Genomic DNA, 213,734 nt, shown 5'->3' with positions numbered 1-213,734 from the left:
CGGCGGCGGCGGCGGCGGCGGTGGCGGCGGTGGCGGCGGCGGCGGCGGTGGCGGTGGCGGCGGCGGTGGCGGTGGCACGCCCGATCCGGGCCCCGGCCCTGACCCGGGTCCCGACCCCGGCGACCCGGGAGATCCGGTATGCACCTGAGGCTAGGCCTGGTCGCAAGCCTCGTCATCGGCATGCTGGCAGCGCTGCTGGCCGGACCGATCGCCAGCGCAGGTGGGCTCGATCCGGCGCCCCTGTTCCGGGTCAAGGCCCTGCCATCGGATGCGCGTGCCGTACTCGAGCGGACGCCGGGCATCCAGGTGGGTGGCGCGCCGGATGCGGCGCCCCGAGCCTACCTGGTCTTCGACGCACACTGCCCCGCGTGCGCACGGACCTACATGCAGTTGCGCGAGGCGCACCCCGACGTTCCGGTGCGTTGGGTGCCGGTCGCGTACTTCGCGGCCGACAGTGGGGCGCAGGCGGCGGCGATCCTCGCCGCGGCCGACCCGGCGAAGGCGCTGGACGACAACTTCCGGGCCTATGACCCGGCGGCCAAGCGAGGTGGTTACGTGCGACCGGGGACCGCGCCAGCGGTGCTCTCCCCGGCGCACCAGCAGTTGCGGGACGCATGGCGGCGATGGGGCGGCTATACGCCGATGCTGCTGCTGCGCGGCGCCGACGGCCGGCAGTGGTTCAAGGCGACCGAGATCAGGGGCAGGCGCGGCATGGAACAGGTCCTGGAGACCCCGCTCGAAGGATCGGCGGGACAGGCACTGGGAACGTACAAGGAGTAAACGGGTGCAACAGGACAGGATGGAAGCAAGGACGGCCGGGTGGGGCCAGCGACAGGGATGGGGCCGTCGCGCGGACGGCCTGGCGCGCGCCGGGCGGCGACCGCGCCGGGTCGCGATGGGCGCCATGCTGCTCGTCGCGGGGATCGCCTGGACCGCGCAGACGCTGGGAGCCAACACGACGCCGGTGTGCAAGCTGTCGGTCTGCTGGGCCAGCGAGGCGGACAAACTGCGCTACGAATGCGATAGCGGCTGCTACTTCGAAAGCAATCCGGTGGATGTCGAGCCGGAGGCCGTCTGCAACGTCATGGCCGAGGCGACGCACGAGGGCAGCTTTTCCTACATGTACCGCGACAGCGTCAACCTGGTGACCACCGGCATCGGCAACCTGCTGGCGTCGGTCGACGACGCCGTCGCCCTGCCTTTCATGATCGAGGAAAACGGCGTGTCGCGACGGGCGACCGAGCAGGAAATCCGCGATGCCTACAACGGTCTGTCCTCGCAGTCCGCGGAATGCATCGCCGGCAATCCACGACGCTGCAATACCGCCAACTCCTATGCCGGCGAGAATGCCCTGCGACTGGAGGAGGATACGATCAACCAGCTTTGCCAGACCCGGCTGGCGAACGAATTCACGCCGGGCCTGCACCGCATCTATCCCGATTTCGACAGCTATCCCTCCAAGGTCCAGGCGGCCCTGTACGACATGGTCTACAACCTCGGCGAAGGCGGCCTGTCGCCGCCGAAATGGCCGAGCTTCAACCGCGCGATGGGCCGCAAGGACTGGCAAGGCGCGGCCGACGAGTCCAATCGCCCGCAACTGGGTACCACCCGGAACGACTATGTCCGCGACCTGCTCGAGTCCGCCGCCGACGAGGAAGAAGCGGGTCGGCAACGACTGGCTTCGTGCGCAAGCCCCGGTTTTCCATGAGGACGTCCCGATGTTGACCTACGATTTTCCAAAGCGGCAAGGCGGCCCCCAGGCACGCGCGCGCCTGTGCGCAGCGGCCCGCTGCTTGCCGGTCCTGCTCCTGCTGTCGGCGGCGGCATGTTCTTCGCCGTCGGGGGACGCCCGTGCCCCGGCGACCGGTGGGGTGGCCTCGTTCGAGGCGCTTGCTGGCGGTGGCGCACCCGTCGGCCAGGGGCCTGAGGCCTGGGCACGCTGGCTCGACAGTCCATGGAAAGCGGACGACGGGGATGCCCCGTCGTACCGCGTCAGCCGGCTGGCCTGCCCGGGAGGCGAATGCGAGGTGGCCGAAGAGGCGATGGTGGACACCTGCCGCGCCCTGTTCGACGCCGACCTGCGCAACCTGGAGGCGGACCGCGAGGCACGCTCCAGCTACCAGGACTGGCGGCTGAAGTGTTATGCCGGGCGGGCCATCGCCCAGGCCGATATCGCCGCGGATTCCCACCTGGCCGACTTCGCGATGGAGGCGAACGGCTACCGGCGGCTGCCGGCGGCGCTGGGCTTTCCCAGCGGACCGGCGCAGGTGGCCGCGATCGTGGAGATCCAGGCCGCCCATGGCGACCTGGGCGCCTTCATCGACCAGGTCCTCACCGGCGTCACGGCCGTGACCGCCGCCGATGCCCCGCCGCGACAGGTATCGATCGCCGACGACGAGGAATGGACGCGGTCGTGGACCTGGCTGGCGCGGGGCGACATCAACCACGACGGACACGAGGACCTGCTGGTCGCCGCGAGCCTGCACGACAGCGCCACGCGCGCGCTATACGCGCACCGGCTGTTCGTCGTCGAACGGCCCACGGCGGACGCGCCCCTGTCGTTGGCGCAGGAAATCTCGCTGGTGGCGGGACCGGTCGTCTGCGACCCGTATGTCGCCCACTGCGAACGCGAGATCGTCCAGGCCGCCGATGCGGAACAGGCGGCGCTCGCGCCGTCGGCGACGGAGTGAAGCCCATGCATCGCACAAGCGCGGCCCCCTCCACCCGCGTCGTACGCGCCCCGCGCCGGGTCTCGCCGCTGACGCGCATCGTCCGCTTCGCGGCGGCCTGCGTGCTGGCGGGCGCCGCGCTCCCGGCCGCAAGCCAAGTGGCGCGCACGCGCGATGTCCCCGCCGATGCCTGGGCGACCCTGGCCGCGTTGCCTGGCGTGCGCATGACGGGCGCGCCGGGCCTGAAGGCGAACGTGGCGGTGATCTGCGATGCTAATTGCCCGTACTGCGCCCGGCTCGACCAGCACCTGCGCGCCCAGTACCCCTCGCTGCCGGTGAAGTGGTTGCCGGTGGCGTATTTCAAGCCCGACTCCGCCGCGTTGGCGAACCGTATCCTCGCGGCACGCGATCCGGCCGCGGAGCTGAAGACCAACTACCAGAACTACGACGCCCGGGCGCGCCATGGCGGCCTGCCGGCGGCCGCTCCCTCCGCGCGGCTTCCGGCCGACTACGCCGCGATCCGGACGTTGTGGACCCAGTGGGGCGGATTCACCCCGATGGTCGTGGTTCGCCGCGCCGATGGTCGCGTGGTCAAGGCCATGGGCTCGACCCCGGAGTTCGTGGACGCGGCGCTCGCCCAGGCGGCGCCGTCCCTTCGCACCTACGAGGAATGGCGCCCCGCGTCGCCGACAGGAGATTGAAGATGGCAAGGGAATCGGAAGGGTTTGCCGCCCGCGGGCGGCACGGACGCAGCCAACAACCAGCCGGGCGGGGCGGTGCGTCCTGGGCGAAGGTCGCCGGCATGCTGCTGGTGCTGTTCGCGGCATCGCTCGCGCAGGCGCAGTCGGGACTGCTGCCCCCGTGCCCGGATCCGGGCATGTGCTTCCTCAACCAGGACGCCAAGGATGCCTGGGCCGAGTCCCAGGGCTGTACCTTCGAGGACGCCGGTCCCCAGGCCTGTACCGAAGCCTGGCGCCTGGACGAGGAGTTCCTCGAGGCCAGCGAAGGGGCCCTTGTGCTCAACGGCTACATTCCGCGCCGGAACGGCGAGATCCTCGGGGTCAGTGGCGTCACCATCAGCACGGGCATCGACCTGGGCCAACAGAGCGCCAGCGGCACCCGCAACATCCTGAACAACTACATCGCCGACGAAGGCAACGCCGGCAACGTCGACGTCGACGCGCTGATGAGCAAGCTCGACCCCTACTTCGGCCTGCAGAAGGAGGCCGCGGCGACCGAGCTGGCGAACAATCCGCTGACCGTTACCCAAGCCGAGGCCGAACTGCTCGCCGAAGCCTTCAAGTACCACTTCCTCAACCAGATCGCGAACAAGTTCGACGCCAACAACAAGCTCGGGATGACGTTCAGGCAGCTGCCTTCGGCTGCGCAGACGGTGATCATGGATTTCGCGTACCAGTACGGCCTGTCCGACTCCAAGGGCAATATCCGCAGGACCTTCTGGAACCACGTGTACAACGGCGAATGGCTGCAACTGGCCGAATGGTTGAACAGCGGACCGGACCCCTACAAGAGCCGGCGCAGGCGCGAGGGCAACCTGTTGATGGACGCGATCAACAACTACCGCATACCCGGAACGGGTGACCCATGTCCTGGCTGACGATGCCTCAAGCTGTCACGGTGACGGTACCGGCGCGCGGCCCGGTGGAGCAAAAGACGGAGGAACGATCCATGGTGTCTCGATTGGGAACCTGCCTGCTGGCGGCCAGCCTGCTCCTGGCGGCCTCCTGCGACCAGAAGGCGGATGCCGGCGGCGGCGATGCCGCGATGGCGGCGCCGAGCGCGACGACCGACATGCCGCCCCCGTCGGCGGATGCGTTCAAGGCCTTCATCGATGAGTTGCGGGCCTTTACCGGCGCCGCCGTGATGCCGGTCGGGGCACTGGACGGTGCGCCCGCGCCCGCGGTCGGCGACCGGATCGTCGCCGGCTTCGAGCAGGATCCTCCGCGCCAGGCGAAGCTCGGGGACGGCACGCTCGTCTACTGGGGATGGCAGGAGGGCCAGGCCTTCGTCAAGTCGATCGCCATACGCGAGCCTGGCGGCAATCTCGCCCTGGTGGGGGCCGTCGACGACCTGCCGGTACTTGCGGGGCGCGGCACGCAGGCCCCGATAGCCGATGCGCAGGCCTACCAGACCCTGCTGGACAAGCAGAAAGGGTGGGGCAGCGAACCGGCGATCCGACTGTTCGTGAAGGAACCCGCGATGCTCGAGCGCTACCTGCCGCAGGTGCGCGCGTGGGCGCGCGCGTCCATGCTCGGCTTCAACGTCGATTGCGGCGCCGGGGACATGCAGGCCGCATGCGAATTCGCCCGCTCCCTCGACCTGCCGATCACGGCCTATTCGCTGGAGTGTCCCGGGACTCTCGATAGCTGCGCGCTCGAGCTGCCCACTGCCACCGACAGTGACACTTCACTGGAGGTGTTCCGGCAATGATCCATCCGTCTCCGCTACCTGCGAGGGCGTTCGCGCGCCTCGCGCCACTGGGCATCGCGCTCGCGTGCGCGACCTCGCCGGCACAGGCACAGGCGCCCGAAGCGGAGGCTGCGCCGCCGCCGAGCGTTTCGATCAGCGCCACGCTCGTGGGGGACAGTCCTTTCGGCGGCCTGCGCCAGGACGCGCCGCAGTCCGTCCGCCTGTATGCGCGCGGCGATGCCTCGCGCGTCGACTTCAAGGGTCCCAAGGGCGAACGCGCGATGCTGCTGCGCGAGGGCGCGCCGGGGCCCGGCTGGATGATCAGCCTCGACCGGGGCATCGCCATCCCGACCACCGCGCCCGGGCCCGGTCCGCTATCGGTGGATCCGTCGAAACCCTGCGCGGGCATGGGCGCACGCTGCCAGAAGGCCGGCACGCGCTACGTGGCGGGACGCGTCGTGCAGGGTTGGCGCTATCGCGGCGCGGATGGCCGCGGCCCGGCCGGTACCAGCGAAGGCGAATTGTGGGTCGAGCCCGAACATGGCGTCGTGCTCGGATACAGCGGACGCCGCACCGGCTGGGACCGCGTCCATTCCATGGAGGCCGCCTCGGTGTCCTTCGAGCCGCTTCCCGAGGTACTTTTCAAGCTTCCCGAGACCGTCGAGACGCCCGACGGCGACACACCGCACTGACGCCGGCATCGTCGCATGCGACGCTGCACCGGCCGAATCACGCAAGACCGCAGGATCCCCCATGAAACGCCCCCTGTTTACCACCGCCCTGTTCGCCCTCGCACTGGCTGCATGCAGCCCTTCCCCCGAGTCTCCGACCGCCGACGCGGCGCCCACCGCCGATGCGGCCACCCATCCGGAGGACGCGGCCGGCGGCGATGAAAGCGCCGAAGCCGGGGGCGGCGAGGACGCCGACAAGCCCCGTGGCTTCGACATCAACCGCATCCCGCTTTCGGACGCGGCATTGGGCGAGTTCCCGTACTTCGCGCCGCCGCCCGGCTACCACACCACCGACCGGCTCTCCTCGACCACCGCGGTCGGACAGTTCCCGTTCTGGGTCGGCGACCTGTACGTGGGCGTCGAGGGCCGCATCTACCAGGCCAACATTCGTGTCGACGAGGGCAAGACCTTCTCTGCGCTGGAGGTGGAAAAGGCGGTCGCCGACACCATCGCCGCGGCCGGCGGGGTGGAAGTCGCCAACATGGTCATCCCGCGCGCCAAGAGCCTGGAGGTGCTGACGCGCGCGTTCACCAGCGACTACGCCAACGGCCTGTGCTGGCCCAGCGAACCGGTGCGGACCTACGTCGTGCACCGGACCGACCGCGACATCTGGGTGCACGCCTGCACCTACGGCGGCATCGGTGCGGCATGGGTCATCGCCGAGACCGCCGCCCCGACGATGACCGCCGAAGTGGTGGGCGCACAGGCCATCGCGCGGGGCCTGCAGTCCGAGGGCCGCGTCCGGGTGCCCTTCGCGTTCCAGAGCGGCAGTGCGACGCTGCCTGCCGGCAGCGAAGCGCAGGTCGCGCACATCGCCACGGTGCTGGCGCAGGACCCGGGCCTCAGGCTCCAGGTGCAAGCGTATCCGGGCCTGGTCGGCAGCCCCGACCGCGCAAGGGACCTGGCGCAGCGCCGCGCGCAGGTCGTGGTGGCGGCACTCGTGGCGGCCGGTGTCGAAGCCGGGCGCCTGCGCGACACCGACCCGCACGCTGCCGCCGTCGTTCCCGCGTCCGCCGATGCCGCCGACCTCGCCGAACCCGCGACGCCGTCGACCGATGCCACCGCGGCGCGGGGCATCGAACTGGTCCGCCTCGAGCCCGCCATCGCACCGCCGGAATCCGGCACCCCCTGATCCATTTCCCCCTACCAGCCCATGAAGAAGATGCCCATCAAGTCCCGTCGCCCGATCCTGCCCATCCTGCTCCTGGCCACCCTTGCCGCCTGCCAGTCGGGCGAAAGCCCCGACGCCACCGTATCCTCCCCGTCGCCGACCCCGGCGAGCGCGCCTGCGCCGCTGCCGGACGCGGGCACGTCGAACATGGACGCCACCGTCATGCAGATGGTGCAGCTGGGCGGCACCATGCAGGCGGCCGCCGAGGCCTGCCAGCAGGTCGATGGCGCCGAACTTGCCGCCGCCAAGGCACAACAAAAGCAGCATTTCGTGTCGCGGGGCGGCAGCGAATCCGCGTTCGAGTCCGCCTTCACGGGCGCCTACGAGAAGGCCCGCGAGAAACTGGCCACGGCCAGCGCCCCGGAGCGGGAGCAGGCCTGCCGCGAGTTGAGCGACATGTCCAACGCCGCCACCGCGGGCCAAGGCTGAGCCTGGCCCGGACCGACCATCGAATACCGCGGAGCCCCTGACCGATGAATCGATTCCCGACCCTGCCGCGCACCGTTCTCGCGATGGCCCTGGCGACCCTTGCGCTCACCGCCTGTGGCGGCGCCGACCGCCCCGACGACGCCGAGGCGTCCACCGGCCCGGACCGCATGGCGGCCGCGCGCGCCGACGACGCGGCACCCGCCGACACCGATGCCGATGGTGGCGCTGCCGCCGCCCAGGCCGGCTTCGACGTCGAATCGGTGCCGGTGTCGGACGCGCCGCTGGGCGAGTTCCCGTACTTCAACCTGCCGGCTGGCTATGGGAATCCCAATTCTCCCAAGCCGATCCTGGATCTCGATCGCGTGCCGTTCTGGACCGGCGACCGGCTCGAGTGGGTGGAGGGGCGCGCGTTCCAGTCGCTGATCCGTGCCGAGCGTGGGAAGAACTTCTCGCAGTTCGAGCTGAAGAAGAACATCGAGCACCTGATCACCAGCGTCGGTGGGGTCAAGGTCACCGACTCGCGGATCCCGCAGTCGGCGCTGGACACGCTCGACGACAGTTACGAAGTCGCCTACTCGGCCGGCCATGGCGACATCTACAACAATCCGGTGCAGACCTACCTGGTGCGCCGCGCCGATCGCAACATCTGGGTGCACGTGTGCAGCGACACCGCGAGCGCCGGTTGGATCATCGTCGAGTCCCAGCCTTTCCAGGCCACCGCCAGCCTGATCGAGGTCGACGCGATGAAGCAGGCGCTCGACGCCGACGGCCGGGTCGCGCTGCAGGTCAACTTCGCCACCGACAAGGCCGACATCCTGCCCGAGTCGCGGCCGCAGCTGGATCAGGTCATCGCCCTGTTGCAGGACGATCCTGCGCTTGCCCTGTCGATCGAAGGCCATACCGACGACACCGGCGGCGCCGATCACAACATGGCCCTGTCCGACGCCCGCGCGAATGCGGTCGTCCAGGCCCTGGTCGACGCGGGCATCAGCCGCGACCGCCTGCAGGCCGAGGGTTTCGGCCAGACCCGCCCCGTCGCCGACAATGGCAGCGAAGACGGGCGCGCGCAGAACCGGCGCGTCGAGCTGGTCAAGCGCTGACGCCATCCCGCGCAACCGCGGAAGGCCAGTCGGCCACGCGCGCTGCCACGAGGGGGGCACGGGGTTCCGGCGCGGGAGGGCGTCGCGCCTTGCCGCTCAGCCGGCCGCGGGCAGCCCGAAGAACGCGCGCGTGGTCGCGGTGGCGTTGGCGGCGGTGACGGCGACGTCCTCGCCGCGATCGCGTGCCAGTTCCTCGACGATGTGCGCCAGGTACATCGGCTCGTTGCGGCGGTGCGAGGGACTGGGCTTGACCGTCCGCGGCAACAGATAGGGCGCGTCGGTCTCGATCATCAGGCGATTGGCGGGAATCGACTTCACCAGCTCGCGCAGGTGCTGGCCGCGGCGCTCGTCGCACAGCCAGCCGGTGATGCCGATGTGCCAGTCGCGGTCGAGGTAGGCGAACAGCTCCTCGCGGGTACCGGTGAAACAGTGCACCACGGCGGGACCGAGCTTGCCTTCGAACTCGCGCATCATCGCGACGAAGTCGCCGTGCGCATCGCGCTGGTGCAGGAACAGCGGCTTGCCGGTGTCGACCGCATTGTGCAGTTGCATCCCGAACGCGCGCCGCTGCGCCGGCCGCGGCGAGAAGTCGCGGAAATAATCCAGGCCGCACTCGCCGACCGCGACGACTTCCTCGTGGGCCAGCAGCGCGCGCATCTCCGCATCGCACTCGGCGGTGTACTCGCTGGCGTGGTGCGGGTGAACGCCGGCGGTGGCGAACAGTTCGCCCGGATGGGCCCGGGCGAGCGCCAGGGCCTGCGGCGAATGCGCACGGCTGGCACCGGTGACGACCATCTGCACGACGCCGGCCTCGCGCCCGCGCTGCAGCACCGCGTCGCGATCGTGGTCGAAGGAGTCGTGGGTCAGGTTGGCGCCGATGTCGATCAGTTGCATGGACGGGAGGCAAGAAGGAGGGCAGGGCATTGTAGGAGTTCGGGGCCCGCGGCGGCGCCGGCCGCGCCCGGGGCTGCTCATACAATGTCGGCATGAGTCCCCCCGGCTTCCCGATCGATCCCCTGCTGCCGCGCATCCGCGAGAGCCTCGCCGCCCATCCCCGCCTCGTGCTGGAAGCGCCGCCCGGCGCCGGCAAGACCACCCGCGTGCCGCCCGCGCTGCTCGATGCGCCCTGGCTGAAAGGGCGGCGGATCGTGATGCTGGAACCACGCCGCGTCGCCGCGCGGGCGGCGGCGATGTTCATGGCCGCCGAGCGCGGCGACGCGGTGGGCGGGACGATCGGCTACCGCATCCGTTTCGAGAACAAGGTGTCGGCGGCGACGCGCATCGAGGTGGTGACCGAGGGCATCCTGACGCGCATGCTGCAGGACGACCCCGAACTCGCGGGCGTCGGCGCGCTCGTGTTCGACGAGTTCCACGAGCGCCACCTCGCCGCCGACCTCGGCCTGGCGCTCGCGCTCGACGTGCAGGCCGGCCTGCGCGAGGACCTGCGCATCGTGGTGATGTCGGCGACCCTGGACGGCGAGCGGCTCGCCCGGCACCTGGATGCGCCGCGGCTGGCGAGCGAGGGGCGCGGCCATGCGGTGACGATCGAGCACCCGCCGCCGCGTCGCGAGGAGGCGCTCGAGCACCACGTGAGGCGTACCGTCGAGCATGCGCTCGCCACGCATCCGGGCGACGTGCTGGTGTTCCTGCCTGGCCGCCGCGAGATCGCGCGCGCCGAATCGGCGCTCGCCGCCCTGCGCGACGTCGATGTACTCACCCTGCATGGCGACCTGCCGGTGGAGCAGCAGGCGCGCGTGCTGCAGCCATCCAGCGACGGCCGTCGCCGCGTCGTGCTCTCGACCAACGTCGCCGAATCCAGCGTGACCCTGCCCGGGGTGCGCGTAGTGGTCGACAGCGGACTCGCGCGCGAGCCCCGGTACGATCCCAACAGCGGGTTCGCGCGCCTGGCCTCGGTGCCCATCACCCAGGCCTCGGCCGACCAGCGTGCCGGCCGCGCGGGCCGTGTCGCCGAAGGCTGGGCCTATCGCCTGTGGCCGCAGTCGCAGCGGCTGGAGGCCCAGCGCCGCGCCGAGATCGGCCAGATCGAACTGGCCGGCCTGGCGCTCGAACTGGCGGCATGGGGGACGACCGACCTGCGTTTCGTCGATCCGCCGCCGCCGGGCGCACTGGCGGCGGCACGCGAGTTGCTGCAACGGCTGGGCGCGCTGGACGACGAGGCGATCACGCCGCTGGGACGGCGCATGCTGCAACTGGGCACGCACCCGCGCCTGGCGGCCATGCTGCTGGCCCCGGACGCTCCCGTCGAGCGCGCGCTGGCCTGCGACCTGGCCGCCCTGATCGAGGCCCGCGATCCGCTGCGCGGCGCCCGCGGCGCCCGCGGCGCCCCGCCCAGCGACGCCCTGGCCGATCGCTGGCAGGCCCTCGCCGCGTTCCGGCAAGGCCGTGTGCCCGCGGAGGCTTCGCGGGCCGCGCTCGCGGCGATCGACCAGGCCTCGCGACAGTGGCGTCGCCGCATCCGCGTCGACGCCGTGCCGCCGACACAGGCGCCGGCGCACGCACTGGGCGACCTGCTCCTGCATGCGTTCCCGGACCGGATAGCGCGCCAGCATCCGACCGACCCCCTGCGCTACGCCCTGGCCAACGGCCGCATCGCGCGCCTGTTCGACGACAGTGCGTCGTACGGTGAACCCTGGCTGGTCGCCAGCGAACTGCGTGACGACGCCCGCGAAGCACGCATCATGCGCGCGGCGCCGCTGGACGAGGCGCGCCTGCGACGCGACTTCCCCGGGCGCTTCGCCACCCGCGACCGCGTCGCCTGGGACCTCGAGAAGCGGGGCATCGTCGCGGTCCGCGAAACCCGGTTCGACCGCATCGTCATCGACAGCCGGCCGCTGGCCCGGCCCGACCCCGCGCGCTACGCCGATGCCCTGGTCGACGCGGTGCGCCAGCTGGGTCTGTCGGCGCTGCCGTGGCGCGAGCCGCTGCGGCAGTGGCGCGACCGCGTGCGTTGCCTGCGCGCCTGGTTGCCCGAACTCGCCGAGGGCCTGCCCGACCTGTCCGACGAGGCCCTGCTGGGCACCCTGGACGACTGGCTGCGCCCGGTGCTGGCCGGGCGGGCCCGGCTGGATGCGATCGACGAGGCGGCCTTCGCCGAGGCCGTCCGCGCGCGGGCGGACTGGCCCGCCCGGCAACGCATCGACGCGCTGGCGCCTACGCGCATCGTGGTGCCTTCGGGCCTGGAGCGTCCCATCGCCTACGGCTGGGACGACGCGATCGACGCCCCCATCGAGCCCGTCCTCGCGGTGAAGCTGCAGGAGCTGTTCGGTCTGGCCGATACCCCGCGCATCGGCGATGGCCGGGTGGCACTGACCCTGCACCTGCTCTCGCCCGGCGGCAAGCCGCTGCAGATCACCCGCGACCTGCGCGGCTTCTGGGACCGCACTTATCCCGAGGTCCGCAAGGAGATGAAGGGGCGGTATCCGAAGCATCCGTGGCCCGACGACCCCTGGACCGCAGCGGCCACCCACCGCGCGAAGCCGCGGGCGCGCTGAGGCGGGTGAGCCGGCCGGCGCGCTCGCCTACACTGACCGGATGAATGCCTCACCGATCGACGCGCCGGAATACCTGCCCTTCAGGCTCGACCTCGTGGGTCAACGCATGCTGTGGCTGCGCCTGGACGCAGCACAGCGGCAGGACGCGGCCTTCCTGGACGAGCGCGCGTTGCCGCCGCGCCCCGAAGGGGGCTGGCTGCCACTTTCGGCGTGGCTGCCGGAGGCGTCGGTGGTGCCGGCCAGGCCTGCCGACGCGATCGCGCACATCGGCCATTGCGGCTCGACCCTGCTCTCGCGCGTGCTCGATACCTGGCCGGATGTGCAAGCGCTGCGCGAACCGCTGCCGCTGCGCACCCTGGCCGATGCCTGGCCCACGCGCGGCCAGGCTGATGCCCGCGTCTCGGTCCCGGCGGCCGAACGCCTGCTGCGCGCGAGCTGGACGGCGTGGTCGCGGCCGCTGCCGCCGGCCCAGCGCAGCGTGGTGAAGCTCACCAGCAGCTGCAACGGGCTGGTCGAACCCGTGCTGCGCGCCTTTCCGGCCATGCGCATGGTGTTGCTCGACATGCCCCTGCGGCCCTGGCTGGCCACCCTGGCCAAGTCGCCCGAGTCGATGCTCGACGCGGCCCAGGCCGCACCCGAGCGGCTGCGCCTGTTGCAGGCCCGCGGCGTCGGCGAGGGCCTGGCCCTGCATGCGATGAGCCTGCCCGAGCAGTGCGCGATGGGGTGGCTGGCCGAACGGCTGCGCTTCCGCGCGCTCGCCGAGGCGTATTCCGAGCGCGTGCTGCGCGTCGATTTCGAAGCGCTGCTGGCGCGGCCCGGGGAGGTGCTCGCCGAGGTCGCCGCGCACCTGGGGCTGGACGCCCAGGGCCTGCCCGCCGCGCTCGCTTCCCGCCACTGGGGGCGCTATTCCAAGGCGCAGGACCATGGTTACACGCGCGAGGACCGTGCCCACGACCTCGCCCTCGCGCTGCAGCGGCATGGCGCCGACATCGCCAAGGGCGAGCGCTGGGTCGAGGGCATGCGCGATCGCCACGGTACCGCGGTCGATTGAAACCGCGCGCCGCCGCGCGGCTTTTTTGCCGGGGCCCGCGCAGCGGGGCAGAATCCCGGGACCGGCGTGGCGCCGATGCGCCGAAGGGAGGACGTCAGCCGATGCGTGAACATGGCCACCTGAGCGAGTGGAACGAGGACCGCGGTTTCGGCTTCATCGCGCCGGCCAATGGGCGCGCCAGGCTCTTCGTGCATGTGTCGGCCTTCCCCAGGCAGGGCGGTCCGCCGAGCATCGGCGAGATCCTCTCCTACGAAGTCGGGGAAGGCCGCGATGGCAGGGCGGCCGCGCAGCGGGTGCAGCGCCCCGGTGGCGCAAAGCGCGCGCACGGGTCGCGACCGTCGTCGTCCCCTCCGCGGCGGGCGGTCCCCTGGACCGGGGGGCTGGTCCTGGCCGCGGTGGCGGTCGTGGCCATGTTCGGACTGCGCGAAACGACTCGCGCCGGATCGACGGCCGGGAACGCGGCCACGCCCTTGCCGGCGACGCGGGCGGCACCTGTCGCGCCGCGCTTCAGCTGCGACGGCCGCACCGAATGTCCGCAGATGCGTTCATGCGACGAGGCGCGGTATTTCCTGCGCCACTGTCCCGGCGTCAGGATGGACGGCGACAGGGACGGTGTCCCCTGCGAACAACAATGGTGCCCGTGAGGCGGACGCCAGGCCCGCGCGGACTCAGGTGTCGGACCACATCCGGAACAGGTTGCTGCGCAGCGACTCCAGCAGCACCTGCAGGCGCTGCTTCTGCTCCGCGCTGGCGATCCCGCGTGCCGCCAGCGCGCGGGCCTCGTCGATCTGGATCATGAGCTCGCGCCGGCCGGCGTCGGCGATCCAGCTGTGCAGCCAGGTGATGGCGGCGATGCGCACGCCGCGGGTCACCGGCGTCACCCGGTGGATGGTGGTGGAGGGGTAGAGGATCGCGCAGCCCGGATCGAGCTTGTAGGCCAGCTCCTGGGCACCGAGCTGCATCGTCAGCGCGCCCCCCTCGTACTCGGAGGGATCGTTGAGGAAGATCGTGCACGAGAGGTCGCTGCGGATCGGCGGCTGCGACGGGAACAGCGCCTCGTCCACGTGCCATCCGTAGTCCATGCCGGGCTCGTAACGGACCACCGTAGTGCGCGCCATCGTCCGCGGCTGGGCGTAGCTGCGCAGGTCCGGGTTGCGGAACAGGGCTTCGCGCACGAGCTGGGCGATGCGGGCGTTCGCGGGGTCTTCCTGCGGCGCCTGCAGGTTGTGCTTGACCTCCGAGCCGGGGTTGGTGACCCGGCCGTCGTTGAACCCGACCTGCGGCAGCAGCTCCCGCACGGCCTGCAACTCGGCGGCGTTGAGGACGTTGGACAGCACACGGATCATGGACGGGCTCGACGGGAAGGGCCGCTCCATGATCGGCATTCAGCCGCGGGTGGGCAACCGCTCACGGGCATTGCACGGGCCGGCGGGCAGACTGGCGGCCTCTCCCCCTCCAGGAACGCACCATGAAGACGCCCCCGATCAGCGATGCCGTCGAACAGGCCCGCCACGCGGCAGGACGCGCCGCCGACAGCGCCCAGGCATGGGCCGGATCGGTGGGCAAGAGCCTGAGCCGCACCGACGCCGCCAAGTGGCTGGAAGCCGGCCTGAAGATCGGCGCACTGCGGACCGGCGCCCGCGTCGTCGGTGGCTTTGCCCGTCGAAACCCGGCGGTGGCGGTGGCCACGGTCGCCGGTGCCGGCCTGCTCTGGTACGCGGCCCGCCGCAAGATGCGCGAACGCCAGGCGCTGGCGCACGGCGACGGCGAGGCCATCGAGGGCCAGGCCCGCCGCGTCGAAGCGCGCAAGGCCAAGGGTGCGCGCGGCGGCACGCGCCGTCGTCGCAGCGCTTCGGTCACGCCGTCGTCGGAGTGAACCGTAAGAGCGAACGGCCGGAGTGAACGGCTCCGGAGTGTGGCGAGGCGCCTATTCGTGGAAGACGGTGCGTGGCGCCCGCTCAGGCGGCGTTGGTGTCCTCGGCCAACGCGTCCTGCGAGCGCGTGGCCGCCGGCAGCTCGATGATGAAGACCGAGCCGCCGTCGCGGCGCGGTTCGTACCACAGCTGGCCGCCGGCCTGGGAAATGATCTGCCGCGCGAGCGACAGGCCCAGACCGCTCGACAGGCCGTCGTCCTCGTCGGTCAGGCGGGTGAAGGGCTTGAACAGGTCGCGCTGCCGGGACGGTGAGATGCCCGGCCCGCGGTCGGCCACCACCAGCTGCCAGTAGCCCGGCGCCGCGGCATGCCCGCTCATGGTCAGCGGGGCATTGGGCGCGTACTTGATCGCATTGGTGACCAGGTTCTCGGCGACCTGCCGCAGCACGCGCTCGTCGATCGCCACGGCGGCGTCTTCGGCCGGCAGCACCAGTTCGGCCTGTATCCCGGTGGCTTCGAGCTGCACTTCATAGCGCTGGTGCAGCCAGCGCAGGGTGTCGGCCAGGCCCGCGCGCGCATCGACGTCGCGCTTGGTGGTCTGGTGCCGGCTTTCCAGGTAGTGGTGGATGTAGCCCAGCGCGTCGGCCGCGCTCTCGTGGATGATCTGCAGGTAGCGCGGCACCCGTTCGGGCTTGCAGTGCTCTTCCTGCATCAGTTCGCTGGCGAACATGACGCTGGTCAGCGGGTTCTTCAGGTCGTGGGCGACCAGGTTGACCAGCTCCTCGCGCTCGCGCGCCACGCGCTCCAGGCGGTCGGCGGCGAGCTTCAGGCCGATGTGCGCATTGACGCGCGCGATCAGCTCCTCGGGCAGGAACGGCTTGGTGACGTAATCGACCACGCCGGCGTCGAAGGCACGCAACAACAGGTCGCGGTCGTGCGCGGCGGTGACGAATATCACCGGGACGCGGGCGTCGGGCGCGCGCGCGCGCAGCGCCGCCAGGACCTCGAAACCGTCCATGCTCGGCATCATCACGTCGAGCAGGATCAGGTCGGGCTGGACCTCCTCGTACAGGGACAGGGCTTCGTCGCCGGTCGAGGAGGTGGTGACCGAGTACCCCTGGCGGTTGAGCAGGGCGCTGACGACGCGCAGGTTCGCGGCCTGATCGTCGACGACCAGGATGCGGCCTTGGTTGTTCGCGGGATTGATCATGCCGTGCCCCACGAGCCGCTGCCTTCCGCCCCCTTGGCGCCGCGACGACTCATCCGGAATATGGATCACCACGGTAGCAGATCGGACCCCGGAATCGATGCCCCCGGGGCCCGGCAGGCGGGTGGTGGTGACCGTTGGGCGGTTCAGCCAGCCGCGCCCGCCACGACCCGCCATTGGCCTGGCGCCAGCCCCTCCAGCCCGACCCCGCCCATCGCGACCCTGACCAGGCGCAGGGTGGGCAGGCCGACGGCCGCCGTCATGCGCCGGACCTGGCGGTTGCGGCCCTCGGTCAGGGTGATTTCCAGCCAGCCGTCCGGGACCGTCTTGCGATGGCGCACCGGCGGGTCGCGTGGCCACAACGCGGGGGGCGCGGGAAGCGCGCGCACGCCGGCCGGCCGGGTCGGGCCGTCCTTGAGTGTCACCCCCCGGCGCAGCGCCTCCAACTGCTCGTCGCGGGCCAGTCCCTCGACCTGGACCAGATAGGTCTTGGGCCGCTTGTGCCGCGGGTCGGTCAGGCGATGGGCGAGGCCGCCGTCGTCGGTCAGCAGGAGCAGGCCCTCGCTGTCGTGGTCCAGGCGCCCGGCCGGGTACACACCGGCCGGCAGGCCGAACCCGGCGAGGGTCGCCCGCGGCGGCTGGCTGCGGTCGGTGAACTGGCACAGGACCTGGAAAGGCTTGTTGAAGGCGATCAGCAAGGCGGGACCGTGGAACAGGGGAAGGGCGTGGAACATGCGCCGGCGGGCGCGCACGGCGCGTGGCGTTGGCGTTTATCTGAAATTTATTTATAAATCAACAATTTACACGTCGCCATCATGCCGTCTATGGAATAGTGGAAACCGTAGCCGAAAGGCTGCGGTTCCGGTTCACCGGCACCCTCCGCGCATTCGCGGACATGCCCCCGGCAACGTGCCGGGACCTTCGAACCGATCTTGCCGCCGATGCCCGGCATCGGCGCAGCACCATCCATACCAATTAGAGACAGGGAGTTCCATGAATACCACGACCCAGAACATCCGCAACGAGAAGATCGAGACCCTGAACGAGCTGATCGAGGTCAGCCGCGACAGCGCGCAGTTCTACAGCGACGCCGCCAGCAAGGTCGACAACCCGCAGCTCAAGCAGCTGTTCACCGGCATGGCCGAGTCCAAGAACGGCCTGGTCGGCGCCCTGGCCCGCGACGTCCGCGCCGAGGGCGCGTCCCCGGCCAAGAGCGGGACCTTCCGTGGCAGCCTGCACGAGTTCTATGGCGACATCCGCGCCAAGCTCGGCGACAAGGACTACGCCTACGTGAGCGAGCTGGAGGAGTCCGAGGATCGCATGCTCGATGCCATGCGCGAGGTCATCGAGGACAACGGCACCCCGGCGCAGGTCAAGACGGCCGTGTCGGGCTACCTGCCCAAGGTGAAGGCGCAGCATGACCTCATGCGCGACCGCAAGTGGGCCATGAAGTCGGCCCACTGAGCCGCCCACGGGTGCCTGGGCGGGCCAGACCCGCAGGGGTCCCCCGCGCACGAAAACGCCGACCCTCCCGGGTCGGCGTTTTTGTTTGGCCGTGGCGTGCGTTCAGTCGTCGCTGATCGGCATCGCCTTGAGGGTGAACGCGCCCAGGGCATCCTCGCCGCTGCCCAGCGAGTTCACGCGCACCGTGTAGGTGCCGCTTGCGCTCACGCTGGTGACGATGAGCGCATTGGTGTCGTCGTCGCCGCGGTCGTCGTTCTGCGAGACCACCTCGCCGTCGGGGCCGAACAGGATCAGGACCGGGTCGACGTCGTCGGACTTGGCGCTGATGGCGACCAACTGGTCGGCCTTCAGGGCCAGGCGGTAGTCCTGGCTGCGGCCACCGCCATCGCTGGGGCGCGCGCTGCGGTCGAAACGGCCCTCGATCGAGCGGCCCATGGCCAGCTCGGTATCGGCGGCGTGGGCGCTGCCGAAGGCAAGCACGGAAAGGATCAGGCTGGTGGAAACGAGGGCTGCGCGCACGCGGACTCCTTTGTGGACGTGGACGTGGTTGAAAAAGGCGCGATCGGCAAGCCGGTCGCGCCCCATTATGCGCAGCTCCCCGTTCAGGTGGGATATCCGGATCAGGCCTCCGGCTTGCGGAAGCGCAGCGTCATGCGGTCGCTTTCGCCGATCGCCTCGTATTTGGCGGCGTCGGCCTCGTCGTGGCGGTTCCCGGGCGGAAGCATCCAGACACCATTGGGATGGTCGGCGGTGTCGTTGGGATTGGCGTTGGCTTCGCTCTTCTCGACCAGCTCGAAGCCGGCCTTCTCCGCCAGCTCGATCACCAGGGCTTCGGTCATGTAGCCCGACTTCTTCATCGTCTCCAGGTCGGTGTCCGGCTTCGCCCGGTGCTCGACCACGCCCAGCGTGCCACCGGGCTTGAGCACGTCGAAAAAGGCCTGGAAATAGGCCTCGCCGGTATCGCTGTTGACCCAGTTGTGGACGTTGCGGAAGGTCAGCACGGCGTCGGCGGAACCGGCGGGACCGAACTGCGGCGACTTCGGGTCGAACGCGCGCCATTCGGCCTGGTCGTAGGCGGCCGGCGCGGCGGCGACCTTCTCGCGCAACTTCGCATTGGTCTTGTCGTAGTAGTCGGAGGCGCCGTCGGCCCAGATCGCGCCGACGTAGTGGCCGCCGTCGCGCAGGTAGGGCGCCAGGATCTCGGTGTACCAGCCACCGCCCGGGGTGATCTCGACCACGGTCTGGCCCGGCTCGATGCCGAAGAACGCCAGCGTTTCGGCCGGATGCCGCGCACTGTCGCGGGCGACGTTGGCCGGGTCGCGCCAGTCGCCGGCGATCGCCGCGGCGAGGGCATCGGCCGCTGCGGTCGTCCCGGTGTCGGTGGCCTCCGTGGCCGCTGCGGTCTCGGTATCGGTGGCCGCGGGAGCGGCGGTGTCGGCATCGGGCTGCGCATTGCAGGCGGCGAGGATCGGCAGCAGCAGCGCGCTGGCGAGCGCGGTGGCGAGGACACGTTGCATCGGCGGGTCTCCAGTGGACGGGGGCGCCCAGCCTACCCCAGCGGGCCGGCGACCGCGCGCATGCCGTCGTCGACCGCGCTCAGGCGCTCGCGTCCAGGCGCTGCCCGTACTCCAGCGCCTGTACGTGCAGCCATTCGCGGAACGCGAGCAGCCCGGCGTGGTCGGCCGAGCGCTGCGGATAGACCAGGTAATGGGCATAGTGGGTACGCATGCGCTCGTTGCTCAGGCGTACCAGCTGGCCGGACTCGATCAGCAGGCGGGCGCGGGTCAGGCGGCCCAGGCCGACGCCCACGCCGCTGGCCGCGGCCCGCAGCAGGCTCTCGGTGTCGTCGAAATTGGCGGCGTAGCGCTTGGGCGCGCTGCCGCCGAACTCGGCGAACCAGGTCAGCCACTGCTCGTGGCCGTCGTCGGGCTCGCCCAGCAGCGGCCAGTTGCCCAGCTCGGCCAGGCGCGGCGTGCCAAGCCGCGCCACCAGTTCCGGGCTGGCGACGGGCGCGACCCATTCGTCGAACAGGTGCTCGCTGACCAGGCCGGGCCAGTGCCCCCTGCCGATGCGCATCGCCGCGTCGACGTTGCGGTCGCGCTCGAAGTCCACCACCGACACCGTCGACTGCAGGTTGATCTGCACCTTCGGGTGTGCGGCGAGGAAATCGCCCAGGCGCGGCACCAGCCAGGCCGAGGCCACCGAGGGCGTGACGCTGATCGTCAGCACTTCGTCGTGGCGCGGGCCATAGGGCCGCAGCGCCTGTTCCAGCGCTTCCAGGTGCGGCGCCACCCGCGACATCAGGTGCTGGCCGTCCGCCGTCAGGCGCACGCCGCGCGAGCTGCGCTCGAACAGGCGTCGGTCCAGGCGTTCCTCCAGGCTGCGGATCTGGTGGCTCAAGGCGCTGACCGTCAGGTGCATCGACTCCGCGGCCCGGGTCAGGTTGCCGGCGCGGGCCGCAGCGGCGAAACCCAGCAGGGCATGCATCGGGGGGCGGGCCATTGGGATCTCCAGACTTGAATGCAATTCAAGATGAGCTTGCGTAAAAGTCGCTTTTTACTGAAACACGGCAGGACTATCTTGCACTCCACCCCACGAGGCTGTCCACGGAGGATGGCCGCACACAGAGGAGTCCCGCCATGAATATCTACAAAGGTCTGCTGTTCCTGCACGGGCACGTGTTCGATCCGGCGATCCTCGCCGACGTGGCGCCGGCGCCCCCTGCCGAGGTCCCGGCCGTGCCGGCACGCGCCGTCGAGAGCGGTCGCCGGGCCCGTGCCGAGCGCACGCCGCGCGCTGCAGCGGGGGCGTCGATGGCCCCGCCGCGCGACTGCTGCGCCTGAGCCGCCCGTGGCCCCGGTGTTGCGCGATCAGCGTGGCGCCGGGGCATCTCCAGGGCGGAAGTCCAGTACCGTGGTGGTCCCCTGGCCATGGTCGGAGGCGATATCCAGGCGCCAGTCCAGGTGCTCGCACAGGCGCGCGATCAGGGTCAGCCCGATACCGCCGCCGTCGTGGCCACCGCCCTCGCGGGCCAGGCGCGCGTAGATCGCGCTGATCTCCTCCGGCGACATGCCATGGCCCGGGTCCTCGATGACGACGCGCGCCGGTTGCTCGAGTCGTACGCGGATGCGCCCGCGATCGCTGTTCTCGATCGCGTTGCGCAGCAGGTTGCCGACCGCGGCCTGCACGATCGGCAACGGCGCCACCAGGGTGACCGGCGCCAGCGCGTCGACATCGATCGCCAGGTCCTTGCCTTCGGCCAGGTGGCGGTGCTGGTCGACGATCTCCGGCAGCAGCGCATCCAGCCCGATGGGCCCGGAGGCGTCCGCCAGGCGCGCGGGGTCCTTGGCGAGCACCAGCAGCAGCGACACCAGTTGCTCGACCTCGCGCGCGGTCCGCTGGATCCGCTCGAGCTGGCCGCGCGCGGCGTCGGGCAGGCCGGGTTCGCGCGCTGCGAGGGTGGCGGCGCCGGCGATCACCGCGATCGGCGTGCGCAGTTCGTGGCTCGCCTGGTTGATGAAGCCGCGCTCGCGGTCGACGAAACGGTCGCTGCGATCGATGAACTGGTTGAATGCATCGGCGATCACCGCCACCTCGCGGCTGGCGTGCGGCGGCACGGGCACGCGGCGATCGGTGCGGTCGGGCTGGATGGCGGCGATGCGCCCGGCGATGGCGTCGAGCGGTCGCATCAGGCGCGCCACGATCCAGCCGATCGCGAGCGTGGCCAGCAACAGGGTGGTGAGCGCGGCGGCGATGATCACCGCCGCCAGCTCGCGCTCGCGCGCCTCCAGGGGCTCGGCGTCCAGCGCCAGCATCACCGGGCGGTCATCGATGTCCCGCACCAGCAGGACGGTGTCGCGCCCCCCGACCAGGATGTCGTCGTGCAGTCCCGGGCCGTAGCCGGTGAGCGCGGGCGGGACCGGCGCACCGCCGGGCCCGCCGTAGAGCGCGATGTTGTCGGAATCGACCCAGCGGTAGCCGGGCTCCTCGCGATGGCGTTCGAGCAGGTGGTCCAGTTCGCCGTCCAGGAGGGTCTTCCAGACGATCCGCTCGACGTATTCGTTGACCACCAGGCCCTGGAAGATCACCGCCACCGACAACAGCGCCATCGCGGCGACCACCGCCAGGAGGATCCGGTTGCGCAGACTGGAGCGGCGCGGGCCGCCCGGCGTCGCTTCAGTCGGCATCGGCGCTCTCCGCGGACGGACCCGGCGGCGCGATCCGATAGCCGACCCGCGGCAGCGTCTGGATCAGCTTCGCCGCGAACGGGCCGTCGACGCTGCGACGCAGCTCGTAGACGTGCGAGCGCAGCATGTCGCCATCGGGCGGCTCGTCGCCCCACAGCGCGTGCTCGAGCCGCTCGCGCGACACCGCCGCCGGGCTGGCCTGCATCAGCACCGACAGCAACTTGCGCCCGGCCGGATAGAGGTGCAGCACGCGACCCTCGCGCGTCGCTTCCAGGGTGTCCAGGTCCAGGCGAAGGTCCGCGACCTCGAGCACGCGGCGGCGCCTGCGGCCCTGCGCGCGCTGGACCAGGGTCTCCAGCCGGATCTCCAGTTCGGCCAGGTCGAAGGGCTTGGTGAGGTAGTCGTCGACGCCGGCGCGGAAGCCGCTGATCTTGTCGGGCAGCTCGTCGCGCGCGGTGAGCATCAGCACCGGCACCTCGCGCCCGGCCTCGCGCAACGCCGCCACGACGGCGGGGCCTTCCATCCGCGGCAGCATCCAGTCGAGGACGATCGCGTCGAAGGCCTGGGTCACGGCCAGGTGCAGGCCGGTGACTCCGTCGGGGGCGGCATCGAGCTGGTGGCCGCGGGCCTCGAAGTACTCGAAGAGGTTGGCCATCAGGTTCCGGTTGTCTTCCACCACCAGCAGGCGCATCGGCGTGTCCCGTGTTCGCGCGGCGGCCGGCATCGTTTCCGGCTCGAAGGGCATTGTGGGCCGAACGCCGCGTCGCCGCGACCCGGGCCCAAGCCTCGACCCCATGCTGTCGGAAAAGCGTCGGAAACCTGAGCGGATAACAAACGCTGAATCCCGTTCCGACCTTTGTCCGACACGCCGCCGCCGACCATGCACGCGCCCTCCGCATCCCGTCATCCGATCGGCGCATGTCCCACGAATCCCGTATTCCCCAGATCCTGCCGGAGGGCGCGCGCGCCGCCCGCCCGGCGGGCACGCGAGCACCCGGTGCGCGGACGGCGCCCGCGTGGACGCCCGGCGCCGACTTCTTGCGCCTGCACGCCCTGTGGCCGCTGCTGGCCTTCGTGGTGCTGGCCACGCTGGCGATGGCCGGGCAGGGCGACGCCTGGATCGCCGATCGCCTGTATGCCTGGGAAGGCGGACGATGGGCCCTGCGCGAGGCCTGGACGACGCAGCAGCTGATCCACCTGGGCGGCCGCGACCTCAGCGCGCTGGCCTGGTTGCTGGCATTCGCCGCCTGGATGGTGGCCTGCCTCAGGCCGGGTGCCGCGCGGCTGCGCCGACCGCTGGCCTACCTGCTGGTGGCCACGCTCGCGTCGACGGCGACGGTCGCCCTGCTCAAGGGCGTGACCGCCATGGACTGCCCCTGGGACCTGGCGCGCTACGGCGGCCATCTTCCCGCCGTGGGCCTGTTCGAGCTGCGGCCGTCCGGCATGCCGGCCGCCGCCTGCTTCCCCGCCGGCCATGCCAGCGGCGGCTACGCATGGGTCGCGAGCTACTTCTTCCTCGGCGTCGTCCAGCCGCGCATGCGCTACTGGGGCCTCGCCTTCGGCCTGGGCCTGGGCCTGGTCTTCGGGGTCGGCCAGCAACTGCGCGGCGCGCACTTCGCCTCGCACGACCTGTGGACCGCGGCCATCTGCTGGTTCGTCGCGCTCGGCGCCTACCGGCTGTTCTGGCCGTCGCGGACAGCAGCCCAGGGGGCGACGCGATGAACGCCATTGTCTCCCGTGTCGCCAGCCTGACCCGCCTGCCGGCGATGCCGTGGCGGCGATGGCGCCTGCCGGCGCTGGGCAGCGAACAGCTGGCCCTGGTCGCCAGCGTGTACTTCGCCGCGGCGTGCAACACCACGTTCTTCGGCGCGGTGATCCAAAGCGGTGGCCTCCACGGAGCCCACGGCTGGTGGACCGGCGTGGCCCTGTTCGTCGCGATCGTCGCGTTGCATTTCCTGCTGCTGTGCGTGCTGTTCACGCGCTGGACCGCGAAGCCGGTGCTGGTGGCCCTGCTGCTGACCAGCGCCCTGGCGGTGCACTTCATGCGCGACTACACGGTGTACTTCGACACCGACATGATCCGCAACATCCTCCACACCGATCCCGATGAGTCGGGCGAGCTGGTCAATGCCGGCCTGTTGCCGTCCTTCCTGCTGCTCGGCGTGCTGCCGTCGATGCTGGCGATGCGGGTGCGCCTGCGCCGGCGATCCTGGCGGCGGGCAGCGTGGATCCGCGTCCTCAGCATGGCGCTGGCCCTGGGGGTGGCGTCGCTGGCGCTCCTGTCGTCGTTCCAGTCGGTGTCCTCGCTGATGCGCAACCATCGCGAGTTGCGCCACCTGGTCACGCCGGGCAATTACCTGGTGTCGGCACTGCGCGTGGCCACCGAGCGCCCGTCGCGGCCGAAGGGCCCGCGTGAACCGGTTGGCCTGCAGGCCAAGGTCGTCGGCCGGCCGGCCGGCACCCGTCCGCGCGTGCTGGTGCTGGTGGTCGGCGAGACCCTTCGCGCGCAGAACTGGGGGCTCAACGGCTACGCCCGCGACACCACGCCCGCGCTGCGCCGCATCGACCCGGTGAACTTCCCGGACGTCACCGCCTGCGGCTCGAACACCGAGGTTTCCCTGCCCTGCATGTTCTCCGACATCGGCCGCGCGAACTACGACAAGCGCCGGATCGAGGCGCGCCAGTCGCTGCTCGACGTGCTCGACCACGCCGGCGTCGACACGCGCTGGATCGACAACCAGAGCGGCTGCAAGCATGTCTGCGACGGCGTCGCCCACGTGTCGGTCTCGCATGCGCGGGACCCGGTCCTGTGCACCGGCGATCGCTGCCTGGATGGCATCCTGGTCGATGCGCTCTCCGGCGCGCTCGGCGACACCACGGAGGACCGCGTGATCGTCCTGCACATGCTGGGCAACCATGGGCCGGCCTACTTCAACCGCTACCCGCGCGACGCCCGGGCCTATTCGCCGGAGTGTCGCAGCGAGGAGCTGGCGCACTGCAGCCGGGAGGAGATCGTCAACGCCTACGACAATGCCGTGCGCTACACCGACAGCGTGCTCGCCCGCCTGGTCGCCACCCTGCAGGCCGACGCCGACGTCGACAGCGCCCTGGTCTATGTCTCCGACCATGGCGAGTCGCTGGGCGAGGACGGTGTCTACCTGCATGGCCTGCCGTACTCGATCGCGCCGCGCACCCAGGTCCGCGTGCCCATGGTCATGTGGTTCTCGCCGGGCATGCAGGCCAGCCGGGGCCTGGACCTGCAGTGCCTGCGCGAGGTCGCCGGGCGCCCCGCCAGCCACGACAACCTCTTCAGCTCGGTGCTGGGGCTGATGCAGGTCCAGACGCCGGAATATCGCCCCGACCTGGACCTGTTCCGGCCCTGCCTGCCCGCCACGGGCGCCTGAGTCCGTCCGGCGGCGACGCCCTGCGCGAACGCGCGGTACCGCCGCGCCCCCGGAATGGTTAGGATTCCCGTGGAGTCGTCCCCACGGCCCGCTGCGCGGGCGCGGACGACACGACTGCCTTGGGGAAGCACATGTCGCAAAGAGTCCTGATCATCCTGTTGTCGCTGACGCTCGGCCTGGTCAGCGGCGCTTTCGGCTGGTCGCTGATCGTCGGCAAGCGCCACGCGCAGGCCGTGGAAGCCGCGCGCGAGGAAGCCCGCGAGGCCGGCGTCGAGGAAGGGCGCGCCGCCGCCGAGAAGGCCCTCAACGAGGAACTCGCCGCGCTCAAGCCGGTGGTCTTCAACGAGGCCCCTGAAGCGGAGAACAAGCCAGGCGGCGTGGAGTTCGAATACGAGTACGTGGACGCCAAGAGCGAGGCGCTCAAGCCCTTCCAGCAGATGGCGGTCGACAGCGACATGCTGCACCACCAGCCCGAGATCCAGGCCATCGACGGCATGTTCATGCTGCCGCGCCCGATCAAGTACATCACCGCCGAGTGCGGCGAGGTCAACGCCTTCTACTCGGCCGAGCGCGGCGAAGTGGTCATGTGCTACGAGACCATGCAGGTGCTGCAGCAGCGTGGCGAGGAACTGGCCGCCGGCAACGAACTGGACGAAGGGTTCCCGCGCCGCTATCTCGACGCCAACGTGCGCTTCATCCTGCTGCACGAGACCGGGCACGCGCTGATCTCGATGCTGGAGATCCCGATCACGGGGCGCGAAGAAGACGCCGTCGACCAGCTCGCGACCACGCTGATGCTGCGCTTCGCCGGCATCAACGAGTCCACCAGCGTGGTCGCCGAGAACCTGCGCATGGCCTCGAACTGGTTCCTGGTGCGCAGCACCGGCAAGTACAACCTGGACGTCTACGCCGACCAGCACGCACTGGGCGAGCAGCGCTACTTCAACCTGCAGTGCATGCTCTACGGCAGCGACCCGGCGCGCTACCTCGACATCGTCACCAGCGGCGACCTGCCCGAGGCGCGGGCCAAGGGCTGCCCTGAGGAGTCGCGACGGGTCAGCCGCGCCTGGCTGCGGCTGCTGCTGCCCTATGTCGCGCCCAAGTACCAGATGAGCGAAGAGAAGGCCGAGCGCCTGTTCGAGGAGCGCGCCCGCGAGCGCGAGCGCAACGCCGATATGCCCTACATTCGCTGAAGCGACGCCACGGCGTCGCGGAGGTCGAGAAGGCCGGGGCCGCCCCGGCCTTTTTCGTGGGCGCGCGCGGTGGCCGCCCGATGCATTGCCGAAGCGGCTGGGGAATTGTTAAACTAAGAATCATTCTCAGTTGCAGTCGGACTGTCTTTCCGCGAAAGCAGGCGCCGCCGCACGTGACCCATGGACAGGGTCGGCCCCTTCCGTCCTTCCAGAGGTTCCCGATGTCCTTCGGCCGTCCTTCCGCCTGTCCCGCCCGCCCGGCCACCGTCCTGCGCATCGGTGCGCTCGCCGGTTCGTTGCTGTTCGCGTTGCCGTGTTTCGCCCAGGCCGCGCAGGAGGCCGACGCCACCGATCTGGACACGGTCGAAGTCCGCGCGCCGATCGCGCGCAACAGCGACACCGCCACCAAGACCGACACCCCCATCCGCGAGATCCCGCAGTCGATCTCGGTGGTCACCAGCGAGCAGATGCGCGAGCGCGCCATACACGGCGTCGAGGAGGCGGTGTGGTTCGTCGCCGGTGCCCAGGGCGGTGGTTACGGCAACGACTCGCGCAGCGACTGGCTGCTGGTGCGCGGCTTCACCCCGGCCCGCTACCTCGACGGCCTGGCCCTGGCCGACGGCTCGGGCACCGGCATCACCCGGATCGAGCCGTACGCGCTCGAGCGGGTGGAGGTGCTCAAGGGCCCCTCGTCGGTGTCCTACGGCGCGATGCCGCCCGGCGGCATGGTCAACTACGTCAGCAAGCGCCCCACCGAGGACGTGCTGCGCGAGATCGAGGCCCAGGTCGGCAGCTTCGGCCTGCGCCAGGCCGCCGCCGACTTCGGCGGACCGCTGAGCGGGGACGGCACCTGGCGCTACCGCCTGACTGCGCTGGCGCGCAACAGCGACGACCCGGTCGACTACATCTTCGACGACCGCTACTACTTCGCGCCCGCCGTGACCTGGCAGCCCGATGCCGCCAACGCGCTGACCGTGCTGGCGTCGTACCAGAAGGCCGAGACCATGTCCGGCGCGGGCTTCCTGCCCGCGGAGGGCACGTTGCTGCCGAACCCGAACGGCAAGATCCCGCTCAATCGCTTCACCGGCGAGCCGGGCGAAAACGACTACGACAAGACGCGCAGCGCGCTGGGCTACGAGTTCCGCCACGATTTCGACGAGGACACCCGTTTCCAGCAGAGCGTGCGCTACGCCAGCACCGAGGTCGAGACCGGCGCGTCGGTCGGCCCGTTCGGCTTCACCGGCGACCAGCGCACCCTGCTGCGCTACCTGTTCCCGACCGAGGAGCGCTCGGACAACCTCGCGCTGGACAACAACCTGCAGTTCGCCTTCGACACCGGCCGCGCACGCCATGTCGTGCTGGCGGGCATCGACTGGCGCCGGGGCGAGAACGACTACGCGTCGGCCTTCAGTTTCGCCGCGCCGCCGCTGGATGTGTTCGACCCGGTCTACGGCGGACCGGTGACGCGGCCGGACTACACCAGCCGCACCGTGCAGACGCAGGAACAGCTGGGCGCCTACGTGCAGGACCAGGTGCGCCTGGACCGCTGGGTGTTCACCCTGGGCGGCCGGCAGGACTGGGTCGGCACGGACACCGAGGACCGCATCAACGGCGGGCGCGCGCACCAGAGCGACGAGAAGTTCAGCGGCCGCGTCGGCGTGAACTACCTGTTCGACAGCGGCTGGGCGCCGTACGCCGGCTACTCGCAGTCGTTCCAGCCGACCGTCGGCACCGACTTCGACGGCAATGCCTTCGTCCCGACCACCGGCGAGCAGGTCGAGGTGGGCATCAAGTTCCAGCCGGCGAACGGGCGCCTGCTGGCCACGCTGTCGGCCTATGAGCTGCGCCAGCAGAACACGCTTGTCGTCGACCCCAACCACACCCTGTTCCAGATCCAGCAGGGCGAGGTCACGGTGCGCGGCGCCGAGCTGGAAGGGCGCTGGAACGCAGGCAACGGCCTGAGTCTGTTCGGTGCCTACGCCTACATCGACTCGGAGGTCACCGAGACCACCGACCCGCTGTCGCTGGGCACCGAGATCCCGTTGCAGCCCCGTCACGCGGCGTCGCTGGGCGCGGACTACACCATTGCCTACGGCGTCCTGGCCGGGCTCGGCTTCGGTGGTGGCGTGCGCTACACCGGCGAGCACTTCGGCGATGCCTACAACCAGTGGCAAACGCCCTCGTACACCCTGTTCGATGCCGCGGTGCACTACGACGTCGGTCGCTGGCGCCTGCAGCTCAATGCCAGCAACCTGACCGACAAGGAATACATCAGCGTCTGCAACAGCGCCGCGTGGTGCTACTACGGCTACCCGCGGATGGTGACTGCCACGGCACGCTTCCGTTGGTGAGGCCCCTTGGGTCCCGGACGATCGCATGAGCCTGCTCCTTGCCCTCGCCACCGGCCTGCTGGCCTGGACGTCCGCGCTGGCGCTGTACGCCGGCAGCGGGCATTGCCGCTGGCCGAGGCTGCGCGTGCCGCGGCCTCGCGGCAGCGCCATCGGAGCCGCGCTGGCCGCGCTGGCCCTGGCGACGGCGATCGCCGACCTTGGGGTCGGCGCGGGCCTGTGCGCGATGCTCGCCCACTGGATGCTGGCCATGCTCGTGCTGCCCTGGCTGGGCGCCTGGCGGGAGGTCGCGGCACCCTCGCCGACCCGGGGGCGACCATGATGTGGGGACGCGCAAGCGCGGCCCTGGTGCCGGGCTTCTTCCTCGCCGCCGGCCTCATGGGCCTGGCCTGCTGGACCCTGCCGGGCCCGTGGCAGTCGACCCTGGTGCCGGGCCTGGTGGCGTTCTTCCCGCTGTGGATCTGCGTGGCCGGCGCCGCGTTCGCCTTCGCCAGCGGCGCGCGCGCCTGGGCCTGGCTGGGCGGTCTCGCCATCGCCAGCCTGGGCGGCCTGTGGCTGCTGCAGCACGCCGGCTGGGTGCAATGAGGCCAATGCCATGAAGCTCGCCTCGCGCACCTTGCGCACCTTCACCGCGGTGCATACCTGGACCGGCCTGGTCGCCGGTTTCGCCCTGTTCGTGGCGTTCTATGCCGGCGCGCTGACCGTCTTCCACCACGACCTGCAGGCCTGGGAGTCGCCGCGCACGATGGGCGCCGCGCCGGAGACGCTCGACGACGCGCAACGCCTGCTCGACGCGACCCTGGCGCGGCATCCCGCCGCGCGCGTGCACCTCGGCATGGTCTTCCCCGGCGGCGAGTACCCGGTGGCCTCGAGCTACTGGCAGGACGAGGCGGGCACCTGGCGCTTCGCCACGCTGCAGGACCTGGAAGGCAGCGAAAAGCCCTTCGGCGGTACCCTGTCGGAGCTGGTCAACCTGCTCCATTACTCGCTGGGGATACCGGTCGCCGGGACCTGGCTGATGGGTGCGGTGAGCCTGCTCTACGGCCTGGCCCTGCTGTCGGGCCTGGTCATCCACCTGCCGAAACTGCTCGGCGACCTGTTCGCCCTGCGCCCCGGCCGCAACCTCAAGCGCTTCTGGCAGGACGCGCACAACGTGATCGGCGTGCTCAGCCTGCCGATGCACATCATGTTCGCGGTGACCGGCGCCCTGCTGTGCCTGGCCTTCGTGACCCTCATGGCGATCGACCCGCTGGTGTACCGCGGCGGCGGCATGCAGGCTGTCCCTGCCGCGATGGACACCGCGCCGCGGGTCGAGCCCGCTGGCATGCCCGCCGCGCCGGCGCCACTGGCGCGGATGGTCGACATCGCCACGGCCACCGCGCGGGCGCAGGGCCTGGATGCGTTCGAGCCGGCGTATCTCAAGCTCGCCCACGGCGGCGACGCCCGCGCCACCCTCGAGATCACCGGTGAGTCGCCCGGTGCGCTCGGTCCGCTGGGCACGGTGGCGCTGGACGCGCACACCGGCGACGTGCTGGCGACCCAGTTGCCCGGCACGCGCGATGCGAACCACGCCACCCTGGCCGCGGCCTACGCCCTGCACTTCGGCGAGTTCGGCAACGCCGGGGTGGCCTGGCTGTACTTCCTGCTGGGCCTGGGCGGGGCGTTCCTGTTCTACTCCGGCAACCTGTTGTGGATCGAGTCGCGACGCAAGCGACGCCAGGTCCAGCAGGCGCGGGCGCCGCAGGGCATGGCGCGGGCGACGGTCGGCGTCTGCCTGGGCGTCTGCGTGGCGATCTCGGTCGCCTTCGTGGCCACCCAGTTGCTGCAATGGCCCGTGCTCGGCTTCGGTGGCGAGCTCGAGGGCGGCGTCCGCCTCGCCTGCTTCGGTACCTGGGCGGCCTGCGCGGCCTGGGCGGCGCTGCGGCCGCCGGCACGTGCGGCGCGCGAGTTGCTCGCCGCCGCCGCGGTCGCGACCGCGCTGGTGCCGCTGGCGCACGGACTGGCGACCGGTGCGTGGTTCTGGCGGGCCGCGGCTGCGGGCCACTGGAACCTCGTCGCCATCGACCTCGGCGCCCTGGCCCTGGCCTTCGGTTTCGCCTGGCTGGCCCGGCTCACCGCACGCCGGGCCCGCTCGGGCGATCCGCACAGCGTGTGGGCGGACCCCTCCGTGCAGGCACGCGAGGCTTGAGCCTGTCTTTCGGGGGCCGCGGGCCGGCTCCGGCGGACCGTCGCCATACCAAGAAAGAAAGCGCCCTGGGCGGGGGCGCTTGTTGGGATGACGCAGGCTCAGGCCGACAGGGCCATGGGGTGGGTCGAGCATAAGGCGATCCACCATGGCTTCCGGCGAACGCGCACGATGGGTTTTGCTTCGCGCTACCCATCCTACGAAGCCACGAACGCCGGATCGCCAGCCGCGTAGCCCGGGTCAGCGAAGCGCACCCGGGGCCCCGGCAAGGCGAAGGCTGGACCCCAGCGTTAGCTGGGGTGACGGCCTGTGGGGGCTACCGGCAAGGACGCGGCCACGGCATCGTCGTAGGGTGGGTAGAGCCAAAGGCGAAACCCACCGTCGCGCAGCCGCACGCATGACGAACGATGGGTTTTGCTTCGCGCTACCCATCCTACGAAGCCACGAACGCCGGATCGCCAGCCGCGTAGCCCGGGTAAGCGAAGCGCACCCGGGGGCCTGGTGAGGCCAAGGCTGGACCCCAGCGTTCGCTGGGGTGACGGCCTGTGGGGGCTACCGGCAAGGACGCAGCCGCGGCATCGCCGTAGGGTGGGTAGAGCCGAAGGCGAAACCCACCGTCGCGCAGCCGCACGCATGACGAACGATGGGTTTTGCTTCGCGCTACCCATCCTACGAAGCTGCGAACACCTGATGGCCAGCCGCGTAGCCCGGGCAAGCGAAGCGCACCCGGGGGCTTGGTAAAGACAAGGCTGGATCCCAGCGTTCGCTGGGGTGAGGCTGACCGCTTGCGCGGCACTGCCGCGCGGTCAGGGCGAACGCCCAGCGCGCTGCGCTGGGCCGGGGGGTATCTGGCCAGCCCTGCTAATGGCTGGATCCCAGCGTTCGCTGGGGTGAGGCTGACCGCTTGCGCGGCACTGCCGCGCGGTCAGGGCGAACGCCCAGCGCGCTGCGCTGGGCCGGGGGGTATCTGGCCAGCCCTGCTAATGGCTGGATCCCAGCGTTCGCTGGGATGACGAGCAGAGGCACTCCCCGCGCCGCGCCGCGTCCATTCCCCATTCCCCAAAAAAAAGCGCCCCGGGCGGGGCGCTTTTCGTGGTGATGTCGTGCGGGAAACTCAGGCCGACAGCGTCGCCAGGGCATCGTTGAGGGTCCGGCTGGGGCGCATCGCCTTGCCCAGCAGCGCCAGGTCGGGGTGGTAGTAGCCGCCCATCTCGACCGGCTGGCCCTGCACGGCGTTCAGTTCGGCGACGATCGCGTCCTCGTTGTCGGCCAGTGCCTTCGCCACTGGGGCGAAGGTGGCCTTCAGGGCCGCGTCGGCGTCCTGCGCGGCCAAGGCCTGGGCCCAGTACATCGCCAGGTAGAAATGGCTGCCGCGGTTGTCGAGTTCGCCGACCTTGCGCGAGGGCGACTTGTTCTCGTCGAGGAAGCGGCCGTTGGCCACGTCGAGCGCATCGGCCAGCACCTTCGCGCGGGCATTGCCGGTGGTCTCGGCCAGATGCTCGAGCGAGGCGGCCAGGGCGAGGAACTCACCCAGCGAATCCCAGCGCAGGTGGTCCTCGGCGACGAACTGCTGCACGTGCTTGGGCGCGCTGCCGCCGGCGCCGGTCTCGAACAGGCCGCCACCGGCCATCAGCGGCACGATCGACAGCATTTTCGCGCTGGTGCCCAGCTCCATGATCGGGAACAGGTCGGTGAGGTAGTCGCGCAGCACGTTGCCGGTCACCGAGATGGTGTCCTCGCCGCGGCGGATGCGCTCCAGCGACAGCTGCATGGCCTCGACCGGCGAGAGCACGCGGATGTCCAGGCCGGCGGTGTCGTGGTCCTTGAGGTACTGCTCGACCTTGGCCGCGAGGTTGCGGTCGTGCGCGCGCTGCGGGTCCAGCCAGAACACCGCCGGCGTGCCGCTCAGGCGCGCGCGGGTGACCGCCAGCTTGACCCAGTCGCGGATCGGCGCGTCCTTGGTCTGGCACATGCGCCAGATGTCGCCGGCCTCGACCTCGTGCTTCATCAGGACCTGGCCGGCGTCGTCGAGCACTTCCACGGTGCCGTCGGCCGGGATCTGGAAGGTCTTGTCGTGGCTGCCGTATTCCTCGGCCTTCTGTGCCATCAGGCCGACGTTGGGCACGCTGCCCATGGTGGCCGGATCGAACGCGCCATGCGCCTTGCAGTCGTCGATGACGGCCTGGTAGATGCCGGCGTAGTTGCGGTCCGGGATCACGGCCTTGGTGTCCTGCAGCTGGCCCTGGGCATTCCACATCTGGCCCGAGTCGCGGATCATCGCCGGCATCGACGCGTCGACGATGATGTCGCTGGGCACGTGCAGGTTGGTGATGCCCTTGTCGGAATTCACCATCGCCAGGCCCGGGCGCTCGGCGTACAGCGCCTCGATGCCGGCCTTGATGTCGGCCTGCGCGTCTTCCGGCAGGCGCGGCAGCACGGCATACAGGTCGCCGATGCCGTTGTTGGCGTCGAAACCGGCGCGCTCCAGCGCGGCGGCGTGCTTGTCCAGCACCGGGCGGTAGAAGCCGCGCACGAAGGCGCCGAAGATGATCGGGTCGGAGACCTTCATCATCGTCGCCTTCAGGTGCAGCGAAAACAGCACGCCGCGTGCGCGGGCGTCCTCGATCTGGGCGTCCACGAAGGCCGACAGCGCGCGCGCGCTCATGCAGGTGGCGTCGATCACCTCGCCGGCGCTGACCGCGATGCCGGTCTTGAGCATGTTGCTGCGGCCGTCCGCGCTGGTCAGGCGGATCTTCACGGTACCGGCCTGGTCGACGACCGCCGACTGCTCGCTGCCGTAGAAATCGCCCGATTCCATGTGCGCGACGTGCGACCTGGAGTCCGCGCTCCACTTGCCCATGCGGTGCGGGTGCTTGCGGGCGTAGTTCTTCACCGACAGCGGCGCCCGGCGGTCCGAGTTGCCCTCGCGCAGCACCGGGTTCACCGCGCTGCCCTTGGTGCGGTCGTAGCGCGCCTTGATGTCGCTTTCCTGCTCGCCCTTCGGCTCGTCGGGATAGTCCGGCAGCGGATAGCCCTGGCCCTGCAGTTCCTTGATAGCCGCCTTGAGCTGCGGCACCGAGGCGCTGATGTTGGGCAGCTTGATGATGTTCGCGTCCGGCGTCTTGGCCAGCTCGCCGAGCTCGGCCAGGTGGTCGCCGATCCGCTGGTCCTCGCCGAGCAGGTCGGGGAACTGCGCCAGGATGCGGCCGGCCAGCGAGATGTCGCGCGTTTCGACGGCGACCCCGGCGGTGCCGGCGAAGGCTTCGACGATCGGCAGCAGCGACTGGGTCGCCAGCAGCGGCGCTTCGTCGGTGAGGGTGTAGATGATCTTGGGGCTGTTGGGCATGGAGGGACTCGCAGGCAGTGGGCGGGCGCAGCCGCCGGACGGCGCGCGATGGACCCCCTATTGTCGCAACCGTACGGTTTCAGGGCAAAGGTGCAGGCGGGTGCCTGAATGCATGTGCATATAACCGGGCCGCTGCATGCACTGCCCCCGGGGTCCAGGCATGGGCTTCGATGGGCCCCGACCCCGCTTCCGCCGCGCCTGGACGCGCCGTCCACCGCCGCGGGCCCCGGGTCGCGCCTTAGAGCAGGCCGTCGCGCTTGACCGCCAGGTAGCGCTCGACCAGGGCCGCGGGCAGCTGTTCGCAGGTGACGTCCAGGACCATCACGCCATGGTTGCGCAGGGCTTCGTGGGCGGCGTCGCGCTGCTGCAGGTAGCGGGCGGTCGCGCCGGCATGCACCGCGCCCGGCAGGTCCTCGACAGGCGCGGCGAGGGCGCGGTCGAGTGCGATCTCGCGCAGGCTCGCCACGCACACGAGGTGCCGCTTCTTCAGCAGCGAGACCGCGGCGAGCACGTCGTCCATGTCCTCGTCGCGCAGGTTGGTCACCAGCATCACCAGGGAACGGCGCCGCTGTCGTACCGACAGCTCGGTGGCCGCGGCGAGGAAGTCGGTCGCCACCGGCGAGGGCTGCAGTGCATAGCTGCCGCGCAGCAGGCCCTCGATGGCGCCCGCGCCGCGCCGTGGCGGCACCCAGGTACCGTCGCCGCCGGCAGCGAGCATTCCGACCGCGTCGCCCTGCCGCAGCGCCAGGTAGGCGACCACCAGGGCCGCGTCGAGGACGTGGTCGAAATGGGCCAGGCCGCGGCCGTCGTCCAGCGCGTCGCGCGCCAGCAGGCGGCGACCGGTGTCGAGCAGCAGCACGAGTTGCTGGTTGCGTTCGTCCTGGTACTCGCGCGAGATCAGCTTGCGCGCGCGCGCGGTGGCCTTCCAGTCGATCTGGCGCAGGCTGTCGCCGATCCGGTACTCGCGCATCTGGTGGAAGTCGGTGCCCTCGCCGCGGCGGCGCTTGAGATGGGCGCCAACCAGGCGCGAGGCCTGCTCGGCCGAGAACATGGCGAACTTCGCCAGCGGTGCGAAATTGGGGAAGACCCGGACCGCCTGCGGCTCGCCGGCCACCTGCAGGCGCGTCCACAGCCGCCACGGCGAATGCTGCCGCAGGTGCACCCCCTCGAACAGGAAGTCGCCGCGCGCGTTGGCGGTCAGGCGGTACTCCAGCGCGCTGGCTTCGCCGCGGCGCAGCGCCACGCGCCGCGGCAGGCCGGCCATCGACCAGCCCACCGGGTGCAGGTCGAACACGTCCACGGTCTGCGCCCCCGGCGCCTCCAGTGCCAGGACGACGGCACGTTCGACGCCGATCGGCCAGGTATCGGGGATCGTGCGCCGCACCGCCGGCAGGGGCCGGCGCCAAAGCCGTGCGAGGTCGAGCAGGAGCACGGCCGCGAACGCGCCGCCGGACCCCCACCAGGCGCTGGCCGGCAACGCGCCGGTGCTGGCGGCCAGGCCGCACAGCGCCCAGGCGACCAGCCCGCCCAGCAGGGGCGGGGCGGGACGCGGCAGCCGTCGCGACGGGGTGGCGGGCACGGGCGCGCTCATGGCGTGGCGGGCATCACTGGCGCGGGGCCTCGACCTTGGCCAGCAGGGCCTTGAGCACGTCGTCGGGCGCCTGGCCCTCGATCTGCAGTTCCGGCGCCAGCGCGATGCGGTGGCGCAGCGCGGGCAGGGCGATCTCGCGGATGTCGTCCGGGGTCACGAAGTCGCGGCCCGACAGGACCGCCTGCGCCCGCGCCGCGCGGACCAGGGCCAGGCTGCCGCGCGGACCGGCGCCCATCGCGATCCCCGCCCAGTCGCGGGTCGCGGCGACGATGCGCACGGCGTAGTCGATCACCGCCTCGTCGACGGTGACCTGCGCGGTGCCCGCCTGCATCGCCACGATGTCCTCCGGCCCGGCCGCGCGCCGTACGCGCGCCAGGTCGAAAGCGGCGGCATTGCGGCCCCGGCTGACGGTGCCGACCATGCGGACCTCGTCGGCGCGGCTGGGGTAGCCGATCAGCACCTTGAGCAGGAAGCGGTCCAGCTGGGCCTCCGGCAAGGGGTAGGTGCCCTCCTGCTCGACCGGGTTCTGCGTGGCCAGGGTGAGGAAGGGCGGCGGCAGCGGGAAGCTGCGCCCCTCGATGGTCACCTGCAGCTCGGCCATCGCCTCGAGCAGGGCCGACTGGGTCTTGGCCGGCGCGCGGTTGATCTCGTCGGCCAGCAGCAGGTGGGTGAAGATCGGCCCGCGGCGGATGTTGAAGGTCTCGCTCTTGGGGTTCCAGACCGCATGGCCGCTGATGTCGCTGGGCATCAGGTCGGGCGTGAACTGCACGCGCGCATGGCCGCAGTCGAGCGCCTGCGACAGCGCGCGCACCAGCAGCGTCTTGCCCAGCCCGGGCACGCCTTCGATCAGCACATGGCCGCCGGCGAGCAGGGCGATCAGGATCTGGTCCAGCACCTCGGCCTGGCCGATGAAGGCCTTGCCCACTTCCTCGCGGATCGCGGCGGCGCGTTCGCTGAGCGCGGCGCCGGTCAGCGGCGCCGGCGCGGGCGCGGCCGGGGTGGCTTCCGCGGGCGCGGGACCGCCGGTCGGCGTGTCGGGAGGCAGGGGGTGGTCGGCAGGATTCATAGCTGGTTCCTCAGGCGGATCAGGGTGGCGATCCGGGCGCGGAAGGCCGCGGGGTCGCGGGCGGGGGGCGTCGACAGGGCGTCGCGCACGTCGTTGGGGGTCATGCCGAAGCGCTCGGCGATCAGCGCCGCCTGCGCATCGCCCTCGAGCGCGGCGGCCTGCGGGTCGCGGCGGCGCAGGCGGGCCATGAACGCGGCGCGGACGGCCTCGTGCAGCACGTGGCCGTAACCGTAGCGCCAGGCCAGGTCGCCGCTGGCGCGCACGTGCTCGAGCAGGGAGCGGCGCTCGGCGGGCGGCGAGGGCAGCAGCGGGCCGAAGCGCGGCATGCGCGCCCACAACCAGGCGAACAGGGCCAACAGCAACGGCAGCCAGGCCATCCAGCTGTGCAGGAACAGCCATCGCCACAGCGAGGGCATCTGGGCGGCATAGAGCAGGTGCGCGGTGCCGGCACGGTCGTTGGGCGCGAACAACTGCCGGGTGAGCGCGACGTGAGGGGCATCGCGCAGCTTCTCGTTGGTCAGGAAGTCGAGTTCGGCGACCACGTCCACGCTGCCGCGGCCGTGCGGCAGGCGGGCGTAGACATAGCGGCCGACGTCGGTCGCAGCGGCAGGGTCTTCGCGACGGGCGCGCAGTTTGGCCCGCACCGATCCCTCGTCGTTCGAGTGCTCGTCCGTCCCGGTCTTGGCGAGGGTCTTGCCGCGCGTCGTCGGTGCGCCTGTTCCGCCCGGGTCGGCCTGTCCGGCGCCCGGCCCGACGACCGGATAGGCGTCCACGGCCGCGGATGCCGGGTCCGGCACGCCGTCGGCCTCGACCGGATGGCCGCTCAGGGCGTCGGGCTCCCACGCCACCGCGGGCCGGGTCGAGAGGTCGAAGGCGCGACCGCCGCAGAACTCCACGTGCGAGTCCTCGCCCTCGACGATGAGGGGCGTACAGCCAGCCGAGCGGCCCAGGGCGACCCCGATGGCCTCCAGCAGCGGTGCATTGGCCTCCACGGTCAGCGCCTCGGGCGGTGGCGTGCGCACGATCAGGTGGCCGCCGCCCTCGACGAAGTCCAGCAGCGCCTGGCTGTCGGCCGCCGACAGGCGGCGCGGGTCGTTGAGCAGGAGCACGGTGTCGCGCCCCCCGGGAGCCACTTCGCCACCGTCCAGTCGCTGGCGCATGTCGACCGTCCAGCCCGCCTCGCGCAGCGACAGGCCCAGCACGTAGAGTGGGTTGTAGGTGTATTCGCCGAACGGCGGCAGGTCGACCTCTTCCTCGACCCGCTCGTGCGTCTTGAACCACCACGCGCCCAGGGCGATGGCCAGCGGCAGTCCGATCGCCAGCCCGAGGGCGATGGCGCGATGGCGTGGGCTCATGCCGGCACCTCCGTCGACGGCGCGTCGCCGCGACGCCAGTCGAAGCGATCGGCCAGCAGCGCCAGCTGCGCCTCGAATGCGTCTTCGGCGGGCAGGCGCCCGGCGTAGGCGGCGTACTGCCATTGCCGCACCATGGCTTCGAAGGCCTCGCGGTCGGCCGGCTCCGGCATCCGGCGCGACGCGCGCAGCACCGCCGCCTCGGTCGCACCGGGGACCAGCACCACGTTGGCGCGCGCGCTCATCGCCGCGACGCTGGCGCGGTACAGCAGCGCCAGCGCGTCGCGCGCATGGCCCGCCTGCCACAAGCGGCGCACGGCGGTGGGGATGTCGTCGGGCAGGGGGGCGGGCGCTTCGGTCGGCGTACGCTCGATCTCGGCGTCCTCGCGCACGCGCCGGCGCATGCCGCCGCGCAGCCAGGGCAGCCAGCGCCGGGCGGTGACGAGCAGGACGATCGCCAGCATGCCCGCCAGGAACCAGAGCCCGTACTCGCCGGCCAGGGCGATGGCCTTGCCGATCGCTTCGGCGAGCCGGGCCAGCGCGCTCATGTCCCGTGGCGCCTTCTCTTCGTCCTCGTCGTCGATCGGTTTCCAGGTGGTGACCGTGCGCCTGGGCGAGACCGTCGGGTCCTCGTATGCACGCGCCACCGCCTCGCGCAATGCGGCGTCGTCGGCGACATCGCCGAACACGGCGGGCAGGGTCGGAGGGCCGCTGGGCACCTCTTCCCCTGCGTCGTCGGGGTCGGGTTCGCCGGCTTCCTGCGCGACGGGGGCGGTGCCCGTGTCCGCCTCCTGGCCCCATGCAGGTGCGAGCGCGGCCGGGCCGAGCAGGGCGAGGGCCAGCAGCAGCGGCGCGCTGGCCCGGGACAGCCGCGCGGCCAGGCGGCGCAGCACGATCTCGATGTCCCAGGCCTCCACTTCGGTGCGCCGGTTGAGATAGAGCCCGAACCCGGCGCCGACGTAGAACGGCTGGATGAGCGTCACCGCCAGCCAGTAGACCGCGTTCGTGGTCAGGTCCAGCCAGGTGGGGGGTGCCTGCATCGCCTCCCACAGGCCCTGCGCGGTGCGGGCCAGGTACTCCGGCGGCACGAACAGCAGCGCCAGCGAGATCGTGCCCAGGTACACGGCGAGCTCGAAGTGCACGCACAGCAGGGTGGTCAGCGAGGCGACGCCGTAGCTCGGCCCAACGAGGATGCGCCGGCGCGCCCGCGCTTCGGCGCCCTGGCCGCCCTCGAGCAGGTCGACCGGCAGGTTCATCGAACGCACCGGGCTGAGCCGGCGCCAGGTGAGGTAGGGCAGCAGCCAGCGCACGCCCCAGGTGAACTGCGCACGCAGGGTATCGGCGGTGCCGGGGACGGTGCCGAACACCGCACGCGACAATACGTACAGGGGGATGCGGTCGAAGGCCGGCTTGAGCCACCACATCGTCAGCGGCGCCAGCCACATCATGCCCACGCCCCAGGCCAGGGCGTTGACGGCGACGAACATCGCCGCGCTGGCGAGCAGCCAGGGGACCCAGATCGCGCGGGCGTGGCGGCGGGTCAGGGCGGTGCCCAGCTCGACCGCTTCCCAGGCGGTGCGTGGACGCAGCGCGACGGTCAGCGACTCCAGGTTCATGCGCCGGTACCCAGGTCGTCTTCCGCGTCCAGCGGTCCCAGGTGGCGGCCGCCGAGCATCAGCCAGCCCAGTACCCCGGCCCACAGGCCGGCGCCGACGGTGTACTTGATCCAGGCCGGCATCCAGCCGATCGACGACCAGAAGGCCTCGACGAAGGCCGCGAACAGGAGCATCGCGAAGATGCCCACGCACAGGCGCGCGCCGCGCATGCCGCCCTCGACCAGGGCATCGATGCGCCGTCGCCGGCCCGGCGCGACCAGCCCCAGGCCCAGCCGCAGGCCGGCCCCGCCGGCGATCACGATCGCGGTCAGCTCCGGAGCCGAATGGCCGGCGACGAAGCGCCAGAACGGATCGCCGTGGCCGACCGCCTGCAGGTGCCCGGCCACGCCGCCGATGGTGATGCCGTTGAACACCAGCACCACCACCGAGCCGATGCCGGCGAGCAGGCCGCTGGCGAAAGTGCGGAAACCGATGCTGATGTTGTTCCAGATGTAGTGGCCGAACATCATCAGGTTGGTTTCGCTGTCGCGGCCCAGTGCGCGCTCCGGGTCGGCGGGGTCGTACATCTGCTCGAACTGGGCCAGCTGCTGCGGCTCGAACAGCGACGCGGCGATCTCCGGCCGCATCTGGATGGCAACGAAGATCGTCGCCAGCGGCAACGCGAACAGCAGCAGCGAGGCCAGCATGCAGCCGCGCTCGGCGCGCACCAGGCGCGGGAAGCCGGCCACCAGGAACTCCAGCGCGGACTGCCAGCGCGGCGGAGGCGTCTGGTACAGCACGCCATGCCCGCGCAGCACGATGTCCTCCAGCCGCTGGGTGAGCACCGCGCTGTAGCCGCGGCGGCGGGCGAGCGCGAGGTGCTGGCACAGGCGCCGGTACCGGGCCGGCATCTCGTGGTCGCGCAGGCCCTCCCAGCCACGGCGCTCCCGGCGCGCCTTGCGGGCCACGCTGCGCGCGTCGAGCCAGTCCTCGAGGGCCTGCCACTCGGCGTCGTGGCGCTGGACGAAGCGTTCCTGCTTCATCGGCCCAGCAAGCCGTTGGCGATCGCGTGCAGGCGATCGATGGCGACGGGCCCGCGCGCGCCCAGCCAGGGCGAGGCCAGCTCGGCCAGCTCCACCTGGCGCTCCATGCCCAGGCGCGGCGCGCGCTCGGCATAGGCGATCACGGCGGCCTGCTCGTGCGGCAGCAGCGGCACCGGCGATGCCATCGCGGCCTGCGCGGCGACCGCCCGCGGCGCGGCCGCGCGCGGCGTGTGCACGACCAGGGTGCCGGCGACCATGTCGCCCAGGCGACGGCCCCACGGATCGGCGAAGCCGGCCAGCAGGCCGATGGTGTACCCGAAGGGCAGCATGTCGACCACGCGCAGCAGGTTGCGTGCGATCGCGGCGAGCCAGCCGACCGGGGCGCCGTTGCCGGCGACCACGCGCAGGCCGAGCAGGCGCTTGCCCGGGGTAAGGCCATTCCACAAGGCCTCGAAGGCGATCGGGTAGATCCAGAAGATCACGAACAGGGCGATCGCCAGCGGGCCCATGCCGGCCTTGCCGAGCAGGCCGAGCACCACGCTGACGGCGAAGAACGTCGCACCGCGGACCGCGAAGTCGACCAGCCAGGCCAGGGCGCGCGGCATCGGGCCAGCCGCGGGCAGGCGCAGGGACACGCCCTCGGGCGTGACGACGTCGCGACAGGTATCGAGCACCGGCGCCCCCGGCGTCCCGGCCCCCGTCATCCCGAACTCAGCGCGCTTCCCTGCCATGTGTCCCCGTATTCGTTCCGTTCACCCGTTCCCCCGTGCCGTGGCCCCCGGCCGTGGCGATGTCCTCAGGTGCCGGCGACGCCGAGGTAGCGATCCTTCAGCCTGACGTAGTGCTGCGCACTGTACTGCAGCTGTTCGATCTCGCGTTGTCCCAGTTTTCGCACGAAGCGCGCCGGGTTGCCAAGCCACAGTTCCGCCTCGCCGACGGTTTTTCCCGGCGGTATCACCGCGCCGGCGCCGACGAAGCCGTAGGGCTCGACGGTCGCGCCATCGAGTACGCACGCCCCCATGCCGACCAGGGCGAATTCGCCGATCGTGCAGGCATGGATGATCGCCCCGTGGCCGACGGTGACGTCGTTGGCGATGACCGTCGGAAGCCCGCCCGGGCGGGTGAACGGCCCCTCGTGGGTGACGTGGACGATGGTGCCGTCCTGGATGTTGCTGCGCGCGCCGATGCGGATGGTGTTGACGTCGCCACGGACCACGCAGCCCGGCCAGATGGAGACGTCGTCCTCCAGTTCGACCTGACCGATCACGGTGGCGGCGGGGTCGACGTACACGCGTTCGCCGAGGCTTGGAAACGTATCGAGGTAGGGGCGCAGGGTCATGCGTCGATTCTAGCCGGTGGGGGCCGGCGACGCGCGGCGCGGCTTCATCGTCCGCGCATCGCGCCTTGGCTACACTGCCGCCATGGACATCGTCGCCGACACCACGCCCGGGCAGCTGGACGCGACCCATCGCGCCCTGCGCGCGGCATGGCTGGCCCGCAGGCCCGCGCTGGCACAGCGGCGCGACGACCTCGTCCGCCTGCGCGATGCGTTCCGTGCGCGGCTCGACGCGATGGACGCCGCGATCCGCGCCGACTTCGGCCACCGCTCCGAGCACGAGAACCGGATCTCCGAAGCCATGGTCACGCTGTCGGCGATCGACGACGCGCTGGCCCACCTGCGCAAATGGACGCGCCCGCGGCGCGTGGGCACCGGCTGGCGCTTCTGGCCGGCCACGGCCCAGGTGCGACCGGTCCCGCTGGGCGTGGTGGGGATCCTGTCGCCGTGGAACTACCCGGTGAACCTGGCCCTGATGCCGCTGGTGTCGGCGATCGCCGCCGGCAACCATGTCTACCTCAAGCCCTCCGAGCACACGCCGCGCACCAGCGCCTGGCTGCGTGACTTGCTGGCCGACGTGTTCCCCGCCGATCGCGTCGCCGTCGCCCTGGGCGGTCCCGCCGTTGGGGAGGCATTCGCCGCGCTGCCCTTCGACCACCTGTTGTTCACCGGTTCGACCGCGGTCGGCCGCAAGGTGATGGCAGCCGCGGCGCCGCACCTGACCCCGGTGACGCTTGAACTGGGCGGCAAGGCGCCCGCGCTGGTCTGCGCGGACTATCCGGTCGAGAAGGCGGCCGCGCGCATCGCCACCGGGAAATGGTTCAACGCCGGGCAGACCTGCATCGGCGTCGACTACGTGCTCGTCGATGCGGCGCGCCAGGAGGCCTTCGTCGCGGCCCTGCTCGGCGAGCTGCAGGCGCGCTACGGGACACTGGCGTCCCCGCGCGACTACACCCGGATCATCAATGCCCGGCAGTACGAACGCCTTCATGGCCTCGTCGCCGAGGCGCGCGCGCGTGGGCTGGCGGTGGTCGAACCCTTCGGCGCCGCGTCGCCCGACGCCGGGGCCGGCCTGTTCCCGCCGACGCTGGTGCTGGCGCCCGACGATGGTGCGGCGGTGATGCAGGAGGAGATCTTCGGACCGATCCTGCCGGTGCTGCCCTACGGGTCGCTGGACGATGCGATCGCGCGCGCCAACGTATTCGGGCGTCCGCTCGCGCTGTATCCGTTCAGCCATGACCGGGCGAGCATCGAGCGGATCGTCTCGGAGGTGCCGGCCGGCGGTGTCACCGTCAACGACACGCTGCTGCATTTCGGCGTGCACGGGCTGCCCTTCGGCGGCGTGGGGCCCAGCGGCATGGGCGTGCTCCATGGGCGCCATGGCTTCGACACCTTCAGCAAGCTGCTGCCGGTCTTCCACCAGTCCCGCCTCGCCGCCAGCGACCTGCTCAAGCCGCCGTACACCGGCTGGGTCGACCGGTTGATCCGCTGGCTGTCGAGGTAGCGGGGCGCCGCAGTCCACGTAGTCGGGCCCCGGCATGAGGCGTCGAAAATCGTAGGGTGCAATAAGCGCGACGTCCCGCCGACGTCCCCCCACCTTTGAGTAGCACGGCGATTTGGAGTCCAATCCCCATGAACCACGGACTCTAAAGAGCCCCGCTACTGAAGGCGGGGGGACGTCGGAACCGCCAACGCCTTGACCAACCACCGGGGCGGATCGCTCGTTTTTTGACTTTGAGAGAGGGGAAAGCGATTGCGCACCCCCTCGTCTTTGGCACCGGCCTGTCTTTTCACAGGCCTGCCCGCAACACTTTCATCCGGCGCTCGACGCCAGCGCTAACAGATTTATGCAGCGCTGGCGGGAAGTCTGCTGGCAGTTCGCTTTCGAGCGATGTAAGCGCGGATTCTATTCGATTAGCGATGTCTTCAACGGCCTTCCGAACGAGGGAAGGCGAGAGGCCCGCCGCATCCCCGGTCTGGAAGAAGTGCCGGGTTTGAATTTCATCGAAGCGGTAGTGGTTGCTGTTGCCTACCGACATGGCAAGCTTCATCTGCTTGCGTTCGATCTGGCGCGCATCGAGGCTGGGCTGCGCGGTCAGCACATCGTATAGCGGCGTCATGGCGTAGCTTCCGCCGGGATGCAGGAAGATGCTGATGTTCTTAGCGTGTCCGTCGGTCGCGCCGATCAGCCAGAAGACCAGTTGCGCTTGGAGCAGCGTGCGATGATCGTCGGCAGGCGAGTCGGCGCCTTTGAGAAGTTCCGCAATGTTCCGAATGCCGGGGCCGCCGTCGCTCTGATATTTGCGTGCCGGTGGCACGGACAGCGCCTGGCAGCAGTCCTCCTGCGGCAGGCGGATCAAACGACCATTGCTCCAAACCCGATCGAAGCGTTCAACGACCAATGCCTTGGTCTCGCCGAATGTCGCGATTTCGGCGTGATTGACCGATAGGCCGAGATGTTTCAACAGTTGCAAGCAATAGAACTCGTTCTCGACACTGTTGGAAAGGTCGATGCCGTTCGGCAATTTGCCGATCTGCGGCTTGAACAAGTGTGTGGTCGGCGTGGTGCCATGCGGCTTGAGCCATTGGCCGTCCAGCAGGAGCAGAGCGGTCTTTTCCTGCGCGCCTGCGACTGAGATTCTGAAGTCATCGTCCCGACTGAGGCCCAGCGGGGCTTGCGCCAGCGACTTGAGCAGCCGTTCGATGGCTTCATCGTCGAGTGGCTCCCCGGAGAGCGCTGATGTGCTTTCCGGCGCAGCATCGCCGGCGATGAACTGCAAGGCGCCGATGCAGTCCCTGCCAATCGCAGCCAGCAAGCTGTAGGCATCGGCGCCGGCCGCACCGACCTTCTCGGCCACGCGCTTTCGTAGATCGTCCAAGTCTGGCAACAGGTTCTCGAAGACCGCGGCGACCGGCTCGCCGCGCCAGGGGTCCTCGCGCAGCGGGAGTGACAGCGAGACTGGAAAGGCCCTGCTGCGCTCTAACCATTCACGGTCGTAACGGAACTCGATGGCACCGCTGGGCTCCTTCATCAGATGCCCGACCAACCGATCGTTCTGGTACACGCGCAGCGGCGGATGTCGACGTGTCCTGGCCATGATCAGATCAGGTCCTGGGGATCGGAACCGCGGCTGCGGGCGGCGATCTGAAATTCCAGATCGAGCGCTGCCAGCACCGACAGCATCGTGTCGAGCCGGGTCGCCGGATTGCCGGTCTCGATCAACGAGATGGTTTCTTGTCGCAAGCCGACGCGATCGCCCAGCTCGCTCTGGCTCATCCCTAGGCGCTTGCGGTTGCGGCGGATGGTGGTGCCGATCTGCTTGGGTGTGCGGGCCAGGTCGTACATAGCTACCTCCTCCGTAGGACTATGTGCCAATTCCTATAAGGAGTCAATATGATGATTGGCGCATATTTCTGACTTATGCGCTGAACACGATAAATGTACGATATCGATCGTAGCGCATAAGCCGACGTTCCCCGAGTTTCAGCGCTTCGAACGGTTTCAACGAATGCTGAAACAGAACCGTGTGGTGAAATGGCTTTCGTTGCGCTCGGCAGTCAAGCGATCGGCGGCTCTGGCTACCAAAGAAAGTTGGGGGTATCGGTGGCGGTACGCTCAACAAGACTTAATAATAAAAACAGTGAAATCAATAGATTAGTACATCTATGAAAATCGTCAGCTGGAACGTCAACTCGCTCAATGTCCGCCTGCCGCACCTGCAGCAGTGGCTCGGCGATGCCGCGCCCGACGTGGTGTGCCTGCAGGAGACCAAGCTCGAGGACAGTCGCTTCCCCGACACGGCCCTGCTCGAACAGGGCTACCGCAGCGTGTTCTCCGGGCAGAAGACCTACAACGGCGTGGCGATCCTGTCGCGCGAGCCGGCACGTGACGTGCAGATGGGGATCCCGGGGTTCGAGGACGAACAGAAGCGCGTGATCGCCGCGACCATCGGCGACGTACGCGTCGTCAACCTGTACGTGGTCAACGGCCAGGACGTCGGCACCGACAAGTACGCTTACAAGCTGCGCTGGCTCGAGGCCGTGCACGCCTGGGTCGCCGAGGAGCTGCAGCGGCATCCGCGCCTGGTCGTGCTGGGCGATTTCAACATCGCGCCCGACGACCGCGACGTGCACGACCCGGCGATCTGGAACGACGACCACATCCTGACCTCGACCGCGGAACGCGAGGCCCTGCGCCGGCTTTGCGCCCTGGGCCTGCACGATGCCTTCCGCCTGCATCACGAGGACGGCGGCATCTTCAGCTGGTGGGACTATCGACAGGCCGGATTCCGTCGCGATCGCGGCTTGCGCATCGACCTGACCCTGGTCTCCGATGCGCTGCGCGCGCACTGCGCCGCCGCCGGCATCGACCGCGAGCCGCGCACCTGGGAGCGCCCCAGCGACCACGCCCCCGCGTGGGTGTCGTTGGGTGATTGGTGATTGGTGATTGGCGATTGGTGAAAGGAAAAGGCCCGCTGGAGCGGGCCTTTTCCTTGCTAATGATCGGTGTTTCGAATCACCCATCACCCATCACCAATCCCAGCCTCAACGCGGCTTTCCGCGCCGGAACAGGTTGACGATCGCCAGCAGCACGATCGCGCCGGCCAGCGAGGTCAGCAGGCCGGTCAGGCTGAAGTCGCCGCTGTTGATGCTGCTGCCGTAGCCGAGCATGCCGCCGAGCCAGCCGCCGAGGAAGGCGCCGACGATGCCGACGATGATGTTGAGGAAGATCCCCTGCTGCGCATTGGTGCGCATGATGATGCTGGCGATCCAGCCGATGATGCCGCCCACGACGAGCCAGATGAGGATGCCCATGTCGCCTCCTGTCGGATAGGGATGCGGCGCCACCCGGGCGCCGCGGGATTCGGGAAGGCGCGCGCCTCAGCGCACGCGGCCACGCCGGAACAGGTTGACGATCGCCAGCAGCACGATCGCGCCGATCAGGGCGGTGATCAGGTAGCCGATCCAGCCGGCGAAGTTCAGCCCGATCATCGGCAGCAGGAAGCCGCCGAGGAAGCCGCCGATGATGCCGACGACGACGTTCAGGATGATGCCCTGCTGGCCATCGGTGCGCATGACCATGCTGGCCAGCCAACCGGCGATGCCGCCCACGATCAACATGATGATGAAATTCATTCGCTTCACTCCCTCGTTTGGTTTCGCAGCGCCCGCGGTGCGGGGTCGGCGGCCAATGTGAAGCCGGGCACGTGATGGCGGTGTCTCGGATTGGCAGGCTTGCTTCAGCTTTGTGAGGCAGCCTTCACCAGTGCGATGAGCGCCTGGCGGGGCAGTTTCCCGGTCTCGTTGCGTGGCAATGCGGCCACGCAGCGCAGGGGGCGCGGCAGGAACACCGGGTCGACGCTGGCGCGCAGTGCGGCGCCGATCGCGCGCGCGTCCATGCCCGGTGCCACTGCCAGCGCGGCGATGCGACGGACGCCGGCGGCGTCGGCATCGTCGAGCTGGAACACGACGCCGTCGGTCACGCCCGGGACCGCGAGCAGCTTGCGCGTCAGGTCGCCGAGCGAGGCGCGCTTGCCGGCGATCTCCAGCAGGTCGCTGCTGCGGCCGTGCAGGATGAAACCCGCCTCCCGCACCTCCACCAGGTCGGCCAGCACCACCGGTGCGTGCAGGTGCGGGGCCTCGACCAGGGTGCCGTCGGGCTGCGGATGCAGGCGCACGCCGGGCAGTGGCGTCCAGGCGGTGTCGACCGCGGTCCGCCGGCGCGCGATCACGCAGGTCTCGGTGGAGCCGAACAGTTCGCGCACCTCCGCGCCGAAGCGCGCTTCGGCGGCGCGCGCCAGCGCGACCGGCAGCGGCGCGGTGGCGGTGACGATGCCGGCCAGCGACGGCAGCGCGAGCCCCGATTCGACCAGCGCCCGCAGGTGTACCGGGGTGGTCACCAGCAGCGGCGGTCGCTCGGCCTGGCCGAGCGCGCGCGCGACGTCGCCCGGGAAGAAGGGTTTGCCCGTATGCACGGCCACCGGCCCCAGCAGGGGCAGCAGGACCGACATCTCCATGCCGTACATGTGCTGCGGCGGCACGGTCGCGACCAGCGGCGTGATGGCGTCCGGGGCGAGCAGGTCGGCCAGCGCGGCCAGGTTCTGCGCGGTGCTGGCGACGAAGGCGCCCCACGTCTTCGGGTTGGCCTGCGGCTGGCCGGTGCTGCCGGAGGTGAAGCCGATGGCGACGGTCGCCCCGGGATCGATCGCCGGCAGGGTGCCCATGGCCTCGTCCAGGCCCTTGAAGGCATCGTCGTCGAGGATGTGGCTGTCGGGGTGCCGCTGGCGGATCTCCTCGATCACCGAGGGCGCCCGCGCCGGCGGCATGAGGGTCGCCTGGCCGCGGACCGCGGCCGCGCAGAACGCCACCAGGAAGCGGTAGCGGTCTTCGCACAGGTTGATCGCGTGCGCATGCGCCGGCAGGCGCGACGCCAGCGCCAGGACTTCGCGCTGGAAGCGCGCCCGGCACACCGCGGCTCCCTCGCCGAAGGCGATCGCTTGCGCCGGGTCGCCCGCCACCAGGGCGGTGGCCTGCAATGCGCCCCGTCCGGTCGTGGCGTTCAATACGGCTGACATCATCCGGTGTTCCTGTCGCGGCCTGGCCGCATCCCCTGTCCGGTAGCTTACGCTGGAGGACCGGCCCGACACCAAATCCGGCACATTCGTGACTGAACACCCGACCGAATCGACTCCCGCCGCCGCGCCACCCGTGCGCTGGCACTGGTTGCCGCGCCGGGGCGAGGTCGCGGCCGAGGCGCAGGCGCGCGACTGGCTGGCCGGCCAGCTGCAGGTGCCGGCCGAGCAGCTGCAGCTGCGCCGGGATACCTGGCGGCGCCCGCGGATCGAGGCCCCGTTCGAGCGCCACGACGTCAACTGGAGCCACAGCGGGCAGGGCCTGCTGGTGGCCCTGGCCGAGGGCGGCGGCCGGGTCGGGGTCGACCTGGAATGGGAACGCCCGCGGCCGCGCGCGCTGGAGCTGGCCAAGCGCTACTTCACCGCGCTCGAGCACGCCTGGCTCGCGGCGATGGCCGATCCGCTGGCGCGCGAACAGGCGTTCCTGCGCCTGTGGTGCGCCAAGGAGGCGGTGCTCAAGGCGCACGGCCGCGGCCTGGCCTTCGGCCTGGACCGGCTGGCCTTCGTCGACGGCCCGGCCGGCCTGCGCCTGGTCGAGTGCGATCCCGCGCTGGGCCATCCGGACGCGTGGACGCTGCAGGCGCTGCAACCGGCGCCCGGCTATCTGGGTGCGCTGGCCTGGCGGCCGGACGGCCCCTGAGCGGCCGCGAACCGGTATCGTGACCGTCCCGGATTCCCCCGTACCGACCGCCCCGCATGAGTGCCCCCGACGCCCTGTCCCCCGACCTGCGCCCGCGCCTGGAAGCCGGCCTGGCCGAGCTCGCGCTCGATCCCGCGCTGGCCGCGCCCTTGCTGGATTACCTGGCCCTGCTGCTGCGCTGGAACCGGACATACAACCTGACCGCCATCCGCGACCCCGGCGAGATGCTGGTCAAGCACCTGCTCGACTCGCTGGCGATGCATCCCCACGTGGATGCGCTGGCGGCGGCCGGCGGCGAGCTGGCCGACCTCGGCACCGGCCCGGGCCTGCCCGGCATCCCGCTGGCGATCGCCAAGCCGGGCCTGCGCGTGGCGCTGGTGGAGAGCAATGGCAAGAAGGCCCGTTTCCTGCGCGAAGCGGTCCGCAAGCTGGACCTCGCGCCGCGCGTGCGCGTGCTCGAGTCGCGGATCGAGGCGGTGGACGCGCCCGGCGCCTTCGCCGCGATCACCGCGCGCGCGCTGGCGACCTTGCCGCTGATCCTCGAACTGGGCGGGCACCTGCTGGCTTCCGACGGACGGTTGCTGGCGATGAAGGGCACCGACCCGGTCGACGAGATCGCGGCGCTGCCCGCGGGCTGGGCCGTGCAGGCCCGGCATCGTCTCCTCGTGCCCGGCCTGGCGGCTGAACGGCATCTGGTCGTGGTCGCCCGCGAGGCGGTCGCCGGCTGAATCGTGGCGGTCGAACCCCGGCCGTTCCCGTGGCAAGCTGGGACTGCGGGGTCGAGGCGGGCATAATCCCCTGTCCGGATCGCGCGCGGACCCGACCCCAAGGCGGTTCGCGACGCGGGCACGGAATGCCGTCGATCCCACCATCCAAACGCCTCCAGGGGCGCCATTCGCACAGCAGGCGCTCGCGCCAGGGGAATCAGCCGCATGGCCCGCATCATCGCCATTGCCAACCAGAAGGGCGGGGTCGGCAAGACCACCACCGCCGTCAACCTGGCCGCCGGGCTGGCCCGCACGCCGAAGAAGGTGCTGCTGGTCGACCTCGACCCGCAGGGCAACGCCACCATGGGCAGCGGCGTGGACAAACGCGAACTGGAAAGCTCGATCTGCGACGTGCTGATGGGCGAGGCCGACGCCGCCGACGTCATCGTGCGCACCGCCGAGGACTTCGACCTGCTGCCGGGCAACATCGACCTGACCGCCGCCGAGATCGAGCTGATGGAGCGCGACGGTCGCGAGCAGCAGCTCAAGCGGGCACTGGCCGGGATCACCGACCGCTACGACTACGTGCTGATCGACTGCCCCCCGGCGCTGTCGCTGCTGACCCTCAATGCCCTGACCGCCGCCGACTCGGTGGTCGTGCCCATGCAGTGCGAGTACTACGCGCTGGAAGGCATCAGCGCGCTGATGGACACCATCGACGCGATCCGCCAGCGGCTCAATCCGGCGCTCGAGATCGAAGGCGTGCTGCGCACGATGTTCGACGTGCGCAACAACCTCGCCAACGCGGTGTCGGCCGAGCTGACCCAGCACTTCGGCGACAAGGTCTTCCGCACCATCGTGCCGCGCAACGTGCGCCTGGCCGAAGCGCCCAGCCATGGCCAGAGCATCGTCGGCTACGACCGTGCCAGCCGCGGCGGCATCGCCTACCTGGGCCTGGCGGGCGAGGTCATCCGTCGCCAGCGCGAGCGCGACAAGACCGCGCCCGCCGCCGCGGCCGCGCCCGCCCCGGGCGGTGCGCCGGAGGTGGCGGCATGAGCGCTGCCAAGACCGCGGCGGCGAAGAAGAAGGGACTCGGCCGTGGCCTGGAGGCCCTGCTCGGGCCGAAGGGCGCCGCCCAGGCGCCGGCGCTGGAAGCCGCGCCGGGCGACGTGCTGCGCACCCTGCCGGTGGACGCCCTGACCGCCGGCAAGTACCAGCCGCGCAAGCACTGGGACGAAGACAAGCTCGACGAGCTGGCCGAGTCGATCAAGGCCCAGGGCGTCATCCAGCCGATCGTGGTGCGCGAGATCGCCGAGCGCGGCGGCAAGACCTACGAGATCATCGCCGGCGAGCGCCGCTGGCGCGCCAGCCAGCGCGCCGGACTGGCCGAGATCCCGGTGGTCGTGCGCGAGGTCGACGACCGCACCGTGGTGGCGATGGCCCTGATCGAGAACATCCAGCGAGAGGATCTCAACCCGCTCGAGGAGGCCAACGCGCTGCAGCGCCTGATCGACGAGTTCGACCTGACCCACGCCCAGACCGCCGAGGCGGTGGGGCGCTCGCGAGCAGCAGTGTCCAACCTGTTGCGGCTGCTGGAGCTGCCCCAGGAGATCCGTGTCCTGGTCGAGACCCGCGCCCTGGAGATGGGCCATGCCCGCGCGCTGCTCACCCTCACCCCGCAGGCGGCGACCGCGCTGGCGCGGCAGGCCGCCGAGCAGGGCTGGTCGGTGCGCGAGGTCGAGCATCGCGTGCAGCAGCTGGCCTCGGGCAAGGTGCCGGCGTCCTCGCGCGCCCGTCCGGCCCGGCCGGCGCCGCAGGCCGACATCGCCAGCCTGGAGCGCGAGCTGTCGGAATCGCTCAACACCAAGGTCAACGTGATGCACGGCCGCGGCGGCAAGGGCCGCCTGGTGATCCACTACAGCGACCTGGAGTCGCTCGACGGCGTGCTCGAGAAGCTGCGCGGCAAGGTCGACTGAGCCGTCCACCGCAACGATCGCCGTCGTGAACCCGTATCGCTACCGCGTGGCCTTGCGCGCCACCCATCCGCACGCCGACCTCGCGCCCCTGTTCGAGGCGATCGGCCTGCGGCCGAGCCGGCGCTGGACGGCCGGCGACGCGCGCCGCGCGGCCGACGGCACCGCGCTGCCCGGTCGCCACGGCGACAGCTACGCCACCGCCCCGCTGACCGACGACGGCTCCGCCGCCGGCGCGGCGCGGGCCTGGGCCGACGAGTCTTTCGAGGCCTTCATGCGCCGGCAGCTCGATCGCCTGGCGCCGCACCAGCCCGCGCTGCAGGCACTGGCGGGCGAGGGCGGACGCTGCGAGCTGGCGGTGGGCCTGTCCGCCGGCGAGAGCTTCGGCTTCGAATTGAGCACATGGCTGTGCGAAGCGGCGGCGCGGCTGCGCCTGTCGCTGGCCTTCGACATCCATCCCGACGCCGGCCCGAAGGCCGGCCGCCACGAGCTGCCATGAACGACACCCCGCCCCCCGTCCTGGTCACCGGCGCCGCCGGCTTCATCGGCGCCTACGTCTGCCGCGCGTTGCGCGCGCGCGGCGAGGCCGTCGTCGGCCTGGACAATTTCAACGCCTATTACGACCCCCGGCTCAAGCACGACCGCGTCGCCGCGCTGTGCCCGGACGTGGAGATCCGCACGCTCGACCTGGGCGACCGCGACGGCCTGGCCCGGCTGTTCGAGGAGTTCGGCTTCGTGCGCGTGGTGAACCTCGCCGCCCAGGCCGGCGTGCGCTACTCCCTCACGCATCCGCACGACTACGTCGACAGCAACCTGGCCGGCTTCGTCAACCTGCTGGAACTGTGTCGCCACCGCCACGTCGAGCACCTGGTGTACGCCAGCTCGTCGTCCGTCTACGGCGATTCGGCGACCCCGCCGTTCTCCGAGGACCAGCGCATCGACAAGCCGCGTTCGCTGTACGCGGCGACCAAGGCGGCCAACGAACTGATGGGCTACACCTATGCCCAGCTCTACGGCCTGCGCGCCACCGGCCTGCGCTTCTTCACCGTCTACGGGCCCTGGGGCCGACCGGACATGGCGCCGCTGCTGTTCTCCCGCGCGGTGCTGGCCGGACGCCCGATCGACGTGTTCAACAACGGCCGGATGCGCCGCGACTTCACCTGGGTCGAGGACATCGTCGCCGGCGTGCTGGCCGCGCTCGACCACCCGCCGCCGGCCTGCGTCAATGGCGTGCCGCCGCATCGCGTGTTCAACCTGGGCAACCATACCCCGGTCGAGCTGGAGCGCTTCATCGAGGTGATCGCGCAGGCTGCCGGCCGCGAGGCGCAGAAGGTGTACAAGCCCATGCAACCCGGCGACATGGTCGAGACCATGGCCGATACCGCGCGCGCGCGGGAGGCCCTGGGCTTCGAGCCGGGCACCTCGATCGAGGTCGGCCTGCCACGGGTCGTGGACTGGTGCCGCGACTACTTCGGCGACCGCGCCTGAACCCCGCCTGCCGCCCACCCCGGCGGCACCCGGCGCCGCTCGGCTTCCCGGCCCCCGCCGGAGTAGGATGAGCGCCAGCCGCGACCGCGGCCCTCCCCGTGCCAACGCCCACGGACAACACCCCCGACCATGACGCCGACCCTTCCTTCGCTTTCCGTCGTCGTGCCCGTGTTCAACGAGCGCGACAATGCCGCCCCGCTGGTCCACGAGATCACCGCCGCCCTGCGCGGCGTGGTGCCCTTCGAGATCATCTACGTCGACGACCATTCACGCGACGACACCCTCGACGTGCTGCGCGCGCTCAAGGCCGAGGTCCCCGAGCTGCGCGTCATCCACCACGTCACCCAGAGCGGCCAGAGCACCGCCGTGCGCAACGGGATCAAGGCCGCGCGCGGGGAATGGATCGCCACCCTGGACGGCGACGGCCAGAACGATCCGGCCGACATCCCGAGGCTGCTCGCCGAGCGCGACCGCGCCGACCCCGACACGCGTCTGTTCGCCGGCTGGCGGGTCGACCGCCAGGACAGCGGCAGCAAGCGCTGGGCCTCGAAGTGGGCCAATGCGATCCGCGCCCGCATGCTGCGCGACGACACGCCCGACACCGGCTGCGGGATCAAGCTCTTCGAGCGCGCCGCGTTCCTGGAACTGCCGCATTTCGACCACATGCACCGCTACCTGCCCGCGCTGATGCAGCGCGCCGGCTGGAAGACCGTCAGCGTGCCGGTCAACCACCGCCACCGCACCGCCGGCGTGTCCAAGTACAACAACCTCAATCGCGCCCTGGTCGGGATCAGCGACCTTCGCGGCGTGGCCTGGCTGATCAAGCGCGGCAAGGTGACCCGCACCGAGGAGGTCTGAACGCATGGGCGACTTCATGAACCAACCGATCGTCTGGCTCGAGTGGACCGGCCTGTACATGTCGCCCTGGAAACTGATCGGCCTGACCGGCGCGACCATGTTCGGCGGCCGCTGGCTCGTGCAGTTCGTCGCCTCGCGCAAGCACGGCAAGCCGGTGATCCCGCGCCTGTTCTGGTACATGAGCCTGCTCGGCAGCGCGATGACGCTGAGCTACTTCCTGTTCTCGCAGAAGCAGGACGCGGTCGGCGTGATCCAGAACCTGTTCCCGTCCTTCACCGCTGCCTACAGCCTGTACCTGGACATCCGCCACCGCGGCTGGCACCGCGACCGCGCCACCCACTGAGCGCGACGCGCCCGGGCGCGCACAGCCGCGGCGGGTCGGGGATGCGAGAATCGGGCGTTCCCGCCACCGACACCCGATCGCCCATGCGTCCTGCTGCCCTGGCCCTCGCGCCGTTGTGCCTCGCCCTTTCGCTCGCCCCCTGCGTCGCGGGCGCCGCGGCGCCAGCCGCGGCCCGCGAGGCCCCGGCGCCCTCGACCGTCGACGCCCGCTTCGAGGCCATCTACAGCCGCGAATGGGACTGGCGCCAGCGCCAGTCCGGCGGCGCCGACGAAGACAGCGAGGGTGCCGCGGCCAACCGCCGCATGCCCTCGGTCGACGCGGCCAGCCAGCAGGCGCGCCTGGCGGTCTGGGAAGACGTGCTGGCGCAGCTCGACGCGCTCGACGTGCAGGCCCTGTCCGAGGCGAACCGCCTCAACCTGGCCGTGTACCGGCCGCAGGTGGAGAACCTGGCCGCCGAGGTCCGCCTGCGCGGGTACGAGATGCCCTTCAACTCCGATTCCTCGTTCTGGTCGAACCTGGGCTTCATGGCGCGCACCCGCTTCGAGGATGTCGACGAGGCGGAGGCCTACATCGCGCGGCTGGACGACGTGCCGCGTTATTTCGATGCGCAGATCGCCAACATGCGGGCCGGCCTCGACCGGGGTTTCAGTGTCCCGCGCGCCGTGCTCGACGGCCGCGATGCCTCCATCGCGGCCACCGCCGAGCTGGACGACCCGGAGCAGGCCAACGTCTACGCGCCGTTCCGCGACCTGCCCGCGCGCATCCCCGCGGCCGAGCAGGCACGCCTGCGCGAGGCGGCCCGCGCGGCCATCCGCGATCGCGTGGTGCCGGCCTTTAGGTCCTTGCTGGCGTTCTTCCGCGACGAGTACGTGCCGCGCGCCCGCACCACCCTGGGCGCGTCGCGGATGCCCGGGGGCGAGGCCTGGTACCGGCAGCAGATCCGTCGCTACACCACCCTGGACCTGTCGCCCGGGGAGATCCACGCCATCGGCCTGGCCGAAGTCGCACGGATCCAGGCGCAGATGGACGCGGTCATCGCGCGCAGCGGTTTCGAGCCACCGGCCGGGCAAGCCGTGTTCCCGGCCTTCCTGCATTTCCTGCGTACCGATCCGCGCTTCTACGCCACCACCCCGCAGGGCCTGCTCGACCGCGCGGCGTGGATCGCCAAGCGCGTCGACGGCGAGGTCGGCAAGTTCATCGGCACCCTGCCGCGCGGCCGCTTCACGATCGTCCCGGTCCCCGACGACATCGCCCCGTTCTGGACCGCCGGGCGCGGCGGCAAGGGCACCTACTGGGTCAACACCTACGACCTGCCGTCGCGTCCGCTGTACAACCTGCCCGCGCTGACCCTGCACGAGGCCTCGCCCGGCCATGCCCTGCAGGGTGCGCTCGCCGGGGAACAGACCGGGCAGCCCGCGTTCCGGCGCGAGTCCTACATCTCCGCCTACGGCGAGGGCTGGGCCCTGTACACCGAGAAACTGGGCCAGGAGATGGGCATCTACCAGACCCCGTACGAAGAGTTCGGCCGCCTGACCTACGAGATGTGGCGGGCCTGCCGCCTGGTCATCGACACCGGCGTGCATGCCCAGGGCTGGACCCGCGAACAGGCCCAGGCCTACCTGCGCGACCGCACCGCGCTGAGTGAGCACGAAGTCACCACCGAGGTGGACCGCTACATTTCCTGGCCCGGCCAGGCCCTGAGCTACAAGCTCGGCGAGATCGCCATCGTCAAGCTGCGCGCCGAGGCCGAGCGCGAGCTGGGCGCGGACTTCGACGTGAAGGCCTTCCACGACGCGATCCTGCGCCAGGGCTCGCTGCCCCTGCCGGTGCTGGAGGCCGAGGTGCGGCGCTGGATCGCCGAGACCCGTGCGGCGGCGAGCGACGACGGCCGCGCCGCGGGCTGAGACAGCCGCGCTCCGGCGCGCCCCGGCTTGTGGATAAGTCTTGCGCGGCGGCTCGCAGGCGTGCATAATGCCCGGCTCGCTGTGTCCGGCAGGTCTTTCCGACCCCGCCGGGTGGTCCGGAAGCGCGATTCCGGCCACCGCCAGGCAGCGGTGCTGTCCACCCTCCCGTATCGCGCATCGCCCCGGCCCGGCCGGTCGGCGCTGGGGCCGCCGCCTCCCTGGCCAAGGGAAGCATCATCAAGCGTTTTGCGGATCCGTCCGCGAAAACAGATTACGAGGTGCGTAATGTCCCGAGTGTGCCAAGTCACCGGCAAGCGTACGACGACCGGCAACAACGTCTCGCATGCCATGAACAAGACCCGCCGCCGTTTCATGCCCAACCTGCACGAGCGCCGGTTCTGGGTTGCCAGCGAGAACCGCTGGGTGAAGCTGCGTATTTCCACCAAGGCCCTGCGCACCATCGACAAGAACGGCATCGACGCCGTCCTGGCCGATCTCCGCGCACGCGGCGAAAAGGTCTGAGGAGGACTGAACCATGGCTTCCAAGCGCGACAAGATCCGCCTGATCTCCTCGGCCGGCACCGGCCACTTCTACACCACCGACAAGAACAAGAAGAACACGCCTGCCAAGATGGAGATCAAGAAGTACGATCCCGTCGTCCGCAAGCACGTGATGTACAAGGAAGGCAAGATCAAGTGATGCATTGGCGCGGGTCCGCATAGCGGAAGCGCCTTTTCCAATGCGTCATCCCGGCGAAGGCCGGGATCCAGACGGCCCGCCGCAAGGTGGGCCGTTTGCGTTCCGGACCGTTCGCCCGTTCGAGGCGCTGGCGCAAGACCCAACGCCCAACGCGACTTCCCAGCCATCATCCCGGCGCACGCCGGGAACCCGTCTTTCGAGCCGCCTCGTGCGCCTGCGCCAGCGGGCCGGCGCAATGCGCTTTGCCTATTGCGCCCTTATCTGTTCGGATTCTGCGACTGTGGTGTCGAGAGCCGGCGTGGGCGACCGATCCACCCTTGGTCAGCACCGTAGGAGGGGTAGCGCGAAGCGAAACCCATCTTTCGTCGTGCGTGCAATTTCGCGATGGTGGGTTTCGCCTTTGGCTCTACCCACCCTACGCGGCGGGGTGGGATGCGGAACCGTAGGATGGGTAGCGCGAAGCAAAACCCATCATTTCATCGTGTATGCGCCACCCGACGGTGGGTTTCGCTTTCGGCTCTACCCACCCTACAAGGCTAAGGCTAGCCAAGTGGCGTGTTGCCGTTGCCGTTGATCTTGATCTTCGCGACTTTGAGGCCGCCGAGCACCACAGGGCGTGGCGGCCGAAGAGGCGCCCTTGTTTGAGCGAAGCGAGTTTGGGCGCCGTGCCGCCATGACCGAGGAGCACAGGGGACCGGTGCGGCGAAGCCGGACCGGCGGCCGATGGAGCCGGCGGTTTTGGTTCCTTTTGACAAGACAAAAGGGACCCGCCCAATGGGCGGAAGCTTTTGATCTTGCCTTGTGCCCAGACAGACCGTCGTAGGATGGGCTGCGCGCAGCAAAACCCAGCGCCCGGCGCGACACCCCGGCCAGCATTCCGGCGAACGCGGCGACCCCGCCCCTCGAGTCCTGTGTCACGCCTCCGCCCCGCGGGCGTCCGCGCAGCGTGTCCGCTGCGTCCGGAGCCCCGCGTTCTCGTCGACACGACCCCGCGCCCGGCGGCTGTCATGACCTGTCCGTTGCTCGCCCTCGCCGTCCTGGTGCTGGCGCCCCTGGCGCATGCCGAGGCGCCCTTGCCGGCCAGCAGTTTCGCCCAGGCCTTTGGTACCTATGGTCCTGCCGGCGACTGTAGCGCCGGCCCCCGCATCGTGGTCGCCACCGATGGCCTGGCGATCACGGTGGATGGGCAGACCGATCGCGTGAGCCACCCGGACGTCAGCTGGACCTATTTCGGGCCCAGCTACGAGGGCATCGCGCGGGCGGTCTTTCCCTACACCGGCAGCGAGCGGCCGCTGGTGTTCCTGTTCAATGAGGACGAAGTGCCGCACACCCTGCGCGTGGACGGTTTCGATCGCGGCTGGAAGGGAGGCCCGCCACTTTCGCCACGCCATCAGAAGCTGGTCGACGCCTCGCCGTACGCGACCTGCAAGCCGTGAATCGAGGGTCGATGGCGCCGCGCCCGGTCCCGCATGCCACGAACCCCGGCGCGCAACCGGGGCTCGTGGCGGATGGACGCGGATGCGTGCCGATCAGGGCGTGTCCAGCCAGACGCTGTAGCTGCCGCTGCCGTCGTAGGAGACCACGCGCCAGTAGTAGTAGCCGGCGGTGCCGTTGTAGCTGATCGACTCCTCGCTGGTGGCGCTGGTCGACTGCGCCACCTTGCTCCAGGCCGAGCCGCTCCAGCGGTACAGCTCAAGGTCGAAGTCGGTCCCGGCGGGACCGCGCAACCAGCCCTTCTGCGCACCCGCGACGGACTGGTAATAGGTGCCGTTGGGCTGCACCGCGGTGTTGCCGGTGCCCGACAGCGAACCGGTGTAGGCGGTACAGCCGGTGCACGGGGCGCCACCGCCGCCACCGCCGGTGGCGTAGTCGGCGACCAGCGACAGGCCGCTGTAGGCGCTGTAACCGCGCAGCATCACGTGCCAGGTGCCGGCCTGCGGGCTGGCGAAGGTGCAGCTCTCGGCATTGCCGCTCTTGTACGGACGGCAGTCGTATGTGCTGGTGGTCGGGGCCGAACCGAAGCGGACGTACAGGTCGGCGTCGCCGCTGCCGCCGCTGGTGGTGAAGGCCAGGTTGCTGGCACCGGCGGGGACCGTCAGGGTGTAGCGGGTCTCCGAGCCCTGCGCGCCGCCGGCGCTGACCGGCACGCCCTTCTGCAGCGTGCCGGGCGTCGGATCCGGATCGGGGTCGGTACCGCCGCCGTTGTCGCCATCGGGGACCTGGTTGTTGAAGTAGCTGGCGACCTGCGGCCAGATGCGCGAGATCTTCGCGCCCTGGTTGTTGCAGCCGCCCAGGTGGTGCAGGGCGATGACCTTGTTCGACGCCCGCGAGATCACCGGCGAACCCGAACTGCCCCCCTCGGTGTCGCAGGTGTAACCGATGTCGCTGCCCGGGCTGCCGCTGGTGCCCGAGCCGTTCGTGGTCTTGATGGTGCAGGCCGCGCTGCCGTCGTTGACGCCCAGCTCCTTCTTGCGGCCGCCCGGGTGCTGGGCGATGAACAGCCCGTCGCCGACCGAAAGCGCGCCGACGTCCAGGCCGAGGTAGCCGAAGGACGCGAGCGAGGCGAAGTCGTTGACGGTGAACAGGGTGTAGTCCAGCGCCTCGTCGGTGCGCAGCATCTGGTTGCCGGTCACCTTGGTCACCGTGGCGGTCGCGGTGTTGCTGCAGCTGGCCTGCTGGTAGTTGAACCAGAACTCGGCGCCGCTGACGCCGGCCTGGGTGGAGATGCAGTGGTTGTTGGTGAACAGGCGGTTGTCCGGACCCACGCGCCACACCGTGCAGAGGCTGCCGCCGCTGCTGAGCATGCGCCCGACCGGGCGCGAGCGGTCGTAGGCGTCGGGGTCGCTGTCGACATAGCAGGCGACCGGTCGCTTGTCGTCGCTGCCGCAGATCGAGGTCGCGCCGACGTCGCCGCTGGCCGACAGCAGGCCCTCGCTCTGCAGTTCCGGCAGCATGTCCTCGGGGTAGCCCTCCAGGTAACTGGAGATGTCCACGCTGTGGCGGCTCGCCCAGGGCTCGGTGGCCTCGCCGACGAGGCGCAGGACCGCAGTGGGGCCGCTGATCGACATCGCCGAGAAGCTGCTGACCCCGTTCTGGCCCATGCCGGGGTCGACGGTATGCGCGTCCAGCTGGCCCTGGCGGTACTGGTAGACCTCGGTGCGCTCGGGATTGGAGACCTCGAGCACGACGCCGGCCGGCAGCTCGAAGTGGTCGAAGTGCACCTTGATGAAGCTGGCATCGGGCGTGGTGATCGTCGTCGCGCTCGGCGTGCTGCCGTCGGACGCGGTGCCGGAGCGGCCGCGCAGGATGATGCGCGAGCGGCGCGGCACGCCGACCACGATGGGGGCCGGGCGCGGCGTGGTGGTGATCACCGCGTCCTGGGCATGGGCCGCCGGGGCGGGGCCCATCAGCGCCAGCGACAGGACGGTGGTGATGGCCGTGCCCAGGCCGGTCCCGGCCAGGACGCGGGTCCGGCGGCGGGGTGAAGTAACAGGCATGTCGTTCGACTTCATCATGTCTCTCCCTTTTCACAATGAAGGTGGCGGATCGGCCACCTGACGCATCGCCTGCGCGGTCTGCGCCAACGGCAGGGGGATGCGTGGTTGGGCCCCGCGGGGCCATGCCGGGCTCCGCCCGGTCCGGGCGCAACGCTGGCGCTGGGGCGGGGCATCGCCGCGCCTGCGACGAGGACCCCACCCCCATCAGTTACCGCGGACACCATCGGGGGTCAAATCAAATAAATCTTGGCGCCAAAAAATGTGATTGATTTCACAGGGTTGGGCGTCGAGCGCCTGGCCCGTCGCATCGGCCCGGGCGGGCCTTCAGCGTCCCGCCTGCAGCGCGAGCCAGCACAGCGCCGCCGTGGTCGCGTCGCCCAGCGCGGTGTGGCGGCCCAGCTGGGGAACGCCCAGGACGGCGGCGAGCGCCTCGAAGCCGGTCTCGTCGATCGCCGCGTCCGGGGCCCGATGCCGATGGCGGGCGCGGTAGCGCGCGGCGATGTCGATGCGGCGATTGGGCAGTGCGAAACCGGTGATCCCGGGGACCACGCGGTCGAGCATGGCGACATCGAAGCCGATGCGGTAGCCGACCAGCGGCCGCGGCCCGAGCCAGTCCAACAGCCCCGCCACGGCATCGTGCAGCGCCAGGCCGCCGGCGAGGTCCTGCGGCCGCAGCCGATGGTGGCGCAGCGCGTCCAGGTCGGGTGGCGCGGCGTCGACCGCGGGCCTGACGATCGCCTCGAAGCGCTGCGACAGGCACACCCGGTCCTCGACGATCGGCACCGCGGCGATCGACAGGATACGGTCGCGGCCCGGGTCCAGGCCGCTGGTCTCCAGGTCCAGCGACACCCACTGGCGGGCCGGCGGGGCGGCGAGCAGCGCCGCCCAGGGGCCGTTCCCGTGCAGGCGCCGGTCGCGCCAGCGTCGCCAGGCCGGCCACATCATCCGGCCCGCAGCTGGAAGCTGTCGCGCAGGTGGTCCTTGAAGGCGTTCACCACCCGCAGCGCATCGCGCAACAGCTCGCGGTCCAGGCGCCGGAGACGGCCGGGGTCCACGCGATTGTCGGCGTCGCGTCCCTCGGCGAGGGCCTGCAGCTGCGCGCCCAGGCGCATGCGCATCATCACCGCCAGTGCCTGCGGCACGTCGCGACCGAGTTCGGACGACAGTGCGCCCGCCTGCATCAGCGCGGCGCAGCGGTCGAAGCTGTTGTGCCGCGTCACGCCATGGCGCAGGGCGAGCACGCGGATGCCGTGGACCAGCGGGAAGATGCCGCCCTTCTTCAGGTCGATGCCCTCGGCGGACCCGCGCATGCGCCCGAACAGGGTCAGCGGCGTCGAGAAGGCGAGGGTGCTGCGCGCCAGCTCGCGCAGCAGGATCTCGTCGCGGCCGAGCGCGCCCATCGCCGCGCCCACCGGCTCGAACAGGGCGGGATTGCCGGCCACCGGGCGCGCGTCCAGGGCAATCGACAGCGCCATCGCGCTTTCCGGGTCGCGATCGTGGCGCCAGTGTTCGATCCGCCCCCGCCAGCCGGCGACGTCCAGGCGCCAGGCCGGATTGCGCACCATCACGCCGCCGGGGCAGGGGGGATAGCCGATGTCGGCCAGTGCATCGCCGAAGCGCTGCATGGCGTCGGCCAGGCCATCCCACTCGAAGCCATCCGCCAGGACCAGGGCGTTGTCCTGGTCGGTCTTGAGGATCTGCTCGCGACGGCCCTCGCTGCCCAGCGCGAGCAGGCAGGTGCGCTCGCGCAATGCCGCGGGCACCACCGCATCGAAGACGTGGCCGAGGATGCGGCCGTTGAGCGCGGAGACCAGCTCCATGAGGTAGCTCATGCGCGCGCCCTGCGCGTGCAGGTGGCGTACGAGGGTGGTCATCTCGCGGGCGGCGGCGCTGACGTCGTCCAGCGTGGCCGCGCGCTCCAGTCGCAGGCTGATCAGGTGCGAGTGGCTGGCGTAGTGCGCAAGCACCTCGGCCATGCCCAGGGTGCCGAGAACGCCTTCGGCGTCGTCGTCGACCAGCACGCGTTCGATGTGGTGTTCGGTCATCGTCACCAGCGCCTGGAACAGCACGTCGTTCGCGCGGACCGCGACCACCGGCCGCCGCGCCAGCGGGCCGACCGCGGCATCGGGTGGCCGTGCGTCCAGCGCCAGCGCGTCGAGCAGGTCGGTGCGGGTGACGATACCCAGTGGATCGGCATCCGCGTCGCGGCGACCTTCCACCAGCAGGCAGTCGACGCGGGCTTCGCGCATGCGCGAGGCGGCTTCGCGGATCGGTGTCGCGGCGGCGATCCGGATCGCGGGCGCCAGCTGCGCGTCGCGCACCCGGGTGAGCATCAGCTCGGACAACTCGGACGGCTGCTGGTCGCCGGCGGCGATGCGTCGCTTGAGCGACAGTCCTTCGTGGAAGTAGGCCGCGAACGCCGGGTTGTCGGCCAACAGTCGCCGGAACACCCCGGCCGGCAGCAGGAAGTCGAGCACGTCCTCCTCGGCCACGTAACGATGCCGCGCCCGCCCCGCGATCACCGCCCAGGCGCCGAACAGGTCGCCCGGCCCGAAATCGGCGAACAGGGTGGCGCCCTCGCTGCGCTCGTCCCAGGCCCGGACCACGCCCTTGAGGATCACGTGCACGTGCGGGGAGTCGCTCCCGGCGTCGAGGATCGTCGTGCCGGCGGGGTGGAAGCCCATGTCCACCGCCGCGCGCAGGCGGGATTGCTGGCCGGCGTCGAGCAGGTCGAAGGGAGGCTGGCTCAGGTCGAGGCCGGGCACGCTGTCCATGGCCTGCAGCCTGCCACTTCGGGCGCGCGGCTGCATGCCCGACTTTCGACGGGCCCCACCGCGGATGCAAGAACGCCCCGGCAGGGGCCGGGGCGTCAAAATGACCGGGATCCGGTCAACCGGGTCAGTCCATGCCCGGGAAAATGCGTATCTACTGCTTGGAAGACGACATGGGAAGCCGTATCAGAACGTGATGCTCCAGCTGTTGATGTAGCCGGTATCGTTGGTGTAGTTGTCGTTGACGCGCAGCTTCCAGGTGCCGTTGATGGCTTCGCTGGACAGGTTCAGGTTGACGTAGCCGATCACGTTGTCGGCGCTGCCACCGCTGCGGTTGTGGATGTTGTAGACGCTGCCGTCCGGGGCCACCACGTCGACCTTCAGGTCGCCCTTGTAGGTGTGGCGGATGTCCACGTCCACGCGGGTGCTGGCCGGCGCGTTGCCGCTGCGACCGGACACGCTGATCGGGCTCTCGACCGTGGCGTTGTCGTTGATCGTGTAGTCGGCCGTGTTGCTGTAGGTCTGCGGGGTGTTGCCACCGCCGCCGCTGCCGGCGCTGTAGTTGGCCACCAGGCTGGCGCCGGAGAAGGTCGAATAGGCCTTCACCCGCACGTAGTAGGTGCCCGCCTGCGGGCTGGCGAAGCTGCAGGTCTCGGCGTTGCCGCTCTTGTACGGACGGCAGTCGTAGCTGCTGTCGGTCGGGGCGCTGCCGCGCTTGACGTAGAGGTCGGCGTCGCCGCTGCCGCCCGAGAGCGCGAAGCTCAGGTTGGACGCGCCGGCGGGGACCTGCAGGGTGAAGGTCAGGTCGTTGCCGGTGCTCGCGCCGAGCCCGGTCCTGGGCACGCCGTTCTGCAGCGCGTTGCCCGGGGTCGGATCGGGATCCGGGTCCGGGTCCGGCGTGCCGCCCGCGGCCGCCTGAACCGCAGCCAGTGCGTCGACGATGCCGTCGCCGATGTCGCGGTCGGTGCTGGCCGGGAAGGGGCGCAGGGTGTCCTTGAGGATGGTCTCGACCTGGGCCGGCGACAGCGAACCGCCCGCCGCCGACTGCATCAGGGCGACGACGCCGGCCACGTGCGGCGAGGCCATCGACGTGCCCGACATCAGCGCGTAGCTCTCCGCGCCCGGCGTGGTGCTGCCGGCGTTGACGGTCGAGGCGATGTCGCTGCCCGGGGCGGCCACGTCGATCAGGCTGCCGTAGTTCGAGAAGCTCGAGCGCGCGCCGGTGCGGGTGGTGGAGGCCACGCTGACGACGTTGTTGCAGTTGCCGGGGTTGTAGTTGCTGACGTTGGCGTTGTCGTTGCCGGCGGCGACGACCACCGTGGTGCCGCGGCTGACGGCGCCGTTGATGGCGTTCTGGTAGGTCGCCGAGCAGGCGCCCGAGCCGCCCAGGCTCATGTTGATGACCTCCGCCGGGTTGGCGTTGGCCGGCACGCCGCTGACGCTGCCGCCCGACGCCCAGACGATGCCATCGGCGATGTCGGACAGGTAGCCGCCACCGGTGCCGAGCACGCGCACCGGGACGATCCTGGCGCCGTGGGCCACGCCCGCCACGCCCTTGTTGTTGTTCGTCACCGCGGCGATCGTGCCGGCGACGTGGGTGCCGTGCCAGCTGGAGCTGTTGCTGCCCTCGTAGTCGCCCGGATCGCTGGGGTCGCTGTCGCGCCCGTTGCCGTCGCCGGAGATGCTGGTGTCGCTGATGAAGTCGTAGCCCGGCAGTACGTTGGCATTGAGGTCGCTGTGGTTGGTGATGCCGGTGTCGATCACCGCCACGACCACGCCGTCGCCGTCGCTCAGCTCCCAGGCCTGGTCGGCCTTGATGCCGCCGGCGGCCTCGAAGTAGTGCCACTGGTAGCTGGCGTAGTAGGTGTCGTTCGGCGTCGCCGTCGGGTGCATCAGCTGGTCGACCTCGACGTACTCGACGTCCGGATCGGCGGCCAGGCGCTGCATGAGGTCGGCGGCGTCCTGGCGGTTCAGGCGCTTCTGCGTGCGCAGCACGTCGGCACCGGTGGCCATGTGGCGCAGGCGCGTCAGGCCCAGGGCCCGGCCATGCAGGGTGGCGGAGGCGGCACGGTCCAGGGAGCGCCCCATGGCGGTGGCGCTGGCGCGCTGGGCGCTGCCTTCCTTGTACTTGATGATGAAGCGGTCGTGGGTCTCGCCCGCCTGCAGGCTGGACATGTTGACCATGCCGTCGCCGGCCGCGAAGGTGGGTGCGGCGACCAGGGCGGTCAGGACGGCCGCGGTCGCGGCGGCGAGGGCATGCGTGCGCATGCCGCGGTTCGAACGTGTCTGCATCTGTTTCCCCGATGGTGGTCCGGGGCCAAGTGGCGCCGGACGAAAACTGGAACCGGATCAATCGATGGCGTTACGACAACGGCGATGCCACTCCCCCTGTGGCCGGCATCTCGCCATCACATTTTTTCTGCATGAAGGTGACCGCGGGTGGCAGCGGTCCTGCCGCCACCCGCGATCGGAGTTCCATTCCCGAAGAGTCCCTGGCCACCACGTCCCTGGCAGTGGTGAGTGATTCGCAACACGGACCTGATGCATGGGTCAGGTCGTTCATGTGTCGACGAGCCGAGGACAGGTGTACGCCGAGTGAGGGGCTGGAGACCTCTTTGTTTTCCTCAAAAACTTCTAAAATCGAGCTCATTTCGTGATTCACATCACTAAAAACCCTTCCTTAACAGGGGTTTGCGTGAAAATCGACTGAAAAAGCCTGTCCGCGTCATGTGCCATTCGGCGTGGTGGCGATGACCGCGGCGCTCGCGGCGGGCGCCCGGCGGCCGGCCTCGCGGCGCCCACCGAGGGCGCCGCCGCGCGGACGGCAACGCCGCCCCGGGGGACGCAGGGGGGCCGGCGCCGGTCTACACTCGACGCCTTCTCATGGGGGTGGGCCGCCTTTGATCCCGGGTTGGGTGCTGCTGCTGGTCTCGCTGGGCTACGTAGCGCTGCTGTTCGGCGTGGCCCACGCCGGCGACCGTCCGAACACCCTGATGACGCGCCATCGCTGGCTGCGTCCGACGGTCTATTCGCTGGCCTTGGCGGTCTACTGCTCGTCCTGGACGTTTTACGGGGCGGTCGGCACCGCGGCGCGGACGGGGATGGGCTTCCTGCCGATCTACCTGGGCCCGCTGCTGCTGCTCTTCTTCGGCTGGCGGATACTCGAGCGCCTGGTGCTGATCTCCGGCGAGCACCGGATCGTGTCCATCGCCGACTTCCTGTCCTCGCGCTACGGGCGCGCGCCCGGGCTGGCGGCGCTGGTGGCGATCCTGGCCCTGGTCGCGGCGGTGCCCTACGTCGCCCTGCAGTTCAAGGCGGTGGCGATGAGCGTGGACGTGCTGGCCGGGATCCCGGCCAACGCGCCGCCCCTGTCCGACCCCGCTTTCTACACCGCGATCCTGCTGGCGGCCTTCGCGATCCTGTTCGGCACCCGCCAGATCGACGCCACCGAGCACCACCGCGGCATGGTGCTGGCGGTGGCGCTGGAATCGGTGGTCAAGCTGGTCGCCTTCGTCGCCATCGGCGTGTTCGCCATGGCCCACCTGCCGGGCACGGGGCACCTGGGCCAGCGCGTGGTGCAGGCGGCCGACGTCGTGTTCGCCCCGGGGCTGCCGACCGGCTTCGTTGCCCAGACCCTGCTCGCGTTCACTGCCATCCTGTGCCTGCCGCGCCAGTTCCACATGGCGGTGGTCGAGTGCCAGAACCCGGCCGATGCCCGCACCGCGCGCTGGATGTTCGGCGGCTACCTCGCGCTGATCAGCGTGCTGGTGGTGCCGATCACCCTGGCCGGGCGGGCCGTGCTGTCGGGCAGTGCGGTCTCGCCCGACAGCTACGTGCTGGCGCTTCCGCTGGCGCTCGACCAGGACCTGCTGGCCATGTTCGTGTACGTGGGCGGCTTCTCGGCGGCGACCGGCATGGTGATCGTGGCCAGCGTCGCCCTCGCCACGATGGTCAGCAACGACCTGGTCATGCCCTTGCTGCTGCGCGCCGGCGACCTGCACCAGACCCCGGCGATCGATCGCCAGGTCCTGTGGGTGCGCCGCATCACCATCGTCATGCTGGCGATGCTCGCGTACGCCTACCACCGCGGCGACCTGCTGCGCGACGGCGGGGACGCCGGCGGCCTGGCCCAGCATGGCCTGCTCGCCTTCGCCGCGGTCGCCCAGTTCGCGCCGGCCCTGATCGGCGGCCTCTACTGGCGGGGGGCGAGCCGGGTGGGGGCGTTCAGCGGCCTGCTGGCCGGCGCCGTGGTCTGGTTCTACACCCTGCTGCTGCCGCTGCTGGCCGGCGGCGGCTGGTTCGGCGGCAACGCCTGGGCCGGGGACTGGATCGAACGCGGCCCTTATGGCCTGGCCTGGCTGCGGCCCCAGCAGCTGTTCGGCCTGCAGGGCTGGGACCCGCTGACCCATGGCGTGTTCTGGTCGCTGCTGTTCAACGTCGGCGTGTTCGTCTTCATGTCGATGCGGCAGCGCCCGCGCCTGCAGGAGCAGCTGCTCGCCACCACCTTCCTGGACCCCTACGCGCAACGTCCGGCGCTCGGGCCCGGCGGCTGGGCCGGCAACGTCCGCGCGGGCGAGCTGCTGGCGCTGGCCGAGCGCATCGTCGGCGAGCGCCATGCGCGGCGCGCCTTCGAAAGCCATTGCCAGCAGCAGGGCCGCCCCTGGCTGCCGTCGCAGCCGGCCGACCGCGCGCTGGCCCAGTTCACCGAGCGACTGCTGGCCTCGGCGATCGGTGCCGCCTCCGCCCGCCTGACCCTCACCAGCGCCCTGCGCGGTTCGGGCATGGAGCTGGGCGAGGTGGTGGCCCTGCTCGACGAGGCCAACCAGGAACTGCGCTTCAACCGCCAGATCATGTCCACGACCCTGGAGAACATCAGCCAGGGCGTCAGCGTGGTCGACGCAGAGCTGCGCCTGGTCGCCTGGAACCGGCAGTACCAGGAGCTCTACGACTATCCCGACGGCATGCTCTACGTGGGCCGCCCCGTGCACGAGCTGCTGCGCTGGAACGCCGAGCGCGGCGAGATGGGCGAGGGCGACATCGACGAGCAGGTACGCCGGCGGCTGGAGCACCTGCGCGCGGGCCAGGCCTATGTCTACGAACGCCTGCGCGACAACGGCCAGGTGGTCGAGGTCCGCGGCCGCCCGCTCCCCGGCGGCGGCTATGTCACCAGTTACAGCGACATCACCGACTACAAGCGCGCCGAACAGGCCCTGCGCGACGTCAACGAGACCCTGGAGCAACGCGTCGAACTGCGCACGCGCGAAGCCGAGGCCGCCCAGCAGTCCAAGACCCGCTTCCTGGCCGCGGTCAGCCACGACGTGCTGCAACCGCTCAACGCCGCGCGCCTGTTCACCACGGCCCTGCGCGACAGCACCGACAGCGCCGAGCAGACCCGTCTGGCCGAGCGCGTCGACGCCGCCCTGCGCGCCGCCGAGGACCTGCTCGACGGCCTGCTCGACATCTCGCGCCTGGACGCCGGCGCGCTGCGCCCGGAGATCGTCGACTTCGACGTCAACGAGCTGCTGCGCGAACTCGTGGCGCAGTACGCACCGGTCGCCGCCAACCATCGCCTCGAACTGCGCGTGCGCGCGCCGCAGCGTCCGCGACCGGTGCGCAGCGACCGCCGCCTGCTGCGCCGCGCGCTGCAGAACTTCCTCGCCAACGCCCTGCGCTACACGCGCGACGGCGGCGTACTGATCGCCGCCCGCGTGCGCGACGGCGCGGTCGAGCTGCAGGTCTGGGACACCGGTCCCGGCATCTCGGAGCACCACCTGTCGCAGATCTTCGACGAGTTCCGCCGCTTCGACGCGCCCACCGACGGCGCCGAGCGCGGCCTCGGGCTGGGCCTGTCGATCTGCCAGCGCATCGCGCGCACGCTCAACCACCCCTTGCGCGTGCGTTCCCGCGTCGGGGCGGGCAGCGTCTTCTCGATCACCGTCCCCTTCGGCCAGGGCCTGGGCACGCCGCGCGCGCCGAGCGCCCGCTCGCTCGGCGACACCGACACCCTGGCGGGGCTGCGCGTGCTGTGCGTCGACAACGACCGCGAGATCCTCGACGGCATGCGCACCCTGCTGCAGCGCTGGGGCGCGGTGGTGCTCACCGCGACCGACACCGACGAGGCGCTGGCGGCCGCGGCCATGGACGTGCCGCCCGACGTCGCGCTGGTGGACTACCACCTGCACGATCGCCTGGACGGGCTGGGGGTGATCGATGCATTGCGCGCGCGCCTGGGCAACGGTTTCCCGGCGGCGCTGCTGACCGGCGACGGCAGCGACGCGCTCAAGCATGCCGCCCGCGAACATGGCTGCCGCGTGCTGACCAAGCCGGTCAAGCCCGCGTCCATGCGCGCCTTCCTCGCCGCCCAGCGGCAGGGGCCCCGCGGCTGAGCGGAGGATCCGGCCTCAGGCCGTGATCGCGGGCCTCGATCCACCGTCCCCGGTGCGCACGGCGTGCGTGCGCACCTGGTCGCGACCGGAATTCTTGGCCAGGTACATGGCCTCGTCTGCGTGCGCGAACATGGTCTCGAAGGCATGCCCCGACACCGCGGTCGTCGTGCAACCGAAGCTGGCGGTGATCGGCATGGCGTGGTGGATGAGGCCGGTGTCGATGGCGGCCAGCCGCTCGCGGCAGCGCTGGGCGATGGCCTCGGCGGCGTCGCCGTCCGCGCCGCAGGACAGGATGCCGAACTCCTCGCCGCCCAGGCGCCCGCACAGGTCGCCCTCGCGACAGGCGGCGTGGCAGGCATCGGCCACCTGCTTGAGGACCCAGTCGCCGGCGGCGTGGCCGTGCTGGTCGTTGATGTGCTTGAAGTTGTCCAGGTCCAGCAGGACCAGCGCGGCGCTCCGCCCGGCGGCCTCGCAGTCCGCGAGGAGGGCCTCGGCCTGGCTGCGGAAATGCCGCCGGTTGGCGATCCCGGTCAAGCCGTCGGTCTGGGCCAGGATGCGGAAGCGGGTCTGCACGCGCTTGATCTTGTAGGCCCAGTAGCCGATGGCGGCGAGCACGACCGCCAGCAGCAGGAGCAGCAGGCGTGTGTTCTGCGCCGACGTGCGGGCGACTTCCTGTTCCAGTTTCAGGACCTGGTTCTGCTTGCTCAGCAGGGCGATCGCCTGGTCCTTCTGCTGCACCTCGTTGCGGCTCTGCTGGAAGGCCAGTTCGCGCACCATCACGTCGTCCAGGTAGGTCTTGTCGGCCTGCGCGTACTGGCGGTAGTAGTCCAGGGCGGCGGGCAGGTTGCCCTCGCGCTCGGCGACCCGGTACAGCACTTCCAGGGCCTCGACCTTGGGCAGCGAAGCGCTGCTGTCGGCATCGATGTCCAGCGCCGAACGCGCCAGCTTGCGCGCGTTGGCAAGGTCGTCCTTCTCCAGCCGGTAGCCGGCGAGCAGGGAGCGGAACTCGCTGATCAGGCGCGCGTAACCGGCGGCCTCGGCCTCTCGCAGGTGACGGGAGAGCAGCTTCTCGGCGCCGTCGCGATCGCCGGTCGCCGCCATGTGGCGGGCCATCTCGATGCGGATGAAGCTCACGAAGACCTTCTCGCCGATCGCTTCGCAACCGGCCAGCGCCTCCTGGACCTCGGCGGGGTCGGCGGGCCACGAGCCCAGGCCCCGCAACGCACTCAGGCGCTGCTGCCGGGCAATGCAACGCGTCCGCGGATCCGTGGTCGAGGCGATGAGCTGGTCGGCGTACTGGCGGCTGAGCTCGTACTTGCTGAACTGGTTGTAGAGGATCGTCGCCACGGCGAGCGCCTGTTCGCGCAACCGGGGGTCGGCATCCGCGGCGCCGGTCGCGGCCAGCGACTGCTCCAGGTGCGACAGCCCCAGCGCGAAGTTCCGGGTTGCGGCGGCGCTGTTGGCGATCAGCAGGGACGAACGCAGCTTGACCTCGGGGTCCCGTGCCTCGGCGTGGAGCTGGCGGGCCAGGGCGACGGCGCCGTCGAAGTCGCCCTTGAAGGCCTCCCGGTAGGCGTGCAGCAACTGCAGGTGCTGCCGCTGTCGGGTATCGGCCTCGTCGATCCGCGCGTCGAGCGCGTCGAGCGCCCGCACGAACGCGGCAGGATCGGCGCTGCGGATCGCGTCGGCTTCTTCCAGCCGCGACTGGAAGTCCGGCGGCGCCGACAGGCCGGCCTCGGGTCCCAGCACCAGCGCAAGGCCCAGGATCAGCGGGGCGAGCCTCATGGTCCGACGCGCGCGGCTCTGGGCCCGGCGATCCCGGTAGGCGACGGTCCGCCGCCACGCCGGTCCGGGACCGGCGCGATGGCGACGGATGCCGCGACGTACCGGGTCGCCAGGCGCATGGTTCAGGCCGCTCGGGCGCTGGCGTCCTTCTCGGGCGCGTCCCGGTCGTCCTCGTCCGGTTCGTCCTCCTTGACCGGCTGCTCTTCCTCGGCGGGGAACAGGCCGCAGAAGGTGACCGCGGGGGCTTCAAGCAGCTCGGCGATGCGGGTGGCATCCCGGCGCGCAAGCGCGGCCGCCGACTCGGCGTCGAGCTCGAGCGCGGCGACGGCGTCCGCGTACTGGTCTTCGGTCAGCAGCGCCGGGTTGCGACCCAGTGCCTCGAGGAACTTCACGACGTTCGACATTACGGAACTCCTTCTTTCACGGGTGGTGGATACGACACGGGTGGCGCGACGCGTTCGGACGCTTCCAGGGCTTCGATGCGGGCCAGCATCGCCGCGTCGGGTTGCAGTTCGACGGCAGGGGGCACGACCAGGGTGGTGTGCATGCTCAGCTCGGTCCCGGCGAGCGCACGCAACGCGACCGGTTCCATCCGCGGCGACGCGGTGGGCAGGATCGCCGCTTCGTAGGCGATGACCACGTGGTCGGCGGGGTAGTCCTCCCGCAGGCGGTCCACCAGCAACTGGCGGTGCGCCGGGCCGGTGGCGAACCGGCGATAGGTCCGGTCGCCCACCCAGCCCACCTGCCACAGCACGAGGTAGGCGCCGGGATCGATGCGGCGGCGGTAGAACAGCAGCTGGCTGGCCTCGTAGTGCTGGCAGCCGACCCGGCCCGGGTCGATGCCCAGGTCGGCGTACAGGCAGTCCTCGGCCGACACGCCGGGTTCCATGTGCGCCGGGAAGCCCTCGGCCCGCGCCTGCGCGATCGCGTCGTGCGGTGCCTTGGCGAAGATGCCCGGATGGCCGTAGAACGCGCCGCACACGTGCTTGCCGGCGCGGACTTCCGCCAGCATCGCCTCGGTCATCTGCCGATAGGTGTCGTGGCGCGGCTTGCCGTCGCCATAGAAGGCCTGCAGGCTGCGTACGTCGGGGTTCATCTGCTGGAGCCACAATTCGACCAGCGGATCGGACACGGCGCTGAAGACCACGTCCGCCTGTTCGACATGGCTGCGTGCACGCGGGCCGACGTGGGCCCCGAGCATCATGCCGAGGCCGACGCAGGCGAGCCTGCCCGGTGAATTGGCGGCCGACGCCGTCATGCGTGCCCTTCGCTCCCCAGCCGTGTAGAGCTGGACAATACCGCTACGGACAGACTTTGCAAAATGGATCACGGCCCGTCGCGTCGGGCCGCCCAGTCAGCCTGGCGCAGTTCCCAGCGGCAGCGGCCATCGACCCGGGCCCCTGCCGGCACGCGCGCCAGCCCCAGCGGCGCGAACAGGCGGTCGATCAGGCGCGCGTGGGCGTCGTCGACGCGCTCCCCGAACACCAGGTCGACCCCCATCGCCTCGAAGGCATGGTCGATGATCCGGGCGTAGGCCTCGCGCGACACCCCGCGATTCCACCAGGCCGGCAGCAGTACCCCCCCGATCTCGACGCAACGGCCCTCGCGGAGCAGGCCGACGACCCCGGCCCGCCGCCCGGTGGCGGCTTCGACCACCGACCAGTGGCGGTGGCCGGGCGTGTCGCGGGCGTTGTGGCGGCAGGTGCGCTCGAACGCCGCCGTCGCCCCGGCCGCTGCCAGGGGCGGCATGATCCGGGCCATGACCGCCGGGCTGGTATAGAGGGCCACGTAAAGGTCGCGATCGGCCGGATCGTCCGCCTGCAGCGGACGCAGCTGGAAACGGGCGGTCCGCAGCGACCCGCTCATGCGCCAGCCGGCGGTCGCGCCGATGCGACCCGCACCCGTCCGCGGCCGCCATCGGCATCGCGGTCGAACACGCAGAAGCGGCCGGCCATCAGCGGCAGGCCCAGGATCGACTGGTTCGGCCAGCCCGGTAGTTGCGGCATCAACAGGAAGAAGGCCTGCCCGGCGGACATGGCATTGCGCGGCCAGTACGCCTCGGGTCCACAGGCGAGCGCCACTTCGCCGCCGTCGTCGGCCTCCAGGTGGAACGTCAGGACCGGCCAGTCGAGGGCCTCGACCTCGGCGTTGGGGACGCCCTGCCCGTCCTTGCCGAACTGCGCACGGAAGCGCTGGGCCAGCGCGGGCAGCCGGGGGTCGAGGCGGCCCAGGTCGGCCATCACGGCGTCGTGGACGCCCTGCTCGAGCACCACGAAGCTGCTGCCGGTATCGAGGATCGCGTTGCTGGCCGCGCGGTCGGCGTAGACCGCGTCCAGCGGCGGCACCGGGATCCGGGGCCCGTCGCCGACCTGTACGGCGACCAGGCCTGCGTTGTAGTACAGGTCATGGACGATGCGGATGTCCTGGAACGCGCCATCGTGCAGCTCGCCGCAGGCCTCGCCGCCGCCCAGCACCAGCACGCCGCGGTTGAGCGGATCGGCATCGAGGGCCGCATCATCGGCGCCGGCCTCGCCCACGTGGACCAGGGCACGGTGGACGAGCAGGCCGAAGCGGTCGCGCACGCGGCCCCGCGCCGCGAGCTGGGAGAACAGGGGAGCCAGCGCGACGGGCGGCTGTTGCACGATCAGGCCGGCGAGCGCATCGGCGTCCGCGTCTTGCGTGCCACCGAAGGGCCACGGCCAGGTCAGGGCCGGGTCGACGCCCCGGGCCGCCAGCAGGCGGGCCATGTCATGGCCGGTGTCCAGGCCGCCATAGGCCAGGCCGAAGATGCCGTCGGCATCGTGGAAGTCTTCCGCCCCCGTCGTCGCCAGGGCGACCTGTGCGTCCTCCAGGCCGCAGGCACGGGGTGCATCACCGAAGGCCACGCGGGTGCGCACTACCGGGCCGGTCCAGTGGCCCCGGCCATAGTGCAGCTGCTGGGCCCAGGAGGTGGCGTCCAGCGCGGCGTCGTCGTCAGGTGCGTACGCGTGCGGCAACACCACCAGGGTGCTGCTGCCGGTGTCGAGGATCAGCCGTGCCTCGCGCGCCTGGCTGCCGAAGTCGATCGACACGGTATAGGCCCCCTTGGCCCAGGCCAGCGAGATCGGCAGGTGCAGGTCTTCCGCCGCGGGCGGTTGGGCGTCCATGCGCCGATTGGAGCAGATCGCCGGGCTGATGCGAAGCGCGTCGCCCATCTCGACTGCCTGGCCGGGGTCGGGCCCGGCGGGCGGCCTAGTCGGGTTCTTCGGGCGGCGGCACGATCGCGCCCGGATCGACCGCAAGCCGGCCGGCAATCAGCACCGCCTGGGTGCGGTTGTTGGCGCCCAGCTTGCGCAGGATCGCGGTCACGTGCGCCTTGATGGTCGCCTCGGACACGCCCAGGTCGTAGGCGATCTGCTTGTTGAGCAGTCCCGCGCCGAGCATCTGCAGCACGCGGAACTGCTGCGGGGTGAGGTCGCGCAGGCGTTGCGCGGCGTCGTGCTCGGCCTCGTCGGTGGCCGGCGCCGACAGCGCCGCTTCCGGTGCCCAGCGGTCGCCGTCGAGCACGGTGGTGATGGCCTCGCCCAGCGTCGTCGCGTCGGCCGACTTGGGGATGAAGCCGACCGCGCCGTGGTCGAGCGCGCGCCGCATCACCGCGGGTTCCTCGCGCGCGGAGACCACCACGATGGGCAGCTGCGGATGCAGCGCCCGCAGGTGGACCAGGGCGCTGAAGCCCTGCGCGCCGGGCATGTTGAGGTCGAGCAGGAGCAGGTCGGCGTCGGGCTCGGTCTCCACGAGCGCATACAGCGATTCGACCCCGTCGGCCTCGCGCAGGCGCGCGTCGGGCAGCACCCGGGCCACCGCCCCGCGCAGGGCCTCGCGGAACAGCGGGTGGTCGTCGGCGACGATGACGGTGGTGCTCGATGACATGGGGGATCCGGTGGTTTCGCCTGCCCCGCGACGGCGGCGGGCGGGGAAGGCAGGGGAGGGTGCAGGACGCGTTGCCGCGAGGACATGATCGGGGCAGGACACCGTCCTGCCCAGCCCTTCGTCGACCGCGGGGCGACGAAGGGCACGCCGGCGGTGCCGGTCAGGGCACCCGGCGCTCCTTGACCAGCGACTCCACCACCGAGGGGTCGGCCAGGGTCGAGGTGTCGCCGAGCTGGTCGGGGGCGTTCTCGGCGATCTTGCGCAGGATGCGGCGCATGATCTTGCCCGAGCGCGTCTTCGGCAGGCCCGGTGCCCATTGCAGGTGGTCGGGCGTGGCGATCGGGCCGATCTCCTTGCGCACGTGCGCGACCAGCTCCTTGCGCAGCGCGTCGCTGCTCGCCTCGCCGGCGATCAGGGTGACGTAGGCATAGATGCCCTGGCCTTTCACGTCGTGCGGGAAGCCCACCACCGCGGCCTCGGCCACCTTCGGGTGGCTGACCAGCGCACTCTCGACCTCGGCGGTGCCGATGCGGTGGCCGCTGACGTTGATCACGTCGTCCACCCGCCCGGTGATCCAGTAGTAGCCGTCCGCGTCGCGGCGGCAGCCGTCGCCGGTGAAATAGGTGCCGGGGTAGGTCTTGAAGTAGGTGTCGATGAAGCGCGCGTGGTCGCCGTAGACGGTGCGCATCTGGCCCGGCCAGGAATCGAGCAGCACCAGGTTGCCCTCGGCCTCGCCCTCCAGTTGCGTGCCGTTGGCATCCACCAGCGCCGGCCGCACGCCGAAGAACGGTGTGCTCGCCGAGCCCGGCTTGAGATCGGTCGCGCCGGGCAGCGGGGTGATCAGGATTCCGCCCGTCTCGGTCTGCCACCAGGTATCGACGATCGGGCAGCGGCTGTCGCCGACCACCTCGTGGTACCAGCGCCAGGCTTCGGGGTTGATCGGCTCGCCGACGGTGCCGAGCAGTCGCAGCGACGCGCGCGACGTGCGTTTGACCGGTTCGTCGCCCTCGCGCATCAGCGCACGGATTGCGGTCGGCGCAGTGTAGAACAGGGTCACCTCGTGCCGGTCGATGACCTCCCAGAACCGCGACACGTCCGGGTAGTTGGGCACGCCCTCGAACACCAGCGCGGTGGCGCCGTTGGCCAGCGGGCCGTAGACGATGTAGCTGTGGCCGGTCACCCAGCCCACGTCGGCGGTGCACCAGTAGATGTCGTCCTCGCGCAGGTCGAACACCGCTTCATGGGTGTAGCTGGCATAGGTGAGGTAGCCGCCGGTGGTGTGCAGCACGCCCTTGGGCTTGCCGGTGCTGCCGGAGGTGTACAGGATGAAGAGCGGGTCCTCGGCGTTCATCCGCTCCGGCTCGCAGGTGTCGGGCTGGTCGGCCACGACGGCGTCGTACCAGCGGTCTCGCGGCATCTGCATGTCGACCGCGCCGTGCGTGTGGCGCACCACGAGCACCGTCTCCACGCTGGTGGTGCCCGGCAGCTTGAGCGCGGCGTCGACATTGGCCTTGAGCGGGATCTTCTTGCTGCCGCGCAGGCCTTCGTCGGCGGTGATGATGATCTTGCTCCCGCAGTCGATCACGCGGTCGGCGATCGAGTTGGGCGCGAAGCCGCCGAACACCACCGAATGGACCGCGCCGATGCGCGCGCAGGCGAGCATCGCGACCACCGCCTCGGGGATCATCGGCAGGTAGAGGGTGATGCGGTCGCCCTTCTTCGCGCCCAGCGCGCGCAACGCATTCGCCAGGCGGCAGACGCGCGCGTGCAGCTCGCGGTAGCTGACGTGCTCGGCGGGTCTGGACGGGTCGTCCTGCTCGAAGATCAACGCGGTCTTGTCGCCCCGCGACTCGAGGTGCCGGTCCAGGCAGTTGACGCTCGCGTTGAGTTCGCCGTCGGCGTACCAGCGGATGCGGAAGTCCTCCAGGTCGTAGCTGACGTCCTTGACCTGGGTGGGGGCCTTCATCCAGTCCAGGCGCTTGGCGACATCGCCCCAGAACGCCTCCGGATCGGACACCGAGGCCGCGTACAGGCGCGCGTAGTCGTCGCGCTTGATGCGCGCGTCGGCGGCGAAATCGTCGGGGACGGGATAGAGGGCGTCGGGGTGGTTCATGGGAGGCTCCATTGGCTCGGATGCTGCGCTGGTGCGGTGTTGCAGTGCGGCGAAAACGCGTGGCCCGCACGCCCAGTGTGCCGTATCGGCCCGTGTGCCCGGCGTGGATTTCCTTAGACCATGGTCGAAAAGCGCGGGGCTTTGGCGGCATTCGGCCCGTCGTTCGACCAATGGCGAATGGTTGGCCTCGACACAGTGCGCGCAGCCTGCCGTCACCGTGCAGACCACGGCATTCCTCGGGAGGGAATCATGTCCACACGCATCGCATCGCGCGGCGCCACCGGCCCCATGCCGGCGCTCGTCCGCAAGCGCCGCCTGGCGACGGCACTGGCCGTTGCCCTGCTGTTGCCCGGCCTGGCCATGGCGCAGACGGCGAAGGAAGCAGAACTCGAGGCGCGCGTCGCCGAACTCGAGAAGATGGTGCAGCAACTGGTGCAACAGCAGCAGTCCCAGGCGCCGACCGCGCCCGCGGCGGCCCCCGCGGCCCCCGCCGCGCCGGCAGCCGGCACCGCGCCCACGATCCAGTCCACGCCGATCCTCACCGCCGGAAATCCAGGCAGCAAGTTCTCCTTCGGCGGCTTCATCAAGCTCGACGCCATGGTGACCGATACCAGCGACGGCGAGATCGCCGACGGCAATTCCGGCCGCCTGTTCTACGTGCCCAGCACGATCCCGGTCGCCGCGAACGGGGCCGAGCCCGACACCGATCCCTACGCCGACTTCCACGCGCAGTTCTCGCGCTTCTGGTTCGGCGCCGACTACGTGACCGACGAAGGCGACAAGCTCAAGGCGTACATCGAGGCGGACTTCTTCGGCGGCGGCACCAACGCGCTGGCGGGCAACGAGACCTCGACCAACACCTACGCGGTCACCCTGCGCCACGCCTACGTCAGCTGGAACAACTGGCTGGCGGGCCAGACCTGGTCGAACTTCCAGGACACCGCCGCGCTGCCGGACACGGTGGACTTCCTCGGCGTCACCGATGGCACCATCTTCGTGCGCCAGGCGCAGTTGCGCTACACCAACGGTCCCTGGTCGCTGTCGATCGAGAACCCGCAGACCCTGGTCACCGCCTACCAGGGCGCCGGCCGCTACAACAGCGGCGACAACGTCATGCCCGACCTCACCGGTCGCTGGGTGACCAAGGGCGACTGGGGCCACCTGAGCCTGGCCGGCATGCTGCGCCAGTTCAAGGACGGCGACGAAACCGCCGGCGGCGGCGCGGTCAGCGTCGGCGGCAAGTTCAACCTCGGCGCCAGCAACGATCTGCGCTACATGGTCAACGCCGGCAGCGGCATCGGTCGCTACATGGCCTTCGGCATGGGCACGGACGTCGTCCAGGACATCGACGGCGACATCGACCCGCTGGACGGCTACAGCGGCTTCGTCGCCTGGCGCCACGTCTTCAACGACAAGCTGCGCGGCAACCTCATGTACTCGGCGGCGCATTTCGACAACGACGTCGACCTCACCGGCTACGGCGTCACCGAGCGCTCGCAGTCCATCCGCGCCAACCTGATCTATTCGCCGTTCCCGAAGCTGGATGTCGGCGCCGAACTGAGCTACGGCCAGCGCTCGCTCGAGGACGACCGCGAAGGCGACATGAAACGCATCCACACCACCGTCAAGTACAGCTTCTGAGGAGGCAGCCATGTCAGGCAAACACATAAACGCCAAGCAGTACTGGCGCGCGAACCTCCGGCTGATGGCGATCCTGCTCGCCATCTGGGCGCTGGTGTCCTTCGGCGCCGGCATCGTCTTCGCGGACGCGCTCAACCAGTTCCGCATCGGCGGCTTCAAGCTGGGCTTCTACTTCGCCCAGCAGGGGTCGATCTACGTATTCGTCCTGCTGACGTTCTACTACGCATGGCGGATGAACCGGCTCGAGCGCGAGCTCGACCTCCACGAAGACTGAGGAGAGGCATATGTCCGTCCAAGCCTGGACCTACCTGCTCGTCGGCCTCAGCTTCGCGCTGTACATCGGCATCGCTATCTGGAGTCGGGTCGGCAGTACCAAGGAGTTCTACGTCGCCGGCGGCGGCGTCCACCCCGTCGCCAACGGCATGGCCACCGCGGCCGACTGGATGAGCGCGGCGTCGTTCATCTCGATGGCCGGCATCATCAGCTTCGCCGGCTACGACGGTTCGGTGTACCTGATGGGCTGGACCGGCGGCTACGTGCTGCTGGCCCTGCTGCTGGCCCCGTACCTGCGCAAGTTCGGCAAGTTCACCGTGCCGGACTTCGTCGGCGACCGCTACTACTCCGACACCGCGCGACTGGTGGCGGTGGTGTGCGCGATCTTCGTGTCGTTCACCTACGTCGCCGGGCAGATGCGCGGCGTCGGCATCGTCTTCAGCCGCTTCCTGGAGGTGGACATCACCACCGGCGTCATCATCGGCATGGCGATCGTGTTCTTCTACGCCGTGCTCGGCGGCATGAAGGGCATCACCTACACGCAGGTCGCGCAGTACTGCGTGCTGATCTTCGCGTTCATGGTGCCGGCGATCTTCATCTCGATCCTGCTCACCGGCAACGCGATCCCGCAGCTCGGCTTCGGCAGCAAGCTCGCCGATGGCAGCGGGGTGTACCTGCTGGACAAGCTCGACGGCCTGAGTACGCAGTTGGGGTTCGCGGCCTATACCGAGGGCAGTAAATCGACCATCGACGTCTTCGCCATCACCCTGGCGCTGATGGTCGGCACCGCGGGCCTTCCGCACGTGATCGTCCGCTTCTTCACCGTGCCGAAGGTGCGCGACGCGCGTCGTTCCGCGGGCTGGGCGATCCTCTTCATCGCGCTGCTTTACACCACCGCCCCGGCGGTCGCCAGCTTCGCCCGCGTCAACATGATCCAGACCATCAACGGCGCCGACATGCAGGGTACCGAGCATGCGACCGCCCCGGCCTGGGTGCGCAACTGGGAGAAGACCGGCCTCATCACCTGGGACGACAAGAACAGCGACGGCAAGATGTTCTACGCCAAGGACGACCGCAACGAGATGACCATCGACCGCGACATCATGGTCCTGGCCAATCCGGAGATCGCGCGCCTGCCGGCGTGGGTGATCGCCCTGGTGGCCGCCGGTGGACTGGCGGCGGCGCTCAGCACTGCAGCGGGCCTGTTGCTGGTGATTTCCTCGGCGGTATCGCACGACTTGTTGAAGAAGGTGGTGATGCCCGGCATCACCGAGAAGCAGGAGCTGCTCTATGCCCGCATCGCCGCCGGTTGCGCGGTGGTCGTGGCCGGCCTGCTGGGCATCTATCCACCGGGCTTCGTCGCCGAGGTGGTGGCGTTCGCCTTCGGTCTCGCGGCGGCGACCTTCTTCCCGGCGATCGTGCTCGGCATCTTCGACAAGCGCACCAACATGCAGGGTGCGGTGGCGGGCATGGTGGTGGGCCTGGTCTTCACCGTCTGCTACATCGTCTACTTCAAGGGCGTGTTCATGGCGCCCATGGCGGAGAACGTGCCGGCGAACTGGTTGTTCGGGATATCGCCCGAGGGCATTGGCGTGATCGGCATGCTGCTGAACTTCGCGATCGCCTTCGGCGTGTCGCGGATGACGCCGCCGCCACCGCAGCACGTGCAGGACATGGTCGACGACATCCGCGTGCCGCGCGGTGCCGGCGAGGCCACGGCCGCCCACTGACCTCACTGGAGCTTCGTGCTCTCTCCACGGCCCGCCATCGTTCCGATGGCGGGCTTTTTCTTGTCCCGGGTTCCAGGGATGGTCGGGATGGGGGCGGCTGCGACATCGCAGCAGGGTGGGTAGAGCCGAAGGCGAAACCCACCGTCGCGCAGCCGCACGCACGACGGACGATGGGTTTTGCTCCGCGCAACCCATCCTACGGTTCCGCCTCTCACCCCACCCCGTAGGGTGGGTAGAGCCGAAGGCGAAACCCACCGTCGCGCAGCCGCACGCACGACGAACGATGGGTTTTGCTTCGCGCAACCCATCTTACGAAGCCGTGGGGCTCGGGGCCTCCGGGTCGAGAGGACATTGGGCGAGGGCGCCAGCCACATCAACGGTCAGCCTGGGCCGGGCGCGACGTCGGCGGGGCATGCCGCGGGCGGGGCCGGGCGAGCGGCGGCGCGCCTACAGCGGCGGGGCGGACAGCTCGCGGGCGTCCAGGAAGCCGTTCTTGTCCTGGTCCTGGCGGACGAAGGTGCGCGCGAGCTTCGCGCGGTGGTCGATCAGGCTGACCGGCTTGCCGCGTCCGCCGGGCAGTTCGTCGACGCTGAGGATGCCGTCGCCGTTGGCGTCCATGCGCTCGAACGCATAGCTCATCCAGTCCTGGTACTCGGCCAGGGACACACGGCCGTCGCCGTCGCTGTCCATGCGCGCCAGGTACTCGCTGGTCGCCTGCACCTGCGCGTGCGCGGATGGCAGGAGGGCGGTGGGGACCAGGCAGGCGCCAAGGGCCAGGGCGAAGCGGAGCGGGGACGTCATGCCGCGCAGGCTACCGGAAACCGGGGCCGCGTGGCGGTCGCCGCGACCAGGCGTTCGGCTGGCGGTCGGGAAGCGGCGACCGCCGGAAACGAAGGAGCCCGCGACGGGCGCGGGCTCTCCGGGACGATGGCGGCCGGGCTCAGCGACGGGCCGGGGCCAGCGCATAGCCCTTCAGGCGCGCCGAGAAGGCCTGCAGCGAATGGATGCCGCTGGCTTCGGCCTCGGTGCACCAGGCATGCAGGCGCTGCAGCGTCGCCTGGGCGTCGTACGAGCGGTCATCGAGCACCTGGGCCAGGCGGTGGCGGTACTCGGCGAGCGTGGCCATCTTCGGGCGCTCCGCCAGCCAGGCCTGCAGGCGCGCGCGCTTGCCGTCGTCCAGCCAGCGGCCACCGTCGGCCAGGCCCTTGCGCATCGCGCGGGGCAGGGTGTCGCGTCCCTCGCGCAGGGTCGGCAGGGTGACGTTGCGGTAGAAGTCGGTCATGGCCTGGAAGCGGATCGCCAGCAGCGCCTTCAGGGTTTCGCCGTCGGGCATCGCGATGTTCGGGCGCACGTCGAGCGTCGGCGCGACGCGCAGCACCTTGGCCAGGCGCAGCTTCTCGAAGGTGCGGATGGTGGCCCAGCCGATGTCGAACTCGAAGCGGCGCAGCGCGAACTTCGCCGAGCTCGGGAAGGCATGGTGGTTGTTGTGCAGCTCTTCGCCGCCGATCCACACGCCCCACGGCGTCAGGTTGGTCGAGGTGTCCGCGCTCTCGAAGTTGCGGTAGCCCCACCAGTGGCCCAGGCCGTTGACCACGCCCGCCGCCCAGAACGGGATCCACGCCATCTGGATCGCCCAGATCGCCACGCCGGCGAAGCCGAACAGGGCGAAGCTGATGAACAGCAGCAGGGTCGGCCCCATCGTCGCGTGCGGGGTGTAGAGGTGGCGCTCGATCCAGTCGTCGGGGCAGCCCTTGCCGTATTTCTCGATCGACTCGCGATCGCTGCGCGCCTCGCGGTAGAGCTCGACGCCGCGCCAGAACACGGTCTTGATGCCCTTGACCTGCGGGCTGTGCGGGTCTTCCTCGGTCTCGCACTTGGCGTGGTGCTTGCGATGGATCGCCGCCCATTCGCGGGTGATCATCGAGGTGGTGAGCCAGGTCCAGAAACGGAACACGTGGGCGACGGCCGGATGGAAGTCGACCGAGCGGTGCGCCATCGATCGGTGCAGGTACAGCGTCACCGAGAAGATCGTGAGCTGGGTGGCGACCAGGAAATAGATCGCCAGGGTGCCGAAACCGGCCTGCAGCAGTCCGCCGGCGAGGAAGTCGAGCAGTGAAGCGGGCATTTCAAACTCCGAGGACCGCGGTCCTGTTGGGCGACGCCGGCCGCGGCGCGGTCGGACGGTGGATACCTGAGGGTGCTCCCCGGGACCATCATGCCACCCGGATGTGTCCGTTCGCGCCCGTATGGGCGGCGTCCGTACAGGAAACGAGATGGTGTGCGCGGAAGCGGAAAACAAGCCGCGCCCCGTTCAGGAAGCCGCCCGGCCCGCTGCCCGTGCCACGGGCCTTCCAGTACGCTTGCCGCATGCCCGAACTGCCCGAAGTCGAGACCACCCGTGCCGGCCTGGCCCCGCACGTGGAGGGACGTCGCGTGGACCGCGTGGTCCTGCGGCGCCCCGACCTGCGCTGGCCGATCCCGCCGGAGGTGGCGCGGGCATTGCCCGGCCAGCGCATCGACGCGGTCCGCCGGCGCGCCAAGTACCTGCTGATGGACACGTCGGCCGGGGCGGCGATCCTGCACCTGGGCATGTCCGGCAGCCTGCGGGTGCTGCCCGGCGACACCCCCCTGCGTGCGCACGACCACGTCGACATCGGCCTCGACGACGGGCGCGTGCTGCGCTTCAACGACCCACGCCGCTTCGGCGCCCTGCTGTGGCAACCGCCCGGCGAGGTCCACCCGCTGCTGCGCGGGCTGGGGCCCGAGCCGCTGTCGGAGGCGTTCAGCGGCGACGCCCTGTTCGCCCTCAGCCGGGGCCGCAAGGCGCCGGTCAAGGCCTTCCTGATGGACCAGGCGGTGGTCGTCGGGGTGGGCAACATCTACGCCGCCGAAGCGCTGTTCAGCGCCGGCATCTCGCCGCTGCGCCCGGCGGGCGGGATCTCCCGCGATCGCTACCGTCGCCTTGCCGCTTCGGTGAAGGCGATCCTGGCCCACGCCATCCAGCGCGGCGGCACCACCCTGCGCGACTTCATCAGTCCCGATGGCGCACCGGGCTACTTCGAGCAGGAACTGATGGTCTACGGTCGCGGCGGCGAACCCTGTCGCCGTTGCGGCGGCCCCCTGCGCGAGGCCAGCATCGGCCAGCGCGCCAGCGTCTGGTGCCCCCGCTGCCAGCGCTGAACCCGTGCTTGCCGCATCCTGAACGCGCTATAGTCCGCGCATGGACATCGAGGACGGCACGCCGGCGCAACGCGCCGACATCACACGGATGCTGGGCGCGGCGCGCGGCGGCGATCGCGGCGCGCTCGACAACGTGCTGGCCACCCTCTACCAGGAACTGCATTCGATGGCCCGCCGCCAACTGGCCGGCCAGCACGGACACACCCTCGATGCCACCGCGCTCGTCCACGAGGCCTACCTCAAGCTGATCGGCCGCCGCGAGGCACAGTTCGACGACCGTGCCCATTTCTTCGCCTATGCCGCGTCGGCCATGCGCAGCGTGGTCGTCGACTATGCGCGCCAGCGCCTGGCGCAAAAGCGCGGCGGCGACCTGCACCGGGTGACCGACCTGCCCGAGGACCTGGAAGGCGGCGTCCGCCTGGACGAGGAAACCCTGGGCCTGGACACCGCGCTCACGCGCCTGGCCGAAGTCGACCAGCGCCTGGCCCAGGTGGTCGAGCTGCGCTACTTCGGTGGCCTGTCGGAACTGGAGATCGCCGGGCTCCTCGACCGCTCCGAGCGCAGCATCCGCCGCGACTGGCAGAAGGCGCGCCTGTTCCTGCTGGCTTCGCTCAAGGACGACTGACCGCTCGCGGCGGGGGGCTGGATGGACGCCGAACGCTGGCAACGGCTGTCCCCGCTGCTCGACGCCCTGCTCGAACTCGAGCCCGAAGCGCGTACCCGCCGCCTGCAGTCGCTGCGCGACGAAGATCCCGGGCTCGCCGCCGAGCTCGAGGCCCTGCTCGCGCTGGAAGGCGACAACGACGACTTCCTGTCCGAACCGCTGGTGATGCCGCCGGCCGGCGTCGGCAGCGGCGCCGAGGTCGGCCCCTACCGCCTGGAGAGCCTGCTCGGCGAGGGCGGCATGGGTCAGGTCTGGCTGGCCTCGCGTGCGGACGGCCTTTACCAGCGCCGGGTCGCGCTCAAGCTGCTGCGCCCCGGGCTGACCAGCAACGACCTGCGCCTGCGTTTCACCCGCGAGCGCGAGATCCTCGCCCGGCTCGCGCACCCCAACATCGCGCGCCTGCTCGACGCCGGCATCAGCGGCGACGGCCTGCCCTACCTGGCCCTGGAATACGTCGACGGCACCCCGATCACCGACTACTGCCGCGAACACCGCGTGCCGCTCGCCCAGCGCCTGCGGATGTTCCGCCAGATCTGCGACGCGGTGAGCCACGCGCACGCCAACCTCATCGTCCATCGCGACCTCAAGCCGTCCAACATCCTCGTCACCCCGGCGGGCGAGGTGCGACTGCTCGATTTCGGCATCGCCAAGCTCCTCGACAGCGAGGCGCCCGCGCCCGAGCAGACCGGCACCGGCATGCGCGCCTTCACCCTGCACTACGCCGCGCCGGAGCAGATCCGCGGCGAGCCGGTCACCACCATGACCGACGTGTATTCGCTGGGCGTGGTGCTGTACGAACTGCTGACCTCGAGCAAGCCCTACCGCCTCAAGCGGCACAGCGACGCGGAGTGGGAGGAGGCCATCCTCACCGCCGACCCGGTGCGCCCGTCGCAGGCGGTGCTGCGCGACACGGCCACCGCCGACGATCGCGCCGCCCAGCGCCGGCGCGGCCGCGTGCTCGCAGGCGACCTGGACAACATCGCCCTGCGCGCGCTGGCCAAGCGGCCGGAGCAGCGCTATCCCTCGGTGGAGGCGCTGGCACAGGACATCGGCCGCTTCGAAGCCGGGCGCCCGGTGATGGCCCAGCCGCAGCGGCTTGGCTACCGCTTCCGCAAGTACGTGGCCCGGCACCGCTGGGCGCTGGCCACGGGCCTGGTGGTGACCCTGGTGCTGAGCACCGCACTCGCGCTGATCGCCTGGCAGGCGCGCGAGGCGGTCGCCGAGGCGGCGCGCGCGCAGGCCATGCAGGACTTCATGATCGGGCTGTTCGAGAACGCAGGCCGCGGTCGCGAAGGCGAGCCGCTGGACCTCGACAGCCTGCTCGACGGCGCCGTCGAGCGCGGCAACCTGCAGCTGGCGCGCGAGCCGCGTGCGCGCGCCGAACTGCTGGGCGTCATTGCCCGGCTGCGCATGGGCCTGGGCGACCAGGCACAGGCGCGGGCGCTGCTGGAACAGCAGGCTGCGATCATCGCGCAGACAGCGGACATCCCGGCCAGCCTGCGCCTGGAGTCGCTGGTCCTGCGTGGCCGCCTGGCGCGCCAGGAGGGCGATGCCGCCGCCTGCGTGACCCTGCTGGAGCCGTCCCTGGGCGATGCCCGCCGGGAGCAGGCGCAATTGCCGCCGCAGGCCGCCGACTTCTATTCCGAGCTGGGGCGTTGCCGGCAAGCGATGGGCGCGCGACAGGGCGCCCGGCAGATGTTCGAGCGCGCGTTCGCCGTGCGCCGGGACATGCGCAGCGACGAAGTCGGCACCGTGCAGAACCTCATCGACCTGGCCGACCTGCAGGTCGAGGACGGCGAGCTGCAGGCCGCGCTCGCCGGATACCGGCAGGCGGGCGAGCGGCTGCAGCAACGGGTGGGTGGGCAGCACGGCCTGCAGATCGACATCGGTCGTCGCCTGGCCGGCGTGCAACGCCGACTGGGACGCGTGGAGGAGGCCATCGCGACCCTTCGCGCGACCCTGCAGCTCTCCGCGCAGGTCTCAGGCGTGGGCCACGAGACCACGCTGGGCGTGCGCGAGCAGCTGGTGGCGCTCTACCTCGACGACAACCGCTTCGCCGATGCCCAGGCGCAGCTGGCCGAGATCCATCGCGAGCGCCTGCAGCGGCTGGGGCCGGATGATCCGGCAATGATCTCCAGCCACGGCCTGCTCGGTCGCGTCGCGTGGGAGCGCAACGACCTCTCGACCGCGCTGGTCCACCTGCACGATGCCCTGCGGATCGCGCGCACGGCGCGCGCCGGCCGCGCCGACCAGGAGCGCCTCGTCGACGCCCTGCTGCGCCTGGCCACGGTGCTGCACGAGGCCGGCCGCGACCGTGATGCGCTGCCGCTGCTGCAGGAGGCCCGGCAGGCGATCGACGCCATGCCGGGCGCCGACGCCAGCCAGGTGGACCGCCTGCTGGGCGAGGTCGAGATCGCCCTGGATCGCGGCGACGCCGGTCGCGCGCGCCTGCAGCGGGCCCGCGCGGAGGCGGAGCGCCGGCATGGCGCCGACTCGCCGCAGGCGTTGCGCAGCGAGATCGCGGTCCTGCGCGAAGGGGCCGGCGACGGCCGGCCCGCCGCCATCGCGCGCCTGGACGCCATCGCGCGGATGCCGCGCGACGGCGCGCGCGCCAGCGAGGTGCGGCCGGTGGCCTGGCGCGCGGCGGCCTTCGCGGCGGAGGCACGCTGCCGCCAGGGACACGTGGAAGCCGCGCTCGGTGGGCTCGAGCAGCTGGAAACCGAACTGGAGGCCCGCCAGCGCGACGGCAGCGCCCTGCGCCGCGACGTCACCGCCATCCGGCAGGCCTGCGGCCGCTGACCCGGCGGCGCGACGGCGCTAGAGCGGCAGGGGAGGCTGCGCGGGGTCGATCCGGCCTTCGCCGCGCATCACCCGCTTGTACTCCGCCCGCGACACCGAGACATAGCGGTCGTTGCCGCCGATCTCTACCTGCGGCCCCTCGCGGACCGCGCGGCCCTGTTCGTCGACGCGGACGACCATCGTGGCCTTGCTGCCGCTGTGGCAGATGGTCTTGATCTCGCTGATCTCGTCGGCCCAGGCGAGCAGGTACTGACTGCCCTCGAAGAGCTCGCCGCGGAAGTCGGTGCGCAGGCCGTAGCACAGCACCGGGATGCCCAGCGCGTCAACCACCTCGGTCAGCTGCCAGGCCTGCGAGCGGCCCAGGAACTGCGCTTCGTCGACCAGCACGCAATGCAGCGGACCGTTCGCCTCGATGTCGGCCTGGACCCGCGCCTGGAGGTCCTCTTCCGGGCCGAAGGCGATCGCCTCGGAGGACAGGCCGATCCGCGAGGCGACGCGCCCGGTGCCCGCGCGATCGTCCAGCCGGGGCGTCAGGATCGCCACGCGCATGCCGCGCTCGCGGTAGTTGTGGGCGGACTGCAGCAGGGTGGTGGTCTTCCCGGCATTCATCGCCGAGTAGTAGAAGTAGAGCTTCGCCATCGCGGAAGTGTAGGGTGCGGTGGCGCCCGCCGTCACGGCCGCGGCCGCGTCACAGCGGCCGCAGGGCCTGTCTGCGGACGGCGGCCCCGGCCCAGCGCGCGGCCATCGCCGGGGAGGTGGTGCAGACCGCGTCGTCGGTGACGGTGGTGACCGCGCGCTCGAGCAACTGGATGTCGGCCTCGTGCTGGCGCGCCACGTGCGGATCCTCGAAGAACACCACCCGCTGGCAGCGCTTCTCCAGCACGCGGTCGGCGATCTGCGCGTCGCCGCCGAGCGGACCGCTTTCGTAGCGGCGCACCCAGGGCGTGTCCGCCGGCCAGCCGCGGCTCCAGGCCAGCTCGTTGAGGCGCTGGCCCGTCGTGCCGGTGCCGACGCGCTGGTCGAAGCGCGACAGCAGATCGAAGTGATGCGCTGCGAAATCCAGCATCGCCGGTTTCATCGCGTCGTGGGCGACCAGGGCCAGGACCTGGCCGCGAGGGTCGAAGAAGCGGTCGGCCGCCGGATCCGGCGCCAGTCCGGCGAGGACGCGCTCCTGCTCGATCCAGTCGCGCGCCGCGGCCACGGTGGAGATGAAGGGCTTGCCGTGGATCACGCACTGCCGCTTCAGCGCCACGGCCTCGGGAAAGGTCGAGGACGGGTCCACCGGGTCGATCAGGTAGATCGCACCGTCCAGGCGGCGCTCGACCTCGTCCAGGCCCACGACCTCGGCGACCAGCTTCATCAGGCCGCCCTCGCGGCCATACGGATAGCGGCGCAGGCCCGCATGGCCGCCGAGCATGCCCGCGGCCACGATCGCATCATGGGTCCGGCCCACGGCATGCAGGGCCAGTCCCAGCTCGCGGATGCCCGATTCGCAGGCGCGCAGCCAGCGGAACAGCGCGGCATCCTCGCTGGCGTGGTGCAGGCGGTTGGCGGCCAGTCCCATGCGCATCGGCGGCATCCTCGTCGTCGTGTTGCATTGCAATATAACGCGGGGGCCGACGCCGCGGGGGCGCGGGGCGGGGCGGCGGGTCCGCTACACTGTGGGCCGCTCCAGGAAGTCCCGCATGCACGGCCTCAACCCCCCCCAACGCGCCGCCGTCGAGCATACCGACGGCCCCTTGCTCGTGCTCGCCGGCGCGGGCAGCGGCAAGACCCGCGTGATCGTCGAGAAGATCGCCCACCTGATCGCCAGCGGGCGCATGCCGGCGCGGCGTATCGCGGCGATCACCTTCACCAACAAGTCGGCGAAGGAGATGAAGGAGCGCGTCGCCAAGCGCATCCGCGGGGACGCCGCCGAAGGCCTGACGGTGTGCACCTTCCATGCGCTGGGCCTGAAGATGCTGCAGATCGACCATGCCAAGGCCGGCCTGCGTCGTGGCTTCAGCGTGTTCGACAGCGACGACAGCGCCGCCCAGGTCAAGGACCTGCTGCCACCGGGCAGCAAGCCCGACGTGCTCGACAACGCGCGCAACCTCATCTCGCGGGCGAAGAACGCGGGCTTGTCGCCGGAGGAGGCGATGGCCGCATCGCGCGGCCCGCGCGAAGTGGAAGCCGCGGCGCTATACGCTCGCTACCAGGCGCGACTGCAGACGTTCAACGCGGTCGACTTCGACGACCTGATCCGCCTGCCGGTGCAATTGCTTGAAGCCGACGAGGACATGCGCCTGGCCTGGCGCGAGCGCATCGGCTACCTGCTGGTCGACGAATGCCAGGACACCAACGACGCCCAGTACCGCCTGCTCAAGGCGATCGCCGGCCCGAAGGGCTTGTTCACCTGCGTGGGCGACGACGACCAGTCGATCTATGCCTGGCGCGGCGCCAACCCCGACAACCTGCTGACCCTGGGCACGGACTACCCGTCGCTGCGCATCGTCAAGCTGGAACAGAACTACCGCTGCTCCAACCGCGTGCTGCGCGCGGCCAACGCCCTGATCGCGCACAACCCCCACGAGCACCTCAAGACCCTCTGGAGCGAGAACGCCGACGGCGAGCGCATCCGCATCTGGGAATGCCGGGACGGGGCCCACGAGGCGGAGAAGGTCGCCGCCGAACTGCACTTCATCGCCACCGCCAAGCAGGCGCCGTGGAGCGATTTCTGCATCCTGTTCCGCAGCAACCACCAGAGCCGCGCGCTGGAGAAGGCGCTGCAGCTGCTGCGCGTGCCTTACCACCTCACCGGGGGCACCGCGTTCCTGGAGCGCGGGGAGGTCAAGGACGCGCTGTCCTGGCTGCGCCTGGTCGCCAATCCCGACGACGACGCGGCCTTCCTGCGCGCGGTGCAGGCGCCGCGCCGCGAGGTCGGTGCGACCACCCTGGCCAAGCTCGCCGAGCTGGCGCAGAAGTCGCACATGCCGATGTCGCGCGCCGCCGAGTCCGTCGGCGTGCTCAAGCAGCTCGCCCCCCGCGCCGGCAACGCCCTGGACGGGTTCATCGGCATCATCCGCGGCCTGCGCGGCGATGCCCAGCGCCTGCCGCCGGCGGAGCTGGTGCGCGTGCTCGCGGAAAAGAGCGGCCTGCTCGCCTCGATCCGCGCGCAGTGCAAGGACGAGGCCAGCTTCCAGCGCCGCCGCCAGAACCTGGAAGAGCTGGCCGAGTGGTTCGAGGGCGGCAAGGGCAGCGGCCCTGGCGAACTCGCCGCGCAACTGGCGCTGCTGTCGCACGCCGACAAGGGCGAGGCCGGCAACCAGGTGCGGCTGATGTCGCTGCACGCCGCCAAGGGCCTGGAATTCCGCTACGTCTTCATCGTCGGCGTCAACGACGGCACCTTGCCGCACGAGGCCGCGATGGAGGAGGGCAGCCTGGACGAAGAGCGGCGGCTGCTCTACGTGGGCATCACCCGCGCCAAGGAGCAGCTGTGGCTGTCGTACTGCCGCGAGGCCCAGCGCTGGGGCGACCGCTTCCGCCTGCAGCCCAGCCGCTTCTTCGACGAGCTGCCGCCGGCCGAGGTCCAGCGCGACGGCGCCGACCCGGTGGCCGACGCCGCGCGCAAGCAGGAGCGCGCGCAGGCGGGCCTGGCGGCGATCCGCGCGCTGCTGGAAGAAGGCTGAGGGGCGCCTGGCGACACGAAGCGGCGATGCTTCGCCGGTACACTCGGGCGTCCGAGACGAAATAGTGGAGCTTTCATGCGTTCGAGTTTCCTGGCCGCGACGGCATTGGCCGGCCTGTTCTCCCTGGCCGCCTGCCAGCGCGGCGAACCGGCCGCCACGCCGCCGGCGGCGCCCGTGGCCACCGCGCCGGCCGGGGCGGTACCGGCCAACGACAACCTCAACGCGGTCCTGTGGGTGCAGACCTCGACCGAGTACCAGGCGCTCGCGCGGCAGACGTTCAAGGCCGCCGCCGACCATCTCGACCAGGCCCTCGCCGAGGCGAACTGGGACGCGCTGGTCCCCGGCGAACGCGCCAACGCCGGCACCGGGCTCAAGCCGGCGGTGATCATGGACGTCGACGAGACCGTGCTGGACAACTCGCCCTACCAGGCGCGCCTGGTCCGCGACGGCAAGGCCTACGACGAGGTCACATGGGCCGCCTGGGTCGCCGAGAAGAAGGCACGGCCGGTGCCGGGCGTGGTCGATTTCGCCCGGGCCGCGGCAGCCAGGGGCGTGACCATCCTCTATCTGTCCAACCGTGCCGAGCACCTGCAGGAGGCGACCCTGGCCAACCTGCGCGCCGAGGGCCTTCCGGTGGCCGACGACAGCGTTTTCCTCGGCCTGGGGACCTACGTGGAAGGCTGTGAGCAGAACGGCAGCGAGAAGAACTGCCGGCGCCAGCTGGCCGGACGCGAGTACCGGGTGCTGATGCAGTTCGGCGACCAGCTCGGCGACTTCACCGAGGTCGTCAACAACACCGCCGAGGGCCGCGCCGCGCTGATGGACGAATACGGCGACTGGTTCGGCGAGCGCTGGTGGATGCTGCCCAATCCGACCTACGGCTCGTGGGAGCCGGCTGCGTTCAACAACGACTGGAGCCAGCCGGTGGAGGTGCGCCGGGCCGCGAAGCAGGACGCGCTGGATTACGCACAATAGCCATTAATAATCAATGGCTTGAGCCGATTTACTTAAAGTGTTGCATCAAGTGCGGCCGGCCGGTACGCTGTCCCCGTCCGGCTCCGGCCGGCGCCATGTCAAAACTCGATAAGTCCTCCGGTTTCGCCGGATCTTGACTGGGAGGCTTCGGCCTCCTTTTTTCTTGGGCACGCCCCATGCGACGGCCTCGCGGACGGTCGCGAGCGCCGTGTAGCCCGGGTAAGCGAAGCGCACCCGGGGCTCCGGTAAGGCCAAGGCTGGACCCCAGCGTTCGCTGGGGTGACGGCCTGTGGGCTACCGGCCGTGACCGGCTGCAGCGTCGCCGTAGGGTGGGTAGAGCCGAAGGCGAAACCCACCGTCGCGGGATTGCATGCGCGATGAATGATGGGTTTTGCTTCGCGCTACCCATCCTACGGTGCTGGATCTGTAGCCAAGTACAAGTCCAAGGCTTTCGCCTGCTGCGCGTGCGAGTCCCTTTTGTCTCGTCAAAAGGAACCAGAACCGCGGGCTCCATCAGCCGCCGGTCCGGCTTCGCCGCACCGGTGCCCTGTGCGCCTCGGTCATGACGGCACGGCGCGCAAACTCGCTGCGCCTGGACAAGGGCGCCTCTCTGGCCGCCACGGCCTGCGGTGCTACGCCACCGCCTTTCGTCATCCCGGCGAACGCTGGGATGACGGTTTGTTGGAGTTGCAGGCCGGGGTTCGGCTGCAGCTGCGTAGCCCGGGTAAGCGAAGCGCACCCGGGGTCTCGGTATGAAGGTTGCGATTCGAAGCGAACCCGTCGATCGACTGCCATCACGCGCGGCGGCGCGCTGGAGCCCGACCTTGCTCAAAGCGCAGCGCACTGCGCCACGCCCTGTGCCGGCGACCGGACGGGAGCCGCTCGCCAAGTCGTTCGATCAGCGCGCGCGTGCGGCGGGGATCTCGACCTGCAGCGACTCGCGCACCCGGACCTCGATGCTGCGTTCGGCCTGCGCCTCGTCGATGAACCATGGCAGGGGCAGGTTGTCGGCGACCACGGTCAGGCGATGCTCGCCGACCGCCACGTCCTGGAACTCGAAACGGCCCTGGCTGTCGGTGCGCACCGCGTAGCGTCCGTCGAGGATGACGGTCAGGTTCGGCACCGCCGCCTCGGAGGCATTGCGGCTGCCGTCGTCGTTGCCGTCCAGGAAGACGCTGCCGGCCACCTGGCCGGTGGCGGCGCCCGGTGCCCCGCCGATCACGGCACGCGCGCGGCCGGCGTCGCGCTGGTAGCGAAGCACCAGGAAGGCCGAGCGCTCGCGCGGCAGGCGCATGAAGAGCGGATCCTGTCCGAGCGGGTCCAGTTCGAACGGCGAGCGCTGCGTGCCCTGGTTCTGGTACAGGCTCGCGGTCAGCGACCAGCGCGGGTTCAGGACCCAGTTCACGGCGATGTTCGCGTTGCTGCCGCGCAGGGCCCCGGGCCCGTCGCCATGCGTCCATCGCAGTTGCCCGTCGATCGACAAGCGGTCGGTCAGGTCCTGTCCGCCGTACAGCGCGAAACTGCTGGTGCGCGTGGCCGGCTCGCCGTCGTAGGCCAGTTCGCCGTAGGCCACGGTGGCCGACAGGCGGCTGCCGGCACGGACGGGGAAGGCCTGGTCGATGCTGGCCTGCCAGCTGTCGGCGCCCTCGCCGCTGACATGGGCGGTGTCCCACTGCAGGCGGGTCGTGCCCCAGTCGCTGCGCTTGTCGAGGAACCACTGCGTGGCCAGCGCGCGGTCCTCGCCGTCGCGCAGGCTGGCGGTGCCACCGTAGCCGAGCGTGCTGCTGTGCTGGTAGCGCGCGTAGGCGGTGGCGTAGTTGCCATCGAAGCTGTCGCCGGAGATCGATTCGATGCGGTCGACGCCCGCGCTCCAGCTCCAGCGCGCGAACTGGTAACCGATCCGGTAATAGCCGCCGCGCGTGTCGTTGTTGATCGGGTAGCTGCCCCAGGCCAGGCCTTCGCCCAGGTGGAACGCGCCGTAGTTGTGGGTGTAGCGGCCGCGCTCGGAGCGGGCATCGAGCCAGCCGCCGCGCGCATTGCCGGCGTCGCCGCCGCTGGACAGCAGGTTCAGCTGCACGCGGTCGCGCGCCCCCTGCCAGGCCGTCGCCGCGTGGACCGCGTGCGAGCGGCCGTCCTCGATCACCGGCTGGCCGGCGTCGCCGGCGACCAGTCGGCCGTCGCTGCTCAGCCAGGTGGCCGAGCCGGTCCAGCCGCTCGCCCACTGCCATTGCGCGCCAAGGGTGCCGACGTGGCCTTCGTCGGTCTCGAAGCCGAGCAGGCGCGTGCCGGTGTAATGGCCAAGCCGGCCGCCGCCGCCCTGCAGGCGCAGGCCCGTGGCGGCATTACTCCACTCGCTGCTGAAGCCGGCGTAGGTGGTGCTGGGCAGGAAGAAACGGTACTGCTCGCGCTGGAGCGGCACGCTGGGGGTGTTGAGGACGCCGGCGCCATTGTCGCCGCGCCATTGGCCGGGCATCGCGAGGTTGCGCTGCCAGAGCGTCGCCGACCCGGTCCAGTCGCCGTCGCTGCCGTCGCTGCCGAAGGGGTCGTCGCGATCGTCGTCGCGGCGCGACACGCTCGCCTGCAGCGACCACGTGCCCCAGCGCGCGGACTCGCGGTGGCCACCGGCGCTGATGCCGTACTCGCGGTAGCGGTCGTCGCCGAACTCGCCGTGGCTGTAGGCGAGTTCAGCGTTGAACGAACGCGGCAGGCCGGAGGCGTCGTAGGGCTGGGCTTCGGCGGCCTCGTCCATGTCGGGCAGCGCGCCGGGGTCGATCACGCGATCCACGTAGGGCGCGTCCTGGCTCGCGTCGCCTTCTTCGCCGGCACCCGTCGCGGCTGCGTCCGCGGCTGTGGCCTGCGCAGACAAGACCGCGAGCGCGAGCGCGATGGCCGGGACGATCGCGCGGGCGGTCGTCTTGGTCGGGCTGCGGCTGGGGGTCATGGCGCGACGACGGTATCGATGTCGAGGCGTTGGCTGCCGTTGTCCAGGCGACCCTTGAGCGTGAGCGGGAAACGGATCGGCGGCACCGCCGTGCCGGCGTCGTCGAGCACCGGGGTCAGCGCGATGGGACGCGTCTCGCCCGGCATGATCGGCGTGGTCGCGGGGCTGAAGGTGAAGCGCGTGCCGTCGGCATCGGTGCCTTCGACGAAGCCCTCCAGGCGGCCGTGCGCGTCGCCGGTGTTGCTGATCGACAGCACCGGCAGGCGGACGCCCTGGACCTCGGCGCTGTGGCCTTGGTTCATCGAGAGGAACGGCGCGGCCTCGCCGACGGCCAGGTACACGATGATGCCCAGGCGGCCGGACACCGGCACCGGGACATCGCCGGGCGCCGCCTGCGCGGCGCCCTCGAACATGATCGCGAAGCGGCATTCGCCACGCGGCGCATCCGCCGGTACTTTCACTTCGAAGCGGAAGCGGCGCCTGGCCTGCGGGCCGAGCGTCAGTTCGCGCGCTTCGATGCCGACCCACGGCCGGCAGCTCTCTTCCGACAGCGCGTAGTCGAAGGCCGCGGTGCCGGCCGGCTCCAGCGACCAGTCCGCCGTGCGCACGGTGATCGGCGTGGCCTGTTGCGAGACATTGGTCAGCTCGATGACGTTGCGGTAGGTGTCGCCCGCCTGGGCCTGGGCCTCGATGCGTGGTGGCGAGGCCAGCACGGCGAAGCTCTGGGCCAGGGCCTGCGGCGCCAGCAGGCAGCCGAGCAGGAAGCACGCGGCGGGAAGGAAGCGGAAAGGCATCACGGAGCTCCGAGATCGATCTCGAACGAGAATTCGAGCGGCTGTGAACGGGTGACGTGGCGGCCGTCGGCCTGCAGCACGATGCGCAGGGTGTCCTCGATCAGCGGGCCGTTGATGGGGCCGGCGTACACGAGGCTGCGCTCGCCGCTGCGCACGGTGCCCGGCAGCAGGGGGCCGCGACTGCTCCAGGTGGCCGTGATCGGGCCGCTGGGCGCGGGCGGCAGCAGCATGTAGATGCGCCCCATCCGGCCCTGCCACGCGGCCACGTCCAGTCGGACGATCACCGCGAACCGTCCCGACACCGCGTTCGCCTGCGGTCCACGGGTGGGCGCGATCGAGTCCCATTCGAGCGTGACGTTGGGGTCGAGCACCTGGCTGGCGCTGTCGTCGACCGGGAAGGTCCTCGACTGCGCGCGCGCATCGTGCGCGGCGAAGGCCACGTAGCAGGACATCGCCAGCAGCGTCGCGAAGCCCAGCCGGGCGGTGATGGTGAGCCGGCGCATCGTCATGGCGCCGCCAGGGTGTAGGTGACGCGGCCCGAGTACACGCCCGCCGCGGCCACGCTGCTGTTGGCGTAACGGAAGCTCATGCAGCTCTCGCGCCAGGTGTTGGCCGGGAACGAGGCCAACACCTGTTCCCCGCCGGTGAAACTTCCCGAGGGAATGGGTTGCGCACCGCTGTCGCCGTTGCCCGAGCTGGTCCAGCTGATCTCCGAGAAGGGGATGCGGTCGCCGGCAGGGCTGGCCAGGTCCGCTGGCGCGGTCACCGTCAGCGTGGCGCTGTAGAAACTGTAGTAATAGCGGTAGAACCCGCCGATGTAGATCTGCCCGGTGTTGCAGAAGGCGTAACCGTCCCAGTTGCTGGTGATCTGGGAGGCATTGCCCGTCATCGCCAACGGGGTGCTGTTGCCGAGCGAGGCCGAGGGCACCGTCACCGATACGGTGTTGATGCCGCCACCGCTGCCCGGCGTGCCGCCGTTGCTGTAGTTGCCGGTGAACACGCCGTTGCCGACGCGCAGGTAGAGCGCGCGCGAACCGCTGTTGATGTTCACGGTGAAGGCGTCCGCCACCGACGACCAGGACAGGCCGGCCAGCAGGGCGAGTACGGCGAATGTGCGAATGGGCATCGTGACCTTCCAGTACGACGACGGCCCGGGGACCGTCGTCGTGTTCGAACGGCGGAACGGCTTACGGCATGGAGGCAGTGTAGGTGACGCGGCCGTTGTTGGTGTTCACGCCGCCGTAGGTGCCCGGGGCGACCATTGCAGCGTTCTTGTAGCTGTAGGTCCACTGGGCGGTGGCGTTGGTGATCTTGCCCGAGCTCAGCGGCACGTTGACGGCGGTGCCGGCGCCGTCGGCCAGCACCGGGGCCGGCAGGGCGGCCGGGGCCGAGGAGGTCGTGGTGATCTGGCCGTAGGAGATCGAGTCGCCGCTGCCGTTGCTCAGCGCGCCCACGCTGTCGGCGCGCAGCGAGATCTGGCCGTTGTTGCCCTTGACCGTGGCGGTCACGGTGCCGTTGCCGACATTGCCTGACGCGGCGGTGGCGGCCACCGGCGTGCCCAGGGTCTGCAGCTGCGCGGCGGTGACGTTGAAATCGATCAGGTTGACGGTGCTGTCGTCGGTGCCCACGCGCAGCATCAGGATGCGCGGCACGGTGATCTGGAAGTCGAGGCGGGCGGTGGCGCTGCCGCTGCTGACGCTGTTGGACTCGGCCTGGGCGGCGAGGGGCAGGGCGGCCGCGAAGAGGGCGGCGGCGAGGAGGCTGTGCTTGACGTTCATCGGTTCTCTCTCACAAGGAAGGGTCGAAGGATATCGGTGGCCCGTCCTTGGCCGCGTGAAGGTTGCGTGAGGGAGTACGCAGGAAGCGTGCCAACTATGTGATGCAGGTCTCATTCAATGTGCGTATAGCTTCGCGCAATTCGGCGTGACCACGTTCAAAAGCGGACCAACGTCACATTTGGAGGCTTTTTCGGAGGCAGCGTCAGAAACTGACGCGGCGCGGCAGCTCGCCTTGCGGCGCATGGCTTCCGCCCATTGCAGCCCGGAGGGCCAGGGGTGAAACGCCCGCGAGACGCGCCGCGTTCAGGTTGTCGAGCCCCCCTCGCGGGGGCCAAGATGGCCCACCGCGCATCCGAGGCCTGCGGCCATGCTTGGATCCACCTCCGCGCCCCCCAGGGGCCTGCGATTCCCGTGGCCCCTCGTGCTGGCCGCGGCGCTGCTGGCCGGTTGCCGGCAGCCAGCGCCGGACGCGCCCGCCGACACGCCGCCGGCGCTGCCGGTCGACGCGGTGGCGCGGCTGGTCGACGACCTGCGCCGGGACGATCTCGCCGCGTATGCGCGGCACGCGGTCCCGCCGGCCCTGCATGCCCGCCTGGAGACCGCGTGGGGCGAGGGACGGACGCGCTGGCCGTTGACCGAACTGCCCCTGGACGACCAGTTGCCGGCGATGATCGCCGGGCTGTCCCGGCCCGACGCCGAGAAATCCCTGATGGCGATCTACAACCGCCAGTTCGCCGGCGCCCGCGGCGAACTGCGCGCCACCGCGTCGGCCCTGGGTCTGTTCGCGGTGCAGTACATCCAGAACGAGCCCGACTACAGCGAGGACGAACGCGACCACCACGTGCAGGTGGTGCAGGCGCTCAGCGAATGGGGCCAGCAGGCGCCGCTGTCGGACGCGCGCAAGGCCGCCCCGGCCCTGAAGCAGCTGATCGCCGCCGCGCGACTGACGGGGCTGGACAGCGCGGAAGCCTTCGCCGAGGCGGGCATGGTGCGTGGCCTGACCCGCTTCTCGCCGTTTGCCAAGCGCTTCAAGCAGGTGCTGGCCGGCTACGGGCTGGATATCGATGCTGCCCTCGACAGCGCGCACGCGAGCCTGGTCGAACAAACCGGCGACACCGCACGGGTGCGGCTGGAGTACACCCTCGCCGGTCACCGGATCGATGCCATCGTCCGCGTGGAACGGCGTGATGGCGCCTGGTACCTGACCGATCTGCTGCGCCACGCCGAAGCCGAAGCCGGGCCGGTGCCGACCCCGGCCTCAGTGCCACCCACGGACGCCGCGCTGCCCGGGTCTGCAGAAGAGGCGGTGTCCGCCCCCGCCCCCGACGCCTGAGCACTGCGTCCCAACCGCCACGCGTCGTACCGACCCGCGAACGCCGCAATCGGCATAATGCCCCGGATGCCCAAACAGCCCCCCCTGCTATTCCCGGACCCGACGCCTCCCGAGGGCGAGGACGCGCCCCGTGCGACGGCCGACACCCGGCGGCCGTCCGACGCGCTCGACGCGCTCGACGCCACTGCTTCGTCCGCCGCCGCCGAAGTGACCGACCGCGACCGCGCGCGCGTGTCGCCCGGGCCGCCCGAGCCCACCGCACACCCGGCAGGCGAGGACGTCGACCAGCCCGAACTTCCGATGGCGATGGCGCCGACCCGCGCTCCGGGCGACGACGCGGGTGCCTACCGCGGGCGGCCGTGGTGGGCGCGACTGCTGGGCTGGATCCTCTCGCCCTGGGTGTCGCTGACGATCGAGCCCAACGACCCGGCCTCGCACGCCGACGCCCTGGACCGGCCGGTGTGCTACGTGCTCGAGGACTACGGGCTGTCCAACGCCCTGATCCTGGACCGCGCCTGCCAGCAGGCCGGCCTGCCCTCGCCCTTGCAGCCGCTGCCCGGCGACCCGCTGGGCCGCAAGCGCGCCTACCTCGCGCTTTCCCGGCGCAATGCCAACCTCTCGCCGCTGGGCGCGCCGCCCAGGCCCAGCAGCCATTCCGAGTCGCTGGCGCGCCTGCTCGACGCGCATCGCCTGGACCCGGGCCTGGACGTGCAGCTGGTCCCGGTCTCGATCTTCGTCGGCCGCGCCCCGGACAAGAACAGCGGCTGGTTCTCGGTGCTGTTCTCGGAAAACTGGGCGCTCGTCGGTCGCTTCCGCCGCCTGCTGGCGATCCTCCTCAACGGCCGCGACACCCTGGTGCGCTTCGCGCCGCCGGTCTCGCTGCGCGGCGTGACCGACGAGGGGCTGCCGCCCGAGCGCACCGTGCGCAAGCTCTCGCGCGTGCTGCGCGCGCACTTCCGCCGCATCCGTGCCGCCATCGTCGGCCCCGACCTCTCGACCCGCCGCCTGCTGGTGGACCGCGTCCTGGGCTCGGACAGCGTCAAGGACGCCATCGCCGACCAGGCCCGGCGCGACAAGTCCTCGCTCTCGGACGCCTGGAAGAAGGCCCATGCCTACGCCTACGAGATCGCCGCGGACTATTCGCATCCGCTGGTGCGTTCGGCCAGCTTCATCCTCGCGCCGGTGTGGAACCGCATCTACCGCGGCGTCCTCGTCCACCACCTCGACAAGCTCAAGCAGGCCGCCCCTGGCAACGAAGTGGTCTACGTGCCCAGCCACCGCAGCCACATGGACTACCTGCTGCTGAGCTACCTGCTCTACACCAAGGGCATCGTGCCGCCGCACATCGTCGCCGGCGTCAACCTCAACCTGCCCGTGGTCGGCACGATCCTGCGCAAGGGCGGCGCCTTCTTCATCCGCCGCAGCATCCGCGGCAGCGCGCTGTACTCGGCGGTGTTCTCCGAGTACATGGCGCAGCTGGTGGCCGGCGGCTACTCCATCGAGTACTTCATCGAAGGCGGGCGCTCGCGCACCGGCCGCCTGCTGCAGCCCAAGGCCGGCACCCTGTCGATGACGGTGCGCGCCTACCTGCGCCAGCCCACGCGCCCGGTGCTGTTCCAGCCGGTCTACATCGGCTACGAGAAGCTGATGGAAGGCAACAGCTACCTCGACGAGCTCAGCGGCAAGCCGAAGGAGGGCGAGTCGATCTGGCAGCTGCTGTGGGGCATCCCCAAGGTGCTGCGCAGCAACTACGGCCAGGTCGTGGTCAACTTCGGCGAGCCGATCCGGCTCAACGACATGCTCGCCCGGCACGCGCCCGAGTGGCGGGGCGAGGCGGTCGCCGAGGACGAGAAACCGTCGTGGCTCACCGGCACGATCGACGCGCTGGCACAGCAGATCCAGGTCAACGTCAACCGCGCGGCCGACGTCAATCCGATCAACCTGCTGGCGATGGCCCTGCTGTCCACGCCCAAGCACGCCATGAGCGAAAGCGACCTGCTCGCGCAGATCGCCCTGAGCAAGACCCTGCTGGAGGAGGTGCCGTACGGCGAGCGCGTCACCGTCACGCCGCACACGCCCGCCCAGATCGTCGCCCACGGCGAGGAAATCGGCGTGCTGTCTCGTACCGCCCACCCGCTGGGCGACGTGCTCGGCGTCAGCGGCGACAAGGCGGTGCTGCTGAGCTACTTCCGCAACAACGTCGTGCACCTGTTCACCGCCGCGTCCTGGGTCGCCTGCTGTTTCCAGCACAACCGGCGCATGAGCCTGGCGGGCGTGCTGCGGCTGGGTCGCAGCGTGTATCCGTTCCTGCAGGCCGAGCTGTTCCTGCCCTGGACCGAGGACCAGTTCGTCGACCGCATCCGCGCCACCATCGAGGTGTTCATCCGCGAAGGCCTGCTCGAGCAGGTCAGCGAGGACGACGGCGGCATCCTCGCGCGCAACGCCGGCCAGTCCGACGAGGTGTTCCGCCTGCGCGCGATCGGCCACTCGCTGCAGCAGGCCTTCGAGCGCTACTACATCACCATCTCGGTGCTGGTGAAGAACGGCGCCGGCACCCTCAGCGCCGGCCAGCTGGAGAGCCTGTGCCAGCTCGCCGCGCAACGGCTCTCGCTGCTGTACGCGCCGGCCGCCCCGGAGTTCTTCGACAAGACCCTGTTCCGCGGCTTCATCCAGAAGCTGCGCGAACTCGGCCTGGTCCGCACCGACGACGCCGGCAAGCTCGACTTCGACGACCGCCTCGACAACTGGGCGCGCGACGCCAAGTTCATCCTCGGCCGCGAACTGCGCCACACCATCGAGAAAGTCAGCCCGGAAATGGCGCCCAGCGAGCCCACCGCCGCGGGCGGGGAGCAGGCAGCGCCGGCCGCGGAGGAGTCGTCCGACTAGGCCGGTTCGTCCGGGATCATCGCGCTTTCCAGGCGGGCGATGCAGTCCTTCAGCCAGAGCTTGCGCTTCTTCATGCGCTTGAGCGCCAGGTCGTCGTGGGCATCGTGGTCGCGCAGGACGGCGAGCCGTTCGATGGCGGCGTCGAGGTCGCGGTGCTCGAGACGGACCTCGGCCAGGCGGCGGGCGATCTCGGCGGGGTCTGAGGTGTCGAGCATGGGGGGAGCTTAGCGCGGGTCCGGGGCGCCGTCATGGCGATCCCGGGCGGCGGGCGCGTGCTCTGGATTGCCCGGCGCCGGCCGGGGCGGGCGGGGTGGTGCAGTAGAATGGAGGGACCATGAGCACCGTCCTCCCCCTCGCCGAACCCCTGCCGCGCCGCGGCACCGATCCCCAGGCCGACGCCCGCGAGGCCGACCGGCTGGGCACGCGCCTGCGCCACCAGGTCGGCCAGGCCATCGCCGACTTCGGGATGATCGAGGACGGCGACAAGGTGATGGTCTGCCTGTCCGGCGGGAAGGACAGTTACACGATGCTGGACGTCCTCCTCCAGTTGCAGAAGAAGGCGCCGGTGAAGTTCGAGCTGGTCGCGGTCAACCTGGACCAGAAGCAGCCCGACTTTCCGGCGCACGTGCTGCCGCGCTACCTGGAGTCGATCGGGGTCGAATACCGCATCCTCGAGCAGGACACCTACTCGGTCGTCACCCGCGTGGTGCCCGAGGGCAAGACGATGTGCTCGCTGTGTTCGCGCCTGCGGCGCGGCGCGCTCTACACCCATGCCCAGGAGCAGGGCTTCACCAAGATCGCGCTCGGCCACCATCGCGACGACCTGGTGGCGACCTTCTTCCTCAATCTGTTTTTCCACGCCAAGCTCTCGGGCATGCCGCCCAAGCTGCTGAGCGACAACGGCAGGCACGTGGTCATCCGCCCGCTGGCCTACGTGCGCGAGGACGACATCGCCCGCTACGCGGCCCTCCGGGCGTTCCCGATCATCCCCTGCAACCTGTGCGGCTCGCAGGAGAACCTGCAGCGCAAGCAGGTCAAGCGGATGATGGACGAATGGGAACGCGAGACGCCCGGACGGATCGAGACCATCGCACGCGCGCTGGGCGACATCCGCCCCTCGCAGCTGAGCGACCCGAAACTGTTCGACTTCCTCGCCCTGGGCGTGAAGACCGACGCAGAAGCACGGGTGGCCGACCTCAGGCAGTCCGGCGGGATTCCAGGGTCCTTCGTGGGCGCATGATGCCGTAGTGCGCGGGTCATGCAGGCCAGGAAGGCCCTGCTTCTCCCCATTCCCCAATCCCCATTCCCCATTCCCGGAATCCGAATGTTCTTTCGAAACCTGACGCTGTTCCGCTTCCCCACCTCGCAGAAGTTCGACGATCTCGACAGTGGCCTCGATGAGTGCCAGCTCAAGCCGGTCGGTCCGCTGGAACTGTCCAGTCGCGGATTCATCTCGCCCTTCGGGCGCAACGCCGAAGCGCTCTCGCATTCGATCCACGACGCCACCTGGCTCACCGTGGGTGGCGAGGACCGCCTGCTGCCGGGCAGCGTCGTCAACGACATGCTGGCCAAGAAGCTGGCCGAAATCGAGGAGAAGGAAGGGCGCAAGCCCGGCGGACGCACCCGCAAGCGGATCAAGGACGAGCTGATCACCGACCTGCTGCCGCGCGCCTTCATCAAGCCCAGCCGCACCGACGCGCTGATCGACCGCAGCCACGGCATCGTGGTCGTGGACACCTCCAGCCGCAAGAGCGCCGAGAACGTGGTCAGCGAGATCCGCCGCGCGCTGGGCAGCTTCCCCGCGCTGCCGCTCAACGCGGAAGTCGCGCCGCGCACGATCCTCACCGGCTGGCTGGCCGGCGAACCCCTGCCTGAAGGCCTCTCGCTGGGCGACGAATGCGAGTTGCGCGATCCGGTCGACCAGGGCGCGGTGGTGAAGGTCCAGCGCATGGAGCTGCAGAGCGACGAGATCAACAAGCACCTGGAGTCGGGGAAGCAGGTCACCCGCTTGGCGCTCAACCTCGACGACCACCTGAGCTTCGTGCTCGGCGAAGACCTCGTGGTGCGCAAGTTCAAGCTGCTGGAGGGTGCGGTGGACGAACTCGAGTCCACCGACACCGACGACATGCGCGCCGAACTCGACGCCCGCTTCGCGCTGATGAGCGGCGAGGTCAAGCGTCTGTTCACCGTGCTCGAGGCGGCGCTCAAGCTCAGCAAGGTCGAGGCCTGAAGCGGGTGTCACCGGCATGACATCCGGCGGGGCGTCGCGGGGCGGTATGATGCGCGCGTCCCACGGATGGGCGGCGGCGCGCGGCGCCGTCGATTCCCCCTGCCGCAGATGACCTTCCCCCGTCGATGAGTCCCCCCTTCCGACTGCTGGCACCCGTGCCCCGACCCGCCGCGCGCGTCGAACGCGAGTCCACCGAGTTCGAGTTGCCCGACGGTCGTCGCATCGAGCTGCTGCGCGTGCGCAATCCGCGCGCGCGCCGGCTGCGCCTGTCGGTCGACGAGCGCGGCGCGCGCTTGACCGTGCCGCCGCGCACCTCCGACCGTGTCGCCACCCAGTTCCTGAACGCGCATCGCGACTGGCTGGGCGAGCAGGTGTCCCGCTTCACCGTCGATGCCCTGCCCGAGTTGCAGCCCGGCAGCAGTACCTGGTTGCCACTGGCGGGGGCGCGCGTGCCGGTGCAATGGCAGCCCGGCCGCTTCACGCATCTGCTGGAGGCCGGGGAGAAGGACGCGCCGCTGCTGCGCTTCAGCGTGTCCGGCCGCGCCGGTCCCGAGGCCCTGCGCCGCGCCCTGCGCGACTTCTACGAAGCGCGCGCCCGCGCGGACGTGGGTCGCTGGTTGCCCCGCTACCTGTCGGGCCTGCCGCGCGCGCCGCGCCGCGTGCGCTACAAGGTGATGAGTTCGCAGTGGGGCTCGCTCGCGCCCGACGGCACCATGGCCCTCGACCTGGGCCTGGTGCTGGCGCGCCCCTCGGCCTTCGAATACGTACTCGTGCACGAGCTGTGCCACCTGATCCATGCGGACCACTCGCGGGCCTACTGGAGCGAAGTCGAGGCGCGCTCGCCGCACTGGCGCGCCGAGCGCGACTACTTCAATAGCGAAGGGCGGCGGCTCAAGGCCATGATGCGCGCCCTGCTTGGCGCCTGAGGCGGGGTCGTCCGCATGGCCTGCCCGCGCGCGGTTTTGCGTAGACAGGACAAGAGCGGCCCGCGCGGTTCGGCGCCGCGGCCCGGCTGTCGCCCAAGGACCTTCCGCATGATCATGATCCCCCCTCCTGTCCGCCTCGTGCTGGCCACCATGCTGGTGGCCGCGCTGGCCAGCGGCTGCCAGAAATCGGCCGAAGAGCGCATGGCCTCCGCCGCCGCGAGCGCCGCCACCGGCCAGGACGTGGAGGTGCAGCGCGACGGCGACACGACCACGTTCAGCACCGACGAAGGCGACGTCACCGTCGCCACCGGCGAGGGCCTGTCGTTGCCGGAGGGGTTCCCCGACGATGTCTACCTGCCGCGCGAGTACACGCTGCGCAGCGTGCTCAACGTCGCCGGCACGCAGGTGCTGTCGCTGAGCACCCGGGGCGACGCCACGGCGCTGTTCAACGAGGCCAGCGCCGAGATGAAGGCCAAGGGCTGGACCCAGACCATGGCGATGCAGAACGACGCCCGCAACGCGATGCTGGCCTTCGAGAAGGGCGAGCGCAACGCGGTGGTGTCGGTCAATGGCGACGACGACGGCGAGGTGCAGGTCGGCCTGCAGTTCCGCGAACGGCAATAAAGGCCCTGGCGCCGGCAGGGCCGGATACGGCTGTTCGGCCGTGACGATGCGGGTGCGTTGTCGCCGGGGTGGAGCAAAATGCTGGATCCCAGCGTTCGCTGGGATGACGAGCAAAGGCAACGTCAGCAGCAAAGGCAACGCCGGCGAGCTGCCGAGGGGCGACGAGGATCGATTCGAGAATCCCGGAGGCGATGACTCACGCAGGGTCCGGTCGCCGCTTGATCTTCTCGCACCCGCGTCACCCCGGTTCCGTCATCCCAGCGAACGCTGGGATGACGAGCAAAGGCAACGTCAGCAGCAAGGGCAACGCCGGTGAGCTGCCGAGGGGCAACGAGGATCCATTCGAGAATCCCGGAGACGTCGACTCACGCAGGGTCCGGTCGCCGCTTGATCTTCTCGCACCCGCGTCACCCCGGTTCCGTCATCCCAGCGAACGCTGGGATCCAGCCTTTCCGCGCGTTCGCCCGACTGCAGGCGCTGGACGAGTACCTCTCGACCTTTCGGGGTGAGGCGCTAAACCTTGTGCAGGGGGTTGCCTTCGCGGATGGCCGGTGCCTGTTTGGCGACACCGGCTTCCCCTTCCGCGCAGCAGGGAACCCCCTCTTGGGACATCACGCCTGGCGCGAGAAGAAGTCGCCGATCGCGGCGGCGACTTCCGCGGGCTGCTCCATGTGCAGGTGGTGGCCGCCTTCGATCACGATGAGTTCGCCCCGCGGCAGCAGCGCGGTGCGCTCGCGGCGCAGCGCATCCGGCAGGTAGGGCTGCGCCGGGTCGGCGAAGATCACCCGCGTCGGGCATCCGATGCCGGCGACGAGGTCGTTGACCTGGGCTTCGGTGGGCCGCAGGAAGGTCGGCAGGGTCAGGCGCGGATCGCTCGACCAGGTGTAGCCGCCCTCCACCGCGCGACTCCCGCGCTCGACCAGCAGGCGGGCGGCCGGTTCGGCCAGGCGACTGCCGACCCGGGTGCCCGCCGCCGCGCGTGCGCGTACCGCCAGCGCCAGGTCCGGGAACACCCGCAGCGACTTGCCACGCAGGGCGCGGGAGGCGGTGATGGCATCGCGCATCCGGCTGGCGGTCTGGTCGGGCGACTCGGCCAGGGCGCCCAGGGCCTCGATCGCCACCAGGCGCTCGACGCGATCCGGGCAGGCGGCCGCCAGCAGACTGGCGATGCCCGCGCCCATCGAATGCCCGAGCAGGGAGAACCGCGACCAGCCCAGCGCATCGGCGGCGTCGAGCACGGCATTCACCGCGCCGGGGAAGGAATAGTCGGCGCCGGGCGCGAGATGGGCGCTGAGCCCGTGTCCCGGCAGGTCGAGCGCGACCAGTTCGATGTCGGGCAATAGGGGCGCGATCGGCAGGAAGCTGGCGGCGTTGTCGAGCCATCCGTGCAAGGCCAGTACACGGGGCGCGTCCGCGCTGCGCCCGGCCCGGCGGAGCCCGGCCATGCGGCCGAGCGGTGTGTCGAGGGCGATCTCCTCCAGCGGCGCGCCGCTCATGCGACCGCGTCCGGGAAGGACGCGCGCAGCAGGGACGCCAGCGCCCGGGCGTGGCGCGCATCGGCGTTGAGGCAGGGGATGTAGCGCAGCTGGCCGCCCTGAGCGGCGAAGCCCTCGGCGAGCATCATCGCGATCTCTTCCAGCGTTTCGATGCAATCCACCGCGAAGCCCGGCGCGACCACGTCGACCCGGGTCACGCCACGCGCCGCCAGGGCCCTGAGGGTGTCCTCGGTCGAGGGCGACAGCCATTGTTCGCGGCCGAAGCGAGACTGGTACGACAGGCTCCAGGCGTCGGGCGGCAGCCCGAGGGCCGCCGCGACAGCCGCCGCGCTGGCCTCGCATTGCGCCTGGTAGGGATCGCCGCGGTCCACGAAGCGCTGCGGCAAGCCATGGAAGGACATCAGCAGGTGGTCGCCGGCGCCTTCGCGTTCGCGATGGCTGCCGATGGCATCGGCGACCGCACCGACCCAGCCCGGGTCGAGGTGGTAGTCCTCGAGCATCCGCAGCTCGCAGCCGGGGGCGCCGGCACGGAAGCGATCGACGACGTCCGCGACCGAGGCCGTGGTGGAGGTGGAGTACTGCGGATACAGCGGCAGCACGACGAAGCGCCGGATGCCGTCGCTGCGCAGTCGCTCGAGGGTGTCGGCCAGCGAGGGCTGGCCGTAGCGCATCGCATCGACCACCCGCAGCCCCGGCAGTTCGGCCTGCAGCGCGCGCGCCAGCCGGCGCGTGTGTACCGCGAGCGGCGAGCCGCCGTCGGCCCCGTCGATCCAGATGCTGGCGTACTTGTGCGCGACCGGGCGCGAGCGCAGCGGCAGGATCACGAAGTGCAGCAGCGGGCACCACAGCCAGCGCGTCATGTCGACCACGCGATGGTCGTGCAGGAATTCGGCCAGGTAGCGGCGGACGGCGGCGGGCGTGGCGGCGTCGGGCGTGCCGAGGTTGACGACCACCAGGGCGGTGTCGGGCAGGCCGAGCGGCGAAGCGGGCAAGGGCGCGGTGTCGGTCATCGACATAGGATGACACGCGGGCGCCGGCGCGATGGAACCGCGACCGCGGGGCGAGCGCCCCGGAACTGTTTCGTGCCGATTCATTCCGCCGCCGCCCGCCTGCCCCACAATCGGAGCCTGACGTCCAGGCGCCGGCCACCGGCCGCGCCGCCAACCCGGAGCCTTGCATGAACGTGATGACCCGCCTGTCCCCCGCCCTGGTCGCATCCGTGCTGTGGCTGGGGGTGGCGACCACCGCCATCGCCGGCCCGCAGGAGGACGAGCGCGCGCGCAACGCCGTGCGCGTGCTCACCGATATCCAGGCAATCCCGGAGTCGGCGATCCCCGACAAGCTGCTCGACGAGGCCAAGGGCATCGTCGTGGTCCCCGACACGCTCAAGATCGGCCTCGTGCTCGGCGGCCGCCGCGGCCATGGCCTGATGTCGGTGAAGAATCCCGACGGCACCTGGTCGAACCCGAGCTTCGTCAAGCTCACCGGCGGCAGCATCGGCTTCCAGGCCGGCGTGCAGTCCGCCGACGTGGTCCTGGTGTTCCGCAACCAGCGTGGGCTCGACTCGATCGTCAACGGCAAGGTCACCCTCGGCGCCGATGCCGGCGTGGCCGCCGGCCCGGTCGGGCGCAACGCCTCCACCGCCACCGACGGCCAGCTCAAGGCCGAGATCTGGTCCTGGTCGCGTGCCCGCGGCCTGTTCGCCGGCATCGCCCTGGACGGCGCCGTGTTGAGCATCGACGATGCCGCCAACGAGGCTGTCTACGGCAACGACACCACCCCGCGCATGGTCTTCGAGGATCGCGCCCACCAGGCGCCGTCCGATGCCGTGGTCGATTTCCGCGACCAGCTGGAGGAGGCCACCGCGATCGCCCGCGCCAACCGCCGCGACGGCGATGCGCCGGCCGCGCCGATGCCCGCGCCTGCGCCTGTGCCCGTGGCGCCCGTCGCCGCGCCGGCGACCGCGCCCGCCGCGCCGCCCTCGTACACGATGCCGACCACCACCGTGCGCGGCTCCGACGGGCGGTCGACCACCATCGTCGAGGGCGCGGGCCAGCAGCCGGCGCCCTTCGAGACCGTGGAGAGCCCCGTCCAGGCCGAACCGCTGCCGCTCGAGCCCGACGACGGCCGCTAGTCCCGGCTTCGCGCCGGTCCCGGACCGGGCGTCTCACTGAACGGCGCCATCGCCTGTCATCCGGCTGCGGTATCCTGACCCCTCCTTACGCGCAGGCATTCACATGGGTGGTTTCAGTCTCTGGCACTGGTTGGTCGTGCTCCTGATCGTCGTGTTGGTGTTCGGCACCAAGCGCCTGAAGAACGTCGGCAAGGACCTCGGCGAAGCCGTGAAGGGCTTCAAGGACGGCGTGAGCGACGACAAGCCCGCGGCGCAACTGCCGAAGGACGAGGCCGACGCCCCGGGCGCGGCCCGTAGCGAGCAGGCCCGCGACGACGAGCGCACGCCGCGCTGAGGCGCGGCGTTCGACGTCCCCGCGGTCCCGTCCACGGCTCACCGACGCCATGTTCGACATCGGCTTTTCCGAGATCTTCGTGATCGCGGTGGTGGCCCTGCTCGTGCTCGGGCCGGAGCGCCTGCCCAGGGCCGCGAAGTTCGCCGGTCTGTGGGTGCGGCGCGCCCGCGCGCAGTGGTATTCGGTGAAGTCCGAGTTCGAACGCGAACTGGCCGACGACGAACTCAAGCGCAGCCTGCTCGATGCCCGCGACAACCTGCGCGACGCCGGCGACGCCCTGCGTGAAGGCAGCGAGGCCCTGCGCCGGGACCTGGAGTCGTCCACCGGCGAGGTGCGCCGCTCGCTGAGCGGCATGGCCGCCGCGGCCCCCCCCGCCGGATCATCGGCCGGGCCGGAGCCGACCGACGGACCTGCACCCGAGGGTCTCGAGCCCCGGACCGGCGAACCGGTGCACGCCGATGCGACCGCACCGGCTACCGCCGATGCCCCCGAGGCGCACGCCGGCAGCGAGGACGCGCGGACGCAGGAGGAGGGCACGCATGCACCGCGATCCTGATCCGGCCAGCGCCACCGACGGCGTCGGCGTGGATCCCGCGCCCGCCGACGAGCCGCGCCTGCTCGACCACCTGATCGAACTGCGCAGCCGCCTCATGCGAGCCGTGCTGGGCCTGCTCGCCGCGGTACTGGTGATGCTGCCCTTCGCCAACCGCCTGTACGGCTGGCTGGCCGCGCCCCTGCTGGCCAAGCTGCCGGAAGGCGCGCACATGATCGCGGTGGAGGTCGCCTCGCCGTTCTTCGCCCCGCTCAAGCTCGCCTTCTTCGTGGCCCTGGTGCTGTCGATGCCCTGGCTGCTCTACCAGGCCTGGGCCTTCGTCGCGCCGGGCCTGTACCAGCGCGAGAAGCGCCTGGCCCTGCCGTTGCTGGCTTCGGCGGTGGGCCTGTTCTACCTGGGCTGTGCGTTCGCGTACTTCCTGGTGCTGCCCACGGTGTTCGGTTTCCTCACCGGCATCACCCCCGAAGGCGTGTCGATGATGACCGACATCAACGCCTACCTCGACTTCGTGCTGGTGATCTTCCTGGCCTTCGGCCTCAGCTTCGAACTGCCGGTGGCGCTGGTGATCCTCTCGCTGCTGGGCTGGGTCACCCCGGCGCAGATGAGGGAAGCGCGCGGCTATGCCATCGTCGGCGTGTTCATCGTCGCCGCGGTGGTGACGCCGCCCGACGTGATCTCGCAGCTCATGCTCGCCGTGCCGATGATGGCCCTCTACGAGCTGGGCATCCTCGCTTCGCGCTGGCTGGTACCGCAGCCGCGCTAGGCGCGGCGGCTCGCGTCCGGAGCGGCGCTCAGGCCTCGATGCCGGTGGTGTTCGAGAGCGGCGGCGGGGCGTCGCCCAGCATGTGCCGCCAGGCCGAGTAGATCGTCCCGCCGATCAGCGGCAGCAGCACCGACATCAGCAGCAGCTGGCCGATGAAGAGCGCCGGCATCTGGCCGATCGCGAACCCCAGCAGCACGACGAGGATGTTGACACCGATGCTCAGCGCGAACAACACGATCACGAACAGCACCATGAACACCAGCACCGCGCCGATGTTGCGCAGGCAGGCGCGCAGGCTCAGGCCCATTGCCGCCATGCCGCCGCGTTCGGTGAACATGACGTCCGGGATCGCGATGAAGGTGAAGAAACCCGCCACCAGGCTCACCACGAGCACCGCCACCAGCCAGGCGAACAGCGAACCCACCGGCAGGGACTGCACCAGCGCGGGGTCGGGGTTGGGACTTGCCTGCAGCTTCTCCATCACCTCGGCCATGTGTTGCAGTTCGTCGCTGCCCACCATCACCACCAGCAGCACCGCCAGCACGACCAGCGCGGCGAGCTGTGGCAGCAGCATGGTCAGGAAGCGTGCCAGTTTGCCTTCGCGCAGACCCTGGACCAGGTGCGCCGGGTGGGCACTGCGGCCCAGGTCGACCTCGCGCGCGGCATAGACCACGCCGCCGAACAGCAGCGGACCGAGCACCGCGAGCACCAGGCTCAGCCACAGCTGCCCGCTGATCGAGGCCGCCGCCGACACCCCGCCCCAGATCAGGCCGAGCAGGCCGAGGGCCAAGGGTGCCTTGCGCAGCAGCGCGAAGCCGTCGAGCAGCCATTGCGCGCCATTGCTGGCGGGGAGTTTCCGGATCGGCGACGGGGTGTCGTGGGGGTTCATCGTGGCTCTGCGGGACAAGGGAAGTTGACGGGATGGGAGCGGCGGAGGACGTCAGCCGGGTCGCTTGTCCGCTCGCAGGGATGCGTAGCTGGCCAGGCGCTCCTCCAGGCTGCCAGTGTGCAGCTCGAAGAGGTGATTGTCGAAGTCGTGCACGTACAGCGACTGGCCTTCGCCGGCGATCCTTGGCCGTGGCGGCAGGAGCTCCGCGCCGATCGCCGCCAGGCGTTGCCGGTAGCCCGGCAGGTCGGCCTCCTCGACGCGGAAGGCGACGTGCTGGTAGGACCGCCGCGCAGGCGGTTCGCCTTCCATCGCGGCCAGCCACACGCCGCCCAGCAGGAAGAACTTCTCCCGCGACAGCGAATGGGTGTCCCCGCCGCTGTCGTAGACCTCGGTCGCGCCGAGGCCTTCGCACAGGAAGCGCCGCATCCGCTCCAGGTCGGCGACGACGAAGGTGAGGTGGCTGATGCCCCGCATCGATGCCGTCCGGCGTCAGGCGCGTGCCAGCGTGCGCGCATGGTGGACGAAGCGCCGCAGCACCCGGCGTCCCTGCGGCGCGGCGCCCACGCGGCGCAGCAACGCGTCGGCGTCGAGCGATTCGCGCAGCAGGGCGGTGCGCCGGGCGCGAATGTAGCCGCGCATGTGGGTGGCGCTGAATTCGGGGTGGAACTGGACGCCCCAGGCGGCGTCGCCCCAGCGGAAGGCCTGGACCGGCTCATGCGCGGAGCGCGCCAGCGCCACCGCGCCTTCGGGCAGGCGCAGCACGCTCTGCACGTGGGTGAGCTGGGCGTCGAAGCGTGCGGGCATGGCGCCGAGCAGGGGATCGTCGGCGGCGGCCGGGTCGAGCACGATTTCCATCGTCCCCATCTCGCGGCCGCCGGGGTGGTCGCCCACCTCGCCGCCCAGCGCGTGCGCGAGCAGCTGGTGGCCGTAGCAGATCCCCATGATCGGCACGCCGGCACGCGCCGCGGCGGCCAGCCAGGCCGCGCAGCGCTCGCTCCATTCGAGGCGGTCGCTGACCATGGCGCCGGACCCCGACACGATCACCCCGGCCAGGCCGGCATGGCCGGGCAGGGACGCGCCGGCTTCGACGTTGACCGACGGCGACTCGTCGCGGTGCAGGCCGCCGGCGACGCGGATCCAGTGGGCGAAGTCGCCGTGCCGCCGCATCGGCGCGATGGGCAGGCCGGTCTCGACGATCAAAAAGCGCGGGGCGGGGGCGGGGACGTTCGACATGGGCGGATGGGATCTCGGTGGCGGGGCGTGGACACGGGCGGGCGCCGGTCCGCAGGGGCGGGCCGGCACCGGGATGGCGTGCGTCGGCGGCACGACCCCATGGGCCGGTGCCGTCGAAAGGCGGGACTCAGGGTACCGCCAAGGCCTCCCGCGCGTGAGCGATCGCGTCGCTCATTCGGTCGGAGGCAGTACGGAGACGACTTCGGCGATCGTCGTCACCCCCTCGGCGACCTTCTCGGCGCCGGCGCGGCGCAGCGGCTTGAGGCCTTCGGCGGCGGCCGCGGTGGCGAAGGCGTCCAGCGACATGCCCGGCTGGATATGCCGCCTCAGTGCCGGGGAGAGCGTCAGCAGCTCATAGACGCCGACCCGCCCCAGGAAACCGGTGTTGCGGCACTCCAGGCAGCCTTCGGCCCGCTGCGCGTGCACCGGCGCGGGCGGCGACGCCTCGCCCAGCAGGGGCGCCCAGTCCGCGGCCGACAGGGTCGTCGGCACCCGGCAGTGCGGGCACAGCGTGCGCACCAGGCGCTGCGCGAGCACGCCGTTGAGCGTGGAGGCGATCAGGTAGTGCGGCACGCCCAGGTCGAGCAGGCGGGTGACGGCGGATGCCGCGTCGTTGGTATGCAGCGTCGACAGCACCAGGTGGCCGGTCAGGGCGGCCTGCACCGCCATCTGCGCGGTCTCCAGGTCGCGGATCTCGCCGATCATGATGATGTCCGGGTCCTGTCGCAGCAGGGTGCGCACGCCGCTGGCGAAGTCCAGGTCGATCGCCGGCTGCACCTGCATCTGGTTGAGCCCGGGGGCGACCATCTCGATCGGGTCCTCGACGCTGCAGACGTTGACGTCGTCGGTGGCCAGCTGCTTGAGCGTGGCGTACAGGGTGGTCGTCTTGCCCGAGCCGGTGGGGCCGGTCACCAGCACGATGCCGTGCGGGCGCTGGACGAGGGCGTTCCACCCCGCCGCTTCCCGGGCATCGAAACCGAGCTGGTCGATGCTCTTGAGCGCGGTGTCCGGATCGAACAGGCGCATCACGCATTTCTCGCCGAACGCGGTCGGCATGGTCGACAGGCGCATCTCGACCTCGCGGCCGCCCGGCGAGCGGGTCTTGATGCGACCGTCCTGCGGGCGCCGGCGCTCGCCCAGGTCCATGCGGCCGAGCACCTTGATCCGGCTGACCGCGGCGGTCATCACCGGCGGCGGCATCTCGAACACCTTGTGCATGACGCCGTCGATGCGGAAGCGCACGCGACCGACCGTGCGCCGTGGCTCCAGGTGGATGTCGGAGGCGCGCTGCTCGTTGGCGTATTGCAGCAGCCAGTCGACGATATGGACGATGTGGTGGTCGTCGGCGCCCACTTCGCCCAGCCGCCCCAGTTCCACCAGCTGCTCGAAGCTGGGCATGCTGCTCTTGCCCAGCATCGACTGCCCGTCGTCGGCGCCGCGCACCGAGCGGCTGACACCGAAGAACTCCATGGTGTAGCGGTGCAGGTCGAGCGGGTTGACGACGACCAGCTCGATCTCGCGGCGCGCGAGATGGCGCATGTCCTCGAGCCAGCCGTCGGCATTGGGTTCGCTGGTCGCCACCAGCACCCGTTCGGCATCCACCGCCAGCGGCAGGATGCGGTGCCTGCGCGCATACGCGTGCGACATGACCGCCGTCGCCGCGGGCACGTCCACGCGGGTCGGATCGATGCGCAGGTAACGCCGGCCGGTGGCATCGGCCAGCCAGCGGGTCAGGCGCTCGAGGGAGAGCTCCACGCCGGGCGTCTGCCGGGACTCCATCTTCAGCCCCGCCAGCAACACCAGCGGGTGGACGTCGGTCGCGGTGCGCGCGCCGCTGGGCAACTGCACGCGTTGCATGTCCTCGGGGCCGACCAGGCCGTCTTCGGCCAGCAGGCGGGCGACGCTGTCGAGGGTCAGGCGACCGGGGGGCAGGCGGTTGTGGCGGACTGCGTCCCCGGCCCGTGGATCTGGGATCATCATGCCTCCTGGCCGGCGCCCGGGGCAGGGCAAGCCCCGGCGGCCCGCTATACTAACGCGCCCTCCCGACAGGCCTGTCTGCATGTCCGACGCACGGTCCGCCGCTCCGACCTTCCAGCAGCTCATCCAGCGCCTCAATGCGTACTGGGCGGAACAGGGCTGCACCCTGATCCAGCCGCTCGATCTCGAGGTCGGTGCCGGTACCTTCCACCCGGCGACCTTCCTGCGCGCGCTGGGCCCGGAGCCGTGGAACGCCGCCTACGTGCAGCCCTGCCGCCGGCCCACCGACGGCCGCTATGGCGAGAACCCCAACCGCCTGCAGCGCTACTACCAGTACCAGGTCGCGATGAAGCCCAGCCCGGACAACATCGTCGAGCTGTACTTCGACTCGCTCAAGGCGCTGGGCGTGGACCCGCTGGTGCACGACCTGCGCCTGGTCGAGGACAACTGGGAGTCGCCGACCCTCGGCGCCTGGGGCCTGGGCTGGGAGGTCTGGCTCAACGGCATGGAGGTGACCCAGTTCACCTACTTCCAGCAGGCCGGTGGCCTGGAGTGCAAGCCGGTGCTGGGCGAGATCACCTACGGCCTCGAGCGCCTGTGCATGTACCTGCAGAACGTCGACAACGTGTTCGACCTGGTCTGGACCCACGGCCCCGACGGCACGCCGGTGACCTATCGCGACGTCTACCACCAGAACGAGGTCGAGCAGAGCACCTACAACTTCGAGCATGCCGACGTGGCCGAACTGTTCCACCGCTTCGATGCCTGCGAGGCCGAAGCGCAGAAGCTGATCGAGCTGGAACTGCCCCTGCCCGCCTACGAGCAGGTCTGCAAGGCCAGCCACAGCTTCAACATGCTCGACGCCCGCCGCGCGATCAGCGTCACCGAGCGCCAGCGCTACATCCTGCGCGTGCGCAGGATCGCCCAGGGCGTCGCCCAGGCGTACCACGCGCAGCGCGAGAAACTCGGCTTCCCCGGCGTCAAGCGGGGCCAGGGCGGCGCGGAGGTGGCGGCATGAGCGCGAAGGCGATGAAGCCCCTGCTGGTCGAGATCGGCACCGAGGAGCTGCCGGTCAAGGCGCTGCCGGGCCTGGCGCGGGCCTTCTTCGACGGCGTCGTCGCGGGGCTGGGCAAGCGCGGCGTCGAGATCGACGCCACCGGCGCCCGCCCGCTCTATACGCCGCGCCGGCTCGCCGTGCACCTGCCTGGCGTCGCCAGCGAGCAGCCCGCGCAGGCCTCCGAGGTACTGGGGCCGTACGTCAACATCGCCCTGGACGCGGACGGCCTGCCGACCCGCGCGCTGGAAGGCTTCGCGGCCAAGGCGGGCGTCGACTGGAAGGACCTGGAGCGGACCACCGACAACAAGGGCGAGCGTTTCGTGCACCGCGCGGTCAAGGCCGGTGCGCGTACCGCCGACCTGTTGCCCGAGGTGGTGGCCGAGGCCGTGGCCGGCATGCCCATTCCCAAGCCGATGCGCTGGGGCGCGCACGCGCATGGCTTCGCGCGCCCGGTGCACTGGCTGGTGCTGTTGCACGGCAACGACGTCGTCGATGCCGAGGTCATGGGCGTGCGCAGCGACCGCATGAGCCGCGGCCACCGCTTCATGCACGACAAGCCGGTGTGGTTCAGCACGCCCGACGACTACGTCGAGTTCCTGCGCGGCGCCCGCGTGCTGGTCGATCCGGATGAGCGCCGCGCGCGCATCGTCGCCGAGGTCGAGTCGGCGGCGCGCGCCGTCGGCGGCACCGCGCGGATCGACGCGGGCATCCTCGAGGAGGTCAATGGCCTGGTCGAATGGCCCAGGGGCGTGGCCTGCAGCTTCGAGCACGAGTTCCTGGCGGTGCCGGCCGAAGCGCTGGTCACCACGATGGAGACGAACCAGAAGTTCTTCCCGATCCTCGATGGCGAGGGCAAGCTGACGGAGCATTTCGTCGGCATCGCCAACATCGAGAGCCGCGACGAGGCCGAGGTGCGCAAGGGCTACGAACGCGTCATCCGCCCGCGCTTCGCCGACGCCAAGTTCTTCTTCCTGGAAGACCTCAAGCAGGGCCTGCCCTCCATGGGGGAGGGCCTGGCCGGCGTCACCTACCAGGCCCGGCTCGGCAGCGTGGCCGACAAGGTCGCGCGCGTGGCGGCCCTGGCCGGGGCCGTGGCCGGGGCGGTCGGCGCCGATCCCGCCGCCGCGCGCCGCGCAGCGGCGCTTTCGAAGAACGACCTGCAGTCGCGCATGGTCAACGAGTTCCCCGAACTCCAGGGCATCGCCGGTCGCTATTACGCCGTCGCGGCGGGCGAGGCGGTCGAAGTCGCCGAGGCGATTGACGAGGCCTACCGGCCGCGTTTCGCCGGCGACGACATCGCGCTCTCGCCGCTGGGCAAGGTGCTCGCGATCGCCGAGCGCCTTGACACCCTGGCTGGCGGGTTCGCCGCCGGGCTCAAGCCGACCGGCAACAAGGACCCCTTCGCCCTGCGTCGCAACGCGCTGGGCCTGGCGCGCACGCTCATCGAGAGTGGCTTCGACGTCGACCTGCCCGAGCTGGTCGACGCCGCGGTGTCGCAGTTGCCCGCCGAGGTGCAGCCGCACCCCGACCGCGACACGGCAGACCTGCCGCACGAGCTCTACGACTTCATCGTCGATCGCCTGCGCGGCTACTACGCCGACAAGGGGGTGCCCGCGCAGCACTTCAGCGCCGTCGCGGACAAGCGCCCGGCGTCGCTGTACGACTTCGACCGTCGCATCGACGCGATCGGCAGCTTCGCCCAGTTGCCCGAAGCCGAGGCGCTGGCGGCGGCGAACAAGCGCATCGGCAACATCCTCAAGAAGGCCGACGGCGCCGTAGGCGGCACCATCGACCCCGCCCTGCTCAGCGAGGCACCCGAGCGCGCCCTGGCCGAGGCGGTGGAGGTGCTCTACGCCGAGACCGGGCAGGCGCTTTCGAAAGGCGACTACGCGACGGTGCTCAACCACCTCGCGCGCCTGCGACCGCAGGTCGACGCCTTCTTCGATGGCGTGATGGTCAACGCCGAGGACCTGGACGTGCGCGCAAACCGCCTCGCCCTGCTCAAGCGGCTCAGCGACCGCCTGGGCAGCGTGGCCGCGATCGAGCATCTGTCGACCTGAGCCCATGTCGCAGCGTGCATCCCCCGGGTGCACGCAGGGCCGGCATCGCCCGCCCGGGCACGTGTGATCCGGTGCTCACGTAGGGCACGCAGGCGTGGCCGGGCGGACAGGCGGAGCGCGGACCTCAAGGTAAGGGCTCCGGAAATGGCACGAGCGCCTGTACGGCGCGTCGCGGTACGGGTCTCCAGGCGCTGGATCGCGGCGTCCGCCCGGATGACGGGTGACTGTTCTCCATTCCCCTCACGTCCCGGGGCAGCATTCGTAGGATGGGTAGAGCCGCAGGCGAAACCCATCTTAGATCGCCCCCATCGCTGATAGGTTTCGCCTGGCGCAATCCATCCTGCGCGGTGGCGACCCTGCGCGGCGTGGAGCAGCTCGCTCCGAACGGGGTCGTGTGGATGCAGTCAAAGGCAAAGGCTGGATCCCAGCGTTCGCTGGGATGACGGGTGAAGCTTCCCGACGCCCGACGCCCGACGCCCCATTCCCCATTCCCCATTCCCCATTCCCCATTCCCCATTCCCCATTCCCGGTGCAACGCGCCCAGCGCCGATCATTCATGGTCATTTGACGTCGTCCCGGTATCCTCGCCCAATGCCGATCCCCCACCGTGCCCTGCTTTTGCTGATCGTGTCGATTGCCGCGGGCCCGGCAATGGCGGCGAGGGTGGGCGAGGTGACGGTCATCGGCCTGGACGAGGCGATGACCGCCAACGTCCGCGAATCGCTGTCGCTGGTCGACGCCGAAGGCGAGGAGATGCGCGGCCGGCGGCTGGGTTTCCTGGTCCGCGAAGCCGAGGACGAGACCCGGACCGCGCTCGAACCGTTCGGCTACTACGATCCGCAGATCACGGTCGAGCGCGTACGCGATGGCGACACCGTGTCGGTGACGATCACCGTGGTGCCGGGCGAACCGGTGCGCGTGCGCCGGACCGACGTCGCGATCCTCGGCGAGGGCGTGAAGGACCGTTACCTCAAGCAGGACCTGGCGCGATTCAAGCCCGCGGTCGGCGAGGTCCTCGACCACCAGGCGTACGAGACCAGCAAGGTGCGCATCACCCGGCGACTGGCCGAGCGTGGGTACTTCGATGCCGAGTTCCTGTCGCGGCGGGTGGAGGTCACCCGCGCCGAACAGGCCGCCGACATCGACCTGGTATGGGAGAGCGGCCCTCGCTACGACATGGGGCCGATCACCTTCGAGCAGTCGCCCAAGACGATCATCCGTCCCGGCATCCTCGAGCGCCTGGTGTACTGGGAGCAGGGCAGCTACTACCACCAGGGCAAGCTCGACCGCCTGCGGCTGTCGCTGGCATCGCTGGATTATTTCTCGGCGATCGACATCGCGCCCGATCCCGCCGCGGCGGTCGACGGTGAGGTGCCGGTCGCGGTCACCCTCACGCCGGCCAAGCGCAGCGTCTACACCGCGGGCCTGAGCTACGGCACCGACAACGGCTTCGGCGTCCGGCTGGGCTTCGAGCGCCGCTACCTCAACGACCGCGGCCACAAGCTCAAGACCCAGGTCGACTGGGCCGAACGCAAGAAGGCCGCGACCGTGCAGTACCGCATCCCGGCCTTCGCCTGGCTCGATGGCTGGTACACGATCAGCGCGCAGTACGCGGACGAGCAGACCGACTACGTCGACTCGCGGCGGATCGAATTCGTGGGTTCGCGCAACGGCCAGATCAACGAGCACTGGGACGCCACGGCCTCGTTGCACTTCCTGCGCGAGCGCTGGCGCTACGACCTGGCCGACGATGGCGGCGGCGCGCTCGCCCCGTTGCCCGACTACGAATACGGCACCTTCCTCCATCCGTCCCTGCGCGCCCACTACATCCGCGCCGACGACCGCATCTTCCCGCGCAACGCCTTCAGCCTCACCACCGTCATCAAGGGCGCGGTCGAGGGGGTGGGGTCCGATGCCAGTTTCGGCCAGCTCTACGGCATCGCCCGCTGGTATCGCGGTTTCGGCGACAACGACCGCCTGATCGTGCGCGGCGAAGCGGGCCACACCTATACCGACGAAGTGGTCTCGCTGCCACCCAGCCTGCGCTTCTACGCCGGTGGCGACGGCAGCATCCGTGGCTATGCCTACCAGGAGGTCGGTCCCGCCTTCGAGAACGACTACGGCGAGTACTACACCGGCGCCAAGAACCTGGCGACGGCGAGCGTGGAATACGAACACTACTTCAGCGGTCCCTGGGGCGCGGCGGTGTTCGTGGATTCGGGCACGGCCTTCGACGACACCCCTGACTGGCGCACCGGCGTCGGCATCGGATTGCGCTGGCGTTCGCCGGTGGGTCCGGTGCGGGTCGACATCGCCCATGGCCTGGACGACCCCGACTCGTCCTACCAGTTCTACCTCAACATCGGCGCGGACCTCTGAGCATGGCCCGCGCACCCGCTCCCGCGACCACCCCGCCCACGCCGGAAGAACGCGAGGCACGCATCCGCGAGCTGCGCCAGCGCCGCCGCGCGCGCATGCGGGTGCTGGCGGTCCGCACTGGCCTGGTGGCCGCCGGCCTCGGCCTGCTCGCCGGCGGCCTGCTGTACTGGCTGCTGAGCACCGTCGGCGGGCGCGACATGCTGCTCGGGCAGGTGGTCGCGCGCCTGCCGGCCAACGCCCGGCTGGAGTGGCGCGAGGCCGAGGGCCCGGTCGCCGGCCCGATGACGCTGCATGGCCTGCGCTTCGAGATGGACGGGCTGGTGTTCACCGCCGAGCGCGCCACCCTCGATCCGGCGCTCCGCCCGCTGATCGGGCGCACGCTCCGGCTCGACGCATTGCAACTGGAGGGGGCCAGCCTGCAGTTGCCGCTGGCCGAGGACACCCCGTTCGAGCTGCCTCGCTGGCCGGACGTGCTGCCGGCGATCGAGCCGCCGCTGGCGCTGGAAGCCGACGACGTGCAGGTCGATGGCCTCGCGGTGAGCCGCCTGGAACAGGCCGTGTCCGGCGGCGCGGCGGCGGCGGTGCCGCTGATCGACATCCAGCGCCTGCGCGGCGGCCTGCGCGCGCGCAGCGGCGTGCTCGAAGTCGAGCACCTGGACGTCGCCAGCGATCGAGGCCGCTTCGCGGTCGATGGCGAATACCGGCCCGGCGAGGGCTACCGCACCGACCTGGTCGCCACCGCGGTACTGCCTGCGCCGCGTGGCCGCACGCCCGCGCGCATCGGCCTGGTCGCCCGCGGCGACCTCGCGCGCATGGACGTCGGCATCGGGGGCGCGGTGCCCGGGCCGCTGCGCGCGACCGCCACCCTGCGCGGCGAATCGCCGGTGCGCTGGACGCTCGATGTCCGCGCGGACGCGATCGACCCCGGCCTGCTGGTCGGCAGCGACGTGCCGGCGCAGGACCCGTGGGTCGTGTCGCTTGCGGTCGAGGGCGAAGACGGCGAAGCCCGCCTGAGCGGCGATGTCCGCCAGGGCGCGCTGGCGGCGCGCCTGCTGCCCTCCACGTTGCGTCTCCGCGACCAGGTGCTCGAGCTCGATCCACTGGTGCTCGAAACACTCGACGGCCGCGTGCGCGCACAGGGACGCGGCGACTTCAGCGATCCGGAAAACCCCCGCGTGCGCCTGGCGCTCAATGCCCGCGGCATCACCTGGACCGGTGCCGAGGCCGCGCCGGGCGACGTGGACCCCGTGGCGATCGTCGGCGACGCCGACCTGGGCGTCGCCGGCACGCTGCAGGCCTGGGCGGCGGTCGGCCGCGCCACGCTGACGCGCGCCGGCGAACAGGCGACGGTGGACTTCGACGGTCGCGGCGATGACCGCCAGATGCGCCTGGAGCGCTTCGACGTCGCGATGCCCACTGGCACCCTCGACGTCGACGGCCAACTGCATTGGGCGCCGACGCTGGGATGGACGGCGGAGGCGACGCTGGCGGGCTTCGATCCGGGCTATTTCGTCGCCGACTGGCCGGGCGCGGTGGATGGCCGCATCCGCAGCGAAGGCGAGCTGCGCGACCCCGGCGGCCTGCGCGCCAGCGTCGTGGTCGAGGACCTGGGCGGCCGCCTGCGCAACCGGCCGCTCGACGGCCAGGGCGATGTCGAGATCGACGGCGAGACCTACCGGGGCCAAGTCGCGCTCAGCCTGGGCGGCAGCCGCATCGAAGCCAAGGGGCGGGTGGCCGACACCCTCGATGTCGACGCCCGCTTCATGCCCCTGCAGTTGGCCGACCTGTTGCCTGCCGCCAGCGGCAGCCTCCAGGGGCGCGTGCGGCTGGGCGGCGCGCCGGCTGCGCCCGATGTCGAGGCCGAGCTGCAGGGCAACGCCCTGCGTTACGGCGATTACAGCGTGCAGGCGCTGAGCGTGCAGGGGCGCCTGCCCTGGCGTCGAGGCGAGGGCGCGCTGGCCCTGCGGGCGACCGGCCTGGAGGCCGGGGTCGCCCTGGACACCCTGCGCGTGGATGCGCGCGGCGCGGTGGAAGCGCTGTCGCTCGACGCCGACGGCCAGGGCGAGATCGGCCAGTTGGCGCTGGCCGGGCAGGTTCGCAAGCAGGGCAGTGCCTGGCAAGGCGAACTGGCGCGGCTTGCGCTGGCGCCGGCGCGGGGCGCGCAGTGGCAACTGCAGCAGGCCGCGGGCTTCGGGTGGGACGGTGGCAACGCCCGGCTCGACCCCGCCTGCCTGGCCTCCAGTGCCGGTGGCCGCCTGTGCGCGAGCGCGGACTGGCCGCGCCGCGGGCTGTCGGTGCAGGGCGAGGCCCTGCCGCTGCTCCTCGTCGAGCCCTACCTGCCCGAGCGCGGCGACGGCCGGCCCTGGGTGATGCGCGGTGAAGTCGCCCTCGACGCCCAGCTGCGTCCGGCCGGCAATGCCTGGCAGGGCCATGTCGAACTGAGCTCGCCCAGCGGCGGCTTCAAGTTCCGCGAACGCGCCCAGCGGGAGCCGTTCAACTACGGCAACCTGCGCCTGTCCGCGCAGTTCGATCCCAACCGGATCGAGGCCACGCTGGACAGCACGATCAACGAAAGCGGGCGCCTCGCCGCGCGCCTGCAGACCGGCTGGGATGCCTACGCGCCGCTGTCGGGCAGCGCCGAGTTCAACATCGACGAACTGGTCTGGCTGGAGCTGTTCTCGCCGGACCTGCTCGAACCGCAGGGCCGCCTGTCCGGCAACCTGACGGTGTCGGGCTCCCGCGCCGAACCGCGACTGGGCGGTCAGGCACGCCTGAGCGACTTCACCACCGAGCTCCCGGCGCTGGGCATCGTCCTGCAGGACGGCCAGGTCGACCTGGTCGCGCAGGGCGACGGCACGGCGCGCATCGACGGCCGCATCCGCAGCAGCAATGGCGACGAGGCCGGCGGCGTGCTCGACATCGACGGCGTGCTCGGCTGGCGCGAGGGCGCGCCGCCGGTGCAGCTCAACGTGCGTGGCGACAACGTACTGGTGTCGGACACGCGCGACCTGCGGGCCGTGGCCAGCCCCGACCTGCAGGTGCGCATCGCCAACGACGAACCGATCACCGTCACCGGCAAGGTCGCGGTGCCCTCGGCCCTGCTCGACCTGGAGCGCCTGGACGGCGCGGTCAGCCCGTCCGAGGACGTGGTCGTGCTCGATCCGGTGGACCCGGAGAAGACCGGCAGCACGCCCCTGCAGCTGGACCTGGACATCAGTCTCGGCGACGACGTCCGCCTCAACGGCTTCGGCCTGAAGGGGCGCCTGGGCGGCCAGATGCGCGTGCGCAGCAGCCCGGGCCGCGAGATGACCGCCCGTGGCGCGCTCACCGTCGCCGGTCGCTACAAGGCCTACGGGCAGGACCTCACCATCACCCGCGGTACCCTGAGCTGGTCCGGCGGTCCGGTGTCCGACCCCATCCTCGACGTCCGCGCCGAGCGCGAGATCGGCGACGTCACCGCCGGCGTCGACATCGGCGGCCGCGTCGGCAGTCCCAGCGTGGAGGTCTGGTCCGATCCGGCCAGCACCCAGTCCGAGGCGCTTTCCTACCTGACCCTTGGCCGGCCGCTGTCCTCGGCCAGCGACAGCGAGAGCGAACAGCTCAGCGCGGCCAACGCGGCACTGTCGGCGGGTGGCAGCGTGCTGGCGTCGCAACTGGGGACCCGGCTCGGCCTCGACGACGCCGGGGTCATGCAAAGCCGCACTGCCGGTGGCGTCTTCGGGTTCGGCAAGCGCCTCTCGCCCCGCCTGTACGTGGGCTACGGCGTGTCGCTGCTCGGCAACGGCACCGTGCTGACCCTGAAATACCTGCTCGGCAAGGGCTTCGACGTCGAGATCGAGTCCGGTTCCGAGGAAAGCCGTGGCTATCTCAATTGGCGCAAGGAGAAGTAAGCTCGGCCGTGCCCTCGACATGGAGTCCACGATGCGCCTGGTACCCACGCTTGTCCTGTACGCGCTGTTGTACGCCGCGCTTCCGCCCGCCCATGCCGGCACGCCGCTTCCCGATGGGCCGCACATCGTCGCGAGCGGCACGGGCGAGGTGGACGCGAAGCCCGACCGGGTGCGCGTCACCTTCCGGTTCAGCGCACGGCAGCCGGCGCCGCTGGCGGCCAAGCAACAGGTCGACGCGGGCGTGGCCCGGCTGCTGGCGACGCTCCCCGGCTTCGGCATCGGCGACGCCGACGTCACCGCCTCCGACCTCGATGCCGCCGAGGACGTCGATTACGACGATGAGGGCCGCCGCATCAGCCACGGCTATCTCGCCCGTCGCGAGGTGACCGCGACCCTGCACGACCTGGACCGCTTCAATGCCCTGCTCGACGGGGGGCTGGCCGCCGGCGCCACCGCGATTTCCCAGGTCGAGTTCGAGTCCAGCCAGGCCCCCGCCCTGCGCCAGCAGGCCAAGGTGAAGGCCGTCGAGGACGCCCGGCGCGAAGCATCGGAGGTGGCACGCTCGTTCGGCGCGACGCTGGGGCCGGTGTACAGCGTCGACAGCGCGAACGCGCGCTTCAGCGCCGGGTACGGCGCGCGATCACTGGACCGCATCACCGTCACCGGCAGCCGGTTGCCCGCCCCCGGCCGCTACCTGCAGCCCAGGGTAAGCTACGCCGCGTCGGTCACCGCGGTGTTCGAACTCGAACGTTGACGGGCACGCTGGCCAGCCTGCGGGCGCGACGCCTGGCGGCCCAGCACCTGGGCGCGGAGAAGGCGACCTCGCCGGTCGCGGCGGTGCAACGCCTGCTGGCGGTGCAGGCACAGGACCCGGTCGCGGCCTGCTGGGCGATTGGATTGCGCAGCGGGGCGCGCTCGGCGGCCGCGGTCGAAGCCGCCGTCGCAGAGGGGCGTATCGTCCGCACCTGGCCGATGCGAGGCACCCTGCACCATGTCGCCGCCGAAGACCTGCGCTGGCTCCAGGGCCTGCTGGCGACGCGCTACCTGGACCGCGAGCTCGCACGTCAGGCACGGGGGCGCGGCCTGGATGCCAACACGCTGGCGAGCGCGCGACGCACGATCGAGCATAGACTGCGCGACGGTCGACCGCTGCCGCGGCCGGTCCTGTACGAAGCCCTGGAGACCGCCGGCATCGCCACCGCGGGCGGTCGCGGCCTGTACGTCCTGTTGCGCTTGGTGCACGAGGGCCTGCTGTGCCAGGGGCCGAGGATCGGGCGCCAGCCCAGCTTCGTCTGGCTCGATGCCTGGGTCGCGCCGGCGCCGGCGCTCGCGCGCGAGGAGGCACTGGCCCGGCTGGCCGTGCGCTATCTCGCCGGGCACGGCCCCGCGACCGCGCAGGACCTGGCGTGGTGGTCGGGACTGACGCTGCGCGACGCGAGCCTGGCGTTGCACCTGGCCGGCGACGACCTCGAGGCCCTGGACTTCGACGGCGTGTCGTATCGCGACCTGGCCGGGGCGAACGCCGCGTCGACACGGCCGCCGCGAGGCCCGCTCCTGCTGCCCGCCTTCGACGAATACCTGCTCGGCTACAAGGACCGCACGCCAGTGCTGGCACCGGACGAGCACCGGCGGGTGTTCACCCTCAACGGCATCATCCAGCCCTGCGTGGTCGTGCGTGGCCGCGTCGTGGGCACCTGGCCGCGGACAGGTGCCGATGCGCCGCCGTCCCTGTTCGCGCCGCTCGCCGGCGCGGAGCTCGCAGGGATCGAGGCCGCGGCGCGGCGCCATGCGCGCTTCTGGCAGGCCTGAGTCGGGCGAAGCCGGCGCCCGCCCGAACGCCCTCAGGCCACCCGGCTGGCGCGATGCCGGGCCAGGTGGACCAGCAGCAGCGAGATCGCCGCCGGTGTCATGCCAGGGATGCGCTGCGCCTGGCCGACGGTGCCGGGCATCACCCGCTCGAGCTTCTGCCGCACCTCGGCCGAGAGACCGCGCACCGTGGCGTAGTCGAAGCCGGCCGGGATCGCGGTGTCCTCGTTGCGGCGCGCGCGGTCGATCTCCTCGCGCTGGCGCTCGAGGTAGCCTGCGTACTTCACCCCGATCTCGACCTGTTCGGCCACCGCGGCGTCCCCGACGCCGGGTCCGATGCCCGGCACGGACGCGAGCGCCGCGTAGTCGACCCCGGGTCGCTTGAGCAGGTCGCGCGCCGCAGTCTCCCGGCTCAGTTCGATGCCGAGGGTGTCGGTCACGGCGCGGCCGAGGGAATTGGTCGGCGCCGCCCACAAGCCACCCAGTCGCGTGCCCTCGCGTTCGACCGCGTCGCGCTTGGCCTCGAAGCGCGACCAGCGCGCATCGTCGACGAGCCCGAGCTCGCGCCCGACCGGGGTCAGCCGCAGGTCGGCGTTGTCCTCGCGCAGCTGCAGCCGGTACTCGGCGCGGCTGGTGAACATGCGGTAGGGCTCGGAGGTGCCATGGGTACTCAGGTCGTCGACGAGCACGCCTAGGTAGGCTTCGTCGCGACGCGGCGACCAGCCCGGCCGCTCGCGCACGAAACGCGCGGCGTTGACGCCGGCCAGCAGGCCCTGCGCGGCCGCTTCCTCGTAACCGGTGGTGCCGTTGATCTGGCCCGCGAAGAACAGGCCCGCGACGGCCTTCGTCTCCAGTGTCGTCTTCAGGCCGCGCGGATCGAAATAGTCGTACTCGATCGCATAGCCCGCGCGGGTGATGTGCGCCTGCCCGAAGCCGCGGATGCTGCGCACGAGCTCGAGCTGCACGTCGAAGGGCAGGGAGGTGGAGATGCCGTTGGGATAGATCTCGGCGACGCCCAGCCCCTCGGGCTCGACGAAGATCTGGTGGCTGGCCTTCTCCGCGAAGCGCACCACCTTGTCTTCGATCGAGGGGCAGTAACGCGGGCCCGTGCCTTCGATCTGGCCGGTGTAGAGCGGCGAGCGGTCGAGCGCGTCGCGGATGATCGCGTGGGTGCGCTCGGTGGTGTGGGTGATCCAGCACGACACCTGCCGCGGATGGTCGGCCGCGCTGCCCATGAACGACATCACCGGCCGCGGGTCGTCGCCCGGCTGCTCGTCCATGACGGCGTAGTCGAGCGTGCGGCCGTCGATGCGCGGCGGGGTGCCGGTCTTCAGCCGGTCGACCACGAACGGCCCCTCGCGCAGGCGCTGCGCCAGCGCGGTCGCGGGCGGGTCGCCGGCGCGACCGGCGGCATGGGTGGCCTGGCCGACATGGATCTTGCCGGCCAGGAACGTACCGGCCGTGAGCACCACCGCCGGCGCCTCGAAACGCAGGCCGGCCTGGGTCAGGACGGCGGACACGCGCCCGCCTTCGAACAGGATGTCGTCGACCGCGGACTGGAACAGCGAGAGCCCGGGCTGGTCCTCGACCGCGCGGCGGACGAACGCCCGGTACAGATTGCGGTCGGCCTGGCACCGGGTTGCGCGCACGGCCGGGCCCTTGCTCGCGTTGAGGCGCCGCCACTGGATGCCGGCGGCGTCCGCGGCACGACCCATGATCCCGCCCAGGGCATCGATTTCCTTGACCAGGTGGCCCTTGCCGATCCCGCCGATGGCGGGGTTGCAGCTCATCGCGCCGACGGTCTCCACATTGTGGGTCAGCAGCAGCGTGCGCGCGCCGGCCCGGGCCGCGGCCAGCGCGGCCTCGGTACCCGCGTGCCCGCCGCCGACCACGATCACGTCATAGCGATGGAAGCTGCTGCTCATTCCCAGGGTCCTCGTCGGCGGGTCCCGGCACCACGGTGCCCGCCAAGGGCTCGGATTCTAGGCCAGTCGGGGCGCGCTTGCCTGTCTGCTTCCCGTACGCGGGAAAAGTTGGCACGCATTCTGCATTACTACTCATGCACCCGACGGGGCAGGCGCGAAGGCGCCGGCCGGAATTGGAACAGGGGCTGGCCATGTGCCCGCCGGGGAAGCAGAGGGCCGAATGTCGGGGGACGTTCGGCCCTTTTTTTTGGCTTTTTTTGCCCGCCGATCCTGTGACGTCCATACGGTCGGCGTCGTGATCCGCGCCTGGAATATGCGCTCCAAGCCGCGCGAGCCCTGTCGTACAGGCAAAGAAATGGCCGCAGAGCGCGGCCAAGTCGGTATATCGCCGGCAAGGCGCCGACGCTCGACGGGGACGGAACAGGGGGGATCCGTGATTCCTCGTCGAACGCCGACATCGACGCTTGCGGCACTGCCTGACCCAGGTTGCGTCGGAAAGCGACACATTGGGTCAGGTGGGCCTAGCTTGCGCCCGAGGGCGCAGTGCCGTCAAGCGACCTCCGTCACGTCCGGGACGTCCGGTGGCCTATGCCTGTTCAGCGTTCCTGCGTGGCCGGCGCGGCGCGGTCGATCGTGCGGGCGCGCGGCGGTGCACTGCTGCGTGCCGGCGGTGCGCTTCGCTGGGTCGAAGGGCGTGGTTGCACGCTGGGTCGGCTCACCGGCTGCTGCGGACGGGGCTGTACGCCGGGCCGGCTGACCGGCTGCTGGGGCACCATCCGCGGGGGGCGGACCTCGCGCCGGTTGATGTTGTCCAGGTCGCGCCACGGCGGACGGTTGCCGCCATCGCCCATATCCGGGTAGTCCGGGCGATCGGGCCGGTCCGGATGATCGGGGCGGTGCGGATGGTCCGGCCGGTGCGGCGGGCGCACCACGATCGGCGGCCGCGGGTAGTAGCCCGGGTAGCCGTAGTACGGATAGCCCCAGCCCGGACGGTTGTAGTAGCCGTAGCCGGAACCGCCATACGGATAGCCGTAGCCGCCGTAGTAGCGGTACTCGACCGAGGGCTGGCCGTAGTAGTAGCCACCGGTGCCGGCGGGGCGATAGCCGTAGCCACTGACGCAGCCGCCCAGCAGGGCAACGGTCAGGGCGGGCAGGAGCAGTTTGCGAATCATGGTGAATCCCCCAATTCGGACGCTTCCACCTTGGGCCTAAGTCATTGAACTCGCGCTTAATTCGGGTTCTTCTCCCCGGGCCTGGAAGCCCACCCCAGGTCGCGAAACTCCCGGGTGTCCATGTTTGCCCATGGGCGGTCGAGTTGTCCGTGAAGGCATCGCACGAGCTGGCATGGAGGATAACCCGCAGTCCGCGCAAGCCGGGGCGCCGGTTCGAGGGCGCATTGAGCCATGCGATACGGACCCCGTGGGGTGGGTCGAGCCCGAGGCGATACCCACCGCCTCCCGCGGCTGGGACGCATGAGGGGGCTTGCTTCGTGCAACCCATTGTCTTGGCAAAAGGAACCTAAACCGGCGGCTCCATCTTCCGCCGGCCTCCCGGCCCCGCAGCCGACGATGCGCGTCCGTGGCGCCCGCTCCGATGGCTGGGCTACCCTGCGCGGATGACCGATCCCACCCCGCTCCCCGGTTTCCACGATGTGCTCGCCGCCGCCGCACGCATCGCGCCGCACGCCCACGTGACGCCGGTGCTGCGCTCGCGGGCGCTCGACGCGATGGCCGGCTGCGAACTGCACTTCAAGTGCGAGAACCTGCAGCGCGTCGGCGCCTTCAAGTTCCGCGGCGCCTGCAACGCGATCTTCTCCCTCGACGAGGCGGAAGTCGCGCGGGGCATCGTCACCCAGAGTTCGGGCAACCATGGCGCCGCGGTCGCGCTCGCCGCGCGCCTGCGCGGCGGCACCGCGACCGTGGTCGCGCCCCACAGCACGCCGAAGGTGAAGCAGGCAGCGATGCTCGGCTACGGCGCGCGGCTGGTCCATTGCGACACCGACCAGGCCTCGCGCGACGCGGCGACCCGGGCGGTGCTCGACGAGACCGGTGGCGTCCTCGTGCACCCCTTCAACGATGCGCGGGTCATGGCCGGCCAGGGGACCGCTGTGCTGGAACTGCTGCGCGAGGTGCCCGGCCTGGACGCGGTCGTCGCCCCGGTGAGCGGCGGCGGCCTGCTGTCGGGCAGTTGCCTGGCCGCGCACGGCGTCGACCCGGGCATCGACATGTTCGGCGCCGAGCCCGAGGGCGCGCGCGACGCATACGATGGCCTGGCCGCGGGCGAACGCATCACCGGCCGCCGTGCCGACACGATCTGCGACGGCCTGCGCGCCGAGCTCGGCACGCTCACCTTTCCCGTGCTGCGCGAACACCTGCGCGAGGTGCTGCTCGCCGACGACGCGGCGGTAGTCGCGGCGATGCGCCTGGTCTGGGAGCGCCTCAAGCTGGTCGTCGAGCCGTCCGCGGCGATCGTGCTGGCGGTGGTCCTCGCACGTCCGGCGCTGTTCCGCGGGCGGCGGGTCGGCCTGGTCCTCTCGGGTGGCAACGTCGACCTGGACGCGCTGCCGGCGCTGTTCGCGGCATCATGAGCATCCCCCGCCACCGGCCATGGCCAAGGACACCGACGTGAGGATCGACGGAACCCGTGAAGAAGACCGCGCCACCGAGCGCGTGCTCGACTACTACGCTGCGTTCAACCGTGGCGACTGGGCCGCGATGCTGGCCCTGCTCGACGACGCCGTCGTCCACGACCTCAACCAGGGCCCGCGCGAGACCGGCCGCGACGCCTTCGACGCGTTCCTGCAGCGGATGGCGCGCTGCTACCGCGAACAGTTGCGCGACATCGTGGTGATGGTCTCGCCCGATGGCCGCCGCGCCGCGGCCGAGTATGTCGTGCACGGCGAGTACCTCGCCGACGACGAAGGCCTGCCGCGCGCCCACGGGCAACGCTACGTGCTGCCCGGCGGGGCGTTCTTCGAGCTGGGACCGGCGGGCATCGCCCGCGTCAGCAACTACTACAACCTGCAGGACTGGCTGGAACAGGTCGGCGCCTGAGCCGGCGCTCGCCGCGACCGGCGAAGGCTCAGTCGCGGGCCAGCGAAGTATCGCCGAGCATGGCCATGCCCTCGATCAGCAGCAGCCGCGTCACCGCGGCGCGCTCGGCCTGCGGGCGGTCTTCCAGCGCCGCGGTCAGCTGGCCCACCGCGCGGCAGCGCGCGTCGGCGTCGGCGCCATTGAGCGCGGCGGTGAAGCCGTCGTTGAGGATCGCCGCGCGGACCGCCGCGGCCTTCAGCGACTGCCGTGCCCCGTCGGCGTCCCAGGGCTGGGGGCTGCCCTGCGCGGCCGTCACCAGGACCAGCACCACCGCATTGGCGAAGCGTTGCCGGCTGCTGTCGCCGAGGGCGCCGGCGGCGCGGCTGAGACCGTCGAGGCTGCGATCGCCGTCGGGCTCGAACGCCGCGCACAGCAGGCGCGCCTCGCGCGGATCCTGCAGGCTGCCGTGCACCGCCTGGAACAGCGCATCGACGGCGGCATCGGGCGCGCGTTGCAGCAGGCCGCTGGCATTGCCGGCAAGCAGGGCCGGGTCCAGGCCCCAGGCTTCCATCATCGCGCGGGTGTCGGGCCCGGGCGGCGGCGTCGCGGCGGCCGGGCGGCTGTGCGCGAGCAGCAGGCCGATGGCGAGGCCCAGGGTGCAGAGCGTTGAGACGGCGAAGGGACGCATGCGAATGGCGTGTCGGGGGACGTGCTCCCGAATCTATCCATCCTGCGAGCAGGCGTCACGCGGCGTTGCGGCGGAACGCCGCCTCCCGTTCAGGCGCCGCGATCGGTGCGCAGGCGCCGCGTCGCCGCCGGTCGGCCGGCCGCGCCCCGGGCCGCGACGATGCTGAACACCACGATGCCCGCCACGACCAGGCCCGCGCCCCAGGCCGCGCGGCCGGTCGGCCACGCCTCACCCAGCCAGAGCACCCCGATCAGGGTCGCGAACAGGATCTCCGCGGCCTGCATGGCTTCCGCGGCCGCCAGCCCGGTGGGGTCGTTGCGGACCATGCCGGTGGCCTGGAAGAACAGCACGGTGGCGATGATGCCGGCGCCCAGCGCGACCCCCACCGCGAGGCCCAGCTGCGGGAGCGAGGGCAGGCCGGCATCGGCCAGGGCGAACAGCGCCAGCGCCCACCATGCAGGCTGGCTGGCCAGGGTCATGCCGAACACGCGCTGGGTCGCGTTCAGGCCGTCGCCGCTGCGCTCCAGGTGCAGCAGAAGGCCGCGGTTGCCAAGCGGATAGGCGAACGCCGCCACCGCGACGCAGGCCAGCGCGATCCAGCCCTCGCGGTCCAGCGCGCCGCCGCCATGGCCGAACTGCATCAGCAGCACACCGGCCACGACCACCAGGCCCGCGGCCAGCGCGCGCGGCGGGATCCGCGCCCGGGCATCGCGGTACAGGAAGGGCGCGCACAACATGCCGGCGATGACCGTCAGCTGGAAGGTCCCGGCCACCAGCCAGGACGGCCCGCTCGCGGCGGCATAGCTCAGGCCGATGTAGAACAGCACGAAGCCCACCGCGCTCCAGCCCAGCCAGGGCAGGGGGTGGCCGGCGATCGCGCGCAGCACCGGTGCTGCGCCGCCCTGCCAGCGCATCAGCGGCCACAACAGCGGCAGCGTGGCCAGGTAGCGAAGCGACGCCGTCCATGCCCAGTGGCCGCCCTCGACCGCGGCCGCGCGGTTGAGGACGTAGGTGCAGGTGAAGAACAGTGCCGAGGCCAGGGCGACGGCGACGGCGAGCAGCACGGTGCGGCGGGACGTGTCGGACATGGGGGCAGTGTGCGCCCGGCCGGCCTTGCCGGTCATGGCGCGCGGGCGTCAGCGTCGGCGGATGGGGATGCTCGAGACCGGCACCTGGACCTCGTCGATGCCGCCCATGCGGATCGGCGCACCCGGGGGCGGCGCCCAGGCCTGGGCATAGATGACCTCCCAGGTGGCCGGCAGGCGGCCGGGGTGGCCGTCGACCGGCGGTCCGCGCAGGACTTCGTAGGCCTGCTCTGCGCGGGCGAATCGTGCCCGGCCGGTGAAGCCACGACGACGGCCGGCCATGGCATTGGTGGCGCCCAGGGTGCGCAGCTCGCGCATCAGCGCCGCGAGGGAGTCGTGTCGATGGGTGAACTCGTCGCGGTCGAGCACCGGATCGCGGAAGCCCGCTGCGACGAGCGCGTCGCCGAACTGGGCGATGGACGGGAACAGGCTCACGTGCGGCGCCTCGTCGGCTTCGGCGAACGCGCCGCGCAGCTCGAACAGGGTGTCCGGTCCGAAGGTCGAGACCAGCAGGCGGCCGCCGGGCCTGAGCACGCGGCGGAAGCCCGCGAACACCGCAGGCAGGTCCTCCACCCATTGCAGGCAGAGGTTGGAGAACAGCACGTCGACGCTGGCGTCGGCCAGGGGCAGGGCGCGGGCGTCGGCGCAGAGCGCGACGGGCGCGGCCGCGCCGCCCAGCCAGCGCGGTCGACGCGTTCCGGGCAGGGCGGCGGCGTTGGCACGGGTGGCCTGCAGCATGGGCAGGGCGAGGTCGAGGGCGACGACCCGGGCCTTGGGCCAGCGTTGCTGCAGGGCGATCGCGGCATGCCCGGGCCCGCAGCCGACATCGACCACGCAGTCCGGCTGCAGGGCCACGCTGGGATCGTCCAGGTAGTCCAGCGCTTCCATCAGGCGAGCGCCGACCTCGCGCTGCAGGGCCGCGGCCTCGTCGTAGTGGCCGGCTGAGCGGGAGAAGGCGCGCCGTACCTGGCGGTGGTCGAACAGATCGCTCATGCGGCGTCCACCGGTCGGCCGGCGGAGGTGTCCGCGGGCAGGGCCTGCATGAAGGCGTCGATTTCCGCCGCCACGGTGTCGGCGGCGCCCAGGAACGGCGCGTGGCCGGCGTTCGGGATCACCAGGCTGCGCGCGTCCGGGGCCAGCGCGGCGGCGGCGGGCATGGCACCCGTCGGCACGAGCCGGTCGCGCTTGCCGCTGATCCACAGGCTGGGCACGCGCAGGCCGGGGAGGGCGTCGCGCAGGTCGAGGCGGTCCAGCAGCGACAGGCCCTCGAGCAGTGCGCGCGGTGCGGGTTCGCCGCGCTCGAATGCCTGCGTGCGCAGCTTGCGCAGCTCGTCCTGGGCATGGGTGGAGCCGAGCGCCTCCAGCGCGAGGAAGCCTTCCAGCGTGCCGCGGAAGTCGCGTTTGAGCGCATCGCCGAAATCGCGGAACAGGTTCGGACCGACCCCATGCGGCCAGTCCCCGCCGCTGACGAAGCGGGGCGAGGCGGCGACCATCACCAGGCCGCGCACCGACGCGGGCGCATCGAGCGCGGCGCGCAGCGCGAACTGGCCGCCCAGCGACCAGCCCAGCCAGACCGCGTCGGGCACCCGGGCGACCAGCTCGCGGCCGAGCGTGGCCGGATCGAGCGATGCCCCGGACGCGCGCGAATGGCCATGGCCGGGCAGGTCCACCAGGTGCAGGGTGTAGCGATCGGCCAGGCGCTCGACGAGCGGCGCGAACAGGCCGCCATGCATGGCCCAGCCGTGGATCAGGGCCAGCGAGGGGCCGCGGCCATGGGTTTCGATGTGGAGGGGGGCAGCCATGGAGCAGGGGGACTCGGGGGACTTGAGGGGAGTGGGACAGGGAGGCGGAGCGGATTCAGCAGGAGGGTGCGCGCGCGAGGCGCGCCAGGGCGTCGAGGGCGTCCTCGCGCCGCGACGACGGCACCAGCAGGTGGTCGTGTCGCAGGCCGGCGATCACGTTGCAGGCGATGCCTTCGCGCGCCAGCGCCGTCGACACCGCAGCGGTCAGGCCCACCGCATGGAGCGCGGAGTGTACGGCGAGCGTCAGCCAGCACGCCACGAAATCGTAGGGCAGGCCCAGCGCGTCGGCGCGCGCGCGCGACAGCACGGCGGCCACCCCCGCGTTTTCGCGAACGGTGGCCTCGGCCTGGGTCAGCCAGGCGGGCGGGTCCGCCGTCGGCGTGGCGAACACGAACACGAACTCTCCGGGCCGTGTCTCGACCCGCAGCGTGGCCAGCAGGGTCGCCAGGTCCGCTTCGCCGGTCATTCCACCGGCTGGGCCACCCGGGCCGTCTCGCGGGGACCGGCGATGCGGTCGCGGGCGTAGGCCAGGGCATCGACCAGCCCGTCCACGTCGCCCGGCCCATGCAGGGCCGACAGCGTCACGCGCAAGCGCGCGCGGCCTTCGGACACGGTTGGCGGCCGGATCGGCGCGACCCAGTAGCCGGCCTGTTCCAGTGCCTGCGACATCGACAGCGCATGGGCGTCGGCGCCGCACATCACCGGCTGGATCGGCGTATCGCTGTCCATCAGCTGCAGCCCCACGCGCAGCGCGCGGTCGCGGAAGCGCGCCACCAGCTCGTGCAGTTTTTCGCGGCGCCAGTGCTCGCTGCGCGCAAGCTTGACCGCGGCCAGCGTCGCGGCCGCCTGGGCCGGCGGCAGCGCCGTGGTGTACAGGTAGGGTCGCGCGGTCTCGGCCAGGTGGCCGATGAGGTCGGCGTCGCCGACCACGGCCGCGCCGTAGCCGCCGAGCGCCTTGCCCAGGGTCGCCAGCTGCAGGGGGACTTCCTGCACGCCGAGCCGGGCTTCGGCGACGCTGCCGCGCCCCTCCGGACCGACGACGCCCACGCCGTGCGCATCGTCCACGTAGAGCAGCGCCTTCTGCACCTTCGCCACGAGCGCCAGCTGTCGCAGCGGCGCGAGGTCGCCGTCCATGCTGAATACGCCGTCGGTGGCCAGTACCGCCATGCCGTCGGGCAGGCTGCGCAGCTGGCGGATCGCGCCCTCCGGGTCGCCGTGCGGGTAGCGTCGCAGGCGGCAACCCGACAGGCGCGCGGCATCGATCAGGCTGGCGTGGTTGAGCCGGTCCTGGACGCAGATGGACTCTTCGTCGAGCAGCGACTGCAGCACCGCCAGGTTGGCCAGGAAGCCGCTGCCGAACAGCAGGGCCGCCGGCGCCTCCAGCCAGTCGGCCAGTTCGCGCTCGAGCGCGTCATGCATCTCGTGGTGGCCGCAGACCAGGTGCGAGGCGACGCCGCCGGCGCCCTCGCGCGAGGCCGCGTCCTGCAGTGCATTGACCACCGCGAAGTGCTGCGACAGCCCCAGGTAGTCGTTGCCACAGAAGTTCAGCAGCGAGTGGCCGTCGACCCGGCAGCGGGCGCCGTCCCGATGGCTGACGCTGCGGCGCACGCGGGTGCGCGAGAGGGCTTCGCGTTCGGCGCGCGCGGCCGCGACCCGCGCCTGCCAGCCCGGGCGGTCGCCTGGACGCGTCATGGGGTCAGGCCGCGCGCGGCTTGGCGCAACCGCCCGCCGCGCCGTGGTCGTGGGTGTCGGTATCGATGATGTCGGCGTGCACGGTTCCCCCCGGTATGTGCGCTTGTTCGATGATCGGCATGGGCCGCAGGCCCAACCGGTCAAACAATGCCATATCCCGCTCGGTATCGGGGTTACCGGTCGTCAGCAGTTTCTCGCCGTAGAAGATGGAATTCGCCCCGGCGAGGAAGCACAGGGCCTGCAACTCGTCGTTCATCTGTTCGCGCCCGGCCGACAGGCGGACCATGGAGCGGGGCATCATGATCCGGGCCGCGGCGATCGTGCGCACGAACTCGAAGGGATCCAGTTCGACCGTGCCGGCCAGCGGCGTGCCTTCCACCTGGACCAGGCGGTTGATCGGCACCGAGTCGGGGTGGGCGGGCAGGTTGGCCAGGGTCTGCAGCAGGCCCGCACGCTGCTCGCGCGATTCGCCCATGCCGACGATGCCGCCGCAACAGGTCTTCATGCCGGCGTCGCGGACATGCTCCAGGGTGTCGAGCCGGTCCTGGAACTCGCGGGTGTGGATGATCTCGTTGTAGAACTCAGGCGCCGTGTCCAGGTTGTGGTTGTAATAGTCCAGCCCGGCCTCGCGCAGCGCGCCGGCCTGTTCGCCCGACAGCATGCCCAGCGTGGCGCAGGTCTCCAGGCCGAGGGACTTCACCTCGCGGATCATCGCCGCCACCTTGGGAATGTCGCGGTCCTTGGGCGAGCGCCAGGCCGCGCCCATGCAGAAGCGGCTGGCGCCGGCGGCCTTGGCCTGGCGTGCCTTTTCGACCACCGCCTCGGTGCTCATCAGCTTGGTCGCGTCCACCCCGGTGTGGTAGCGCGCGGCCTGCGGGCAGTAGCCGCAGTCCTCGGGGCAGCCGCCGGTCTTGACCGACAGCAGGGTGCTGACCTGGACCTCGGCGGGATCGAAATGCGCCCGATGGACCGTCGCCGCGCGATGCATCAGCTCGGGCAGGGGCAGGTCGAACAGCGCGCGCACTTCGGCGCGGCTCCAGTCGTGGCGCGGCGGTGCGGCGGTGGCGGGCGTTTCTCTGACAGCAGGCATCGGACTTTTCTGACAGACAGCGGGGATCGGGAAGCGCAGTCTGGAAAGCATGTCCATCCCTGTCAACCGGAATCCGGCAGCGCGGGTTTACAGCACGTGGAGCCGCCTGCTGGCCCGTAGCTGGCAGGTGGGCCGGCGCGAGCGCTGCCTGGTCTGTTCGGCCCGGGTGGCGCTCGCCGCCGGCGGGCTCCCCGGCCTGTGCCCGGATTGCGCCGGGGCGATGCCCTGGAGCCGCCATGCCTGTCCGGCCTGTGCCCTGCCGCTGCCGGCCGGCGAGGCGGCGCAGGCCTGCGGTCACTGCCTGCGACAGCCGCCGCCCCTGCACGCCTGCCATGCGAGCTTCGTCTACGGGTTCCCACTGGACCGGCTGTTGCCGGGGGCGAAGTTCCATGGCGACCTGGCCGCGAGCCGCGCGCTGGGCGAATGGATGGCCGCCGGGCTCTGGCGGCACCTGCCCGACGACGCCTGGCCGCAGGCCCTGGTGCCCGTGCCGCTGCACCGGGCACGCCTTCGCCAGCGTGGGTACGACCAGGCGCTGGAGCTGGCGCGCCCCTTGGCCCGCCGCCTGCGCCTGCCGCTTCGCGACGACCTGCTCACCCGGGTGCGCGACACCACGCCGCAGTCCCGGCTCGATGCGGCGGGGCGCCGCCGCAACCTGCGCCACGCCTTCGCGGTGCGCGACGGCGTCCGCGTGCCCGCCCATGTGGTCCTGATCGACGACGTCATGACCACCGGCACCACGCTGCATGCCGCGGCGCGCATCTTGCGCCGGGCGGGCGTGGCGCGGGTGGATGCCTGGGTCTGCGCGCGGGTGCCCTGAACGGGGCGTTGACATGAACGTGACCTGTCCGGGGCCAGGCTCCGGGGGTCGACGCCGCCGGGCGCCCAGGCCAAGGAGCTGCGCATGTACGGCGACAACGACCCTCACGCGTCCGCTGTGTCTCCCCCTGGCCTCCTCCAGCAACTGGGCAGGAGTTGGTGGCTGTTCGTGGTGTATGGCCTGGTTGCTATCGTCTTCGGCGTCCTGGCGATGATGAAGCCGGCGGCGGCGGTGATCGCGCTCACCTGGATCTTCGGCCTCATGGCGCTGGTGGAGGGCATCTTCGCCGCCATCGCCCTGGTCCGGGGCGGCGAGGGCGTGTCGCGGGGCTGGCAGGCCCTGTACGCGCTGGCTTCGCTGGCGGTGGGCGTGCTCACCCTGGTCAATCCGCTGGCGACCGCCGGCGTCCTGGTGTTCTTCCTGGCGGCCTGGCTGATCGTGGGCGGTCTTTACCGCATCGTCTTCGCCATCCGCGTGCGCGAGGCCATCCGAGGCGAGTGGCTGCTGGTCCTGAGCGGCCTGCTGGCGATCGTCCTGGGCGTGCTGTTCGCGATGCACCCGCTGGCGGGCATCGCGGTGACCGGCATCTGGATCGGCATCGGCGCGCTGCTCCATGGCGCGCTGCAGTTGTTCGCGGGCTTCAAGCTGCGCCGCTTCGCGCCCGGCTGAGGTCGTCGCTTCGCGCCCGGCTGAGGTCGTCGCTTCGCGCGCCCGGCACCCGCGCCGGGCGCGAGAGCGGCGAGCTCCGTCGCGGGGTGTTGATCAGGGGAGGCACGATGCGGACTGATTCCAAACCCGGTGGCTCCCGGTGGGTGGTGCCGTCGTTGCGCCTCGCGACGTGCGCCCTGTTGCTGCTGCTGGCCGGCCTGGCCCCGGCGCTCGCGGCGCTGCCGTCGCTCCCCGGCGAGAAACCCGATGCCACGGCCGAGGCTACGCCCACGGCGATCGACGCCACCGCTTCCTATTTCAACCGCGACATCGTCACCTATCGCGCCGCGTTCCTGGGTATCCCGCCGCAGCAACGCGCACGCAACACCGAAGCCAGCATCGAGCGCGCCGTCAGCCTGCCCGGGGCCGCGGTGATCGGCAGCCATGAGATCCCGCAGGGCGTGGTGGTCACCGTGTCCGACATCGCGGTGCTCGTGCTCACGCCGGCGGACCTGGACCCGGTGGCAGGCGAGACCCTCGAGCAGGCACGCGACGCGGTCATATCGCGCCTGGGCGAGGCGGTGGGCGCGGCCGAGAGCGAACTCGAGCCGCGCTACCTGCTGAGGGGGCTGTTGTACTCCCTGCTGGCCACCGCCCTGCTGGTGGCCGCGCTCTGGGGCTATCGCTGGCTGGTGCTGCGCTGGCATGCGTGGCTCGAGGGCTCGATCCAGAAGCGCCTGGCCCGCACGCATGCCGAAGCGGGCCGACAGCTGATCCGCGGCAGCGCGACGGCGTTGCGCTGGATCGTGCGCATCGCCGAGTGGGTGCTGGTGCTGGTGCTGCTGGAGGAGTGGCTGCGCTACGTATTGGGTCAGTTCGCCTACACGCGGCCCTGGGCCGATGCGATGACCGGCTGGATGCTGATGAAGCTCAAGGCCTGGGGCGGCGCCCTGCTCGGCGCGGTGCCCGGCCTGCTGACGGTGGTGGTCATCTTCCTGCTGACCCGCGCGGTGACCCGCACCCTGAGCATGATGCTCAAGGGCGTGGAGCGCGGACGCTACAGCCTGCTGGGGATCGACGCCCAGCTCGCCGAGCCGACCCGCAAGTTGTTGATCGCGGTGATCTGGCTGTTCGCGCTGGCGATGGCCTATCCCTACCTGCCGGGCGCGCAGACCGACGCATTCAAGGGCCTGAGCGTGCTGGTGGGCCTGATGGTGTCGCTGGGGGCGTCGAGCATCATCGGCCAGGCCGCCGGCGGCTTCACCCTGCTGTACTCGCGCACCATGCAGCCGGGCGACTTCGTGAAGATCGACGATACCGAGGGCACGGTCCTGCAGATCGGCCTGTTCACCACGCGCCTGCGCACCTTCACCGGCGTGGAGGTCAGCTTCCCCAACACGGTCGTGCTCAACGGGCGGCTGGAGAACTACTCGCGGCATCCCGACGGCCCGGGTCTGTGGCTCGATACCGGCCTGACGATCGGCTACGACACCCCCTGGCGGCAGGTGCAGCGCCTGCTGCTGGAGGCGGCCGCCGAGACCGAGGGCGTGCAGGCAACGCCCGAGCCGTTCGTCCTGCAGACCGCATTGAGCGATTTCTACGTCGAGTACACCCTGCGCACGCGGATCGAGGACCCCATGCGTCGCAACGAGATCCGCACTGCGCTGCTGGGGCGCATCCAGGATGCCTTCAACACCGCGGGCGTGCAGATCATGTCGCCCAATTACCGCGCCGACAGCGAAGAACCCAAGCTGGTCGCGCGGGAGTTCTGGGACGGCCTGCCCGTGCCTGGCGCGACCGGCCCTGCGGCCGCCCACGATCGAAGCGAGTGAACCGCGCCGCGCGCGCTCAGGCGGTCGCCGCGCCGGTGGGCCACAGCGCGGCCGCGATGCCGGCGAACAGCGCCAGGCCGACCCAGTGGTTGGCCAGGAAGGCGCGGAAGCAGGGACCGGGTTCGCGGCGCCGGCAGATCCAGAACTGCCAGGCGACCAGCGCGACCGCGACGGCGAGGGCGACCCAGTACGGCACGCCCAGGCCCGCGCGTTGGCCGACCAGGCCCATCGCGAGCAGGAACAGCCCGAACAGCACGCCCTGCGCGGTGAGGTCGGCGTCGCCGAAGAGGATCGCGGTGGACTTGCTGCCCATCCGCAGGTCGTCTTCGCGGTCGACCATCGCGTACCAGGTGTCGTAGGCGGTCGACCACAGGATGTTGGCCGCGTAGAGCAGCCACGCCAGGGCCGGGACTTCGCCCAGCACCGCGGCGAACCCCATCGGGATCCCCCAGCCGAAGGCCATGCCCAGGTAGACCTGCGGCAGGTAGGTGTAGCGCTTCAGGTAGGGGTAGCTGGCGGCCAGGACCAGTCCGACCAGGCTCAGCCAGACCGTCAGCCGGTTCAGTGTCAGCACCAGGGCGAACGCCACCAGCATCAGCACGCCGAACACCGCCAGCGCCTCGCGCCCGGAGACCGCGCCCGACGCCAGCGGCCGGTCCTTCGTGCGCGCGACATGCGGATCGAGCCAGCGGTCGGCGTAATCGTTGATCACGCAGCCGGCCGAACGGGTCAGCCAGACGCCGGCGCTGAACACGAACAGCGTCCACCACGGCGGCGTGCCGCCGGCGGCGAGCCACAGGCCCCACCAGGTGGGCCACAGCAACAGCAGCCAGCCGATCGGCCGGTCGCCGCGGACCAACTGCCAATAGAGCCCGAGCTTCAGTCGCCACTGCGGGATGGTCGGGGATTCGTAGCGTTCGTAGGTCATGGGGACGGGGCGTGGAGGCGGGCGCCGGGGACCCGGCGGGCGGGCCGGACGGGCGTCGTGAAGGCAATATGGCGCGAAACGCCGCAATTGTCGCTAGAATGCCAGCCCCGCGCGGTCGATTGCCTCGGCAATGCCGCCGGGATCTCAGCCAGGCGCCTGTAGCTCAGCCGGATAGAGTAGTGGCTTCCGAAGCCATTGGTCGGGGGTTCGAATCCCTCCAGGCGCGCCATCCCCCCTGCCTCGGCGGAGGGGAGGGACGTATACTGGCGCGCGGGTCGCACGGTGCGGCCCGTGTCGATGGCTTCGCGCGCCACGTGTGTGGTGCGTCTAACAGGTGGATCGTGCGCAACTACGACCTCGAATTCCTCAAGCACTTCTCGATGGTGATCGGTTTCCTGGTGCTGGTGACCGTGGGCCTGATCGTGGGTGCCAGCATCATCCATCACCAGCTGCCGCCCGAGATCGACCCGGCGGTCGCGCAGCGCACCGAGCGCCGCATCGCGCCGGTCGGCGCCGTCTATGCCGGCAGCACCGGTGCCGCCGCGCAGGCCGCGGCCAGCGCCGCCGCGGCGGCCGCCGCGGCATCGCAGGTCGCCTACGGCGGTACGCTCGATGGCGCGGTGATCTACAACAACCTCTGCACCGGCTGCCATACCTCCGGTGCCGGCGGCGCCCCGACGCTGGACCACGGCCACTGGGATGCCCGCCTGGCCAAGGGCTCGGACACGCTGCACAAGCACGCGATCGAGGGTTTCACCGGCGAAGCCGGCGTCATGCCGGCCAAGGGCGGCAACCCCGCGCTGACCGACGAACAGGTCGTCGCGGCGGTCGACTGGATGCTGGACAACCTGAAGTAAGCCACTGCAAGCTGAATGCACGACGCCGCCTCCGGGCGGCGTTGTCGTTTCCGCGCCCCGGCTGTCGATAATGGGGTGATGTCGCCGAGGTCCCGAATGCCCAACTCCCATCGCCGCAGCCCCGGCCCGACCCCGTTCCTCGCCTGCGCACTTGCCCTGGGCCTGGTGGCCTGCGGCGGGCCGCCAAGCGCCACGCAGCATGCGCCCGGGGCGGGCGCGAGCGACGCCAGCCTGCCCGAACCGCTGATCGGCGAGGTCCAGGGCGAACGCGGTCGCAGCCCCATGCTCGACCGCGAGGTGATCGTCAAGGGCGTGGTGACCGCGGACTTCAGCGATCGCGAGGGCCTGGGGGGCGTCTACCTGCAGGACAGCGGGGACGGCGATCCGGGCACGTCCGATGCGATCTTCGTGCCGGTGGCGGCGCGCGCGCCCTATCGCGACGCGATGCGCCAGGGCGCGCGCGTGCGCATCCGCGGACGGGTCGCCGAGCTCGATGGCGGCGGCGGCGTGCGCCTGACCGCCCTGCTCCCCGACGAGGTCGAGCAACTGGGACTGGGCGAGGTCGGCATCACCGAGCTGCGCACGCCACCGCTCGACTGGGAGCCCTTCGAGGGCATGTGGGTGCGCATCGACGCGCCGCTGACCGTCGGCAGCGTCGCCGACCTCGAGCGCCATGGCGAGATCCTGGCCAGTTTCGATGGCCGCATGTGGCAACCCGCCGAGCGTGCCGAGCCCGGCAGCGACGCCGCACGGGCCATCGCCGCCGACAACGCCCGCCGTCGCCTCGTGCTCGATGATGGTCGCAGCGGCGACGACCGCCCGCTCGAGACCGGCATCTGGCCGCTGGGCGCGGCCGCGCTCCGCAGCGGCAGCGTCGTCGAGTCGGCCGAGGGCATCCTCGATCACCGCCATGGCAGCTTCCGCCTGCAGCTGACCGTGCCTCCGGCGCTGGCCGCGCAGGCGCGCCCCCCGGCGCCCCGCGTGGAGGGTGCCCTGCGCGTGGCCTCGTTCAACCTGGAGAACCTGTTCAACGGCGACGGCAAGGGAGGTGGTTTCCCGACGCCTCGCGGCGCGCGCGACCCCCGGCAGTTGGACGCGCAGCTCGGCAAGCTGGTTGCCACGGTCCAGGCCCTGGACCCCGACATCGCCGCCCTCATGGAGCTGGAGAACGACGGCTACGGCCCGGCGTCGAGCATCGCTGCCCTGGTCGAGGCCCTCAATCGCGCCGGCCCGGGCGGCTGGCGCTTCGTCGACGCCTGCGACCGCGCCTGCCGGCGCAGCGGCAGGGGCCCGGGCGACGACGCGATCCGCGTGGGCCTGGTCTACCGCGGCGACCGCGTGCGCCCGGCCGGCAAGCCGGCGACGCTGGCCGGGGGGCCGTTCGGTCCCCGCAGCCGCGTGCCCCTCGCCCAGGCGTTCACCCCGCTGCGCGGCGACGATACGCCGCTGGTGGTGGTCGCCAACCACCTCAAGTCCAAGGGTTGCGGCGAGGCCGAGGGCGCCGACCGCGACAACGGTGCCGGATGCTGGAACGCGGTGCGCAGCGATTCCGCGCGCCGGCTGGCGACCTGGCTGGAGACCGATCCGACCCGCTCCGGCAGCGATCTTGCGGTCATCGTCGGCGACATGAACGCCTATGCCGGCGAGGAGCCGTTGCGCATCCTCAAGGCCGCCGGCTGGCAGGACGCCTTCGAGGTCGCCGGCGCGATGGCGCCCTACAGCTACATGTACAAGGGCGAGGCCGGTCGCCTCGACCATGCCCTGGTCAGCCCCGCGCTCGCCGCCCGCCTGCGCGGCGCGGCGGAGTGGCACAGCAATGCCGACGAACCCCGCGAGGCCGGCTATGCCGGGCGCCTGCACGAGGCCGGTCCCTGGCGCAGTTCCGACCACGATCCCCTGCTGCTGGGCTTCGACTGGACCGCTCCTGTCGCACCGGAGGACGAGACGGCAGCGGCCGGGGCCGTGGTTTCGACAGGGAATTAACACCGCCCCGTATCATGGTCGGATGACCCGATCCCCACATGCCTCCCTGCCGACCTTCCCGACCGATGCGTCCGCGACCCTGGTCCTGCCCGGCCCGGCCGGGGAGATCGAGCTGATCGCCGAGCCCGCGGAAGGCACGCCGCGCCGCGCGACCGCCGTGGTCTGCCATCCGCTGCCCACCGAGGGCGGCACCATGCACAACAAGGTCGTGACGATGGCCGCGCGCGCCCTGCGCGAGTCCGGCATCGCCACGGTCCGCTTCAACACCCGGGGCACCGGGGCTTCGGAAGGGCACTTCGACGAGGGCCGCGGCGAGCGCGAGGACCTGCGCGCGGTGGTCGCCTGGGTGCGCCAGCAGCGCCCGGCGCACAGCCTCTGGCTGGCGGGCTTCAGCTTTGGCGCCTACGTCTCGCTGTCGATGGCGGCCGAGCTGGAGCCGGGCATGCTGATCTCGATCGCGCCGCCCGCCGGGCGCAATTGGGACTTCGAGGCCATCACGCCGCCCGACTGCCCCTGGCTGGTGATCCAGGGCGACGCCGACGAGGTGGTCGACCCGGAGGCGGTCTATGCCTGGCTCGACGGCCTGGAGGGCCTGCGCAATCCGCCGGAAGTGGTCCGCATGCCCGACACCAGCCACTTCTTCCATCGCCGCCTGATGGACCTGCGCGGCGCGATCAAGAACGGCATCCGACCGTACCTGCCCGCCGAGATCGCACCGCCCAATGGCTGAACCCATGATGCCGGGTGCGACGGCGGCGGCGCTGCCGTCGCTCCGATACGCCGAGGGGGTGGCCCGCGGCGACTGGAACGACGATCCGGCCCAGCGCCGGGTACTTGTCGAACTCGACCGCCTGCACGCCGCCCTGGTCGAACCGCCGCGGCGGGGCCTGTTGGACGCCTTGCGCGGCAAGCCTGTCGAGGCGCCCCCCGGGCTGTACGTGTGGGGCGGCGTTGGACGCGGCAAGACCTTCCTGATCGACCTGTTCTTCGACGGTCTCCCGATCCGCGAGAAGCGCCGCACGCACTTCCATCGGTTCATGCGCGAGATCCATGCCCGGCTGCGGGACCACAAAGGCGAGTCCGACCCGCTGCGCACGATCGCGCGCCAGTGGCGCAACGACCTGCGCGTACTGGTGCTGGACGAGTTCTTCGTCAACGACATCGGCGACGCCATGCTGCTCGGGCGCCTGCTCGAGCGGCTTTTCGCCGAGGGCGTGGCGCTGGTGACGACCTCCAACATCGAGCCGGCCGGCCTGTTCAAGGACGGCCTGCAGCGCGAGCGCTTCCTGCCGGCGATCGCGATGATCCAGGACCGCTGCCACGTGCTTCACATGGACAGCGCGACCGACTACCGGCTGCGCGCGCTGACCCGGTCCCCGGTCTATCGCAGTCCGCTCGACGCGGAATCCGACGCCTGGCTGGCCGAGCGCTGGCGGACCCTGACCGCGGCCTGCCCGCACGACGAGGCGCGGTTGCTGATCGATGGCCGCGAGATCCCGGTGCGCGGGCTCGCCGAGGGGCACGCCTGGTTCGACTTCGCCGCCCTGTGCGAAGGGCCGCGCGCGGCGGGCGACTACATCGAGATCGCCACCGAGCACCACACCGTGCTGGTCGGCGGCATCCCGCGCTTCGACGGCGACAACGACGACCCGGCCCGTCGCTTCGTCCACCTGGTCGACGAGTTGTACGACCGCCACGTCAACCTGGTCTGCACCGCGGCGGCCGACCCGGTCTCGCTGTACGGCGGCCGCAAGCTCGCCCATGCGTTCGAGCGCACCAGTTCGCGGCTGATCGAGATGCAGAGCGCGGACTACCTGGCGCTCGAGCACCGCGGCTGAGCGCGGCGCCCGCGCCCCGGCGTCAGTCGCCCGGCCGCAGGTAACAACCCAGGAACGCCAGCACACGCTGGTAGTACTCGCGCCGGGATTCCTCGGCATGGAACCCGTGCGCCTCGTTGTGCGGCAGGTAGGTCTCGTAGGGTACGCGCGCCTCGTCGAGGGCGGCGCGCATCTCGCGCAGGTGCTGCGGCGAGACGCGGCGATCGCGGCCGCCCTGGACCAGGAGCACGCCCGCCTTGATCCGCGCGGCGTGCCGGGTCGGCGATCGATCGAGCAGGACCTTCTGGTCGCTGCCCAGCACCCGCTGGAGGTAGGCCTCGCCCCAGTCCGAGCGCTGGATGTCGCCCCACTTGAACAGCGTCTGCAGGTCGTACGGGCCGGCCATGCCGATCACGCAGCGATACAGGTCCGGCTCGCGCACCGCGCCCAGCAGCGCAGCGTATCCGCCATAGCTGGCGCCCCAGGCGCAGATGCGGGCGCCATCGACGCCCGGCTGGGCGGCCGCCCAGCGCGTCGCCTCGGTGAGGTCGTCCTGCATGCGCCCGCCCCATTCGCCGTAGCCGCTCTCGACGTAGGCGCGCCCGCGCCCGGCCGAGCCGCGGAAGTTCACCCGCAGCACGGCGTAGCCGGCGGCGGCGAGGATCTGGGTCTCCTCGTCGAAGCTCCAGTCGTCGCGGACCCAGTAGGGACCGCCGTGCGGCAGCACCACCAGCGGCGCGGGCCTACCGGCGGCCCGGCGGGGCAGGGTCAGGTAGCCCGACAGCGGCGTGCCGTCGCCGGCGCTGATCTCGAAGGGCGTGGCGGGGCTGAGCGACGCGGCCTCGAGCCAGGGGCGACTGCGGGCCAGCAGCTTGAGGTCGCCGCTGCGCGTGTCGAGCAGGTAGTAGCGGCCGGGCTCGACGTCGCTGCTCACCGTGACCACCGCGCGGCTGCCGTCGCGGCTGGCGCTGGTGACGCGCGCGAACTCGCCGGGAAAGGCCGCGGCCAGTTCCCGCGACAGGGCCACGTGCGGGTGGCGGTCGTCGAAGTACGCCACCCGCGGCGCGGCGGCGCCGAATGCCGCGCCGATCGGTTCGCTGCCGTCGAACGAGCGGACCAGCGACAACGGGTCGCGCACCGGATCGCTCGCGACCACCCCGCGCGCGCCGCTGGCCAGGTCGAGCCGCTCCACCACGTCCGGGCCCTGCGTGCGTTCCGACCAGAGGAAGGCCGAGCGGCCGTCGTACGCGATGCCTGCCGGGCGCACCTCCACCCCCGACGCGGCTTCGTCGTTGATCACCACCCAGGCGCCGTCCCGGTACTGGTAGAGCCGCTGCAGGTCGTCGTCGTCGTAGGTCCAGCTGAAGACGGGCGCGCCATTGCGATCGGTCATGAAGCGCGCATCCAGCGCCGGGCCGTCCACGATCGGCTCGTCCTTGCCGGTGCCGTCGCTGCGCACGCGCTCCAGGCGCGTCTGGCAGCCGGCGATGCGCGACTTCGCGCACGTCGAGATCATCACGTGCGCCGGGTCGGCGGGCAGCGGATTGACGATCGCGCCGTAGAAGTGCCGGCGATTGCCGCCGTCGACATCCACCGCGTACAGCGAGCGGCCGCTGAAGGGCTGGGCGAAGCCGGACAGGCGCTTGGACCATTCGGCGAGCAGGCGGCGGTCGCCGACCCAGATGGCGTCGTCGATGAAGCCGTCCTGGCCGGGGTTGACCTGGGCGGTGACCTGCATGTCGGACAGGCGGATGATGCCCAGCGCCGTGCGGTCGTCCAGCGGCACCGTCGAGGCGATGTGGTCGCCGGCCGGCGAAAGCAGCATCAGCCCGTACTGCGGCTTGCGCAGGAAGTCCTCCAGGCCCGGCGGCGAGGCGGCGAGCGCGGATGCCGTCGGCAGCAGGCCCGCGATGGCCAGCCAAGTTGCGGCGATATGTCGAGTCACGCCCCCGGTGCCCCCATGTCGTGGCCCCCGAGCCTATACGCACGCGGCATCGTCCTGCCAGCCCGGCCGGGGCCGGGCGGTACGATGTCGGCCCGCCATCGAGGTCCCAGTCCCGCCATGCGCCATGCCTTCGATCCCGCCGAGCGCGCCGCCGTCTACCGCGCGATCCACGAGCGCCGCGACATGCGCCACTTCGTGCCCGGCGCGGTCGAGCCCACCGTCCTGGCGCGCCTGCTCGACGCCGCCCACCACGCGCCCAGTGTCGGCTACATGCAGCCCTGGCGCGTGGTCCGGGTGACCTCGGCCGTCACCCGCGAGGCCCTGCGCGGCGTCGTCGAGGACGAGCGGCTGGCCACCGCCGACGCGCTCGGCGAGCGACGGGAGGACTTCATGAAGCTCAAGGTCGAGGGCATGCGCGATTGCGCCGAGTTGCTGGTCATGGCGCTGATGGATGGACGCGACGCGCACGTGTTCGGTCGCCGCACCATGCCGGAAATGGACCTGGCCTCGGTCGCCTGCGCGATCCAGAACCTCTGGCTGGCCGCGCGCGCCGAAGGCCTGGGCATGGGCTGGGTGTCGCTGTTCGACGTCGACCGGGTCGCGCGACTGCTGGGCATGCCCGGGGACGCGCGACCGGTCGCCATCCTCTGCCTGGGCCATGTCGAGGCCTTCTATCCGCGGCCCATGCTCGAAAGCGAAGGCTGGGCGGCGCGGCAGGCCCTGCACCTGTACGAGGACCGCTGGCCCGCGGAACCGGCGCGCGACGCCCGGCGGGATTCCACCGCAGCGGCGGACTGAGGCGGGGCGCCCGGTGGTGCGCCGGCACCGGCGGCGGATTGGCGGATGGTCGGATGCGGCCAAGGGGTATCCCCGCTAGGATCGACGGGTCCTGAACCGGAGCCTCCCATGCGCGCCACCCCCGTGATCCCGCTCGTCCTGTCCGTCGCCCTCGCCCTGCCGCTCGCGGCGCCGGCGCGGGCACAGTCCGCGGGCGAACGCCCGGAGGTCGCCGCCGCCGCGAAGGCGGTCGACGCCAAGGTGGTCGCATGGCGTCGCGACATCCACGCCCATCCCGAGCTGGGCAACCGCGAGACCCGCACCTCGGCCCTGGTCGCCGACCACCTGCGTGCGCTGGGCCTTCAGCCCCGCACCGGCATCGCGACCACCGGCGTCACCGCGATCCTCAAGGGCGGCAAGCCCGGGCCGCGCATCGCCCTGCGCGCCGACATGGACGCGCTGCCGGTCACCGAACGCACCGACGTGCCGTTCGCGTCCAGGGTCACCACCACCTTCAACGGCCAGGAGACCGGCGTCATGCACGCCTGCGGCCACGACGCCCATACCAGCGTGCTGATGGGCGTGGCCGAGGCCCTGGTGGCGATGAAGGACGATCTGCCGGGCGAGGTGATGTTCATCTTCCAGCCGGCGGAGGAAGGCCCGCCCGACGGCGAGGAGGGCGGCGCCGAGGAAATGCTGGCGCAGGGGATCTTCAAGGACTTCAAGCCCGACGCCGTGTTCGGCATGCACGTCTTCAGCACTCTCAACGCCGGGCAGATCGGCGTCCACGCCGGGCCGACGATGGCGGCTTCCGACCGCTTCAACATCGTGGTCAAGGGGCGCCAGACCCACGGTTCGGCGCCCTGGGGCGGGATCGACCCGGTCGTGACCGCGGCCGACATCATCGGCAGTGCGCAGACCATCGTCAGCCGCCGGCAGAACATCGCCAAGCAGCCGGTGGTGGTCAGCTTCGGCGCCATCCACGGCGGCATCCGCTACAACATCATCCCCGACCAGGTCGAGATGGTGGGCACCATCCGCACCTTCGACGAGGGCATGCGCCAGGAGGTCTTCAGCGAGCTCAAGACCATCGCCGAAAAGGTCGCCGAGGCCAATGGCGCCACCGCCGTGGCGCAGGTGCCCGACACCAAGGGCAACCCGGTGACGGTGAACGACCCGGCGCTGACCGCGCGCATGCTGCCCAGCCTGGAAAAGGTCGTCGGGGCGGACAACGTGGTCGACCCGGGGCTGACGATGGGCGCGGAGGACTTCTCGTTCTATGCCCAGCAGGCGCCGGGCGTGTTCTTCTTCGTCGGCGCCACCCCCAAGGGGCGCGACCCGCGTACCGCACCCAGCAACCATTCGCCGGAATTCCTTCTCGATGAATCGGCCCTGGACGTGGGCGTGCGCGCCATGCTGCAGGTTGCCCTGGACTACCTCAACGATCCGCCGCGCGGCTGACGCACGCGGGCCCGGCAGCCTGCCCCGGGCCCGCTAGAATGGGCGCATGGATCCCGCTTCGAACCCGCCGTCCCTGCCGCTCGGCCGCCACGTCGACTACCCGCGCCACTACGACGCGGGCCTGCTGTTCCCGATCGCCCGCGAAACCGGTCGCCGCGCGATCGGCCTCGATGGCGACGCCTTGCCCTTCGTCGGCGTCGACCGCTGGCACGCCTACGAGCTGGGCTGGTTGGACCCGCGCGGCAAACCCTGCATGGCGACGGCGACGTTCGAGGTCCCGGCCGACTCGCCCTGCCTGGTCGAGTCCAAGTCGCTCAAGCTCTACCTCAACTCCTTCAATGCGACCGCGTTCGACGACGACGCGGCGGTGCGAGATCGCATCGCCCTGGACCTGTCCGCGGTGGCCGGCGCCCCGGTTGCGGTCGCCTTCGGCCTGCCGCCGCTGGCTGCCGGCGGCGAGGGCGAGGACATCGACGCGATCGAGGTCGAGGTCGACGCCTACGGCCCGCCGGATGCCGGCCTGCTGCGCGCCGATGCCGGCCACGAGGTGGCCGAGACCCTGCGCAGCAGCCTGCTGAAATCCAACTGCCCGGTCACCGGCCAGCCCGACTGGGCGACCGTGGTCGTGGCCTATCGCGGGCCGCGCCTGGATCGCGCCGCCCTGCTGCGCTATCTGGTGTCTTTCCGCGACCACGCCGAATTCCACGAGCAATGCGTGGAGCGGATCTTCACCGACCTGCTGGCGCGGGCCCGGCCGGCAAGCCTCTCGGTCGAGGCGCGCTATACCCGTCGCGGCGGCCTGGACATCAACCCCTGGCGCGCCACGCCCGGGCACGAACGCCCGATTGCGACGCGCGACACACGCCAGTAGCGCGCTGCGTTCAGGTTTGCGCCGACTTTCGCGGTGGCTTTTACACCGGCGCGATATTTCCTTAACAGGTGCCATGCGACCTTGGGTCCCAAGAACCCGATCGCCGAGGATGGCCCTGGATGAGTACCGACAAGAAGCCTGATTTCTCCAACGTGAAGAGCTCGGTCAAGAGCACCGAGGAGATCGTCGAGAAGCCGGATTTCAGCAACGTGCAGTCCTCGGTGCAGTCCACCGAGGAAATCATCGAGCCCGATCCGGTCGAGCAGGCCTACACCGTCGAGAAGGGCGACACGCTGTCCGCGATCGCCCAGCGCTTCTACGGCAAGGCCAGCCGCTGGCACGCGATCTTCGAGGCCAACCGCGACCAGCTCGACGACCCGGACCGCATCCACCCGGGCCAGGTGCTGCGCATTCCGGTGCTCGGGGACGACGCCAGCTGACGCCGGCACGTCGCCCGCTGCCGCCTGCGCGCCGATCCCATCCATTCGAACCACGCAAGATTCAACACGCAAGATTCAAGGAGAACTGCATGATCCGTAACCGCACGACGTACGCCGTCGCCGCCGCCCTGGTCGCCACCCTGGCCGTGGCCGGCTGCAAGAAGGACGAGCCGGCCGCCCCGGAGGCCACCACGGCCCCGCCGCCGCCGACCCTCGAGCCGACCACCGAGGCCGCGCCGATGGCGGCGAGCGCGGAGGTCACCGGCGTCGAGCTCGGCACGGCGGTCGGTCCGGACATGCGCGTGACCGCGCCCGCCAGCGCCTTCGCGCCGGCGGACACCATCCATGCCTCGGTGTCGACGATGACCACCGACCCGGCGGCAACGGTCCCGGCCAGGCTGGGCGTGAAGTGGACCTTCGGCGGCGACACCGTCGTCCACGAGGAAACCCAGGACGTCAACCTGAGCGGCAAGGGCGTGACCGCCTTCCAGATCAGCAAGCCCGACGGCTGGCCGGCCGGCAGTTACAAGCTGGACGTGATGCTCGACGGCAAGGTCGTGCAGAGCCGCGATTTCGAGGTCAAGTAAGCCCGTGCCGGCCGAAGGGCCCGGCGGCGGCATGCGGTAACGGCAGCTCGCGCGGCAGGCATCCACTTCTCTCCCTGGATGCCTGTCGCGCCCGCTCCGGATCGACTCTCTCCACCCTTTGGGTGGGCAAGCCCCGGCGCGACGGAAGTCGCGCCTTTTTTTTCGTCCGGTCTCCGCGGTTGTCCCGATGACTGGCCACCCGTCTCAGGCGTCTTTGCATATCCCTCTTCGTTATCCCAGTCGCCGTAGGGTGGGTAGCGCCGAAGGCGACCCCCCCATCGCGGGATTGCATGCACGACGAATGACGGGTTCTGCTTCGCGCTACCCATCCTGAGGTGCTGTCTCTTGCCCGCCTCGTAGGGTGGGTAGAGCCGAAGGCGAAACCCACCGTCGCGGGATTGCACGCACGACGGACGATGGGTTTTGCTTCGCGCTACCCATCCTGCGTTTTCGCCTCTCGCCCCGATTCGTAGGGTGGGTAGAGCCGAACGCGAAACCCACCGTCGTGGGATTGCGCGCAAGACGGACGATGGGTTTTGCTTCGCGCTACCCATCCTACGATTTCGCCTCTCGCCCCGATTCGTAGGGTGGGTAGAGCCGAAGGCGAAACCCACCGTCGCGGGATTGCACGCACGATGAGTGATGGGTCTTGCCTCGCGCTACCCATCCTGCGTTTTCGCCTCTCGCCCCGATTCGTAGGGTGGGTAGAGCCGAACGCGAAACCCACCGTCGTGGGATTGCACGCACGATGAGTGATGGGTCTTGCCTCGCGCTACCCATCCTACGATTTCGCCTCTCGCCCCGATTCGTAGGGTGGGTAGAGCCAAAGGCGAAACCCACCATCGTGGGATTGCGCGCACGACGGACGATGGGTTTTGCTTCGCGCTACCCGTCCTACGTTTTCGCCTCTCGCCCCGATTCGTAGGGTGGGTAGAGCCGAAGGCGAAACCCACCGTCGCGGGATTGCACGCACGACGGACGATGGGTTTTGCCTCGCGCTACCCATCCTACGATTTCGCCTCTCGCCCCGATTCGTAGGGTGGGTAGAGCCGAAGGCGAAACCCACCGTCGCGGGATTGCACGCACGATGAGTGATGGGTCTTGCCTCGCGCTACCCATCCTACGGCCCTGGCGGCACGGTGGCCGAACTCGCTTCGCTCAAACAAGGGCGCCTCTCCGACCGCCACGGCCTGCGCTGCTCGGCGGCCTCGAAGCGGCGAAGGTCCAACGGCAACGGCAACACGAGGCATAGCCCGTGTCGCGCTCAGCCGGACGGAAACCGGCCGTCGAGGTACAGCCATTCGCCATCCATGCGCTGGAAGCGGCTGATCTCGTGCAGCCGCACCGCGCGTTGGCCGCCGACGCGGTAGCGCGCCACGAACTCGACGACAGCCATGCCGTCGTCGCCCGGCGCATGGCGCTTCACGTCCAGGCCCAGCCAGCGCACCCCTGCATCGAACTCCAGCGCGGGCGGGCGGGTGTCGGGATGCCAGGTGGCGAGCAGGTAGGCCGCGTCGCCGCGCTCGTAGGCGCTGTAGCGCGACCGCATCAGTGCCTCGGCGTCCGGGGCGCGGCGCGCGCCGGCCAGCAACGGGCCGCAGCACGTGGCGAAGTCGCGGTGGGGATCGCAGGGGCAGGGCGTGGCCATGGGGCTATTGTCGGCGCGTTGCGGCCCGACGGGCTACCATGCGCGTCCCGTCTCTGCGTGCCCCCACCATGACCGCTCCCGCCTATCTCGACGACGCCCGGATCGAACAGCTGGCCGAACTGCTCGAGCAGCGTGCCGTGCCGTTCAAGGGTTTCAACCTGGAAGCCCTCGACGGCTACCTCTCCGCACTGGCCGTGGGACCGGAGGACGTGCCCGCCAGCGAATGGATGCCCGCAGTGTGGGGCACGCCGCCGCGTTGGGCCGACGAGGCCGAGCGCGAGGCGGTGGAGTCCCTGTTGCTGGGCCACCGCAACATGGCGGCCGCGCGCGTGCGCCACGGCGGCGACGACCTGCCCGACCACCTCGCGCCGCTGCTGTGGCTGCCGGAGGACCCCGAGGAAGGCCTGCCCGAGGACATCGAGGACGACGAGCTCGACGTTGGCTGCGACTGGGCGCTGGGCTTCTTCCGCGGCGTCGAGTTGCGCGAGGCGGCGTGGGAGCGCTGGCTGGACGAGAACGACTGGATCGACGAGATCTTCGTGCTCTTCGACCGGCTCGCCAGCGGCGAGGTGATCGGCGACGACCCGACGGCGCCGGGGACCCCGGTGAGTTACCGCGAGCGCCTGGAGGTCATCGCCGGGCTCCCGGACATGCTGGCCGACCTGCACCACCACCGGATCGAGGCCCTGACGCCGCGCGAACCCCTGCGGCGCGCGGACGTGCCCGAGCGCAACGCGCCCTGCCCCTGCGGCAGCGGCAGGAAGTACAAGAAGTGCTGCGGCGCGGCCGCGAACGACGACTGAGCGTCCCACCTCCCCCGATGTGCGAACATGCCGACCGGTCGTCCCGGGCTGCCGGCGACGCAATCGCTAGACGAAGGGGAGAGGGGATGGGAGTCAAACACACGCTGGCGGTGGCCCTGCTGGGCCTGGCCGCGACCGCTAACGCCCAGGCCGGCGAATTCCAGCAACGCCTGGGGCAGTGCCTGGTGGCCTCGTCCACCGATGCCGACAAGCAGGCGCTGGTGCGCTGGATCTTCTTCGCCATGTCGCGCCACCCGGGCGTGGCCGACCTGGTCGACATCGACGAGGTGCGCGGCGAGCAGCTGACGCGCGAGGCCGCGGCGGTCTTCGAGGACCTCATCGCCCAGCGCTGCGCGGCGCAGAGCCGGCAGGCGATCCTCAATGAAGGCATGTCCGCTTTCCAGAGCGCGTTCGGCACGCTCGGCGAAGTCGCCATGGGCGGCATCATCACCGCGCCGGAAGTCGCGCACGTGGTGGGCGGCCTGGCCCGTCATGCCGACGAGGAGCGGATCCTCAGGGCACTGATGACCGGCGACAAGCTCGGCAAGGACTGAGCCGGCCCCGACGCGCTCAGCGCGCGTCGGGGCACGTCAACCGCTCCAGCTCCGCGAGCCCGGCCAGGGCCGATGCGCGGTCGTCGCCGCACATGGACGGCGAGGGTCGCAGGGACGCGCAGAACGCCGGTCGTTCCGGCCGCCCGAACAGGCGACAGCGCAACTGCTCGTCCAGCTGCACGCAGGGCATGCCGGCGGGCTTGCCATGCGGCATGCCGGGGATGGGTGAATGGATCGAGGGCGCGATGCAGCACGCTCCGCAGGCGCTCCGGCACTCCATCGGCGGGGCCCGTGGTGCCCGACCGGAATCAGTCGCCGGTCCGCAGCGAGGTGTACGACTCGCGCAGTGCCTTGTAGACCGCGCTGGTGTCGGGGCGGACGCCATGCCAGCGCTGGAAGGCCTCGGCGGCCTGTTCGACCAACATGCCGAGCCCGTCGACCACCACGTCGGCGCCGGCGGCGCGGGCCCAGGCCAGGAAGGGAATCGCGACCTCGCCATAGCTCAGGTCGACTGCATCGGCACGCGGGGCCACCAGCGAGCTCGGCAGGAAGGGCAACGCGGCCTCGCGCGCCGCGGAGGTGGCATTGACGATCAGGTCGAAGCCGCCGAGGTTGCCCAGGTCCTCGAAGTTGCGCGGGTGCACGCGGTCGGGTTCGCCGAGCACGTCCGCCAGGGCGTCGGTGCGCGCGGGCGTGCGGTTGACGATGAAGAGCGACTTGATGCCGGCGTCGAGCAGGGCGGGCGCGACGCCACGTGCGGCGCCGCCTGCGCCGATCAGCAGGACCTTGCGGCCGCGCAGGTCCTGGCCGTGGCGCTCGGTGAGGTCGCGCACCAGGCCCAGGCCGTCGGTGTTGTCGCCCAGCCAGCCGGTGTCGGTGCGGATCAGCGTGTTGGCGGCGCCGCAGCGCCGGGCGCGCTCGGTCAGCGATTCGCAGACCGTGGCCGCGTACTGCTTGTGCGGCAGCGTGATGTTGGCGCCGGTGCCGCCCCCGGCGGCGAAGGCCGCGAGCGCAGCGTCGAACTGCTCGGGCGTGGCGTCGATGGCCGTGTACTCGAGCGCGATGCCCCGTTGCTTGCCGAACGCGGCGTGGATGCGCGGCGACAGGGAATGCGCCACCGGGTGTCCGATGACGGCAAAGCGCTTGATGACGGTTTCGCTCATGGGGGCCTCGCTTAGACTATTGGAAATCGTCCGGAGAACTCAGGATGCGCTCCTTCGTCGCCGTACTGGCGTGCAGTCTACTCCCGTGGCCGTCAATGTCGGGTGCCCAGGGCCTGTCGGAATACGGCATCGAAGGCATGCACGTGGTCTCCACGCCCGCGGGCGAAGGCCATGCCAGCGTCAGTGCCGATGGCCAGCGCATCGTCTGGGGCACGATCGACCGCGAGGGCGGTGCCGGCGGCATGGACCTGTGGCAGGCGCGGCTGCGCGACGGCCGCTGGCAGGACGCCACGCCGCTGGCGCTCAACACCCGCGCCAACGAATTCGATCCGATGCTGAGCCCGGACGGCCGCTGGCTGTACTTCTACTCGAACCGGCGCGGCGGCCATGGCGGCGACGACCTCTATCGCGCGCCCGTGCTGGCCGACGGCGACTTCGGCAAGCCGGTCAACCTGGGCGCGGGCGTCAATACCGCCGGCGACGAGTGGGCGCCCATGCCGGGACCGGACGGCGACAGCCTGCTCTTCGCCAGCGACGGCCACGGTGGCCAGGGCCGCCACGACCTGTTCCTCGCGCGCTGGGACGGCGCGGCCTTCGGTGCGCCGACGCCGCTTCCGGGGGCGGTCAACACGCCCGACGACGAGTTCGACGCGGCCTGGCTGGGCGACGGCGCGACCCTGGTCTTCGCCCGCAGCACGCGGGCGAACGAAGCGCCTGTCCGGATCCTGGTGGCCCAGTGCGATGGCCAGGCCTACGCCGCGGCCACGCCGATGACGCTGTCGTTCAATACCGCCGACCAGGTGACCTTCGCCCCGGCACCGGACTGGAGCAAGCCGAGCGAACTGCTGGTCAGCGGCGTCGCGCGGTCGCCGCGGGCGGGCAAGCTGGACATCTACCGCACCGTGTCGCCGAGGGTGACGGGAAGAACGGGCTGCCTGCGGCCAGGCGCCCGCGCGCCCTAGGGGCGGGCAGCCGGTTTGCAGCGGGCAACGCCCCCCAGGGTCGCGATGAGCTTGCCCGATTCGACCTTTACGCTGGGTTTCGGGTCCTGGGTGAGGTCATAGCCGCCCGGGCACTCTTTCGCGGCTGCCGCCTCGAGCATGCTGCCCAGTTCGATACTCGCCGGGCGGGCGTCCGTGGGGGCGTCCGTGCTGCCGGTCACGCGCAGTTGGATCGAGCCGTCCGGCAGGGCCTTGGCGGTGTATCCGCCCTCAGGGTCGGTAACGGCGGCGGCAGTGGCGTCCGTTGTGGCGGCCAGCAGGACGAAAGCAAGCGCGATGGCATTCATGCCGATGATCTCCCGGGTCGGGGCGCCCGCGCCGGGCGCCTGGGCCTCAAGCCTCGCGCAACCAGCGCGCCGCGTCCAGCGCGAAATAGGTGAGCACGCCGTCGGCGCCGGCGCGCTTCATCGACACCAGGGCCTCCAGCGCGCAGGCGCGCTCGTCGAGCCAGCCATGGCCGGCGGCGGCCTTGAGCATCGCGTATTCGCCGCTCACCTGGTAGACGAAGGTCGGCGCGCCGAAGGTGTCCTTCACCCGGCGCACGATGTCGAGATAGGGCAGGCCCGGCTTGACCATGACCATGTCGGCGCCCTCGTCGAGATCCAGGCCGACCTCGCGCAGGGCCTCGTCCGAATTGGCCGGATCCATCTGGTAGGTCTTCTTGTCGGCCTTGCCGAGCGCGCCGGCGCTGCCGACCGCGTCGCGGAAGGGCCCGTAGTACGCGCTGGCGTACTTCGCGCTGTAGGCCATGATGCGCGTGTGGATATGCCCGGCTGCTTCGAACGCGTCGCGGATCGCACCGATGCGGCCGTCCATCATGTCGCTCGGCGCGACCACGTCGGCACCGGCCGCCGCGTGCGAGGCCGCCTGGCGCACCAGGGCCTCCACGGTGGCTTCGTTGACCACGTAGCCGCTGTCGTCGAGCAGGCCGTCCTGGCCGTGGCTGGTGTAGGGGTCGAGGGCGACGTCGGTGATCACCCCGAGCTGCGGGAAGCGCTGCTTCAGCGCCCGCACCGCGCGCTGCACCAGGCCGTCCTCGGCCCACGCGGCTTCGGCGGTCAGGGACTTGGCATCCGGGGCGGTGACGGGGAACAGCGCCAGCGCCGGCACGCGCAACATGCTGGCCTGTTCGGCCACGCGCAGGAGTTCGTCGATCGACAGGCGCTCCACGCCGGGCATCGAGGGGACGGATTCGCGGCCGTCGAGCTCATGGACGAAGACCGGGTAGATCAGGTCGTCCGTCGTCAGGGTGTGCTCGCGCATGAGGCGGCGCGAGAAGTCGTCGCGGCGCATACGCCGCATGCGGATGTCGGGAAAGGCCATGCGCGCATTTTACGCCTTCCGGCCTTGCGGCGGGTGGCGGTCCGTCCCGCGTGGCGCTGGCGCGACGGTGGGTTTCGCCTTCGGCCCGACCCACCCCACGAAGGCGGGGCAGGGCAGCACCGTAGGATGGGTAGCGCGAAGCAAAACCCATCGCCCGTCGTGCGTGCAATCCTACGATGGTGGGTTCCGCCTTTGGCCTTACCCACCCTACGGGGCGGGGCGGGAGGCGAAACCGTAGGATGGGTAGCGCGAAGCAAAACCCATCATTCGTCGTGCGTGCGAGAACGCGCCGATGGGTTTCGCCTTTGGCTCTACCCACCCTGCGGGGCGGGGTGGGAGGCGAAACCGTAGGATGGGTAGCGCGAAGCAAAACCCATCGCCCGTCGTGCGTGCAATCCCACGATGGTGGGTTTCGCCTTTGGCTCTACCCACCCTACGAGGCGGGGGGGCCAGCCTTTGGCAAAGCCCGGGAGTTCTCCCCGGCCCAGCGCATCGCGCTGGGCGTTCGGCCAGACCGCGCGGCAGCGCCGCGCAAGCGGTCCGCCTCACCCCAGCGAGCGCCGGGATTCAGCTCGCGCGCCCTCAGAGCAGGCCGCCGGTGCCGGTCAGGCCCAGGCGCGCGATGGCGACGACGATGACGATGCCGTTGAGCACCAGGCCGGCCTTGGCGCGGCCATTGCGCTCGCTGCGGGTGAACAGCACGCCGATCGCGCCGATCACGGCGCCGATCGCCGCGAACGGAATCAGCAGCCAGTTGCTCAGGCTGATGATCGGCACGAGCGCGATCACCATCCATGCCATCGCCAGGATGCCCCAGAGCAGGCTGATCAGTCCCATCGTGTGTCCCTCCGTTTCGTGGTCGCGCGCAAGGCGCAGGGGGCAAGCGTGCCGCAGGCGGGGCCGCGGCGCGCGGCCCCAAAGTCATGCCGCCCGTCCAGGCGCTCAGCCGCCATGGACGCCGTCGATCTCCATGCGCAGGTCGCGGCGGCAGATCGCGGCATGCAGCACCACGAAGGGCACCTCGGTGCCGAGCCGTTCGACCAGCAGGCGTTCGACCTCGTCGAGCTCGCCGGCCTCGCGGACGTAGACCTTCAGGCGCGATCGCGGATCGAAGTGCGGTGGCAGCCCGGGTTGCCGTTCGCGCGCGGCGGCGATCAGGCTGTCGAAATTGGCCAGGGTTTCGTCCAACTGGCCGGCGGTGGACTCGGCATGCCGGGTCTCGTGGCCGACCACCGCCGCGGTGCCGGACAGGAACAGGGGCATCCCGCTGCCGGGCGGCGGCAGCATGGCGCGGGCGAAGCTGGGTGGCTGCGGGCCGTACTGGCGCGGATAGCGGTAGGCGCTGACCTGGCGGGGGTTTTCCAGCGGCGTGCCCGGCTCGCGTGCCGACAGCCAGTACACCTGCAGGCGATGGACGCCATCGGTACGGCCGATGGCGGTGGCGGCCGGCAGGGTGCCCGGGCGGATGTCGCCGGTGGCGGCGCGGATGCCATTGGCGCGCCCGACGCAGAAGCGGCGGTAGCGCTCGGCGTCGCCATCGCCCCGGGTGATGTCGGCGAGGTAGTTCCAGGTCCGCAGCAAATGCGGGTAGCCGTGCTGGTGGATCGATGCCTCCAGGCGCCGATAGGCGTGTTCGGCGGCGCCTTCGATGTCGCCCGCCGCCGCATCGATCGCCTGCTCGTCGACTTCGATCGCGCCGAACAGCAATTGGCCGTTGCTGGCCCAGGCGACGTCGCCGTCGCGTCCCCGGGCGACCGGGCCGGGGCTGGTCCAGACTTCGAAGCGATCGGGTCGCCCCGCGGGCACTTCGGTGCCGACCCGCAGGTAGCGCGGATCGGGGTCGAGCGGGGCCTGGCTGCCGAAGCCGAACACCGCGAGCACGTCCGGTCCTGCGAGCAGGTCGGCCAGCGGGCCCGGGCGATAGTCCACCGACAGGCGCGGCGCCTCGACGAAGGCCGGATGGGCGCTCATCGACCCGCCTCCACGGCCGAACCCGCGTTGGGCCCGCCCATGGCCCCGGCGCTGTCGCCGTCGGGCAGGGCGGAAGCGGGATGCAGGGTGTCCGCCTCGAAGCGCACGCGGGCCTGGCGACGCCGTTGCCACCATGCGCGCAGGGCGGCGGGCGCCAGGCCCAGCGCAGTGATGGCATAGATCAGCCGGAACATGCGCAGGCGCCGGATCACCGCCGGGTTGTCGAACACGTCGCCGGCCAGCATCGAGATCACCGCCTGCTCGACCTGCCAGGTATTGCGCGGATGGTTGAACAGGTGGCGCATCACCGGCGTGTTGAAGTGGTAGATGAACCATTCGAAGTGGCCCAGCCCACGCTTGAGGCGGCGTTGCATGGCCGCTTGCAACGCGGCCTCGCGGCCGGGCTCGCGCAGGGCGGCGGCGACCATGTCGGCGGCGCGCTCGCCGCCGTCCATCGCCAGGAACACGCCGGAGGAAAACACCGGGTCGACGAAGGCGTGGGCGTCGCCGACCAGCAGCCAGCCCGGGCCGCCCATGCGGGTGCAGGCATAGGAATAGTTGCCGGTGACGTGCACGTCTGCGACGCGCTCGGCGCCCCGCATGCGCGCGGCGACCTGCGGTTGCGCCATCAGCGTGTCGAGCAGGAAGCCGCCGGTGTCGCCGCGGCGCTGCTTGAGGTATTCGGGGAAGCACACCGCGCCGACGCTCATGATGTCGCCGGGCAATGGGATCAGCCAGGTCCAGCCATGCGCGAAGCGCTGCACGGTGATGTTGCCGGCATCGTCGCCCTCGCGGCGGGCGACCCCGCGGAAATGGCTGAATATGGCTGCCGACTGGTGCGCGGTGTTCTTTCGCTTGACGCCGAGCTGGCGCCCCAGGAGGGTGTCGCGGCCACTGGCGTCGACCACGTAGCGGGGGGCGAACACGTGCGGGCTGCCGTCGGCGTCGCGTGCGTGGACACGCTCGGGGCGGCCGTCGGCGCCGAACGCGACGCGCTCCACCTGGACGCCTTCGCGCGCGTCCACGCCCTCGCGCCGCGCGTGCGCGAACAGCAGCGCGTCGAAGTCGGCGCGGTTGACCTGGAAGGCGTGGTCGGCGCGCGCGTCGAGGGCGCGCTCGAAATGGAAGGTGTTGTAGTGGTCGGGCCGCGCGGGGTCGCCGACCACCGGGAAATCCGCGCCGCGCTTGTGCACGCCGAGGGCCCGCACCTGCTCCAGCACCCCGAGCCGCTCGAGGATCGGCAGGTTCATCGGCAACAGCGATTCGCCGATGTGGAAGCGCGGGTGGCGGTCCTTCTCCAGCATGACCACGCGGTGGCCGCCGCGGGCGAGCAGGGTGGCCGCGGTGCTGCCGGCGGGGCCGCCGCCGATGACCAGCACGTCACAGGCGCCGGCATCGCCCTCCGGGGCGGGGGTCGCGTGGTCGGGATGGCCGGCGCGGCGGGGCGCCGCGGATGCTTCGTCGATCATGGCGGCCATGATACCGGGACGGCCCGCCCGCGAGCGGATTATCCGCCGGCGCGGGCCGATCCGGGCCGATCCGGCTTGCGTCGGCGCGCGGGATGCCGGATCGTGGCGCTCTTGTCCGCCCATTCCAGTGAAGTCCCGATGTCCGAACAGAGTCCCGCCGAGCATGAACTGGCCCAATTGCTGGTCGAAAGCCTGAACCTGGAGGAGGTCGACGCCGCGTCGATCGACCCCGAAGACGCCTTGTTCGGCGAGGGCCTGGGCTTGGACTCGATCGACGCGCTCGAGCTGGCGCTGGCGATTTCCAAGCGCTACGGCTTCCAGCTGCGCTCGGACAGCGACGAGAACCGCCGGATCTTCGCCTCGCTGCGTTCGCTCTCGGCGCATATCGAAGCCCACAAGGCGGCCTGACGCCGCGCCGGCGGCCGCGCCCGTCGTGGACAGTTTCCTCCTCCGCCTGCTGCTGGCGCTCGCCTATCCGTGGCTGGCGCACTGGGCCGCCCATGGCGGCGGGCCGTTGGCCGAGGTCGTGGCCCTGCTCGACCTGGCACTGGTCATCCTCGTCGACGGCCTCGTGCACCGGCGCCCTCGCGCCTGGATGCTGCTGGTGGCCGTGGTCGCATTGCTGGCCACCGTGGCCGGCACCGTCGTGCCGCGGCTGCTCCTGCTCGCGCCGCCGATGCTGTTCACCGGCCTGGCGGCGTGGATGTTCGCGCGTAGCCTGCACGATCCGCGCGGGGCGCTGATCACCCGCATCGTCGGCGAGCTGGAGCAGTGCGGGGTCGACGGACTGGCGCCCGGGCTGCGTCGCTACACCCGGCGGCTGAGCGTGGCCTGGGCGGGTTTGCTGGGCCTGCTGTGCGCGATCAACGGCGTGCTGGCGCTGATCGCGGTGCCCGACGGCGCGCTGGCGCTGCTGGGCGTCGAGGCGCCGCTGACGATCGGCCGCGAGCGGTGGTCCCTGTTCGCCAACCTGCTCAATTACGGCCTCGTCGGCGTGTTCTTCGTCGCCGAGTACGCGCTCCGGCGGCGTTACTTCCCGGACCGGCCCTACCGGAACTTCTTCGACTTCCTGCGCATGATGGGCCGCCTGGGGCCGCCCTTCTGGCGCGACCTGTTCAGTCGACCGCCGGCGTCGCCGGGGCGAAGCTGAACGCCGACGCCGCCGGTCACGGCTATCCTGTGCCGCAGTCCCGGTCCCGATGCCCACCTCCGCCATGCAGTTCTCCGTACCGCCCGACCACCCCTGCCTGCCCGGTCACTTCCCGGGGCATCCGCTGGTGCCCGGCGTGCTGATCCTCGACCACGTCGTCGAGGCCGCCGAGGCGGCGGGCGCGCCGGTCGATACCGCCTGGGCGTGGCCGCAACTCAAGTTCCTGCAGCCGTTGCTGCCGGGCGAGCAGGCGCGCATCGAGCTGGAGCGGCTGGACGACGGCCCCGCCGCCGCGGGCCGCTGGCGCTTCCGCGTCCATCGCGGCGACGCGCTGCTCGCCAGCGGCGAACTCAGGGCCGGCCGCGCATGAGCGTTACCCATCCCGTCGGCGGCGAGCGCGGCGGCGACTGGACCCGTCGCCCGGAAGGCGGCGGGCGCTTCGCGATCTGGCTGATCCAGGTCATCGCGCGCCGCCTCGGCCGCGCGCCGGCCCGCGCGCTGCTGTACCCGATCACCCTGTATTTCCTGGTCATGCGCGGACCGGAGCGTCGCGCGTCGCGCGCCTACCTGGGCCGGGTGCTGGGGCGACCGGCGGGGCTGCTGGACGTCGCCCGGCACATCCACACCTTCGCCTCGACCATCCTCGACCGCGTGTTCCTGCTCGGCGGGCGGATGGACAGCTTCGACATCCGCACCCACGGGCTGGACGCGCTGCACGAGGTGCTCGACCGCGGGCGCGGCGTCCTGCTGTTCGGCTCCCACCTGGGCAGTTTCGACGGCCTGCGCGCCCTGGCCACCCAGCGTCCCAACGTGCCGGTGCGGGTGGTGCTCGACAAGCAGCACAACCCCGCGATCACCCAGCTGCTCGATGCTCTCAACCCCACCCTGGCGCGCAACATCATCGATGCCGCGCAGGACGGCCCCTCGATCGTGCTGGCCATCCAGCAGGCCGCCGCGGAGGGCGCGATCGTGGCCATCCTCGCCGACCGCGCGCGACCGGGCGAGCCGACGGTATCGGTGCCGTTCATCGATGCCCCCGCACCGTTTCCCACGGCGCCGTGGCTGATCGCCGCGGTGCTCGAACTGCCGGTGGTGCTGGCGTTCGGCCTCTATCGCGGCGGTCGCCACTACGACCTGGTGTTCGAAGCCTTCAGCGAAGGCCTGTCGGCGTCGCGGCGGCAGCGGGCCGAAGCCTTGCCGGCGTGGATCGCCCGCTATGCCCAGCGCCTGGAGCAGCACGCCCGCGAAGCGCCCTACAACTGGTTCAACTTCTATGATTTCTGGCAAGCCGATGACGCGAAATCCGCTTCGAACGCACCGCCCGGGCCACCGGCTCGCTAGCGCGGCCCTGCTCGCACTGGCCGCCTGCGCGGCCGTGCTTCCGCTGGGCGCGGCCGAGCGCGTGGACGCCCCGGCCGACGTGGACTGGGTGCTGGCGCGGATCGTGCGGCCGGCCCCGGCGCGCACGCCGTTCCTCGAACTCCGGGGATCCGCGCTGCTCAAGGCGCCCTTGCGCATCACCGGCGAGTATCGCCGCCCCGACGGCGACACCCTGGTGCGCGAGGTGCAGGCCCCGTACCGGGAGACCACCACCATCGCCGGGGGTGAGATCGTGATCGAACGCGAAGGCCGCGGGCCAAGGCGGTTCTCGATGTCGCGCGCCCCCGAGCTGGCCGGCCTGCAGTCCGGCTTCGGCGCCCTGCTGGGCGGCGACCGCCTGGAACTGGAACGGCACTACCGGGTCACCGTCGACGGCAGCCGCCGGCAATGGACGCTGCACCTGGTGCCGCGCGACGCCGCCGTGGCCGCACGCCTGAGCGACGTGCGCCTGCGCGGACGCGGTGCCGAGCTGCGCTGCATCGAGAGCCGGCCCGTCGGCGGCGATCCCCAGCGCACCCTGCTGGCCGGCGCGGTCGTGGACGCGCAGGACATCGACGACGGCGCCGCGCTGCGCGCGCTGTGCGACGGTGCGCCCGCCCCGGGCACGGACGCCGCGGCGCGATGACCCTGGCCCGACGCCTCGGCCTGGCCGTGTTGTGGCTGGCCGTGCTGGGCCTCGCCGGGGCCTGGATCGCGCGCCACCTCGAGGTCAGCGGCGACCTGCGCCACTTCATGCCGACCGCGCGCACGCCTTCGCAGAAGCTGCTGATCGAGGAACTGGGCGAGGGCCCCGGCGCGCGCCTGTTGCTGGTCGCGCTGTCGGGCGACGCACCCGGTGAGCTGGCGCGACAGTCGCTGGCCATGCGCGATGCGCTGGACGGCGACCCGCGCTTCAGCGTGGTCGCCAACGGCCACGACGGTGGCCTGGACGCGATCCCGCCGGCGCTCCGGCCGTACCGGTACCTGCTGTCGCCCACCGTCGATGGCCAGCGCTTCGACCGGGCCTGGCTGCAGGAAGAACTCGACCAGCGCGTGCAGGACCTCGGATCGCCCGCGGCAGCCCAGCTGGAGGCGCTGTTGCCGCGCGACCCGACGCTGGAAACCCTGCGCCTGGCCGAGGCCTGGACCCCGGCCACCGCACCCGAGCTGTGGCACGGCGTCTGGTTCACGCCCGCACCGGCCGCGGAACCCGTCGAGGCCACGCACGAGGCCACGCACGCCGTGCCCGCGAGCGACCCGGCACCGGCCGCCGCTGCACCGCCGCGCCGTGGCGCCGGCGACCGCGAGGCCCTCATGCTGCTGGAAACCCGGGCCGCGGGTTTCGACCCGCAGGGCCAGCAGGCGGCACTGGCGGCGGTCCGCACCGCCTTCGATGCCGTGCGTGGCGAGAGTCCGGCGCGCCTGAGCATCACCGGCCCGGGCGCGTTCTCGGTCGAGATCGGCGAGCGCACGCGCCGCGAGGCCACCCTCTTCGGCACCCTGGGGGGCATCGGCTTCGGCCTGATGCTGCTGGTCGCGTATCGGCGCTGGCAGGTGCCCTTGCAGGCCGCGTTGCCGGTGGCCACCGCGGGCCTGGCCGGCCTGGCCGCGGTCGCCCTGGTCTTCAGCGAGCAGGTGCACGGCATCACCCTGGCCTTCGGCTTCACCCTGATCGGCATCGCCGCCGACTACCCGATCCACCTGCTCAGCCACCAGCGGCCCGGTCGCAGCGCCTACGACAGCGCACGGATCATCTGGAAGACGTTGGCCACCGGCGTCGCCTCGACCTGCCTGGCCTACCTGACCTTCTTCGTCTCCGGTGTCGACGGGCTGCGCCAGCTGGCGGTGTTCACCGTCGCCGGCCTGGCGACCGCCGCATTGAGCACCCGCTTCCTGCTCCCGGCGGTGCTCGATCCGGTGCCGCGCGACGTCGCCGACCTGCCGCTCATGCATGCCCTGCTGCAACGCGTCGAGCGCCTGCCGCGCCTGAACTCGACGCTTTCGCTCGGCCTGGCCGGCATCGCCGCCGCCGTGGTCGTCTTCGTGCCCGGTGCGTTCTGGGAAAACGACCTCGCGCGCCTGACGCCGGTGCCCGAGGCCGCGCTCGCGCGCGACCTGCAGCTGCGCCATGCGCTGGGCGCGCCGGACGTGCGCTACATGATCGCGGTCGAGGGCGCGGACGCCGACGCGGTGCTGGCGCATACCGAGAGGATGCGCCCGGCCCTGGACGCGTTGCGCGCGCAGGGTGCGGTCGCCGACTACGACATGGCGGCGCGCTACCTGCCCAGCCTCGACACCCAGCGCGCGCGCCAGGCGCGCCTGCCGACCCGCGAGGCGCTGCAGGCCGAACTCGACGCCGCGGTCGCCGGCACGCCGTTCCGCCCCGATGCCTTCAGCGGGTTCGTCGACGACGTGGAGACGGCACGCACGGCCCGGCCGCTGGCGCCCGGCGACATCGCCGGCACGCCGCTGGAGACCCGGATCGGCGGACTGCTGCTGCAGTCGCCCGGCCGCGCCACGGCCCTGGTCACCCTGACCGGCCTGGTCGATCCGACCGCGGTGGCGCACGTGGCCAGGGCGGAGGGCGCGGCCCTGCTCGACCTCAAGCGCGCGTCCGAATCGCTGGTCGCCGAATACCGCGAACGCGTGCTGTGGGCACTTGGCCTGGCCGTGGTGCTGCTGGCGCTGGGCGTCGGCGTGGTCCTGCGCCATGCGCGCCGGACCATGCGGGTGATGGCGCCGATGCTGTTGAGTACCGTGCTGGTGGTCGCCGTGCTGCGGCTGGCCGGGGTCGAGTTGAACCTGTTCCACCTGGTCGCGCTGATGCTGGCTGCCGGCCTGGGCCTGGACTACGCGCTGTTCTTCGACCATGCCGGCCACGAGCCCGCCGAGCAGCGACGTACCCTGCACGCGCTGATCGTCTGCGCGATCTCCACCCTGCTGGTGTTCGCTCTGCTGGGCCTGTCCTCGATCCCGGTGCTGCGCGCGATCGGCAGCACGGTGGCGCTGGGCGTGCTGTTCAACCTCAGCCTGGCGGTGCTGGTCACGCGCCGGCGCGAGGGCATGGCATGAGTCCGCACGCGCCACGCCTGGATCGCGCAGGCATCCTCGCGCGGGTGCCGCACCAGGGCACGATGTGCCTGTGGGACGCGGTGGTGGACTGGGACGCCACGTCGATCCGCCTGCACGCGGACAACCATCGCGACGCTGCGCATCCGCTCCGCCGCCGCGGCCGCCTGGCCGCCGTGCACCTGTGCGAGTACGGCGCGCAGGCGATGGCGGTGCACGGTGGACTGCTCGGCGACGGCGAGGATGCACCCCCGCGCGCGGGCATGCTGGTCGCCCTGCGTGCGGTGCGCCTGCACGTGGCCCGCGTCGATGCGCTTCCCGGCCCGCTGGAGGGGGCGGCGACCTTGCTGGCGGCCGGGCCGTCCAGCCAGCAATACGCCTTCGAGATCCGCCACGCCGGCGAGCTGATCGCCGAAGGGCGGGCCATGGTGGCCTTCGCCGCGCCGGTCGACGCGACCCTCGCTCAGAACTTGTAGCCCAGCGAGCTGCTCAGCGACCAGTCGTTCTGTTCGGCGTCGTCGTTCGGCGGCTGGTTGTCCTGGCTGCGGATGTAGCTGAGCTCCAAGTAGAGGTCCTTGACCAGCTCGTAGCGCGCCTTCAGCGAGAGTTCGCTGCGCACCCGGCCGCTCACCGTCAGGCTGGGGAACAGCGTCACCTGGCCCGACAGGTCGACGTCGGGATTCTCGAAGTGGAAGAACTCGTACCGCGCCTGCAGCATGGCTTCCACGTTCTCCTGCCGCTGTTCGCCCTCGAACGCCTCGCTGGTGAAGACCAGACCGCCGAGGGTGGAGAACGCGCGGTTGGAAGACTGCAACCAGTAGCGACCCAGGCCCGCGCCGATCAGGCTGCGCAGGTTGAGGTCGAGTTCGTCGTTGGTCGTCAGGCCGGCGGTGGACGCCCAGTACCAGCGCTCGCTGCGGAACCAGCGGTGGATGCCATTGAGGTCCTGGCGCTCGGACACCGGATTGTTGGCCGACTCCGTGCGCGCCGCCTCGTAGGTCACCGTCCAGCTGCGCCGCGGCGCCTTGTAGGTCATGTCCGCCGATACCGTGACCTGCCGGTCCTCGTTGGCCGACGCCGCGCTCAGGCCCAGGCTGGCATGGCCGTCGATGTGGTCGAGCCAGCTGCCTTCGGAGATCGGCGTGATCCGCACGATGCTTTCCATCTGCAACGGTGCCTGCGTGTCGGCACTGTCCTCGGCGCCGAGCACGACGCTGCCCTCGGCCGCCGGGTCGGTGGCATGCCCGTAGCTGCGGTTGCCGTCGGTCTGCTCGACCTCGAGGTACTGCGCGGTCTCGATGCGGGCGACATGCGGCCACTCGATCGACAGCGTGCCCATGCCATCGGTCTTGAAGCGCAGGATGCCGCGGTCCAGGCCCTTGATCTCGCCGGTGATGCGATCGCCGTTGCGCAGCACCACCACGTCGGTCTTCGGCGCGCCCATTGCCGGCGTGCAGGCGATGGAAAGCGCCAGCGCGATGCCGGCAAGGGGCGCCCCGCGGCTCAACTGGCTGGAGAGGACCAACAAACCCTATGTCGACGGAATGGCGGTCGATGCCTGGGTGGACGTGTATCGCCTGCAGCCCACGTCCGCGGTCTTCGCGCCCTGGGTGGAGAGCGAAGGCGAGGAGGGCCAGGTGACGCTCATGTTCACCGATCCCCCGTCCATCCGCCAGGTGGCCAATGCCCAGCGCACTCTGGATTTCTGGATCGTGGTGCTGGACGGCATCGACGGCGAGGGCGGCGGTGGCGATGCCTGGGGGCTGTTCCAGGCACGGCAGACCCTGCGCTGCGATGCCCACGGCGCCATCGTCGAGCAGGTCTTCGTGATCACCGGCGACCAGGCCGGCAGCGACAGCGACCCGCCGTACCCGCCGGGCTGGCGCCCGTACTGAGCGCGGGCCCGCGCTTGCACGCGCGGGCCCGATGGCGACAATCGGTGCATCGCCGGCCGCGCCCGGCCTGCACCGAGCCGTCCATGCCCGATACCGACCGACCGACCCGCCGCGCCCTCGTCACCGGCGGCAGCGGCGACCTCGGCGACGCGATCTGCCGTCGCCTCGCCGCGGACGGATGCGATGTCATCGTCCACGCCAACCGCAACCTCGATGCCGCGAGCGCGACCGTCGCCGCGATCCGCGAAGCGGGCGGGCAGGCCCGGGCCGTGGCCTTCGACGTCGCCGACGCCGACGCGTCGGGCCAGGCGATCGAGTCGCTGCTCGCGGACGGCCCCATCCAGGTCGTGGTCAACAATGCCGGCATCCACGACGACGCACCGATGGCCGGCATGGGCCAGGCGCAATGGAAGCGCGTGATCGACGTGTCCCTGCACGGCTTCTTCCATGTCACCCAACCGCTGCTGTTGCCGATGGCGCGCACGCGCTGGGGCCGGGTGGTCAGCGTCTCGTCCGTCGCCGCGGTGCTCGGCAACCGCGGGCAGACCAACTACGCCGCCGCCAAGTCGGCCCTGCATGGCGCGACCCGCTCGCTGGCGCGCGAGATGGCCAGCCGTGGCATTACCGCCAACGTGGTGGCCCCGGGGGTCATCGAGGGGCGGATGGCGCAGTCGGCGTTCCCGCCCGAGGCGATCCGGCAGATGGTGCCGGCCGGGCGCGCGGGACGCCCCGGCGAGGTCGCCGAGCTGGTGGGCTTCCTGTGCTCGGACGCCGCCGCGTACATCAACGGGCAGGTCATCGGGATCAACGGCGGCATGGGGTGATCCGATGGCGACGGGGTTCAGGCAGCGCCGACGCCAGCAGGCGCATACTGTCGCCATCTCGATCGAAAGCGGAAGGAGGCCTGCGATGGTCCGGGCAATGCTTGCAATGGGAATGGCGCTGCTGCTGGCGTCCTGCGCCACGTCGTCGATGCTGGTGGGGCAACCGCGGCCGCCGATCGATCCGTCCCAGGTGCGGATCTACAACGCGCCACCGCCGGGCGGCTTCGAGGAGATCGCGGTGATCGAGACCGCCAGCGGCCCGGTCACCTATGGCGAGCAGAACAAGCTCAATGCCGTGCTGCAGAACCTGCGCGAGGAAGCGGCCAAGGTCGGCGCGAACGGCGTGCTGCTGCAGGGCACGGCCAACGGCTACGGCGGCACCAGTGTCGGCGTTGGCGCCGGTGGCGGCAGCTACCGCGGCAGTGGTTTCAGCAGCGGCGGCATCGGCGTGAGCATCAGCCCGCGCACCAAGTACGCGACCGGGACCGCGATCTACGTGCCCAACCCGCCGCCGGAGAACTGGCAGCCGATGCTGCCGGGTTCGACCGAGCCGGCCGTCGCGCCGGAGCCCGGCGACGGCGGCTGACCGTCGCGGGATCCCGTCCGGCCCCACGCATGCCGCCGACCCTCAGGCCAGGGCGTACCAGGCGTCGTCGAGCTGTCGGGCGGGTGCGCTGCCCGGCGTCGACGTGGATTCCCCAAGGCCGTGGTCGTCGATCCCGGGGTGGACCTGCCGCGCGCGCGCCAGCACCTCTGCGGCCAAGGCCTGCATGCGGTCGCCATTGGCCGCGACGCGGTCGACGAAGGCCGCCTCGTCGAGCGGGTCGTTGAGCGCGCCGTTCATGTCCCGGAACCAGTCGATGCGGTACTGGTCGAGGAAGCGTCCCGGCGCCGGATCGCCGACGCCGTTTCGCGCATTGGCCTCGCCCCAGTCGTGCAGCAGCGCCTGCACGGCGCGGTTCAGTTCGCTCGCCTGCTGCATGCGCGGGCGGATCCGCCCCAGGCAGTCGGGATCGGCCAGGCGCTCGCCGAACATCAGCGGCGCCAGCATCGCCCAGTAGAAGGTGTAGTCCCAGATCAGCTTCACCGGCAGCACCTGGGCGTCGCCGAGCAGGCCGTACTGCCCGCGGTAGATCGGCAGCATGTTGTCGTAGAACGACTGGAACACCCGCTCGTAGAGCGCGGCGTGCGCCGCGATCGAGGCGCCGCCCAGGTCCCGCTCGACGAGGGCGGTGATGTAGGTGTTGGCGATCGCGATGAAGTCGCTGCCCGGCGAATAGAAGGGATCCAGGAACGGGCCCGCTTCCCCGGTCAGCGCCCAGCGATCGGCCGAGAACACCTGCCGGCAGCCGTGCGAGTAGCCGCGCAGGAAGGCGAAGTCCTGGACCGCGTGCGACGGTGCGTCCAGTGCACGCGCCAGCCGCGGCTGGTGTTCGTGCAGCCATGCCATCGCCTTGGCGTGGCTGTTCATCGTCGCCAGCGGATGGGTGGCGGCATCGCAGACGATGCCCAGCGAATGCGAGCCCGAGGCCAGCGGGATCATCCAGGCCCAGTAGCCTGGGCCGCAGAGGTGGTTGGTCGAGCGCCAGCGGTCGGGCGGATCGCAGCGCCCGCGCCAGGCCGCGTCGCCCGACCAATCGTTGGGGTCGAGGTGGCCGTCCACGCGCCACCACACGGCATTGGCGTCGTGGCCGTTGTCGACCGTCAGGTCGAACTTGCGGCGCAACAGGCCGGCGCGCCCAGCGGCATCGACCAGCCAGCGCGCATCGAGCGATCGCGCCTCGCCCTCGCAGGTGTAGTCCAAGCGGTGGGACGCGCCGCCGTGGCCCATGTCCAGGCGGCGCACCGTGCAGCCCGTGCGCAGGTCGATGCCTTCGGCGCGCGCGCGTTCGGCGAGCATGTTCTCGAAGCGGCCCCGGTCGATCTGCCAGGACGGCGTGGGCAGCAGCTGGCTGACGCCCAGCTCGGTGCAGGCGTCGATGTCGTCGCGGCCGTCGCTGAAAAAGAAGCGGAATCCGAACTTGCGAAGCTGCGCGGCGTCGAGGTGGGGCTGCAGGCCCAGCACCCGGGCGAAATAGTGCGCGCCGATCTCGACGGTGGACTCGCCTACCTTGAAGGCGGCCTCGGGCGCGGGGTGGCTGCGGCGTTCAAGCACGACGATGCGCGCCGATGGCACGGCCTGGCGCAGCTGAAGGGCCAGGCACAGGCCAGCGAGGCCTCCGCCGACGATGGCGACATCGGTCCCGGGCGCGGTTTCGCTCATCGCGGCGAAGACCCGGCCGGATCCAGGCGGACGCCGTTGAACTCGCCGTCCGGGTCGTCGATGCGCGGCGGGTGGGCGCGGGTGCGGCGGTATTCCTCGACCACGTTGCCGTAACGCCAGACCTGGGCGACCACGTGCGAGGTGATGCGGTAGAGGTCGCGCAGCGGGCGGAAGTGGCTGGGCCGGAAACCGGGGCACGTGGCCGCGCTGTGCGGGCCGGGTCCATAGCGCGATTCAACCGGCACCGATACCACGCCACTGCCCAGGCGCCGCGCCGCGGAGATCAGGATCTGCGCCTCGAACACGAAGTCCTCGCCCGGCACCGCATCCAGTGCGCAGACCGCGGCGGGGTAGTAGCGCTGGCCGCTCTGGCTGTCCGCGATCCGGTAGCCGCAACCCCAGGCGATGCCCCAGTCGCCGAACTCGTTGGCCAGCCGGCGATAGCCGGGCTGGCAGGCGCGCTTGCGCAGCCGGGCGCCGATCACGATCGCGCCGGGGTTGCGGTCCGCGGCGGCGAGCAGCCGTGGGATGTCGGCGGCGTCGTGCTGGCCGTCGCCGTCCATGCTGAGCACGCCGTCCAGGCCCAGGCGCAGGGCCTCGGCGAAGCCGGTGCGCAGCGCAGCGCCCTTGCCCATGCGCCGTGGGTGCCGCAACAGGGTTACCGGCAGGTCTTCGATGCGGGCGACGGTGTCGTCGTCGGAACCGTCGTCGACGACGATCACGTGGGGGCAATGCGCGAGCGCGGCTTCGACCACGCCGCGGATGCGCAGGGCCTCGTTGAGCGCCGGTACGAGGACGGCAACGCGCCGGGCGTCAGGCATCGATCGACTCCATCGCGGTCGCGCCGGTACGCAGCGCGATGGCCAGCCGCTGGCCGCCGCCCGCGTCGAGCATGACGCGCGAAGGGGCGCCGGCGGCGAGCGCCTCGAAGAACGGCAGCATCGGCGCCATCGCGTTCGCCGAGGCGTGCGCATGCAGGCGTCCGCCCCCGACCGTCGCCGGGCCTGCTTCCAGGGTCACCTGCAGCACCGGCCCGGTCTCGCGGCTCTCGTGGGCGAGCACCAGCCCGGCGCCGAGCAGGCCCTGGCTGCGCGCATGCTCGCCCAGCGGGCCGATGGCGCTGCCGTCGTAGGCCACCAGCAGCACGGAATCCTCGCCGCTGGCCAGCTGCACCATCGCTTCCAGCAGGCCCTGGGCGAAACTCGCCTGCATGGCGCTGATCGCCGTGGCCGGCTGCATGGCGCCGGTGCCGATGGTCCAGTAGCCCGCGGCGGCGTTGTGCACGGAGTTGTGGAAGCGCGTCGGCGAGAGCGCGCGGGGCGTGCTCGCCAGGGTGCTGCAGGTGTAATCGGTGATGCCGAGCTCGCCATGGGTGGAGGTGAACACCGACGGCAGGGTGGCGGGGTCGCGACCGGCCGCGGTGCAGGCGGCGAGGCCGACCTCCAGCGCGATCGCCACGGTCTGCGGCGCGCGCCGGCGCTCGTTCGGCGCGAGCAGTTGCGGCGAGGGACGCGCGGGCGCCGATTCGGGCAGCGTGCCCTCCAGGCAGAAGCGGCGGGCGGCGTCCCAGGAGGGGAGTCCGTCGGTCCAGAAGCCGATGCCTTCGATGCGGGCGGAGAACGTGCTCATGCGCGGCCGAACACGAGCGAGGCGTTGTTGCCGCCGAAACCGAAGGAGTTGTTCATCGCGAAGCGGATGGGCCGGTCCACGTTGTCGAAGCGGATCTGCGGGCCGCAGGCGGGGTCGTGCCGGTCGCTGTTGAGGATGCCCGGCAGGTGGCCGGTCTCAAGCGCGAGCAGGGCGATCACCGACTCGACGATGCCGGCCGCGCCCAGGGTGTGGCCGGTCCAGCCCTTGGTCGAACTGGCGTGCAGGGTGTCGGGGAACAATGCGGCCACCGCGGCCGCTTCGATGGCGTCGTTGGCCGGGGTCGCGGTGCCGTGCAGGTTCAGGTACTCCACCTCGCCGGCCTCGATGCCGGCCCGCGCCATCGCGTCGGACATCGCCAGGCGGGCGCCCAGGCCTTCGGGATGCGGTGCGGACATGTGGTGGGCGTCGCTGGATTCGCCGTAGCCGCGCAGCTGCAGGCCACCTTCGCCTGCCGACGCGCGTTCGAGCAGCGCATAGCCGCCGGCTTCGCCGAGCGACAGGCCGACGCGGCGGACGTCGAAGGGCCGGCAGGGTTCGGGCGACACCAGTTGCAGGGCGTTGAAGCCGAACAGCACGCTGCCGCACAGGGTGTCGACGCCGCCAACGAGTGCGGCGTCGGCCACGCCGGCGTGGATCAGGCGCGCGGCCTGCGCGAACACCTTCGCGCTCGAGGAGCAGGCCGTCGCCACGGTCACGCAGGGGCCGGCGATGCCGGTCGCGTCCTGCAGGAAGGCGCCGAGCGAGTGCGGGGTATGGATCTCGTCGCGGGCCAGGTCGGCGGGGAAATGCTGAACGCCATCGGCGTCCTCGTCCAGGCGCGCGTAGGCCTCTTCGCTGGCGCCGATGCTGGAGGTGGAGGTCCCCACCACCAGACCGACGCGTGCGGCGCCATGGCGAGCGATCGCGGCCTCGACGGCGGCGGCCATCCCGTCCTGCTGCAGGGCCAGCCAGGCGAGGCGGTTGTTGCGGCACTCCCAGCGCGCCAGGTGCCCGGGCAGCGGGGAGGTCTCCAGGCCGTCGACGCGCCCGATCCAGCAGTCCAGCGGCGCTTCGCCGGCCGCGGTGGTCGGGAAATCATTGGGTCGCAAGCCGCTGCGGCGTTCGGCAAGGGCCTGGGCCTGCGCCGCGCGCCCGCGGCCAAGCGCGGTGGTGGCGGTGTGGGCGCGGATGGCCAGCGGTTCGATGGGACGGGGCAGGGTTCGCAAAGGACGGCAATGGGCGGACGACAGGCCCCGAGTATAGCCAGAGCCCGGGACCGACCGGCGGCCGGTCCCGGCTTCGCTCCGTTCAGCGTTCGCGCTGGGCGGGGATGAACACCTCGTTCACCGCCTGCGCCAGCAGGTCCGGCGGCAGCAGGCCCTGGTCGAGCAGGAAGTTGTTGAACGCCAGGCGGTCGAAACGGTCGCCCAGGGCGAGCTCGGTGGCCATGCGCAGCTCCAGGATGCGGCTGTACCCGTAGAAGTACGCGCCGGCCTGTCCGGGGGCGTTGAAGGTGTAGCGGTCGAGCTCCTGCTTGGTCATCGCCTCGGACATGCCGACCTTCTCGCGCAGCACGCGGCCCGCGCTGTCGCGGTCGGTCAGGCCCAGGTTGAGCATCGGGTCGAGGATCGCGCGGGCGGCGCGAAGCAGGCGGAACTGCAGGGCGATCAGCTGGCCGTCGACGGGCTCGTACGGGACCATTTCGGCCTCCGCGTACAGGGCCCAGCCCTCCACGTTGACCGAGTTGAACGCGAACATGGTGCGGGCCAGCGACACCCCGCGCTCGACCATCGCGGTGAACTGCAGCTCGTGGCCGGGGCGGCCCTCGTGCGCGGACAGGGTCCAGCGCACGGCATCGAAGTTGAAATCGTCGTACCGAAGCGCCTCGCCGTCGGCCTGGGGCACCGCGACCGGCAGCACGAACTGCCCCTGCTGCCCGGTGTTGCCCACCAGCGGCGCGGGCTTGAAATGCGGCGCGGGCTGCGCGGCCGATTCGGCCTCGGAACCCAACCGCATGACCATCGGCCGGTTGGGCACGTCGACGATGCGCGCCTCGCGGATGATGGGGTCGATGCGGTCGATCACCGTACGGTAGCGGGCCTCGAGCGCGTCGTTGGGGATCGTGTCGCGCTTGAGCGCCTGGATCACCTCGACGTAGTCGTTCGGGTCCTTGACCGACAGGCCCTTCTCGGCGACCACGCGCGGCGCCAGCGCCTGCATCGCCGCGCGCGTTTCCATGAACTCGAGCTGGGCACGCTGCACCAGCACCTTCGGGTCGATGTCGATGCCCACCTGCTTGAGCGAGAGCGCGTACAGGGCCGGCGGCAGCACGGTGTCGGTGCGCGCCTCGGGCAGCACGGTGCCGCGCGCCCAGGCGGCGTAGGCGTGCAGCTGGGTGTCCATCGCGTCGAGCGCCTCATTGGCGCCGGCCACCTGGTACTTCGCGAACAGCTTGCGGATGCCGTCCACGTAGGTGTCGACGTTGCCCAGTGCCTGTTCCACCTCGAGCTTCGTCGGACGCAGCAGCGCGGCGTCGCCGGCGCGTTCGGCGTAGCGCGCCATCGCCTGTTCGGTGATCGGCGCGTGCGCGCCGTCCATGCCGACGTAGGCCTTCAGGCGGTCGAGCGCGCGCGCGCGGCGCTCGGGCTGCACCTGGTCGGACAGCAGGCTCTGGATCCCGCTGAAGACGAGCTGGGGCGCGTCGACCCAGGGCAGGGTGAGGCGCTCGTAGGTCTCCGAACTCTCGATGCTGTCGTTGGCCGAGGCGATCAGCAGCTCGAGGTCCTGGCGCACCTGCGGATCGCGCTCGACGGCGAGCTTCGCCTTCAGCGCGTCGCGCGCGCGCGCGGTGGCCTCGCGCCCGCGCTTGCCGGCATCGGGCCCGAAGTCGGACACCTTGTCGTCGTAGCCGGGGATGCCGAGGAAGGAGAAGCTTTCCGGCGAGAACTCCGCCTGCGCCTCGATCAGGATGCCCGCCAGCTCGTTGCTGCGCGCGACCCAGGCGGGGCTGGCGGCCTGCGCGCTCCCGGTCGCCGCCTCCTGGGCGAGCGACGGCAGCGGAACGGCCAGGGCAAGGACGATGGCGAGGACGAGCGGTCTGGTCATGGCGGTTCCCGTTGGCTGGAAAGGAGGCAGCATCACCGACGCGCGGCCCCCGGCCATGCGCCGAAGGTCACGCTCGGCTCAGGGCATGGGCTTCAGGCAGCGCGCGAAGAAGCCCTCGGTGATGCGCAGGCGATGCAGCAGGTCGGCGCCCTTGAGGCCATGCTTGGCCCCCGGGTAGGTCATCAGTTCGAAGGGCTGGCCGCGCTTCTGCAGCGCGCTCATGAGCGCGGTGGAGTTGGAGAACAGCACGTTGTCGTCGGCCATGCCGTGGATCAGCAGCAGCGGCGAGGCCAGGCCGTCGATGTGCTCGACCACGCGCGCCTCGCGGTAGCCGTCCGGATTGGCCGCGGGCAGGTTCATGTAGCGCTCGGTGTAATGGGTGTCGTACAGCGCCCAGTCGGTGACCGGCGCGCCGGCCACGCCACAGGCGTACTGGTCGGATGCCTTGGCCAGCAGCATCAGGGTCATGTAGCCGCCGTTCGACCAGCCGTACACGCCGATGTGCGCGCCGTCGACCCAGGGCTGCGACTTCAGCCATTCCACGCCCTTGAGCTGGTCGGCCACCTCGACGGTGCCCTGGCGGCCGTAGAGCGCGCCCCCGAAGGCTTCGCCCCGGCGCGGCGTGCCGCGGTTGTCCAGCGAGAACACCACGTAGCCATGCTGGGCGAGGTACTGGTTGAAGTCCGGCGCCCAGGCCTGCTTGACGGTCTGCGCGGCCGGGCCGCCATACACGTACACGACCACGGGATAGCGCCGGGACGGGTCGAAGCCGGCCGGCTTGAGCAGGCTGTAGTGCAGCGGGGTCTCGCCGTCGGCGGCGGTGAGGGTGCCGTACTCGATCGGGCGGTGGGCGTCGCGGTAGGGCGCGTAGGGGTGGTCGGCGTCGTCGAGGTCGTTCTCGACCAGGTCGGCGATCGCGCTGCCGTCGTTGCGGAACAGGGTCAGTTGCGGCGGCGTGGCCGGGTTGGACCAGTTGTCGACGTAGACGCTGGCGTTGCGCGCGAAGGTCGCCGAGTGGGTGCCGGCCACCTTCGACAGGCGCTCGATCGCGCCGCCGGCCAGCGGCACGCGATAGACCGCGCTTTCCAGCGGCGACTCCCGGCCGGCCGCGAAGTAGACCTGGCCCGCGGCCTCGTCGACCGCCAGGACGCTGTCGACCGGCCACTCGCCGCGGGTCAGCGCGGTGCTCTTGCCGTCGCCGTCGATCACGTACAGGTGCTCGAAGCCGCTGCGTTCGCTGGACCACAGCAGGCGGCCATCGTCGAGGAAGCGCAGGTTGTCGTGCAACGGCACCCAGGTCCTGGAGGTTTCGGTGACCAGCACCTGCTGGCGGCCGCTGTTGAGGTCGGTCTCGACCAGTTCGAGCGTCTTCTGGTCGCGCGACTGGCGCTGGAAGGTCAGGTGGCGCGCATCGCGCCAGTCCACCCGCGCCAGGTAGATGTCCTCCTCGCTGCCCAGGTCGATCCAGCGCGGGGCGACCCCCGCCTTGGGCGCGATCACCGCCAGCTGCACGCGCACGTTGTCGTCGCCGGCGGCGGGGTAGCGCTGCTCGACCACTTCGGTGCGGTCGGGGTACACCTCGTACCGCTTCTGCACCGGCACCGGCGACTCGTCGATCCGGGCGAAGGCGATGGCCGAGTCGTCGGGCGCCCACCAGTAGCCGGTGTGGCGCGCCATCTCCTCGTCGGCGACGAACTCGGCAACGCCGTTGCCGATCACGTCGCTGCCGTCGCGGGTGAGCTGGGCCGGCCTGCCGGTGGCCAGGTCGATCACCCACAGGTTGCGGTCGCGGATGAAACTCACGAAGCCGCCCTTGGGCGAGAGCTTCGGGTCGGTGGCGAAGCCTTCGCCGTCGGTCAGCTTGCGCACCGCCGCCGCGCCGCTTGCGGCGAGGTCGTACAGATAGAGCTCACCGCCGAGGGGGAACAGCAGCTGCCGGCCGTCCGGCGACCACTGGTAGTCGACGATGCCGCTCAGGCCGGCGATGCGCTGGCGCTCGCGCCGGGCCTTCTCTTCGTCGCTGAGCACTTCCTGCCCTGGCGGCAGCACGTCGTCGGCGTCGACCAGGCGCTCGGTCCGGCCGCTCGCCACGTCGTAGGCCCACAGGTCGAGGCGGTTGCGGTCGTTCGCCTTGCCGCGCAGGAAGGTCACCTTCGAGCCGTCCGGCGCGATCTTCGGCCTGGTCAGGCTGGGCCCGGACAGCGGCGCATCGCCCGCCAGGGCCTCCAGCGTGAGTCCATGCGGCCGGTCGGGCCCGTCCTGGGCGGTGGCGAGGGGAACGGAGGCGGTCAGGGTCATGGCAAGCAGGCAGCGCGCGAGCGTCTTGTTCATGTCGGGTCGATGGGTCGTCTTATACGGGGCGGTCGATGGGCGAGGCGTGACGGGCGGGCGTGGCGATCAGGCGGCGCCGGACGGCGTGCCGAACAGGTTGCGGCGCATCTCCTCGGTCATTTCCCGCTGCACCCGGTGCTGCTCGGCCACGGCATAGGCGCGGACCGTCGCCGGGCGGGCGGCGATCGCCTCGCGCCAGCGGCGCAGGTGGGGCAGGCCCGACAGGTCCATCGGCGCCTTCTCGTACGGATCGATCCACGGATAGCAGGCCATGTCGGCGATGCTGTAGTGGACGCCGGCGACGAACTCGCGGTCGGCCAGGCGCTTGTCGAGCACGCCCAGCAGGCGCGCGGCCTCGCGCGCGTAGCGGTCGCGGGCGTAGGGGATCGGCTCGGGCGCATAGACGTGGAAATGGCCGTACTGGCCGGTCATCGGGCCCAGCCCGGCCATCTGCCAGTTGAGCCACTGGCTCACTTCGATGCGGCCGCGCAGGTCGTCGGCGAAGAAGCGGCCGGTCTTGTTGGCCAGGTACAGCAGGATCGCGCCGGACTCGAACACGCTGATCGGCGGACCGCCGTCGGCGGGCGCGTCGTCGACGATCGCCGGCATCTTGTTGTTGGGGGAGATCGCCAGGAACTCCGGCTTGAACTGGTCGCCCGCGCCGATGTCGACCGGATGGACGCGGTATTCCAGGCCGGCCTCCTCGAGGAACAGGGTGATCTTGTGGCCGTTGGGGGTGGGCCAGTAATGCAGGTCGATCATGCGAGGCACTCCCGGGTCGTGGGGACGGCCAGTGTACGCGCTGGCCCGGGCGCCGGCCGCCACCGCCGCGCGGCGAGCCGCCCCGCCCGGTACTTGAGCGGGCGCGGAGCGCTGGCTACCCTGCGCGATTCCCAACCGAAGCCCATCCCATGTCGACATCGCAGACGCCGCGCCTTGGCCCGTTGCCGTACCTGATCTTCAGCTCGCGCTGGTTGCAGCTGCCCCTGTACCTGGGCCTGATCGTAGCGCAGGGCGTCTACGTGTTCCTTTTCATGAAGGAGCTCTGGCACCTGATCCACGGCGCGGCGAGCTTCAGCGAACAGGACATCATGCTGCTGGTCCTGGGCCTGATCGACGTGGTCATGATCTCCAACCTGCTGGTGATGGTCATCGTCGGCGGCTACGAGACCTTCGTCTCGCGCCTGAACCTGCAGGGCCATCCCGACCAGCCGGAGTGGCTGAGCCACGTCAATGCCAGCGTGCTGAAGGTGAAGCTGGCGATGGCGATCATCGGCATCTCCTCGATCCACCTGCTGAAGACCTTCATCGCCATCGGCAACCTCGGCGGCGAAGGCGCGACCTACACCACCGAAGGCGTGATGTGGCAGACGATCATCCATTGCGTCTTCATCCTGTCGGCGATCGGCATCGCCTACACCGACCGCCTGATGGCCCAGGTCACCAAGCCTGGCAAGGCCGCGGCGCATTGACCTCGCGCGGCGGCGGCTCGCTCAGCGGGCCGCGTCGCTGCCCATGATCGCGGTCCGCGCCTCGCGCCCGGCCGCGTCGAAGCGCAGCGCGTCGCCCTCGCGGCGCAGCCCCAGGGTGGCGTAACTGCCGGCCAGCGCCGGGAAGCTGCGGGCGGCGGCGTGGCGCCGGTACAGGGGCGCGAGCACCGATGTCCCGGCGACGCGGTCGAGCGCCGCGACGAAGGCCGCGGGATCGCGTGGGGGCGCCGTCGCCAGGCAACACGCGGCATGGTCGGCCAGCACCTGGTCCAGGTGCTGGCCGCGCCTGCGCAGGGCGAGGTCGGCTTCCAGCCAGAAGGCGGCGCCGGCCCAGTAGACGCGCATGGTCTCGCCCCGGCCGGCCGATGCCAGCGGACCGTCGACGGTTTCGCGCTCGCCGCGGCGGAAGCCGGCATCCAGCGCACGCCAGGCCTCGCGCGGGGCCATCGTGCCGGCGCGGGCGCGGACCACGTTCTGGTAGTAGCTGGCCAGGCCTTCGGCCAGCCAGCGGCCTTCCCGGCCGAGGTAGGGATGGAACAGGTGCGCGAACTCGTGGGTGGCGGTCCAGTCGGCGCGCAGTTCGGCCAGTCCCGCGTCGCGGCGCACGTAAAGCAGCACGCCGGGCGACGCCCCGCCGCGCTTCGTCTGGCCCCAGGGGACCGGGCTGCGGTCGCGGCTGTCGATCTCCACGATCCGGACCCACGCGCGCTGCAGCGGCCAGCGGCCGAACGTCGCCGGGATGCCCGCGGCGACCTCGTCGACCCAGGCCTGCAGCATCCGTCGCCGCGCAGGCGCGGCTTCGGGCAGCTCGATGCGCAACTCGCCCCCGGGCATGTCCAGGGCGGGCTCTCGCTCGACGGGCGGCGCGTCGCCGGCCCGGGCCGGTCCGGTGCACGCGAGCAGGGCCCACAGGCAGGGCCCGCCGCAAACCCAGGCGCGCGGGCGCGGGCGATTCATGCGGGCGGTCGCAGCGGCGCGTCCATGCCCGCAGCGTACAATGGGCCGATGGATGTTTCCCACCTGCTCGACGGGCTGAACCCGGCCCAGCGCGAGGCCGTCAGCGCGCCCCCCGGCCACTATCTGGTCCTCGCGGGCGCCGGTTCCGGCAAGACCCGCGTCCTCACCCACCGCATCGCCTGGTTGAACGAGGTCTTCGCCGTGCCGACCCACGGCATCCTCGCGGTGACCTTCACCAACAAGGCCGCCGGCGAGATGCGCGCGCGTGTCGATGCGCAACTGGCCCATGGCGCCCGCGGCATGTGGATCGGCACCTTCCACGGTCTCGCCCACCGCCTGCTCCGGCTGCACTGGCAGGAAGCGAAACTGCCCGAGGCCTTCCAGGTGCTCGACTCCGACGACCAGCTGCGCCTGGTCAAGCGCGTGGTCCAGGCGCTGGAACTCGACGACACCCGTTTCCCGCCGCGGCAGATCACCTGGTGGATCAACGCGCAGAAGGACGAAGGCCGCCGCCCGCAACATCTGCAGGGCGGGCAGGACGAGTGGGCCGACGTGATGCGCAAGGTCTACGCGGCCTACCAGGAGCGCTGCGACCGCGCCGGCCTGGTCGACTTCGCCGAACTGCTGTTGCGCGCGCACGAGCTGCTGCGCGACACCCCGGCCCTGCTGGCCCACTACCGCCATCGTTTCCGCCAGATCCTGGTCGACGAGTTCCAGGACACCAACGCCATCCAGTACGCCTTCGTGCGCGTGCTCGCCGGCGAGGAAGGCCAGGTCTTCGTGGTCGGCGACGACGACCAGTCGATCTACGGCTGGCGCGGCGCCAAGGTCGAGAACATGCAGCGCTTCCTGCGCGACTTCGAGGGCGCCGGCACGATCCGCCTTGAGCAGAACTACCGCTCCAGCGCGAACATCCTCGATGCCGCCAACGCCGTGATCGCGCATAACCCCGACCGCCTCGGCAAGAAGCTGTGGACCGACACCGGCAGCGGCGAACCGATCGACCTCTACGCCGCCTACAACGAGATGGACGAGGCGCGCTTCGTGGTCGAGCGGCTCAAGCAGTGGGTGCGCGACGGCGGCAGCCATGGCGACGTCGCGATCCTCTACCGCAGCAACGCGCAGTCGCGCGTGTTCGAGGAAACCCTGCTCGCCGAACAGGTGCCGTACCGGGTCTATGGTGGCCTGCGCTTCTTCGAGCGCGCCGAGATCAAGGACACCCTGGCCTACCTGCGGCTGGTGTCCAACCGCGCCGACGATGCCGCCTTCGAGCGCTCGGTGAACACGCCCACCCGCGGCATCGGCGAGCGCACCCTGGACGAGGTGCGCAAGCGCGCCCGTGCCGACCGCCTGCCCTTGTGGGACGCGGCGCAGCGGATCAGCGTCGAGAGCGGCCTCGCGGCGCGCGCGCGCAACGCGCTGGCGGCCTTCGTGCAGTTGATCGACACGCTGGACGCGGAACTGGCGGACATGCCGCTGCCCGAGAAGGTCGACCACGTGCTGGCGCGCTCGGGCCTGCGCGAGCACTACGCCAACGAGTCGCGCGGGCAGCTCGATTCGCGCACCGACAACCTCGACGAACTGGTCTCGGTGGCGTCGCGCTTCGTGCGCGCCGACGAGGAGGACGCGGCGGCCATGCCCGAACTGGTCGCGTTCCTGAGCTATGCCTCGCTGGAGGCCGGCGAAGGCCAGGCGCAGGCGGGCGAGGACGGCGTGCAGCTGATGACCCTGCACAGCGCGAAGGGCCTGGAGTTCCCGCTGGTGTTCCTGGGCGGACTCGAGGAAGGCCTGTTCCCGAGCAACAAGTCGACCGAGGAATCCGGTCGCCTGGAAGAGGAGCGCCGGCTGGCCTACGTGGGCATCACGCGCGCGCGGCACAAGCTGGTGCTCAGCTATGCCGAGAGCCGGCGCATCCATGGCATGGACATGTTCGGCATGCCCTCGCGCTTCCTGCGCGAGATCCCGCCGGCGCTGCTGCACGAGGTGCGGCCCAAGGTGCAGGTATCGCGGCCCATGGCCTCGGCGCGGCCGCGCCGGGCGATGGGGCACGCCGCGATCGAGGGCCCCTCGATCCCCCTGGGTGCCTCGGTGACCCACCCCAAGTTCGGCAGCGGCACGGTCGTCGACTACGAGGGCAGCGGGGCGCATGCCCGGGTCCAGGTCAACTTCGACGAGGCCGGCAGCAAGTGGCTGGTGCTGGCTTACGCCAACCTGCAGCCGGCCTGAGCCGGGGCTTTTCGGACTTTTTTTCGATTATTGGCCGATTTCAGGCGTTTTTTGCCGCCTGACCGCTTGGCGTGGCGCCGGGCTTGCCCTACATTCCGGTTGCCGGGGGATTCCAGGCATACCCAACACCATTACCCACCAGGGGACACGCATGGCCAAGAAGACTGTTGCAAAGAAAGCCGTAAAGAAAGCCGCGCCGAAGGCGGCCGCCGCCAAGCCGGCCGCGCCGAAGCCGATCAAGGAAGCCCTGACCAAGTCGGGCCTGGTCGCGCACATCGCCGACGCCTCCGGCGTCGCGGCCAAGGACGTGCGTGCCGTGCTGGCATCGCTGGAGAACACCGTCGCCGGTTCGATCAGCAAGAAGGGCGTGGGTTCGTTCACCCTGCCGGGCCTGCTGAAGATCACCTCGGTCAAGGTGCCGGCCAAGCCCAAGCGCAAGGGCATCAACCCCTTCACCAAGGAAGAGCAGGTCTTCGCCGCCAAGCCCGCCACCGTCAAGGTGAAGGTGCGTCCGCTGAAGAAGCTCAAGGACGCCGCGCTCTGATGCGTGCCGAAGGCGCGTAGCGCGCCTTCGCAGCAGCGATCCCGGCGCTTGCCCGGGGCCGCTGTCCCCGGAATGCCGACGCCCTGCGTCGGCATTTCGCGTTGTGGGGGCTCGGCATCGAGCGGCGAGGCTTCGCCTCAGTCCCACTCGAAGAGTTTCCACAGCACGGGCGACACGGTCTCGCCGTTGTCCGGGCGGCCATCGCCGTCGCGGTCTTCCAGGTAGTAGACCGGGCCACGCGCGGGCGTGACCTTGACCACCTGCAGGCGTCCGTTGACCCGGTATTCCTCGATCACGTCGCCGTTGGGCTGTTCGCTGCGGATGACTTCCGGATTGGCCAGGTTGGCGGTGGGGTCGGCGCCGTAGCCGCCGCCGCTGGCGCAGGCGGCAAGGGACAGGGCGAGCAGGGCGGGCAGGGCGATGCGCATGACGTGTCCTTGGGGTCTCGTTGGGCGGGGGCCGGGCGGCACGGGGCCGCGCGCCGATGCGATGGCGCCAGCATACGCCGCCGCGCGCCCACGGGAAGTGACGCTCCCCGCGGACGCGGCACCACACCGGGTCCGGTCGGGCGGACACGGGGCGTAGAATCGCCGCATGACCGACACCACGCCCCGCCTCGTCCTGATCGACGGCTCCAGCTATCTCTATCGCGCGTTCCATGCGCTCCCCCCCTTGAGCAACGACGCCGGCGAGCCGACCGGCGCGCTGTTCGGGGTGGTCAACATGCTGCGCGCCACGCTCAAGGAAAAGCCCGACTACGTCAGTTTCGTGGTCGACGCGCCCGGCAAGACCTTCCGCGACGACCTGTACGCCGACTACAAGGCCCACCGCCCGCCCATGCCCGATGAGCTGCGCGCGCAGGTGCAGCCGATGTGCGACATCGTCGAAGCCCTGGGCATGCCGATCCTGCGCGTGCCCGGCGTCGAGGCCGACGACGTCATCGGCACCCTCGCGCAACAGGCCGCCGCCCGCGGCATCGAGGTCACCATCTCCACCAGCGACAAGGACTTCGCCCAGCTGGTCGGCCCGCACGTCCACCTGGTCAACACCATGAGCGGCAGCCGCATGGACTCCGAGCAGGCGGTGCTCGACAAGTTCGGGGTGCGTCCGGACCAGATCGTCGACTACCTGGCGCTGATGGGCGACGCCGTCGACAACGTCCCGGGTGTCACCAAGTGCGGTCCCAAGACCGCGGCGAAGTGGCTGGGCGAGTACGGCAGCCTCGACGGCGTCATCGAGCACGCGCCGGGCATCAAGGGCAAGATCGGCGAGAACCTGCGCGAAGCGCTCGACCGCCTGCCGCTCAACCGCACCCTGGTGACGATCAAGACCGACGTCGCCCTCGACAGCGCACCCACCGACCTGGGCCTGCGCGCGCCCGATACCGGTGCCCTGCGCACGCTGTACGCGCGCTACGGCTTCAAGCAGGCCCTGCGCGAGCTCGACGGCGGCGATGCAGCGGCCGACGCCCAGGCCAGCGCCGAGGTGGCCGGCATGCGCAACACCGCCGCCGGCCACGCGCGCGGCAGCACGGCGGCGGTCGACGCGCCGGACCCGGCCCTGGCGGCACCCGGCGAGTACGAATGCGTGACCGAACCGGCGCAGCTGGAGGCCTGGCGCGCGAAACTCGAGGCGGCCGATGCCTTCGCCTTCGACTGCGAGACCGATTCGCTCGACCCCATGCGCGCGCGCCTGGTCGGGCTGAGCTTCGCCGTGAGCGCCGGCAGCGCCTGCTACGTGCCGGTCGCGCACGACTACCCCGGCGCGCCCGTCCAGCTGGGGATGGACGTCGTGCTGGATGCGCTGCGGCCGGTGCTGGCCGATGCCGGCACCGGCAAGATCGGCCAGCACGGCAAGTACGACCTGCACGTCCTGCGCCGGCACGGCGTCGACGTCCAGGGCTACGCCGACGACACCATGCTCGAGAGCTTCGTCCTCAACGCCACCGCCACCCGGCACGACATGGACTCGCTGGCCCAGCGCTACCTGGGCTACGAGACCATCAAGTACGCCGATGTCGCCGGCAAGGGCGCCAAGGCGATCCCGTTCTCGCAGGTGGCCCTGGACGATGCCACCCGCTACGCGGCCGAGGACGCGGACGTGACCCTGCGCCTGCACCGGGTGCTCGGCCCCGGGCTGGCGGAGGTGCCGGCGCTCGAGCGGGTCTACCGCGACATCGAGATGCCCCTGGTCCGCGTGCTCGAGCGCATCGAGGCCAATGGCGTGATGATCGATGGCGCCGAACTGCGGCGTCAGTCGGCCGACCTGGGCAAGCGCATGCTCGCCGCCCAGCAGAAGGCCACCGAGCTCGCCGGCCGCAGCTTCAACCTCGACTCGCCCAAGCAACTGGGCGCCCTGCTGTTCGACGAACTGGGGCTGCCGGCCCTGGTGAAGACGCCCAAGGGCCAGCCGAGCACCAACGAGGAAGCGCTGGAGGCCATCGCCGACCAGCACGAGTTGCCGCGCGTGATCCTCGAGTACCGGGGCCTCAACAAGCTGCGCAACACCTATACCGAGAAGCTGCCGGAGATGGTCAACCCCGAGACCGGTCGCGTGCACACCAGCTACCACCAGGCCGGCGCCGCGACCGGGCGCCTGGCGTCCAGCGAACCGAACCTGCAGAACATCCCCATCCGCACCGACGACGGCCGCCGCATCCGCACCGCCTTCGTGGCGCCGCCGGGAAGGCGCATCGTCGCCTGCGACTATTCGCAGATCGAGCTGAGGATCATGGCGCACCTGTCGGGCGACGAAGGCCTGGTGCAGGCCTTCGCCTCCGGCGCGGACATCCACAAGGCGACCGCGGCCGAGGTGTTCGGCAAGGCCATCGACGCGGTCGAGCCCAACGAGCGCCGCGCCGCCAAGGCGATCAACTTCGGCCTGATGTACGGCATGAGCGCGTTCGGCCTGGCCAAGCAGCTCGGCGTCGCCCGCGGCGAGGCCCAGGACTACATCGCCCTGTATTTCGGCCGTTATCCGGGCGTGCGTGATTTCATGGACCGCACCCGCGCCCATGCGCGCGAACAGGGCTACGTGGAAACCGTGTTCGGCCGTCGCCTCTACCTGGAGCACATCGCTGCCCGCAACCAGGGGCTTCGCGCCGGCGCCGAACGCGCGGCGATCAATGCCCCGATGCAGGGCACCGCCGCCGACATCATCAAGCGGGCCATGATCGACATCCATGCGTGGCTGGAGGGGCACGCCGAGCGCGCCCTGATGGTGCTGCAGGTGCACGACGAACTCGTTTTCGAGGTGGACGAGGGTTTCGTCGAGACGCTGCTGGACGAGGTCACGCGCCGCATGTGCCGTGCCGCCGAACTGCGCGTGCCGCTGGTCGTGGACAGTGGGGTGGGCATGAACTGGGAGGAGGCGCATTGAGGCGCCCGGAGGCCCGGTCCTGCCCGTTCAGGATGACCGATGCGGCACAGTACGGGGACAGCCGCGGCGTGCCCTGAAATACAGGGTGAACCGTCTCTGAACCCAACAATTTCTTAACCCGAATCTTCACGAACCATCCATGCTCGGAATGGTCATATGTATCGCGACAGGTGCAACGCCTGTCGCTGATCTCTCCCCTCCCCTGGAGTGATCCCCCGGAACGGTCTGCCCCTCCCCAGGCGCCGTTCCCCAGCCCCGCCGGCCCCCCCTGCCTGCGGGGCTTTTTATTGGTTCTTCACCCAGGTCCGGGGAATGCCGCCCGGCCGAACCGGGCAACCTCGGTCCCGACCCTGCGCCGTCATCCCAGCGAACGCTGGGATCCAGCTCTTGGTCTCCTGCGTTGGCAACAACCCGTATGCATCTTTCGATGCGCCTCGCCTTCGCCTGTCGTGACGCTGGCCGGCCGTTCCAGCCGGAAAGGCTGCATCCCAGCGTTCGCTGGGATGACGGTGTGTTGGGGTTGCATCCAGTATCCGCAGGGACGGCGGAGCGGGATCTCGCGCGGACGCCCGACAACGGGCGTCCGGGAATCCAGGCAGATCGCCGGACCGCGGGCAAAAAAAAGCCCGGCCAGTGGCCGGGCCCAGCATCGCGATGTTTCGGGGGAGAGAGAGATCCAAGGCGATGTGTTGCGGGGGTGCGCGCCCCCTGGGGGGCGCGCGGGGTCTCAGAACGAGTAGCGCGGACCGACGAACCACTCGGTGTCGCCGTCGGCGAACTTGACGTCGCCGTTGATGCTCCAGTTCTGGTTGAACTTGGCGTTGGCGCCGACGCGGCCGTAGAAGTCGCCGTCGGTGTCTTCGTAGTCTTCGTAGCCGGCCAGGGCATAGCCCTCGAAGTTGGGGCTGAACGCGCCACGCACGCCCGCCTCGACGCTCCAGCCGTCGAAGTCGAAGCCGTAGCCGGCGTCGAACTTCTCGTAGGCCACGCGGGTCAGCAGGTCGACGCTGCGGTTGATCTCGTGGTTGTAGCCCACGCCCAGCTTCCACTGGTCGAAATCGAAGTTGGTGCCGTCGAGCTCCTGGTTGCTGTACTTGCCGAAGACATGGAAGTTCGGCGCGATCGCGCCCGACCCCTCGATGGCCCAGCCGTCGGCGTCGCCGTTGTCGGTATCGGTGGCGATGTAACCGCCCTGGACATAGCTGTAGGAGACGCCTTCGGCCGCGGACGCGGCGAACGGCACGGCGGCGATCAGGCTCAGGGCGGCAAGCTTGGAAATGGTGGAACGCTTCATAAGGACTCAGCCTCTTATTTTTTGGGTGTTGGCCCGGGCGGCGGTCGTTTCGGGGGAACCTTCCCATCCCGGTGCGAGCCAGTATCCGTAGCGAAACCCAATTCAGGCTTAATTATGAACCGAAAGGTTCAGGAACTATTGCTGCTGTTCAGGGTCGCGTGGAAACGCCCGCACGTACGTCCCGCCCGTCACGGCAGATCGAAGGTGTAGTTGGCGATGACCCTGAAATCGAGGAAGTCGACGCGGCTCAGGCGCCGCCGTCGAAGCCGTGCTGCCGCCAGGCTTCGAACACCACCACCGCGACGCTGTTGGACAGGTTGAGGCTGCGGTTGCCGGGCCGCATGGGCAGGCGCAGGCGCTGCTCCGGCGGCAGGGTGTCGAGCACCGCATCGGGCAGTCCCCGCGTCTCGGGGCCGAACAGGAAGGCATCGCCGGCGGCATAGCGCGGCGCGTCGAAGCGCGTCCGCCCGCGGGTGCTGAGCGCGAACAGGCGCGGCGGCGCGATCGCCGCCAGTGCCGCGTCCAGGCCCTCGTGCACCTGCACGCTGGCGTACTCGTGGTAGTCCAGGCCCGCGCGCCTGAGCTGCTTGTCTTCCAGGGTGAAGCCCAGCGGGGCGACCAGGTGCAGGCGCGCGCCGGTGTTGGCGCACAGGCGGATCGCGTTGCCGGTGTTGGGCGGGATCTCGGGCTGGTAGAGGATGACGTCGAACATCGGGGGTTCCGCCGAACGCGGGATGCATCGCGCGCGGGCGCAGGTGGAGGCCGTCGGGGCCCGGGTCAGGACCTCACCATGGTACGGCCTCGCCGCGCCAGTCGAGGAAGCGCCCACTGTCGTCGATGCCGGCGCCGTCGATCACCGCCAGCAGGCCGGCGACGGCCTCGTCGGGCGACAGCTTCGCGTGCGTGCCGCCCATCTCGGTCCTGACCCAGCCGGGGTTGAGCGCGAGGACGACGATGCCGCGGTCGGCCAGGGCGCGGGCGAGCAGGGCGGTGGCCATGTTCTGCGCGGCCTTGGAAATCGCATAGGTGGGGGTCCGGAAGGCCTCCAGCCCGGCGATCGACCCCCATGACGACGACAGGTTGGCGACCCGCGCGCCCGGCGCCAGCTGCCTGGACAGGGCCTGGGTGAGCAGGAACGGGCCGCTGGCGTTGCTGCGGAAGCTGTCGTCGAGGTTGGCCGCCGGCACGCTGCCGAAGCGCTCGCCCGAATGCAGCACGCCGGCGTTGTTGACCAGCAGGTCCAGGCCGTCGCAGACCAGCGGCAGCTCGTGCGCGAGCGCTTCGATCGAGCGCGGCTCCCGCAGCTCCAGCGGCAACAGGTGCAGGTGGCCGGGATGTTCCCCGACCAGGGCGTTCAGCGCGGTCGCGCGCCCCGGGTGCCGGCAGGTGGCGACCACGTCGTCGCCGCGGTCCAGCAACTGCTGGACGAAGGCCAGGCCCAGGCCGCGGTTGGCGCCGGTGACCAGGCAGCGTCGGGGCGTGGGCATGGAGGTCCTCCGGGATCGGCGCGGCGTGGCCCGCGCGACCATGCAAGCACGGCGCGGGTGCAGGCGGGGTGTGCGCGGCCGGGACTTGTGGCCCACGGCGGCACGGGGGGGGGTGGGCTAGGATGATGCGTTGTCGTCCATGTCCGGCGCCATGGTGGGCGCCGCGCCACCATCAAGTACGAAGGGGAGATGTCCATGAGTTTCGCTGTCCGCGGTGCGCGCACTGCTCCGGTTTCCACCTCCACCCGCCACGCCGAAGGCAGTGGCCGCCGCCTGCTCGGGCGCGGCGTGCTTGCCGTCGCCCTGGCCACGGCGCTGGGCGGCTTCGCCGGCGGCATGCCCGCCCCGTCGCAGGCCGCGGCCGGCGCGCGCGTCGACATCCCCTATGAAGAGTTCACCCTGCCCAACGGCCTGCGCGTGATCGTCCACACCGACCGCAAGGCACCCATCGTGGCGGTCAACGTGTGGTACCACGTGGGCAGCAAGGACGAGCCGGCCGGACGCAGCGGCTTCGCCCACCTGTTCGAGCACCTGATGTTCAACGGTTCGGAGAACCACCGGGGCGAATATTTCGAGCCCTTCGAGCTGGTCGGCGCGACCGACATGAACGGCACCACCAACTCCGACCGCACCAACTACTTCCAGAACGTGCCCACCACGGCGCTGGACATGGCGTTGTGGATGGAGTCCGACCGCATGGGCCACCTGCTCGGCGCGATCGACCAGAAGGTGCTCGACGAACAGCGCGGCGTGGTCCAGAACGAAAAGCGCCAGGGCGAAAACCAGCCCTACGGCCAGGTCTGGGAAAAGCTCGGGCGCGCGCTGTACCCCAAGGGCCACCCGTACCACCACAGCACGATCGGTTCGATGAACGACCTCAACGCGGCCTCGCTGGAGGACGTGAAGACCTGGTTCCGCACCTGGTACGGGCCCAACAACGCGGTGCTGGTGCTGGCCGGCGACATCGACGTCGCCACCGCCAAGGCCAAGGTCGCGAAATACTTCGGCGACATCCCGGCCGGCCCGACCATGTCGCAGCCCGCGATCGACGTCGCCCAGCGCCCGGCCGACACCCGCGAGGTGATGGCCGACAAGGTGCCGCAGGCGCGCATCTACCGTGCCTGGAACGTCTCGCAGATCGGCACCCGCGACCTCGACCAGCTGCAGGTCCTGTCGCAGGTGCTCGGCGGCAGCGCCTCCTCGCGCCTGGACAAGCGCCTGGTGCACGGCGACAAGCTGGCCGACAGCGTCAGCACCGGCGCCTATGGCTCGCAGCTGGGGTCGAACTTCCTGGTCATGGTCAGCGTGAAGGAGGGCGTGGACGTGGCCCGCGTCGAGGCCATCATCGACGAGGAACTGGACCGGCTGGTCCAGGAGGGGCCGACCGCGGCCGAGCTCGCGCAGGCCAAGACCGTGTCGCGCGCCGGCTTCATCCGCGGCATCGAGCGCATCGGCGGCTTCGGCGGCAAGGCCGACGCGCTGGCCGAATGCGCGGTCTACGAGGGCGACCCGGGCTGCTTCCGCGAGTCGCTGGCCAACGTCGCGGCGACCACCGCGGGCGACGTGCAGGCCATGGGTCGCAAGTGGCTGGGCGAGGGCTCGCATACCCTGGTCGTCGAGCCCGGCGAGCGCAGCCCGCTGGCCGAGGAACCGGCCGAGACCCCGGCACCGTTCGCCGCGCCCGCCGTCGATCCGAAGTACCGCACCAGCGGCGACGGCGTCGATCGCAGCGCCGGCGTGCCGATGCCCACCGAGTTCCCGACCCTCAAGTTCCCCGAACTGCAGCGCGCCGAGCTCAAGAACGGCACGCGGGTGATCCTGGCCGAGCGCCACGACATCCCCGTCGTGCAGTTCAGCTATGAGTTCGGCGGCGGCTACAAGGCCGATGCCGGCGGCAAGCTGGGCGCCTCGAGCTTCGCCATGAGCATGCTCGACGAAGGCGCGGGCGACTACGACGCGCTGGGCTTCCGCGACCGGGCCGAATCGCTGGGCGCCAACCTGGGCGCCAGTGCATCGCTCGATGGCGGCAGTGCCTACCTGTCGGCGCTCAAGGAGAACGTGGAGCCCTCGCTGGAGCTGTTCGCGACCATGCTGCGCGCGCCGCGGTTCGACGCCGCCGAGATCGAGCGGGTGAAGGCCAGCTGGATCGCCGGGATCAAGCAGGAGAAGGCCAGCCCCAACTCGGCCGCACTGCGCGTGCTGCCGCCGCTGCTGTACGGCGCCGACCATCCCTACGGCATCCCGTTCAGCGGTTCGGGCACCGAAGCCTCGATCGCCTCGCTGGGCCGCGACGACCTCACCGCCTACCACCAGGCCTGGGTGCGCCCGGAAGGCGCCACCCTGATCGTGGTCGGCGACACCACGCTCAAGCAGATCGTGCCCGTGCTCGACCGCCACCTGGGCGACTGGACCGGCGCCGGCGCAGCGCCGTCCGCGCCCGCGGTGGCCGAGGTGGCCCGTCCGGCCAAGGCCAAGGTCTACCTGATCGACCAGCCCGGCGCGGTGCAGGCCAACATCTTCGCCGGCGAGCTGATGCCGCCCACCGGCAGCGACGGCGAAACCCTGCTGCAGATGGCCAACGAGGTGATCGGCGGTTCGTTCGTCGCGCGCCTGAACATGAACCTGCGCGAGGACAAGCACTGGTCCTACGGTGCCCGCACCGTGCTGACCAACGCGCTTGGCCAGCGGCCGTGGCTGGCCCTGGCGCCGGTGCAGATCGACAAGACCGCCGAGGCCCTGGCCGAGATGCAGCGTGAGATCAGCGAGTACGTCAGCGGCAAGGCGCCGCCGACCCCCGCCGAAATCGACCGCATCAAGGCCAACGAGAGCCGCAGCCTGCCGGGCGCGTATGAAACCGCGGGGTCGGTGATGGGCACCATCGGCGGCATCGTGCGCTACGACCGGCCCGACGACTACATCGTCCGCCGCAACGCCGAGATCCAGGCGATGACCCCGGCCCAGGTGGCCGGGGCGGCCCGTGCGATCGACCCGGCCGAGCTGACCTGGGTCGTGGTCGGCGACCTGGACACGATCGAAGCGCCGATCCGCGCGCTGGGGCTTGGCGACGTCCAGGTGCTGGACGCCGACGGCACGCCGCGCCAGTAGTCCCGACGCCTCCCCGCCGTTCAGCGGCGGGGAGGGTGCCGGCCTGTATGACTGGGCCGAAGACATCCACCGCAGGGCGCCACGGCGCCCTGTCCTCATTGTCCGGGCGCGCCCGCGCGGCCCGATCCAGCCAGGGGAACCCCAAGCCATGCGTCGACACCTGCTTCCCGCCCTCGCCGGCGTCCTGCTTCTTTCCAGCGGCCTGGCCGGCTGCACCTGGGTGCACATGGCGCCGGGTGCCAGCGCGGTACGCGTGGTCGGCGCGGGCGCGGCCCCCGCCGGCTGCCAGAAGCTCGGCGAGATCAGCGTTTCGGTGAAGGACAGCGTGGCGTTCTACGACCGCAACCCGCTGCGCGTGCGCGAGGAACTCGAGACCCTGGCCCGCAACGAGGGCCCCGGACTGGGCGCCGACACCATCCAGCCGCTGGGCGAGCCGGTCGATGGCGAACAGCGCTACGCCGGCTATCGCTGCGGCGGCAGCGCGCGGGTCGCCGCCCCGGCCGACGCGGACGCCGGCGCCGGGACCGCCCGGACCTACCCGCTGGGCGGCTGAGTTCCATTTTCCACGCCCCCATTCGGTGGCGGATGCAAGCTCGGTGCCAACGCGGTATGCTGGCGCGCTTTTCCGTTTTTGGTAGCTGCCGCCATGCTGTTCCAACACGTTGCCATCGCCGGCCTGGCCCATATCGACGCCCCGCGTCGACTGAGCTCGGATGAAATCAATGTCCGGCTGAAGCCGACCCTCGACCGCCTCGGCATCCGCACCGACGTGTTGAAGGACATCGCCGGCATCCACGCGCGCCGCCTCTGGGACGGCGACATGCTGGCCTCCGACGCGGCCACGCTCGCCGGCGTGAAGGCGCTGGCCGACGCTGGCATCGAGCCCGACCGCGTCGGCCTGCTGGTCAACACCTCGGTCAGCCGCGACTACCTGGAGCCGTCCACGGCCAGCATCGTCAGCGGCAACCTCAAGCTGTCCGAGAACTGCCAGAATTTCGACGTCGCCAACGCCTGCCTCGCCTTCATCAACGGCATGGACATCGCCAGCCGCATGATCGAGCGCGGCGAGATCGACTACGCCCTGGTCGTCGATGGCGAGACCGCCGGGCTGGCATACGACAAGACCCTCGAGCGCCTGTCCTCGCCGGACGCCACCGAGGAAATGTTCCGCAACGAGCTGGCCACGCTGACCCTGGGTTGCGGCGCCGCCGCGATGGTCCTGGCCCGTGCCGAACTCGCCCCGGGCGCGCCGCGCTACCGCGGAGGCGTGACGCGCGCGGCCACGCAGTGGAACGGCCTGTGCCGCGGCAACCTGGACCGCATGGTCACCGACACCCGCCTGCTGCTCAGCGAGGGCCTCAAGCTGGCGCAGAAGACCTGGATCGCGGCCAAGGGCGCGCTGGGCTGGGTGGCCGAGGAGATGGACGAGTTCGTCATCCACCAGGTCAGCCAGGTGCACACCAAGGCCTTCGTGAAGGCATTCGGCATCGACCCGGCCAAGGTCCTGACGATCTTCAACGAGCACGGCAACATCGGTCCGGCCTCGGTGCCGATCGTGCTGAGCAAGCTGCGCGAGATGGGCCGCCTGAAGAAGGGCGACCGCGTGGCCCTGCTCGGTATCGGCTCGGGCCTGAACTGTTCGATGGCCGAGGTGGTCTGGTAAGACCCACCGGCGGTCCGCGACCGCCGACATCGCGCCACCCGCGACGCCCCGGTGCTCCATGGCCCGGGGCGTCTGCGCGTGGGCGGGCGTGCGTCCGCGGGTTGGCCGCGCGCCGCAGGAGCGGGCCCTCCCGACGGTGACGTATACGGCGCGTTCTCCGGGGGGAAGAAAAAACGCGCCCGTTGGGGCGCGTCTTCTTTTTGCCAGTCGTGGATGCTCGCCGGATTCAGTCGCCGTCCTTGAGCGTGCGCTCGAACAGCTCGTGGATGCGACGGTACTCGTCGTACCAGCTGTCGGGATGGACGAAGCCGTGGCGTTCCAGCGGATACGGCGCCAGTTCCCAGTTCTTCTTGCGCAGCTCGATCAGGCGCTGGGTCAGCATCACCGAGTCCTTGAAGAACACGTTGTCGTCGATCATGCCGTGGGCGATCAGCAGGTCGTCCTGCAGGCCGTCGGCGTACTCCATCGGCGAGGAGCGCTTGAACGCCTCCGGATCGAGCTCGGGCGTGTTGAGGATGTTGCTGGTGTACTCGTGGTTGTACTGCGACCAGTCGGTCACCGGCCGCAGCGCCGCGCCGGCCTTGAACACGCCCGGTTCGCGGAACAGCGCCATGAAGGTCATGAAGCCGCCGTAGCTGCCGCCGTAGATGCCGGCATGGTCGCGGTCGCCCTGCTTTTGTTCGACCAGCCAGTCCAGGCCGTCGAGGTAGTCCTCGAGCTCGGGGTGGCCCATCTGGCGATAGATCGCGGTGCGCCAGTCGCGTCCGTGGCCGGCGCTCGCCCGGTAGTCCAGGTCGAGCACGACGTAGCCTTCCTGGACGAGCAGGTTGTGGAACATCTGCTCGCGGAAATAGGCCGGGTAGCGCTCGTGCACGTTCTGCAGGTAGCCCGCGCCGTGCACGAACATCACGATCGGGTAGCGACGACCCGGCTCGGGGTTATCCGGTCCGTAGAACTTGCCCCAGACGGTCCCGGCGCCGTGCTTGCTGGGCACCTGGACGTATTCGGGCTGGATCCACTCGCGGCCCTTGTATGCGGGCGAGCGCGTGTCGGTCAGCGCGACCGCGTCGCCGCCGGCCGCGTCGACCACGGCCAGCTGCGGCGGCAGGTAGCTGCCGGAGTAACGCACCAGCAGGCGGCGGCCGTCGGGCGAGAGGCTGAAGTCCTCGACGCCGTCCAGCGCGGTCAGCTCGCGGACGTTGCCGCCGTCGCGGTCCACCGCGCAGACTTCGTAATCGCCCGGCCAGTCGCGGTTGCAGGTGAAGAAGAAACGCTTGCCGTCGGCGGACAGCTGCGGCTGCGAAACCTCCCAGTCGCCGGAGGTGAGCGCGCGCGGCTTGCCGCCGCCCTCGCTGAGGTAGAGGTGCGAATGCCCGGACGCCTCCGACAGCAGCCAGAGCGCGTTGTCGGGGGTCCAGCCGAAGTCGTTGAAGCTCCAGTTGATCCAGGCCGGATCGGTCAGGCGATGGCGCGGCTGCAGGCGGGCCTGGCGCGGATCGACCGTGGCGATCCAGCGGTCCTTGTTGTCGACCGCGCGCAGCAGCACGGCGGCCTGGCTGCCGTCGCCCGTCCAGTGGATGGCCGGGCCGCTGCCGCCCGCGTCGGACTCCACGCGCACGGCGCGGTTGCCGTCCAGCGGGTCCTTGCCGGCGGCCTTGCGCATGGCCGCCAGCGGGTCGGTGTCGATCCCCGGCAGGACGCCCAGTTCGAGCTCGGTCACCTTCGCCGTCGCCACCTCCACCAGCCACAGCCGGTTGGGCAGCGGTGCGTTGTGGCCGACCCGGGTGCGGACCTCCTCGAATTCCTCGTAGCCGGATTCGGTGACGTACTTGGGCATCTGACCGGTCTTGCCGGCCTCGGCGCCCTTGGCCTCGGTCACCACCAGCAGCCAGCGTCCGTCGGGCGACAGCGCGCTGTCGTCGATGACGACCTCCTCGCCCAGGTAGGCGGCCGCCGGCGCGCGGGTGGGGTCGCTGTCGCGCCAGGCGCGTTCCTGCTCGCGCACCGCGTCGCGCTGGTCGCGATCCTCGCGCAGGGTCTCGATGTAGCGCAGCTGGCGGTCGCGCAGGTCGTCGGCTTCGAGCGCCTTGCCGGGGTCCTTCTCGGCCAGCACCAGCGCGGCCTGGCGGGTGCCCTGGCCGGCACGCCACTGGTACCAGTCGTTGCCGGCACGGAACACGAGGTTGCCGTCGCGGCTCCACTCCGGGCGGCTTTCGCGCGCGTCGGTGCGGGTCACCTGGGTCAGCGCGCCGCTGCGCAGGTCGCGCACGAAGATATCGCCATTGCGGGCGAAGGCCATCCGCGTGCGGCCGGCGTCGTAGGCGGGGTAGGGCGCGTCCAGGTCGGCGCGCGCGCCATCCTCGACGCGGGCGCTTTCGCCGCCGGCGACGGACACCTGCCAGGTGTCGCGCACGAGCGAGTCCTCGCGCTTGAGCCGGTACTGCGCCTGCTGGCCGTCCCAGCGCCACCAGGCGTCCTCGACCGGGGGGCCGATCCAGTCGGGGTCGGCCATCGCCTGGGTCAGGGTGAGCGGTTCATTGGGCGCCAGCGTCGGCGTGGTGTCGGCGGCCATGGCCGTCGGGATGGAGAGCGCGAAGGGCGCAAGCAGGGCGGCAAGGGCGTGGCGTGGTCGCATGGGCAGTGGCATTCCGGCGAAAAACCGCCGCAGCGTAGCAGCCCGCGCCTGTGCCGGATCGGGCCATCGGTCATGGCGCGACTTTCGTCGAGCGATGAATAGGCGGACAATAGGGGTCGCGGCACCCCCCCCGCGTGCCGTGGAGGCGCGCTGCGTGGATGCCCTGCTGTTGTCGCGGATCCAGTTCGGATTCGTCATTTCGTTCCATATCCTCTTTCCCGCGTTCACGATCGGTCTGGCCAGCTGGCTGGCCTTCGTCGAGGGCCAGTGGCTGCGCACGCGCGACACGGTCTGGCGCGACCTGTATTTCTTCTGGACCAAGGTCTTCGCCGTCTCCTTCGGGATGGGCGTGGTCTCGGGGATCGTCATGAGCTTCCAGTTCGGCACGAACTGGGCGGTGCTCAGCGAGCAGGCCGGCAACATCCTCGGGCCGCTGCTGAGCTACGAGGTGCTCACCGCCTTTTTCCTCGAGGCGACGTTCCTGGGCGTGATGCTGTTCGGCTGGGGGCGGGTGTCGGAGAAGCTGCACTTCCTCGCCACCTGCATGGTCGCGCTGGGCACGCTGATCTCCACGTTCTGGATCATCTCGGCCAACAGCTGGATGCAGACGCCGCAGGGCTACACGCTCGTCGACGGCGTGTTCCACCCGGCCGACTGGTCGGCGATCATCTTCAATCCCTCCTTTCCGTACCGCCTGGCGCACATGGTGCTGGCGGCCTTCATCACCACCTGTTTCGTCATCGGCGGGACCGCGGCCGCCTACCTGTACCGGGGCGTCCACCGCGAGGCGGCGCGGAGGATGCTGCGCATGGCGGTGCTGTTCGCGGCGATCACCGTGCCGGTGCAGATCTTCGTCGGCGACCTGCACGGCCTGAACGTCGGCGAGCACCAGCCGGTGAAACTGGCCGCGATGGAAGCGCACTGGGAAAGCGAAGGCCCGGGCGAGGGCGTGCCGCTGGTGGTATTCGCGGTGCCCAACGAACGCGAAGAACGCAACGACTACGAGGTCGCGATCCCGCGCGTGGGCAGCCTGATCCTCACCCACAGCTGGGACGGCGAGATCGAGCCCCTGACCGCGGTGCCCGCCAGCGAGCGCCCACCGGTCAAGCCGGTGTTCTATGCGTTCCGGGTGATGGTCGGGCTGGGCGTGCTGATGCTGCTGCTGGTGCTGGCCTCGCTCTGGGCGTGGTGGCGCAAGCGCCTGTACGACACCCGCTGGCTGCTGGCCGGCTGGCGGGCGATGACGCTGTCGGGCTTCGTGGCCATCCTCGCCGGCTGGTACGTGGTCGAGATCGGCCGCCAGCCCTGGGTGATCCATGGCCTGCTGCGCACCGCCGACGCCGTCAGTCCGGTCGCCGCGGCGGCGGTGCTGACTTCGCTGGTGGTGTACGCGATCGCCTACGCGATCGTGTTCGGTGCCGGCAGCTGGTACCTGTTCAAGCTGCTGCGCAAGGGGCCGGTGCCGCACGAGCCGCCGCTGTCGCAGGAGGGCGGCGAGAAGACGCCCATGCGCCCGCTGTCGGTGCCCGACGAATCCATCGAGGACGGCGAGACCGGCGCGACGGGCCGCCAGGAGGACGCGCGATGAACATGGAAACCGTGCTGCCGGTGCTGTGGTTCGGCGTGATCGGCTTCGGCGTGCTGATGTACGTCCTGCTCGATGGCTTCGTGCTGGGCCTGGGCATCCTGGCGCCGTTCGCCGAGGACGAGGGCCAGCTCGACCACATGATGAACACCGCCGCGCCGATCTGGGACGGCAACGAGACCTGGCTGGTGCTGGGCGGCGCGGGCCTGCTGGCCGCGTTCCCGAAGGTCTATGCGGTGGTGCTGTCGGCGCTCTACCTGCCGGTGCTGCTGATGTTGATCGCCCTGGTCTTCCGGGGCGTCGCCTTCGAGTTCCGCTTCAAGGCGCGCCGGGCCAAAGCGGCCTGGGGCGCGGCGTTCTCCATCGGTTCGCTGCTGGCGGCTTTCGCCCAGGGCGTGATCCTGGGCGCGCTGGTGGAGGGCATGCCGCTGCAGGGCGGCAAGTACGTCGGCGGCGTCTTCGACTGGTTCAGCCCCTTCTCCATGCTCACCGGCGCGGCGGTCGTGTTCGGCTATGCTCTGCTCGGTGCCTGCTGGTTGATCCTCAAGACCGAGGGCGCGTTGCAGAAGGTGGCGCGCACGCTGGCCCGGCCGCTGGTCCTGGTGGTGGTGGTGTTCATGGGCCTGGTCAGCGCCTGGTTGCCGTTCCTGGACTCGCGGATCATGGCGCGCTGGTTCGAAGGCGCCAATTTCCTGTGGCTCTCGCCGGTGCCGGTGCTGGTGCTGGCGAATGCGTTCGCGCTGTGGCGCGCGGTGATGGACGAAGGCCGCGATGCACGGCCCTTCCTGCTGACGCTGTGCTTCTTCGTGCTCGGCTTCGCCGGCCTGGTCCTGGGCATGTGGCCGAACATCGTGCCGCCGTCGCTGACCATCTGGGAGGCGGCTTCGCCGCCGGAGTCCCAGGGCTTTGTGCTGGTGGGCCTGGTGGTGCTGTTGCCGGCGATCCTGGGCTACACCTGGTGGTCGTACAGCGTGTTCAAGGGCAAGATCGCCGCGGACGTCGGCTACCACTGAGCCGGCGCAGCGCCTGAACCCCCGCCCGCCGGGGGCTCCGCGGCCTGCGACGGGCGTCGCGAATCGTGTTCGCGCCGGCGCTGTCGGCGGGTATGCTGTGTACAACATCTCGCCACGGCCGTTCCCCCGGCCCGCCGTCGCCCGACCGATGCAAGCCTACGTCTACAAGAGCCTTCGCAAAGCCGATACCTACCTGTATCTGGCCGCACGGGACGACTTCGCCCGCCTGCCCGAACCCCTTCGCACCCAGCTTGGGCGGCTGGAATTCGTCCTTGAGGTCGCCCTGACCCCGGAGCGGCGCCTGGCCCAGGAAGACCCGGACGTGGTGCGCGGGAACCTGGCGCTGCGTGGTTTCCACCTGCAGTTCCCGCCCAGCGTCGCCGATCCGATGACCGAGGACTGGGGTACCGATGCCTGAGTCCGCGACGCCTCCCGCCGCGCGCCCGGCCCCGGTGGTCGCCCGCGTCGACGGTAGGGTCTTGCCGGCTGCGCTGGGCGCCGGCGTGCTGCTTGCCCTGCTGGGCGGCTTCGGTGGCGTCCTGGCGGCGCTGTCGGGCCTGCTGGCGCAGCCGGCGTTCGCGGTGGCCGCCCGCCTGTGGCGCGCGCGCCATCCCGACAGCGGTCGCCTCGAGGCCCCCCGCCGTTTCGATGCGCGGCGCGATGGACTGGCCCTGCTGCTGATGTGGGGCGGCGCCGGCCTGGCGCTGGCCCTGTTGTTGGCCTGGCCGCTGTCGGCGCTGGTCGCGCGCGGCTCGCTGTCGGCCGCCCTCGGCGTCAGCATCGTCTGCGGCGCGGCCCTGGTCGGGCTGTGGCGGCTGTGGCCGATGTGGCAGTCGGTCGAGCGCCGCGGCGGCCCGCTGCCGCCGGCCTGGCATGCCCTGGCCGACGTCGAGGTGGGCGCCTGGCGCGGCCTGGTCGTCGCCTCGGTGGTGCTGGGCCTGCTCGGCCTCGCGGTACTGATGGCGTGGCCCGGCCTGCTTGCGCCAGCGGCGCGCTGGTCGCTGGCCGTGCTCGTCGCACTCGGTTCGCCCCTGTTGCACGCGTGGCTGCAGGGCATCGACGAAGCCGATCCGGTGCTCGTCGTCGGCGGCGAGGAGGCTGCGGAGGGCGAGGCCCACGAAGCGCCCGTGGTGGCGAGCCCGGGCGAGCCGCTCGAACCGGCGCTGTACGCCGCCGCGCGTGGCGGTCGCGTCGAACGCGCGCTGGAGCTGATCGCCGATGGCGCCGATCCACATGCCCCGCCGCCGGAAGGCGATCGCGACCGCCGCAGCCTGGCGGCCCTGGCCGCGGTCCTGCCCGACTTGCGCTTGTTGCGCCAGCTGATCGCCGAGGGCGTGGACCTCAATGCCACCGCCGGCGGCATGACGCCGTTGGTGGCGGCCACCCGCGACAGCTGGCACGGCCGGCCCGACGCGGTGATGACCTTGCTCGCCAACGGCGCGGACCCGCGCCTGGCCGATGCCGACGGCAACACGCCGCTGCACCATGCCGCGCGCAGCTCCGATCCCGGGGTTGCCGCGCTGCTGCGCGACGCCGCCGCCGAGCTGGACGTGCTCAACGCCGACGCGCAGTCGCCGCTGTGCGTCGCCTGTGCGAGCGGCAACTGGCGGCTGGCGCGTTTCCTGCTCGAGCGCGGCGCGCAACCGCATCCCCCCGGCGGCCAGCCCGCACTGCTCGCCGCGGCCGGCGGCGAGGACGACGATGTCGCCGGCGTGCAACTGCTGCTCAAGCAGAAGGCGCGCGTCGATGCGCAGGACCCGCGCGGTCGCACCGCCCTGCACGAAGCGGTGTGGGCCGGGCATGGCGATATCATCGCCACGCTGCTGGCGGCCGACGCCGACCCGGCCCTGGTCGACGGGCAGGGTCGCAACGCGGTGCTGGAAGCCTGTCGGGCCGGTCGCGCCGAGGTCCTGGAGCAGTTGTTGGTGCACCTGCCGCGCGATGGTGCCCAGGAAGCCGGCGTCGTCGACGCGCGCGGCCACACCGCGGTGCACCTGGCCTGCATGGCCGAGGGCACGCCGCCGGCCATGGTCCAGCGCCTGCTCGCGCTGGGCGTGGACCCCGAACAGCGCGACGGCGACGGCAAGCGTGCGCTCGACCGCGCCGCCGAGTCGGGCCGATGGGCCCTGGTCGCGGCGCTGGACGCCGGCTACGACCTGCCTTCGCGGCTGGTGGAGGACGAGGGCGATGCCGGCTTCGATGCCGATGCCGTCGCCCCGATCCCGGACCGCGCGCCGGCCGAACTCCTGCGCGACGCCCTGCGCGAGGGCCGCGAGAACGGCGCCGCCGCGATCGCGCGCCTGCTGCCGGCGGCCGAACTGGGCCGGATCCTGCGCGGCAATGACCCCCAGCCCACCGCCGCGCAGGCCGCATGGCTGTGCCGCCAGGGCGCGGACACCGGACTGCGCGACGCCGACGGCGACACGGTCCTGTTCGCCTGGCTGGCCGAGGGCGCGAGTGCGCGTGCGCGCATCCAGGCCCTGCTCGGGCAGGCGGTTTCGCCGGCCGGCGCCGGCGGACTGGCGCGCTACCTGGCCGCCTGCGCCCGCCAGGGCGCCACCGGCGCCGAACACGAAATGCTGGCCCTGGACCTGCTCGCGCGCGGTGCCGATCCCTTCGGTGCCTCGCGCGAAGGCGACGTGTCCTCCACCCTGGCGGTGCGCCTGGGCTGGGCCCGCCTGCTGCGCCAGCTGTGCGAACTGGGGGTCGACCTCAACCGGCGCGACTCGCACGGCATGAGCCCCCTGCACCTGGCGGCCGCGTTGGGCCGCACGCCCATGTTGCGCCTGCTGGTCGCCCATGGCGCCGCCCCCGACCTGCTGGCCGCCGATGGCCAGACCCCGCTCGGGGTGGCACTGTCGTCCGGGCGTCGCGACCTGGCCGACTGGCTGGACTGGCGCGGCTGGTCGCTGCCGCGGCGACCGCTGCGCGACAGCGATGTCCCGGCCGCGGCCATCGTCGGCGATGCCGACGCCGTCCGCCGCCTGCTCGACCTCGGCTTGCCCGTCGATGCCGTCGACAACCAGGGCTGCACCGCCCTGTTGCGCGCGGCCGGCGGGGGGCATGGCGCACTGATCGACCTGCTGCTGGTGCGCGGTGCCGATCCGCAGTGCGCGGCCAATTCCGGCGCGACGCCGCTGTCGGCGGCGGTTAGCATGCGCCACACCGACATCGTCGATCGCCTGATCGAGGCCGGTGCCTCGCTGGAGCAGCGCCTGCCGGGCGACCTCACCGTGCTGATGGTCGCCTGCGCGCTGGGCCTGCCCGACATGGCCGCGCGCCTGCTCGCCGCGGGTGCCGACGCCCATGCGCTCGACAGCCAGGGCCGCATGGCGATCCATTGCGCCGCAATGTACGGCTTCACCGCGCGCGAGCGCAGCCGCCTGATCGCCCTGTTCGACACGTTGCTGCTGACCGGTGGCGACGCCGACAGCAACGTCGAGGCCGCCGGCACGCCACCGCTGCTGCTCCTGCTCGGCGCCCGCGCAGAACCGGGCACGGTCGCCGACGAGGACAGCCTGGTCGCCGGCCTGGAACTGCTGCTCGACCATGAAGCCCGCCTGGACGTCGCCGACCCGCGCGGCTTCGGCCCCCTGCACCTGGCGGCGCTGCACGGACTGTTGGAGGTGGTGCGCTGGCTGCTGCGCGCGGGCGCCGACCCGGATGCGCGCGACAGCCTCAACCGCACGCCGCGCGAGATCGCGGTGATGCGCGGCTTCGTCGACATCGCCGCCGAATTCGCGCCGCCGACGGCCAATCCGAACGTCTCGATGGCCCGCTTCCTGCGCGACAAGTCCTGAGCCGCGCCCGGCGCGGCCGGCGCCCCGCAGGCGCGATCAATCCAGGCGTGGCGCCTCGCCTTCGCGGCGCCCATCGATGCTGCGTGCAAGCACGCCTTCGCCGACGTCGGCCCGCAGCAGTTCCTCCAGCTCGCGGCGCGCATCCTGCACCGTCTGCCTCAGCGCGTCCTCGTCCTCGCGGATCGGATGCTGGGCCTCGAGCAGGCGCGCGTCGTGGTCGGCGAAGCGCGCGGTGATCATGCGAGCGGTGTCCTCCGGCACGCCCAGCGCGCGCAGGACCGTCTTGCCGGTGTGCAGGCTCGAGTACAGCAGTTCGCGGATCGGTTCGGCGCCGATGTCCATCAGCTCCCAGGCCACGCGCCGGTCGCGTGCCTGCACGAACACGCGCGCCTCGGGATAGAGGTGACGGATGGCCCGGGACACGCGCAGGCTCTCGGCCGGGTCGTCGATCGCCACCACGAACACGCGCACGTGCGCCGCGCCCGCCGAGCGCAGCAGGTCCGGCCGGGCCGGGTCGCCGTAGTAGATGGTGTTGCCGAAACGGCGCGAGAACTCGAGCTGTTCGACGTCGTGTTCGATCACGATGAAGGGGGTCTGGTGCAAGGCCAGCAGGCGCGCGACGATCTGGCCGAAGCGGCCGAAGCCGGCGATCAGTACCTGGGGGTGGCCGTCGTCGGGCAACGGATCGGGCTCGCGCTCGGGCGCGCCGCGCGGGGCGTGCGACAGCAGCCGCGCGACCACGATCAGCAGCAGGGGGGTCAGTGCCATCGACACGCCTACCGCGGCCACCAGGCGGTCGCGCTCGACCATGTCCAGCAGGCCGGCGCGCACGGCCTCGGCGAAGACGACGAAGGCGAACTCGCCGCCCAGCGCCAGCACCGCCGCCAGCTGCAGCGTCTCGCGCCGGTCGAGCCCGCCGGGCCGCAGGCCCAGCAGATAGACCAGCACGAACTTCACCGACATCAGCAGGCCGACCAGGGCCGCGATGCGCGCCGGTTCGGCAAGCACCCGGTCGAGGTCGATGCTCATGCCCACGGCCATGAAGAACAGGCCCAGCAGCAGGCCCTTGAACGGCTCGATCTGCGACTCGAGCTCGTGGCGGAATTCGGAGTCGGCCAACAGCACGCCGGCGATGAACGCGCCCAGCCCGGCGGAGAGGCCGGCGTGCTGCATCAGCCAGGCCGATCCGAGCACGGTCAGCAGCGCGGCGCCGGTGAACACCTCGGGCATTTCCGAACGCGCGACGATGCGGAAGACCTGCCGCAGCAGCAGCCGTCCGCCGATCACCAGCAGGGCGATCGCACCGATGGCCTCGGCGACCGCCAGCCACGCCGCGTCGCCCTCGGCGGCCGCCGTGCTGGCGCTGCCGAGCAGCGGGATCGCCGCCAGCAGCGGGATCGCGGCGATGTCCTGGAACAGGAGGATCGCGAACGCCAGCCGCCCGTGCGGCGCGGTGAGCGACTTGCGTTCGGCCAGCAGCTGCAGGCCCACCGCCGTGGAAGACAGGGCCAGGCCGAAGCCGACCACCAGCGCCGCCTGCAGCGACAGCCCGCCGAGCATCGACAAGCCGGCCAGGGCCAGGCCGCACAGCAGCACCTGCAGGCCACCGACGCCGAACACCGGCTTGCGCATCACCTTCAGTCGCGGCAGCGAGAGCTCCAGGCCGATGACGAACAGCATCATCACCACGCCGATCTCGGACGCCGTGAGCACGCGCTCGGTATCGGTCACCGCCTTCAGGCCGAACGGCCCCAGCACCACGCCCGCGGCGAGATAGCCGAGCACCGCGCCCAGGCCGAAGCGGCGGAACACAGGCACCGCGATCACCGCGGCAATGAGGAAAACCAGTGCGAGTTCGAGGCCTTGGCCGTGCATGCGATGCCTCCGGGGCGTGGTCCGTGCGTCGCCGGCGCGCGCGTGGCAGTGTCGCGGCGGCCTTGGTATTGTGTCAGCGTTCGCGGCGATGCGCTGTCTTCGCCCACACGTCCGGGGAAAGGAGTCCAGATGCGCAGGTTGGGTTTGATCTTGATGTTGTTGTGCGTGGCGGGCACCGCGTGGTCGCAGGGGGCAAAAGCCGTGCGCGAGCAGGCCGAAGCCAGTCTGCTCGTGACCGCGACGATCGACATCGAGCCCGATGGCCGCGTGTCGGGTTACCGGATCGATCGGCCCGAGGCACTGCCCAGCTACGCGGTTGAGCTGCTCGAGCGGCGGATCCCCTCCTGGCGGTTCGAGCCGGTGAAGGTAGACGGGGTCGCGGTGCCGGCACAGGCACCGGCCAACATCCGCTTGGTGGCGCGCAAGACCGGCGATGACGAATACGCGATCCGCATCGCAGCGGTGAGTTTCCAACCGCGCAACAGCGATCGCGGCAAGCAGGACCTGCGCCCGCCGGGGTATCCCGCGACCCTCGCCAAAGCCGGCGTGGGCGGAACGGTGTACCTGATCGCCAAGGTGCGCGCCGACGGCACGGTCGAGGACGCCTTCGCCGAACAGGTCAATCTCCAGGCGGTCACCAGCGAACGCGTGATGGCCAAGATGCGCCATACCCTGGCCCGGGTGTCCGTCGCCGCGGCCCGTCGCTGGACCCTCAAGCGTCCAGGCGACGTCACGCTGGTCGACGGCTGCTGGCTCGTCAGGATCCCGGTGGACTTCATCGCGCCAGGCAAGCGGCACCCCGAATACGGCGAATGGCAGGCCTACATTCCCGGCCCGCGCGACGAGAGTCCGTGGGCGCGGGGCGATGACGTGCCTCCGGACACGCTGCTGGCTGGGGGTATGTATCCGGTGCAGCGGCGAGGCCCGCGTTTGGTTACCCCGTTGGAATCGGGGGAGGGTTGAGCCTTGCGACTGGAGCCTGGACTCGAACACGTCGCGCTGGAGAGCATGCAATGACCGGAAACAGAGCATTCGTGGCCATCGGCCTCCTGGTCGCCGGACTGTCGGTGCTGCCCGCAGCCCGCGCGGAAGAACGCCAGGCCCCGACCCTGGTGGTGGTGCAGGCGGGTATCGAAGTCGATGCCGGTGGCCGGGTCGTCGGCGTCGAGCTGGACCCCGACGCCCGTTTGCCCGATGTGCTTCGGGAACGCACCGAACAAGCCGTCGCGGAGTGGCGCTTCAAGCCGATCGTGGAGAATGGTGAAGCGGTGGGGGGAAAGACCTGGGCCCACGTGCAGATATGCCTGGCAGCATCAACGGAGGGTCGCCTGAACGTCGCGGTTTCCAAGGGCATCAACGGGCCAGGCAATGTATCGGGCCAATGGGTACCCAACCCTCCCTTCAACCTGATGCGGACCGCGAAGTCTGGCGTGGAGTACGACTTCCTGGTGCGTTACCGGGTCGAGCCCGATGGTAGTGCCGAGTTGCTGGAAGCTCATCTCGTGGATCCCGAGCTCGAAGATCGCTATGGGTCGGGCTGGCGACGTGACGTTCGGCGCGATATTGCGCGGGCCCGGTTCAAGCCGGAAATCATCGACGGCCGGCCGGTGTCCACCGTGATGGAGCTGCCGATAACGATCGTGCGTTCCCCCTCGCGGGCGGTCACTCGTGATGCCATCCGGGAATCCCAGGGGAACGCGCCGGTCTGCCAGGCGGCGGCCGGCAAGGCGAAGAACGAAGCCGTGGCCATCGACAGTCGCTTCGAGTTGGCGCCGCAGGGGTAAGGCGCGCAAGGTGCCAAAAAGCGAAGCCCCGCATGGCGGGGCTTCTTGCGTGCGGGAGCGCCGACCTGCGGCGCACATCATGTTCAGCGCTTCATCGAGCTGAAGAACTCGTCGTTGGACTTGGTGTTCTTCATCTTGTCGAGCAGGAACTCCATCGCGCCGATCTCGTCCATGCCGTGCAGGAGCTTGCGCAGGATCCAGATCTTCTGCAGCAGCTCCGGCTCGATCAGCAGGTCCTCGCGGCGGGTGCCGGAGCGGTTGATGTCGATGGCCGGGTACACGCGCTTCTCGGCGATGCGGCGGTTGAGGTGGACCTCGGAGTTGCCGGTGCCCTTGAACTCTTCGTAGATCACCTCGTCCATCTTGCTGCCGGTGTCGATCAGCGCGGTGGCGATGATGGTCAGGCTGCCGCCTTCCTCGACGTTGCGGGCCGCGCCGAAGAAGCGCTTCGGGCGGTGCAGCGCGTTGGCGTCGACGCCGCCGGTGAGCACCTTGCCGGAGCTGGGGACGACGTTGTTGTAGGCGCGGGCGAGGCGGGTGATCGAATCGAGCAGGATCACCACGTCCTTCTTGTGCTCGACCAGGCGCTTGGCGCGCTCGATCACCATCTCGGCGACCTGCACGTGGCGGCCGGCCGGCTCGTCGAAGGTGGAGCTGACCACTTCGCCGCGGACGGTGCGCTGCATCTCGGTCACTTCCTCGGGACGTTCGTCGACGAGGAGGACGATCAGGTGCACGTCCGGGTGGTTGCTGGTGATCGCGGTGGCGACCTGCTGCATGAGCATGGTCTTGCCGGCCTTGGGCGGGCTGACGATCAGCGCGCGCTGGCCCTTGCCCTGCGGCGCCATCAGGTCGAGGATGCGGCCGGTGATGTCCTCGGTGCTGCCGTCGCCGCGCTCGAGGGTGAACTTGCGGCGCGGGAACAGCGGGGTCAGGTTCTCGAACAGGACCTTGTTCTTGCTCGCCTCGAGCGGCTCGCCGTTGATGGTGTCGACCACCGACAGGGCGAAGTAGCGCTCGCCGTCCTTCGGCCAGCGGATGCGGCCGGAGAGGTGGTCGCCGGTGCGCAGGTTGAAGCGGCGGATCTGGCTGGGGCTGATGTAGACGTCGTCCGGGCCGGCCAGGTAGCTGGCCTCCAGGGCGCGCAGGAAGCCGAAGCCGTCGGGCAGGATCTCCAGCACGCCGTCGGCGACGACGCCCTCGCCGTGGCGGGTCAGCACCTTGAGGACCGCGAAGATCACGTCCTGCTTGCGGGCGCGGGCCACGCCCTCGTGGATGTTGAGCTGTTCGGCGACCTCGAGCAGCTTGGCCGCCGGCATCTTCTTCAGGTCGCTGAGCGAGTAGCTGGGGAAGCCCTCGGGGACCTGGGGGTTGTTGCGCGGCACGAATTCTTCCTGGCCGCCGTCCTCGGGGAAGCCGTCGCGGTTGCGGTTGCCGCCGCCGCCCCGGTTGCGCTCGCGACGGTTGCGGAAGCGCTCGCGGCGGTTGTTGCCGCGGCCGCCGTCCTGGCCGTTGTCGCGGTTGCCGCGCTGGCCATCGCCGGCGTCCTGCGCGCCCGACTCCTGGCCGCCCTGCGGGCTGGCCTCGGAGGCGGGCCTGTCGCCACCGGTCTTGTCGGCGCCGGGGGCCTTGTCGCCTTCAGTGGCCTTGGCGGCGGGCTTCTCGGCCTGGGCCGGTGCCTCGGCGCCGGGCTTGGGCGTGGATTCGGAGGGGCTGCCCTCGGTCTTGCTGGCAGCGGTGGCGGACGTCGCCTTGGTGGCGCGCGGCTTGCGCACGCGCTTCTCGGCGGTTTCGCCGGCGTCGGGGGTCTTGTCGGACAAGCGTGGGTTCCTCGCTAAACGGCGAGCGCTCGCATCGGGCGAGCGTGGCGTCGGGGACGTGATGGGTCTGGTGGTGTATCCAGAAGGGGTGCGGCGGTGCGGAAGACAACATCCAGCGCGCCGGGTTCCATGAAACTAGCACCGCCGCCGCGCGTCGCGCAAGGGGGGCAGGGGATTCCGTTCAGCCCGGCTGGCCGGCCCTCGCGGACCGGCCGGGGCGGCCTCAGAGGGCCTTGTCGATCATCTGGCTCAGCTGGGCCTTGCCGACCGCGCCGATCTGGGTGTCCTGGATCTGGCCGTCCTTGAACAGCAGCAGCATCGGGATCGAGCGGACGTGGTACTTCATCGCGGTCGCGCGGTTGTGGTCCACGTTGACCTTGGCGATCCGGGCCTTGCCGGCGTAGGTTTCGGCCAGCTCGTCCAGGGCCGGGGCGATCATCTTGCAGGGACCGCACCATTCGGCCCAGAAGTCGACCAGCACGGGTTCGGACGACTGCAGGACGGCGCTGTCGAAATCGGCGTCGCCGACATGCATGATTTTCTCGCTCACGAGGTTCTCCTGGGGGTGCGGAAGGGGGTGTCGCGGGCCGGTACCTGTCCGGCGGCGCACCGTCGGCGGGGCATGGGCACCGGTTGGACCGGCCCTTGGGGTAAACTGGGGCGTTATTGCGACGGCTTCAAGGGCCGTCGCCCGCTGCGGTCAGAACATCCACTGGCCGACCCCGGCAGTCTGCTGCGATGGCGCCAGCCACGCAAGCACTGCTTTCTTCGAGACCAGACGCGGCCACCCCCGCGCGGAACCCTGAACGCAATGAGCGACAAACCCCTGACCGATGTCACCTTCGAGTCCTTCGGCCTGCACCCCGACCTGCTGGCCGGGCTGGAAGGCGCCGGATTCACCCGTTGCACCCCGATCCAGGCCATGACCCTGCCGATCGCCCTGACCGGCCGCGACGTCGCCGGCCAGGCCCAGACCGGCACCGGCAAGACCCTGGCCTTCCTCGTCGCGGTCATGAACCGCCTGCTGACCCGCCCGGCACTGGCCGAGCGCAAGCCCGAGGACCCCCGCGCGCTGATCCTGGCGCCGACCCGCGAGCTGGCCATCCAGATCCACAAGGACGCGGTGAAGTTCGGCAGCCAGCTGGGCCTGAAGTTCGCCCTGGTCTACGGCGGCGTGGACTACGACAAGCAGCGCTCGATCCTGCAGGAAGGCGCCGACATCATCATCGCCACCCCCGGCCGCCTGATCGACTACGTCAAGCAGCACAAGGTGGTCAGCCTGCACGCCTGCGAGATGTGCGTGCTGGACGAAGCCGACCGGATGTTCGACCTGGGCTTCATCAAGGACATCCGCTTCCTGCTGCGGCGGATGCCGATCCGCACCGAGCGCCAGACCCTGCTGTTCAGCGCGACCCTGAGCCACCGCGTGCTCGAGCTCGCCTACGAGCACATGAACGAGCCCGAGAAGCTGGTCGTGGAGACCGAGACCATCACCGCGGCCCGGGTCCGCCAGCGCATGTACTTCCCGGCGGACGAGGAGAAGATCCCGCTGCTGATCGGCCTGCTGTCGCGCAGCGAGGCGGCCCGCACGATGGTGTTCGTGAACACCAAGGTGTTCGTCGAGCGCGTCGCGCGCGCTTTGGAGAAGGCCGGCCACCGCGTCGGCGTGCTGTCGGGCGACGTGCCGCAGAAGAAACGCGAGTCCCTGCTGGGCCGTTTCCAGAAGGGCCAGCTCGACATCCTGGTGGCGACCGACGTCGCCGCGCGCGGCCTCCACATCGACGGCATCAGCCACGTCTACAACTACGACCTGCCGTTCGACGCCGAGGACTATGTCCACCGCATCGGCCGTACCGCCCGCCTGGGCGCGGAGGGCGACGCGATCAGCTTTGCCTGCGAGCGCTACGCGATGAGCCTGCCGGACATCGAGGCCTACATCGAGCAGAAGATCCCGGTCGAGCCGGTGACCCCCGAACTGCTGGTCGCGGTGCCGCGCGCACCGCGCGAGCCGCAGGACGGCGACGCCGGCGAGAGCGTCAGCGCGATCTTCCGCGAGGCCCGCGAGCAGCGCGCCGCCGACGAGGAGCGCCGCGGCGGCAAGTCGCGCAGCGGCGGCGGTCGCGGCGAACGCAAGCCCGGCGAGCGCCGTCCGCGCCGCAAGCCCGAAGGCGAGGCGACGGCTGCCGCGCGTCCGGCCGATGCGACCGAGACGCCCGCCGCCACGCCGCCGTCGCCCGCG

At 71.0% G+C, this 213,734-nt stretch carries 186 protein-coding genes, 1 tRNA gene and 3 pseudogenes; 104 read left to right on the top strand and 86 right to left on the bottom strand.

Going from position 1 to position 213,734, the window contains the following annotated elements; translation table 11 throughout:
• The first annotated feature begins 138 nt into the window (after positions 1 to 138).
• The 10 genes from H4F98_RS05580 (at position 139) to H4F98_RS05535 (ending at position 8,530) form a co-directional block, all read left to right on the top strand.
• Positions 139 to 780, top strand: a complete 642-nt coding sequence (locus tag H4F98_RS05580) for a thioredoxin domain-containing protein (RefSeq protein WP_182685672.1) — start codon at positions 139 to 141, stop codon at positions 778 to 780.
• A 4-nt stretch (positions 781 to 784) separates the two neighbouring features.
• Entirely contained in the window at positions 785 to 1,708 is a 924-nt protein-coding gene (locus tag H4F98_RS05575; RefSeq protein WP_220479099.1) for a lysozyme family protein, read from the top strand.
• A gap of 10 nt (positions 1,709 to 1,718) precedes the next feature.
• Positions 1,719 to 2,690 (top strand): hypothetical protein, encoded by a 972-nt coding sequence (locus tag H4F98_RS05570; RefSeq protein WP_182685670.1) that lies wholly within the window; start codon positions 1,719 to 1,721, stop codon positions 2,688 to 2,690.
• A 5-nt stretch (positions 2,691 to 2,695) separates the two neighbouring features.
• Positions 2,696 to 3,370 (top strand): hypothetical protein, encoded by a 675-nt coding sequence (locus tag H4F98_RS05565; RefSeq protein ID WP_182685669.1) that lies wholly within the window; start codon positions 2,696 to 2,698, stop codon positions 3,368 to 3,370.
• 2 nt (positions 3,371 to 3,372) lie between these two features.
• On the top strand, positions 3,373 to 4,287 hold the full coding sequence (locus H4F98_RS05560) for a pesticin C-terminus-like muramidase (RefSeq protein WP_182685668.1): 915 nt from the start codon (positions 3,373 to 3,375) through the stop codon (positions 4,285 to 4,287).
• A complete protein-coding gene (locus tag H4F98_RS05555; protein ID WP_182685667.1) occupies positions 4,275 to 5,120 on the top strand; it encodes a hypothetical protein in 846 nt (281 codons plus the stop codon). Before H4F98_RS05560 ends, H4F98_RS05555 begins: the two co-directional genes overlap by 13 nt.
• Positions 5,117 to 5,791, top strand: coding sequence for a hypothetical protein (locus tag H4F98_RS05550; RefSeq protein WP_182685666.1), 675 nt, complete (start codon positions 5,117 to 5,119; stop codon positions 5,789 to 5,791). Before H4F98_RS05555 ends, H4F98_RS05550 begins: the two co-directional genes overlap by 4 nt.
• A 61-nt stretch (positions 5,792 to 5,852) precedes the next feature.
• A complete protein-coding gene (locus H4F98_RS05545) occupies positions 5,853 to 6,962 on the top strand; it encodes an OmpA family protein (RefSeq protein ID WP_182685665.1) in 1,110 nt (369 codons plus the stop codon).
• A gap of 21 nt (positions 6,963 to 6,983) precedes the next feature.
• A complete protein-coding gene (locus H4F98_RS05540; RefSeq protein WP_182685663.1) occupies positions 6,984 to 7,430 on the top strand; it encodes a hypothetical protein in 447 nt (148 codons plus the stop codon).
• Between the two features lie 44 nt (positions 7,431 to 7,474).
• On the top strand, positions 7,475 to 8,530 hold the full coding sequence (locus H4F98_RS05535; protein WP_246372899.1) for an OmpA family protein: 1,056 nt from the start codon (positions 7,475 to 7,477) through the stop codon (positions 8,528 to 8,530).
• A 96-nt stretch (positions 8,531 to 8,626) separates the two neighbouring features.
• Here the strand turns inward: H4F98_RS05535 and H4F98_RS05530 are convergent, their stop codons facing one another.
• A complete protein-coding gene (locus H4F98_RS05530; RefSeq protein WP_182685661.1) occupies positions 8,627 to 9,424 on the bottom strand; it encodes a TatD family hydrolase in 798 nt (265 codons plus the stop codon).
• Between the two features lie 92 nt (positions 9,425 to 9,516).
• On the opposite strand from H4F98_RS05530, the gene hrpB reads away from it, so the two are divergent.
• Genes hrpB through H4F98_RS05515 form a run of 3 tightly spaced genes read left to right on the top strand, consistent with a single transcriptional unit; the run spans position 9,517 to position 13,737 of the window.
• Positions 9,517 to 12,042, top strand: coding sequence for an ATP-dependent helicase HrpB (gene hrpB, locus H4F98_RS05525; RefSeq protein ID WP_182685659.1), 2,526 nt, complete (start codon positions 9,517 to 9,519; stop codon positions 12,040 to 12,042).
• Positions 12,043 to 12,082: 40 nt separating this feature from the next.
• Positions 12,083 to 13,093, top strand: a complete 1,011-nt coding sequence (locus H4F98_RS05520) for a hypothetical protein (RefSeq protein WP_182685657.1) — start codon at positions 12,083 to 12,085, stop codon at positions 13,091 to 13,093.
• Positions 13,090 to 13,737 carry a cold shock domain-containing protein gene (locus tag H4F98_RS05515; RefSeq protein WP_246372897.1) on the top strand — a complete coding sequence of 216 codons (648 nt, stop codon included), beginning with the start codon at positions 13,090 to 13,092 and terminating at the stop codon, positions 13,735 to 13,737. The genes H4F98_RS05520 and H4F98_RS05515 overlap by 4 nt, the downstream gene beginning before the upstream one ends.
• A gap of 24 nt (positions 13,738 to 13,761) precedes the next feature.
• On the opposite strand, the gene H4F98_RS05510 is transcribed toward H4F98_RS05515, so the two are convergent.
• The gene (locus H4F98_RS05510) at positions 13,762 to 14,439 is read right to left on the bottom strand and encodes a Fe2+-dependent dioxygenase (protein ID WP_182685655.1); all 678 of its coding nucleotides are present in this window, start codon (positions 14,437 to 14,439) and stop codon (positions 13,762 to 13,764) included.
• A 122-nt stretch (positions 14,440 to 14,561) separates the two neighbouring features.
• Here H4F98_RS05510 and H4F98_RS05505 point away from each other — a divergent pair, with 122 nt between their 5' ends.
• Positions 14,562 to 14,969 (top strand): hypothetical protein, encoded by a 408-nt coding sequence (locus H4F98_RS05505; RefSeq protein WP_182685654.1) that lies wholly within the window; start codon positions 14,562 to 14,564, stop codon positions 14,967 to 14,969.
• An 82-nt stretch (positions 14,970 to 15,051) separates the two neighbouring features.
• Here H4F98_RS05505 and H4F98_RS05500 read toward each other — a convergent pair whose 3' ends face one another.
• Positions 15,052 to 16,176, bottom strand: a complete 1,125-nt coding sequence (locus H4F98_RS05500) for a hybrid sensor histidine kinase/response regulator (protein ID WP_182685651.1) — start codon at positions 16,174 to 16,176, stop codon at positions 15,052 to 15,054.
• Between the two features lie 143 nt (positions 16,177 to 16,319).
• Positions 16,320 to 16,871 carry a pseudouridine synthase gene (locus tag H4F98_RS05495; RefSeq protein ID WP_182685708.1) on the bottom strand — a complete coding sequence of 184 codons (552 nt, stop codon included), beginning with the start codon at positions 16,869 to 16,871 and terminating at the stop codon, positions 16,320 to 16,322.
• A gap of 295 nt (positions 16,872 to 17,166) precedes the next feature.
• Here H4F98_RS05495 and H4F98_RS05490 point away from each other — a divergent pair, with 295 nt between their 5' ends.
• Positions 17,167 to 17,637, top strand: coding sequence for a PA2169 family four-helix-bundle protein (locus H4F98_RS05490; protein WP_182685648.1), 471 nt, complete (start codon positions 17,167 to 17,169; stop codon positions 17,635 to 17,637).
• 102 nt (positions 17,638 to 17,739) lie between these two features.
• On the opposite strand, the gene H4F98_RS05485 is transcribed toward H4F98_RS05490, so the two are convergent.
• From H4F98_RS05485 to H4F98_RS05475, 3 genes are all read right to left on the bottom strand, one after another.
• The gene (locus H4F98_RS05485) at positions 17,740 to 18,156 is read right to left on the bottom strand and encodes a PPC domain-containing protein (protein ID WP_182685646.1); all 417 of its coding nucleotides are present in this window, start codon (positions 18,154 to 18,156) and stop codon (positions 17,740 to 17,742) included.
• Positions 18,157 to 18,257: 101 nt separating this feature from the next.
• Complete coding sequence (locus H4F98_RS05480) at positions 18,258 to 19,154, bottom strand: class I SAM-dependent methyltransferase (protein WP_182685644.1); 897 nt, start codon at positions 19,152 to 19,154, stop codon at positions 18,258 to 18,260.
• A gap of 79 nt (positions 19,155 to 19,233) precedes the next feature.
• A complete protein-coding gene (locus H4F98_RS05475) occupies positions 19,234 to 20,139 on the bottom strand; it encodes a LysR substrate-binding domain-containing protein (protein ID WP_182685642.1) in 906 nt (301 codons plus the stop codon).
• 137 nt (positions 20,140 to 20,276) lie between these two features.
• Here H4F98_RS05475 and H4F98_RS05470 point away from each other — a divergent pair, with 137 nt between their 5' ends.
• Positions 20,277 to 20,480 (top strand): hypothetical protein, encoded by a 204-nt coding sequence (locus H4F98_RS05470; RefSeq protein WP_182685640.1) that lies wholly within the window; start codon positions 20,277 to 20,279, stop codon positions 20,478 to 20,480.
• 27 nt (positions 20,481 to 20,507) lie between these two features.
• Here H4F98_RS05470 and H4F98_RS05465 read toward each other — a convergent pair whose 3' ends face one another.
• On the bottom strand, positions 20,508 to 21,824 hold the full coding sequence (locus tag H4F98_RS05465) for a sensor histidine kinase (protein ID WP_182685638.1): 1,317 nt from the start codon (positions 21,822 to 21,824) through the stop codon (positions 20,508 to 20,510).
• Entirely contained in the window at positions 21,814 to 22,515 is a 702-nt protein-coding gene (locus H4F98_RS05460) for a response regulator transcription factor (protein ID WP_182685636.1), read from the bottom strand. Before H4F98_RS05460 ends, H4F98_RS05465 begins: the two co-directional genes overlap by 11 nt.
• 227 nt (positions 22,516 to 22,742) lie before the next feature.
• Between H4F98_RS05460 and H4F98_RS05455 the strand changes: the two genes are divergently transcribed.
• The 7 genes from H4F98_RS05455 to H4F98_RS05425 all read left to right on the top strand — a co-directional run bounded on the left by H4F98_RS05455 (position 22,743) and on the right by H4F98_RS05425 (position 30,957).
• Positions 22,743 to 23,546: a phosphatase PAP2 family protein gene (locus H4F98_RS05455; RefSeq protein WP_182685634.1), complete on the top strand. Its 804-nt coding sequence runs from the start codon at positions 22,743 to 22,745 to the stop codon at positions 23,544 to 23,546.
• On the top strand, positions 23,543 to 25,228 hold the full coding sequence (locus tag H4F98_RS05450) for a phosphoethanolamine transferase (RefSeq protein ID WP_182685632.1): 1,686 nt from the start codon (positions 23,543 to 23,545) through the stop codon (positions 25,226 to 25,228). Before H4F98_RS05455 ends, H4F98_RS05450 begins: the two co-directional genes overlap by 4 nt.
• Before the next feature lie 131 nt (positions 25,229 to 25,359).
• The gene (locus H4F98_RS05445) at positions 25,360 to 26,421 is read left to right on the top strand and encodes a DUF4344 domain-containing metallopeptidase (RefSeq protein ID WP_182685630.1); all 1,062 of its coding nucleotides are present in this window, start codon (positions 25,360 to 25,362) and stop codon (positions 26,419 to 26,421) included.
• Positions 26,422 to 26,642: 221 nt separating this feature from the next.
• On the top strand, positions 26,643 to 28,772 hold the full coding sequence (locus tag H4F98_RS05440) for a TonB-dependent siderophore receptor (RefSeq protein ID WP_182685628.1): 2,130 nt from the start codon (positions 26,643 to 26,645) through the stop codon (positions 28,770 to 28,772).
• Between the two features lie 25 nt (positions 28,773 to 28,797).
• Entirely contained in the window at positions 28,798 to 29,091 is a 294-nt protein-coding gene (locus tag H4F98_RS05435; protein WP_182685626.1) for a hypothetical protein, read from the top strand.
• Positions 29,088 to 29,354 carry a hypothetical protein gene (locus tag H4F98_RS05430; RefSeq protein WP_343064732.1) on the top strand — a complete coding sequence of 89 codons (267 nt, stop codon included), beginning with the start codon at positions 29,088 to 29,090 and terminating at the stop codon, positions 29,352 to 29,354. Before H4F98_RS05435 ends, H4F98_RS05430 begins: the two co-directional genes overlap by 4 nt.
• 10 nt (positions 29,355 to 29,364) lie before the next feature.
• Positions 29,365 to 30,957: a PepSY-associated TM helix domain-containing protein gene (locus tag H4F98_RS05425; RefSeq protein ID WP_182685623.1), complete on the top strand. Its 1,593-nt coding sequence runs from the start codon at positions 29,365 to 29,367 to the stop codon at positions 30,955 to 30,957.
• Positions 30,958 to 32,068: 1,111 nt separating this feature from the next.
• Here the strand turns inward: H4F98_RS05425 and H4F98_RS05420 are convergent.
• The 8 genes from H4F98_RS05420 to H4F98_RS05385 all read right to left on the bottom strand — a co-directional run bounded on the left by H4F98_RS05420 (position 32,069) and on the right by H4F98_RS05385 (position 42,286).
• Positions 32,069 to 34,300: an NADP-dependent isocitrate dehydrogenase gene (locus H4F98_RS05420; RefSeq protein ID WP_182685621.1), complete on the bottom strand. Its 2,232-nt coding sequence runs from the start codon at positions 34,298 to 34,300 to the stop codon at positions 32,069 to 32,071.
• A gap of 238 nt (positions 34,301 to 34,538) precedes the next feature.
• Entirely contained in the window at positions 34,539 to 35,879 is a 1,341-nt protein-coding gene (locus H4F98_RS05415; protein ID WP_343064731.1) for a DUF58 domain-containing protein, read from the bottom strand.
• A 25-nt stretch (positions 35,880 to 35,904) separates the two neighbouring features.
• On the bottom strand, positions 35,905 to 36,957 hold the full coding sequence (locus tag H4F98_RS05410; protein ID WP_182685617.1) for an AAA family ATPase: 1,053 nt from the start codon (positions 36,955 to 36,957) through the stop codon (positions 35,905 to 35,907).
• Positions 36,954 to 38,312 (bottom strand): DUF4350 domain-containing protein, encoded by a 1,359-nt coding sequence (locus H4F98_RS05405; protein WP_182685615.1) that lies wholly within the window; start codon positions 38,310 to 38,312, stop codon positions 36,954 to 36,956. Before H4F98_RS05405 ends, H4F98_RS05410 begins: the two co-directional genes overlap by 4 nt.
• On the bottom strand, positions 38,309 to 39,925 hold the full coding sequence (locus H4F98_RS05400; protein WP_182685613.1) for a DUF4129 domain-containing protein: 1,617 nt from the start codon (positions 39,923 to 39,925) through the stop codon (positions 38,309 to 38,311). Before H4F98_RS05400 ends, H4F98_RS05405 begins: the two co-directional genes overlap by 4 nt.
• Positions 39,922 to 40,947, bottom strand: coding sequence for a stage II sporulation protein M (locus H4F98_RS05395; protein WP_182685611.1), 1,026 nt, complete (start codon positions 40,945 to 40,947; stop codon positions 39,922 to 39,924). The genes H4F98_RS05400 and H4F98_RS05395 overlap by 4 nt, the downstream gene beginning before the upstream one ends.
• Positions 40,944 to 41,678 (bottom strand): RDD family protein, encoded by a 735-nt coding sequence (locus tag H4F98_RS05390; RefSeq protein WP_246372895.1) that lies wholly within the window; start codon positions 41,676 to 41,678, stop codon positions 40,944 to 40,946. Before H4F98_RS05390 ends, H4F98_RS05395 begins: the two co-directional genes overlap by 4 nt.
• 65 nt (positions 41,679 to 41,743) lie before the next feature.
• Complete coding sequence (locus tag H4F98_RS05385; protein WP_182685610.1) at positions 41,744 to 42,286, bottom strand: gamma carbonic anhydrase family protein; 543 nt, start codon at positions 42,284 to 42,286, stop codon at positions 41,744 to 41,746.
• 82 nt (positions 42,287 to 42,368) lie between these two features.
• Between H4F98_RS05385 and H4F98_RS05380 the strand changes: the two genes are divergently transcribed.
• Positions 42,369 to 43,787: a coniferyl aldehyde dehydrogenase gene (locus H4F98_RS05380; RefSeq protein WP_182685706.1), complete on the top strand. Its 1,419-nt coding sequence runs from the start codon at positions 42,369 to 42,371 to the stop codon at positions 43,785 to 43,787.
• Between the two features lie 286 nt (positions 43,788 to 44,073).
• Here the strand turns inward: H4F98_RS05380 and H4F98_RS05375 are convergent, their stop codons facing one another.
• Together H4F98_RS05375 and H4F98_RS05370 are read right to left on the bottom strand one after the other, a co-directional pair.
• Positions 44,074 to 45,381 (bottom strand): type II toxin-antitoxin system HipA family toxin, encoded by a 1,308-nt coding sequence (locus H4F98_RS05375; protein ID WP_182685609.1) that lies wholly within the window; start codon positions 45,379 to 45,381, stop codon positions 44,074 to 44,076.
• Positions 45,382 to 45,383: 2 nt separating this feature from the next.
• Positions 45,384 to 45,629 (bottom strand): helix-turn-helix transcriptional regulator, encoded by a 246-nt coding sequence (locus tag H4F98_RS05370; RefSeq protein ID WP_182685608.1) that lies wholly within the window; start codon positions 45,627 to 45,629, stop codon positions 45,384 to 45,386.
• Positions 45,630 to 45,949: 320 nt separating this feature from the next.
• On the opposite strand from H4F98_RS05370, the gene xth reads away from it, so the two are divergent.
• Entirely contained in the window at positions 45,950 to 46,723 is a 774-nt protein-coding gene (gene xth / locus H4F98_RS05365; RefSeq protein WP_182685607.1) for an exodeoxyribonuclease III, read from the top strand.
• Between the two features lie 105 nt (positions 46,724 to 46,828).
• Here the strand turns inward: xth and H4F98_RS05360 are convergent, their stop codons facing one another.
• The 3 genes from H4F98_RS05360 to H4F98_RS05350 all read right to left on the bottom strand — a co-directional run bounded on the left by H4F98_RS05360 (position 46,829) and on the right by H4F98_RS05350 (position 48,858).
• Positions 46,829 to 47,098, bottom strand: coding sequence for a GlsB/YeaQ/YmgE family stress response membrane protein (locus H4F98_RS05360; RefSeq protein ID WP_182685606.1), 270 nt, complete (start codon positions 47,096 to 47,098; stop codon positions 46,829 to 46,831).
• Between the two features lie 66 nt (positions 47,099 to 47,164).
• Positions 47,165 to 47,419 carry a GlsB/YeaQ/YmgE family stress response membrane protein gene (locus H4F98_RS05355; RefSeq protein ID WP_182685604.1) on the bottom strand — a complete coding sequence of 85 codons (255 nt, stop codon included), beginning with the start codon at positions 47,417 to 47,419 and terminating at the stop codon, positions 47,165 to 47,167.
• Positions 47,420 to 47,523: 104 nt separating this feature from the next.
• A complete protein-coding gene (locus H4F98_RS05350) occupies positions 47,524 to 48,858 on the bottom strand; it encodes an AMP-binding protein (protein ID WP_182685602.1) in 1,335 nt (444 codons plus the stop codon).
• A gap of 88 nt (positions 48,859 to 48,946) precedes the next feature.
• Between H4F98_RS05350 and H4F98_RS05345 the strand changes: the two genes are divergently transcribed.
• From H4F98_RS05345 to H4F98_RS05290, 12 genes are all read left to right on the top strand, one after another.
• Positions 48,947 to 49,555, top strand: a complete 609-nt coding sequence (locus H4F98_RS05345; protein ID WP_343064730.1) for a 4'-phosphopantetheinyl transferase family protein — start codon at positions 48,947 to 48,949, stop codon at positions 49,553 to 49,555.
• A gap of 56 nt (positions 49,556 to 49,611) precedes the next feature.
• Entirely contained in the window at positions 49,612 to 50,283 is a 672-nt protein-coding gene (gene rsmG / locus H4F98_RS05340) for a 16S rRNA (guanine(527)-N(7))-methyltransferase RsmG (protein WP_182685600.1), read from the top strand.
• 204 nt (positions 50,284 to 50,487) lie between these two features.
• Positions 50,488 to 51,318, top strand: a complete 831-nt coding sequence (locus H4F98_RS05335; RefSeq protein WP_182685598.1) for a ParA family protein — start codon at positions 50,488 to 50,490, stop codon at positions 51,316 to 51,318.
• Positions 51,315 to 52,238, top strand: coding sequence for a ParB/RepB/Spo0J family partition protein (locus H4F98_RS05330; protein WP_141519461.1), 924 nt, complete (start codon positions 51,315 to 51,317; stop codon positions 52,236 to 52,238). The genes H4F98_RS05335 and H4F98_RS05330 overlap by 4 nt, the downstream gene beginning before the upstream one ends.
• 25 nt (positions 52,239 to 52,263) lie before the next feature.
• A complete protein-coding gene (locus H4F98_RS05325; RefSeq protein WP_182685596.1) occupies positions 52,264 to 52,734 on the top strand; it encodes a hypothetical protein in 471 nt (156 codons plus the stop codon).
• Positions 52,731 to 53,723, top strand: a complete 993-nt coding sequence (locus H4F98_RS05320) for an NAD-dependent epimerase/dehydratase family protein (protein ID WP_182685595.1) — start codon at positions 52,731 to 52,733, stop codon at positions 53,721 to 53,723. The genes H4F98_RS05325 and H4F98_RS05320 overlap by 4 nt, the downstream gene beginning before the upstream one ends.
• A gap of 129 nt (positions 53,724 to 53,852) precedes the next feature.
• Entirely contained in the window at positions 53,853 to 54,581 is a 729-nt protein-coding gene (locus tag H4F98_RS05315) for a glycosyltransferase family 2 protein (RefSeq protein ID WP_182685593.1), read from the top strand.
• A 16-nt stretch (positions 54,582 to 54,597) separates the two neighbouring features.
• Entirely contained in the window at positions 54,598 to 54,924 is a 327-nt protein-coding gene (locus H4F98_RS05310; protein ID WP_425487570.1) for a lipid-A-disaccharide synthase N-terminal domain-containing protein, read from the top strand.
• 83 nt (positions 54,925 to 55,007) lie between these two features.
• Complete coding sequence (locus H4F98_RS05305; RefSeq protein ID WP_182685589.1) at positions 55,008 to 56,828, top strand: DUF885 domain-containing protein; 1,821 nt, start codon at positions 55,008 to 55,010, stop codon at positions 56,826 to 56,828.
• A gap of 285 nt (positions 56,829 to 57,113) precedes the next feature.
• Positions 57,114 to 57,350, top strand: coding sequence for a 50S ribosomal protein L28 (gene rpmB, locus H4F98_RS05300; protein WP_141518689.1), 237 nt, complete (start codon positions 57,114 to 57,116; stop codon positions 57,348 to 57,350).
• Between the two features lie 13 nt (positions 57,351 to 57,363).
• Positions 57,364 to 57,528: a 50S ribosomal protein L33 gene (gene rpmG / locus H4F98_RS05295; protein WP_141518690.1), complete on the top strand. Its 165-nt coding sequence runs from the start codon at positions 57,364 to 57,366 to the stop codon at positions 57,526 to 57,528.
• A 1,007-nt stretch (positions 57,529 to 58,535) separates the two neighbouring features.
• A complete protein-coding gene (locus tag H4F98_RS05290; protein WP_182685587.1) occupies positions 58,536 to 58,964 on the top strand; it encodes a hypothetical protein in 429 nt (142 codons plus the stop codon).
• Between the two features lie 93 nt (positions 58,965 to 59,057).
• Here H4F98_RS05290 and H4F98_RS16690 read toward each other — a convergent pair whose 3' ends face one another.
• The 5 genes and pseudogenes from H4F98_RS16690 to H4F98_RS05270 all read right to left on the bottom strand — a co-directional run.
• The gene (locus tag H4F98_RS16690; protein ID WP_220479098.1) at positions 59,058 to 61,040 is read right to left on the bottom strand and encodes a serine protease; all 1,983 of its coding nucleotides are present in this window, start codon (positions 61,038 to 61,040) and stop codon (positions 59,058 to 59,060) included.
• A 309-nt stretch (positions 61,041 to 61,349) separates the two neighbouring features.
• Positions 61,350 to 61,970 (bottom strand): 3'-5' exonuclease, encoded by a 621-nt coding sequence (locus H4F98_RS05280; RefSeq protein ID WP_182685586.1) that lies wholly within the window; start codon positions 61,968 to 61,970, stop codon positions 61,350 to 61,352.
• A complete protein-coding gene (locus tag H4F98_RS05275) occupies positions 61,967 to 63,799 on the bottom strand; it encodes a putative nucleotidyltransferase substrate binding domain-containing protein (protein WP_182685585.1) in 1,833 nt (610 codons plus the stop codon). The genes H4F98_RS05280 and H4F98_RS05275 overlap by 4 nt, the downstream gene beginning before the upstream one ends.
• Positions 63,800 to 63,982: 183 nt before the next feature.
• Positions 63,983 to 64,210, bottom strand: a pseudogene (locus H4F98_RS16970) (proprotein convertase P-domain-containing protein); the annotation flags it as partial.
• A gap of 144 nt (positions 64,211 to 64,354) precedes the next feature.
• Positions 64,355 to 66,088: pseudogene (locus tag H4F98_RS05270) on the bottom strand (S8 family peptidase); the annotation flags it as partial.
• A gap of 608 nt (positions 66,089 to 66,696) precedes the next feature.
• On the opposite strand from H4F98_RS05270, the gene H4F98_RS05265 reads away from it, so the two are divergent.
• Positions 66,697 to 70,182, top strand: coding sequence for a hybrid sensor histidine kinase/response regulator (locus tag H4F98_RS05265; RefSeq protein WP_220479096.1), 3,486 nt, complete (start codon positions 66,697 to 66,699; stop codon positions 70,180 to 70,182).
• Positions 70,183 to 70,197: 15 nt separating this feature from the next.
• Here the strand turns inward: H4F98_RS05265 and H4F98_RS05260 are convergent, their stop codons facing one another.
• The 7 genes from H4F98_RS05260 to acs form a co-directional block, all read right to left on the bottom strand.
• Positions 70,198 to 71,967, bottom strand: coding sequence for a GGDEF domain-containing protein (locus H4F98_RS05260; RefSeq protein ID WP_182685583.1), 1,770 nt, complete (start codon positions 71,965 to 71,967; stop codon positions 70,198 to 70,200).
• Between the two features lie 122 nt (positions 71,968 to 72,089).
• Entirely contained in the window at positions 72,090 to 72,371 is a 282-nt protein-coding gene (locus H4F98_RS05255; protein WP_182685582.1) for a hypothetical protein, read from the bottom strand.
• Positions 72,371 to 73,225 carry an SAM-dependent methyltransferase gene (locus H4F98_RS05250; protein ID WP_182685581.1) on the bottom strand — a complete coding sequence of 285 codons (855 nt, stop codon included), beginning with the start codon at positions 73,223 to 73,225 and terminating at the stop codon, positions 72,371 to 72,373. The genes H4F98_RS05255 and H4F98_RS05250 overlap by 1 nt, the downstream gene beginning before the upstream one ends.
• A gap of 68 nt (positions 73,226 to 73,293) precedes the next feature.
• Positions 73,294 to 73,833, bottom strand: a complete 540-nt coding sequence (locus tag H4F98_RS05245) for a GNAT family N-acetyltransferase (protein WP_182685580.1) — start codon at positions 73,831 to 73,833, stop codon at positions 73,294 to 73,296.
• Positions 73,830 to 75,161, bottom strand: coding sequence for a pepsin-like aspartic protease (locus tag H4F98_RS05240; protein WP_182685579.1), 1,332 nt, complete (start codon positions 75,159 to 75,161; stop codon positions 73,830 to 73,832). The genes H4F98_RS05245 and H4F98_RS05240 overlap by 4 nt, the downstream gene beginning before the upstream one ends.
• 37 nt (positions 75,162 to 75,198) lie before the next feature.
• Positions 75,199 to 75,876: a response regulator transcription factor gene (locus H4F98_RS05235; protein WP_182685578.1), complete on the bottom strand. Its 678-nt coding sequence runs from the start codon at positions 75,874 to 75,876 to the stop codon at positions 75,199 to 75,201.
• A 160-nt stretch (positions 75,877 to 76,036) separates the two neighbouring features.
• Complete coding sequence (acs, locus tag H4F98_RS05230; protein WP_182685577.1) at positions 76,037 to 77,989, bottom strand: acetate--CoA ligase; 1,953 nt, start codon at positions 77,987 to 77,989, stop codon at positions 76,037 to 76,039.
• A gap of 288 nt (positions 77,990 to 78,277) precedes the next feature.
• On the opposite strand from acs, the gene H4F98_RS05225 reads away from it, so the two are divergent.
• The 3 genes from H4F98_RS05225 to H4F98_RS05215 are packed head-to-tail and all read left to right on the top strand — an operon-like array spanning position 78,278 to position 81,633.
• The gene (locus tag H4F98_RS05225) at positions 78,278 to 79,630 is read left to right on the top strand and encodes a DcaP family trimeric outer membrane transporter (protein ID WP_182685697.1); all 1,353 of its coding nucleotides are present in this window, start codon (positions 78,278 to 78,280) and stop codon (positions 79,628 to 79,630) included.
• 10 nt (positions 79,631 to 79,640) lie between these two features.
• A complete protein-coding gene (locus tag H4F98_RS05220; protein WP_182685576.1) occupies positions 79,641 to 79,904 on the top strand; it encodes a DUF4212 domain-containing protein in 264 nt (87 codons plus the stop codon).
• 10 nt (positions 79,905 to 79,914) lie between these two features.
• Complete coding sequence (locus H4F98_RS05215) at positions 79,915 to 81,633, top strand: sodium:solute symporter family protein (RefSeq protein WP_182685575.1); 1,719 nt, start codon at positions 79,915 to 79,917, stop codon at positions 81,631 to 81,633.
• A 447-nt stretch (positions 81,634 to 82,080) separates the two neighbouring features.
• Here the strand turns inward: H4F98_RS05215 and H4F98_RS05210 are convergent, their stop codons facing one another.
• Positions 82,081 to 82,434, bottom strand: coding sequence for an EF-hand domain-containing protein (locus H4F98_RS05210; protein WP_182685574.1), 354 nt, complete (start codon positions 82,432 to 82,434; stop codon positions 82,081 to 82,083).
• A 139-nt stretch (positions 82,435 to 82,573) separates the two neighbouring features.
• Complete coding sequence (locus H4F98_RS05205; protein ID WP_182685573.1) at positions 82,574 to 83,758, bottom strand: DesA family fatty acid desaturase; 1,185 nt, start codon at positions 83,756 to 83,758, stop codon at positions 82,574 to 82,576.
• Positions 83,759 to 84,000: 242 nt separating this feature from the next.
• On the opposite strand from H4F98_RS05205, the gene mutM reads away from it, so the two are divergent.
• From mutM to H4F98_RS05190, 3 genes are read left to right on the top strand one after another with little or no spacing between them, the layout of a single operon-like run.
• Entirely contained in the window at positions 84,001 to 84,813 is an 813-nt protein-coding gene (gene mutM / locus H4F98_RS05200; RefSeq protein WP_182685572.1) for a bifunctional DNA-formamidopyrimidine glycosylase/DNA-(apurinic or apyrimidinic site) lyase, read from the top strand.
• A gap of 40 nt (positions 84,814 to 84,853) precedes the next feature.
• Positions 84,854 to 85,438: an ECF-type sigma factor gene (locus H4F98_RS05195; protein WP_182685571.1), complete on the top strand. Its 585-nt coding sequence runs from the start codon at positions 84,854 to 84,856 to the stop codon at positions 85,436 to 85,438.
• 21 nt (positions 85,439 to 85,459) lie between these two features.
• Positions 85,460 to 88,276 carry a serine/threonine-protein kinase gene (locus H4F98_RS05190; RefSeq protein WP_182685570.1) on the top strand — a complete coding sequence of 939 codons (2,817 nt, stop codon included), beginning with the start codon at positions 85,460 to 85,462 and terminating at the stop codon, positions 88,274 to 88,276.
• 18 nt (positions 88,277 to 88,294) lie between these two features.
• On the opposite strand, the gene H4F98_RS05185 is transcribed toward H4F98_RS05190, so the two are convergent.
• Together H4F98_RS05185 and H4F98_RS05180 are read right to left on the bottom strand one after the other, a co-directional pair.
• Entirely contained in the window at positions 88,295 to 88,915 is a 621-nt protein-coding gene (locus H4F98_RS05185; protein ID WP_182685569.1) for a thymidine kinase, read from the bottom strand.
• A gap of 49 nt (positions 88,916 to 88,964) precedes the next feature.
• Positions 88,965 to 89,846, bottom strand: a complete 882-nt coding sequence (locus H4F98_RS05180) for a methylglyoxal synthase (protein WP_182685568.1) — start codon at positions 89,844 to 89,846, stop codon at positions 88,965 to 88,967.
• Positions 89,847 to 89,961: 115 nt separating this feature from the next.
• Between H4F98_RS05180 and H4F98_RS05175 the strand changes: the two genes are divergently transcribed.
• Together H4F98_RS05175 and H4F98_RS05170 are read left to right on the top strand one after the other, a co-directional pair.
• Complete coding sequence (locus tag H4F98_RS05175) at positions 89,962 to 91,944, top strand: UvrD-helicase domain-containing protein (RefSeq protein WP_182685567.1); 1,983 nt, start codon at positions 89,962 to 89,964, stop codon at positions 91,942 to 91,944.
• 75 nt (positions 91,945 to 92,019) lie between these two features.
• Positions 92,020 to 92,919, top strand: coding sequence for a 5'-nucleotidase, lipoprotein e(P4) family (locus tag H4F98_RS05170; protein WP_182685566.1), 900 nt, complete (start codon positions 92,020 to 92,022; stop codon positions 92,917 to 92,919).
• A gap of 898 nt (positions 92,920 to 93,817) precedes the next feature.
• On the opposite strand, the gene H4F98_RS05165 is transcribed toward H4F98_RS05170, so the two are convergent.
• The 5 genes from H4F98_RS05165 to H4F98_RS05145 all read right to left on the bottom strand — a co-directional run bounded on the left by H4F98_RS05165 (position 93,818) and on the right by H4F98_RS05145 (position 98,432).
• Positions 93,818 to 95,860: a carboxypeptidase-like regulatory domain-containing protein gene (locus H4F98_RS05165; protein WP_182685565.1), complete on the bottom strand. Its 2,043-nt coding sequence runs from the start codon at positions 95,858 to 95,860 to the stop codon at positions 93,818 to 93,820.
• Positions 95,857 to 96,654 (bottom strand): COG1470 family protein, encoded by a 798-nt coding sequence (locus tag H4F98_RS05160; RefSeq protein ID WP_182685564.1) that lies wholly within the window; start codon positions 96,652 to 96,654, stop codon positions 95,857 to 95,859. Before H4F98_RS05160 ends, H4F98_RS05165 begins: the two co-directional genes overlap by 4 nt.
• The gene (locus H4F98_RS05155; protein WP_182685563.1) at positions 96,654 to 97,163 is read right to left on the bottom strand and encodes a hypothetical protein; all 510 of its coding nucleotides are present in this window, start codon (positions 97,161 to 97,163) and stop codon (positions 96,654 to 96,656) included. The genes H4F98_RS05160 and H4F98_RS05155 overlap by 1 nt, the downstream gene beginning before the upstream one ends.
• A complete protein-coding gene (locus H4F98_RS05150; protein ID WP_182685562.1) occupies positions 97,160 to 97,780 on the bottom strand; it encodes a hypothetical protein in 621 nt (206 codons plus the stop codon). The genes H4F98_RS05155 and H4F98_RS05150 overlap by 4 nt, the downstream gene beginning before the upstream one ends.
• A 61-nt stretch (positions 97,781 to 97,841) precedes the next feature.
• Positions 97,842 to 98,432, bottom strand: a complete 591-nt coding sequence (locus H4F98_RS05145; protein WP_182685561.1) for a hypothetical protein — start codon at positions 98,430 to 98,432, stop codon at positions 97,842 to 97,844.
• Positions 98,433 to 98,799: 367 nt separating this feature from the next.
• On the opposite strand from H4F98_RS05145, the gene H4F98_RS05140 reads away from it, so the two are divergent.
• Positions 98,800 to 99,765 carry a hypothetical protein gene (locus H4F98_RS05140; protein WP_182685560.1) on the top strand — a complete coding sequence of 322 codons (966 nt, stop codon included), beginning with the start codon at positions 98,800 to 98,802 and terminating at the stop codon, positions 99,763 to 99,765.
• A 57-nt stretch (positions 99,766 to 99,822) separates the two neighbouring features.
• Positions 99,823 to 102,651 (top strand): glycerol-3-phosphate 1-O-acyltransferase PlsB, encoded by a 2,829-nt coding sequence (gene plsB, locus H4F98_RS05135; RefSeq protein ID WP_182685559.1) that lies wholly within the window; start codon positions 99,823 to 99,825, stop codon positions 102,649 to 102,651.
• On the opposite strand, the gene H4F98_RS05130 is transcribed toward plsB, so the two are convergent.
• Positions 102,648 to 102,866 carry a YdcH family protein gene (locus tag H4F98_RS05130; RefSeq protein ID WP_141519166.1) on the bottom strand — a complete coding sequence of 73 codons (219 nt, stop codon included), beginning with the start codon at positions 102,864 to 102,866 and terminating at the stop codon, positions 102,648 to 102,650. The two genes, plsB and H4F98_RS05130, sit on opposite strands and share 4 nt — an antisense overlap.
• Before the next feature lie 119 nt (positions 102,867 to 102,985).
• Here H4F98_RS05130 and ttcA point away from each other — a divergent pair, with 119 nt between their 5' ends.
• The 4 genes from ttcA to H4F98_RS05110 all read left to right on the top strand — a co-directional run bounded on the left by ttcA (position 102,986) and on the right by H4F98_RS05110 (position 106,431).
• Positions 102,986 to 103,891 (top strand): tRNA 2-thiocytidine(32) synthetase TtcA, encoded by a 906-nt coding sequence (gene ttcA, locus H4F98_RS05125; protein ID WP_182685558.1) that lies wholly within the window; start codon positions 102,986 to 102,988, stop codon positions 103,889 to 103,891.
• Between the two features lie 84 nt (positions 103,892 to 103,975).
• Positions 103,976 to 104,881 carry a recombination-associated protein RdgC gene (locus tag H4F98_RS05120; RefSeq protein ID WP_182685557.1) on the top strand — a complete coding sequence of 302 codons (906 nt, stop codon included), beginning with the start codon at positions 103,976 to 103,978 and terminating at the stop codon, positions 104,879 to 104,881.
• A 125-nt stretch (positions 104,882 to 105,006) separates the two neighbouring features.
• Complete coding sequence (locus H4F98_RS05115; protein WP_182685556.1) at positions 105,007 to 105,807, top strand: YgjP family zinc-dependent metalloprotease; 801 nt, start codon at positions 105,007 to 105,009, stop codon at positions 105,805 to 105,807.
• A gap of 108 nt (positions 105,808 to 105,915) precedes the next feature.
• Positions 105,916 to 106,431 carry a hypothetical protein gene (locus H4F98_RS05110; RefSeq protein WP_182685555.1) on the top strand — a complete coding sequence of 172 codons (516 nt, stop codon included), beginning with the start codon at positions 105,916 to 105,918 and terminating at the stop codon, positions 106,429 to 106,431.
• A 611-nt stretch (positions 106,432 to 107,042) separates the two neighbouring features.
• Here H4F98_RS05110 and H4F98_RS05105 read toward each other — a convergent pair.
• Together H4F98_RS05105 and hemH are read right to left on the bottom strand one after the other, a co-directional pair.
• Positions 107,043 to 107,912, bottom strand: a complete 870-nt coding sequence (locus H4F98_RS05105; protein ID WP_425487573.1) for an alpha/beta fold hydrolase — start codon at positions 107,910 to 107,912, stop codon at positions 107,043 to 107,045.
• Between the two features lie 11 nt (positions 107,913 to 107,923).
• Positions 107,924 to 108,937 carry a ferrochelatase gene (hemH, locus tag H4F98_RS05100; protein ID WP_182685692.1) on the bottom strand — a complete coding sequence of 338 codons (1,014 nt, stop codon included), beginning with the start codon at positions 108,935 to 108,937 and terminating at the stop codon, positions 107,924 to 107,926.
• 176 nt (positions 108,938 to 109,113) lie between these two features.
• Between hemH and H4F98_RS05095 the strand changes: the two genes are divergently transcribed.
• From H4F98_RS05095 to tatC, 4 genes are all read left to right on the top strand, one after another.
• Complete coding sequence (locus H4F98_RS05095; protein ID WP_182685690.1) at positions 109,114 to 110,061, top strand: lipid-binding SYLF domain-containing protein; 948 nt, start codon at positions 109,114 to 109,116, stop codon at positions 110,059 to 110,061.
• Between the two features lie 103 nt (positions 110,062 to 110,164).
• Positions 110,165 to 110,395, top strand: coding sequence for a Sec-independent protein translocase subunit TatA (gene tatA / locus H4F98_RS05090; RefSeq protein WP_141518324.1), 231 nt, complete (start codon positions 110,165 to 110,167; stop codon positions 110,393 to 110,395).
• 49 nt (positions 110,396 to 110,444) lie between these two features.
• The gene (gene tatB / locus H4F98_RS05085; protein WP_182685554.1) at positions 110,445 to 110,951 is read left to right on the top strand and encodes a Sec-independent protein translocase protein TatB; all 507 of its coding nucleotides are present in this window, start codon (positions 110,445 to 110,447) and stop codon (positions 110,949 to 110,951) included.
• Positions 110,935 to 111,711: a twin-arginine translocase subunit TatC gene (gene tatC / locus H4F98_RS05080; protein WP_182685553.1), complete on the top strand. Its 777-nt coding sequence runs from the start codon at positions 110,935 to 110,937 to the stop codon at positions 111,709 to 111,711. The genes tatB and tatC overlap by 17 nt, the downstream gene beginning before the upstream one ends.
• Before the next feature lie 28 nt (positions 111,712 to 111,739).
• Here tatC and H4F98_RS05075 read toward each other — a convergent pair whose 3' ends face one another.
• The 4 genes from H4F98_RS05075 to H4F98_RS05060 form a co-directional block, all read right to left on the bottom strand.
• Positions 111,740 to 112,600 carry a BPSS1780 family membrane protein gene (locus H4F98_RS05075; protein WP_182685552.1) on the bottom strand — a complete coding sequence of 287 codons (861 nt, stop codon included), beginning with the start codon at positions 112,598 to 112,600 and terminating at the stop codon, positions 111,740 to 111,742.
• A gap of 51 nt (positions 112,601 to 112,651) precedes the next feature.
• Positions 112,652 to 113,074 carry a FosX/FosE/FosI family fosfomycin resistance hydrolase gene (gene fosX / locus H4F98_RS05070; RefSeq protein ID WP_182685551.1) on the bottom strand — a complete coding sequence of 141 codons (423 nt, stop codon included), beginning with the start codon at positions 113,072 to 113,074 and terminating at the stop codon, positions 112,652 to 112,654.
• A 15-nt stretch (positions 113,075 to 113,089) separates the two neighbouring features.
• Positions 113,090 to 113,833 (bottom strand): glutamine amidotransferase, encoded by a 744-nt coding sequence (locus tag H4F98_RS05065; protein WP_182685550.1) that lies wholly within the window; start codon positions 113,831 to 113,833, stop codon positions 113,090 to 113,092.
• A gap of 171 nt (positions 113,834 to 114,004) precedes the next feature.
• Entirely contained in the window at positions 114,005 to 115,810 is a 1,806-nt protein-coding gene (locus H4F98_RS05060; protein WP_220479095.1) for a GspE/PulE family protein, read from the bottom strand.
• Positions 115,811 to 115,892: 82 nt separating this feature from the next.
• Here H4F98_RS05060 and glyQ point away from each other — a divergent pair, with 82 nt between their 5' ends.
• From glyQ to H4F98_RS05030, 6 genes are all read left to right on the top strand, one after another.
• Positions 115,893 to 116,828 carry a glycine--tRNA ligase subunit alpha gene (gene glyQ / locus H4F98_RS05055; protein WP_182685548.1) on the top strand — a complete coding sequence of 312 codons (936 nt, stop codon included), beginning with the start codon at positions 115,893 to 115,895 and terminating at the stop codon, positions 116,826 to 116,828.
• Positions 116,825 to 118,927: a glycine--tRNA ligase subunit beta gene (glyS, locus tag H4F98_RS05050; RefSeq protein WP_246372884.1), complete on the top strand. Its 2,103-nt coding sequence runs from the start codon at positions 116,825 to 116,827 to the stop codon at positions 118,925 to 118,927. The genes glyQ and glyS overlap by 4 nt, the downstream gene beginning before the upstream one ends.
• A gap of 591 nt (positions 118,928 to 119,518) precedes the next feature.
• Positions 119,519 to 121,306: an autotransporter assembly complex protein TamA gene (locus tag H4F98_RS05045; protein ID WP_182685547.1), complete on the top strand. Its 1,788-nt coding sequence runs from the start codon at positions 119,519 to 119,521 to the stop codon at positions 121,304 to 121,306.
• Positions 121,307 to 121,308: 2 nt separating this feature from the next.
• Positions 121,309 to 125,196, top strand: a complete 3,888-nt coding sequence (locus H4F98_RS05040; protein WP_182685546.1) for a translocation/assembly module TamB domain-containing protein — start codon at positions 121,309 to 121,311, stop codon at positions 125,194 to 125,196.
• 31 nt (positions 125,197 to 125,227) lie between these two features.
• The gene (locus H4F98_RS05035) at positions 125,228 to 125,950 is read left to right on the top strand and encodes an SIMPL domain-containing protein (protein WP_182685545.1); all 723 of its coding nucleotides are present in this window, start codon (positions 125,228 to 125,230) and stop codon (positions 125,948 to 125,950) included.
• Positions 125,947 to 127,005, top strand: a complete 1,059-nt coding sequence (locus tag H4F98_RS05030) for a winged helix DNA-binding domain-containing protein (RefSeq protein ID WP_182685544.1) — start codon at positions 125,947 to 125,949, stop codon at positions 127,003 to 127,005. Before H4F98_RS05035 ends, H4F98_RS05030 begins: the two co-directional genes overlap by 4 nt.
• Before the next feature lie 32 nt (positions 127,006 to 127,037).
• Here H4F98_RS05030 and mnmG read toward each other — a convergent pair whose 3' ends face one another.
• Positions 127,038 to 128,927, bottom strand: coding sequence for a tRNA uridine-5-carboxymethylaminomethyl(34) synthesis enzyme MnmG (mnmG, locus tag H4F98_RS05025; RefSeq protein ID WP_182685543.1), 1,890 nt, complete (start codon positions 128,925 to 128,927; stop codon positions 127,038 to 127,040).
• A gap of 596 nt (positions 128,928 to 129,523) precedes the next feature.
• Positions 129,524 to 130,099, bottom strand: a complete 576-nt coding sequence (locus tag H4F98_RS05020) for a hypothetical protein (protein WP_182685542.1) — start codon at positions 130,097 to 130,099, stop codon at positions 129,524 to 129,526.
• A 443-nt stretch (positions 130,100 to 130,542) separates the two neighbouring features.
• Here H4F98_RS05020 and H4F98_RS05015 point away from each other — a divergent pair, with 443 nt between their 5' ends.
• Both H4F98_RS05015 and H4F98_RS05010 read left to right on the top strand, forming a co-directional pair.
• A complete protein-coding gene (locus H4F98_RS05015) occupies positions 130,543 to 131,514 on the top strand; it encodes a pyridoxal-phosphate dependent enzyme (RefSeq protein WP_182685541.1) in 972 nt (323 codons plus the stop codon).
• Between the two features lie 37 nt (positions 131,515 to 131,551).
• On the top strand, positions 131,552 to 131,980 hold the full coding sequence (locus tag H4F98_RS05010) for a ketosteroid isomerase-related protein (RefSeq protein ID WP_343064729.1): 429 nt from the start codon (positions 131,552 to 131,554) through the stop codon (positions 131,978 to 131,980).
• Between the two features lie 28 nt (positions 131,981 to 132,008).
• Here the strand turns inward: H4F98_RS05010 and H4F98_RS05005 are convergent, their stop codons facing one another.
• The 7 genes from H4F98_RS05005 to bioB form a co-directional block, all read right to left on the bottom strand.
• On the bottom strand, positions 132,009 to 132,647 hold the full coding sequence (locus tag H4F98_RS05005) for a hypothetical protein (protein WP_182685539.1): 639 nt from the start codon (positions 132,645 to 132,647) through the stop codon (positions 132,009 to 132,011).
• 89 nt (positions 132,648 to 132,736) lie between these two features.
• Positions 132,737 to 133,735, bottom strand: coding sequence for a multidrug resistance efflux transporter family protein (locus tag H4F98_RS05000; RefSeq protein ID WP_182685538.1), 999 nt, complete (start codon positions 133,733 to 133,735; stop codon positions 132,737 to 132,739).
• Between the two features lie 48 nt (positions 133,736 to 133,783).
• Entirely contained in the window at positions 133,784 to 134,725 is a 942-nt protein-coding gene (gene bioC / locus H4F98_RS04995) for a malonyl-ACP O-methyltransferase BioC (RefSeq protein WP_182685537.1), read from the bottom strand.
• Positions 134,722 to 135,534 (bottom strand): pimeloyl-ACP methyl ester esterase BioH, encoded by an 813-nt coding sequence (gene bioH, locus H4F98_RS04990; protein WP_182685536.1) that lies wholly within the window; start codon positions 135,532 to 135,534, stop codon positions 134,722 to 134,724. Before bioH ends, bioC begins: the two co-directional genes overlap by 4 nt.
• A 55-nt stretch (positions 135,535 to 135,589) precedes the next feature.
• The gene (locus tag H4F98_RS04985; protein WP_182685535.1) at positions 135,590 to 136,000 is read right to left on the bottom strand and encodes an ACT domain-containing protein; all 411 of its coding nucleotides are present in this window, start codon (positions 135,998 to 136,000) and stop codon (positions 135,590 to 135,592) included.
• Entirely contained in the window at positions 135,997 to 137,226 is a 1,230-nt protein-coding gene (gene bioF / locus H4F98_RS04980; protein ID WP_182685534.1) for an 8-amino-7-oxononanoate synthase, read from the bottom strand. The genes H4F98_RS04985 and bioF overlap by 4 nt, the downstream gene beginning before the upstream one ends.
• Positions 137,227 to 137,230: 4 nt before the next feature.
• Positions 137,231 to 138,316 carry a biotin synthase BioB gene (bioB, locus tag H4F98_RS04975; protein WP_182685533.1) on the bottom strand — a complete coding sequence of 362 codons (1,086 nt, stop codon included), beginning with the start codon at positions 138,314 to 138,316 and terminating at the stop codon, positions 137,231 to 137,233.
• Between the two features lie 49 nt (positions 138,317 to 138,365).
• Between bioB and H4F98_RS04970 the strand changes: the two genes are divergently transcribed.
• From H4F98_RS04970 to H4F98_RS04960, 3 genes are all read left to right on the top strand, one after another.
• Positions 138,366 to 139,136: a ComFC family protein gene (locus H4F98_RS04970; RefSeq protein ID WP_182685532.1), complete on the top strand. Its 771-nt coding sequence runs from the start codon at positions 138,366 to 138,368 to the stop codon at positions 139,134 to 139,136.
• 84 nt (positions 139,137 to 139,220) lie between these two features.
• Complete coding sequence (locus H4F98_RS04965; RefSeq protein ID WP_182685531.1) at positions 139,221 to 139,805, top strand: HdeD family acid-resistance protein; 585 nt, start codon at positions 139,221 to 139,223, stop codon at positions 139,803 to 139,805.
• A 155-nt stretch (positions 139,806 to 139,960) separates the two neighbouring features.
• On the top strand, positions 139,961 to 141,616 hold the full coding sequence (locus tag H4F98_RS04960) for a mechanosensitive ion channel family protein (protein WP_182685530.1): 1,656 nt from the start codon (positions 139,961 to 139,963) through the stop codon (positions 141,614 to 141,616).
• Positions 141,617 to 141,632: 16 nt separating this feature from the next.
• Here H4F98_RS04960 and ubiA read toward each other — a convergent pair whose 3' ends face one another.
• A complete protein-coding gene (ubiA, locus tag H4F98_RS04955; protein ID WP_182685529.1) occupies positions 141,633 to 142,544 on the bottom strand; it encodes a 4-hydroxybenzoate octaprenyltransferase in 912 nt (303 codons plus the stop codon).
• A 152-nt stretch (positions 142,545 to 142,696) separates the two neighbouring features.
• On the opposite strand from ubiA, the gene H4F98_RS04950 reads away from it, so the two are divergent.
• The 5 genes from H4F98_RS04950 (at position 142,697) to zapE (ending at position 147,222) form a co-directional block, all read left to right on the top strand.
• Positions 142,697 to 142,773, top strand: a tRNA-Arg gene (locus tag H4F98_RS04950).
• Between the two features lie 112 nt (positions 142,774 to 142,885).
• Positions 142,886 to 143,401, top strand: a complete 516-nt coding sequence (locus tag H4F98_RS04945) for a c-type cytochrome (RefSeq protein WP_182685528.1) — start codon at positions 142,886 to 142,888, stop codon at positions 143,399 to 143,401.
• Between the two features lie 96 nt (positions 143,402 to 143,497).
• Positions 143,498 to 145,384, top strand: coding sequence for an ExeM/NucH family extracellular endonuclease (locus H4F98_RS04940; RefSeq protein WP_246372882.1), 1,887 nt, complete (start codon positions 143,498 to 143,500; stop codon positions 145,382 to 145,384).
• Between the two features lie 22 nt (positions 145,385 to 145,406).
• A complete protein-coding gene (locus H4F98_RS04935; protein ID WP_182685527.1) occupies positions 145,407 to 146,114 on the top strand; it encodes an alpha/beta hydrolase in 708 nt (235 codons plus the stop codon).
• Positions 146,107 to 147,222 (top strand): cell division protein ZapE, encoded by a 1,116-nt coding sequence (zapE, locus tag H4F98_RS04930; RefSeq protein ID WP_246372879.1) that lies wholly within the window; start codon positions 146,107 to 146,109, stop codon positions 147,220 to 147,222. Before H4F98_RS04935 ends, zapE begins: the two co-directional genes overlap by 8 nt.
• Positions 147,223 to 147,244: 22 nt before the next feature.
• On the opposite strand, the gene H4F98_RS04925 is transcribed toward zapE, so the two are convergent.
• Positions 147,245 to 149,146, bottom strand: coding sequence for a prolyl oligopeptidase family serine peptidase (locus tag H4F98_RS04925; protein WP_182685526.1), 1,902 nt, complete (start codon positions 149,144 to 149,146; stop codon positions 147,245 to 147,247).
• A gap of 117 nt (positions 149,147 to 149,263) precedes the next feature.
• Here H4F98_RS04925 and bluB point away from each other — a divergent pair, with 117 nt between their 5' ends.
• The 5 genes from bluB (at position 149,264) to H4F98_RS04900 (ending at position 153,282) form a co-directional block, all read left to right on the top strand.
• A complete protein-coding gene (gene bluB, locus H4F98_RS04920) occupies positions 149,264 to 149,944 on the top strand; it encodes a 5,6-dimethylbenzimidazole synthase (protein WP_182685525.1) in 681 nt (226 codons plus the stop codon).
• A gap of 108 nt (positions 149,945 to 150,052) precedes the next feature.
• On the top strand, positions 150,053 to 151,384 hold the full coding sequence (locus tag H4F98_RS04915) for an amidohydrolase (RefSeq protein WP_182685524.1): 1,332 nt from the start codon (positions 150,053 to 150,055) through the stop codon (positions 151,382 to 151,384).
• Positions 151,385 to 151,430: 46 nt separating this feature from the next.
• On the top strand, positions 151,431 to 152,255 hold the full coding sequence (gene queF / locus H4F98_RS04910; protein ID WP_182685523.1) for an NADPH-dependent 7-cyano-7-deazaguanine reductase QueF: 825 nt from the start codon (positions 151,431 to 151,433) through the stop codon (positions 152,253 to 152,255).
• Between the two features lie 119 nt (positions 152,256 to 152,374).
• Positions 152,375 to 152,695, top strand: a complete 321-nt coding sequence (locus tag H4F98_RS04905; protein WP_182685522.1) for a LysM peptidoglycan-binding domain-containing protein — start codon at positions 152,375 to 152,377, stop codon at positions 152,693 to 152,695.
• A gap of 89 nt (positions 152,696 to 152,784) precedes the next feature.
• Positions 152,785 to 153,282, top strand: coding sequence for a hypothetical protein (locus H4F98_RS04900; RefSeq protein ID WP_182685521.1), 498 nt, complete (start codon positions 152,785 to 152,787; stop codon positions 153,280 to 153,282).
• Between the two features lie 1,264 nt (positions 153,283 to 154,546).
• Here H4F98_RS04900 and H4F98_RS04895 read toward each other — a convergent pair.
• A complete protein-coding gene (locus H4F98_RS04895) occupies positions 154,547 to 154,930 on the bottom strand; it encodes a YchJ family protein (protein WP_182685520.1) in 384 nt (127 codons plus the stop codon).
• 68 nt (positions 154,931 to 154,998) lie between these two features.
• Between H4F98_RS04895 and H4F98_RS04890 the strand changes: the two genes are divergently transcribed.
• Together H4F98_RS04890 and H4F98_RS04885 are read left to right on the top strand one after the other, a co-directional pair.
• Positions 154,999 to 155,733, top strand: a complete 735-nt coding sequence (locus H4F98_RS04890) for a UPF0149 family protein (protein WP_182685519.1) — start codon at positions 154,999 to 155,001, stop codon at positions 155,731 to 155,733.
• A gap of 86 nt (positions 155,734 to 155,819) precedes the next feature.
• The gene (locus H4F98_RS04885) at positions 155,820 to 156,287 is read left to right on the top strand and encodes a hypothetical protein (protein ID WP_182685518.1); all 468 of its coding nucleotides are present in this window, start codon (positions 155,820 to 155,822) and stop codon (positions 156,285 to 156,287) included.
• A 16-nt stretch (positions 156,288 to 156,303) separates the two neighbouring features.
• Here the strand turns inward: H4F98_RS04885 and H4F98_RS04880 are convergent, their stop codons facing one another.
• Positions 156,304 to 156,567 carry a YkgJ family cysteine cluster protein gene (locus H4F98_RS04880; protein WP_182685517.1) on the bottom strand — a complete coding sequence of 88 codons (264 nt, stop codon included), beginning with the start codon at positions 156,565 to 156,567 and terminating at the stop codon, positions 156,304 to 156,306.
• Between the two features lie 28 nt (positions 156,568 to 156,595).
• Positions 156,596 to 157,450: a shikimate dehydrogenase gene (aroE, locus tag H4F98_RS04875; protein WP_182685516.1), complete on the bottom strand. Its 855-nt coding sequence runs from the start codon at positions 157,448 to 157,450 to the stop codon at positions 156,596 to 156,598.
• 44 nt (positions 157,451 to 157,494) lie between these two features.
• Here aroE and H4F98_RS04870 point away from each other — a divergent pair, with 44 nt between their 5' ends.
• Complete coding sequence (locus tag H4F98_RS04870; protein ID WP_182685515.1) at positions 157,495 to 158,412, top strand: TolB family protein; 918 nt, start codon at positions 157,495 to 157,497, stop codon at positions 158,410 to 158,412.
• Here H4F98_RS04870 and H4F98_RS04865 read toward each other — a convergent pair.
• The 5 genes from H4F98_RS04865 to H4F98_RS04845 form a co-directional block, all read right to left on the bottom strand.
• Positions 158,409 to 158,738 carry a hypothetical protein gene (locus H4F98_RS04865; RefSeq protein WP_182685514.1) on the bottom strand — a complete coding sequence of 110 codons (330 nt, stop codon included), beginning with the start codon at positions 158,736 to 158,738 and terminating at the stop codon, positions 158,409 to 158,411. The genes H4F98_RS04870 and H4F98_RS04865 overlap by 4 nt on opposite strands.
• Before the next feature lie 46 nt (positions 158,739 to 158,784).
• Positions 158,785 to 159,774 carry a porphobilinogen synthase gene (hemB, locus tag H4F98_RS04860; RefSeq protein ID WP_182685513.1) on the bottom strand — a complete coding sequence of 330 codons (990 nt, stop codon included), beginning with the start codon at positions 159,772 to 159,774 and terminating at the stop codon, positions 158,785 to 158,787.
• A 582-nt stretch (positions 159,775 to 160,356) separates the two neighbouring features.
• The gene (locus H4F98_RS04855; protein WP_141517040.1) at positions 160,357 to 160,611 is read right to left on the bottom strand and encodes a hypothetical protein; all 255 of its coding nucleotides are present in this window, start codon (positions 160,609 to 160,611) and stop codon (positions 160,357 to 160,359) included.
• 105 nt (positions 160,612 to 160,716) lie between these two features.
• Positions 160,717 to 161,745, bottom strand: coding sequence for a chorismate transformation FkbO/Hyg5 family protein (locus H4F98_RS04850; RefSeq protein WP_182685512.1), 1,029 nt, complete (start codon positions 161,743 to 161,745; stop codon positions 160,717 to 160,719).
• Positions 161,742 to 163,214, bottom strand: a complete 1,473-nt coding sequence (locus H4F98_RS04845; protein ID WP_182685511.1) for an NAD(P)/FAD-dependent oxidoreductase — start codon at positions 163,212 to 163,214, stop codon at positions 161,742 to 161,744. The genes H4F98_RS04850 and H4F98_RS04845 overlap by 4 nt, the downstream gene beginning before the upstream one ends.
• A 138-nt stretch (positions 163,215 to 163,352) precedes the next feature.
• Here H4F98_RS04845 and H4F98_RS04840 point away from each other — a divergent pair, with 138 nt between their 5' ends.
• From H4F98_RS04840 to H4F98_RS04810, 7 genes are all read left to right on the top strand, one after another.
• Entirely contained in the window at positions 163,353 to 163,622 is a 270-nt protein-coding gene (locus H4F98_RS04840) for a phosphopantetheine-binding protein (RefSeq protein ID WP_182685510.1), read from the top strand.
• Positions 163,623 to 163,647: 25 nt separating this feature from the next.
• Positions 163,648 to 164,364, top strand: coding sequence for a COG4648 family protein (locus H4F98_RS04835; protein WP_182685509.1), 717 nt, complete (start codon positions 163,648 to 163,650; stop codon positions 164,362 to 164,364).
• A 64-nt stretch (positions 164,365 to 164,428) separates the two neighbouring features.
• A complete protein-coding gene (locus tag H4F98_RS04830) occupies positions 164,429 to 164,734 on the top strand; it encodes an ApeI family dehydratase (RefSeq protein WP_182685681.1) in 306 nt (101 codons plus the stop codon).
• Positions 164,731 to 165,705, top strand: coding sequence for an LpxL/LpxP family acyltransferase (locus tag H4F98_RS04825; RefSeq protein ID WP_182685508.1), 975 nt, complete (start codon positions 164,731 to 164,733; stop codon positions 165,703 to 165,705). Before H4F98_RS04830 ends, H4F98_RS04825 begins: the two co-directional genes overlap by 4 nt.
• Positions 165,656 to 166,369 carry a LolA-related protein gene (locus H4F98_RS04820; RefSeq protein ID WP_220479094.1) on the top strand — a complete coding sequence of 238 codons (714 nt, stop codon included), beginning with the start codon at positions 165,656 to 165,658 and terminating at the stop codon, positions 166,367 to 166,369. The genes H4F98_RS04825 and H4F98_RS04820 overlap by 50 nt, the downstream gene beginning before the upstream one ends.
• The gene (locus H4F98_RS04815; RefSeq protein ID WP_182685507.1) at positions 166,366 to 168,795 is read left to right on the top strand and encodes an MMPL family transporter; all 2,430 of its coding nucleotides are present in this window, start codon (positions 166,366 to 166,368) and stop codon (positions 168,793 to 168,795) included. Before H4F98_RS04820 ends, H4F98_RS04815 begins: the two co-directional genes overlap by 4 nt.
• The gene (locus H4F98_RS04810) at positions 168,792 to 169,268 is read left to right on the top strand and encodes a hotdog family protein (RefSeq protein WP_182685506.1); all 477 of its coding nucleotides are present in this window, start codon (positions 168,792 to 168,794) and stop codon (positions 169,266 to 169,268) included. Before H4F98_RS04815 ends, H4F98_RS04810 begins: the two co-directional genes overlap by 4 nt.
• Here H4F98_RS04810 and H4F98_RS04805 read toward each other — a convergent pair.
• The gene (locus H4F98_RS04805; protein WP_182685505.1) at positions 169,256 to 170,236 is read right to left on the bottom strand and encodes a DUF481 domain-containing protein; all 981 of its coding nucleotides are present in this window, start codon (positions 170,234 to 170,236) and stop codon (positions 169,256 to 169,258) included. The genes H4F98_RS04810 and H4F98_RS04805 overlap by 13 nt on opposite strands.
• Between H4F98_RS04805 and H4F98_RS04800 the strand changes: the two genes are divergently transcribed.
• From H4F98_RS04800 to H4F98_RS04790, 3 genes are all read left to right on the top strand, one after another.
• The gene (locus H4F98_RS04800; RefSeq protein ID WP_182685504.1) at positions 170,199 to 170,687 is read left to right on the top strand and encodes a hypothetical protein; all 489 of its coding nucleotides are present in this window, start codon (positions 170,199 to 170,201) and stop codon (positions 170,685 to 170,687) included. The genes H4F98_RS04805 and H4F98_RS04800 overlap by 38 nt on opposite strands.
• Positions 170,688 to 170,770: 83 nt before the next feature.
• Complete coding sequence (gene fabG, locus H4F98_RS04795) at positions 170,771 to 171,511, top strand: 3-oxoacyl-ACP reductase FabG (protein ID WP_182685503.1); 741 nt, start codon at positions 170,771 to 170,773, stop codon at positions 171,509 to 171,511.
• Positions 171,512 to 171,608: 97 nt separating this feature from the next.
• Positions 171,609 to 172,097 carry a hypothetical protein gene (locus H4F98_RS04790; protein ID WP_182685502.1) on the top strand — a complete coding sequence of 163 codons (489 nt, stop codon included), beginning with the start codon at positions 171,609 to 171,611 and terminating at the stop codon, positions 172,095 to 172,097.
• A 42-nt stretch (positions 172,098 to 172,139) separates the two neighbouring features.
• Here the strand turns inward: H4F98_RS04790 and H4F98_RS04785 are convergent, their stop codons facing one another.
• The 7 genes from H4F98_RS04785 to H4F98_RS04755 all read right to left on the bottom strand — a co-directional run bounded on the left by H4F98_RS04785 (position 172,140) and on the right by H4F98_RS04755 (position 181,601).
• On the bottom strand, positions 172,140 to 173,774 hold the full coding sequence (locus tag H4F98_RS04785) for a tryptophan 7-halogenase (RefSeq protein WP_182685501.1): 1,635 nt from the start codon (positions 173,772 to 173,774) through the stop codon (positions 172,140 to 172,142).
• Positions 173,771 to 174,595, bottom strand: coding sequence for a glycosyltransferase family 2 protein (locus tag H4F98_RS04780; protein WP_182685500.1), 825 nt, complete (start codon positions 174,593 to 174,595; stop codon positions 173,771 to 173,773). Before H4F98_RS04780 ends, H4F98_RS04785 begins: the two co-directional genes overlap by 4 nt.
• Positions 174,588 to 175,403, bottom strand: coding sequence for a beta-ketoacyl synthase chain length factor (locus tag H4F98_RS04775; protein ID WP_182685499.1), 816 nt, complete (start codon positions 175,401 to 175,403; stop codon positions 174,588 to 174,590). Before H4F98_RS04775 ends, H4F98_RS04780 begins: the two co-directional genes overlap by 8 nt.
• Positions 175,400 to 176,608 (bottom strand): beta-ketoacyl-ACP synthase, encoded by a 1,209-nt coding sequence (locus tag H4F98_RS04770; protein ID WP_182685677.1) that lies wholly within the window; start codon positions 176,606 to 176,608, stop codon positions 175,400 to 175,402. Before H4F98_RS04770 ends, H4F98_RS04775 begins: the two co-directional genes overlap by 4 nt.
• 103 nt (positions 176,609 to 176,711) lie before the next feature.
• Positions 176,712 to 178,508: a DUF885 domain-containing protein gene (locus H4F98_RS04765; RefSeq protein ID WP_182685498.1), complete on the bottom strand. Its 1,797-nt coding sequence runs from the start codon at positions 178,506 to 178,508 to the stop codon at positions 176,712 to 176,714.
• Positions 178,509 to 178,586: 78 nt separating this feature from the next.
• On the bottom strand, positions 178,587 to 180,806 hold the full coding sequence (locus H4F98_RS04760; RefSeq protein WP_182685675.1) for a S9 family peptidase: 2,220 nt from the start codon (positions 180,804 to 180,806) through the stop codon (positions 178,587 to 178,589).
• A 99-nt stretch (positions 180,807 to 180,905) separates the two neighbouring features.
• Positions 180,906 to 181,601 carry a glutathione binding-like protein gene (locus tag H4F98_RS04755; protein ID WP_182685497.1) on the bottom strand — a complete coding sequence of 232 codons (696 nt, stop codon included), beginning with the start codon at positions 181,599 to 181,601 and terminating at the stop codon, positions 180,906 to 180,908.
• Between the two features lie 149 nt (positions 181,602 to 181,750).
• Here H4F98_RS04755 and H4F98_RS04750 point away from each other — a divergent pair, with 149 nt between their 5' ends.
• Positions 181,751 to 182,311 (top strand): TIGR00645 family protein, encoded by a 561-nt coding sequence (locus H4F98_RS04750; RefSeq protein ID WP_182685496.1) that lies wholly within the window; start codon positions 181,751 to 181,753, stop codon positions 182,309 to 182,311.
• A 21-nt stretch (positions 182,312 to 182,332) separates the two neighbouring features.
• Here the strand turns inward: H4F98_RS04750 and H4F98_RS04745 are convergent, their stop codons facing one another.
• A complete protein-coding gene (locus tag H4F98_RS04745; RefSeq protein ID WP_182685495.1) occupies positions 182,333 to 183,286 on the bottom strand; it encodes a M61 metallopeptidase family protein in 954 nt (317 codons plus the stop codon).
• A gap of 48 nt (positions 183,287 to 183,334) precedes the next feature.
• Between H4F98_RS04745 and uvrD the strand changes: the two genes are divergently transcribed.
• Together uvrD and H4F98_RS04735 are read left to right on the top strand one after the other, a co-directional pair.
• Positions 183,335 to 185,512 carry a DNA helicase II gene (gene uvrD / locus H4F98_RS04740; protein ID WP_182685494.1) on the top strand — a complete coding sequence of 726 codons (2,178 nt, stop codon included), beginning with the start codon at positions 183,335 to 183,337 and terminating at the stop codon, positions 185,510 to 185,512.
• Between the two features lie 151 nt (positions 185,513 to 185,663).
• On the top strand, positions 185,664 to 186,056 hold the full coding sequence (locus tag H4F98_RS04735) for an HU family DNA-binding protein (protein ID WP_182685493.1): 393 nt from the start codon (positions 185,664 to 185,666) through the stop codon (positions 186,054 to 186,056).
• A 137-nt stretch (positions 186,057 to 186,193) separates the two neighbouring features.
• Here H4F98_RS04735 and H4F98_RS04730 read toward each other — a convergent pair whose 3' ends face one another.
• Complete coding sequence (locus H4F98_RS04730; protein WP_141517939.1) at positions 186,194 to 186,484, bottom strand: DUF2782 domain-containing protein; 291 nt, start codon at positions 186,482 to 186,484, stop codon at positions 186,194 to 186,196.
• A gap of 166 nt (positions 186,485 to 186,650) precedes the next feature.
• Between H4F98_RS04730 and polA the strand changes: the two genes are divergently transcribed.
• Positions 186,651 to 189,434 (top strand): DNA polymerase I, encoded by a 2,784-nt coding sequence (gene polA / locus H4F98_RS04725; RefSeq protein ID WP_182685492.1) that lies wholly within the window; start codon positions 186,651 to 186,653, stop codon positions 189,432 to 189,434.
• Between the two features lie 727 nt (positions 189,435 to 190,161).
• Here polA and H4F98_RS04720 read toward each other — a convergent pair.
• From H4F98_RS04720 to H4F98_RS04710, 3 genes are all read right to left on the bottom strand, one after another.
• Complete coding sequence (locus H4F98_RS04720) at positions 190,162 to 190,728, bottom strand: OmpO family porin (protein ID WP_182685491.1); 567 nt, start codon at positions 190,726 to 190,728, stop codon at positions 190,162 to 190,164.
• A 247-nt stretch (positions 190,729 to 190,975) separates the two neighbouring features.
• Positions 190,976 to 191,440 (bottom strand): tRNA (cytidine(34)-2'-O)-methyltransferase, encoded by a 465-nt coding sequence (locus tag H4F98_RS04715; protein ID WP_182685490.1) that lies wholly within the window; start codon positions 191,438 to 191,440, stop codon positions 190,976 to 190,978.
• A gap of 73 nt (positions 191,441 to 191,513) precedes the next feature.
• Positions 191,514 to 192,215: an SDR family oxidoreductase gene (locus H4F98_RS04710; protein ID WP_182685489.1), complete on the bottom strand. Its 702-nt coding sequence runs from the start codon at positions 192,213 to 192,215 to the stop codon at positions 191,514 to 191,516.
• A gap of 336 nt (positions 192,216 to 192,551) precedes the next feature.
• Here H4F98_RS04710 and H4F98_RS04705 point away from each other — a divergent pair, with 336 nt between their 5' ends.
• The 3 genes and pseudogenes from H4F98_RS04705 (at position 192,552) to H4F98_RS04695 (ending at position 196,983) form a co-directional block, all read left to right on the top strand.
• On the top strand, positions 192,552 to 195,320 hold the full coding sequence (locus H4F98_RS04705; RefSeq protein ID WP_425487572.1) for a M16 family metallopeptidase: 2,769 nt from the start codon (positions 192,552 to 192,554) through the stop codon (positions 195,318 to 195,320).
• A gap of 148 nt (positions 195,321 to 195,468) precedes the next feature.
• Positions 195,469 to 195,792 (top strand): annotated as a pseudogene (locus tag H4F98_RS04700) (DUF4156 domain-containing protein); the annotation flags it as partial.
• Between the two features lie 174 nt (positions 195,793 to 195,966).
• Positions 195,967 to 196,983, top strand: coding sequence for a 3-oxoacyl-ACP synthase III (locus H4F98_RS04695; protein WP_182685486.1), 1,017 nt, complete (start codon positions 195,967 to 195,969; stop codon positions 196,981 to 196,983).
• A gap of 226 nt (positions 196,984 to 197,209) precedes the next feature.
• Here H4F98_RS04695 and H4F98_RS04690 read toward each other — a convergent pair whose 3' ends face one another.
• Entirely contained in the window at positions 197,210 to 199,555 is a 2,346-nt protein-coding gene (locus tag H4F98_RS04690) for a prolyl oligopeptidase family serine peptidase (protein WP_182685673.1), read from the bottom strand.
• A gap of 217 nt (positions 199,556 to 199,772) precedes the next feature.
• Here H4F98_RS04690 and H4F98_RS04685 point away from each other — a divergent pair, with 217 nt between their 5' ends.
• The 4 genes from H4F98_RS04685 to H4F98_RS04670 all read left to right on the top strand — a co-directional run bounded on the left by H4F98_RS04685 (position 199,773) and on the right by H4F98_RS04670 (position 206,016).
• Positions 199,773 to 201,206, top strand: coding sequence for a cytochrome ubiquinol oxidase subunit I (locus H4F98_RS04685; protein WP_182685485.1), 1,434 nt, complete (start codon positions 199,773 to 199,775; stop codon positions 201,204 to 201,206).
• On the top strand, positions 201,203 to 202,216 hold the full coding sequence (gene cydB / locus H4F98_RS04680; protein WP_182685484.1) for a cytochrome d ubiquinol oxidase subunit II: 1,014 nt from the start codon (positions 201,203 to 201,205) through the stop codon (positions 202,214 to 202,216). The genes H4F98_RS04685 and cydB overlap by 4 nt, the downstream gene beginning before the upstream one ends.
• Before the next feature lie 148 nt (positions 202,217 to 202,364).
• The gene (locus H4F98_RS04675; RefSeq protein WP_182685483.1) at positions 202,365 to 202,634 is read left to right on the top strand and encodes a YcgL domain-containing protein; all 270 of its coding nucleotides are present in this window, start codon (positions 202,365 to 202,367) and stop codon (positions 202,632 to 202,634) included.
• A complete protein-coding gene (locus tag H4F98_RS04670; protein ID WP_182685482.1) occupies positions 202,627 to 206,016 on the top strand; it encodes an ankyrin repeat domain-containing protein in 3,390 nt (1,129 codons plus the stop codon). Before H4F98_RS04675 ends, H4F98_RS04670 begins: the two co-directional genes overlap by 8 nt.
• 36 nt (positions 206,017 to 206,052) lie before the next feature.
• On the opposite strand, the gene H4F98_RS04665 is transcribed toward H4F98_RS04670, so the two are convergent.
• Positions 206,053 to 207,891, bottom strand: a complete 1,839-nt coding sequence (locus H4F98_RS04665; protein WP_182685481.1) for a monovalent cation:proton antiporter-2 (CPA2) family protein — start codon at positions 207,889 to 207,891, stop codon at positions 206,053 to 206,055.
• A gap of 129 nt (positions 207,892 to 208,020) precedes the next feature.
• Here H4F98_RS04665 and H4F98_RS04660 point away from each other — a divergent pair, with 129 nt between their 5' ends.
• Complete coding sequence (locus H4F98_RS04660) at positions 208,021 to 208,854, top strand: energy transducer TonB (RefSeq protein WP_182685480.1); 834 nt, start codon at positions 208,021 to 208,023, stop codon at positions 208,852 to 208,854.
• 50 nt (positions 208,855 to 208,904) lie between these two features.
• Positions 208,905 to 209,675, top strand: coding sequence for a hypothetical protein (locus H4F98_RS04655; protein ID WP_182685479.1), 771 nt, complete (start codon positions 208,905 to 208,907; stop codon positions 209,673 to 209,675).
• An 83-nt stretch (positions 209,676 to 209,758) separates the two neighbouring features.
• Here the strand turns inward: H4F98_RS04655 and rho are convergent, their stop codons facing one another.
• Both rho and trxA read right to left on the bottom strand, forming a co-directional pair.
• Complete coding sequence (rho, locus tag H4F98_RS04650) at positions 209,759 to 211,450, bottom strand: transcription termination factor Rho (protein ID WP_425487571.1); 1,692 nt, start codon at positions 211,448 to 211,450, stop codon at positions 209,759 to 209,761.
• 268 nt (positions 211,451 to 211,718) lie between these two features.
• Positions 211,719 to 212,045, bottom strand: coding sequence for a thioredoxin TrxA (trxA, locus tag H4F98_RS04645; RefSeq protein ID WP_141519172.1), 327 nt, complete (start codon positions 212,043 to 212,045; stop codon positions 211,719 to 211,721).
• Positions 212,046 to 212,306: 261 nt separating this feature from the next.
• Between trxA and rhlB the strand changes: the two genes are divergently transcribed.
• On the top strand, positions 212,307 to 213,734 hold a 1,428-nt coding region (rhlB, locus tag H4F98_RS04640; protein WP_182685477.1), incomplete at its 3' end, for an ATP-dependent RNA helicase RhlB.

It is taken from the genome of Marilutibacter spongiae, assembly GCF_014145325.1.
Lineage (GTDB): Bacteria > Pseudomonadota > Gammaproteobacteria > Xanthomonadales > Xanthomonadaceae > Marilutibacter > Marilutibacter spongiae.
The sequence above is the reverse complement of the archived record's forward strand: the minus strand, read 5'-3'. Positions and strand labels throughout refer to the sequence as shown.

Excerpts from the sequence above, each read along its gene's own strand:
- H4F98_RS05580 (WP_182685672.1), top strand. The coding sequence starts at position 139 with ATGCACCTGAGGCTAGGCCTGGTCGCAAGCCTCGTCATCGGCATGCTG.
- H4F98_RS05570 (WP_182685670.1), top strand. The coding sequence starts at position 1,719 with ATGTTGACCTACGATTTTCCAAAGCGGCAAGGCGGCCCCCAGGCACGC.
- H4F98_RS05565 (WP_182685669.1), top strand. The coding sequence starts at position 2,696 with ATGCATCGCACAAGCGCGGCCCCCTCCACCCGCGTCGTACGCGCCCCG.
- H4F98_RS05560 (WP_182685668.1), top strand. The coding sequence starts at position 3,373 with ATGGCAAGGGAATCGGAAGGGTTTGCCGCCCGCGGGCGGCACGGACGC.
- H4F98_RS05555 (WP_182685667.1), top strand. The coding sequence starts at position 4,275 with ATGTCCTGGCTGACGATGCCTCAAGCTGTCACGGTGACGGTACCGGCG.
- H4F98_RS05550 (WP_182685666.1), top strand. The coding sequence starts at position 5,117 with ATGATCCATCCGTCTCCGCTACCTGCGAGGGCGTTCGCGCGCCTCGCG.
- H4F98_RS05545 (WP_182685665.1), top strand. The coding sequence starts at position 5,853 with ATGAAACGCCCCCTGTTTACCACCGCCCTGTTCGCCCTCGCACTGGCT.
- H4F98_RS05540 (WP_182685663.1), top strand. The coding sequence starts at position 6,984 with ATGAAGAAGATGCCCATCAAGTCCCGTCGCCCGATCCTGCCCATCCTG.
- H4F98_RS05535 (WP_246372899.1), top strand. The coding sequence starts at position 7,475 with ATGAATCGATTCCCGACCCTGCCGCGCACCGTTCTCGCGATGGCCCTG.
- H4F98_RS05530 (WP_182685661.1), bottom strand. The coding sequence starts at position 9,424 with ATGCAACTGATCGACATCGGCGCCAACCTGACCCACGACTCCTTCGAC.
- hrpB (WP_182685659.1), top strand. The coding sequence starts at position 9,517 with ATGAGTCCCCCCGGCTTCCCGATCGATCCCCTGCTGCCGCGCATCCGC.
- H4F98_RS05520 (WP_182685657.1), top strand. The coding sequence starts at position 12,083 with ATGAATGCCTCACCGATCGACGCGCCGGAATACCTGCCCTTCAGGCTC.
- H4F98_RS05510 (WP_182685655.1), bottom strand. The coding sequence starts at position 14,439 with ATGATCCGTGTGCTGTCCAACGTCCTCAACGCCGCCGAGTTGCAGGCC.
- H4F98_RS05505 (WP_182685654.1), top strand. The coding sequence starts at position 14,562 with ATGAAGACGCCCCCGATCAGCGATGCCGTCGAACAGGCCCGCCACGCG.
- H4F98_RS05500 (WP_182685651.1), bottom strand. The coding sequence starts at position 16,176 with ATGATCAATCCCGCGAACAACCAAGGCCGCATCCTGGTCGTCGACGAT.
- H4F98_RS05490 (WP_182685648.1), top strand. The coding sequence starts at position 17,167 with ATGAATACCACGACCCAGAACATCCGCAACGAGAAGATCGAGACCCTG.
- H4F98_RS05480 (WP_182685644.1), bottom strand. The coding sequence starts at position 19,154 with ATGCAACGTGTCCTCGCCACCGCGCTCGCCAGCGCGCTGCTGCTGCCG.
- H4F98_RS05475 (WP_182685642.1), bottom strand. The coding sequence starts at position 20,139 with ATGGCCCGCCCCCCGATGCATGCCCTGCTGGGTTTCGCCGCTGCGGCC.
- H4F98_RS05470 (WP_182685640.1), top strand. The coding sequence starts at position 20,277 with ATGAATATCTACAAAGGTCTGCTGTTCCTGCACGGGCACGTGTTCGAT.
- H4F98_RS05465 (WP_182685638.1), bottom strand. The coding sequence starts at position 21,824 with ATGCCGACTGAAGCGACGCCGGGCGGCCCGCGCCGCTCCAGTCTGCGC.
- H4F98_RS05460 (WP_182685636.1), bottom strand. The coding sequence starts at position 22,515 with ATGCGCCTGCTGGTGGTGGAAGACAACCGGAACCTGATGGCCAACCTC.
- H4F98_RS05455 (WP_182685634.1), top strand. The coding sequence starts at position 22,743 with ATGTCCCACGAATCCCGTATTCCCCAGATCCTGCCGGAGGGCGCGCGC.
- H4F98_RS05450 (WP_182685632.1), top strand. The coding sequence starts at position 23,543 with ATGAACGCCATTGTCTCCCGTGTCGCCAGCCTGACCCGCCTGCCGGCG.
- H4F98_RS05445 (WP_182685630.1), top strand. The coding sequence starts at position 25,360 with ATGTCGCAAAGAGTCCTGATCATCCTGTTGTCGCTGACGCTCGGCCTG.
- H4F98_RS05440 (WP_182685628.1), top strand. The coding sequence starts at position 26,643 with ATGTCCTTCGGCCGTCCTTCCGCCTGTCCCGCCCGCCCGGCCACCGTC.
- H4F98_RS05435 (WP_182685626.1), top strand. The coding sequence starts at position 28,798 with ATGAGCCTGCTCCTTGCCCTCGCCACCGGCCTGCTGGCCTGGACGTCC.
- H4F98_RS05430 (WP_343064732.1), top strand. The coding sequence starts at position 29,088 with ATGATGTGGGGACGCGCAAGCGCGGCCCTGGTGCCGGGCTTCTTCCTC.
- H4F98_RS05425 (WP_182685623.1), top strand. The coding sequence starts at position 29,365 with ATGAAGCTCGCCTCGCGCACCTTGCGCACCTTCACCGCGGTGCATACC.
- H4F98_RS05420 (WP_182685621.1), bottom strand. The coding sequence starts at position 34,300 with ATGCCCAACAGCCCCAAGATCATCTACACCCTCACCGACGAAGCGCCG.
- H4F98_RS05410 (WP_182685617.1), bottom strand. The coding sequence starts at position 36,957 with ATGAATCCTGCCGACCACCCCCTGCCTCCCGACACGCCGACCGGCGGT.
- H4F98_RS05405 (WP_182685615.1), bottom strand. The coding sequence starts at position 38,312 with ATGAGCCCACGCCATCGCGCCATCGCCCTCGGGCTGGCGATCGGACTG.
- H4F98_RS05400 (WP_182685613.1), bottom strand. The coding sequence starts at position 39,925 with ATGAACCTGGAGTCGCTGACCGTCGCGCTGCGTCCACGCACCGCCTGG.
- H4F98_RS05395 (WP_182685611.1), bottom strand. The coding sequence starts at position 40,947 with ATGAAGCAGGAACGCTTCGTCCAGCGCCACGACGCCGAGTGGCAGGCC.
- H4F98_RS05390 (WP_246372895.1), bottom strand. The coding sequence starts at position 41,678 with ATGGCAGGGAAGCGCGCTGAGTTCGGGATGACGGGGGCCGGGACGCCG.
- H4F98_RS05385 (WP_182685610.1), bottom strand. The coding sequence starts at position 42,286 with ATGACCCTGCGCCCCTACCTCGATACGTTTCCAAGCCTCGGCGAACGC.
- H4F98_RS05380 (WP_182685706.1), top strand. The coding sequence starts at position 42,369 with ATGGACATCGTCGCCGACACCACGCCCGGGCAGCTGGACGCGACCCAT.
- H4F98_RS05375 (WP_182685609.1), bottom strand. The coding sequence starts at position 45,381 with ATGGCCAGGACACGTCGACATCCGCCGCTGCGCGTGTACCAGAACGAT.
- H4F98_RS05370 (WP_182685608.1), bottom strand. The coding sequence starts at position 45,629 with ATGTACGACCTGGCCCGCACACCCAAGCAGATCGGCACCACCATCCGC.
- xth (WP_182685607.1), top strand. The coding sequence starts at position 45,950 with ATGAAAATCGTCAGCTGGAACGTCAACTCGCTCAATGTCCGCCTGCCG.
- H4F98_RS05360 (WP_182685606.1), bottom strand. The coding sequence starts at position 47,098 with ATGGGCATCCTCATCTGGCTCGTCGTGGGCGGCATCATCGGCTGGATC.
- H4F98_RS05355 (WP_182685604.1), bottom strand. The coding sequence starts at position 47,419 with ATGAATTTCATCATCATGTTGATCGTGGGCGGCATCGCCGGTTGGCTG.
- H4F98_RS05350 (WP_182685602.1), bottom strand. The coding sequence starts at position 48,858 with ATGTCAGCCGTATTGAACGCCACGACCGGACGGGGCGCATTGCAGGCC.
- rsmG (WP_182685600.1), top strand. The coding sequence starts at position 49,612 with ATGAGTGCCCCCGACGCCCTGTCCCCCGACCTGCGCCCGCGCCTGGAA.
- H4F98_RS05335 (WP_182685598.1), top strand. The coding sequence starts at position 50,488 with ATGGCCCGCATCATCGCCATTGCCAACCAGAAGGGCGGGGTCGGCAAG.
- H4F98_RS05330 (WP_141519461.1), top strand. The coding sequence starts at position 51,315 with ATGAGCGCTGCCAAGACCGCGGCGGCGAAGAAGAAGGGACTCGGCCGT.
- H4F98_RS05320 (WP_182685595.1), top strand. The coding sequence starts at position 52,731 with ATGAACGACACCCCGCCCCCCGTCCTGGTCACCGGCGCCGCCGGCTTC.
- H4F98_RS05315 (WP_182685593.1), top strand. The coding sequence starts at position 53,853 with ATGACGCCGACCCTTCCTTCGCTTTCCGTCGTCGTGCCCGTGTTCAAC.
- H4F98_RS05310 (WP_425487570.1), top strand. The coding sequence starts at position 54,598 with ATGAACCAACCGATCGTCTGGCTCGAGTGGACCGGCCTGTACATGTCG.
- H4F98_RS05305 (WP_182685589.1), top strand. The coding sequence starts at position 55,008 with ATGCGTCCTGCTGCCCTGGCCCTCGCGCCGTTGTGCCTCGCCCTTTCG.
- rpmB (WP_141518689.1), top strand. The coding sequence starts at position 57,114 with ATGTCCCGAGTGTGCCAAGTCACCGGCAAGCGTACGACGACCGGCAAC.
- rpmG (WP_141518690.1), top strand. The coding sequence starts at position 57,364 with ATGGCTTCCAAGCGCGACAAGATCCGCCTGATCTCCTCGGCCGGCACC.
- H4F98_RS05290 (WP_182685587.1), top strand. The coding sequence starts at position 58,536 with ATGACCTGTCCGTTGCTCGCCCTCGCCGTCCTGGTGCTGGCGCCCCTG.
- H4F98_RS16690 (WP_220479098.1), bottom strand. The coding sequence starts at position 61,040 with ATGAAGTCGAACGACATGCCTGTTACTTCACCCCGCCGCCGGACCCGC.
- H4F98_RS05280 (WP_182685586.1), bottom strand. The coding sequence starts at position 61,970 with ATGATGTGGCCGGCCTGGCGACGCTGGCGCGACCGGCGCCTGCACGGG.
- H4F98_RS05275 (WP_182685585.1), bottom strand. The coding sequence starts at position 63,799 with ATGGACAGCGTGCCCGGCCTCGACCTGAGCCAGCCTCCCTTCGACCTG.
- H4F98_RS05260 (WP_182685583.1), bottom strand. The coding sequence starts at position 71,967 with ATGAGGCTCGCCCCGCTGATCCTGGGCCTTGCGCTGGTGCTGGGACCC.
- H4F98_RS05255 (WP_182685582.1), bottom strand. The coding sequence starts at position 72,371 with ATGTCGAACGTCGTGAAGTTCCTCGAGGCACTGGGTCGCAACCCGGCG.
- H4F98_RS05250 (WP_182685581.1), bottom strand. The coding sequence starts at position 73,225 with ATGACGGCGTCGGCCGCCAATTCACCGGGCAGGCTCGCCTGCGTCGGC.
- H4F98_RS05245 (WP_182685580.1), bottom strand. The coding sequence starts at position 73,833 with ATGAGCGGGTCGCTGCGGACCGCCCGTTTCCAGCTGCGTCCGCTGCAG.
- H4F98_RS05240 (WP_182685579.1), bottom strand. The coding sequence starts at position 75,161 with ATGGGCGACGCGCTTCGCATCAGCCCGGCGATCTGCTCCAATCGGCGC.
- H4F98_RS05235 (WP_182685578.1), bottom strand. The coding sequence starts at position 75,876 with ATGTCATCGAGCACCACCGTCATCGTCGCCGACGACCACCCGCTGTTC.
- acs (WP_182685577.1), bottom strand. The coding sequence starts at position 77,989 with ATGAACCACCCCGACGCCCTCTATCCCGTCCCCGACGATTTCGCCGCC.
- H4F98_RS05225 (WP_182685697.1), top strand. The coding sequence starts at position 78,278 with ATGCCGGCGCTCGTCCGCAAGCGCCGCCTGGCGACGGCACTGGCCGTT.
- H4F98_RS05220 (WP_182685576.1), top strand. The coding sequence starts at position 79,641 with ATGTCAGGCAAACACATAAACGCCAAGCAGTACTGGCGCGCGAACCTC.
- H4F98_RS05215 (WP_182685575.1), top strand. The coding sequence starts at position 79,915 with ATGTCCGTCCAAGCCTGGACCTACCTGCTCGTCGGCCTCAGCTTCGCG.
- H4F98_RS05210 (WP_182685574.1), bottom strand. The coding sequence starts at position 82,434 with ATGACGTCCCCGCTCCGCTTCGCCCTGGCCCTTGGCGCCTGCCTGGTC.
- H4F98_RS05205 (WP_182685573.1), bottom strand. The coding sequence starts at position 83,758 with ATGCCCGCTTCACTGCTCGACTTCCTCGCCGGCGGACTGCTGCAGGCC.
- mutM (WP_182685572.1), top strand. The coding sequence starts at position 84,001 with ATGCCCGAACTGCCCGAAGTCGAGACCACCCGTGCCGGCCTGGCCCCG.
- H4F98_RS05195 (WP_182685571.1), top strand. The coding sequence starts at position 84,854 with ATGGACATCGAGGACGGCACGCCGGCGCAACGCGCCGACATCACACGG.
- H4F98_RS05190 (WP_182685570.1), top strand. The coding sequence starts at position 85,460 with ATGGACGCCGAACGCTGGCAACGGCTGTCCCCGCTGCTCGACGCCCTG.
- H4F98_RS05185 (WP_182685569.1), bottom strand. The coding sequence starts at position 88,915 with ATGGCGAAGCTCTACTTCTACTACTCGGCGATGAATGCCGGGAAGACC.
- H4F98_RS05180 (WP_182685568.1), bottom strand. The coding sequence starts at position 89,846 with ATGCGCATGGGACTGGCCGCCAACCGCCTGCACCACGCCAGCGAGGAT.
- H4F98_RS05175 (WP_182685567.1), top strand. The coding sequence starts at position 89,962 with ATGCACGGCCTCAACCCCCCCCAACGCGCCGCCGTCGAGCATACCGAC.
- H4F98_RS05170 (WP_182685566.1), top strand. The coding sequence starts at position 92,020 with ATGCGTTCGAGTTTCCTGGCCGCGACGGCATTGGCCGGCCTGTTCTCC.
- H4F98_RS05165 (WP_182685565.1), bottom strand. The coding sequence starts at position 95,860 with ATGACCCCCAGCCGCAGCCCGACCAAGACGACCGCCCGCGCGATCGTC.
- H4F98_RS05160 (WP_182685564.1), bottom strand. The coding sequence starts at position 96,654 with ATGCCTTTCCGCTTCCTTCCCGCCGCGTGCTTCCTGCTCGGCTGCCTG.
- H4F98_RS05155 (WP_182685563.1), bottom strand. The coding sequence starts at position 97,163 with ATGACGATGCGCCGGCTCACCATCACCGCCCGGCTGGGCTTCGCGACG.
- H4F98_RS05150 (WP_182685562.1), bottom strand. The coding sequence starts at position 97,780 with ATGCCCATTCGCACATTCGCCGTACTCGCCCTGCTGGCCGGCCTGTCC.
- H4F98_RS05145 (WP_182685561.1), bottom strand. The coding sequence starts at position 98,432 with ATGAACGTCAAGCACAGCCTCCTCGCCGCCGCCCTCTTCGCGGCCGCC.
- H4F98_RS05140 (WP_182685560.1), top strand. The coding sequence starts at position 98,800 with ATGCTTGGATCCACCTCCGCGCCCCCCAGGGGCCTGCGATTCCCGTGG.
- plsB (WP_182685559.1), top strand. The coding sequence starts at position 99,823 with ATGCCCCGGATGCCCAAACAGCCCCCCCTGCTATTCCCGGACCCGACG.
- H4F98_RS05130 (WP_141519166.1), bottom strand. The coding sequence starts at position 102,866 with ATGCTCGACACCTCAGACCCCGCCGAGATCGCCCGCCGCCTGGCCGAG.
- ttcA (WP_182685558.1), top strand. The coding sequence starts at position 102,986 with ATGAGCACCGTCCTCCCCCTCGCCGAACCCCTGCCGCGCCGCGGCACC.
- H4F98_RS05120 (WP_182685557.1), top strand. The coding sequence starts at position 103,976 with ATGTTCTTTCGAAACCTGACGCTGTTCCGCTTCCCCACCTCGCAGAAG.
- H4F98_RS05115 (WP_182685556.1), top strand. The coding sequence starts at position 105,007 with ATGAGTCCCCCCTTCCGACTGCTGGCACCCGTGCCCCGACCCGCCGCG.
- H4F98_RS05110 (WP_182685555.1), top strand. The coding sequence starts at position 105,916 with ATGATCATGATCCCCCCTCCTGTCCGCCTCGTGCTGGCCACCATGCTG.
- hemH (WP_182685692.1), bottom strand. The coding sequence starts at position 108,937 with ATGACCGACACCGCGCCCTTGCCCGCTTCGCCGCTCGGCCTGCCCGAC.
- H4F98_RS05095 (WP_182685690.1), top strand. The coding sequence starts at position 109,114 with ATGACCCGCCTGTCCCCCGCCCTGGTCGCATCCGTGCTGTGGCTGGGG.
- tatA (WP_141518324.1), top strand. The coding sequence starts at position 110,165 with ATGGGTGGTTTCAGTCTCTGGCACTGGTTGGTCGTGCTCCTGATCGTC.
- tatB (WP_182685554.1), top strand. The coding sequence starts at position 110,445 with ATGTTCGACATCGGCTTTTCCGAGATCTTCGTGATCGCGGTGGTGGCC.
- tatC (WP_182685553.1), top strand. The coding sequence starts at position 110,935 with ATGCACCGCGATCCTGATCCGGCCAGCGCCACCGACGGCGTCGGCGTG.
- H4F98_RS05075 (WP_182685552.1), bottom strand. The coding sequence starts at position 112,600 with ATGAACCCCCACGACACCCCGTCGCCGATCCGGAAACTCCCCGCCAGC.
- fosX (WP_182685551.1), bottom strand. The coding sequence starts at position 113,074 with ATGCGGGGCATCAGCCACCTCACCTTCGTCGTCGCCGACCTGGAGCGG.
- H4F98_RS05065 (WP_182685550.1), bottom strand. The coding sequence starts at position 113,833 with ATGTCGAACGTCCCCGCCCCCGCCCCGCGCTTTTTGATCGTCGAGACC.
- H4F98_RS05060 (WP_220479095.1), bottom strand. The coding sequence starts at position 115,810 with ATGATCCCAGATCCACGGGCCGGGGACGCAGTCCGCCACAACCGCCTG.
- glyQ (WP_182685548.1), top strand. The coding sequence starts at position 115,893 with ATGTCCGACGCACGGTCCGCCGCTCCGACCTTCCAGCAGCTCATCCAG.
- glyS (WP_246372884.1), top strand. The coding sequence starts at position 116,825 with ATGAGCGCGAAGGCGATGAAGCCCCTGCTGGTCGAGATCGGCACCGAG.
- H4F98_RS05045 (WP_182685547.1), top strand. The coding sequence starts at position 119,519 with ATGCCGATCCCCCACCGTGCCCTGCTTTTGCTGATCGTGTCGATTGCC.
- H4F98_RS05040 (WP_182685546.1), top strand. The coding sequence starts at position 121,309 with ATGGCCCGCGCACCCGCTCCCGCGACCACCCCGCCCACGCCGGAAGAA.
- H4F98_RS05035 (WP_182685545.1), top strand. The coding sequence starts at position 125,228 with ATGCGCCTGGTACCCACGCTTGTCCTGTACGCGCTGTTGTACGCCGCG.
- mnmG (WP_182685543.1), bottom strand. The coding sequence starts at position 128,927 with ATGAGCAGCAGCTTCCATCGCTATGACGTGATCGTGGTCGGCGGCGGG.
- H4F98_RS05020 (WP_182685542.1), bottom strand. The coding sequence starts at position 130,099 with ATGATTCGCAAACTGCTCCTGCCCGCCCTGACCGTTGCCCTGCTGGGC.
- H4F98_RS05015 (WP_182685541.1), top strand. The coding sequence starts at position 130,543 with ATGACCGATCCCACCCCGCTCCCCGGTTTCCACGATGTGCTCGCCGCC.
- H4F98_RS05005 (WP_182685539.1), bottom strand. The coding sequence starts at position 132,647 with ATGCGTCCCTTCGCCGTCTCAACGCTCTGCACCCTGGGCCTCGCCATC.
- H4F98_RS05000 (WP_182685538.1), bottom strand. The coding sequence starts at position 133,735 with ATGTCCGACACGTCCCGCCGCACCGTGCTGCTCGCCGTCGCCGTCGCC.
- bioC (WP_182685537.1), bottom strand. The coding sequence starts at position 134,725 with ATGAGCGATCTGTTCGACCACCGCCAGGTACGGCGCGCCTTCTCCCGC.
- bioH (WP_182685536.1), bottom strand. The coding sequence starts at position 135,534 with ATGGCTGCCCCCCTCCACATCGAAACCCATGGCCGCGGCCCCTCGCTG.
- H4F98_RS04985 (WP_182685535.1), bottom strand. The coding sequence starts at position 136,000 with ATGACCGGCGAAGCGGACCTGGCGACCCTGCTGGCCACGCTGCGGGTC.
- bioF (WP_182685534.1), bottom strand. The coding sequence starts at position 137,226 with ATGACGCGTCCAGGCGACCGCCCGGGCTGGCAGGCGCGGGTCGCGGCC.
- bioB (WP_182685533.1), bottom strand. The coding sequence starts at position 138,316 with ATGCCTGCTGTCAGAGAAACGCCCGCCACCGCCGCACCGCCGCGCCAC.
- H4F98_RS04970 (WP_182685532.1), top strand. The coding sequence starts at position 138,366 with ATGTCCATCCCTGTCAACCGGAATCCGGCAGCGCGGGTTTACAGCACG.
- H4F98_RS04965 (WP_182685531.1), top strand. The coding sequence starts at position 139,221 with ATGTACGGCGACAACGACCCTCACGCGTCCGCTGTGTCTCCCCCTGGC.
- ubiA (WP_182685529.1), bottom strand. The coding sequence starts at position 142,544 with ATGACCTACGAACGCTACGAATCCCCGACCATCCCGCAGTGGCGACTG.
- H4F98_RS04940 (WP_246372882.1), top strand. The coding sequence starts at position 143,498 with ATGCCCAACTCCCATCGCCGCAGCCCCGGCCCGACCCCGTTCCTCGCC.
- H4F98_RS04935 (WP_182685527.1), top strand. The coding sequence starts at position 145,407 with ATGACCCGATCCCCACATGCCTCCCTGCCGACCTTCCCGACCGATGCG.
- zapE (WP_246372879.1), top strand. The coding sequence starts at position 146,107 with ATGGCTGAACCCATGATGCCGGGTGCGACGGCGGCGGCGCTGCCGTCG.
- bluB (WP_182685525.1), top strand. The coding sequence starts at position 149,264 with ATGCGCCATGCCTTCGATCCCGCCGAGCGCGCCGCCGTCTACCGCGCG.
- H4F98_RS04915 (WP_182685524.1), top strand. The coding sequence starts at position 150,053 with ATGCGCGCCACCCCCGTGATCCCGCTCGTCCTGTCCGTCGCCCTCGCC.
- queF (WP_182685523.1), top strand. The coding sequence starts at position 151,431 with ATGGATCCCGCTTCGAACCCGCCGTCCCTGCCGCTCGGCCGCCACGTC.
- H4F98_RS04905 (WP_182685522.1), top strand. The coding sequence starts at position 152,375 with ATGAGTACCGACAAGAAGCCTGATTTCTCCAACGTGAAGAGCTCGGTC.
- H4F98_RS04900 (WP_182685521.1), top strand. The coding sequence starts at position 152,785 with ATGATCCGTAACCGCACGACGTACGCCGTCGCCGCCGCCCTGGTCGCC.
- H4F98_RS04895 (WP_182685520.1), bottom strand. The coding sequence starts at position 154,930 with ATGGCCACGCCCTGCCCCTGCGATCCCCACCGCGACTTCGCCACGTGC.
- H4F98_RS04890 (WP_182685519.1), top strand. The coding sequence starts at position 154,999 with ATGACCGCTCCCGCCTATCTCGACGACGCCCGGATCGAACAGCTGGCC.
- H4F98_RS04885 (WP_182685518.1), top strand. The coding sequence starts at position 155,820 with ATGGGAGTCAAACACACGCTGGCGGTGGCCCTGCTGGGCCTGGCCGCG.
- H4F98_RS04880 (WP_182685517.1), bottom strand. The coding sequence starts at position 156,567 with ATGGAGTGCCGGAGCGCCTGCGGAGCGTGCTGCATCGCGCCCTCGATC.
- aroE (WP_182685516.1), bottom strand. The coding sequence starts at position 157,450 with ATGAGCGAAACCGTCATCAAGCGCTTTGCCGTCATCGGACACCCGGTG.
- H4F98_RS04870 (WP_182685515.1), top strand. The coding sequence starts at position 157,495 with ATGCGCTCCTTCGTCGCCGTACTGGCGTGCAGTCTACTCCCGTGGCCG.
- H4F98_RS04865 (WP_182685514.1), bottom strand. The coding sequence starts at position 158,738 with ATGAATGCCATCGCGCTTGCTTTCGTCCTGCTGGCCGCCACAACGGAC.
- hemB (WP_182685513.1), bottom strand. The coding sequence starts at position 159,774 with ATGGCCTTTCCCGACATCCGCATGCGGCGTATGCGCCGCGACGACTTC.
- H4F98_RS04855 (WP_141517040.1), bottom strand. The coding sequence starts at position 160,611 with ATGGGACTGATCAGCCTGCTCTGGGGCATCCTGGCGATGGCATGGATG.
- H4F98_RS04850 (WP_182685512.1), bottom strand. The coding sequence starts at position 161,745 with ATGAGCGCCCATCCGGCCTTCGTCGAGGCGCCGCGCCTGTCGGTGGAC.
- H4F98_RS04845 (WP_182685511.1), bottom strand. The coding sequence starts at position 163,214 with ATGATCGACGAAGCATCCGCGGCGCCCCGCCGCGCCGGCCATCCCGAC.
- H4F98_RS04840 (WP_182685510.1), top strand. The coding sequence starts at position 163,353 with ATGTCCGAACAGAGTCCCGCCGAGCATGAACTGGCCCAATTGCTGGTC.
- H4F98_RS04830 (WP_182685681.1), top strand. The coding sequence starts at position 164,429 with ATGCAGTTCTCCGTACCGCCCGACCACCCCTGCCTGCCCGGTCACTTC.
- H4F98_RS04825 (WP_182685508.1), top strand. The coding sequence starts at position 164,731 with ATGAGCGTTACCCATCCCGTCGGCGGCGAGCGCGGCGGCGACTGGACC.
- H4F98_RS04820 (WP_220479094.1), top strand. The coding sequence starts at position 165,656 with ATGACGCGAAATCCGCTTCGAACGCACCGCCCGGGCCACCGGCTCGCT.
- H4F98_RS04815 (WP_182685507.1), top strand. The coding sequence starts at position 166,366 with ATGACCCTGGCCCGACGCCTCGGCCTGGCCGTGTTGTGGCTGGCCGTG.
- H4F98_RS04810 (WP_182685506.1), top strand. The coding sequence starts at position 168,792 with ATGAGTCCGCACGCGCCACGCCTGGATCGCGCAGGCATCCTCGCGCGG.
- H4F98_RS04805 (WP_182685505.1), bottom strand. The coding sequence starts at position 170,236 with ATGGGCGCGCCGAAGACCGACGTGGTGGTGCTGCGCAACGGCGATCGC.
- fabG (WP_182685503.1), top strand. The coding sequence starts at position 170,771 with ATGCCCGATACCGACCGACCGACCCGCCGCGCCCTCGTCACCGGCGGC.
- H4F98_RS04790 (WP_182685502.1), top strand. The coding sequence starts at position 171,609 with ATGCTTGCAATGGGAATGGCGCTGCTGCTGGCGTCCTGCGCCACGTCG.
- H4F98_RS04785 (WP_182685501.1), bottom strand. The coding sequence starts at position 173,774 with ATGAGCGAAACCGCGCCCGGGACCGATGTCGCCATCGTCGGCGGAGGC.
- H4F98_RS04780 (WP_182685500.1), bottom strand. The coding sequence starts at position 174,595 with ATGCCTGACGCCCGGCGCGTTGCCGTCCTCGTACCGGCGCTCAACGAG.
- H4F98_RS04775 (WP_182685499.1), bottom strand. The coding sequence starts at position 175,403 with ATGAGCACGTTCTCCGCCCGCATCGAAGGCATCGGCTTCTGGACCGAC.
- H4F98_RS04765 (WP_182685498.1), bottom strand. The coding sequence starts at position 178,508 with ATGACCAGACCGCTCGTCCTCGCCATCGTCCTTGCCCTGGCCGTTCCG.
- H4F98_RS04760 (WP_182685675.1), bottom strand. The coding sequence starts at position 180,806 with ATGACCCTGACCGCCTCCGTTCCCCTCGCCACCGCCCAGGACGGGCCC.
- H4F98_RS04755 (WP_182685497.1), bottom strand. The coding sequence starts at position 181,601 with ATGATCGACCTGCATTACTGGCCCACCCCCAACGGCCACAAGATCACC.
- H4F98_RS04750 (WP_182685496.1), top strand. The coding sequence starts at position 181,751 with ATGTCGACATCGCAGACGCCGCGCCTTGGCCCGTTGCCGTACCTGATC.
- H4F98_RS04745 (WP_182685495.1), bottom strand. The coding sequence starts at position 183,286 with ATGAATCGCCCGCGCCCGCGCGCCTGGGTTTGCGGCGGGCCCTGCCTG.
- uvrD (WP_182685494.1), top strand. The coding sequence starts at position 183,335 with ATGGATGTTTCCCACCTGCTCGACGGGCTGAACCCGGCCCAGCGCGAG.
- H4F98_RS04735 (WP_182685493.1), top strand. The coding sequence starts at position 185,664 with ATGGCCAAGAAGACTGTTGCAAAGAAAGCCGTAAAGAAAGCCGCGCCG.
- H4F98_RS04730 (WP_141517939.1), bottom strand. The coding sequence starts at position 186,484 with ATGCGCATCGCCCTGCCCGCCCTGCTCGCCCTGTCCCTTGCCGCCTGC.
- polA (WP_182685492.1), top strand. The coding sequence starts at position 186,651 with ATGACCGACACCACGCCCCGCCTCGTCCTGATCGACGGCTCCAGCTAT.
- H4F98_RS04720 (WP_182685491.1), bottom strand. The coding sequence starts at position 190,728 with ATGAAGCGTTCCACCATTTCCAAGCTTGCCGCCCTGAGCCTGATCGCC.
- H4F98_RS04715 (WP_182685490.1), bottom strand. The coding sequence starts at position 191,440 with ATGTTCGACGTCATCCTCTACCAGCCCGAGATCCCGCCCAACACCGGC.
- H4F98_RS04710 (WP_182685489.1), bottom strand. The coding sequence starts at position 192,215 with ATGCCCACGCCCCGACGCTGCCTGGTCACCGGCGCCAACCGCGGCCTG.
- H4F98_RS04705 (WP_425487572.1), top strand. The coding sequence starts at position 192,552 with ATGCCCGCCCCGTCGCAGGCCGCGGCCGGCGCGCGCGTCGACATCCCC.
- H4F98_RS04695 (WP_182685486.1), top strand. The coding sequence starts at position 195,967 with ATGCTGTTCCAACACGTTGCCATCGCCGGCCTGGCCCATATCGACGCC.
- H4F98_RS04690 (WP_182685673.1), bottom strand. The coding sequence starts at position 199,555 with ATGGCCGCCGACACCACGCCGACGCTGGCGCCCAATGAACCGCTCACC.
- cydB (WP_182685484.1), top strand. The coding sequence starts at position 201,203 with ATGAACATGGAAACCGTGCTGCCGGTGCTGTGGTTCGGCGTGATCGGC.
- H4F98_RS04675 (WP_182685483.1), top strand. The coding sequence starts at position 202,365 with ATGCAAGCCTACGTCTACAAGAGCCTTCGCAAAGCCGATACCTACCTG.
- H4F98_RS04670 (WP_182685482.1), top strand. The coding sequence starts at position 202,627 with ATGCCTGAGTCCGCGACGCCTCCCGCCGCGCGCCCGGCCCCGGTGGTC.
- H4F98_RS04665 (WP_182685481.1), bottom strand. The coding sequence starts at position 207,891 with ATGCACGGCCAAGGCCTCGAACTCGCACTGGTTTTCCTCATTGCCGCG.
- H4F98_RS04660 (WP_182685480.1), top strand. The coding sequence starts at position 208,021 with ATGCGCAGGTTGGGTTTGATCTTGATGTTGTTGTGCGTGGCGGGCACC.
- H4F98_RS04655 (WP_182685479.1), top strand. The coding sequence starts at position 208,905 with ATGACCGGAAACAGAGCATTCGTGGCCATCGGCCTCCTGGTCGCCGGA.